This is a genomic window from Sediminibacterium roseum, from assembly GCF_009939005.1.
GTDB lineage: Bacteria > Bacteroidota > Bacteroidia > Chitinophagales > Chitinophagaceae > Sediminibacterium > Sediminibacterium roseum.
Genome location: NZ_JAACJS010000015.1, coordinates 1 through 188,224, shown reverse-complemented (window position 1 = coordinate 188,224; position 188,224 = coordinate 1). Strand labels below are relative to the sequence as shown.

Below are 188,224 nucleotides of genomic sequence, written 5' to 3'. Positions count from 1 at the left end.
CTGCATCAGCACCTGCGTTCCAGTCTTCCGAAGCAACCAGGTTGTAAGTGGTGCCGTTGGTAGAACTGTTTCCGTTTTTATTGAAGATGAGGTTGATTGCATTTTTATCCGTTGCATTGAGCCCGATTGCAAAACTGGTGGTACTGATCACATCAACACTGTTGCCGGTTAAAGTATAAGCGCCACCCTCACCAACGAAAGTAAGTTTGAGTGCATCAATGTCGTTGTTAGAACCCGAAGCGGAGAGGAAGCCACTGCCTGTTGCCGTCAGTATACCTGTTGACGCATTGTAAGAAACCGATGCAATGGCCGGTACCGCTACATTGGAAACGGTGATTGGTGTAACGGCATCCACGATCGGCACAGCCGCATCAGCACCTGCGTTCCAGTCTTCCGAAGCGATCAAGTTGTAGGCAATCGTGTTGGTAGAGCTGCTGCCATTTTTGTTTAAGATGAGGTTGATGCGATTTTTATCAGCCGGTTTAAGTCCGATGTTGAAAGTTGTTGCGTCAATCACATCAACGCTTCCACCCGTGAGGGTGTATGCGCCGCCCTCACCAACGATGGTAAGTTTGAGTGCATTGATGTCATTGTTAGAACCGGCCGCAGTAAGGAAGCCGGTTCCTGTTGCAGTCAGTACGCCCGAAGCTGCATCATACGAAACGGTTGCAATGCTTGGCACGGCAACACCGCTTACTGTAATGGCATTGATCGCATCAACGGTCACTGTAGTACTTGGATCCGCGCCTTCGTTCCAGTCTTCTGTTGCCTCGAGGTTATAGGCAACTCCATTTGTAGAAGAAGTACCATTCTTGTTGAAGATCAGGTTCACCGCCGCAAGATTGGCACCGGTTAATGTTACCTCGAAGCTTGTTGAAGAAAGGATATCAACTGCACCGGCTCCCGTCAGGTTGAGGGTAACACCCTCGCCTTTGAGGTTAAAATTGGTGACGTTGATGTCATTGCTGGAACCTGCTACAGCAAGGAACCCTGTACCTGTTACAACAAGTTTACCGGTACTTACATCATAGGTTGCGTCGGTGATGGTTGGTACCGCAACATTGCTTACTGTTATGGCGTTGCCTGCCATATCATCAATTCCTGCACCATCGGGTGCCTTCATAAAACCAGGCGCAGCGGCGAGGTTATAAGCAGTATTGTTCCCGGTTGATGTCAGTCCATTCTTGTTGAGTATTTTGTTTACAGCTTCTTTATCTGCCCCGTTTAATACGACAGTAAAACTGGACGCACTTGTTATCGCAACATTCGAAGGGGTGAGCTGCCGGGAGTCTCCGTCGTCGCCCTGAATGGTAAGCTTCGAAACATCCACATCATCGCCGCCATTGCTGGGAAAATCCGTACCGTTTACCACGAGTGTGCCGGTTGCTGCATCATACGTTGCATCGGTGATTACGGGGGCGAAAAATGAACGTACCGTTTTTGTGCTGTTCAGGTTTGATGAAACAACGGCCGCATTTTTAATAACGGCGCTTCCTTCTTCCGAAGGCGCTTTCACATTTTTACCAGTAAGATTTTTTGGAGCGGCCATTCCTGGCGTGAAAACGGAGCTTGCACATAGGGTTACAAGCAGCAGTAACGTTGCTAGACGGGAATTGGTATACATAAGCAGTTGGTCTATAAAAAAAATACTAAAAAACAAACCGTGGGGGGAGTCGTCTAATAGTCAGATCTTCTGCACAATCAAGCGTCACTGTTTTAACAAATCAGCGTTCAACGGAATTGGATTGTGGTGTAGTTATCAAATCCTAAAGGCACCGTTGGGAAACGTTACCATTCACTCACAGTTAACAAAATACGCCGTTGATAAAAACGGAACGAAAAGTATATAAAAACATTGTTACTCGTGCATTATTTTTTTTTGGCTGGGAGTTATTCACTTTTTGATAGATTTTTGTAAGGTGATTACTACAAAATATGCTGTTTTGTAGTGAGGATTTGAGTTGTTGTTGGAACTTACAATTACCCGCTTGATAAAAGCGTTTGTATTATTTTTTTGAATTCCCATTCCGTGATGGGTATGATGTTTTTTTGCCACAGATTGCACAGATTTACACGGATTTTTTCTGGTGCATAGAGCTTCCGAACAACAGAACAGGATCGCGGGGTTTACAATTGCCGATGTTCCTTCAATAACGCCGTGATCTCGTTCCGCTTATAATCTTCAAAATTTATCCTGGTTAGTCCTCATAAAAGAGTTTTGGATATACCGGATTTGCATTGTTCCATCCACCAAGCGATTTCCAGTTCGCGTTGTTTGTGCCGTTGCCTGTTGTCCAGCCTTCGGCAGCAGATGGCCATGCAGTAGCGCTGAATTTTTTTATGTCGGTGCCAGCAGGTAATGTGTTGCCCCAGTTCGCCACGGCGTAGGGTGCATTATCACCTGCGTTGTCCAGCCAGTAACACCTGAACACTGTGGTAACGTTAGGGTTACCCTTGCTCGCAAAACCGATCAGCCCACCAACATTACCGGAAGTAGAATTCAATGGCGCCGTATTAAAAGAATACTCCAATGAGTGGTTAAACGATGCTGACCCGATCACGCCTCCGATGATCACGTAAGGATTGTTGCCGCTAACGGTTATGGTTCCTTTGTTGTAACAATGAGACAATGATGCTACGGATGAAGTAGGAAAACCACCGATCACACCACCCACAATGGTGTTGCTGTTGTAAACCCGTGTTATGGCAACGGTTATATTACCCGTGTTGTAATTCTTGCCAATGGCAGCGCCTGCGTTCACATTTCCGGCCACGCCGCCTATTGCCGGCGCATTTATTCCTTCGGGAATGTTGACCGATATGAGTCCGTCGTTATAAGAGTTCATAACAGCGGCACATCTTCCGGCAATACCGCCAACTTCGTTGCCATCACTGCAGGTTATGTTTCCTGAATTGTGACAACCGGAAATACCTGCGGCTCCATATCCAACTATTCCGCCTGCGGTATTACCGGCTATAATGTTTCCTTTGTTGAAGCAGCCGGAAACGGGGAAATAACCATTCCCGTTTGGCATTCCGCCTGCAATGCCTCCAATCTTTGCGCCGCGAACAATACCTGCATTTGTGCAACTGTCAATTACGCAGCCTACATTAAATACAGCGCCTCCTGCTATTCCACCCGAGGTGCTGTTGGTGGCGGCGATCTCGCCGTAATTAGCACAGTTTTTTATGTAAACCGTTCCTCCACCGGTAACGCTGCCTCCCATTTCTCCAACGATGCCCCCTGCAAAAGCAACAGTACCGGAATTGGTTGAGAGCGAAGCATAGTTTTGACATCCTTTAATCGTAACACCACCCGTAGCCAGACCCGCAATGCCTCCAATGTTTGTTTTGCTCGAGGTTATACTTCCGGAACTTATGGTAATGTTTCTGACCTCAACAGGAAAACGGTTTCCGTTCAGGTAGCTGAACAATCCGCCCGGACTGCTATTTGAAACGGTTTGCTTTAAATTCTTAAGCTTGTGGTTGCCACCTTCGAACACACCATAGAAACCATCTGGCGAAGAATAGCCCAGTGCGGTCCATTCTTCATTCATCAGGTCGAGATCTGTTTTGAGTTCGTAACGCCCCCCAGGAGCAATTGCGTTTTTATTGATAAGCTGAAACTCTGCATAGGTTGCGATAGGAGTGAAGCCGCCAACAGGCGATCGGAAATTGAGTATCCCGTTGTTGTAATTAAGTATGATGCTGTCTCCTTCCGTTCTTCCGATCAGCAGGAGACTTTGGTTTTGAGGCGTAATGCTTTTTATGATCTTGTCTTTTGCAGCGCTTAACGGCAGTTTTGAAATACCTGCCAGGAAGCTTGCACTTGCAGAGGAGCCATCTGTATAAACAATGGTTGCGGTGCCGTTGAAAGTGCTGTTTTCGAACAGGATCACCATGGTGTTGGCATTGCTGTTGCCGCCGCCGTTGTTGCCGCCACCTCCATTGGTATTGCCGTTGTTGCTTGCTGGATTGGGCTCTCCATTTTTAGTACAGGCGATGGCCAGGAACGGTAACAATATAATGAGCGTTTTGCTTTTCACTTTTATTTGAATTTGGAAAGAGATGATTTGTGTTGATTGATTTTAAAACTGGCAAGTGCCCATACAGTTGTTTCCAAATTCTGAATCGAGAATTGCCTGGAACCTGTAATCGCTGGCATTGCAGGCAGATTGTGTACCATAATTGCCCGGCGCAACGCTTACGCCTCTGCAGTCGAATGAGCCGTCTTTCTTTTTAAACAATATGCGGATGTAAAGGGCTTTGGTACTGTTATTGGTAACCCGTACAGACAAGTCGTTGTTTCCCCCGCTTCCACAATTGTTGATCCACGTGCCTTGTGCAGTTACAGAAGCATTCATGTTGGTACAAGTGGGGGTGCTGCCGCTTCCGCCTCCCGTGCCCGCTCCGGAACCGCCGCCAGTGCCGCCGCCACCGTTGTTGGAGCCGGTTAATTGTACCTTCGAACATCCTCCTGCGGTTACATTGGTTGTGCCGCTCCATGTTTTACCTGAGCAGGAAGCAGAATAATTGTAAGTGCCCGCCGGGAGTGTAAAGTTTGCACTGCCGCTCGCTCCGCAGGTGGGTGTGGTGGCGCTATAAAAGGAAGTGATGGTTTTGCTTTGTCCATTTACCGAAACAGAGATGGTTCCGCATCCTAAATCGGAAGCGATCCAAAACATGGCATTTCCCGTACTGGAACTCCCGCTACCGCTGCCACTGCCGCTTCCACTTCCGTTTCCTGATCCGGTATTGGTAGTGGAATCAGTATCTTTTTCGCATCCCGCAAAACACAAATAGGTAAGGATGCAAAAAAGAAAAATGCTTGCTTTTTGCAGAGAATGTTTCATGGCTATTTATATTAGATTTTAAATGAAGGGCTTTCGCAGGGTCAGAGCCGATGCGGTTTATTGTAATGCAAATTGCTTTGCTGCGAAAAGAAATCAACTACCTATTAGTAGGTATTTTCCTTTTCCGAAGTGTTCCTTGTAACAAGTAAAAATGATGGTCGCCTCCGCAGAAATAGAGAAATTCAGCTCATTCCAACGTGAGTTCTGTTGTTCAGGAGATACCTGCGGAGACGTTCAGGAATCAGTTAATTTTTGAGGACGCTTTGGGGAGAATAAAGACTGACGAAAATAAGATTTTATCATTCGTTCCTGCAGCAAGTATCGGGGTTACATTTACCGTTGTTCCTGCAACAACCCCATAATCTCTTTCCACTCATAAACATTAAAGGCTGCCTCTTTCTTTTTGGCTGCAATTACCATTGCTTTTGCGAGATCTGTGCCTTCTATGCCACGGAACCTGCTGAGTGAACCAACGAAAACCGGGTTGATCAGTCGGAAGACGCCGATCAGGAATTTTTCAAGCGGCCTTTTTTCTTTCCTGTTTCCCATCAGCATCGAAGGCCGGAAAATATGTGTGTGCGCGAAGCCAACGGATGCAACATCCCGCTCGGTTTCTGCCTTGGTACGAATGTAAAAAATCTTTGAATCGGGGTTGGGGCCCACGGCACTTACCAGTACAAGGGTATCTGCGCCGTTTTCCTTTGTAATCGTGGAGGCGAGCACGGGATAGTCGTGATCCACCTCGTAATACTTCTTCTCATCCGGCGTGTTCTTTTTCGTGGTGCCGAGCGTAATAAAAACATCGTCGCCCACAAGTTGATCTTTTAAAGAGGGGAGCGACCGGAGATCCCCGATCAGTATTTTCAATTTGGGGTGATGAATACCGAGGTCTTTTCTTACTACAACAATCACCTGTGCATACGATTCATCACCCAGCAGTTCTTGCAACAACAAAGAACCGATGAGTCCGCTGGCGCCAAACAGAATCGCTTTTTTCATTGGGTGAAGGTAAACTTTTGGAGGGTGTTGCCACAGATTTCACGGATTGACACAGTTGACCGCTAAAGTTCCGATGTTTCCGTAAAAACTGTGTCAATCCGTGAAATCTGTGGCAAAATAAGAAGTATATTTTATGCACGCCCCGCAAAATCGATCACCTGTTGTACGATCCACACCAATCCCTCCTGTGTGGTCGGCTTGATAAAATACTCAAGTGCGCCCTTGTTCTTGCAGTTATCGAAATAAGTGGGCTGTACCGCGGTGCTCCATACGATCTTAGGGATATGGGTGAGCATTTCGTTTTCGCATAGCCTGTCGAGCAACTGGGGAGCCGTGAGGTGTGGCATGTTGTAATCCATTACTATGGCAGCAGGTAATTTTTCTCCGGTTATCCCGGATAGCCATTCCACCGCCTTTCTTCCGTCTGTGAACTCAACGAGCTCGGCGCCCGGCAGCAACCGGCCCAGGGCTTCCTTGAAAAGATCGCGGTCATCCGGGTCATCGTCTATCAATACAAACTTCTGGGGCATTGAATTTTATATAGGGGGTTGCAGACCTATTGGTCCTCAAAAATAGGAAAGTTGGTTTGCGTACGCTTACAGCTCCTGTTTTTTTAACTGATCGATGATGTATTCGGAGCTGCGCATCGACAAAGCAAGGATCGTCCAGGTAATGTTCTTATCCGCCTGCGATACAAACTGCGCGCCATCCGATACGAACAGGTTTTTGCAATCGTGCGCCTGGCTCCATTTGTTGAGCGCAGATTTTTTGGCATCGTTGCCCATCCTTGCCGTACCGGCTTCGTGGATGATCTTACCGGGGTTGGCCAGCCCGTAGTTGTTCTGCGGCCCATCGTTTCCCCCGCTTGTTACCACGGCGCCCAGGTTGTGCATGATTTCTTTGAAAGTTTCTTTCATGTGTTTCGCCTGGTTGATCTCGTGCTGGCTCCATTGGTATTTGAACCGCAGCACGGGAATGCCAAACTGGTCTACCACATCCGGATCTATCTCGCAGTAATTTGTCTCCAGCGGAATCGCTTCGCCGCGCCCTGCCATGCTCACCCTCGATCCATAAAAATAACGCTGGTCCTCTTTGAGCGAGGCACCATAACCGCCGGCTTCTTTCGCTTTACCGTTCACGAGGAACTTGCCGTTGAGGTTTTCAATTCCCATTCCAAAACCATACAAGGGCATACCCATTCCGCCGCCGTATTCAATATGATACCCTCTCGGGAAATCAAGCTTTTTATTATCCAGCCACCATGGCGAATAAACATGCATGCCGCCAACACCGTCTTCGTTGTAGCGTTTCCTGCCAAACAACGAAGGGATCACACCGCTCATCGAAGCGCCGGTGGAATCATGCAGGTATTTGCCTACCACATCACTGCTGTTGGCAAGTCCGTTGGGATGCCGTTGCGATTTGGAATTCAGCAGGATCCTCGATGTTTCGCAGGCGCTGGCGGCCAATATCACCACGCGGCCGGAAACCTGGTATTCCATCATATCCTTTTTATCAACGTACGAAACACCTGTTGCTAGTCCTTCTTTATTGGTCATCACTTCACGCGCCATGGCATTGGTAATGATATCGAGATTGCCCGTTTGCGCCGCGGGTTTAACCAGTACAGAAGAGGAAGAGAAATCCGCATAAACGGTACACCCGCGGTTGCATTGCGAGCAAAAGAAACACTCGCCACGTTCATCGTTTATTTTTTTGGTGAGGATCGACAAACGCGAGGGGATCACGGTAACACCGGCTCCCACCGCCGCTTTTTTGATCATCAGCTCGTGCATGCGCGGTTTGGGCGGGGGAAGAAAGAAACCGTCGGGATCATTGGGCAACCCTTCGTTTGTTCCGAAGATACCGATGAGTTTATCAACCCTGTCGTAATAAGGTTTTACGTCGTCATAACCGATGGGCCAGTCGTCACCCAATCCATCGATGCTGTGCCTTTTGAAATCTTTGGGCCCGAAGCGCAGGGAGATCCTGCCCCAGTGGTTGGTTCTTCCGCCGATCATCCTTGCGCGGAACCAATCCCATTTGGTATCGTCTTTCTGCGTATAGGGTTCGCCATCCAGTTGCCAGCCGCCGTAACAGGCATCAAAATCGCCATTCGACCTGAACCTGGAAGATGCGCCCCTCCGTGGCGATTGCCAGGGGTTTTTGAGTTGCGTTACATTAACAGCAGGGTCGTACATAGGCCCCGCCTCGATCAGACATACTTTCAACCCGGCTTTTGTAAGCGTATAAGCCGCCATTCCGCCACCGGCGCCTGAACCAACGATCACAACATCGTATGCTTTGGCATTTTTTTTAATGGATATCGTTTCTCCCATGCAGTTGTTTTAATAGGTGCGGAAAATTAAGTAATTATGTTTTAATACCAGGTTTAGTTGCCTGTGTATATTTATTGCAGACCGGTTGTTGTTTTTAACTTGTTTTTAAGTGAAGTAACAGATAGTGAAAGGTAATTTAGACCCGGAATTGTTGAACGGAACAGGGGCTATGGCCCGGGTAAGATACAAAAGGCAGGCAGTTAACACATAAAGCAAACAACGTGACCGAAAATCTTTCAGAGTCGATTTCGCTACCGCCGATCGTAGTGATCGACGACGACCAGGAGGATCTTGACCTGATCAGGTTGATAGGAAGAAAGCTGCAATCTCCCAATGAATTGCTGCTGTTCAACAACCCGGTAACTGCGCTCGACTACCTGCAGCGCGCAAGCCAGGAGCCGGCGCTGATCATTTGCGATGTGAATATGCCGCTGATCAATGGCTTCCAGTTCCGCTCCAGGTTGCTTGAAACGCTTCCTTCTTTTTTACAGGTGCCTTTTTATTTTCTCTCCACTTCAAAGAGCCCTCTTGAAACCCAGCATGCGCAGGAACTTAAAGTAAGCGGTTATTACCAGAAATCAGGCTCTTTTGAGGGTTTCCGCGACACTTTGAAAACCATCCTCATGCTGGCAGGGATCGCTATTTAACGGCCTTAAGCGCTTGCTTCCTTTTCAAAACCGATCAGTTCCATCGTTGTAATTTCCAGCGCCTTTGCAAGGCACAGCAATGTAATCAAAGTGATGTTGATCTTCCCGGCTTCTATCTTGGAGATCTTGCTGTTGTCGATATTGCAGACAGCAGAAAGCCCGCGCAGGCTCAGCCCTTTTTTTTCGCGGAGGGAACGAAGATGTCTCCCGAACTTTTGTAAGGTATGTTGATCTTTTTTGCTGATCATGAAGCAGGGGGAATTAATGCAGGCGCTTTCGTATGCAAGGTAGAGATGTATTTTTCAATCCCTGCTTATAAGTCAATTAAAAAGGGTGCAAATGCGTGTGAAAAGGCAAGGGGGCAACTGTTTGAGGGCATATTTTCCACAGAAATAAGATCCCGCGTTTTTGATCCTGCGGCACAATTATGGTGCTTATAAGGTAAACCCTATTTATGAAAGACAACAAAAAGAACCAGGAAGAGATAAAAGAGAACAAACCCACCCGCGCTTCTTTTCACCCGGGATCAACCACACAGGGTGGTTCCAATTTCGGGCAGGGCTCGGCCGGCCTTGGCAAACAAAGCATCAAACAGGGAACAGAAGCGGGCAGTGGCTCAAATTATGAAAACGAGCAGGGATGGAACAATGAGGCTTTGCGAACATCAGACAGCGATCCTGAACAACAAACCCCGAAAAGTGACTAGAACCAGGCAAGGATCGTGATTAGGGATAAGAACGATGCGGGTCTTTTATGGCCAAACCTTTGCGCCTCGGTTTCTTGTTCACGGTTGGGCAATTAAACTTCGGATTTGATTTTTTGTCAAACCTTCAAACCAATAAATCGATACGGTATGAAAAAGATAATCAAAGCGGGCCTGCTGGCCTTTGTGTTCTCAATGGTATTGGGATCGGTAGACGCACAGCGTATTTATGTTTCCGTGCGCCCGGCCCGCCCGGCCATCGTTGTGAAACGACCCGTTGCACCTGCAGTGGGACAAGTATGGGTTGATGAAGAATGGATCCCGCAGGGAAGAACCTATGTATGGCGCGGCGGATATTGGGCAGCGCCACCAAGGGCAAACGCAGTATATGTTCCAGGCCGCTGGGTTCACTCCAAACGCGGCCATGTTTGGGTGCGCGGTTATTGGAGATAATGGCCGGCAACAAACCTGAAAGAAATGAAGTTTTACCGCAAGCCCGGCAATCTGCCGGGTTTTTTGTGCGTGTACAAATAACAGCATCCTCACGGGGCAACCTTACCCCGTAAAATCCGTATCACAGGTAGGTCGTCGCCCCGAAAAAACACTGCCGTTGAACCCCGTATGAATGAGAGAAAACAGATCGTTCTTGTTAATGCCAATTTTGCGCGGGGCAATGCACTTTTTAATTATCTCAAAAAATATTCGCAGGAGTCCAGCGAGCGTTTTGTGTATTGGGACGAATTTGCTTTTTCAGTTGAGCCGCTACCGGAATCAGATGCGGTACTCGTATTCAACCAACCATCCTGCAGCATTGAAACGCATTGCGATCCGGGGAAAACGATCGCTTTTATGATGGAGCCAGGCGACCGCAATGAACATCCCTGGATGTTCAGGCAACTCGACCGGTATGCGGTTGTGTATTCGCCGATAAACCATTCGGCAAATACCATTTTATCCCACGGGTTTCTGGGATGGATGTTGGACGGGGATAGAAACTTTCTTGCAGACATGCCCGTTCCCGAAAAAACAAAAGCCGTTTCCTGCATCGCATCAAACCTCACACAGCTGAAGGGCCACAACGACCGCGTGCGTTTTGTAAACGAACTGAAGAAACAATTGCCCGCTATTGATTTTTTTGGAAAAGGGAGCAACTACCTGCCCGATAAAATGGATGGCCTGCGCGATTACTACTACAGCATCGCGATCGAAAACAGTTCGGCGCCGTATTATTTTACGGAAAAGATCAACGATTGTTTCCTTGCCTACACCGTTCCGGTTTACCATGGATGTAAGAACATCGGGAAGTTTTTTCCCGCAAAGGCATTCATCCAGATCGACATCAATGATCCCCGCAGCGCTATGCGTCAAATCCGGGAATGCCTTTTCAGAAACGATTGGCCCGAAAGGATCGAAGCATTGAAAGAAGCGCGTGAACTGGTACTTAACAAATACCAACCGCTTGCAGGCGCCGCTGCTGCGTTGCGGAACATTCAGCCATCGGGTAAGAAGAATTTCGAGATAACGCCGGTAACACCATCGTTGAAAAAAAGGATCAGTAATGCATGGTTTCAAATTAAACACGCAGGCGCTACCAGTAAATCTGTAAGCACCTAATTTTTTTCAAATACAATGCGAAGCAAGTTATTCAAAGACCTTTCTGCCAGTTCTGCCCAGGTGCTCGTGAACCAGCTGCTTGGCTTGCTCGTGTTTGTGATCACTTCATATTACCTGGATAAATCGGTATATGGCGAATTTAACTGGTCGCTGGCCGTGCTTACTTTTGTTACAACACTGCTCAGCCTTCGGCTCGAACAAGTGGTTGTAAAAAAGATAGCGGCAGGGGAAGATGCTTCAAAGCTATTGTCGGTTTTATGCGGGCACGTGTTTGTATCCGGCGTATTGTTTTACCTCTGCCTGCTTGCCGGCAGTTTTTTATTCCCCTCTTTTTTTACGCGCCATTCCTTGCTGCTCCTGCTGGCGGTAAGCCAGGTGCTTTCTTTTTTTTCGATGCCCTTTAAACAACTGGCTACTGGCAAAGAAAAATATAGGTGGCTGGCGGTAATGTCGTGTGCAGGCAACCTGGTACGTTCTGTGTTCCTTGTATCCGTGGTTCTGTTTGCATCGCTTACGGTACAACAGGTCATATGGGTTTACATAGTTTCGTCTGTGGCGGAATTGCTGCTCAGTGTATACCTCGTTCAGAAACATTTGAAAGTGCCCATGGCCGGATGGAGCAGCGGCGATTATCTTTCCCTTATCCGCGAATCCGTTCCGCAGATCGGTGTGGTGTTCCTGAACGCCTGTATCGCACGTATTGACTGGATACTGCTCGGTTTTTTTTCAACACAGGTAATCACTGCCGAATACAGTTTTGCATACAAAGTATTTGAGCTTTCACCGGTGCCATTGCTCATCATCGGCCCATTATTGCTCACGAGATTTTCAGCATGGTTTGGCAAACAGCCAACAGGTGTTTCGGAACGGCAGAAGAAGACCGCCTTCCTCATACGGATGGAAATGATCCTCGCCACTTTTTTTCCTCTGTTGTTGAATATCATCTGGTCCCCATTTGTAGACGCGCTTACGCAGAACAAATATGGAGCGGTGAACCAGCTTGTGTTTTTTTTACTTTCTGCGGCCATCCCTTTTCAATACCTCATCAACGTATTCTGGAGCATGCATTTTGCGCAGAACAGGTTAAAGATGATCTTCAGAACCACGTTCATTACGGCGTGTATCATCGTGTGCGGCGATCTTTTGATGATCCCGATGCTGGGTGGAAAAGGCGCCGCCGCCGCTTACCTGGTTGCTATGGTCGTTGAATGTATCATGTATGGCAACAGGATATCGTTTGTCGGCAACCGCGATAAATGGCTGCCGCTGGTTTTCTGTATTTCAATTGCGCTCCTCAGCGGCGGGTTTGCCCTGCTGCTGAACGTTCCGATTTTTGTGAAAGTTGCGGCGGCCGCGGCAGTTTATGTTGCGCTGCTGTTTGCTTCGAAACAATTGCAAAGAGCCGACCTGGTTTTCTTAAAACGCTGGCTGTTTCCCGTCACTGCTAAATACAAACCGGTATGAGGGCATCCGTTGTCGATAACATTTCGAAATGGTTGAGGGGAACAGACTGGAAACTGTTCCTGTTCCTTGTGCTTGTAATGAATGTAAAACTGGTTGTGAAGCTGGCCGCGGTTATTGCCATCCTGGTATTGGAAAGAAGATCGTTTTCGTTGCGCTCATTTCTTCTGCGGCCACCGGTGATCTTTTATTTGTTGATGATCGCCGTAGCGCTCATCAACCTGGCCATCCAATACCGCCATGTACACATGCCTTACCTGTTGGTGATGTCGATGGGGATACTGCTGTGGATCGTTCCTGCCTTTGCGTGTTACCAGGTATTCGGGTTGGTTCAAAAGGGCGATCAGGAAAAAATGCACCGGGCTGCCTCGCTTTTTTTTCTCGTACACATCGCACTGGTTTTTACGAGCCTGCTGCTGATCATTTTCGAGATCGGAACGGCCAATCCTTACACCTATAAAGGGTTGAACCAGAAATACTACATCAGCACCGGGGATTACATCCGCGGCATCACGTTCGATGATGCAGTTACAACTGCAATGATCGCCGGGTTTGGCGTTTTGTATTTCCTGTACCGCCGCCGTTTTTTTTATTCATTGCTTTGCATGACGGGCGTATTGATCATCTTCAGCAACCTCACCACTATCTTCCTGCTGTTGATCCTGGTATTCATCTTTATTTTTCGCTCAGACAAGGTGCAGAAAAGCATGGTATTCGTGTTCTGCTGTATGTTCATTGTTTTCATCACCACGGTATCGCCGCAAAACAACGAATATGTGGTGAGCTTTGTTTATAAGATGATCGGCAAGCCCTATTACCTGCCGCCTGTAAAGGTGATCACAAAAGAGGAGTTGAAACAAATGCCAGATAGCCTTTTAAGCTTCGAACAGTACAGGGAAAAAACGGGGTTGCTTTACATCGACAGCATCAGCAATGTCATCAAAACAATTGCGCCTGTTGTAGATACCACTGTAGCCACGCGAACAGACACAGCCGTTGTAATACAGAAAAAAATATTTAACGAGTACCGGCCCACCGAACAGGTGAAAGAAAAGGAAAACCGTTTTGCGGCTTTTCTTTCGGAACGGTATGCTGTTGGGCAAAAAGATTCGCTCAATAAAAAATACGATTGGAGCAAACCGGGTAAGTTGATTGCGGCGAAGCAGCTGGCTGGTTTTTACAGGGAACATCCATCTGAAAAATGGCTGGGTGCGGGGCTGGGAAATTTTTCCTCGCGCATTGCATTCAAATCCGCCGCGCTGGGAATTGGTGGGAGGTATCCTGCAAAGTATGCGTACCTGCATCCTTATTTCGTGGATGGCCATCTTTATGTGTATCTCTATTATCATGCCCAATGGCAGATCAATCACACGGCGGCGAACACGCCCGATTCTACGTATTTCCAGCTGGCCGGCGAATACGGGATCATCGGCGTTCTTATTTTTTTGTTTTTGTATGCCGGTTATTTTTCCTGGCGCTCGCGCGGATCAACCTTTGCGCTTCCGGTCTTGCTGCTCATGCTCGCTGCTTTTTTTGTGGAGTATTGGTTTGAAAGGATATCGATCGTTGTTCTTTTTGAATTTCTTGTATTTCTTGATCTGCGAACGGCGCACAAGGAGGGGCGGGGTCATGAATGAACCGCTGATCACTGTACTCATGCCTGCCTACAACGCAGGTAAATATATTGCGGAAGCGATCGAATCGGTGCTCAGGCAATCTTTTACCGCGTTCGAATTGCTGATCGTCGACGATGGTTCTTCAGACGATACGGTTGATGTGATTCGATCGTTTACCGATGAACGAATCATCTTGCTGAGCCAGTCGCATGGTGGTGTTTCAAAGGCATTGAACACCGGCCTGCAAAAGGCCCGGGGTAAATACGTTGCGCGTTTCGATTCGGATGATCTATGCTATGAACACCGTTTGCAAAGACAGTTCAGCTTTCTTGAAACGCATCCCGAATACGTTGTGGTAGGAAGCGATGCGGATTATATGCTTGAAAATGGCGAACATCTTTTTCATTTCAACTGCATCGCCCACTCGCACGAGGAGATTTCTGCCAAGCTTTATTTCTATTGCCCTTTTATCCATTCCGGTGTAATGTACAGGAGAGATGATGTGTTGAAGGCCGGCAGCTATTCCCTGCATGCACACAATTTCGAGGATTATTATTTATGGGTGCAACTCGCGCGCTGCGGAAAATTCTGCAACCTGCCGGAACCGTTGATCCGTGTGCGTTTCAACCCCGCGTCCGTTACGATAGACGAGCGCTGGCGCGGCGCGCGTTTCCGGAAGCTGAAACGGAATGCGATCCACCTGGGCAGCATTTCTCGCGAGGAAGGAGAAGAGATACGTTCCATCATTCTGAAACAGGATGTGAGCCGGATCAAACAGGGCGCCTATTATGCGTTGTGCGCGAAGAAATTTCTCACGGATAACTACCAGCCGCGCCGCGCACGCAGCTTTGCGGTAAATGCTTTCCGCATCAACCCGCTGCGGTTCGACAATTACGCACTGTGGTTGGTGAGTTTCCTGCCGCGCACCTTTATCCAGTGGCTCCATCATAAAACCCCGAATAAATTATGATCAGGGTTGCGATGATAACACGTTCTACTTTGTTCACAACAAGCGGCGGTGATACCGTTCAGGTCATGCAAACGGCAAAACACCTGCGCGAATTGGGTGTGCTGGTTGATGTCAAGCTCACAACGGAACAGATCGACTATGATCAATACAGCATGCTTCATTTCTTCAACATAATAAGACCTGCCGATATCCTGTATCATATTCACCGGTCCGGGAAACCGTATGTAGTGTCAACCGTTTTTGTTGACTACAGCGAATTTGAAAAACAGTACCGGAGCGGAATGCCCGGCATGCTGTTCTCTTTTTTTCCGGCGGATGGAATTGAATACCTGAAAACAATTTCACGCAGGCTATTGCTCCGCGATTCGCTGCGTAGCTGGTGGTACCTGGTAAATGGCCAGCGCCGGTCTGTTAAAAAAATAATAAACAATGCCTCGTTGCTGCTACCCAACTCCACATCGGAATACGACCGCCTCACCAAACGCTATTCTGTAAACACCAAACACGAGATCGTAACGAATGGCGTTGATGTAAGTTTTTTCAACTTTGAAAATACGCATGCGAAAAACGATCTGCTGGTGCTCTGCGTTGCGCGGATAGAAGGGATCAAAAATCAGTTGAACCTGATCAAAGCCATCAACGGAACAGAATACAGGCTGCTGCTGATCGGATCACCCGCACCTAACCAGTCTTCGTATTACAACGCTTGCAGGAAAGTTGCCGGTAACAATGTTTCGTTTATCGGGCAGGTAGGGCGGGAAGAGTTGCGGAAATATTACCAAATGGCAAAAGTTCATGTATTGCCCAGTTGGTTCGAAACCACTGGTCTAAGCTCGCTCGAGGCCGCGGTGATGGGATGCAACATTGTGATCACCGATAAAGGCGACACCAGGGAATATTTCGGCGACGCTGCTTTTTATTGTGACCCCTCTTCTCCGGCTTCTATCCACAAAGCCATCGATAATGCGGCGCATGCGCAGGTCAACACATCATTGCAACACAAAATAAGAACAATGCACACCTGGCAACAGGCAGCCGGCCAGACAAAGAACGCGTACTTAAAAGTAATTGAACAACCATGAAACTACGCATAGCCATAGCAGGCACACGGGGCATACCCAACCAGTACGGTGGGTTTGAACAGTTTGCACAATGCCTGTCAAAAGGATTGGTTGAGCGCGGTCACCTGGTAACCGTTTACAACACGCACGATCATCCTTACCAGAACAACGAATGGAACGGCGTGGAGATCATACACCGCAGGGATCTGAAATACCTGGGCACCGCGGGACAGTTTATTTACGACCTCAATTGCATCCGCCACGCACGCAAACGGAAATTTGATGTTTTGGTGATACTTGGATATACAAGCAGTTCTGTCTGGGGAAAGTGGTTCCCGAAGAAAACCGTGATCGTTACCAACATGGATGGGATGGAATGGAAAAGGTCGAAGTACAGCAAACCCGTCCAGTTTTTTTTGCGGTACGCTGAAAAACTTGCGATCAGGTTCAGCCACTACCATATCGCCGACTCGGTTGCGGTCAAACAATACCTGGAAAGCAAATATGGTGAGCCTGTACGTTTTATCTCCTATGGATCAGAGATCCCTTCGGTGGTTGACGACAGTATTTTGTTAAGGTACGGTCTCGCGAAAGACCAATATTACCTGCTCATCGCAAGAATGGAACCCGAGAACAACATAGAGGTCATATTGGATGGTGTTCACAAAAGAAATGATGGAAAGAAGACGATCGTGGTGGGCAATACTGAAAATAAGTTCGGTCGGGCAATGAAGTTGAAATTTGTGAACGATCCGCATATTGTTTTTGTGGGGGCGATCTACGACCGTGCTTCGCTCGATTCGTTGCGTGCCAATTGTCTGCTGTATTTCCATGGCCATAGTGTGGGTGGAACAAACCCTTCTTTGCTAGAGGCCATGTCCTGCGGCGCGGTGATCTGTGCGCACGATAACGAATTCAACCGGTGGGTGTTAGGAGAGGATGCATATTGGTTCAATGACGCCGCAGGGATCGCGGCGCTTGTAACAGATCAAAATAAAAATGCTTCAATGGCCATGGCAAATCTTGAAAAGATCAGGAAGAATCATTCATGGAAAAAGATCATTGATGAATACGAATCGATTTTTCTAAATGCATACTAACGGAATGAACGATCCATTTTTTATAAAAGCACGCGTTGCCGATAAGATCACTTATTATCACCTGGTGGTATTTGTGATCGCATTGCCGTTTGACCGGTTGTATAGCGAGCTTGCGCTGGGAAGTTTGTTCGTGCACACCCTTATCCATTTGCAAAGAAAGGATATGCGGGTGTTCGGATGGAAAGACCTGTTGGTTGCATCATCGGTATACCTGCTTACATTGGCAGCCACCGCGTATTCTCAATACAGGAGCGAAGCGTTTTCTGAATGGGAGAGGCAGGCAGCGTTGTTACTCTTCCCGCTGATCGTATTGCTGAACCGATTTGAATTCAGGCGGTATGTTTTGAATATTGTTCTCGCGTCCGCATTTGTTTGCGCATTGACGATCGTTTACCTGTATTTTTCGGCGTTCAGCAATATTGCGGCACACCATCTCCGGGTGTCGGCTATTTTCAGCAATGCTTTTCTCAATCATAATTTCGCTGCGCCGATCGATATGCATGCAACTTATTTCTCGATGTATATAACCCTGGGCGCTGCCGGATGTGTTTTTGCGTTTTTAGGGCCAGGTACAAAGACAAGGAAAGTTTTTTATGCGGCCATGTTTCTCGTCCTGCTAATGGGGCTCATCCAGCTCTCTTCCCGCGCTGTTCTTATTTCTTTTGCGGTGATCATGAATATTGTCGTTCCCTGTTTCTGGATCGGCGCTGTAAAACGAAAGCGTTATGTCCTGGTTTCGCTGCTGGCCACGGCTGCTTTGGCTTTTGTTCTCACAAAGACCGAAGCCCTGAAAACAAGGTTCACTGTTGAATTAAAAGAAGACCTAACCAAAAGCGATGCCACCAATAACCTGCTCGAACCGCGTGTTGCACGCTGGTCGGCTGCGAAAGATCTTATGCTGCAGTCGCCGGTGTATGGGCATGGCAGCGGAAGCGAGATCCCTTTGCTCAGGGAAGTTTATTATGAACACAAATTGTACAATTCTTTCCTGAACTACCTAAACATACACAACCAGTACCTGAGTATGGTCATCAAAACCGGCCTGATCGGGTTATCTGTTTTGTTGTTCACGCTTTGTGCCGGTTTTAAAAGAGCGGTACAGCGAAGGGATGGATTGTTCTTTTCTTTCCTCGTGATCGTTTCCATCGTATGTTTCTCAGAAAATGTGCTGGATGGGAACAAAGGGATCTTCTTTTTCGCCGCTTTTTATTCCCTGTTTTATATTGATAAGAAACGAATGGCTACTCAAAAATAAAATTGTTGCAGTAAGTGCCGGAAGATGTGTCCTGGTGGTAAGAGATGTCAAAATCTGAAATCGGATGTATCGCGTCGTTCATAATGAAGTGCCCCTTGTAACCGATCTGTTTAAGAAAATCGAATGTTGTCATCACCGCCTCTTCTCCCACAAACCGCGCCTCAGATTCAAACAATAGTTTGGGCCTGTATTTTCTTAAGGTCTGTTCTGCTCCTTTGAATACAGACAATTCATTTCCCTCAACATCTACTTTTATAAGATCGGGAACAATGCGCAGGTGACTGCAATACTCATCCAGCCGAATGGTTTTTACTTCTTCTTTCAACTGGAAATCGAAAGACATATGGCTCTCGATGATCGTTGCGCAGGGGGAAGAATGTCTTCCATTGTTAAACGGAACGCACAACAGCGCCGCCCCGGTTTTGTCTGATACTGCGGCCGGCTCGATCGTTACATTGGTCCAGTTGAACAGGTGCTGTAGTTTTGAAAGATACCTGTAAAGAATGGATTGCGGTTCAAACGCATATATCTTTCCGCTTGCGCCGAGGCGTTCGAGAAAGAAATAAAGATAGCCCGCCTTGTGTGCACCGATGTCGAACACCGTATCTCCCGGTCTTACATGTTTCCTGATGTAGGCAACGCCGCCTTTGTCTTCCTTGAACTGGTATTTTTCTGCGCGGTGCTGCAACCTTAATTTTTCAACCGGGCGAGCGATCAGGTCAGGTATTGAAAGATGGTCTACCTGGTGTTTCTGTATCGGGTATATTTCAACAACCTGCATCGGCGTCAATTGTGAATGGTTTGTCCTGCATTATTGCTGATGTGTAATGTATCCTGCACCTGTTTCCCACCGGCGATGATCTTCTGCAGTATTGTATAAATACAGATGCGTATATCCATCGCGAAGCCCATATTTGAAATGTAGTGGTTGTCCCAGAGATAACGCATACGCACACTGTCTGCCGTTGTGGCCGGCCCGTGGTATCCCTTGATCTGCGCGAGACCCGTAAGGCCGGGTCTTACCAGGTTTCTCGATTTGTAGTTCGGTACCAGCGCAGAGAACTTCCTGCAGTCGGTATGCATGTGCGGACGCGGGCCCACCAGGCTCATGTCTCCTTTCAGTATGTTGAAGAATTGCGGAAACTCATCGATGTTTGATCTCCTCAGAAAAGCGCCAAGCGCAGTTATGCGGATGTCGTTCTCAAGTGCAGGCAAAAGATCTGCTTCGGCATTGGCCACCATTGTTCGCAGCTTATAACAACGGAACGTTTTTCCGCCACGCCCAACGCGTTTCTGCACAAAGAAAACGGGCCCTCCCGATGTGGTCCTGATCAGCAGCCAAAGAACAGGAAGCAGCCAGCTCAGCACCAGCAGGATAAACGAAAGAGAAAAAACGATGTCGAACAAACGTTTTGCAAGAAAGTAATTTCTCTTGCCATCTACCTGGTCCCTCAACCGGGTGATCTTCGGAACTACGCGTAGGTTCGGCGTCAGGATGTTGACGGCCGAAATGCTTGCATTGTCTGACATTGAGTATGATCTTACGGTGTTCGGGGCTTACCCGACTGATTCGTAAAAAGAGCCATAGCGGTTGCCTCAAATATTTTTTTTTGTTACCGTGAAATATGGTCATTTTGATAAGGCGAAACGAACGCTTACTCAATCATTTTTTTGGATGCCGCAAACAGTATATTAAGGGCCATCGCTTATTTCGATGTGTTCCGTTACCCGGTAACGGCGGGTGAAATATTTCTTTTCATGGACAGGCCCATAAGCCACGCTGCGCTTTGTGCGGAACTGGATCACCTGTTGGAAACAAAAAAGATCTTCCGTCTTGGCGAATATTATTCGCTGCAGAACGAACCCGGACTTGAGCAGCGCCGCATACTCGGAAACAACCGTGCAATGGGATTGCTTCTTACGGCACATAGGATAGGCCGCACATTGTACAAGTTTCCTTTTGTGAGAGGCGTTGGCATTTCGGGATCTCTTTCAAAAAATTACGCAGATCCGGATGCAGATATCGATTACTTTATCATTACCTCGAAAAACCATCTCTGGATAGCGAGAACATTTCTGCATGCCCTCAAGAAATTGAGTTTTCTTGCCGGGAAGCAACACTGGTTCTGTATGAATTATTTTGTAGACGAAGAAGCACTGTTGATTGCCGAGAAAAATGTTTTTACAGCAACGGAAGTAGTGACCCTCAAACCCGTTTGCGGTGCAAAAGGGTTGCAGTCTTTTTACAATGCAAATCTCTGGGCGATTGACTATTTTCCCAACCATGCCCCTATAGCGTTTGCAGAGACCCGGCGCAAACCGTTCCTGGTCAAAAGCTTTTTGGAGAAGCTGATGAACAATCGTCTTGGAAACAGCATCGACAATGCCCTGATGCGCATCACTGCAAAACGATGGGCAAAAAAGGAAGAAAATCACCAGCTCAACAGTAAAGGCAACCCGCTGGCACTGATCGCCGGTAAACATTTTGCCCGTCCCAACCCGGAGCACTTCCAGAAAAAGATCATGAACAGTGTGGAAGAGAGAATTCAGCGGATAGAGAATGATGTTTTGTCAAATGAAAGCTCCGCTCACTTTTTTCGCAGCGAAATAATGTAATAATCACCGATCGATCTCCATGGCATGGCAAAACGCAGCCTGTTTTCCATCCTGCACAGGAACGAATACAGGCCCCGGCGCTTTTCTGCAAATCCTTCTATGTACGACGGTGGAACGAGGGTGCACAAACCTTCCAGCAACACAACCTCGAAATCTTTTGCCAATTGTTTTTTGATAAAGGAAGGATTGTAATACCAACACCTGAAATATTCACCCTCGATGTGCGAACGCGCACCTTTTTTACCAGCGAACCTGCGTAAGGCGGTTTTTATCTTACCCCGGAACAATAAAAGAAATTCCCATAAACAGAATTTTGGGAGAACAACAAGTGTGACCATCCCGTTTTCTTTCAACAGGGGTGAAAGCGAATGCAGAACTTTATCAAGCCGGTCGGTACAATTCAAACCTGCAAAGTTGGAAAACACGTGGTCATACAACGCTGTTGTTTTCAGATTTTCAAGTGAGGTAAAACTGCAAACCTCGTTTGTTATCTTTTCATTCAACCCCCGCGCGTTTACTTTTTTTTGAAGTTGCTCCTGCATTGCTTCTGAAATATCTGTTGCGTGGATTGTATGGCCATGCCCTGCAAAAAAAACAGCGTCTTCGCCTGTACCGGCGTTCAGCTCAAGGATATGGCTCCCGGGTTTGAGAAAATGCTGAACGTGTTTTCTTACCCGGTCCCTCTTGTATTGAATGATGGTATCGCCTGAATACATCTCATCAAACAAAGCGGCCTGCCTGTTAAAAGCGTTTGCTGCATGTATTTCGTTTGATGTATCCATCAGTTGTGTTCGAGTTGTTTCATTTTCAGTTTTGCATAAACTGCTGCCGGTGCATAATACAGGATCGATGCCGTTCTTTTGATCCCCGGAAAACTGATGTTGAACCGCAGCAATGCCCGGGCAGCGTCGAGCGCAAGGTGTGTCCTGTATGTTTGATGAACGTACCGGTGAAGCTGTTTGTAGAAACCCGGATTAAATGTGTTCCTGAACATCATCTGCAATTCATCTGAATCTGTCCAGTTGGTTTTTTGTTTCAGGTCTGCTTTCACCTTATCATAAAAAACGGTGCCTGGAAGCGGGTACGATACCGAGATCCCGATACTGTGTGGCAGCAGTTGATTGATCATATCTATTGTTTGCCGGATGTCTTTTCCCGTTTCACCCAGGTAACCAAATTGTATGAAGAAAGAAGGTTTGATCTTGTGTTTCTTCAACAACAGGGTTGCTTCTTTGATCTGCCCCGTGGTTATGCCTTTGTCCATCGCATCCAGTATCCTCTGCGAACCGCTTTCGGCTCCCATCCACACATTGTCGCAGCCGGCGCGCGACAAGTCCTTCACGTAGTTCTCCTGCAACAGCAGGTCTGCCCGCGACTGGATCTTGAATCCGAACCGCAGGTGGTTTGATTCGACCAGGTCCGCAAAACGCTCTACCCATCCGGGTTTTAGGCCGAAGATGTCGTCGCAGAACCAGATGTGATCGAAGTTGAATTGTTGTTTGAGGAACAACAGTTCCTTTACTACATTTTCGGGAGAACGGGAGTTGTAACGGTTGCCATAGATCGGTTTTGCGCACCAGTTGCATTTGAACGGGCAGCCACGGGTGGTGCCTGTGTTCATCGAAAAATAGCCGCTGCTCTTCATCCACATGTTCCGGTATGGTTCAATGTTCACCAGGTCCCAGGCAGGCATCGGCAGGGTATCAAGATCCCTGATCACGGGTCTTCGTTGTGTTTTGATAACGCTGTTTCCCGTTTTATAGGCAATGCCCTGGATCTCGTTCAGGTTGTTGTTGCGGGTTGCGAGCGACTGCGTCAATGCAAGCAATGTGTGTTCCGCTTCGCCTAGCAAAACAAAATCGGCGCCTTCATCCAGGTATGCTTCGTAATGATCGGTGGAGTCTGAACTCGATACAATAACGATGCAACCTTTTTCTTTCGCGATCCTGCACATTTTAAAAGCGGCTTCGCGCATGTTGGTAAGACACATTTTGGTGAGATAATTGAAACCATCATCGTAGATCACGAAAAAATCGGGCAGCGTTTCTTCAAGCGGCGAAATGATCTCTTCTGCTTTTTTTGAAAACATGGTATCGAAAAACGAAACATCGTATCCGTTGTCGCGCATCAATGCTGCTGCGTACAGTGTTCCAAGCGGCGCATAGGGTTGGCCCGTTTCCCATTGTTTGGGATCGAAATGCATGAAATAGGAATGTGTAAACAGTATCCGGTTCATATGTTAGACCAGTTGGGCGCGTGGCGGCAGGTTAAGGTAACAGACGCATTTTAAACAGGTTTCGGTCTTGTCCATATCCAGTTCTTTGCGGAAACGGATCGCTTCCTCGCTGTTCAGTATCTCTTCAAATGAACGGTCCCTGATGTTGCCAAAGGATTCGTGAAAGAAACAGGGCCTCACATTACCATCCGCCTCTATCACAGCAGAAACCCAGGGGGCATTGCATTTTTTATATGGGAAATCATTCCTTCCGTACAACGCGCTGTAATGGTCGTGTATCTTCTGGATCTTCAACGCAGGCTCTGCAACAAAGCGGTTGGCAAACAGGCCGGCGTATTGTTGAATGATGTGATCGATCACCTCCTGCATTTCCATGAGCTCAGGTTCTGTTGGCAGCAACTCATCCTGCCGGTTTTTGTCCCATAAAGTTGCACGGTTGAATGCATGGCTGCTGATATCAGCCGGGAGAAAACTGACCTGGTCCAATCCCATTTCCCGTGCCGTTTCAATGATTGCGGGCCATTTGCGGAAATTCATTTTATGGATCACTGTTCTTGCGGTCACCCTGTAATATGGGTTCAATGATTTGAGATATTGAACGCCCTCTTTCAGTTTTGAGAACGCCGAAGGAATGTTCCTGATGCGGTTGTGCAATATTTCATCGCCGTCCAGTGAGACAACCAGGTCGTTCGTCCATTTCAGCAATTGTGTTGCGTTCCGCTGTAATGTGATGCCGGTCGACAAAACGCTGATGCGTATGTTCTCGCTTTTTAATATTTCACAAAGACGGAAAAAATTCGGGTTGAGCAACGCTTCTCCGCCCGACATCAGCACTTGTTGCGTGCCAAAACGTTTAAGGGCATACATGAGCTTTTCTACATCTTTTGCTGTAAGCTGTTTCAGGTTTTTATTTCCTTTCCAGATATCGCACATAACACACTGGCAGTTGCACGCGCTGTGCGGCATCAGTATCACCACCGGCAAGGCGCTGATGCGATGCGTTTGCAGGGTGCGGTAACGTTTATAGGTATGTGTGATGGATTGGACGGTCATGTTAAAATCCTTGTATTTCGGGTTGCCGGTATTTCCAGATCTTGTGCAGGAACTTTATTTCGTAAGGATAATGATAGATGTTCGTTTTATACCTGATGCCAGATACCATTTTCACCAGTTTGCGTTTCAATGAGCCGAGACGGATGTCGGAAACAGTAGGGTAGTAGCCGTTTAAAACGGTTTCAAAGTTCCTGATCTTATCAATCATCTCCGGTGTTAACCATGGCGTGAGCGGGTTTTTACGCAGGTCAAATTTTTCCCATTGCGGGCTGATCCAGTCTTCCAGTTTTTTCGGGAACGAAAAGCCGTTGTCGAGCACCTGTTTGTACAATTCGGAACCTTCTGCGGGCACAGGGCTGTAGGTATAAATGATGATCTCCGTATCGGGGTTGATCGCTTTGATCTGTTTGATGAAGTTGATGTCGAAATCGATCTGGTCCATCACTTCTTTTTCAGTGGGTGCAGGTGTACCCAGTACAAATGAATACTCCGGGATGATGTCGAACTTCCGCATGCGCTCTGCAAACCGTGCGATCTGTTCGCCTGTTTGTGTACCTCCTTTGTCCATTTGTTTCAGTATCTTATCGTTGCCTGTTTCGGCACCGAAGAAGATCATCTTGCATCCCGATTCGCGCATTGCGGCGATGGACTCGTCTTTGTATTTATCGATCGTATCGATGCGGCCCTCGCCCCACCATGTCATGTTCTCCGGTTTGATCAGTTGCGAAAATTCGACGGTTCGTTTTTCCGAAACAAAAAAGTTGTTGTCGTGGAACTCGATCGCGTTGGCACCCCACTTGTTTTTGATGTATGTGACATCCTTGTACACCTGCATCGCTGGTTTCGCTTTCCAGCGCGCCTCGTAGATGGGAACAACGGCGCAGAATGAACAGGTGAACGGGCAGCCAATGCTTGAGTGATAAGCAAGCGTTCTCGAACCCAGATAGGTTTTGCCCAGGTAGGTTTCAACAGGATAAAATGAATTCAGCTTATCATAAGGGAGGGCAGGCAAAGTGGATTGCTCGATGAGGTCTTCTTTGGGATTTTTGATGATGTGGCCGCCTGTCTTGTAAGCAAGGTTTTTGATCAGTTCATAGGGTTCGTTTTTCTCCAGTGCATTTACCAGGTTGGGAAAGGCGTGGTCGCCCGGCCCGTTGATGATAAAATCCACATACCCCGAATCAAGCACCACTTTGTGATGGCTCGAGGGAAAATAACCGCCCCAGATCATTATCGTGCCCGGGAAATCCGATTTGATCTGTTTTGCATAAGGGATGGCCTCTTTCAATTGCGGGCCCGGCATAACGGTAAAGCCGATGTACCTGAACTTACCCGTTTTTAAATGTTTACAAATGGCTGCATAGGCATCGCGTTCGCGGTTGCCGTCGACGATCACCCAGTCGTAGATCCCATCAACAGAAGCGGCTATGTTGAGAATGGAATTGGGGATACGGTATTTGCCGTTGCTGCTTCTTGGGTTAAATAATAATATTTTATTCATGGCTTTGGCCCGTGTTGATGCTTCATACGGTTGCATTCATTTCATTTCCACTCAATGGTACCGGAACCCGATCGTTCATTGTGATCCGGTAAACATAGTTCCGCTCGATCAGGTTCTGTACCTCTTTCACACAGGTAAGCGCAAACCCGTGTGCTCCGGCGATCGACCTGATCGCCTCCCGGTTACTGCCTTCGCAGAGGATCATCAGTATTACGGTTGTGCTGTTGCAATAGTTGCTTAACGAGTGGAATAAGTCCTGGAAATATTCACCGTTCTTTCCGCAATACCATGCATGCTCCCTGAAGCTGCGGGGCGAATCGAAATAATATGGGGGATTGATCACGATCAGGTCGAAGACCTGGAGCGGCAGATCATCGAACAGATCTGAAATGGCCAGGTTCACCGAAACACTGTTTGCCTGCATGTTCCTCCGCAGGTAGTCAATGGCAACAGGGTTGATGTCGGAAGCCGTAACAACGGCACCGGCCTTTGCCGCGGCAATCGAGATCAGCCCGCTGCCTGCGCCGAGCTCAAGAAAACGTTTGTTGCGGAGCGAAAGCGATCCCAGGTAATGCAGCAGGATCTTGGTGCTGTGAAAAAATCCCGGGTGAAATACATCCGGGTGTATTTTCAGGTGTATGTTCTTATAGGAATACGGCCTCTCTTTCGAAAGATATTTTACCAGTAAAGGTTTGTAAATAAAAGTTGCCAGGTAACGGGTGATGCGCCTCATTTTGCTATTTTATCTTTTGCAACCAACTTTATCATCAAATAATACGTACCGGGTTTAAAAAAGGCTGCTTCTATGCCTGCACCAACCCTACACATGCGCTCCACTGCCCGTTTGCGAAACGGTCAGGTATGGGCGATCGTGTTGGCGGGAACGGCTGTGCGACTGGCTTTCGGCTATTTTACGCGGCCCTGGCTGGCTTCGCCCGACCAGCTCGCGTGGTCGCTCGATATCGACGCCATGCTGCAAAACGGGCACTGGAGTTATTTCCAGCTCATGCATGCGCCGCACGAGGGTGCCGGTTTGTTCCTGGGTGTTTTTTCGATTCTCCTGAAACCCTTGTCGTCATTTATACCATCCTTTTCTCTTGTCGCGTTGCTTTGCGATGCGGCGGGCAGGTTCATCCAGGTGCGTGTTGCACAAAAATTATTCGGCAACGAAACAGCATGGTGGTTCGCCTGGTGGTCGGTTCTGGCTGTGCCGGTGCTGTTACCCTGGGGCACGGTCAATTTTGGGTTGCATGCGATTTTGTCGTTCATCCCTTTTTTGTTTTGCGTGGTATTTGTAAAGTACAGACACACAAAATATTTTCCGGTGGTTTGCGGGGTAGCGTCTGCCGTTGCGGTTTCTCTGTCTTACAACAGCGTGGTGCTGCCCATTGCTGCAATAACGGTATTCCTTTTTGATAGGGCGGGCGATGGAAAAAAGGTACAAACCATCCTCTTGTTCTGTGGTTCTTTTTTAATTGCCTTACTCCCTCATGTTCTGGTGAGGATGAATTTCGACGGGCCGCAAAGTACTGTTTTCGCGATACGTGACGTTGCAGTGTATTCTTTGAACGATGCGCAGCCTTTGGTAAACCTGTATACGGTGTGGTTTACTTCGTTACCCGGATCGTTGCTGTTGTTGCCGGGGAAGCTTATCTCCGGCATCGTCTTCCTGTTCCTGTTGGGCGGGTTTGTGTTTTACGTCAGGGCCGCGAAGGGAAAAGAAAAGGTTCTGCCGCTGGTGATCGTTTTTGTTTTTGTGGGGTTGTATTCCGTTGGGCCTTTTTACGGGAGGGAATATGGGAACCGGCATTATGTGTATTACCGTCACCTCTGTTATATTATTCCATTGATGATCGTATTGATGATGCATGGATTTGTGGTTGCGCGTGTGAGACTGGTATTGGCGGTATGGTTGTTTGTATGCGGATCAGCAAGCGCTTATTATATGCTCGGTGCGCCGAAAGCAACACCAGCCTATAAAGCAGCCGGGTGGATCCTTGCAAAGAAATACGAAAATGCGGGGGATCTGTTGTTCGCGATCCCTTCTGTTGCGCCGCCTGGTTACCGGCAGGAACTGGTGGAAGGATTTGGGTGGGGACTTGCTGCAGGCCTGCTGCGAAAGAATGACCCGGCTTCTGTTGCAAAACTCGTTGCACTCATCTGGAGCGCGCCACAAGATCTCCGGCAAAGCCTGCGCACTGGCGTGAGGCACGCATTTGATAAAGGAGTTACGCCTGTGCTGGATCCGTCTTTTCTTGTGGAGATCGATTTGAAATTGGGGGGACGATGAAAAGATGTTCTTGCCACAGATTTCACGGATTTGCACAGATTTATTTTTGTGTAAATCCGTGAAATCTGTGGTGGCAACAATGAATGCCTGGAAACACACTCGAAACTTTTAACGAACACTGATGATACACCTCATCGACATAACCTTTCATACAAACACTGAATACGCCGATACCGATGCGCTCCTGAAAGCACAGCAGGTATCCTTGTTTTACGTAGACGCTGTGAAGAACCGCCTCCAGATCGAAGTGATCAAACACGTAAGTCCCACCACCATCATCACTGAAAAACGAAACTTCCGGTTTTTTACCGGCCGCAACAGTCGCGGGCATATCCCCAAAGAAACAATCGCGCATCTGCGGTTAGCGAAACCACAGGTGGTGATCGTGCAGGGGCTCAGTTTTCCGTTGCAGGTGATCCGCCTGAAAATGATATTCCGGAGAAAAACGAAGATCATAGCATGGCACCATGCCGAGCAACCGCCCGCGTTTCCCAAACGGATCTTGTATAAGCTGGCAGACCTGTGCATCAGCAAATACTTTTTCACTTCAAAAGACAATGCAAAGGAATGGATCAACACCGCGATCATCAGTGGCCCGGAAAAGATCATCGAGCTGCCGCCAACCCTTACCGTTTTCAGCAAACGCGGTGTTACAGCCTGTAAAAAGGAAACCGGTATGGAGAACGGTATTCATTACCTGTGGGTGGGCAGGCTGCACGCAGTGAAAGACCCCCTCACCGTAATAGAGGCGTTCGGAAAATTTGCAGGCGCCCACACCGATGCAACACTGCACATGATCTTTCAAACAGGGGAGTTGCTGGAGGAGCTGGAACGCAGCTGCAAAAACAACAACCAGATCATCCTGCACGGCGCTGTTGCGAATGCCGAACTGGAAACATGGTACAGCGCCGCGGATTTTTGCATCTCTTCAAGCCTGCGCGAGGCGGGGAGCGTAACCATATTGGAAGCGATGGCATGTGGTTGTATTCCTATTGTGTCAGCCATTCCTGCTTCGTTGAAAGTAACGGGGGACGGTGCGCACGGGCTCAATTTCCCCGCGGGAGATGTGGATGGGCTCGCAGATGCACTGATCCGTTCAACGCAGATCGACCGCGCTTTTTTTTCAGCGCAGGTACGCCGCTTCTTTACAAAAGAATTTTCCGTACCAGCTGTAGCAGATAAATTAGTGGCTGCCTGTGAGCTGCTTGCCCGCGAATAATTGCATAATGCTTTTGGCCGTATCGCTCATTTTATAGGGCAGCACGGGCTTGTGATCAATCTCCACGGACTGCAGGATCTCCAGCGCAAGGGCGGCCATTTCATCGCTGTTCTCTGCAATGTGCCAGTGCCTGATCCAGGCATCCTGCGGACTGAAAAAACTGATCACGTGTGCGCCGGCATACAGGGCCTCGAGACAAGCGCCGCTGAATCCTTCGTAAGCGGAGGTGTGCAGCATGATCCTGCTGCGTTGTAAGAGAGAAAGGATCTCTTCGTGTTTTATTTCTCCAGTGAGACTGATGTTTTGCTGCAGGCTGTTGTCAATGATGAGTTGTTCAAGCTTTTTGTGTTCCGGCCCTTTGCCGCAGATCAAGACGTTTATTCCGGGAAGATGCGATCGCAGTTGTTTTACGACCGCAATAAAAACATCAAATTGTTTCAAAGGGATCAACGATCCCACGCCGATCACGTCGATGTCTCTTTTGGCTGCCGGGTTTGGATAGAGCGATGGATCGATTCCATTGGGGATTACGTTCGCCGGCCGTATTCCATAATTTTCATAAAAAGTTCTTGCAAGAAGATCGGACATCGCAACAAGTGAAGAAGCGGCAGGCTTCAGCAGCCTCACGTAACGGTTGCCGGGCCGGGCGTCCTGGCCTAAGAGCCAGGTAAAATGCGGGATGTTTTTCCGTTTACAAAAAGTAGCTCCCACAAACGCGCACTCATCCAGCCAGAAACTGAATACACCGGCTATCTTTTCCTTTTTGTGTAAATTTTTCAGGATCCCCCATGCCTTGTACCACAAGAACCAGCGGTGAAGCTTGTTCCTGTTGCGGCCATTGAGCGGGAGGATGCGGTTGCCATGCCAGGTATATGCCGTTTCCGAAAAAGGATATTGAAAGGCCAGCACAACCACGGAAACACCCGGAAACTCCCGGTTCAGCGCCCTGAGGAAAGCCTGCTGCGCCGGCAGGCAGGTAGAATCTGCTTCATTGGCGGGAAAGCCGGGCGACAGGATCACAAGGGTTTGGTTCTCGAAGTTCATCATTGCATATAAGGCACAAACGGGGGCAGCGGCGCTGTTTGCAGCGGTAAATTAATTGGAAAAAACCGATCCCCGGCAATAATCCCCGCGTTTTTAAGCACCGGCACCGGCTTCAATGCGCAAGTGTATTTACGGTTGGAATTTCGGTGTTTTACACAGGGAAATACGGTGTTTAAAACAATAGGGTTCACAGCGTAATGAAATACCTTGCTATGGTTAAGGTCCGCAGGAGCCGGTGACAGCTGCTGCTAAACATTTGCGTTGTTTTGGTATTTATAGTAACTGGAACAGGTTTTGGCGGATTTTTTCAGTTTATCATCCAATTTCCTATCCAGAAACCATTAGAGGAGCGATTCATCGTTCCTCTTTTTTTTGGCCAAAAATGTTCCATTTGGCCTTGAATATGCGATATTTATGTAAGGTATGCCTGCCGCAATGCCCATTCGTCTAAAAGTATTAGCTTTGTGCAGGTTTTTAGGTCCATTTTATACGTAGAATTAAAATCTTTTAAAAAGACAGACCATAATGAGAATACTGATTGCAGATGATCATACATTGATTAGAGAGGGGTTAAGGAAGATACTTGTTGAGTCTTTTCCTTTTGCGGATATTCACGATGTTTCGGATTCGGCGGATCTTTTAAAGAAAGCGGTTCATGAAAAATGGGATATTATCATTTCAGACATCAGCATGCCGGGTTATTCAGGCATCGAAATATTAAAGCAGATCAAGGAGAACGCCCCTCAAACACCGGTTCTCATGCTCAGCATGCACGCGCCTGAGCAATATGCCGTGCGCTCACTCAAAGCGGGCGCTTCCGGCTACCTTACCAAAGAAAGTGCTCCGTATGAACTGGTAAAAGCCGTTCAGCAGATCCTCAGCGGCCGCAAATACATCACCAGCGAAGTGGCCGAAGTACTGGCAGGCTCTATCGAACAGAACAATACACAGGCGCCGCATGAGCAGTTGTCTGACAGGGAGTTCGAAGTTTTCAAAATGATCGTTTCAGGTAAAAGCATTTCAACCATCGGGGAGATCCTTTCATTGAACGTGAATACCATCAGCACCTACCGTTCAAGGATCATGGAAAAAATGCACCTGCAGAACAACGCGGACCTGGTAAAATACGCGATCATGAACAACATCATCTGAGGAACAGGCGGTTTTGTAGGTTAATAACTACGACGAACAGGTGATCTTACTATTTGTTTGTAATTTCACTGCCCGTTTCTTTGCGTCGCAATTCAATGATAAGTAATAATCCTTCTTATCATTCCCCTTTAACCGGGGTATCCTATCGAGATTCCAGACTTCTTTATTGCCGGCCAGTATTACAATTTGATCATATTTTCCTGGAAAAACCATTTACAGAAAATTAAGGCTTCGCAACATTTTTGTTGCGAAGTTTTTTTTGCTCCTCATACCCCGGCGAATGATGCAGGTGCACTATGAAACCGGTTGCAGTACCGGCTTTCAGCGATTTTTGTTAAAGAGATCTCGCTGTTTTGCGCAAAATCAAACCATAAATTGCCAGGTTTTTTATGACCTATAAATGAGGGTAGTTTATAAACTACACAAGCTTTGTAGCATAGGCTACAAATCATTTTTTTACCCTCCGTTAATTTCGGTCTACCTTATTTTATTCAAATGAATACGAACGGACTCAAGGTTTTGTTGATAGATGACACAGTGATGATCCTTCAACGTTTGCAATCGTTATTAGCGGAGGTGAAACAGGTTAGCCGCACAGAATCCGCTACCAGTGCCGAAGAAGCATTGGTGCTGATGGACGGTTACCAGCCCGATGTAATGGTGCTCGACATCAACATGCCCGGCATGGGTGGGATCGAGATGCTGCGCAAACTCAACGTGAAACAAATGATCAAACCGGTAGTGATCATGCTTACCAACAATACTTTCGCAGGTTACCGCGATGAATGTATGCGGCTTGGTGCTGATTATTTTCTTGACAAGTCGAGAGATTTTCTCATGATCCCCTCAATCGTAGAAAAAGTGCAGGAACGGAATGTGCTGCAATTCTGAGGACACACCGATCAGTAAACCACTTACTGATCCCTGCTAAACTTTATAAAAAAGACCGGCCCTGTTGCCGGTTTTTTATTTCACAACAACCACCCAGGTCAGATGCCCAGCACCTGTTTCAGTTTGCCATACCCCGATTTGCTTACCGGTAATTTTGTGTTGATGCTGAGCACCGCGAGATGGCTCTCCTTTTCATAGGGATCGATGCGGGTAATGAGTTGAACGTTCACGATGTAGGAGCGGTGTATGCGGATGAAATTCTGTTCATCCAGCGTTTCTTCAAAATACCCCATGGTTTTGTTTTTCAGGAACACGCCATCGCTTGTATGGATCTTCACATAATCGTCTGCCGCTTCCAGGTACTGGATGTTTGAAGTGGGTATGATCTTGATCTTGCCATTGTCTTTTACCACAACCCTTGTTTGCTGTGCAGGATTGATGCCGGTTGTGTTGAGTATCTTTTCTGTTTCCGTTTTTCTTTCCTGCTGGTTTTGCGTCCGCCATTTCTGCAAGGCCTTGTCGAACCGTTCTTTGCTGAACGGTTTGAGCAGGTAATCAACGGCATGCGATTCAAAAGCTTTGATCGCATATTCTTCAAAGGCGGTTGTAAATATAACTGCAGGCGGCTGCTCAACCAGTTCGAGCATTTCAAAACCGTTGATCTTGGGCATCTGGATGTCAAGAAAAATGAGATCGGGCTGGTGCTGCTGAATCGCTTTGATCCCTTCAAAACCATCGCCGCATTCCTGTGCTATGTCAATGTCGGGATGGGAAGCAAGGTATTCTTTTACCATGCTTCTTGCCAGTATCTCATCATCAATGATTATTGCTTTCATATTTTGTATTGTGGGATCAGGAGTGTTGTTGTAAAAACCGTTTCGCTGCGCGAGGTTTGCAGGAGATCGTTCCTTGCAAAAAGCAGGTACAGCCTTCTTTGTATAGATGCCAGCCCGAATCCCGTTCCCTGTGTGCTCACCGCGGTTTCTTCGTCGTAAGGATTGGTGATGGTTACCTCTAACTGCCCGTTTAGGTTCTTTGCCTCCAGGGTGATCATCACTTCCCCGATCGTATCATACAAACCAAACTTGATCGCGTTCTCTACAATGGGTTGCAGCAGAAGGGCCGGTATCAGCATCTTCCGTGCCTCGTCTTCTACACGAACATCGGTTTGCAGGCGCGAACCAAACCTTACTTTTTCTATATCAAGGTACAATTCGAGGTGGTGCAGTTCTTCTTCAAGGGTTACGGATTGCTGTTCATCCCTTTTCAATGTGCCGCGCAGGAAATCCGAAAGCTGGTGGATCATGTGTCTTGCTTTCTCCGGCTGGCTGCCCGCCAATGCACTGATCGAGTTCAGGCTGTTGAACAGGAAATGCGGCTGGAGTTGCTGCCTTAGTTTCAAAAGCTCCGCATCTTTCGTCATCTGTTCCGCCTCTTCTTTTCTTTTATTGGCCTCCTGTTGCTCCTGCAGCGTAAACCAAAGGAGGCTCATGATGGCCATGCACCCCGTCATCAGGAAACCGATCACAAACCGCACGTAAATGGACCTGTCCAGAAACAGGAGGTAGTTTTCGTCGCCCGCAAAGATCATCCGCAACAGGTGTTTTACGATGAACAGCCAAAGGCTGCTCAACACCACGCTCATCAGCAACACGTACCAATACCTTTCTTTCTGCGGCAGGTAAAATTTCATGTTGTTGGTGATGAGCAGGCAACACGCAGCGAGCAGGAGGTTGCAAAGGATACTGTCTGTGATGCTTTGCGCCGATGTGGCCCCGTAACTGCTGATCACCATCATCTGTATGCCCGTCCACACCAGCCACCAGCTGGTAAACGTGATGCGGAATCTCTGGCCTGAAGTTACAGAAGCGATCATGGGGTTTAGAGCGACTGGATGAATTGTTCGGTACAGCGTTCAGACAAATATCTTGCTTTTACGTGTATGGTATGCTGGTAATTATCGCCGTTGCCGTCTTCGTAGATCCTCGAATATACTTCCGCGCCATCGGTCAGTTCTTCCAGCTTGTGCAGTTCGGTAACGTTGATGAATTTCCAGTGAACGGGTTGTTCCTGGCAGTTGTGGAAGCTGTCCTGCTCACGCTGGCCAATCAGTTGCGCTTTGTTGAATGCATGCAGCTCATCTTCCGCACAAACCAACCGCAATTGTTCATCAAACTGCGCGGTATGCTCACCGGATCCGCAAACGATGCGGTAGACGATTTTTGCGAGGTACCATTCCATGGGGTTGTGAGTTGGGATTAGGAATTTGGATGACCAGCCGTTCAATAGCTTTTGATCTCGATGCCACCAAAGATCGTGGTGCCTTTCAGGATGAGTATTTTGTTGGGATCGAATCCCCCCGGTTGCACGGGGCGTTTGTCTTCGATGCCACCAAATATGGCAACGCCTTCAGACCTGATCTCCCAATGCGGCGGAACGATCAGTTTGGTGCCGCCAAATGCCTGTACGATCTCTATGGTGATGGGCCCCGCAATGTCTGCCTGCGTCAGGTTATACTCGGCCCCGCCAAAAAAACAAATGATCTCGCCGCCTTTGAAGTTTTTCGATGTCACCACTTTCTTCACGCCGCCAAATACAGAAACACTTTCTATTTCATCCGCTTCCGAGCTGTACCTGCTGTCGGCGGTGTAGGTATCGCCAGCGGTTGACGCGGGTGGCAAATTGGGGTTTACGTTTACATAACTCACGCCGTCCCATCTTCCTTTCTCGCGGCGCCATCTTTTTTTGGGGCGCATGAGGAACATAAGACCGAAGCCGATGATCAATATGGGCCAGAGGTATTCTTTCAAGTTCAAACCGGCGCCGATCCTGTCGATCATGAACACCAGGCCAATGCCCACCATGATCAGCCACGAAGAATTCTGGAACCTGCATTTAAGTCCCGTTACAATACCAATGAGTATCAGGATCGGGGGCCAGTCGAATAACCAGTCCGGGAAATACACACCCATTTTATCGAGTAGTAGAACCGCGCCTACCACCAGGAGCGCAAGACCCGTCCAAAACCTGTCGTGCCGCTCTGCCCTGAATGTTTTTTTGTTTTCGTTTTCCATTTTGCTGTATTGTGTATTTGTATGGTTTGTTTGATGAAGCAAATCTACCATCGCGCATCCCGCGGGTCAAGCGGATTTAGGCTGTTGATAGGAAAAGCTCGGTAAGCGGGGGAAAAAGGTCGGTGGGGCTTTGCCTCATCTTTTCCACCCGATCAAAACCACGCCCGCCACAACCAGTATGGTTCCGAAGATCTGAATGGGAATGATCTGCTCGCCCAGGAACCAATGCGCCTGCAGGATGGTAGACACGGGCCCGATGCTGGTGATGATGGATACGTTGTTGCTGCCGATCCTTTTCATCGCGTTGCTCATTAAAAAGGAAGGCAGTACGGTTGCCACGATGGCCAATGCAATACTGTACGCAACCAAAGGGGTTGTAAATGGAATGTTCTGAACCGGGTGCGTAACCAGGAAGTTGATGAAGATACCTGCCGTAGCGGCCAGCATTGCGTAGGCGGTGTAACGCGTTACACCCACGCGGGGAACCAGCCTGCCGGTTCCTACGAGGTAGAACGAGTAGGTGATGGCGCACAAAAAGATCATAAAGGATCCGAAGAAGAAATCAGGGTTAGAGGTATCCACTCTCAATTCGCCAAAATAGGCGATGCCGATACCGAGATAGGTGAGCACAAGCGCCGCAACCTGCACCCGCGTTAATTTTGCTTTGAAATAAAACGTGTTGATGAGCACGGCAAAAGTGGGATAGAGGAAAAGGATCAACCGCTCAAGCCCTGCAGAAATATACTGGAGGCCGATGAAGTCGAAAATACTGCTCAGGTAATAACCGAGGATGCCCATCGCACTGATCAGCAGCCAGTCTCTCCGCGTCAGAACGATCTTATCCTGCTTCCGGGATACGAGCCATGCCGCAAAAACATAGAACGGTAAGGAGAACAACATGCGCAGCGACAACAGCGTAACCGGGTCTACCCCGGTTGTAGTAAAAGCTAGTTTTACAAAAATGGCCTTGGTAGAAAAAAGGATGGCGCCCAGCAGGGAGATGATGAATCCGGCCAGGGTGATCTTTTTATCCATGTGAAAGGGTTGGGGAGGGGATGAATGGCGGCTCCCCCCATTAAAAATTGAAACAACACAATTACAAATCCCGCGAAAGAACCCGCCATTCACCACTCGCTATTCGCCACCTACGCGCTTACATTGAAGTCGCGCAGCGCATCGTTCAAACTTGTTTTCAGGTCGGTGCTGGCCTTGCGTTGGCCTATGATGAGCGCACAGCTTACACTGTATTCGCCCGCGTTGAATTTCTTGGTATAACTACCCGGTATTACCACGCTCCGCGCGGGAACGCGGCCCTTGTATTCGATGGGTTCGTTTCCGCTTACGTCTATGATCTTGGTTGATTGGGTGAGCACCACGTTGGCGCCCAGCACCGCTTCTTTCTCCACAACCACACCTTCTACAACGATGCAGCGGCTGCCGATAAAGCAGCCATCTTCTATGATCACAGGGCTTGCCTGCAAAGGCTCCAACACACCGCCTATGCCAACGCCACCGCTCAGGTGAACGTGTTTGCCGATCTGTGCGCAGCTTCCTACTGTTGCCCAGGTATCAACCATCGTTCCCTCGTCAACGTATGCGCCAATGTTTACATAGCTCGGCATCAGTACCACGTTCCTCGAAATATAGGCACCGTAACGTGCCACGGCATGGGGTACCGCGCGTACGCCCAGTTCTTTGTAATTGCTTTTCAACAGCATCTTGTCGTAAAATTCGAAAGGCGGCAGCTCCCATGTCTGCATTTGCTGGATACCGAAATACATCAAGATCGCCTGCTTAACCCACTCATTTACCACCCAGCCAGTCTCCGACGGAGCGGCAACACGCAACCGGCCTTTGTCTACCGCTTCAATCACTTCACGAACCGCGTCTGTATAGGTTGAATCCTTCAACAATTCCCTGTTTGCCCAGGCTTCCTGTATCTGTGCTTGTAATGACATTTTCTTTGTTTTGTTTTTGGCAAAAGTAAGGAAACGGGGTTTTGGTTTGCCGCTTAATTTATGGGCTCGCCAGGATACCTTTTTTTTGGCTGGCTGGTTTTTTACGGCGGCCGGGCCTGCATCTTCCGGCGTTTGCACAGGTGAATTGAAAACAATTATCTTTGGCTCACAGAACAGGAAATATCAACGATCAACAAAACCTAAACAACAAACAAACAAACAAACCGCTTGCTCCCTTTCAACAACGATATCGAAGCCTGTCTTGAAAAACTGCACAGCGGTGGCCTGATCCTTTACCCCACAGATACCGTTTGGGGCATTGGATGCGATGCAACGGACCCGGTGGCGGTAGACAAGATCTACAAACTCAAACAACGCTCCGATTCCAAAGCGATGATCGTGCTGGTGGCCGATGAGCGCGACATACTCAAATACGTTACCCAACCCGAGCTCCAGGTTTTCGATTACATCAAAGGCGTTAGCCGGCCCACAACGGTTATCTACGAAGGCGCCGTTGAACTGGCAGAAAACCTGCTGGCCGAAGATGGTTCGGTGGCCATCCGCATTTGCGAAGATGATTTTTGCCGCAACCTGATCAAACGCTTCCGCAAACCGATCGTAAGCACATCCGCCAACATCAGCGGGTATCCGTCGCCTGCCTGTTTCAAAGACATAGAACCGGCAATCATCAATGGCGTAGACTACGTGGTTAACCACCGGCAGGACGATACTGAGTACAAAAAGCCCTCATCCATTATCAAATGGGAAAAAAATGGTACACTTACCATCATACGTCCGTAGCCTGTTTTGTGCATAAACCGGTGCGTAACTTGCATTTTCTGTTAATTTTTTGAAACACAGCCGATTACGAGGTTAAAACGGACAACGGCACAATACTTGGGGTTTTACGCTTGTGATTGCCGCCAGAATTTACCAATTTAACCTTAACAATCAAGCCATGGCCAAGATCAGTGTGAACGTACCGACCGAAAAAATGAACCCTTTCATCCAGGCGGTGATCAGCCTGGGTATTGATGCAAAAGGAGTGATCAAAAAAAGGTACAAGAAATCGCTTCTTCAAAAAAAGAAGATCGCCAATTCGTTGCGAAAGATCTCAAACAGTTTTATACTGTTCGATTGGGAATATTTCAGCAATGAACTGGAATACGAATAATTGGTGATGAATAATAGTGATTGGTTTTTATAATTAAATCCGCTTCGTAAGTTTTTTGCCCCGTACTTGGATGACCTGAAATAATATCGAGGGATATTTTTATAGGATCATTTATACGGGGCATTTTTTTTGGATGCCGCTATCAATTGCCCATTACTAATTCTTAATTGCTAATTTCGCGGGCATGCAGAAGATCCTCGTTATTCAGACGGCCTTTATTGGAGATGTTGTGCTGGCAACGGGGTTACTCGAAAAACTGCACGCGAAGTTTCCCGCCGGTGCGATCGACATACTGGTGAGAAAAGGAAATGAACCGCTTTTTCACGATCATCCGTTTGTTAATGAGGTATTGGTTTGGGACAAGAAAGGTTCGAAATATAGAAACCTCTTTTCGCTGATCGGTAAGATCCGCCGAACGCGGTACGATCTTGTGATCAACGTGCAGCGCTTTGCCGCAACAGGCCTCGTTACTGCGCTCTCCAAAGCGAAACATACCATTGGTTTCGATAAAAACCCATTCAGTTTTTTATTTACCGATGCCATCCGCCATGAGATAACCGAGCACGGGAAGATATTGCATGAAACGGAGCGCAACCACGCCCTGATCGCTTCGCTCACCGATGAAAAAGCCGCGAAGCCGAGGCTCTATCCTTCAAAAGAAAATTTTGATGCAGTGGCGCAATGGAAAGGCAAACCGTATATCTGTATTGCACCGGCATCGGTTTGGTTCACAAAGCAGTTCCCTGCGGAACAATGGGCAACTTTTATACGGTCCCTTCCCCCCAGCCTGCATGTATACCTGCTGGGTGCGCCGGGTGATGCATCGCTTTGCAGTAAGATCGGTTCCGGCTCGGGCAATGCTTCCGTTACCAACCTCGCCGGCCGCCTGGGTTTTCTTGAGTCTGCCGCATTGCAGAAAGATGCCGTCATGAACTACGTGAACGATTCCGCGCCCATGCATTTTGCCTCTGCTGTGAATGCGAATGTGGCCGCCGTGTATTGTTCAACCATTCCTGCTTTTGGGTTCGGCCCTTTGTCAGACAACAGCCATATCATAGAAATTGAACAAAAGCTAAGCTGCAGGCCCTGCGGTTTGCATGGAAGAAAAGAATGCCCGCTCGGTCATTTTCATTGTGCGGGATGGATCAGGAACGAGCAGTTGTTGCAGGTGCTCGATCGGTGATCCGGTCTTAAGCACCCGCTGGCTTACGCAAACTTCGCCCCCCGATTCATTACCTTTGCCGCGATGCAGATAGTTTTTACAGATAAAGAACTCGCGATCTTCAAAAAAATAGCTGCGGCCGCAGAGAAATTGGCTGTGCCCTGTTACCTGATCGGTGGGTTTGTGCGCGACAAGATCATTGGCCGCCCCACCAAAGACGCCGATATCGTATGCATGGGCGATGGCATAGAGCTTGCCCACGCAGTGGCCGCATCGTTCAAACCCAAACCGGTGGTGGCCTATTTTAAAACCTTTGGAACGGCCCAGATAAAACTGGACGAGCTGGAAGTGGAGTTTGTAGGCGCGCGCAAGGAAAGCTACAGCTCGCACAGCCGCAAACCCGAAGTGGAGCCCGGCACGATTGAAGACGACCAGAACCGCCGCGATTTTACCATCAATGCACTTGCGGTGAGCCTTAACAAACACGACTTCGGCACGCTCGTAGATCCTTTTAACGGCATGGGTGATATTGAAAAGAAGATCATCCAGACGCCGCTTCCGCCCCTGCAGACCTTCAGCGACGATCCCCTGCGCATGATGCGTGCGATCCGCTTTGCCGCACAGCTTCATTTCACGATCGCCCCGGAAACGTTCCAGGCGATCACCGACAATGCGGACCGCATCAGGATCGTATCGCAGGAACGGATCACGGATGAGTTGAACAAGATCATGCTCAGCAAAAAACCGTCTGTAGGCTGGGACCTTCTTTTCAGGAGCAGGTTGCTGCACATCATCTTCCCGCAGATGGCGGATCTCTACGGCGCGGAATATGTAGACGGCAAGGGCCACAAGGATAATTTTTACCATACCCTGCAGGTGCTTGATAACATTTCGGAAAAAACTGGCGACCTCTGGCTCCGATGGGCGGCCGTGCTGCATGATATCGCAAAACCGGCCACAAAAAAATTTGAAGAAGGGCATGGCTGGACCTTCCACGGCCATGAAGTAGTAGGCGCGCGCATGGTACCGAAGATCTTTACAAGGCTCAAATTACCGTTGAATGAAAAAATGAAACTGGTACAGAAATTGGTGCTCCTACACCTGCGGCCGATCGGGCTTACCAAGGAAAACATCACCGACAGCGCCCTGCGCCGTTTGTTGTTTGACGCGGGGGAGGACATCGACAACCTGATGATGCTTTGCGAGGCAGACATCACCAGCAAAAACCCGAACAAGGTAAAACGCTATCTTCAGAATTTTGAGCTGGTGCGCAGGCGGTTGCAGGAGGTGGAAGAGAAGGACCAGATCCGCAACTGGCAGCCGCCCATCACCGGGGAACTGATCATGGAGAAGTTCGGGCTTACACCCGGCAGGCCCGTTGGCATCATCAAAGATGCCATCCGCGAAGCGATACTCGATGGCATCATCAGCAATGATTTTGATGCGGCGTATGCATACATGCTCGGGAAAGCGGCAGAGCTGAACCTGAAAGCGGTGAAGTAGGCCTCCAGGAAACGAGGAACCGGATGCGGGGATAAGAAAACAAGGGGCAGGGATTGCATACAAGTTGTAAATTTGTAGATTCCATATAAAGACATAGGTTGGCAGCCCGGAAAACACAGGCGCAAACCCAAACTCCAAACCACACCAGAATGGCTATATTAAAATTCCGGATCTATTTAGACGAAGACGATGCTGTGTACAGGGATATTGTGATCAGGCATACGCAGAACTTCCAGGACCTGCATTTTGCGATCCTCAAATCGTACGAATTTGATTCGAAGCACAAGGCTACTTTTTTCCGCAGCAACGACCACTGGCAGCGGGGCCGCGAGATCAGCTTTGAAAAATACGATAAACCATACGTGGTAGAACCCCTGCTCATGCACGAGGTTACCATTGGCTCCGAAATACGCGATACCAACCAGAAATTTGTTTACGAATACGATTTTGAGAAGCATTGGGTGTTCCTCGTTGAACTGATCAATGTAAGCAAGGAAGAAAGCAGCAAAACAACCTATCCTTCCGTATCAAGAACAGAAGGCATCGGCCCGCAGCAATACGGAACCAAGAGCCTGCTGGGCGATAAGTTCGCCGACATCGAAGAAAAATACGACCTCGCAGAAGCCGCCGACGGATTTGGTACCGAGGGCGAAGATGGCGATGCAGATACAGATGATGGCGCCGCTGAAACCCACAGCGAAGAAGATTTCTAATTAATTAGTAATTAGGAATTAGTAATTAATAATTCCTAACTCCTAATTCCTAATTCCAAATTGAAATGAATATTGTCTTCATCATAGCCGGCCCTACCGCCGTAGGCAAAACCGATTTCGCCATTTCTCTCGCCAGGCATTTTGGAACCGAGATCATCTCGGCAGATTCGCGCCAGTGTTACAAGGAAATGAAGATCGGCGTGGCCCGCCCTTCGGAAGAAGAACTGGCAGCGGTAAAACATCATTTCATCGCTTCGCATGCTGTTACGGAAGACCTGAACGCGGGCAGTTTTGAAAAATATGCACTGTCGGCAGCCGATGCGATCTTTCGCGAACACAAAGTTGCCGTAATGGTAGGCGGTACCGGTCTTTACATCAAAGCGTTCTGTGAAGGCATAGACCCGATGCCCGTTGTGCCGGATGAAGTGAGGGCAAAGGTTACGGGCGGCTATGCACAAAAAGGATTGATCTGGCTCCAGAAAGAACTCCAGCAAAAAGACCTCGGTTTCTGGCAGGTGGCCGAGCAGCAAAACCCGCAAAGGCTGATGCGTGCACTGGAAGTTTTGTACGCCACGGGACAATCGATACTCGCGTTCCGGACGGCAAAAAGAACGGAGCGGCCATTCAGGATCATCAAGATAGGGCTGGAGCTGCCTAAAGAAATACTGCACGGGCGCATCAACCTGCGGGTTGACCAGATGATGAAGGACGGCCTGCTCGAAGAAGTACGTTCACTTCTCCCATACCGCTCTCACAATGCCCTGCAGACTGTTGGATACCGCGAACTGTTTGAACACCTGGATGGAAAAACGGACCTGGAAACCGCCATCGCCAACATCAAGACCAATACAAGACAGTACGCAAAACGCCAGATGACCTGGTTCAGGAAAGATCCGGAAATGGAATGGATGTCGCCTGACCCCGCGAATATTGCATTGGTGGCTGAAAAACGGTAACCCTGCTCAGTTTTGCGGATTGTGACCGGGAACCTTTTTTTTGAATCTCCCGAGGATGGAAAAAAATGCCGTCAGCGCAATGACTGTAAAACACATCTCTACCAAAGAACCCGTAAATGTGCCTTCGGGATCCAGGTATTTCCTGGCTGCTGCCCTGCCAACGTTGGCCATTACCAAAATAATAAAATACAGGCCGTATTTCATAAATGATGGGGTTTGATCTAAAGATAGGCGATTCTTTTTGTTGTTGAGGATAGAATTTAGCAGAATAGTAGCTAAAAAACTACATGTGCGGGGGCGCAGGGCTCGCGGCTAAACCATATATTGCATATCTAAAATTTGGATATGAAAAAATGGATTTCGGTGACGCTGGCAGCGTCATTGTTCAGCGGTGGGTTGCTGGCCCAGGCGCCCAAGATTGTTTTTGAGAAGTACACGTTGCCCAACGGATTGACGGTGATCCTGCACCAGGATAAATCGGCCCCGGTTGTGGCCGTATCTGCCCTGTATCATGTGGGGTCGAAAAACGAAGACACGGCGCGTACCGGTTTTGCGCACTTTTTCGAACACCTGATGTTCGAAGGAAGCGATAACGTGAAACGCGGCGATTTCGATAAGTACACTTCCAACGCGGGAGGGTACAACAATGCAAATACCTCGCAGGACAGAACCTATTATTTCGAACTCTTCCCGAGCAACCAGTACGCACTGGGTCTGTGGCTCGAAAGCGAAAGAATGCTGCACGCGAAAATTGAAGATGTGGGCGTGAACACACAAAAAGAGGTGGTAAAGGAAGAAAAGCGCCAGCGCATCGATAACCAGCCTTATGGCACCATCATCGGCGAGATCTTTAAACGCGCTTACAAGGAACACCCTTACAAATGGCAGCCGATCGGCAGCCTCGAACACCTGAGCAGGGCCAAACTGAGCGACTTTGTTGACTTCTACAAAACATTCTATGTTCCGAACAACTGCGTGTTGAGTCTTGCGGGCGATATCGATATTCCCGAAGTAAAGAAAAAGATCCAGGATTATTTCGGCTCCATCCCGGCAGGAACAAAACCGATCCCGCGCCCGTCGTTTACCGAGGCCGCATTGGGTGGTGAAGTAAGGGATGTGATCGAAGACAACATCCAGTTGCCTGCGGTAATACAGGCCTACCGCTCGCCAAAACAGGGCAGCGAAGAATATTATGCGTTCAACGTGCTGCAGACGATCTTATCCGGCGGTAACTCATCGCGCCTGAACAAGGCCATCGTTGACCAGAAACAGCTTGCCGTGCAGGCAGGCGCATTCAACTACGCGCTGGAAGATGCCGGACTGTTCATCACTTTCGGTATTGCCAATATGAACGTGAAACCGGAAGACCTTGAAAAGGAAATACAGGTAGTGATAGATGGCGTAAAGGAAAACCTGGTGGGCGAAAAAGAATTTACAAAAGTAAAGAACCAGATCACCACAGACTTTGTGAACAAAAATTCCTCGATGGCAGGTATCGCAGAAACACTGGCCAATTACCAGGTGTATTTCGGCGATGCGAACCTCATCAACACAGAGATCGACCGGTACAACAAAGTAACACGCGAAGATGTGCTGAAAGTGGCAAAAAAATACCTGAACAAAGACAACCGTGTAACACTGTATTATGTAGCAAAAGGTTCAAAAAAATAATTGCACACATACAGTACGATCTAATTATTCTAAAAGCATGACCATGAAAAAAATATTTCTTTTCTTATCGATAGCGATACCTGCAGCATTGATGGCGCAGGTAGACCGTTCAACCGCGCCCAAACCGGGTCCCGCGCCGGTGATCAAAGTAGGCGAGCCGGCATCGTTTGTGTTGCCGAACGGGTTAAAAGTATTTGTGGTACAAAACAGCAAACTGCCAAGGGTATCGGCAACGCTTACCATCGACAGGGAAGCGCTGGTGGAAGGAAACAAGGCTGGAATGACAACCCTTTTCGGCGAACTTTTCCGCCGCGGAACGGTGAAGATGAACAAGGCAACGCTGGATGAGGAGATCGATTACCTCGGTGGATCCATCAGCACGTCTGCCTCCAGCGTAAACGCGTTTGCGCTGAAAAACAACTTCCCGAAAATGTTTGCACTGATGTCTGACATCGTCCTGCATCCTTCGTTCCCCGCAGACGAACTCGAGAAGATCCGTAAACAGGAATTGTCGGGCCTCGCGCAAGCCAAAGAAGATGCCAACGCGATCGCTTCAAATGTAGTGAGCCGGTTGGTATACGGGAAGGACCATCCTTACGGAGAAGTGGAAACAGAAGAAACCGTGAAGAATGTTACACTGGATGATGTAAAGAAATACTACAACACCTACTGGAAACCCAACATCGCTTACCTGATCTTTGTTGGCGACATCACCGTTGAAGAAGCAAGGAAACTGGCCACCAGCGCATTCGGCACATGGGCCAGGGGCGTTGTTCCCAAAGAGAACTACGCTGTTCCCGCACCGCCTGCAAAAACATACATCGCTATCGTAGACAGGCCAAGTTCTGTTCAGAGTGTGATCAACATAGTGGCGCCTGTTCAGATGAAACCGGGCGCGCCTGATGTGATCCCTTCTTCGGTAATGAACAGCCTGCTCGGCAACGGCTCTTCCGGAAGATTGTATAAGAACCTGCGCGAGAAACACGGGTTTACTTATGGCGCTTACTCAAACCTGCGTTCAGACAGGCTGGTGGGCAACTTTACCGCGAGCGCCTCTGTACGCAATGAAAAAACCGACAGCGCCATAGGCCAGTTCCTTGTTGAACTGAACCGCATTCGCGCAGAACAGGTGGGTGCAGATGATGTGAGCCGCGTAAAAAATGAAATGAGCGGAAGCTTTGCCCGTTCACTGGAAAGCCCCGCCACCATTGCCAATTTTGCACTGAATGTGGCGCGGTACAACCTGCCGAAAGATTATTACCAGAACTACCTGCGTAATCTTTCAAGCGTTGACAATGCAACGGTCCAGGCCATGGCATCCAAATATGTTCATCCGGGTAATGTGCACATCATTATCGTAGGAAATGCAAAAGAGATCTCAAAAGGACTTGAAAAATACGGCGAAGTAAAATACTACGACGTATACGGAAACGAGAAAGCGGCCCCTTCGGAAAAGAAAATGGCGGCTGGTGTAACGGCTGAAAGCATCTTCCAGAAAAGCATTGCCGCACAAGGCGGCGAAGCAACAAAAGGGATCAAAGATGTGTTGCTCACCGGTAACGCAAGTGTTATGGGACAAAAACTGGATTACACCACGAAATACATTGTACCGTCTGGCTATTACAAGGCCCTCGGCATGGGCGGCCAGGTGATCCAGAAAGAAGTGGTAAAAGGAGATGTCTACGCAGTTTCGCAGCAAGGCACCGAGCAGAAAGTGGAAGAAGATGATAAGGAAGAGATGAACGAATCTGCTGCATTGTTCCTCGAGAACTATTTACTCGGTAACAAATTATACAAATACACCGTAAAAGGAATTGAGAGTGTGGATGGCAAAGATGCGTACAATGTAGAGGTAAGGGCATCAAAAGACAGGACCTACAACCTGTTTTACGATGTGGCCAGCGGCCTCCGTGTAAAAGAAGTGCGCACACAGGATGCGGGCCCTGCAGGTAAAGTTGCACAATCCATCACCACCACTGCATTCAAAACAGTGAACGGTGTTCAGTTTCCTGTAAAACAAACCATGGAAGTTGGACAACTTAAGATCGAATTCGAGGTCACAGATGTGAAGGTGAATTCGGGGTTGAAGTTGGATGATCTGAAATAGGTTTTATAGAGATTCCAAAAGAATTTTTGCCACAGATTTCACGGATTAACACAGAAGCTTTCGATGTTTCAAATGAAAAACGGCTTCTGTGTTAATCCGTTAAATCTGTGGCAATTTTAATTAGAGCCTTCAACGCCCATCCCTACTCAAAAATAAAATTGTTACAATAAAAATTCCCGCTTTGCCTGTTCTGGTGCGTGTTGAGGTCGAAGGCCTCGAAAGGCAGGCGTTCGTTGTTATTGATAAAGGAAACACGGTAGCCAAGGCTTTTGAGCAAGTTGATCGTCTCCATCATTTTTGCTTCGCCGATGTAAGCCGCATCGATCTCCACGATAATGCGGGGTTTGTATTGCTGCAGCGTATTCATTCCGCCTTTGAAAATATTGATCTCGTTACCCTCCACATCTATCTTTAGAAAATCGGGTGCTATGTTGTGTTTTGCGCAGTAATGATCGAGCGAAACGGTTGATACATTCTCCGTAAAGCCGATATCATCGCGCTCGTATTTCAGGATGGTAGCGCCCGGCGCCGATTTCCTGCTTACGTTGTTGGTGGGAATGAACAAGGTGGTCTCCGTTTCGGTATCAGACAATGCAATGTGTTCAACCGTAACATTGTCCCAGTTAAGCAAACGTTTCATCCTGCTGATGTAGCTGAACAAAAGCGACTGCGGTTCAAACGCAACCAGCTTTCCACTCTTGCCGATCAGCCCGAGCATGATATAGAGATAACCACCTTTGTGCGCACCAATGTCCAGTACCGTTTGCCCGGGTTTGATGGCTGTATACAGGTACCTGATCCCTCCGATATCGTCCTTGTTCTTGTATTTGTTGGCCCTGAGCTGTAGTTTGTATTTTTCTAACCACTTCATGTTGGATCGTTTGGTGCCAAAGATAGGTGTTGCGGGGTTTGGAGATGAGGGGGGAAGATTAAAAGAGTTTTAAACGTCTCTAAAAAACAAAAGGTTAAAGCGGCAAAAGTTTCAATGTCCTTTTTCCGCTTTAACCATTATCAGTAGCAACCCTTGTAAGCTTAAAACTTAAACCCTAACGTCAATACAACATTTCCCCGGCTACCCATTTGTTCGGCAAAGGTGTTGGGCTTGTCGTTGAGGCGGTACGCGAATTCGGCGTCTTTCATAAATGTGTGTGCGTAAGTGAGGTCGATGAAGATGCCATGATCGCGGTAACCTACGCCACCCGATGCCACGAGCCTGCTGGCGTCGATGGCATCATCCTTATAAGGGCTTCCGTAATAGGCGCCACCCAGGCGGAACATGATCGTGTGTAATTTCAATTCGCCACCGATGCGGAAATTGATGTTGCCTTTGTAAGTATCCTTGATCGCTTCGTTCACCTGCGAATAATAATTCACGAGGTTGGTGTTGTTATTGTCAACGGCGGAGAAACGTGCGCCGCGATAGTTCACGTATTCGAGGTCCGCGCTGATGAAGGCCCGTTGCCTGCGCGTATCAACAATTTCACGAAAAACATAACTCGCACTGGCGATCGCCCTCCATGGCGTAGTGAGGTCGTATTTTCTTTCGCCGGCATTGCCGCTGTTCAGGTTATCGCTGCTCTCTGTTCTTGCAGGAGGCGCATAGCCCTCGGTATTGGTGGTCATTGACGAACGGATCCTGTCGGTAAAAGTCATGAGCTGTGGCGTATGAAACGCAAAACCAATGCGCCAGAACTCCTGCGGTTTGTAGATCACCCCAAGTTTCGCACCCACACCAATTCCCTTTGAAGTAAAGGTTTCCTTGTATTCAAAAAACTGGAAATCGTTGGAAGGGTTGTTGGTCGCATCCGTTTCGCTGTACACCAGGTCGCGCTGGTATTTGATGATGGGTATGGTAAGGCTCCCGCCAACATAAAGCTTGTCTTCCATATTGCCTGCCAGGCCCAGCGCCACTTCGTTGTAGCCGCCGCGTGTTGTGGCATCGTAACGCTGGATTACGCCGGTGGATATCGGCACAAGGCTCTGGAACCCGATCACGTTGCCACCCGCATCCGTTTCCGTATCGATAAGATAGGTTCTGAAAGCGAGTGAGGAACCGAAAATATAATTGCTCAATGCTGCATTGGTATCGGCCCTGTCCCTGATCAGCTCTTCGAGGTATTGTTCTGAAAACGAACTTACATTGTTCAGTCCTTTGAACTGGATCCGGTTGTTGTAATTGGCAACCTGGTTCACAGAAATGGCAAAGGCGCTGCTGGTCCATTTCGACCTTGGCCTTCCGGCTGCGCCGAATACGATACCCGACGTTCCGTAATTAAAAGCATTTTTCTTGCCCGCCGTATCGGTACCGCGGTAGTTGAGTTTGTTGTTGTTCAGCGCGAAGCCCGGGGTGAGCACAAATTCGCGTGTTTTAAAAAGACCGAGTCCTGCAGGGTTGACGTGGTTGGCGGTGATGTCTCCACCCAAAGAACCCATCACACCCCCGGTTGCCATGTTTCTTGCGCTGCCGTTCTGTGTGAACCACGCCGTTCGCAATGCTTCATCGGGTGTTTGGGCTGCAGCAGTGAAACAAATAAGCAGGAGTATGGAGGATAGATATGTTTTCATCGTTTGCGTTTTGGTGCCTGGGCTGCGGGCTTTGAGCGGCAGTCGCGAGCTTTTTGATTAATGGTTGCATTGGTTTCCCGGCCCTGGAGCGAATACCCGGGGCCTGCAGCTCAAACAGCTGCCTCATGTGCATGTATCCGGATCAATTGCCTCTTCCGCCACGGCCAGAGCTGCTGCTCGAACCGGTGCTTCCGTACCCGCCACTGCTGCCGCCTGCGCTGCTGCTGGTAGCCGGTGGTGTTGACGGGGTAGTGGTAGAGGGCTGGTAAGTTCTCACCGGCCTGTCGTAGCTCTGCGTATTGTCTGTGCCCGTAGTGAACACTTTCTTCAGCAGGCTGCCAAAACCATTGTTGTTGCCGGAAGGAATGAATGCCCCGGTTTTGGGATCCTTGTAACCGTAATTGGAGTTGTTGTAAGATTTGTTCCTGTACGCAGAAATATTGCTTCCCGATGTGGTTCCAAAGGATGGGGTGCTGTACGCAACAACGGTGTAAAACGGACTGTTCCAGCCCCAGTTGTTGTAATAAGGGTTCCACGACCTGTAACCATATCCAAGCCCCAGGTTCCAGCCATGGTTCCAGGCGTAAGGATTGGTGGCGTTGTAATAACTGTATGAATTGTAAGAATTGAAATCGTAACGGCTGTCGTTCCAGTAATCGAAATTGTCGAGCGCGCCCCAGCGGTAGCGGTTGGCCACTTTCATACGCAGGTAGCGGTCGTCGAGGTAAGTGAAGTATTCTTCTGCTTCCTGGTTACGGCTAAGGCTAACCCTTTCTTCTTTTGCCGGCCTGTCTACGCCCGGCGAATAATACACATCATCCGGCGTTTGCCCTGCCTTAAATGCTGTGGTGCAACTGCTGAGTAAAACAATGCTTAGGGCGGATAAGAGTAGGGCGTGTTTCATAACGTCAGGATTGAAAAGTTAGATAATGTGAAGTTACATACATTTGCGTGCGCTTGGTCAACTGCCATCGAAGCAGCAAATAATCTGCCGGGCTAACAGTTGTAAGGTTTGTCAACGTTAAAAAATTGTTAATAGCATTTTAAAAATTTATATGGGTAAGGAAATCACATCCAGGGAGCAGGATTATTCGCAGTGGTACAACGACCTTGTGATCAAGGGCCAGCTGGCCGATTACAGTGCCGTTCGCGGTTGTATGGTCATCAAGCCATACGGTTTTGCGCTTTGGGAGAATATGCGCGATGTGCTCGACAAAAAGTTCAAAGACACAGGGCACCAGAACGCCTACTTCCCGCTTTTTGTTCCGAAGAGCCTTTTCGAGGCGGAGGAGAAAAACGCGGAGGGTTTTGCAAAAGAATGCGCCGTTGTTACGCATTACAGGCTAAAGGCCGATGTAAACAACAAGGGCAAACTCGTAGTGGATCCCGAAGCGAAACTGGAAGAAGAACTGGTGGTACGCCCTACAAGCGAAGCGATCATCTGGAACACGTATAAAGGATGGATCCAATCGTACCGCGATCTCCCGATCCTCGTTAACCAATGGGCCAACGTGGTACGCTGGGAAATGCGCACGCGCCTCTTCCTGCGCACCGCGGAATTTTTGTGGCAGGAGGGACATACCGCCCACGCCACCAAAGAAGAGGCCATCACCGAAACAAAACTGATGCTTGATGTGTATGCCGATTTTGTTGAGAACTGGATGGCGCTGCCCGTGGTAAAAGGTGTGAAGAGCCCGAACGAACGTTTCGCGGGCGCGGAAGACACGTATTGCATTGAGGCACTGATGCAGGATGGCAAAGCACTACAGGCGGGCACCTCGCATTTTCTCGGGCAGAATTTCGCCAAGGCATTTGATGTGAAATTCAGCGATAAAGAAAACAAACTGGATTATGTATGGGCCACCAGTTGGGGCGTGAGCACACGTTTGATAGGAGCGCTCGTGATGGCACACAGCGACGACGACGGGCTCGTGCTTCCGCCAAGGATCGCGCCGGTTCAGGTAGTGATCGTTCCGATATACAAGGGCGATGAACAGAAAGCGCAGATCGATGAAAAAGTAACAGAGATCGTGAAGAACCTGAAAGCAATGGGCATTTCTGTGAAATACGATGACAACGACAATGCAAGACCGGGATGGAAATTTGCCGAATACGAACTCAAAGGCGTTCCTGTGCGTATTGCCATCGGGGCAAGGGATCTTGCCAACAATGTGGTTGAGATCGCGCGCCGCGACACAAAAGAGAAGGCAAGCGTGAACATGGATGGCATTGAAGATTACATACAGACCCTGCTGCACGATATTCAATCCGCTATGTACAACAAAGCGCTGAAGTTCCGCGAAGAGCGCATCACGCGGACAGATAACTGGGATGAGTTTGTGCAACTGCTGGACACCAAAGGCGGGTTTATCTCCGCGCACTGGGATGGTACGGCGGAAACCGAAGACAAGATCAAAGAACTCAGCAAGGCCACCATACGCTGTATTCCGCTCGATAATGTGCAGGAAGAAGGCAAATGCATCCTTACCGGAAAACCGTCTTCGCAGCGGGTATTGTTTGCGAGAGCGTATTGAGCCAAAGGTTCATTTCGCAACCAGGCCACAACATTACTTTTGCGCCCATGAAGACGTATGATTTTTTACAAGGTGAGGTTTTACTGTTCGATAAGCCACTGGAGTGGACCTCATTTGATGTGGTTAGAAAAGTGCGCAACCTCATACGCATTCCGAAAGTGGGCCATGCGGGTACGCTCGATCCGCTGGCTACGGGGTTACTGATCCTCTGCACAGGTAAATTCACCAAGAAGATCAACGAGTACATGGGTATGGAGAAGGAATATACCGGCACGTTTACCCTGGGCGCAACCACGCCAACCTACGATCTTGAGAGTGAGCCGCGCGACCTGAAAGATATTTCTCATCTCACCGAACAACAAATACACAACGCCCCGCTTTCCTTCACGGGCAATATCATGCAAACACCGCCGATCCATTCGGCCATCAAACAGGCGGGCAGGCCGGTTTACATTGCCGCAAGAAAAGGGATCGATGTAAAACTTGAACCGCGCCCTGTTTCCATTTATCATTTCTCGATTGAAAAAATAGAATTGCCCGTTGTGCATTTCAGGGTGGTGTGTTCTACCGGAACGTATATCAGGAGCCTCGCAAACGATTTTGGCGCGGCCCTTGGTGTTGGCGCTTACATGAGCAGTTTGCGCAGAACCCGCATCGGGCAGTTTAAAGTGGAAGACGCGTTGTTGCTCGAAAAATTTGAGGAAGCGCTTAAAGGTTCGGCTTCGGGTTCGGTGCTATAGGTTTGCATGAACACAACCACAAATCACTTCTCAGAACGCAACCCGGCAAAACGGTTAGAAAGGCAAGCCGATGCCCAGCTGGAATCCCACGTTATTTACCTTCAAACCATTCGGCCGTATTTCATTCCATTGCAATGCGTTGGCCCATCCGTTGTTGGTTGGGCGCGCAGGGTCCTTTAATTTGTAGGCCATATCCAGCCGGATGAGGAAGTAGGAGAAATCGATGCGCAAACCTGTTCCTACGCCTATGGCCAGGTCGGTCAAAAGATTTTTGAAACTGAACCTTGCTTTCGGATCTACCTGGTTTGATTTTACGTTCCATACATTTCCCGCATCTGCAAACAATGCGCTTGCAATTTTAATCCCTGCAATGGTTGCAATGGGAAAGCGGTATTCGATGTTTGCTTCCAGCTGCATATCACCAAAGCGGTCTCGGTATCCGTTCTGCGATGTATCGGCTTCGCTTTGCACCGAGCTTCCCAGCCCAAGCTGCCGCAGCCCCCAGGCCCGCATACTGTATGGTCCGCCGGCGGAGAACTGTTTGAAAAAGGGAAGGGTCTTGTCGCGCAGCGTATCGTTCCCATAATTATATCCATACCCTGCAAATGCGCGGAACGCAAGCTCTGTTTTGTTCATCTTGATGGAAAAACGGTATTCGCCCTCTACTTTTATGTAGCGGTAGATCTGGTCGCGCAGCCCCCCGATCAATCCAAACAAACCACCGGCCTCTTCAATGCCCAACCTTAAATAATGGCTCCTGTTCGGGTTGGCAATGCTTGTATAATTGCGGATCAGCGTATGGTTCTGGCTCAATACTTTTCCCGAGTTGAAAGAGGTGCGCAGGAACGGGTTGATCTTAAACAGTGTATCCAGTCCATGCAATGTATCAATGCCATACAATTCAAGGTTGAAGGGCTTGTACAGCCATACATTGTTCCCTTTCTTGAATTCATATCCCCAGCTTGTTACGAGCGAACGCAGGCGGTAGTAATCGCGGCGGTCTACATACGAACCGTTTACGGTAACCAATGTGCGCTTGTTGTCGAGCCTGTTCAATGCCCGCCAGTTTTTAAAGGGCTGTATCAGTTTTGGAAAAACATAGGTATGCCCGAGGCTGATGAGAAATGTTTGCAGTACCCTGTCCTGGTTGCTCGTTAACAGGTTCAGCTCAACGCCCGTACGAAAGGAGGTAATGGATTGTATCGCGCTTTTCCAAACGTTCCTGTTGTTGTAAGTTAGATTGGTAGAAACACCCCACAGGTTGCCAAGTCCGATGTCTGCCGTATTGCGGCTCCCTTCCAGGTCGGCGCTGTAGCTGTGTTTGAGGGCCGGCACAAGATAAAAGTACATGTCGAGCGTATCTTTGTCCCTGATCCTCGGCCTTATATCCACCTGTTGCCACGCGCCGATCTGCCCGAGTGTATTGATCGATTTAAAATAATCGGATTCATTATACAGATCGCCATTGCGCATGTACGTGTGCTCGCGCAGCACGCGGTAGTTGAACAGGCCTTTTTTGTAGCGCATGGTAAGGTTACGGCGCTTCAGTTCAAGAAAACTGCTGTCGTTGGGCAGGCTGTCTACAAAATCGGAAAGTTTTGTTTCCGGGTAGTAATACATACGCCCGATGTGGTACTGTGTAAGTTTAGACGAATCGAATGTAGGCCGTTTGGTTACTTCGATATCCCACGACGGGTTTTCGCGCCTGCGCCTGGCGGCATCTGCGATGATCTGTGCCTGTTTAAAAGGATCCAGTGTAAGCTCCAGCAAACGCGTGTCCATCGAATCCACCACCGTGTAAATATCCTCGCGCGTGAAACCGTAGAAACCATTTCTGCGGTAAAGGCTCACGAGCCTGTCGAGCTCGGAGTTGATCACTTCTTTGTTGTACGGTTTCCCTTTTTTGAGAAATGTATTTTTTTGTTCTTCGGAAGTGAGCCGTTGTAACGTGGTATCGCCGAGGTTGTAGGAAACAGAATCTATGGTGATGTTCTTGCCCACATCAATGATCATGTGAAGTTTTACGCGCCGCTCATCGTTCACCGAATCTATCTTAACCGAATCGCTGAACTGCGCATAATAATAACCCTGCGAGTTCAGGTAGGCGTTCATGAAATTGATGGAGCGGTTGATATTGGCCGAATCAAAGACAGGCGGGTCAATAACGCGGTGCGAAACACCGAATTGAGTGATCTTTCTTGCCTTGGCACTGTCATCCCAGTAATTCTCAAGTTCGGTTGTTAACCGAATTTTCTCATCTTTGGGAATATTGCCCGACAGGGTGATCTTGTTATCGAAGACAAAAGGAGCGGCGGGCGCATTTTTTACAGTGGTACAGGAACTGAACATTGCCGGCAGCAAAGACAACATCAATAAAGAAAGGAAGCCAGTTTTAACGGTCAATTGCATAGAAATGTTAAGCAAGAATGAGCTCAAATATATTCAATCTTTGTGCCACAAAAAGCAAAGGCAGGAAGAAGGGCTGTTTATAGTGGAAGGCACCAAGCTGGTAAACGAACTTTTACAGAGTGGTTTTACCATCCGCAAGCTGTATGCATTGCCCTTGTGGGCCGAGCAATATAGGGGCAGCGTTCCGCTCGAAACCATTACCGGTACTGAGTTGGAGAAGATCAGCAGCCTGCAGGCGCCCAACCAGGTGCTTGCCGTTGCGGAGCAAAAACAGCCATCGGGCGAACCCGTCATTGAAAAACAACTCACACTTGTTCTCGACAGCATCCAGGATCCCGGTAATTTCGGTACCATCATCCGTATTGCAGACTGGTTCGGCATCAAACAGGTGATTGCAAGCGTGGATACGGTGGAGCTGTACAATCCAAAAGTGATCCAAAGCACCATGGGCAGTTTTGCGCGTGTAAACGTTTGGTACAAGCCGTTGGCCGGGTTCCTTCCGGCGGTTACGGTTCCCGTATATGGTGCGCTTCTCAACGGAAAGAACATGCACAACGAACCGCCGGTTACCGAAGGTGTGCTTGTTATTGGCAATGAATCGAAAGGCATCAGCAATGAATTGCTCCCTTTTGTTTCGCATCCCATTACTATTCCAAGGCTGGGCGGGGCGGAATCTTTGAATGCGGCAGTAGCGGCGGGGATCATTGTATCGCACCTGAAAAAAGCCTGATCTTTTTTTCTCCCGTACCGCAAAAACAATATTACCTGAACTGGATCGCTTTCACCGGGTTGATCCTTCTCACCAATAGCGTTGGTATGATCAATGCCAGGAAACAAACCAACGCAGTACTAAGGCAAACCGCAGCTACCTGCCACCAGATGATCTTTACCGGTGCAACGGCCACATAGTACGATGTTTCGTCGAGCCTGATGAAACCGTATTTCGATTGCAGTATACAGATCCCTATTCCCAAAACAAAACCGATACCGATGCCGAGCGTGGTGATCACCGTGGCATGGTAGAGAAATATCTTTTGTATCAATCCATCATTTGCGCCGAGCGCTTTGAGAACGCCTACCATTCGTGTTCTTTCAAGGATGAGGATCAGTAAACAGGTAACCAGGTTGATGATGGCAACGATCGCCATTACGATAAAGATCACATCGCGGTTCATGTCCTGTATATTGAGCCAGTCGAAAATGTTGGGGTATACCTTGCGGATGCTCCTCGCGTTCCATTCGTAGGGCAGGGCATCTGCGAGCAGGGTGCTGGTGGTATCGATCTTTTTGTAATCGGAAAGAAAGATCTCGTAGCCGCCGGTCTGGTCCGGCGCCCAGTTGTTGATCCGGCGGATGAGTGCAAGATCACCGATCACGAACAGTTTGTCGTATTCTTCGATCCCTGTTTTGTAAATGCCAACCACTTTCAGTTTCCGGTAGGTCTTTGCGCCGTCGTCGCCCGAAATAAAATAAACAGTGATGGTATCGCCCAGGTTGATCAGCAGTTCTGTTGCGAGCGGCCTTGAAACAATGATCTCTTTGCTGTACGATGAATCCTCAAAATGCAGCCATCTCCCTTCGGCCAGGTAGGGTTTGAGGCGCATGCTGTCGTAATCTTTTTCAACGCCCTTGAGCAATACGTTTTCGATCTCCTTGTTTTTTTCGAGAACGGCAGATTTGGTGGCAAAGCTCTGCACTTTCTGAACGCCCGGTTGCGAACGGAGCAGGGCCTCTATCGTATCGTTTTTGGTAAGCGCGGTTTCTTCTGCCACCAGCGAGCGGGAGGGTTCGTATTTCTGAACACGTACATGCCCCCAGAAACTGAATACCTTTTCAGAAACGGTTTGCTGGAACCCATTCACAAACGCCAGTGTAAGGATCATCGCCATCACGCTCAATGCCGTGGCCGCCACTGATAAACGGATGATGAAGCGGGAAAAAGATCGCTGCCTGTTGAATGCGATCCGCCGGGCGATGTCAAATGCAAGGTTCAAACGGCACGGTTTTAGTCAAATCTACACTGCCCTTTCCAATGGAACAAAAGCGTTTGACATTGTTAAAAAAAGAAACTTGTGTGGTGTAACCTGTATCTTGTGCTTTTTTACAGTTATACAATTATGCGGAAGATCTTCCTTGCATCCTTAGTCGTGCTTTCTGCACAATACCTGTGTGCCCAACGCCTGCCCGATCATGTATACATGCCGGAGATCCGCACCCCCAAACTGTTCCAGGCCACCAACCAGCAGAGCCTTCCTTTGATCGCGCTCAACTCTGGCGACCAGCTCGAGCTTCATTTCGATGACATGACGGGTTACCCGCGTAATTTTTATTACACCTTCGTGCTGTGTAACGCAGATTGGAAACCTGCCGATGTGAGCCCGTTTGATTACATCAAAGGATTTTCGCAAAACAGGCTCAGCCAGTACCGCGTATCAAGCATCACCAGTTCAAAGTATGTGCATTACCAGGCCCTGCTTCCCGAAAAGAGCTGTATGCCCGCCAAAAGCGGTAATTACCTGTTGAAGGTGTACCTCGATTCAGATACATCCAAACTCGCGTTTACCAAACGGATGATGGTGGTCGACAACCGGGCAAGCATAGGCGCGGCGGTTCAGCAGCCCTACGATAACGAGATCCTGCGCACGCACCAAAAGATACAGCTCGCGGTAAATACACAGCAATTGAATATGCTGAGCCCGCAGCAAACAAAAGTGGTGATCCTGCAGAACAACCGGTGGGACAATGCCATCAGGGACATACAGCCCACTTTTATACGCGGCAACGTGATCGAGTACAATGCGGAACAGGATTGTATTTTTCCCGCAGGCAAAGAATACCGCTGGGCCGACCTGCAGAGTTTTCGTTTTCAGAGCGACAGGGTAGACAGGGTTGACAAAAGAAATGACCCGGTAGATGTTTACATCAAACCCGATATGGAAAGAAACAACCAGCGTTATATTTTTTTCAGGGACAGGAATGGATGGGATGAGATCGCAACTACGGAATCGGTTAACCCGTGGTGGCAAACGGATTATGCCTATGTGCATTTTACGTTTGCCCCGGCCAATAACCAGCCGTTTGCCGGCAAATCGGTTTACATGATGGGAGAGGCCACGGGCAACCAGGTAGGCGACACATCCAGGATGTATTACGATGCGGCGCAGGGCGTTTACACGAAAACGCTGTTCCTCAAGCAGGGCTATTACAGTTATACCTATGTAACCAAAGACGACCGCAACCGCGATGCCAAAGCGGATGCGACCCTCACCGATGGGAATTACTGGGAAACCGAAAACGAATACACCGTCCTTTTTTATTTCCGTTCTTTCAGCAGCAGGCACGATGAACTTGTTGCGGTCACAACCCTCAACTCGAGGGGCGGGAGATAGGAGCAAGGGGTGAACCGGATCAATAAAATGAACCACCAAAAAACAACAACTGCAAACTGTTTTTGCAAATCGCTTCTCAACCCTTACTTTTGCGGCGGCAGGTCTTACACGACCAGCTCCTGCTGAACCTCCCCAGGGTAGGAATACAGCAAGGATAGGCGGTTGTAGCGGTGCGATGTGAGTAGCCTGCCACTTTTTTTCCCCTTCTCACGGGGATATTCATCATCAAAATTTCTCCGCCGCGGCGGAGGCCAGCGCATGAAATTTTTTATCGACACGGGCAACCTCGCCCAGATCAAAGAAGCAAACGACTTAGGTATTTTGGATGGTGTTACCACCAACCCAACGTTGATGGCCAAAGAAGGCATCAAAGGCGAAGAGGCCATCGCACAGCATTACAAAGCGATCTGTGAGCTGGTAGATGGAGACATCAGCGCCGAAGTATTGTCAGTTGATTTTGATTCGATGGTTGCCGAAGGAAAAAAACTGGCGGCCATACACCCGAACATCGTTGTGAAAGTTCCGATGATCAAGGACGGTGTCAAGGCGATCAAATGGTTTACCGATAACGGTATCCGTACCAACTGTACGCTTATCTTTTCAGCCGGACAGGCGATCCTCGCCGCAAAAGCCGGTGCCACTTATGTTTCACCATTCATCGGCCGTATAGACGACAGCGGTTGGGATGGCATGGAACTGATCGGCCAGATCAGGCATATATTCGACGTACAGAATTTCAAAACAGAAATATTAGCGGCCTCTATCCGCAACGCGCTCCACATCATCAAAGCCGCAGAACTCGGTGCCGATGTTTGTACCTGCCCGCTGTCTTCTATTTTAGGATTGCTCAAGCACCCGCTCACAGACATCGGGCTGGCGCAGTTTGTAGAAGATGCGAAGAAGATGTAAACTTAACTTTCTATCTGATCGATATAAAAAATGTCACGTTTTTGCGGGACATTTTTTTTTGTTGTCATTTGATGTGGGTCAAATCGAAAAAGCCTCGTTAACAAATTACGAACTTCCGGTTCCCTTTCGTTTCGCAGCCACGGGCGGCGTGGTTCTTGCTTCGCGTACACTCAATGGCGCCAGGGTATGCTCTTTTACAAAATTCCTTACCCAGTCACCATTCACTTTACCATACTCCCGCAAGGCCCAGCCGATCGCTTTCTGAATAAAAAATTCCTTCGATGCGGCACAATTCAGAATGTATTTGGATAACAATGCCGTATCGGTATCCTTCTTAAACGCTTTCTGAAACATAATGCTGCTGCGCTGCAGCCATATGTTGGCAGACCGGTTCCATTTTGAAGTAACCGGGACGATCTGTTGCGGGAACATTTTGAAATAAGCCGTGAGCCATTCGCTCGCAATGCCATCAACAGTGTCCCACCAGCTTTTTTGAAGAAGGCAATGTTCGATAAGACCGATGGATGCTGCGTTCCATAATTTTTTGTGTAAGGCAAAAAGCTGGATCCCGAAATATTGCAGTTCCCGCTGCGGCAATTGGAAACAGTCTTTTACGATCGCTTCAAGTTCGGCGGGCAATGTTAGCGGATGTTGTTTAACATGCGTTTTTGCGATCTCCCTGCGTGCGGGCGCGGGTACGCCGAAAAAATCGAATTGGTTGAGCATATAGCTTTTCATCCACTCCCTTTTTTCTGCATCGGCCGCGGCCTTGAATTTTTTACTGACGGGAATAAGATAAGGATGCATAAACGATCTCGATAAATAAAAAGAAGAGGCCCGGGAAGCAAAGGATCAGTGCGTGCCCGGGCCTTGTATTTTTTTAAAAAATTATTTCGGCGCTACTTTCATGTTGTAAAACATAAACGCCCATTTGTCTGATTCCGCCCTGATCACCTGTTCCATGGAACGCCCTGCACCATGGCCTGCTTTTGTTTCGATGCTGATCAGCACCGGGTTTTCGCCCTTGTGTTTTTCCTGCAGGGTTGCGGCGAATTTGAACGAGTGTGCAGGCACCACGCGGTCGTCGTGGTCTGCAGTAGTAATAAAGGTTGCGGGGTACGATGTGCCTTCTTTCAGGTTGTGAACGGGGGAATATCTTTTGAGGTATTCAAACATTTCTTTTGAATCTTCCGAGGTTCCGTAATCGTAGGCCCAGCCCGCGCCTGCGGTGAACTTGTGGTAGCGCAACATATCCATCACACCCACAAAAGGGAAAGCTACTTTACAGATATCCGGATGTTGGGTAATGGTGGCGCCGATGAGCAGCCCGCCATTGGATTCGCCCTGTATGGCCAATTTTTCGCGAGAGGTGTATTTGTTGTCGACAAGATATTGCGCCGCCGCAGCGAAATCGTCAAACACATTCTGTTTTTTTGTTTTGATGCCCGCATTGTGCCATTCCTCGCCATACTCGCCACCGCCCCTTAAATTGGCCACTGCATAAATGCCACCGTTTTCCAGCAGCACGATGTCGCTTGTGCTGAAATAAGGAGTGATGCTTACAGAGAAACCGCCGTATGCATAAAGCAAAGTAGGATTGCTCCCGTCAAGTTTGATCCCTTTTTTGTGCGTGATGATCATCGGGATCTTTGTTCCGTCTTTCGACTTATAAAACACCTGGTTCGATTCGTAATCTTCCGAATTGAATTTCACACCCGATTTTTTATACACTTCGCTTTTGCCTGATGCTATGTCCATTTTGTAAATGGTAGAAGGGGCGATGTAAGAGGTAAAAGTGAAATAGAGTTCCTTGTCCGTATCTTTTCCACCAAAGCCATACGCGGAGCCCGGCCCGGGTAACTGTACATCCCTGATCTTTTTCCCGGCCATATCATATTGCACCACTTTGGTAATGGCATCTTTGAGGTATACGCAGAAAATATTTCCACCTGCTGTGCCCGCGCCCAGCACTTCGGGTTGCTCGGGTACGAGTGTTTTCCAGTTTGCGGGTTTGGGATCGGCCAGCGGCGCCGTTACGATCTTTCCTTTGGGTGCATCCTTGTCTGTCTGGATGTAAAAATACCGGTCGTCTGCCCCAAGCACCCCGGATGAATTGTTCATGTCGCCGATCAATGCTGTAATGGGTGCATCGGGTTTGGTAAGATCCTGTACATAGATCTCGCTTCCATAGGTGCTGTTGGCCGCATAGATCACCAGCCATTTGCCGTTCTCGGTTACATCGCCGCTGATGTACCTGCGTGGCGTTGTGCTTCCCCCGAAAACAAGTTTGTCCTGGCTCTGCGGCTGGCCCAGTGCATGGTAAAATAATTTGTGCTGGTCCGTTTTCCCGGCAAGCTGGCTTCCTTCTTTCGGTTTATCGTAACTGCTGTAGTAGAAGCCTTCGTTCTTCTTCCAGGCAACGCCGCTGAACTTCACATCGATCATCGTGTCGCCGATCTGTTTTTTGGTGATGGCATCCATCACGATCATCTTGCGCCAGTCGCTTCCGCCTTCAGAAACCTGGTAGGCGCACAAGGCACCGTCTTTTGTAAAATTGATCGCTGCAAGCGAGGTGGTTCCGTTTGAAGAAAATGTATTCGGATCAAGAAAAACCTCCGCATCCGTTTCTCCATCTTTCTGCCTGTAGAGAACGCTTTGGTTCTGCAAACCGGTTTTTTTATAGAAGTAAGTGTAGTTGCCGTATTTTGTTGGCGCAGAATACGAATCGTAGTTCCATAGTTCTTTCAAACGGGATTCGATCTTTGAACGGAAGGGGATCTGCGACAGGTAACCCTGCGTTACCTCGTTCTGTGCCTTTACCCAGGCCTTTGTATTTTCTGCGGTATCGTTCTCCAGCCAGCGGTAGGGATCGGCAACCGTGGTGCCAAAATAATCATCTTTGATACTGGTGTCTTTTTGTGTTACCGGGTACTTCACTGTAATGGGTTTAAATTCTGTTGATGGTGTTGTCTTACACGCCGCAAAAAAAACGAGCAGCGGCAACAAGGGGAGAGATCGTTTCATATGGTTGTTTTGGTTGATTGTTTTACACCGGGCATACACCCAAGCCGCACATCTTTGCAATACGCTTAACCGATGGGCAGCGCCCTGCGTTGCCTGCTGCTTTCAAAACAGGTATCGATGATCCGCATTACACGGATGCCATCTTCGGCGCTTACCTGTACGGGTTTGTTGTTGCGGATCGATTCATAGATGCCATCGTAATAATCGTAATAATTGCCCTGTAATGTTGGCACTTTTCTGCGAATCACTTCTCCATCTTTTTCTGTATGCAGAAGGCCCTGTTCCGATTCCGGTTCCGTTCCCCAATCCGTTAGATTCGGTTTGTGGTTGGCCACCAGCATTGTCTCCTGCACATCGGCGCGGCTTTTCAGGAACGATCCCTTTCTTCCGTGAACCACATAGGCAGGAAACGGCTCTCTAACCTGGTAACCTGATTTCAACCGAACCCGGAGCATCGGGTAATAAAAAAGTATTTCAAAATAGTCGTCCACTTTAGAACCGGGTCTTGTCATGCGCAGGTCCGCAAAAACGGCTTCGGGCATCCCGAATAAAACAAGGGCCTGGTCGATCAGGTGCGGGCTCAGATCGTTCAGGATACCGGCCCCCGGTGCAGGTATTTCTTTGTGCGGTTTCGGGCTCAATTCCTCTTTGTACCTGTCGAAATGGATCTCCACCTCCATGATCTCCCCGAGCCAATCCTCGTCGATTATTTTTTTTACGGTTTTAAAATCACTGTCCCAGCGGCGGTTCTGGAAAACAGACAACACACTGTTCTTTTCTTCCGCGATCTTTTTCAATTCAATCGCTTCCGCGGTAGTGGTTGTAAATGCTTTCTCAACAACCGCGTGCTTGCCGGCCTCCAGTACTTTCTTTGTATAATCGAAATGTGTGGCAGTGGGTGTGTTCACCACTACAAGTTCGATGCTGTCGTCTGCCAGGATCTCTTCAAGCGAACGGTAGATAGTGGTGCCGGGATAAAAATGGACGGACTCAGATTTGGTCCGTTCCCAGATACCTGTAAGTTCAAAACCTTTGTGCAGGTCAATAAAAGGAGCATGAAAAGCTTTCCCGGAAAGCCCGAAAGAAAGGATCGCAGTTTTGATTGGTTTCATATCGGTTTATTCTACAATTAATGTCTGGATGGAATGCGGCAAACTTGTTGTCATCGCGCCTTGTCCCGCCACCCATAATTTATAATTGATCTTCTCATTGCTCTGGTTCATCACCACAACAACCAGTTTGCCGTCTGTATTTTTAAACGCGGTGGTCAACAGTTGCCCACGGCTCGTAGCGCTGATGATGCGCTTTGCGTTGGCGCCGATGAATTTTGAAAAATGGCCGATGTAATAAAATGAATTCATGTAGGTGATCTCTCCCGTCCTGGTATCGGCATGCACGGGTGCGAAGCAGAAATTTTTTACGTGGTTGGGGCCGCCGTTTTCATCGAGCAAAATATTCCAGTCGGTCCAGCCGGTTGTGCCGTTGTTGAAATCGTTGATGAGTGAGCGCCCGTATGCTTCCCCGTATTTCCAGTCTTTGATGGAATTGAGTTTGAACGATTCTGCACAGCCTTCTGTAAAGATCAGGTTGGTATTGGGAAAAGATTCGTGCACACGCTTTACGTTGTCGAACAGTTTTCCGCCGCCTGTCCAGTCTTCGTACCAATGAAAGCCGATGCCCCAAACATATTTCGCCGCGGCAGGGTCCGATAAGATCGTGCTGGCGCGGTGGTACATCAGGTCGCGGTTGTGGTCCCAGGCAATGAGTTTCTTATCGCCCATGCCCGATCTGTGTAAGGTGGGCCCGAGGTAATTCTTGATAAAATCCCTTTCCTGCTCCGCGGTGTAATTGCAGGATTCCCATTTCTGAACGGCCATGGGTTCGTTCTGAACGCTGAGTCCCCAAACGGGTATACCGCGTTTCTGGTATTCGTTGATGAATTTGATGTAATAGTTGGCCCAGCTTTGGTAAAATTCCGGTTTCAGGTTTCCGCCGTGCAGGATATCGTTGTTGGTTTTCATCCAAGCCGGCGGGCTCCACGGGCTTACGTACAATGTGAGTTTGCCACCTGCAGCGGCAATGGATTGTTTGATGAAGGGAATGCGGAACTGCTCATCGTGCGCTACGCTGAAAGATTTCAGGTCCTTGTCGTTCTCATTCACATAGGTATACGATCCGCTCGAAAAATCGCAGCTGTGTATATTGGTACGGATCAGCGAGTAGCCGATCCCTTTTTTCCTGTCGAAGTATTGCTCCAGTATCTCTTTCTGTTTGTCTTTGGGAAGTTTGAAAAATGTTTCAGCCGATGCATCCGTCAACGCACCGCCGATGCCGAGGAAAGACTGAAAGGTTTTACCAGGGTCCACAAAAACGGTAGGCTCGGTTTCGAGCGGCTGGCCCGCTGGAGCGAGACGCAGGCTGTCTGTCATACTAATCCTGTACCCTGTATTTTCCGCAGTGGTATACACGGTAACTTTTTTACCGGGTGGTGAAAAAGGCGCGTTTTTTTTATCGTTCAAGACAAACGAAAGAGAGGCGAGTAACCCCAAAGCAAGAAAAAGTCTTTTCATGGTTATGGTTTGATAAGCAATGGCTGAAAAATAAAGGGGTTAAGATACGGATTTGCGTTTGTAGTGAGGAAGCCCGAGGGGGGAGTGGGGGTAAAAAGTTGAAGGGGGCAAATAAACAAAGGGCTAAAGAGAGCCGCCCGCATGCAGGCTTTCTTTAACCCTTCTTACCGGTTAATTTTTGTAAACAGTTTAATCCCGGGTGTCAGGTCGCCTTATCGTTTGTATGCTTCACAAGGCCGATGCCCGCGGCAAAGAACACTGCGCCGAGTGCGCCGAATACGAGGATGCTCTTCACGTTGCGTGTGCCGCCGGATCCATTCATGAAACTTGCGCCGGCATAGATAAGGCCGATGATCCCGAGAATGGCAAGGATGATTCCCAATACGCGTTTTTCCATGTTGTTTTAAATTCAGGTAAATGATAACAGGAAATTGAACAATAAAACCATGCCATTGCCGCCGCCGTCATTGCGTCACCCGGCGTTTCGGGCCGTTCCCCATTTTGGGTAATTGTTCAAAATTTGGCTTAAAAAATAGCTAAGAATGGCTGCTTTTTCCGCATTTCGATAATTCTTACAACTTATAGTCCTATCTTGTCTTTTATGAAAGCGAAAAACTTTATTCATGTGGAGCGCAGTGAGCCTCATCGTGTGAGAACAAAGGAGATATTGAAGGAAGTACCGCATATGCGTAAACTGATCGGCAAGAACCCATTAACCATCTGGGCCATTGTAGGATTGGTTGCTTTTCAACTTGTTTTAAGCGGGCTGCTGGCCAACCAATCGTGGTGGCTGGTATTTGCCGCCGCCTATCTTTTGGGCGCTTTTGCGGATCACGCTTTGTTTGTGATGATACATGAGTGCGCGCACCGCCTCATCTTTAAAAAGCCGGAAGCCAACAGGCTGGCCGGTATCCTTGCCAACATTCCCCTGATCTTTCCAAGTTCCGTTTCTTTTGAAACCTATCACATCAAACACCACTCTTTCCAGGGCGTGCATGAGCTGGATGGCGACCTGCCCAACCATTGGGAAGCAAAGCTGATCGATAATTTTTTCATCGGTAAGGTCATCTGGTTGCTGTTTTACCCATTCTTCCAGCTGTTCAGGCTGGCGAGATTGAAGGAGATCCAGCCATTCAACAAATGGGTGGGACTGAACTGGCTGGTGCAGATCGTTTCGATCGGGGCCATCGCTTATTTCCTCGGGCCCAAAGCCGTTGTATTCTTAACGGCCAGTTTCTTTTTCTCTGTAGGGTTGCACCCGCTCGGCGCGCGATGGATCCAGGAACATTATCTTACCCACGGCGAACAGGAAACCTATAGCTATTATGGTATGTTCAACAAAGTAGCGTTCAACGTAGGGTACCACAACGAGCACCACGATTTCCCGTCGGTTCCCTGGAACAGGCTCCCGCAGATCAGGAAAGAGGCGCCGCATTTTTACGATTCACTTTCTTACCATACTTCCTGGACAAAGCTGTTTTTCCGCTTCCTGTTCGATAAAGAGATCTCTCTTTTCTCCCGTATCGTACGCGCAAACCGTGGAAAAGTGAACCTTTCCGACCGCTCCACGCCGGATGTGGACCTTACGAACGGGTAAATCCTGCAAAAACCTGCAGATTAACATATTTTTTACACTTTTATTTGCACACTCGTGCAGATAGCTGTACATTTGCACCCTGAAACTGAGCGATAGTATTCAAACGTTCTAACGAACAATCAACTCTTGCAATAATTGGATTGATTTCCCCCTGTTTTCCGCTCAGACAATTATTAATATTAAAAATGGAAATATTATGAAAAGTAATGTCATGCCCTCTATTGTCCAGATCGAAGCAAACGAACTCAAACAATTGACAACAGAAGTAAAAGAAACGGTAGCAACCGGAATGGTGCAGGTGAAACCTGTAAACACAAAAACACCAAGCTTTGGTGTGATCGATATGTGGAACATCCGTCGTGGTGCAAAGATCGCAAGATCGGATCGCCGCTGGACAATATAATTACTCCTTGAAAAACCAATGTCCAGGTCCTTCCGTGTTGCGGAAGGACTTTTTTTTTAAGCGATGGCAACGCTGCAGTAAAACCCGCTGAAGCCGGCGTTATTTACTTCGGAAGTTTTTCAAACACTTCCCTGAAAAAATCAGGCGGCGCCACCAGTTTTCTTTTTTCTGTGTCCATCCATGCCCCGTCGATCGTAAGCACTGCGGCGAGCGTGTCTTCGTTCTTGTAGATCTCGTGCACCATCGTCCATCTTCCCATATCGGCCGTGGCCGTTACAAGCTTCAGGTAGATGGTTACCGTATCGCTGAAGTGGATCTCCCTTTTGAAAACACATTCTTCCCTGAATAAAATAGGGCCGATGTGCTGCTGCTGCATATGCGCCGTGGTGAGCCCATGTTCGGCAAGAAATGAAATACGTACAAACGCCCCGAAATCGTAATAAACGGAATGGCGCAGGTGAAAATTAGCGTCGATGTCGCTCCAGCGGATCTCAACTTTTTTGAAATAGGAATGCATGGTTACAGTTTGGTAATGACAAGTTGTTCAATTTTACCGGGCAATGCATCGTCTTCGTACAGGGTCATCTCTGAAAGACTCAATGCATCGCAGATATAACTTAGTTCATGGGTTTTTAATTTGCCAGTGTTGTACAACTCATCCAGGCAACGATAATGTTCTTCCGTAAATAAGTAGTAGATGTCTTCTTTGAGGTAAACAGGGATGGTTGTTTCTTTATCGCGGTAAACTTTTTCGTAGGCGGTTGTCTCGGCCGCAATTTCGTTCCTGAAATTTTCGGCAGAAAGGGTTTGGTCGAGCAGTTGTTTTACCTGGCTTAATAACATCGCAATTTTATAAAGTTTCTTCCCATGTTTCAATCTCCGTAACGATCCCGTTTTTTGTTTTGAAAACAATGAACGAATTGCCCGGCCTGATCTTCAGTTTGAATTTTCCACCGGTATCTTTTGCATACGCCTTGAATGATGCAGGAAAATTCAAGGCAAATTCTTTTATGGATGCGCCGGGTTTGATGAGTTTTAATCCATACCCCATCACAAAATTATCTTCCGTTAATTTAAACCCATTGAATACACCGGCGGGTGATACGCGGAGTGTTGATTTGCCATAATAATAATCGGAATAGAGATCGGTTCCTTTGGTTGCTTCCGTTGTAACCACTTTCTGGGGCGTGCCGAACCGCTTTTCGAGCTCGGCTTTCTTTGATCCGAAATAAAGGCCGTTGATCCGGATCTTTTTGAAATCGATACTGTCGTATGTCAGCGGGCTCTGCGCCCTGGTGGTTACGCTGATCGCAATCATTGTCAGAAAGAGGAATAATCGCATGGTATTGGTTTTGTGCAAACTGTTTATGGTAAATCTGCAAAAATCATTCCGCTAAAAGTACGGCAGAATTTGCGTCCGCTCCTGATATTTAACGATTTGCCTTTGAAATGGCTGTCCCTGTCAGCAAAGAAAAGGCTCCCTAAGAATAAGGAGCCCGTATATACACATGAAAAATAAAAACGTTTACCATAAAGGGTTACCTTGATAGAAGTCGAGCACTTTTACACGCAGCAGGTAATCGTATTTGGCAGAAATGAAATTGGAGTTGGTCCTGTCAACATTGTTCTTGGCCAGCATGTACTCTACCGATGTATTCACGCCTGCGTTGAACCGTACTTCTGCGGCTTTGAACGACAATGTAAAATCCTGCAACTGTTTTGACAGCGCCTGGTACCTTTCAAAGGCCGTGTTCATATTGATATAGGCCTGGTCAACCGCCTGGCGCAATTGTGTTTTAACCGTCTGCGCCTCGAAATCCGTCCGCTTCTCGGCGATCTTTGCCTGCGTGATGTTCGTCCTGGCGCGGAGCCCGTTCAATATCGGTATCGCAATACCGATGCTCAATGATGAATTAAAGTTGTTCGACAGTTGGTCGGTATAATTGATCTTGCGGCTCAGGTAATTGTTCTGCGGTTCTACCAGTGCATATTTTGTTCCGCTGATGTTCACATAACTTGTGGTTGATACGTCAACGGTATTGATGAACTCCTGCCGGCTTGCCACACTTGAGTAATTTGTTCCGAACCCGCCGTTGAAAAGAAGGGTGGGGTAGAGTTGGCCTTTGGCCGCAAGATGTCTTTTCTGCGCGCTTTGTCTCCTGTATTCGGCCGCTTTTACCAGTGCGAGTTGTTGTGTGGCGGTTTGGTAAATGTTTTCCGCTGTGCCGTCGTACAAAGAGGGTGTTAAGGGATCGTTGATGTTCTCGAGCTGAACGGATGCGTTGTATTGAACGTTCATCAACTGCGCGAGACTGATCTTGGCGGTTTCGAGCGTGTTTTTGATGTTGATCACGTTCAATTCATCGCCCGACAACTGGCCACGAAGATCGTACAGCAGCGATGGTGCGATCGCGCCGCTTGCATTCAGGATCTCCAGCCGGGCAACCTGTGCCTTGCTCACTTCAACCTGGTTGCGTGCGATGGTGAGTTGTTCCTGGCTGCTCAACACCTGGAGATACGCGAGGATCACGTTGATGGTGATGTTTTCTTTCTGTTGCTGCCAATCCATTTCACTCGCTTTGGAAGCCAGTTCATTTTGTTTGATGTTGTTGCTGATGGCCGAACCGTTCCAGATCGTAACACTTGTATTGATGCTGTAATTGGCAAAATTGATCTGCTGGTTGGCATAGGTATTTGTAAAGGGATCGATGCTGCGGCCCTGGTTGATGCCATGGTTCACATTGCCCGAAATAAACGGAAGTTGGTTGGCCTTCGCCTGTTTGTAAATGGCCCTGTCAGATTCTGCCTGGTACTGTGCCTGGCGAACCTGTAAATTGTTCTGGATCGCTGTTTCAACACATTGCTTTAAGGTAAGCTGTGTTGTCTGCGCTTTGGCCATCATGCCCGCGAAAAGAAACAATGCCGCGAGGCCGGTCTGTATGTTACCCTTTTTCATATTTTATTTTGTAGCGTAGTTTTTAGTTTTCGATCCTTCCATCCAGCAAATGCACAATGCGTTTGCCATAAGCTGCATTTTTTTCAGAGTGGGTTACCTGTATGATCGTTACTCCTTCTTCTTCGTTGATCTTCTTAAACAGTTCCATGATCTCTTCTCCCTGTTTCGAATTCAGGTTTCCCGTTGGCTCATCCGCCAGCAAAAGTTTTGGCTTCGCCACCAATGCCCTTGCGATGCCCACGAGCTGTTGCTGACCACCCGAAAGCTGCACGGGAAAAAGATCTTTCTTACCAACGATGTTGAACTTGTCAAGTATGTCGGCCACCACCGCCTGCCGTTCCGCGGTTTTCATGTTCTGGTAGAGCAATGGCGTTTCTATATTTTCATACACCGTCAACTCATCGATGAGGTGGTAGGCCTGGAATACGAAACCGATGTTCTGTTTGTAGAGCTCGGATCTTTGTTTTTCTTTTATTTTGAAAACATCCTGCCCCAAAAAATGATAAGCGCCCTCTGATGGCTCATCGAGCATGCCGATCACGTTGAGCAGGGTAGACTTACCCGATCCCGAAGGGCCCATCACAGAGATAAAATCGCCTTCTGCCACCGACAAGTTGATGTCTTTCAACAGGAACACCCTGTTGTTCCCCGAGTTGTGCCATTTGAAAATATGTTCCAGCTGGATCATCGTTCTTTTTTTTAAGCTGTTTACAAATAACCAAAGCCTGTGCCATCTTCTGAAACCCTTTGCCAGCAAGGGTTTTCAAATGTATGAAAAACGATGGTGTCCGCATGCGGACAATAAAGTGTCCGAAAACGGACACTCTTTAAGGGCCGCTATTCTGTCCGCAAACTCTTCACCGGGTTGGCCATTGCGGCCTTGATGGCCTGTATGCTTACGGTGAGCAGTGCGATGGCTGCTGCGATCACACCGGCCAGGAGGAAGATCCACCAGCTGATGGAGATGCGGTATGCAAAATCCGACAGCCACCGGTTCATCGCGATCCATGCCAGCGGGAAGGCGAGCACAGCCGCAATGCCTACGAGTTTCAAAAAGTCTTTCGACAAAAGCATCACGATGGTTCCCGTACCCGCCCCCAGCACTTTGCGGATGCCGATCTCTTTTACGCGTTGCGTGATGGAGAAAGAGGAGAGGCCGAGCAGTCCGAGGCACGCAATGAAAATGGCAATGCACGAGAAAATGGTGAACAGCTTGCTTTGTCTTTGTTCCGAAACATATAATTTGTTGAAATTGTCATCCATGAAATTGTATTCGAACGGAATTTCCGGCAGGTACGATTTCCAGAGTTTTTCCATCGATCTTATGGAGCCCTCTGCGTTGGTGCTGTTCAGTTTTACAGAGAGCTGGTTGTAATTGTTCTGTTCGGGTCTCAACAATACCATCACGATGGGAACGATGCGTTGGTGCAGCGATTCAAAATGGAAATCTTTTGTTACGCCGATGATCTTCCCTTTAACGCTTCCGTATTTGAAGTTTTTGCCAATCGCTTTTTCCGGCGTGCCCCAACCCAGCGTTTGTACGGTGGCTGTATTGACTACAAAGCCTGTTGTGTCTGAAGAGAATGAACGGGAGAAATTTCGTCCTGCCGCCATTTCTATTCCGTAAGAAGGAATGAAATCGTGATCGGTAGCGAGGTATTTTAACTCGGTATGCACAGGCTGCAGGGAATCGCCTGATTCGGTTGATGCATCGTACGAATCGAGCAGCCTTCCCGTAGGAATTCTTGAGGAGCGGCCCATGTTCCTTACGCCGCTTGTGTTCATCAGTTCATTCCTGAACGATTCGTATTGGCTGTTGTTGTTGAAATAATACGGAACCACGAGCACTTGTTCTTTGTTGTAACCCATTTTTGCATTCTGCATGTATGTCAATTGTTGAAACACAACGGCCGTAGTAATGATCAGTACGATAGAAATGCCAAACTGGGCCACTACCAGCGATTTTCTCAACGAAATGGTTTTTCCGCCCACCCTGAACAGGCCTTTTAATGTTTTTGCCGGTTGAAAGGCCGACATAAACAATGCCGGGTATATGCCGGAAACAAAACCAACAACCACTGGGATCAGCAAAAACACCGTGATCCATTTCCAGGTAAGCAAAGGTTGGATGGACAGATGAAGCCCTGATAATTTATTCAAAGAAGGAACGACCAATGAAGCGGCTGCGATTGCCAGCAGCATGGCCATGCCCGATACCAATACCGATTCGCTGAGAAACTGCGAGATCAGTTCCCTGCGCGTTGCGCCGGCCACTTTACGGATGCCGATCTCTTTTGCACGAAGTGTTGACCTTGCGGTGGACAGGTTCATGTAGTTGATGCACGCGATCAGCAAAATGATCAGAGCAATGGCCGAAAATATGTACACGCGTTTGATATCGCCGTTTTCCTCCGCCTCGTAATCCAGGTGCGAGCGGAGATGAATGTCGGTGAGTTTTTGAAGATGCAGGGTCGTCATCTTCGAGGTGGCTACGGCATCCGGCCCGCCGAGGCGCACCTTTGTATCGAGGAACGAAGGGAACTGCGCCTCGATATTTGCTGCAGGATAGTTTTCGGGCAGCAGGATATATGTTAAAAACGAGTTGTTGCTGAAACTGGTCTGCAACCTTTTTTCGCCATAAACCGTGCTGTCGTTAAGTGTCTTGAACGAGACCATTACCTCCGGGTGAAAATGTGCATTGGAGGGAAATGATTTGTAAACGCCCGTTACTTTCAGGTTCAACTGGTTGTTTAATTTGATCATTTTATTCACGGGGTCCTCGCTGCCGAAATATTTCCTGGCAACGGTTTCCGATAAAACCACTGAATACGGATCCGAGAGTGCCTTTGCGGGGTTGCCTTTTGTAACATCAACACTGAAAACATTGAACAGGTTCTCGTCTGCGAAAGCAACACCGTCTTCGTTGAAAATTTTATCGCCATAGCGTACCGGTGTTTTGCCCTGCATCAATACCCGTGTCATCTTTTCGATATCGGGGAACTGGTTCAGAAGCAGCGGCCCGAAAGCAGGTGCTATCGTTCCCAGCCGCAGCGTAACGGCGCCGTCTTTGTTGTTGAACGATCGTGTGATCCGGTAGATCCTGTTTGCGTTTTTGTTGTATTTGTCGAAACTTGTTTCGTGAAAAATGTAAACAGTGATCAGCAAACAACAGGTAAGCCCCATCGTTAAACCAAACAGGTTGATGAAGGAGATGAATTTGTGCTTCATCAGGTTGCGCCAGGCCATTTTGAAATAGTTCTTTATCATGGTTTTGGAGTTTGTAGCCAGGCGTTTGTTTTGCCAAACGCCTTACTGTTTATTCTGTTCTCAGGCTTTTAACCGGGTTTGCCAATGCTGCTTTGATCGCCTGGTAACTGATGGTCATGACCGCGATGAGCAACGCAGTAAAACCGGTTAAGGCAAACATCCACCAGCTGATGGTGATGCGGTACGAAAAATCCTGCAGCCATTTCTGCATGATCCACCATGCCACGGGCGATGCGATCACAATGGCCACGATCACCGGGCGGATGAAACTTCTTGAAACCAATACGGCGATACCGGTAACGGAGGCGCCCAATACCTTGCGCACACCGATCTCTTTCACGCGCTGCGCGATAACGATCAATGTTATGCCGAACAATCCCATGCAGCAAAGCACAATGGCAACAGATGCGGCTATCGAAAACATTTTAGACAGGCGCTTTTCATTTTCGTACCAACGGTCCACATTCTCGTTTACAAAGGATCCTCTGAATTCCTTACGGGGTTCTATTTCCGCGTACACAGATTTAATCAGATCCATTGTCGCGGCGGGGTTATTGGTATTTACTCTTATCAACGCATAACTCATTTCATTTCCGGCAGTGACGCGGATGGTAAGCGGTTCGGTTGACTGGTACATAGAGTAGAAATGGAAGTCGGGGATCACACCCACTACGTTCCATTTGGGTTTGCTGCTGTCTGAGAAAAAAGAAAGCCCTACAGCGGATCCGCCGGTAAGTTGCCTGGCCATGCTTTCTGTAACGATCACAGCGTTGGCTGTATCCGACATGTATTCCGAGGAAAGGTCGCGGCCCTCTTTTGGTGCGATGCCCATCGTTTTGAGGAAATCAACATCGGCGGTAACCCAGGAGGTCTGTACATCTTTTCCTTTGTAGCCAAAAGTGGAGCTCCATTTGCTCACGCTTCCGTCTGTGCCGAGCCCGAGGTTGACGGATGTTCCGGTTACACCCACAACAGAGGTTTGCGAAGCGAGGCGCATACGCATTTGCCTCACGATGTTCTTCCCATTGGCCTCATTGTTGATCGGAACGCTCACGATCGAACTTGTATTGTAACCCAGCGGCGCCTTGCGCAGGTGCTGGAACTGTTCGTAAATAACGATCGTTGTGCAGATCAGGATCGTTGCGATCATGAATTGCACGGCTACCAGCGTGTTCCTGAACAGGCCATTGCTTTTCATCGAGATCTTGCCTTTGAGTATCTCTACTGTTTTCAGTCTCGTCATTACAAACGCAGGATAGCTGCCCGCAAAAAAAGAAACCAGGATTAGTATGGCCAGCAGCAACAGCACGATCTGCGGTTGGTAAAGCAGTGAGCTGTCGATCCGCGTAATAAACAATTTGTTGAAACCTTTTACCAGGAGAAGGCTGGCAACAATGCCGATCGCCATGGCTATGAAAGCGGTAACCAGGCTCTCGCCCCAGATCTGCAGCCAGATCTGTGATTTACCTGCGCCCAGGCATTTGCGTATCCCGATCTCTTTGGATCGCGTAAAGGAAATACCGATGTTCAGATTAATGAAATTGAAACAGGCGATCACCAGTATCACCACCGCTGTAAGAATTAAAATATAAAGGAACGAGCGGCTCGTTGTATTTCCCGTTCCGATCTCTGCATTAAAATGGATATCGGAGATGGGCAGCAACCGGATGCCTTCCATGTCGCCGCGCGCATCGGGTATGTATCCTTTTTCCCTCAGATACTGTTCGTCTGTCGGTATGTATTTTTTACTGAAGGCCCGCAGCCGCTGCTCAACATTGGCCTGCGTAGTGTTGGGTGCGAGCTGTACGTAAACGGAATGGTGCTGTGTAAACCACTGGTCCTTTTGTGCCGCATAATTATTGTCGAGTTCTATCCGTACAAGTGCTGCATAACCAATCGATGAATTTTGCGGTTTTGCCTTGATCACGGCTGAGACCACGAGCGATTTCCATTCGCCTCCCATTTTTACCTCGATCGTTTTTCCAACAGGATCCTCATCGCTCGAAAATATTTTTGCAGCCGTTTCGTCGCTCAATACAATGTCAGATAAATTGCCCAAAGGGGAGCTGTGATTGCCTTTGAGAATGGGAAAGCTGAACATGCTGAAAAAATCGTTGTCAACAAAAGTGGTTGAGATATCCAGCTCTTTTTGTTTGTACCTGATCTTGTTCCCGCCGTTTTTTATCCTTGTAGATTTCTGTATACCTATGTTCTCCGATTTCAAAGCCGGCCCCATCGGGAAGCCCATCGTGTTGCTGAGCTCAACACCGTCGGTCTTGCTGGAGAAATTGTAAACCTTGAACAGCTTGTCTTTGTTTTCGTGGAATTGGTCGTAAGACAGGTCGTTGTATACAGACAGCAGCAAAAGTATGCTGCAGGTAAATGCAACCGACATACCCGCAATATTCAGAAAACTGTGCAGCCGGTTCTTTTGCATTGCCCTGAATGTTGTCTTCAGGTAATGGCCGATCCATGCGGAGGTTGGTTGTGTTGACATAGTTCGTTGTGTTTTCGTGAATCTTCAATAATGGATGATCAATGATGAACAGTTGTGTAAACTGTGAATGCGGCATTCACCATTCAACCTTTATTCCGTCCTCAAACTTTTTACCGGGTTCATCAGCGCCGCCTTTACCGATTGGAAGCTGATGGTGGCCAGCGCGATCACCATTGCGCCCGCACCTGCGATGAGGAACACCCACCAGCTGATGTTGATCCGGTAAGCATAACCCTGCAGCCATTTGTTCATCGCCCACCAGGCCAATGGATAAGCGATCAATGTGCTGATGAAAACCAGTTGCAGGAAGTCTTTTGACAACAGCCCTGTAATGCCCGTTACACTTGCGCCCAATACCTTTCGGATGCCGATCTCTTTGGTTCTACGTTCTGCTGTATATGCCGCAAGTCCGAACAGACCCAGGCATGAAATGATGATTGTAAGCAGGGCGAATACCCTCGACAAAGTGCTGATGAGCATTTCTGCCTTGAATTGCTGGTTGAACTGGTCGTCTACAAAACTGTATTCGAAAGGGTAGGCGGGGTTGTTTTTCTTCAGCACCGCTTCCAGTGTTGCCAGGGCTTTTTGCGGATCTGTTTGTGGTTTGATGCGAACGTACAGGTATTTTGCTGCGGCTGGATTGTTGAAGAATATGACAGGGTCGCTTTGTCCGTACATATCTCCATATACAAAATCATTCACCACACCGATCACTTCAAAATAGTTGGAACCATCGTATATTTTTTTGCCCAGTGCAGAACCGGCGCCCATGAGTTTGGCGAGTGATGCTGTGATCACAATATTTGAAGTATCCGCCGCTGCATCCGTGTTGAAATTGCGCCCTTCTTTAAAATGCAGGCCGAGGGTGGGGATCATTTGCGCGGTGATGTTGCGGTTGGAGATGAGGATGTCTTTGCTTTTGTCTTTCCCGTTCCAGTCGTAACCCGACCCGTTGTTCCCGATGTTCATGGTGTTGAAACTGTTCAGGCCGGCTTCTTCGATGAGTCCGCTGCCCAGGAGTTCCTGCCTGATCACGCTGTAGTTTTTGATCATATCACCGCGTGCATCGATGGAAATAAGATTGTCTTTGTTATAGCCGAGATCGCGGCCCTTCACGTGCCTGATCTGTTGGAAGATAATGATGGTGCCGATGATCAAAACAATGGAAACCGTAAACTGTGTTACCACCAGCCCTTTCCTGATCCATGCGGCGCTGCCCGATCTTTGTTTGATGCTTTTCAATACCTGTACGGGATTGAAGGAGGAGAGATAAAACGCCGGGTAACTTCCTGCCACTATCCCGCAAAACAAGGCGATGCCCAGCAAGGAAGTGATGTGTGCCGGATCAAACAGGGATAAGGTCATTTGTTTTTCTACCAGTGTATTGAATGCGGGTAATACAAGGGCGATGATGATCACACCCACGGCAACGGATAAAAACGACATGCATATCGCCTCAAAAATGAATTGCCAGATCAGTGTTTTCTTTTCGGCGCCCATTACTTTTCTTACGCCAACTTCCTTTGCACGTTTCTCACTTCTCGCGGTGGAAAGGTTCATGAAATTGATACAGGCGATCAGCAGGATGATCCAGGCAATGATGCTGAACATGTTGATGTATTCGATCCTTCCACCTACCTGCTTGCCGCTTTCAAAACGATCGCGCAGGCGCCAATCGGTCATAGGGAACAGGAAGGCCCGTGCATTGGCACCCGTTTCCCTTTTCTGGATGAAACCATACAGCTGTGCATTGATGGCTGCAATGTTGGCATTCGGCGCAACTTCCACATAGGTGTTTGTACTGTTGTTGCCCCACCGCGATAAATTGCCGCTGCGCATTTTAAAGTATACTTCAAAGGGGATGAACCACTCATACTGGAATGAGGTATTCGCCGGCACGTCTTTCACTACACCGGTAATCAGGTAATCCTGCTTGTTGTCGAATCTGATGGACTTGCCCACTACCTGCCGGCCCTCGCCAAAAAAACGCGCCGCCATTTTTCTGGTGATCACGATGCAGTTCACATCCTTGAAAACATTGGCGATGGATCCCTGCACAAACTCCATGGTGAACATGCTGAACAATGCCGAATCCGCATAACATCCTTTTTCATAGATGGCCTTGTCGCCCACGCTGAACAATGCCTGCGTACGGTTGAGCCTTGCCGTATTCACAATACCCGGGATCTCTTTTTTGATCGCTTCCGCCATGGGCCCCGGTGAAGAGGTAAATGTGCGGGTATTGCCATCGTAGGTCTGGTTGGTGCGGATGTTGTACAGGCGGTCCTTTTTCGCATATACATTGTCGTAGCCCATCTCATCTTCCACCCACAAAAAGATCAGTCCCGCGCATGCAACCCCTATGGCAAGGCCGAAGATATTCAGGAAGCTGTACGTTTTGTTTTTCCAAAGCGTACGGAACGTGGTCTTGAAAAAATTCTTCAGCATGATAACGGATTTAATTATTAATTTCTAATTACTAATTATTAATTGGAACTATTCTGTTCTCAAACTCTTCACAGGATTCGCCACCGCTGCCTTGATCGCCTGGAAACTTACCGTGATCAATGCGATGATGATCGCGATGGTTCCGGCTGCGCAAAACATCCACCAGCTGATCGGCACACGGTAGGTGAATGCCTGCAGCCATTTGTTCATCGCCCACCAGGCAACGGGTGAGGCGATCAGGATGGCAACCAGCACGAGTTTCAGGAAATCCGCAGATAACAATGCGGTAAGGTTCAGTGAACTTGCGCCCAATACCTTGCGGATACCGATCTCTTTTTTTCTCTGCTCGGCACTAAATGCAGCGAGCCCGAATAAACCAAGACACGAGATCAGCACCGCCATCAGTGTAAAAGAATTGATGATGTTTGAAACGGTAAGCTCGGCCTCGTATTGATGCTGTATTTCCTCGTCCAGGAATTTATATTCAAAAGGAACGGAAGGGAAATTTCTTTTCCACGCGGTTTCTATTTTGCCGATCAGCGATTTGTAATCCGGGCTGTTCGCGGAGAGAACCACAATGGGCAGGTTGGCATCGGCGCCATAAACCAGCATGAAGGGTTTGATGTCGTCGCGCAGTGAATTGTAGTTGAAATCTTTCATCACCCCGGCCACTTCTACGGAATACGTGCCGCCGCCATCCCCGTCGCTGTACAGTTTTGTGCCCACCGCTTTTGCCGGTGTAAGGCCCAAACGTTTGGCGAGTGTTTCGTTGATCAATACACGTCCGGAATCATTGCTCCTGAAATCGCGTCCGCTAACCAGTTTGATGCCGTTTGTCTTTACAAAATGTTCATCCGTGGTCATGTTCTGCGCATCTGCCGAAGAGGCGCGGTTGCCGCCTTCCAGGAACACGCCGTGGTCGTTGGGCACGAATTGCCCCAGGAAGTTGTTCGCCCTGCTGACGGATGTTACTTCCGACAACGCACGCACATCGTTGATAAAAGCAGGTATGTTTTTCTTAGGGGCATCCGTGTAGAAATTGAAAACGAGTTTTTGGTTCTTGTCAAATCCAAGGTCCTTGTTTTTGATAAAATGCAGTTGGCTTTGTATGATGATGATACAGATGATCAGGACGATCGACAGCGAAAACTGGAACACCACCAGCGAACGCCGTATACCTGAAGCGGATACATGGTTTGTAAAGTTGCCCTTGATCACTTTGATCGCTTTGAAAGCAGACAGGTAAAACGCTGGATAGCTTCCGGCGATCAGGCCTGTGGTAAGTACCAGCGCGAGTAATATCAACCATGTTTGATAACTGCTGAAAAGAGATAAGGTTACACCCGATTCCGTGATCCTGTTCAGGTAGGGCAATGCCAATAACAAAAGAGGGAGTGCGATGAGGACGCCAGTCAGCGACAAAAGCATAGATTCACTGAGAAATTGTTTAACCAGGTCCCACCTGTCTGCGCCAACTACTTTTCTTACACCCACTTCTTTTGCTCTTTTCGATGCTCTTGCCGTAGAGAGGTTCATAAAATTGATGCATGCGATCACCTGGATCATTACTGCGATCAGCATCAGCAGGTACAAGAAGGAGGTGCTTGTTGTTTTGCTTAATTCATGCGCATAACCGCCCGATGTGTGAATGGCAGTGATGGGTTGAAGATGGATATCTTTCTTCATCCCTGCATCTTTTAACTGCACCTGCCCGTATTTATTGACAAAAGCGGGTAGTTTTTTATCCAGGGCCGCCGCATCGCTGTTCGGGTTTAGTTTTACATAGGATGATGCAAAATTGTTTCCCGACCATGTATTATTGTCAGCAGCATAGCTTCCGATGCCGCCGCTGTTCATCGACATAAATAAGTTTGCATGTATATGCGTTTTGCCAAGCCGTTCATCGATTACGCCTGTAATTTTGAACGCGTGCCTGCCGTATGAATTGTCTATATCGATCACTTTGCCCACAGGATCCTCGTTGCCGAACAATTTATCGGCAGTGCCCTTCATCAACACAAGGGAGTAGGGATCTGTAACGGCACGCGATGGTATCCCACCGATGAAATGATAGGTAAACACATTAAAGAACGCGGAGTCTACAAACACCGCATCTTCTTCGTACAGGCTTTTGTCGTTGTACAACAACAGGTGCTTTTTGACGCTGATGGTAGGCACGATGCGTGTATATTCCGCCACTTCCGCAAATTCCTTTTTCATCGCAGGGGCAATGGGAGGGGAGGATGTTGCATTCAGGCGCCTGTCGCCAGATAGTGTAAGGTCTGTTGTGATACGGTAAATAGATTCGGCCTGCCGGTGGTGCTTATCGTAGCTGTACTGTTCCTGCACATACAGTAAGATGTAGATGCAGCACAACGTGCCCACCGACAGCCCAACGATATTAATCAGACTATAGGTCTTGTTTTTCAGCAGGGCGCGCAGCGCGGTTTTGAAATAGTTTCTGAACATGACAGAGGATTTAGATTGTTAAACGTTGTCTTATTCCGATTTAAGGCTCTGATTTATAATTAGGAATTAGGAATTAGTAATTAGCAATTAGTATTGATCAACACCTTTCGTAATCAGCGATCAATAATTACTAATTACTAATCACTAATTATTAATTTAGTCTGTTCTCAGGCTTTTCACAGGATTTGCCAGTGAAGATTTGATCGATTGGTAACTGATCGTGATCCCTGTAATGACCGCAGTGGCCAGAATGGTTACAAGGAACATCCAGATGCTGAGTTTTACAGGGTATTTGAAATCCTTTAGCCATGCACTCATGAGCCACCATGCAACAGGCGCGGCAACTACAAAGGCAACCAGGATCAACCTTGAAAATTCTTTTCCAAACATCCAGAGAATGTGTGCAATGGTTCCGCCCAATACTTTGCGGATGCCGATCTCTTTTGTTTTTTGTGCGGCTATGAAAGAGACCAGTCCGTACAGTCCGAAGCAACCGATCAATATTGCAATAAGGGCGAACGATTCAATGAGTTTCAGCATCAGTTGTTCCGTCTGGTAAAAAGAAGCGATCTGTTCATCGAGGAACTCGAACTGGTAAACCTTATCGGGGTTTGCCTGCGACCATATTTTTTCGAGCGATGCGAGAGTGTGCTTTGCATCGGCCATATTGATCTTCACTGCATAGTTGTTAAAACTCTGCGGGGTGGATGCGATCGCCACGGGATTGATATCAGAATGAAAGGATTGGTCGTGAAAATCTTTGACCACCCCAACGATCGGGGCCTTTATCCGTCCGTTGATCGTCAGCATTTTCCCGATGAGCTGGTCGTTGGTAAGGTTTAATTTCCGGGCGAGTGTTTCGTTTACGATGTATTCGGTGGCGCTGTCGGACGGAAAGATATTTCTTCCCGCAACCAGCTGAAGTCCGAAGGTTGAAACATAGTTGTTGTCTGCAGACTTCACGTTGATCTTGAATACTTCTTCTTCTGTATTATCGTCGATCCGCATGGAGGTTGTCCAGTTGCTGTTGGATGCGGGTGCCCCATAACACAGGGATGTTTTTTCAACACCCGGTATTTTGCGGAAGCGGTCGGTCATGGTGCGCATGGTGGTAAGGTTTTCCTCCACTGTTGGTATCATCACAATCGCGTCTTTCGCAAAACCCATATCGGAGTTTGTAGCGTAATGCATCTGCAGTCCAATAACGATCATCCCGATGATCAGCACCTGTGAAATGGCAAATTGGGTTACGATCAACGACCTGCGGGTATTTAACCCGCCCACCTGTGTTTGCGTGATTTTGTTTTTCAGCGCCACGATCGGCTTGAAGCCCGACAGGATCAACCCGGGATAAGAGCCGGCGAAGAATGTAACGACAACGATGAGTGCGCCTATAAAGCCCAGCAAGATCGGGTCGCTCAACGGATTGAGGTTCATCTGCGAGCGGAACCAGTTGTTCACTACGGGCAACGCGAGATAAGACAGGCCGATGGCCGCAATGGCGGCGATCAACGTGATAAAAAATGTTTCGGTGATAAATTGCCAGAAAAGCTGTCCGCGCAAACTGCCAAGCACTTTGCGGATGCCAATTTCTTTTGACCGGTTCATCGCCTGTGCGGTAGCGAGGTTGATGAAGTTGATGCACGCGGTAACAATGAGAAACAAGGCAATGCAGGTGAGCACCCACAGGTTCTTTTTCTCCATCACGCCATCGTACCTGGCATTGAAATGAATGTCTGAAAGCGGCTGCAGTTTGTAATGATGCACATTTTTGGCGCGTGGCCTGAATTTTTTTACGTAGGTCTGCAATGCATTCTCAACCTGGTACGGCGGTACATTGGGAAGTAATTTCACAAAGCATTCCATGCCGCTGTTGATGCCGCCCCACGCATCATCGCTGCCCAGCCAGCTGTTGAAGGTTTTGAGCGTTGGATAGGAGAGGTATACCTGGGTGTTGTTATCCGTATTGACCGGCAGGTCTTTCAGTATGCCGGTTACTTTAAAATCAATACTATTCTCAAGTGTGATGATCTTATTGAGAGGGTCTTCATTTCCGAAGTACTTTTTTGCCATCTGCTCCGTGATCACCACCGTGTTGGGCTCGGCCAGGGCAGTTTGTTTGTTGCCCATTGCAAAGGGGAAATTGAATATGTCGAAATACCCGCCCTCTACAAATCCAACGCTGTGCTCTTCCATGAACTTCTTGCCGCCGCCGCTGTTCTTAATGGTGATGAGCAGGTTGTTGAACCTTGCCACTCGCGCAACTTTTTCCGCATACGTGTAATCCTGCCGGAATTGTTTGCCAAGCGGGGTAGGCACACTGTTGGTGTACGAGACCGCATCGCGGTGCTGCTCGGTAACAACGCGGTAGATGCGGTCAGAATCCGCATGAAAATTGTCAAACCCGTTGTGGTATTTGACCATCGTAAAAATCAATATCCCGCAGGCCATACTCAATGCAAGCCCGGCAACGTTGATAAACGTGTACGCCTTGTTCCGCCTTAGGTTGCGGAGAGCGATGTGGAGATGGTTTTTTAACATAACCCCGATTGTATAATTAGTAATTAGGAATTAGTAGTTAGTAATTATCAATTGTAATTAAGAACTGGTGCTTGCCAATCAGTAACTATTACAATTAGTAACTATTGATTACTTTTCAAGTGATCAGCAATCAATAATTATTAATTATTAATTGCTAATTATTAATTTATTCTGTCCTTAGGCTCTTCACCGGGTTTGTCAACGCGGCTTTTATGGAACGGTAACCCACTGTTAGCGCAGCGATCGTGAACGTGCACAGGATGGCCAGTACGAAAATGCCGGCGCTGATCTTGATCTTGTGTTCAAAATCCTGCAGGTATTTTGTCATGGCCCACCATGCCACCGGTGATGCAATCACAAATGCGATGAGCAATAATTTCGTGAACTCCTTTCCAAACAACCAGAGTATGCTCTTGATGCTTGCGCCCAGTACCTTTCGCAGGCCGATCTCCTTCGTTTTTCGAACGGCCATGAATGAAACCAATCCGTACAGCCCCAATGAGCCGATCAGCACCGCGATCGCTGCGAACACCTCGATCAGTTTCAGCATCACCGTATCACGCTCGTAAAAACGGCGGATCCTGTCGTCTACAAACTGGTGCGAATAGAAATACTCAGGATAGGTTTCGTTCCATATCTTTTCAAAAGACGCTAATGTGCTCTGCGCGTTTTTCATGTTGATCTTGACGGCCAGGTTGCGGTAGTTCTGTGTGCTCGTCATGATGCAGATCGCCGAGATGGTACTGTGAAACGAGTAATTGTAAAAATCTTTCACCACACCAACGATCGGCGCGGATTGTGAACCCCCGTTTATGGCGAGGCGCTTCCCGATTACCTGGTCAGGGGAGGTGAGGCCCAGCTTTTTGATGAAAGTTTCATTGACCAGGAATTCCTTGATGGAGTCTGAAGGGAATATATTCCTTCCGGCAATCAGCTTGATGCCAAACGTTTTCAGGTAGTTGTCGTCGGCATATTTGAGGTTGATGCTCCAGTGCTCATCTGCATCCCTGTTGTCGAAGCGGGCGCTCGTGTTGTTGTTCGATCCCCAAGCCGGCGCGCCGAGGCAAAGCGCTTCGTTCTCAACACCGTTCACCCCTGCCACGCGGGTGCGTAGTGTGTTCATCTTCACTTTATCGTTGATCGGGAGCGGGAGCATTACCAAGGCGTCTTTGTTAAACCCGAGGTCCGTTGTCTGTGTAAAACGCATCTGGCTCGCGATCACGATGGTTCCGATGATCAGCATTTGCGAGATGGCGAACTGTGTAACCACGAGCACCCTCCGTAATGAGAAGCCACCAATGTGTTTCTGCGACAACTTGCTTTTCAAAGCGAGCACTGGTTGAAACCTGGCCAGTATCAATCCCGGGTAAGAGCCCGACAGGAAGGTGACCAGCACGCCCACCACCAACAGGAAGAGGAGCAATGGTACATTGCTGAACAGGTGCAGCGTGATCTGTGTCTGGAACAACCCATTCACAAACGGTAATGCGAAATAGGCGAAACCAAGTGCCAGTACAATGGCGAACAGTGTGATCAATGCTGTTTCGGAAATGAATTGCCAGAACACCTGCGAAGGCAGGCTGCCCAATACTTTCCTTATGCCAATCTCTTTTGATCGGTTCAGCGCCTGCGCGGTTGCAAGGTTGATGAAGTTTACGCATGCCGTGATGATAAGGAACAAACCGATAAAGAAGAATGCCCATAAATATTTTTTATCGGCTTCGCCATCAAAGTCTGTATTGAAATGCACATCGTTCAGCGGCTGCAGTTTGAAGAACCATACTTTCTGGTCGCGGCCGGTGTAATTCTTCATCACCAGTTGTTTGAGACCGGCATTGGCTTGTTCGGGTGTAACATTCGGTTTCAACAAAACATAACACTGGCTGCCGCTGTAAACACCGCCCCAGCTGCTGTCGTTTGCGATCCATGTGCTTTGCGCTTTCAGGTTCTGGTAGGATAAAAATATTTCCTGGCGACGGTCTGTGTTTGGCGGAAGATCCTTCAATACTCCCGTGATCAGGAAATCCGTATGGTTGTTTACACGGATGGTTTTTCCCATCGGGTCCTCATTGCCAAAATATTTTTTTGCAAGTTTTTCAGTAATGGCCGCTGAGTTCGGGTTGTTCAGGAAGGTTTTTTTATCACCCTTCAGCAACGGGAAATCAAGGATGTCGAAAAACGCGGGTTCTGTATACACAACACCTGGCTCTTCGTTGAACTTTTTCAGTTCTTTTCCTGTGGGAATGGCAACCAGTGCATCGTTGTAATCGATCACACGCGCCACTTTTTCTGCGTAAGTATATTCGCTACGGAACGCCCTTCCCAGCGGACTTGGCACTGCAGCAGAGTGGCCCACTTCATCATCGTGCCACTCGGTTACAAGACGGTAAACGCGGTCCTTGTTCTTGTGGAACGTATCGAAGCTCAACTGGTAGCTTACAAACGCGAAGATCACAATGCTGCAGGCAATGCCCAATGAGAGCCCGAAAATATTTATGAACGCATAAGATTTATTCCTTGTCAGGTTGCGCCATCCGATTTTGAGGTAGTTCCTTATCATAAACCCGGTAGTTAATTGGTAATTAGGAATTAGGAATTAATAATTGGGGTTTAATAATTCCTTTCTGTTTTATTTTATTTATTTGGTTGTTAGATTTTATGTGTTTGTTAGATGTATTTTTTCAATTAATCAATTATTCATACTCACTATAATTATTAATTACTAATTCCTAATTATTAATTATTAATCATCGGTTTATTCTGTTCTCAAACTCTTCACCGGATTCGCTGTCGCTGCTCTTATCGCATGGTAGCTAACGGTGATGAGTGCGATCAGGATGCTGAGTATCGCGGCGAAAGCGAAGATCCACCACTCGATGGTTACCCGGTATGGATAGCTTTGCAGCCAGTTGTGCATGAACCACCATGCTACAGGTGATGCAGCTACGAAGGCGATCACTACGAGACTCACAAAATCTTTGGAGAGCAGGGTGGTGATGCCCGTTACCGATGCACCCAACACTTTTCTTACACCGATCTCTTTGATGCGGCTCTCCGCCATATATGCTGCCAGTCCGAACAGGCCCAGGCAGGAGATGAAGATGGTGAGCCCCGAAAACAATGCGGCCAACGTTCCGGTGCGTTGTTCTGATTTGAATTTGGATGCGTAATCCTCGTCAACAAACTTGTACTCGAAAGGGTATTGCGGGTTGTATTTTTTGAAGATCGCTTCCGCTCTTTTCAGGTTGTCTGCCGTTGCGTTCCGGTTGTTCAGTTTCATGTGAATGATGTTGAAGTAGCCGTTCGCACCTTCGATCACCATTGGTTTCATTGGTTGGAAAGGCGACTGAAGAATGAAGTCCTTGATCACACCCACTACATGATAGGGCTTGTCTCCATCCTTTACAATTTTGCCGATGGGGTCTTTGAATCCCATCGCCTTTACGGCAGACTCGTTCAGGATCATACCGGATGAATCGGTTGGGAACTCTTTGAGGTTAAAATCGCGGCCCTGCACAAATTGCAGGCCGATGGTTTTACCGAGATCATCTTCCGCACAGAACCTGTCGAAATCTGTTTTATCATCTACCGCCTTGCCTTCCCATTCAAATCCCCAGCTATCGCTCCAGCCTTGTGTGATGGGCGAACTCGTTTTTACTACGGCGCTCGCAACGCCCGATGCAAGCAGCTCATTTTTCAACAGCGGGAAATTCTTCCGCAGGTCGCCGGTCAATGAATGAAAAACGAGGTTTTCCTTGTCGTAGCCCGTGTCCCTGTTGCGCGCATGCTGGATCTGTTCTTTAACGATGGTGGTGCAAATGATCAGTATGATGGCAAATGTGAACTGCAGTACCACCAACACTTTTCTTGGCGTTACCACCCTGTTCGATTTCAGGAATGTTCCCTTCAGCACTTTCACCGGCTTGAATGCCGATAGATAGAACGCCGGGTAACTTCCCGCGATCACCCCGGTGAATATGATAAATCCTATAAACAGCAACCAGAAGTAAATGTTACCGTAATCGATGAACAATATTTTGTCGGTCAGTTTTCCGAATGCAGGCAACGATAATTGTACGATCAGCAGCGCTACCAAACCGGCTAGGAAGGCGATGAGGATCGATTCGCCGAGGAACTGGCCTATGAGCGAGGCCTTGTTGGCGCCAACCACTTTCCGGATGCCTACTTCTTTTGCGCGTTTCTCGCTTCTTGCCGTACTGAGGTTCATAAAGTTGATGCAGGCGATCAGCAGGATAAAGGCTGCGATCACGGCAAACATTTTTACAAAGTCGATCAGCCCGCCATCTTCCTTTCCATTCTCAAAACGGGAGTACAGGCGCCATCGGCTGATGGGGTAGAGGAACATTTCATTGGTCTTTTCATCCTTGTCGTATTTCCGTTTGATGTAACGCAGTTTTGGCTCCAATGAGGCGAGCGACGCGTTTGGCTTCAGCAACACGTAATTGCGTGTTGAGTTGTTGCCCCATGATTCGTCGTCGTCGCCCTGTTTCCTTGCATACGCCCAGGGAAGAATGTAATCGAATTTGAAACGCGTGTTGTTGGGAAGGTCCTTGAGGATGCCCGTAACTGTAAAGTTATCTTTGTCGTTGATGCGGATGGTTTTTCCCATCGGTTCTTCGTTGCCAAACAGGTTTTTGGCGCATTTTTCTGTGAGAACGATGTTGAACATATCCTTCAGCACGAGATCCGGATCGCCCTTCAGCAGCGGGAACGAGAACATGTTGAGAAAGTTGGAGTCAACAAAATTTCCCTGTACCGTTAATCTTTTTTCGCCGATGGAAAACAGGTATTGCCTGGGCCAGCTCACGCGGGTGGCCTGTTCTATCTCGGGAAAATCGCGTTCAACGGTTCTTGCGAAAATTTTTGGGGTCGTGTTCCAGCAATGCAGTTCTCCGCTGAAAGTATCCTTGTTCCAGGCTTCGAAGATCCTGTCTTTCTTTTCGTGGAACTGGTCGTAATCGATCTCATGTTTGATCCACAAAAGGATCAGTATGGCGCTGGCCATACCAACCGACAATCCTATCACATTGATGAAAGAAAACCCTTTGTTTTTCAAAAGGTTCCTGAGGGCGATTTTCAGATAGTTCCTGATCATATCATTCAGTTTGAAAGCGTGTTTATTCGTTTCTGAGACTTTTCACCGGGTTGAGCAAAGCAGACCTGATCGCCTGGAAGCTGACTGTCAGCAGGGCGATGATGAATGCGGCTGTTCCGGCCAGTGCAAACACCGTCCAGCTTATGTTTATGTGATAACTGTAATCCTGCAGCCATTTGTTCATCGCCCACCAACCGATGGGGAAGGCGAGGAGGATGGCGATACAAACCAGTTTGATGAATTCTTTTGAAAGCAATGCCACCAGGCTCTCTACCGATGCGCCCAGTACTTTTCGTATGCCGATCTCCTTGGTGCGGCGCTCCGCGGTATACATCGACAGGCCAAACAAGCCCAGGCAGGCAACGATGATGGAAAGACAGGTGAATACGCCAAATACAAAACCCTGTTTCTGGTCTGCCCGGTAGAGGTTCTCAAAATTTTTATCGAGGAAAGAATATTCAAATGGAATAGAGGGAGCCAATTGTTTCCATTTCGATTCCATCTGCTGCAGGGTTCCCTGTATGTCTTTGTCGTCGATCTTTGCGATGATGAACCCGGTTCTGAGCCTGTAGGTTTTGGAACTGAGGTTGAACAAAGCGAACGGGCCGATCGCGGAGCGGATCGATTCAACATTAAAATCTTTTACCACGCCGATCACCTGGAAACGCTGGTTGTTGTTGCCGGAGTAAGTGATGAATTTGCCAAGCGGTTCTTTCCAGCCGATCTGTTTTACCGTTGCTTCGTTAACGATCACAGAAGCGGAGTCGTTGAATTCTTTGGAGAAGTTCCTTCCTTTGACCAGCTGTATGTTCAATGAAGGAATAAAGGATTCATCCACCATATACGAGCTAAGGCCGATGTCTTTTGCAAGCGGTTCTTTTACGCCATTGATCTCGGGCACGTAAAAATCGCCGAACGCATTTGCTGTAGGAACGCTCGAAGAAAAACCCGCGAACTTCACACCACCGATGCCCTGGATCTCCTGCCTGAAAACCTGCGCGGCGTTGTTTTCGAGTTTTTCGGCATTAGGGATGATCACCACGTTCTCTTTCTTCAATCCCATGTCTATCTGTTTGGTGTATTTCAGTTGTTGAAACACGACCACGGTACAGATGATCAACGCGACGGAAACCGTGAACTGGAACACCACCAATCCATTCCTGATAAACAAACTGGAAAGGCTTTTGGAGAAGAAGTTTCCCTTGAGCACTTTTACCGGGTTGAACGCGGTAAGATAGAATGCCGGGTAGCTTCCCGCAAGTAAACCGGTAACAATCGTTAACAGGATCACAAACAACCAGGTTTGTGAAGTGAAGATCGTGCTGTACACCAGTTCTTTCCCTGAAATGGAATTGAACAAGGGCAACAGCAGCGCCACGAGGAACATAGCGATGATCGCGGAAATAAAACTATAAAGCAATGCTTCCGCGAGGAATTGTTTGATGAGTTGTTTTCTTCTTGATCCCAATACTTTTCTTATCCCCACTTCTTTTGCCCTTCTTGCCGATTGGGCCGTGCTCAGGTTCATAAAATTGACGCAGGCCAGTACCATGATGAACAAAGCGATGGCGGAAAAAATGTAGATGTATTTGATATCGCTCAACGTTGTGAGGAACGGAGAACTGATGCCGGCGGAGCGGAGGTGCACGTCGGTTAACGGCATGAGGTGAAAATCCCATTTGCCGCCTTTCTTGATGAACTCGTCAAACGGCTGGCCGATGCGTTTGAATGCAGTGGCTGCCTGCGTTCTCACCATTTCTGGGAACTTGGCTTCGAGCGTTTGCATGCTCTGTTTGTCTGCCGCGGCCGTTTTGTTTAATACCACGTAGGTATTCATCTGGCACCAGATCCAGCTCCAGCTGAAGCGTTTTACCGGCGGGCAGGCGCTGGTCGGGATCAGCAGGTCAAATTGAATGGAAGCCTGTGCGGGCAGGTCGTTCAGCACCGCAGTTACCTTGAACGGTTCGCTGTATTCGTCCAGTACCAGGTTTTTGCCAATGGGGTCTGCGTTCCCGAAATATTTTTTGGCTGTTGTTTCCGTGAGTACGATGGAATGCGGTTCAACAAAACAACTCGTTGCGTTGCCCTGTTTGAATCCGTAATCGAACACTTCCAGAAAATTGGAATCAACGGCGAGAAATTTGCTTTCTGTAAAGTGTTTCGGTTCCGCAACATCATTGCTGGTACTGATCACTTCGCGGCCCATTACAAAATAACGGGTATAGGTTTCAATTTCGGGGAACGTTCTCTTCAACGCCGGGCCGATGGTGGGCGGCGTATTGGAGATATAGGCTGCCTGTCCGCCCATTACCGCATCAAGGTTTACCTGGTAAATCCGGTCCGCTTTTTTAAAGAAGCGGTCGTATCGTTTTTCATCCTGCACAAACATCGTAATCAGTACAACACAAGCAATACCAATCGATAAGCCGGCAATATTGATGATACTGTTCGCCTTGTTGCGGAAGAGGTTCCGCCAGGCGATCTTGATATAGTTCTTGATCATTTGCTTAACATTAGTAGTTGGTAATTAAAGGGCCGGCAATTTTAATAGTCATTGATGCTTCTTTGATGAATACCATCGCCGCAGGTGCTTACACCAGGATGTTTTCTGTAACCGTTTGTCCATCCAGCATTCGTATGATCCTGTGGCTGTAACGCGCATCGTGTTCCGAGTGCGTTACCATGATGATGGTGGTGCCCTGCTCGTTCAGGTTTGTCAACAGTTCCATCACTTCGTTTCCGTTTGATGAATCGAGGTTACCCGTTGGCTCATCGGCGAGGATCAGTTTCGGGTTGTTTACCACGGCGCGGGCAACGGCAACACGTTGTTGCTGTCCGCCTGATAACTGTTGCGGGTAGTGGTTGCGGCGGTGCATGATCTGTACTTTCTCAAGCACTTCTTCCACTTTCGCTTTCCTGTCTGCGGCCTTTACGCCGGTATAGATCAACGGAAGCTCCACGTTTTCAAAAACAGTAAGTTCATCGATCAGGTTAAAACTCTGGAACACGAAGCCGATGTTGTGTTTGCGCAGGTCGGCACGCTGGCGCTCGTTGAATTTCGCGATCTCGATGCCGTTGAAAATAAAACTTCCCGCATCGGGGTCGTCCAGCAAACCCAATATGTTCAGCAAAGTTGATTTGCCACAACCCGAAGGGCCCATCACGGCAACAAATTCTCCTTTTTTGATTTCGATTGAAAGTTTGTTGAGCGCAATCGTTTCCACTTCGTCTGTGCGGTAAACTTTTTCCAGGTCGGTGATCTTTATCATGTTTCAGTGTTTTTTGTGAGTGTTGAATGGTTAATGTGTTTTTTTTCTCCGGATGTTCGGCTGCGGGTCATCATTCCAACCCGCAAACCTTCATCCGTCAACTGTAATTGTATCAACCGCGTTTAAGGTTTCTTCAGAACGAGTTCCTGCATCGTTCCATAATTTTCGTAACTGGATGTAACTACTTTATCGCCCGGTTTCAATCCTTCCAGCACCTCGTAATAATCAGGGTTCTGCCTGCCGAGCCTGATCTCTGTTTTGTATGCGATGGTTCCGCTTTCATTTAACTTATAGATCCAGTTGCCACCGGTTTGTTGGTAGAAACCTCCTTTCGGAACAAGGATCGCCGTTGTTTCGTCGCTCAGTGCAAGGAGGATCTGCAGCGTTTGTCCGCGACGAATGCCTTGCGGCACCGCCCCCTCAAACTGCATATCTACCTGGAAACGGCTGCCGGTTACCTGCGTAAATACTTTTGTGATCTTGAGTTTGTAGTCTTTTCCTGCAAATGAGAACGTACCCGCCAACCCGATGAAAACGCGTGAAATATAATGTTCATCGATGTCTACGCGCACTTTAAAGCCGCTGAGCACATCTATCTGCCCGAGCCTTTCGCCCTCTCTTTTGTTCTGGCCGATCTCTGCGTCCAATGCGGTGAGTTGTCCGTCAACAGGCGCACGAACAACCAGGTCGCCCACTTTTTTGCGCATCACAGACAAAGCATTCTGCGATCCTGCATAAGATTGTTTTGCCTGCTCCAGCTGCTGCTGGTTGGAAGCGGAATCCTGTTGAAGGATCTTGTTGGTGAGTTGTTTCTTTTGTTTCAGGTAATTGTAATTGTTCTCGGATGTTTTGAACTCCTGTGAGCCGATCGCTTTTTGTTCGTACAGGTGTTTGTTGAGTTTATACAGGCGTTCGGCTTCGGTGAGCTGGCTCTCCACATCCGTCATCTGGTTGAGTTTGTTAACCGTATTCTGCTGCGCAGCATTCCTTGAGATCTGCATCTGCGTGAGGAGGTTGTAAACGGAAGTTTCCTGGTTTACCAAACTCAGCTGAAGGTTGGTATTCGACAATTTGAGGATGGGCTGGCCTTTTTTCATCATTGCGCCGTCTTCCACGTATTTCTCTTCCACGCGGCCCCCCTCGGTTGCATCGAGGTAGATGGACGTGATGGGTAATACGATACCGTTTACAGGGATCAGGTCTTTGTAAGGCCCTTTTTTAACTTCGCTGATGGTGATGCGGTCTGTATCTACATTCAGTTTGGAATTGCCCGATGTAAAATACCATGCGCCAAAGATCAAGGCAGCCACGCCAACAATGCCAACGATCGTGAGGATCCGTTTTGTACTCCATTTTTTCTTTTGAATGACTCTGTCCACTGTTTTGGTTTTTATGTTTCTTAGATGAGTTTGATGATGCCAAGGCTTGCTTTTTCACCAGAACAAGCCGAATCATTGTTTGAATGCGCGCGCATCAGGAACAATAATCCCAGCGTTCCCGCGATCAGCAGGATGGTTGCCACGCGGGCCGGATGTTGCATAATGTGTTTCATGGTCAAAAAATTTCAGGAATGTGTAAGAAACGATTGTGCCAAAACCTAACTATATTGATTTTCAATGTTTTATTTTCAGCTTTTGCCGAACACTGTACGCATACGGTACAGGAAGTGTCCGGTTTTGATACAGTGCATTTGGTACGGTTTTATCTAAAGTGCTGTCTTTCAAAAGGTTGATGTTTGTGGTGTAACGTTTGTTTGTGGTTGTTACGGGTTACTGTTTTATATTGGCGGACTTTATCCATGAACCCCCGTTTCAACAGAACTCAGAAAACTGCGAATTGTTACAAAACGGTGGTTGCAAAAAACAGTAGCGCACAACAAAACGAACAAGAACTTCAGTCCAAACTGCCTTACAACATGAGTTTAAAGAAAGCCAGCATTTTAGTGATCGACGACGATACCGATGTATTAACCGCAGTGCGTCTCCTGCTTCGCACCGAGGTTAAGGAAGTGGTGACGGAAAAGAATCCCGAACAGATCCCATTTTTACTGGGCAAGGGTGATTTTGACCTGGTACTCCTGGATATGAATTTCAATGCATCCATCAACACCGGTAACGAAGGCATTTACTGGCTCCAGCGCGTTAAGCAGCTGAAACCCGAGGTGTCGGTGATCATGATCACAGCCTACGGCGATATTGACCTCGCCGTACGCTCGCTTAAAGAAGGCGCCTCTGATTTCGTGGTGAAACCATGGCACAATGAGAAATTATTGTCTACACTTACCACCGTGCTGAAAAACCGTGAAAGCAGGAACAGCAATGCGCCCGCACGCGCCAAAAGCGGCAATGTGAGCAATGCGATGATAGGGGAGAGCGAAGTGATGGAAGATATCTTTCACAAGATCGATAAGATCGCACCAACGGATGCGAATATTTTGATCCTTGGAGAGAACGGAACGGGTAAGGACCTGATCGCGACCGCCATCCACGAGCAATCGCTCCGTGCCGATAAGCCTTTCATTAAGGTAGATGTGGGCGCGCTCACCGAGAGCCTTTTTGAAAGCGAACTGTTCGGCCACAAAAAAGGAGCGTTCACAGATGCGCGCGAAGACAGGATCGGCCGGTTTGAAGCGGCCAATGGAGGCACGTTGTTTTTGGATGAGATCGGTAATATTTCTTTGCAGCAGCAGGCCAAGCTCCTGACCGTTCTGCAAAACAGGCAGGTTACCCGTCTGGGAACCAACCAGCCCGTTCCCATAGACATCCGGTTGATCTGCGCCACGAACATCCCACTGAGCGAGCTGGCGAATGAGAACCGGTTCAGAAAGGACCTGATCTACCGCATCAACACCGTAGAGATCACCGTTCCGCCGCTGCGGAAAAGAAAAGATGATATTTTATTGCTGGCCAACCATTTTGCGCGGATCTATGCCAACAAATACCTCAAACCGAATATCCGGTTCCAGCCGTCGGCGCTGGAAAAACTGCAGCAATACCCGTTTCCAGGCAACGTACGCGAGCTGCAATACACGATCGAACGGGCGATCATCATGGCGGATACGGAAGTGATCGAGGGTTCGGATCTTTTGTTCTCACCCATCGAGTCGTCTGTTACGGCAGAATCGCAGGAAGACGAGGTGATGAAACTGAGTACGATGGAGAAGAATACGATCATGAAAGTGATCGACAAGCACAACGGCAACATCAGCAAAGCCGCGAAGGAGCTGGGTTTAACAAGAACCGCATTATACAGAAGACTTAGTAAATATGACATTTAAGAAATTTCAGTGGGACATACTCATCCGTGTTTTGTTCCTGTTCGCTACGCTCAGTGGTGCGGCCTATATCATGGTGATCGGGGAGTATTTGTGGGAAGTGATCCTTGCGCCCATCATCATTTACCAGGTGATCGATTTTTACAACCTCCACAAACAGGCACAGCGCGAGGTGGAGCAGTTTGTAGAATCGATACAGTACCGTGATTTTTCCAGGAACTTCAACGTATCGCAGGCGCCGCTCGATCTGAAGCCCTTGCGCAAAGGCTTCAACGAGATCAATTCTGCATTCAAGGTGATCTCAAAAGAAAAAGAAACACAGTACCAATATCTCCAGAAAATTCTTGAACTGGTAGATACCGGCATCATCTCTTACGAAATCGAAACAGGGGAAGTGGTATGGATGAACGAGGGCCTGAAACGGATGCTGCTGCTGCCTTATCTCAAAACCATCCACTCTCTGCAGCGGCGCGATGAGCAGTTGTATGAACATGTGGTGAATCTTAAACCAGGCACCACGCACATTGCAACGGTGCACCAGGACAAGAACACATTCAAGATCCTTTTATCGGCCACTGCTTTCCAGACCGAAGGGAGAAAGTACCACCTTGTTGCTTTCCAGAACATCAACGAGGCGCTGGATGAAACAGAATCAAAGGCCTGGCAGAAACTTTTGAGCGTGATGACGCATGAGATCATGAATTCGGTTGCGCCTATTTCATCCCTCGCCGACACCCTGAAAAACAGGCTGCACGAATCTGTTCAGCATCTCGACAACAGCAATGGCGTGGTGGATGATCTTGAAGTGGGCATCAATACGATCAAAAGAAGAAGCGAGGGATTGTTGAAGTTCGCGGAAGTATACCGTAACCTCAACAAGATCACCACACCCAACCTCAAACATGTTTTTGTGCGCGATCTTTTCGAGAACATGCACAACCTTATGCAGCCCACATTCAACCAGAAAGGCATTGAAATGGAGATCATCCTGAAAGACCCCGAGCTGGCGCTGGATGTGGATACGAACCTGGTAGAACAGGTGCTGATCAATCTTATTGTTAATGCGATAGAGGCGGTAAAGGAAAGTGCGCAGCCGCGCATTGTACTATCCGCCATTGTATCGGCAAACAACAAAGTGGCGATCAAGGTGGCCGACAATGGCTATGGCATGAATGAAGAGGTGATGAACAACATCTTCATTCCATTCTTCAGTACCAAAAAGAACGGGAGCGGTATCGGGTTGAGCTTGTGCAAACAGATCATGATGCTGCACAAAGGAAACATTACTGTAAATTCGGTGGAAACAAAGGGAACGGTGTTTACGCTTCAGTTTTAAAGATGCGGCTCTCATCCGCTTCAGTCGTTTTAAGTTGTTCTTAATCCATTAACCGATTTTATCTTCCCTTTCACCCCGAAGTTTTTTTTCATAGCTTCATCGGGTTAAATTTGAAATACCCGTTAAATCAATCAAAAACTACTGAAAGAGAATGAAAAAGATTTATGTAAGCCTTTGCCTCGTTTGTGCTGCGGTTGCTCTTACGCATTGCGTTTCAACAAGAAGTTTTTCCGGAAACAGTACAGCGGCGGTTTCTGCTCCGAAGAAAACAACTTACCAGGACAATGTAACGCAGATCCTGCAAACGCAATGTGCGCCCTGCCATTTCCCCGATAAGGGCGGCAACAAAAAACCATTGGATTCCTACGCGGGCGCAAGCGCGCAGGTGGATGAAATATTGCGCCGCATCCAGCTCCAGCCCAACGAAAGAGGCTTTATGCCACGCCAGCATCCAAAGCTTTCAGACAGCACGATCAACGTGATCAAAGCCTGGAAAGCCGAAGGGTTGCTCGAAAAACAATAAGAGATTTTACTGTATGATAGCGGGTTACGGTGTATGGGGCAAAGTATAGACAATTATGTTGCCGTACTTATGACCCCTACATCGCATCTGCTATTGCTGTTCCCGCTCGATGGCAGTAATGATTTTCTTTGATTTGCTGATCGCCGAATCGTACCGGTCGATCACTTCTTGTGTGAAGGAAAGCGTGATGGAAATGTTGTACGCCTTGTCTGTGATCAGTAAATCCGGCATGTTATTAGAGCCATCCGGATTTCGCTTCATCGTATCAAAAAGATACGCAAACAATACTTCTTTTCTTTTCGTGTAAAGATTTGTGCTGCTGATCAGGTTGGGAAGATCCTCCTGGTACAGGTCGAGAATCGTGTTCTGCAACTCTTCATTTTCAATGGTGCTGAGCTTCCCGCTCGATTTAAATCCCTGGTAACGGCCGTCGTTGGGTACGAGGCCGGTTGTGTTCAATATATATCCCTGGTGCTTTCGCAGCGAATCGGGATTTAATTTTTGTCCGGGGGGCAAACTCGTCAGGTACCTGAATGCTTTGGCCGCGCCTATGTAAGATTTTTTATCAGACTCCATTTCCCTGATGTCGTTGGTAAGATCTGTTTTCAACCCGTTCAGGAAAGCATGTACTTCTTTCTGTTCGGAGCTGTGTTCTCTCTGCCGCTCCAGAAAGGCCGCAAACGAAACGGCAAAAACAATGATCAACACTTCAATTCCGATCTCTTTTACTTTTTTCCATGGAGAGATGTCCTGGCTCTTCCATAATTTGTATACTTTCCTGCTGTGCCCGGTGATTTCGTGTTCCATTTGTTTTGGTGGGTTAGGTGTAACGAAGATAAGGAGAAGAACACAAGTGACAAGGCTGCCGGCAACAAGTGCGCACGCTTCAGAACCGGCTGTTTCATGCACTTGTATTCTTGTTCCCCGCCCCGCTGTTTACCCTACCTTTGCTTAATGAAAGTCTTTACCACCCCCAGCCGCATCATCATTACCTGTCACAAATGGCTGTCGCCCGCACTGCAATCAGAAGTAACAGAACTCGGTTTCTCCATAGTGCGTTCGTTTCAAACGGGTGTTGAGTTGAAGGGAACGGTCGCGGACTGTATACGCCTGAACCTGAACCTGCGTTGCGCCAGCCAGGTGATGTATTCGCTGAAAGCATTTACCTGCAACGATCCCGATGAGTTGTACCGCGAACTGGTTTCCGTTGAATGGGAAACGATGCTTGCGCCCGACGGATATTTCTCTGTAACGAGCAATGTGTTTCATCCTACCATACAGACCAATCTTTTTGCCAACCTGCGTGTGAAAGATGCCGTGGTTGACAGGATGCGCAACCAAACCGGCAAGCGTCCGTCTACCGGTTCCGGATTAACCGGCGCCGTGGTTTATCTTTTCTGGAAGCACGAAGAGGCTGAAATATTCCTCGACACATCGGGCGAAACCCTTGCCAAGCACGGCTACCGCAAGCTGCCGGGCAAAGCGCCGATGCTGGAGGCATTGGCCGCGGCAACGATCCTCTCTACTAAATGGGACAAACGCTCCCCCTTCATCAATCCCATGTGCGGTTCGGGAACCCTTGCCATTGAAGCGGCGCTGATCGCAACAAACAGGCGGCCCGGCCTGTTGCGCACCAATTACGCGTTCATGCACATCACCGGTTACGACAAGCAGGTGTATGAACATGAGCTGAAGCTTTTGCGGGAGCAGGTGAAAGAATTACCGGGATCGATCATCATCGCCTCAGACAGGAGCGAACTTGCCATCTCCACTGCAAAAACCAATGCGGCTGCGGCGGGTGTGGAAAACATGATCGATTTTATGGTCTGCGATTTTGAAAAAACAGTGGTACCCGAACAACCCGGTGTGATCATGTTCAACCCGGAATACGGCGAAAGGCTGGGTGATGAAATTGAACTGAATGCCACCTACGCACGCATGGGCGATTTCCTCAAAAACGAATGCCGCGGTTATACGGGCTATGTGTTTACCGGCAACCTCGATCTCGCCAAAAAAATACGCCTCAAACCAAGCCGGCGCATCGAATTCTTCAACGCAACGATCGATTGCCGGCTGCTGGAATACGAACTGTACGCCGGCACAAAACGCGGGGATAAAACGGGGCCGCAGGTATCGTGACCGTTCCCGGTTCCCACGTTGCAAAACACTCACAGGCGTTAGTTCATTTTATTAATTGAATTGCACTATTTTCATGGCAAAGAAGGTTTGCCTTATGAAAAGATATTGTCTTGCACTCGACCTCATCGACGACGATGAACTCATCAAGGTTTACGAACAGTGGCATCAGAACATATGGCCGGAAATTGCGGAAAGCATCCTTTCATCTGGAATTGAACAGATGGAGATCTACCGTGTAAGCAACCGGCTGTTCATGATCATGGACGTGGGCGACGCCTTCTCATTCGAAGCAAAAGCAAAAGCCGATGCATCCAACGAAAAAGTGCAGGAATGGGAAACGTTGATGTGGAACTTCCAGCAGCCGTTGCCTTTTGCAAAACCGGGGGAGAAATGGGTGTTGATGAATAAAATATTCTCCTTAAAATAGTTCAGGAAACATGTTCAATCTACAAGGCAAAACAGCCGTGGTAACCGGCGGCGGAAGCGGGATAGGCAAAGCGATCGCACTTACGTTTGCCGCACAGGGCGCCGTTGTTCACATCATCGATCTCAATAAAACCGCAGCCGATGAAACCGCTGCCGCCATCAACAGCAATGCCGTTGCACATGCGTGCGACATCACCAGCCAGCAGGCGGTAAAGGATGCATTTTCTGCCATCGGGCCATTTGATATTCTCGTGAACAGCGCAGGTATTGCGCATATAGGCAAAGCCGATACCACGGACGAAGCAGACTTCGAACGCGTTTTCAACGTGAACGTAAAGGGCACCTACAATTGCCTGCACGAAGCGATCGGTGTTTTCAGGAAAAAGGGTGGTGGGGTAATATTGAATGTGGCGTCGATCGCTGCCTTGGTGGGCATACCCGACCGGTTTGCCTACAGCATGAGCAAAGGAGCGGTTTACGCGATGACATTGAGTGTTGCCAAGGATTATCTCAAAGAAAACATCCGTTGCAATTCCATCTCGCCGGCGCGGGTGCACACGCCGTTTGTGGATGGTTTTATCGCAAAGAATTACCCTGGAAAGGAAAAAGAGATGTTCGATAAACTGTCGGCCTCGCAACCCATAGGCCGCATGGGCAGTGTAAACGAAGTGGCCGCGCTCGCCTTGTACCTGTGCAGTGATGAAGCGGGTTTTATTTCGGGCAACGATTATCCATTGGATGGAGGATTTGTTAAACTCAACAACTGAATACATGAGAAAACTCACTGCTTCCGCTGCGTTTGTTTTAGCGGCTTTATGCGTAACCGCACAATCGTATTTACCCACTGCCGAAAACAAAGCGGCCCGCGAAAATTTCCAGGACATGAAATTCGGGATGTTCATTCACTGGGGCGCCTCGAGCGTGCTGGGCGCAGGGGAATGGGTGATGAACAACCGCAACATACGCGTAGAAGAATACAGGAACCTGGTGCGCGTTTTCAACCCGGTCGATTTTGATGCGAAAGCATGGGTTGCCACGGCAAAGAACGCCGGGATGAAATACATCACCTTCATCACGCGCCACCACGATGGCTTCAGCAACTGGGATACCAAACAATCCGACTGGAAGATCACCAATACACCCTATGCAAAAGATGCATTCAAACAACTGGCGGATGAGTGCCACAAACAAGGCATGAAACTCTTCTGTTACTATTCCCTGCTCGATTGGTACCGCAGCGATTACCAGTACGAAACAGGTAAAACAGGCAAGGGTACAGGCAGAACGCAGAAAAGCAACTGGCCATCGTACATCAATTTTATGAAGCAGCAGCTGACGGAACTGTTGACCAATTACGGGGAGATAGACGGCATCTGGTTTGACGGGCATTGGGACCAGCTCGACAATGACCACGACAAAACATTGCAATCAAAAGTAGACTGGCATTACAACGAGATCTACGGTTTGATCCACAAACTGCAACCCAAATGCCTGATCGCAAACAACCACCATTTATCACCCATTGCCGGGGAAGACTTCCAGGCATTTGAAAAGGACCTTCCTGGTGGAAATACAACGGGTTTCGGCGGCGCAAGCATTTCGCAGTTGCCATTGGAAACCTGCGAAACGATGAACGATGCGTGGGGATACAATATGACCGACCGCAAATTCAAATCATTCCCCGCACTCATCCGCTACATGGTAAATGCCGCAGGGCGCAATGCCAATTTTTTACTCAATGTGGGCCCGCAGCCCAATGGCGTGATACAGCAGGAGTTCCGCGATACACTTGCCAAAGTGGGCGCATGGATGCAGGCCAACGGCAGCACGGTATACGGAACGCGTGGCGATATCATTCCTGCACAGGAATGGGGTGTTGTTACCGCGAAAGGGAAAAATGTGTACGCGCACATACTCAATAAAAACAAGGTACTGCAACCTTATATTTTTCTCCCGGGGTTTGATGCAAAGAGCAAAATAACCGCGGCTGCTGTTTTTTCAAACAAAAAAAACATCCGTTTCAAACAGGAAGCGGAAGGCGTGTTTGTATACCTCGACGATGTGAAATTTGACGAGGTGGATACCATCATACAACTAACCATACAATAAAAAAGAATTATGAAATTGATCCGTTTCGGCGAGGCAGGCAAAGAGAAACCAGGTGTTCACATCGATGGGAAAAATTACGATGTGTCGGGCTTTATCAAAGACTACGACGCCTCTTTTTTCGCCAACGGCGGTTTGCCGCACCTGGAGTGGGTGCTCGCAGAACACAGGAATATGCTGCGCCCCCTGCCTGCAGATGCCCGCCTCGGTTGCCCGGTAGCCAATCCTTCTAAAATACTTTGCATCGGTTTGAATTATGCCAAACATGCAAAGGAAACAAACGCACCGATACCGAAGGAGCCCATCCTTTTTATGAAATCCACCACATCCATCACGGGCCCGAATGATGTGATCATGATCCCGAAGAACTCCGTGAAAACAGACTGGGAAGTGGAACTCGCTTTTGTGATCGGCAAGAAAGCAAGTTACGTGGAAGAAGCAGATGCGATGGACCACGTTGCCGGCTATTGCCTCCACAACGATGTAAGCGAACGCGAATTTCAACTGGAGCGTGGCGGTACCTGGGACAAAGGCAAGGGCTGCGACACATTTGCCCCACTTGGCCCATGGATGGTAACCAAAGACGAGATCGCCGACCCGCATAAACTGCGCCTTTGGCTAAAGGTGAACGATACAATGATGCAGGATGGGAACACCGACGATCTCATCTTCAACATACCCCAACTTGTAGCGTACCTCAGCCAGTTTATGACCCTGTTGCCGGGCGATATTATCTCAACCGGAACACCTGCGGGAGTGGGTCTTGGCTTTAACCCGGCCGTGTACCTGAAACCGGGCGATGTGGTTGAACTGGGCATTGATGGGCTGGGCGTGTCAAAACAAAATGTGATCGCATACAGGAATGACTGAGCAGCGCAACATAAATGGCGATAACGATACATCCTTTCGAAGCGAAGGGAACCGGGCGCAGCACCGGCCAACGATGAGAATTGATGCGCACCAGCATTTCTGGCGCTACCACCCGGTAACACACGACTGGATCAATGCTGAAATGACCGCGATCCGGAAAGATTTTTTGCCGGCCGATCTAGCGCCGGTACTTGCGCGGAATAGTATTGAAGGATGTGTTGCGGTACAGGCCGATCAATCGGAACAGGAAACGGATTTCCTGCTTGCGTTGGCTAAGGAAAATACTTTTATAAAAGGCGTAGTGGGTTGGATCGATCTGCGTTCACAGGATATTGAAGAACGTTTGGCGCATTACAAACAAAACCGCCACCTCAAGGGCTTTCGCCATATCCTGCAGGGTGAGGAACCGGGTTTTATGTTGCAGCCTGATTTTTTAAAAGGAATTTCTTTGCTGAATGATCACGGCTTTAGTTATGATGTGCTGATCTTTCCCCAGCACCTGGAAGCAGCGTTGCAGTTGGTCAGGCATTTTCCGCAACAGCGTTTTGTGATCGATCATCTGGCGAAGCCCGGTATCAAAGATCATTTGATCGACGAATGGAAAAAAGGGATCGGCGCGATCGCGGAGCATCCCAATGTATATTGCAAGGTTAGTGGAATGGTTACGGAAGCAGACTGGCAGAACTGGAAGCCAGCCGATCTTTATCCATACCTCGATGTTGTTACCGAGGCTTTTGGTACCGGCAGGCTCATATACGGATCAGACTGGCCGGTTTGCCTGGTAGCCGCATCGTACGATGAAATGATCGCGCCCGTAAAAGAATATTACGCATCGTTTTCAGCATCGGAGCAGCAAAAAATATTCGGGGCCAACGCAATGGATTTTTATCATTTATAATTTTTGAAACATGGATCTGCAATTGCAAAACAAAGTGATACTCGTAACCGGCGGCGCCCGCGGCATTGGTGAAGGCATTGTTCGCGTGCTGGCCAACGAAGGCGCAATACCCGTGGTGATCGGCCGTAATGAGGCCGATAATGTGAAGCTGGTAACGGAGCTGGTTGATGCGGGCCTGCATGCCTGGCAGGTTACCGCAGAGCTTGCAGAACCATCCAATATCAAAAAACTGGTTGATGCAGTGATCGAAAAATTCGGCAGGATAGAAGGGCTCGTGAACAATGCTGGTGTAAACGATGGGGTTGGACTGGAAAACGGCAACTACGAAAAATTCATGGAGAGCCTGCATAAGAACGTGGTGCATTATTACCTGGTTGCGCACGAGTCGTTGCCCGAGCTTATAAAGTCGAGAGGCGCCATCGTAAACATTACTTCTAAAACGGCGGAAACAGGACAGGGAAACACTTCCGCCTATGCCGCAGCAAACGGCGGACGAAATGCACTCACACGCGAGTGGGCCGTTGAACTGCTCAAACACAAAGTACGTGTGAACGCCGTGGTGGTTGCCGAATGCTGGACACCACAGTATGAAATATGGATACAAACCCTGGCAGAGCCTGAAAAAAAATTACAGGAGATCAATGCTAAGATCCCTTTTGAGAACCGCATGACAACCGCCGAAGAGATCGCAAACATGGTTGCGTTTTTGTTGTCGCCAAGATCGAGCCACACCACGGGCCAGCTCATCCATGTGGATGGGGGGTATGTGCATCTCGACCGTGCACTGGCAAACGCATAGTTTAAATCACTAATAAAAAAAGATGAGAGTATTGACCTGCACAACACCCGGCGCCTTTGCCTATTCGCACGAAGACGAACCGGTTCTGCCTGCAGGGCATACAATGCTCCGGATCAAACGCGTGGGCATCTGCGGAACGGATCTTCATGCATTTGAGGGAACACAGCCGTTCTTTTCTTACCCCCGCATATTGGGACACGAGATCGCAGCAACCATCGAAGAAACCGACCGCGAAGATTTTGAGAAAGGAGAGGCGGTTACGATCATTCCTTATTTCAATTGCGGAACCTGTATTGCCTGCCGTTCTGGCAAACCGAACTGCTGTACGCAAATCCGCGTGTGCGGTGTGCATGTTGACGGCGCGATGCGGGATCTTTTTTCAGTTCCATCCGCATCCCTGGTGCATGGCAGGGGATTGGGGTTTGATGAGCTCGCCCTGGTTGAGCCGCTTGCGATCGGGGCGCACAGCATCAGGCGCGCAGGTGTAAAGGCGGATGAGTTTGTCCTGGTTGTGGGCGCAGGGCCGATCGGTTTGGGTGTGATCGAATTCGCCCGCATCGCCGGCGCAAACGTGATTGCAATGGATGTGCAGGAGAACAGGCTTTCTTTTTGCAAGAATCACCTGCAGGTTCCTCACATCATCAACGCGGCAACGGGAAATGCAACGGAAAGATTATTGGCAATAACCAACGGCGATATGCCCTCCATGGTGATCGATGCAACAGGCAACCAGAAGGCGATCAACCATTCCTTTCAATACCTCGCACATGGTGGGAGGTATGTTCTTGTTGGATTGCAGAAAGGAGAGATCAGTTTCAGTCACCCCGAGTTCCACAAACGCGAAGCCACACTGATGAGCAGCCGGAACGCAACGCGTGAAGACTTTGATCATGTGATGGACTGTATGAAGAAGGGTCTTGTACAACCAACCCACTACATCACACATCGCACCGCGTTTGAAAACGTGCAGGCAGAATTTACAAACTGGCTGAACCCCGCAAACGGCGTGATCAAAGCGATGGTATCATTTGATTAAATGACTGCTATGAAAAAATACCTGTTTGTTTTTTGTTTTGTCCTGCCCCTGCTTGCCCTTTCGCAAAAACAGGAGTGGATCCATCCGGGCGAAATATGGCCCGACCAGGATGGGAACCATATCCAGGCGCATGGCGGCGGCATTACCAAAGTGGGTAAAACGTATTACTGGTATGGGGAAGAACGCAGGCAGGGGCTTGATTCCAATAAAAGATATGTGAGTTGTTATGCATCCAGGGATCTCATCAACTGGAAATTCAAAGGCGATGTATTGCAATTGTCCGACCCCGAAAACCTCGGCAGGCGCTGGGTTTGCGAGCGGCCGAAAGTGTTTTACAACAAGAAGACAAAAAAATATGTGATGTACCTGCACCTGGACAACAGCACATACAAACTCGCCCGCGTTGCCGTATGCACCAGCGATAAACCCGATGGTAATTTCACTTACGTAAAAAGTTTCCGCCCGCTCGGCCACGAGAGCCGCGACATTGGCCAGTTCATCGACGACGATGGCACGCCTTACCTGATTTTTGAGGACCGCCCTTTTGGTTTCCGCATAGCAACCCTGACGGAAGATTACCTGGGCGTAGACAAAGAAGTATGCCTGATACCAATGCACATGGAAGGAGGGGCGGTGGTTCATTACGGGGGATTGTATTACGCCATCGGTTCCGCATTAACCGGCTGGGACCCCAATCCCAATAAATATGCAACCGCCGTTTCGCTGGCGGGGCCGTGGTCGGAGTTCAAAGACATCGCACCGCCCGAAACCAAAACCTACGGATCGCAGTCAACACTCATGCTGAAGATAGATGGCAGAAAAAAAACAACCGTCGTCTTCATGGCCGATATCTGGAAACCCCGCACCCAATGGGATTCCCGCTACCTCTGGATGCCAATAGAGATCGGCGATGGAAAATTGTGGCTGCCCCAACCCCGTCCATGGAAAGTGGATGTGAAGAGCGGGGAGGTAAAGTTTAAGTAAGCATAAAACATCGCTTACGACCAATTGGCCATTGCTACAATACCCTCACCCTTATATTCTTAAAATGTACGATGCTGTTCGGGTCGTGGCCCTGCAGGGCAAAGGTTCCGCTTGAGATCACACGCTTTGCATCGTTCGGGCCGCGTTTTACGTTTTCGGGTTCGGTATAATCTACCACGGCTTTGTCGTTGATGCTGATGGTTACATGTTTTCCTTCCACCTTAACGGTTTCGGTGTACCATTCGTAATCCTTCACATACACTTCGCGTACATCATTGATGCCATAGAGGCTTCCCGTGCGGCGCCAGTCTGTGTGTGAATTATTGACCTGCACCTCGTAACCCTTTGCGGGCCATCCGCCCTGCTGGAAAGCGGTGTGAAAGTAGATGCCTGAATTGGCGCCGGGATAGGTCATTACATCGGCCTTGAATTCAAAGTTGGTAAAGTTGTGGTCATTCACCGGGCCATCGTAAAACAAATGCGCGGTTTTGCCGTGAACGATGATCATGCCGCTGTCTACCGAAAACGTTTCGGCATTGTTGCCCACTTTCCAGTTGGAGAGCGATGTGCCGTCGAACAGGCTTATCCATTTTTCAGAAGATGAGCGCTTACCTGTGCCACATGAAAACAGGGCGGCGATAGCGATGGCTGCAAAGAGATGTTTTCTCATGTTGTATGATCAAATAAGGATATGAATCTAACCATTTATGTTCGATCCATTGTTAACCGCAAGTGATTATTTACTTATTATTGTAGCAGAAATGCTATTCAAATGGGAGAAATTCAGATCGTGGCAGTTGATTCAGGATCGGTTTACATAGAAAAGCTCAACAAACGTCTTTACCACGAGATCGAGTGCGCCCATTACTACCACGAGGTAACGCAGCTGGGCAAAGGATTACAAAGATCCCTTCATCTCTTCCGGAACATTCAAAACCCCGAGTTCCTCCCCGTACTCCTGAGAAGTTACGAAACGCTCGAAGGAACTTACCTGTATTCCGGCAAGGTTCTTTCCATCCGCCAATACTACATAGCCGGGGACGCCGGACCGGAAGGAAGACTCAAGATCCAGGCAGACAACAAACAACTTTATGATGTTCCGATTGAAGCACTGAACGCCCTGGGAATTAATTAGGAATTAGGAATTAGGAATTAGGAATTAGGAATTGTTTTGTTTTTCAAAACGAATCAACAATTTCTAATTATCAATTTACTGTTGTTGTTCATATTCAATTGTAATTACCAACTTTAATTCCTAATTCATAATTCCTAATTCCTAATTACTAATTACTAATTATTAGTTGTTTTCTTTCCTGATCGCTTTTTTCGCATCACGTGTAGGATGTTTTACACCCAGTGCGCGGAGGTCTTTGGCGTCCTGGTGAATTTCTTTTCTTTTGGCATTCACCACATCCTGTTCCTTACCTGCCTGTTTGATCTTCAGCTTTGCAAGATTTTTTATCGCCGCTTTTTTATGGGCGCGTTTTACTTTGATATCACTTTTGATCTCTTTCTCTTCGGGCCTTTTCGAGATGACCTTGGTCTGCGCCATGGCCGACATGGAAATACCGGCTCCCAAGAGGATAAATAATAACGTTTTCATACTTCGTGTTTTAGTTAATGTAATGATAGCCGTAATAAAAGCGGACCACCAACGCCGGCTTGCGGTTTTACCTGCGGGATAGCGTAAGCGGGAGCGTCAAACATCGCAAACCACATCGCTTCAGCACGCTTCTTGCAGTACACCCGTAGAAATATTTGCAAATCGCCCTTTTCTTCCCTATAATTGAACCTGAAAAGCATTTTAAAAAGGTTTAATGGGATGAGAAGAGTTGGCTTGCCTGTAATTGTGTGGAAAAGAATTCCCATTATGATGCCATACCTGAGCTGGCCATCGAACCAAAATTTAAGTCATTTTATGAAAAATGATAAACTGCTTACGTCGCTTCACAAACGTGGATCGATGTTATCTGGTGATTTGGTGCAACATTACCGTGGCAACTGCCCCTTTTCATCACGCACCCTTTACGCGGCATGCATTGCGCTATGCATAGCTGCATTCCCGGTCCTGGCCGCCGCACAGTCTACCCTGCCTGCCGCCAGTGAATTGAAAAAATTATCTTTCGAGGAACTGATGAACATCGAGGTCACCTCCGTATCAAAAGCACCCGAGAAACTCACCGAAGTTGCGTCCGCGATACAGGTGCTTACAAACGATGATATTTACAGGTCCACCGCCAACTCCCTCCCCGAAGCATTACGGCTCGCATCGAACCTGCAGGTTGCCAAAACCAATTCGCACGACTGGGCCATTTCTGCCCGTGGTTTCAATGCAACGCCTTTGCGCAACAATACGCTTTCAAATAAATTATTGGTGATGATCGATGGCCGCTCCGTGTATACGCCGCTTTTCGGCGGTGTGTTCTGGGATGTTCAGAACGTGATGCTCCAGGACATCGACAGGATAGAAGTGGTAAGCGGCCCTGGCGGGACCCTCTGGGGCGCCAACGCGGTGAATGGTGTGATCAATGTAATGACCAAAAGCGCGCGTGAAACACAGGGCATGTTTGTAACCGCATCAACCGGCACCTTCCTCGAAAACCACCTGGCTGCAAGGTTTGGTACGCGCATCGATACCAACCTTTACCTGCGCGTATACGGGCAGCACTTCAACCAGGGCAGCATGAAACTGGGCAATGGCAGCGATGCCCGCGACAACTGGAACCTGACGCAGGCCGGTTTTCGCCTCGATTATTATCCATCCTCGAAAAATTATCTTTCCATTCATGGCGACGTGTATGGCGGAACAGAAGAATCCCCTGTCAATTCAACGCAAAACGGGCAAAACCTCACGGGGCGCTGGGTGCATTCTTTTTCCAATAATTCAGAACTTGTGGTACAGGCATATTTCGATCGTACCTGGAAACTTTTGTCGGCCACCAATTTCCGCGAACTGCTCAATACCTACGACCTCGATGTACAACACCGCTTCCGGCTGAACAGGTCGAACACCATATTGTATGGCTTCGGTTACCGTTATATGGACGACAACACCAGCAATAGTTTCAACCCGTTGCGCAGGCGGCTGAACCTGATCAATACGTTTATACAGGACCAGATCAGCATCGTGCCGAAAAAACTGGAGTTTACCGTAGGCACCAAGTTTCTCTACAACGACTATTCCAAAATGGAATTTCAGCCCAGCGCAAGGCTTGCGTATACACCCACGCAGCACCACACCATCTGGGGCGCCGTGTCAAGGTCTGTACGCACCCCGAGCCGTTTTGAAACAGAACTGGTACCCTCAACAACTTTGGGTACACTGGCAGGTTTCAAGTCGGAAAAAGTGATCGCCTACGAGTTGGGGTACAGGGCCAGTATTGCTGACCGCGTATCATTGTCGCTCGCCGGCTTTTACAACTACTACACCGACCTGCGCAGCTTTAACACCAACCCGGCCGCCCCGCCAACGTATATTTTCGGGAACGATCAGCGGGCCAACACATGGGGATTTGAGTTCTCATCAAACGCCGTATTAACGGGTTGGTGGAGGATCCGCACGGGTTATACTTTCCTCGACAAGAAATTTGAATCAACAAAACCAACGGTGCTTCCTACTTCTGCCTACATAGAGGCGCTTGATCCCAAACACCAGGTCATGTTCCAGTCGATCATGAACGTCACACGGAATCTCCAGTGGGATGTAACGGCACGGCACGTAGGCGATATCGAAAGCGTGCTCACTGTTGGGGTTGGCGTTGTATCGTACACGACGTTCGATGTGCGGTTGGCCTGGGAAGGGAAAAAAGTTACCTATACTTTGCAGGGACAAAACCTTGCAGCGGCCGACCATACAGAATTTGTAACAAGACAGGTTCCAAGAAACATAAGCGCAAAAATCAGTTTCCGTTTTTGAGAGAGCTAGTGCAACATATCATTCATCGTAAGAGAACAGCAGCATTGTGTGTTGCCATTCTTTCGTGTGTATGCATGGGCGCAACGGAGTTGAGAGCGCAGGCGGTCGCTTCGAAGGAATATAAACTGAAGGCAGTGTTCCTGTTCAATTTCACACAATTCATTGAATGGCCCGCCAGCTCTTTTGCCAGCGCGGGGGCGCCGTTTGTGATCGGGATCCTGGGAGAAGATCCTTTTGGAAGTTCCATAGACGAAACCGTACAGAATGAAAGGGTAGGCGGGCATCCGATCGTGGTGCAGCGTTACCACGATATCAGGGACATGAGGCCCTGCCATATTCTTTTCATCAATTCAAAAGAGCCTGAAAAAATAAAAGAGAGCCTGCTGGTTGCCGGGAGAAATACGCTTACCATAAGCGATGCAGAAGGGTTTGTACGGATGGGGGGGATGATCCGTTTTATCACAGAGAACAACAGGATACGGCTGCTGGTTTACCCGGACCTTGCCAAAGCAGCAGAGCTAACGATCAGTTCCAAACTGCTGCGTGTTTCTGAAATCTATGATCCAAAGATGCCGAGATGAGGAAGAGAACCGAGCCGATAAAAAGAAAACTCATACGCGTCATACTCCTGACCTGTAGCGTGGTGCTGTTTCTTACCTATGCCTCTTATTTTGCGTACGAATATTTCACGTACCGTGAAGTAACCAAAAACCAATTGACTACGCTGGGAAAAGTTGTTGCTGCCAACAGTACCGCTGCATTGGCCTTCGAGAACAGGACGGATGCAAATGAAATCCTGGATGCATTAAAAGCGGAGAAAAATATAGTGGCGGCATCCCTTTACAACGACAGCGGGCACCTCTTCGCAAAATACCCAAGGGATATTGCCGTATACAAACTGCCACGCAAACCTTTGCACGATGGCCCCGAGTTCAAAGACTATCACCTGGAGTTGTTTCAGCCGGTGATCGAGAACGGGAAACGTTGGGGAACGCTGTACATAGAACTCGATATGGCGGCGATCTATGAGCGGTTGCGTTTGTACGGGATCATCGCGTTCCTGGTGATCTTTGTTTCGTTTGTTGTGGCGTACTTCCTTTCAAAGCGCCTGCAGCAAACGATCTCGGAACCAATATTGCAATTGGCGGATACGGCGCGAAGGGTGTCGGAACACCACGATTATTCAGTGCGTGCACACAAGACGAGCAACGATGAGATCGGTGTGCTCACAGATGCATTCAATCACATGCTTACGCAGATAGAAGTACAGAACTCTGAGATCCTTTCCTTCAACATGCAGCTTGAACAGCGGATCAAGGCACGTACCATTGAACTGGAAAGCACAAACGAGAAGCTGGAAGTAGTGAACGAAAAACTCGTCCGGTCAAACAACGACCTCGAACAGTTTGCTTATGTGGCCTCACACGACCTGCAGGAGCCCCTGCGAAAGATCCAGATCTTTACCGAGATGGCTGAGCGGAGCGCGGGGAACAACAAAGAGACCGTGACCTATTTTGAAAAGATACATGCTTCCGCCAAACGCATGACGGAGCTGATCAAATCGGTGCTCAACTACAGCCGCCTCTCCAAAACAGAGGAGCAATTTGAAAGAGTGGACCTCAATGCGCTTGTAGAAAATGCAAAAACAGATTTAGAACTTCTCATCACCGAGAAACAGGCGGTGATCAAAAATGAGGTGCTGCCAACGATCTATGGCATACCGCTGCAACTGAACCAGCTTTTCCTCAATCTTTTCAGCAACGCGTTAAAATTTTCTACCCGGTCGCCGGTAATCACCATTACGTCCAGGACATTGACACCCGCGGAAGTAAACCAGAACGAACACCTGCACGGACGCGAAAAATACATCGAGATCGTGTTCTCGGATAACGGGATCGGTTTTGAACAGCAGTATGCGGATCAGATCTTCACCATCTTCCAACGCCTTCACGATAAGAAAAGTTATGAGGGCACGGGTATCGGTCTTGCGCTTTGCAAAAAGATCATCGAGAACCACCACGGCTATATCTTCGCGAAAAGCGAACCCGGGAAGGGAGCCTCGTTCTATATGTATTTCCCGGTTAGCTGATGGGAGAGCGTGGATTTAGACGGTACTTTTTCTTTTTGATAAATGCATTACAAACAACAGGCGATCGTTTTTGCGATCGCCTGTTGTTTGTAATGCCAGCGGTAAAAGTATCAATTGTTTTTCTTGAGTTTCTTCTGTGCTTCTTTTGCCGCTTTTATCGAATCTGCGATCCGCTGTTTTTCTTTCTTCTTAAAATAGCCGCGGAACAGGAAGCTGTTCTGCACCGCTTCCATATTGTTGCTGAAACCTTCCGCGCCTTTCTTGATGCTTTTTACTGTTTCAGTGGTTGAGCTCAATGTACCCTCGAGGTTACGGGCGAGCTGGTCGTTGTTGATCAGCCTGCCGAGCGAACCCTGGCCGTTGTTCACTTTCGACACAATACCGGCGAGATTACTGGTAAGCACTTCCGCATTGGTGGCAATGCCATTGAGTTTTACCATCACCTGGTCCATGTCCATCGGCGTTTTACCCGTGATCAGTGTTTCGTCTTTTACCTCCGGGTTGCCAGCTGTGCCGGCGGATACCTGGATGATCTTATCACCCATCAACCCATCACTGCCGATGCTTGCGGCTGCGTCCTGGTGAATGAACTTCTTTACGCGCGATTGAACACTCAGGCTAACCTGTACGGTGGTATCGTTCACGATACTGATGTCGTTCACCGTACCCACGTTGATACCCGCAAAACGAACGATGTTACCCACCTGCAAACCGGATACGTTCCTGAAATTCGCTTTGATCGTGAACGTATCATCGAAAAGGTTTTTCTGGTTGCCGATGATAAACACAGTAGCCACCAGGATCAGGATCCCAAGGGATACAAACAACCCGGTCTTTACTTTTTGCGAGAGATTGGTTTTCATTTCAGTTTATTTAAAAAATTGTTGTACAAATTCGTCTTCACTGTTTTCCAGTTCATCATACGTGCCTTCGGCGATCAATTGCCCGTCGTTCATAATCACCACCCTGTTTCCCGCTATCCTGGCACACTGCATATCGTGTGTGATGATGATGGAGCTCGTCTTGAATTTTTTCTGAACATCCAGCATCAGGTTGCTGATCTCTTTTGATGTGATGGTATCCAGCCCGGTCGTGGGCTCATCATACAAAATGATCTCGGGGTGCACGATGATCGTTCTTGCGAGCGCCATCCGTTTGCGCATACCGCCCGACAGATCGGATGGCATTTTATCTATCGCATCGCCCAGCCCTACGGCTTCCAGCGCCTCCACCGATCTTTTTTCGATGTCTGCTTCGTCTTTTATTTTCAGTACACGGGTGAGTGCAAACGCAAGGTTCTCACGCACCGTCATCGAATCGTACAATGCACCGCTCTGGAAGAGGAAACCGATCTTGGTGCGCGTTTCTTTCAGTTCATCTTCGTTCATTTCAGAGATCTCGTTGCCGAATACTTTAAGGGTTCCTGCATCGGGGGCGATCATTCCCACCACACATTTGATCATCACAGATTTTCCCTGCCCCGATTTGCCCAGCACCACCACGCTTTCGCCTTTCTGTATATTGAGATTGATGTCCTTCAACACTTCATGGTCGCCAAAGCTTTTTTTCAATCCCTTTATTTCGATAATATTTTCCATAGTAGCTTGTAGCCGTTAATTGTAAACAAATGCGCTGGTGATCTGTACCGCGATCGCATCGAGTACGATGATCCAGATAGAGGCCGCAACCACGGCTGAATTGGCGGCAAGACCCACGCTTTCTGTTCCCTTGTTGGAATGATATCCCTTATAACAACCGATGAACCCGATTGCCAGTCCAAAGAATATGGTTTTGATAACGGCAGGAAAAAAATCTGAAAAATACAGGGTCTCGATCGCTTTCTTGTAATACAGCGAAAGGCTCATGGATCCTGCGCTGTTCATGCCAACGTAACCGCCCACCAATGCGAGCAGGTCGGCCCACATGGTGAGCAGCGGGATCATCAGAGTGCATGCGAGTATCCTGGTTACAACCAGGTATTGAACAGGGTTGGCGCCTGATATTTCCATGGCGTCTATCTGTTCGGTAACATTCATGCTACCCAGTTCGGCGCCGATGCTGGATGCGATCTTTCCGGCGCAGATCAAACCCGTTATAACGGGGCCGATCTCCCTGATCACAGAAATACAAACCATACCGGGCACATAACTCTGCGCACCAAAATCTTTAAGCGTAGGGAGCGATTGCAACGTAAATACGAAACCGATCACAAAACCGGTGATTGCAACAATGCCGAAAGATTTATAGCCCACCACATAACACTGGCGGATGAATTCACTCCATTCAAAACTGCCTTTGAAAGTGTTTCGCACAAACGACTTGAAGAAATTTGCCTGGTCGCCTGTTTTTTCAAAAAAATTGTTAATGGGTGGATATAGGTTCATGAGGGTGAAATTCATATGCAGTGTGAAAGAACTATACCCCACCGTTTTTGGTGGTTGGAGGGGAAATTGTTCTACAATTCAACCGATGCGGGTGTATTCCGGTAGCCGGTTTTTTACCGGCTACACTCCGGCTAACCTTGCGGATAGCCCAACCGGGGAGGCGTTATGGCCGGGCTTTGTTGTTTGTACCGTTAAAAACTGGCATAGCTTTTTTACCTCCTATCAAAACACCACTTATGTCAATCAACATTGCAGAAGAAGTGCAGAAACGGTTGTCGTTCCCGCCTCTTCAGAAGATCGATCCGAATACGGAGAACACAAGGCAGGAAACAAATGATATGGTTTATCCTGCTACGCAGGCTGCCGTAATGGTGGCTGTTGCGGGTTTGTATAAACTTACGCGTACAACAGAAGGAAGCGTAAAACTTTTATCGAGCGGCAAACATGCCTGGCTGAAAGAAGTGTATGCAGACCAATATCCATCCACCTTGATGCATGTGGCCAAGTACACGAGCGGATCGCTCCAGGAGATCGAATCGCTGGTAGAGCGGGCGGCAGATGCTGCGGTGCTTATCCTTCATGAACAACTTGCGGGTAATGTGAATGCAGACGGCGTAATGAACTTTATGAGCGGACAGCGCGATCATATCCTGGTGTACCTGCCTGCGGGATTGCACCTGGGCGAGATGCTGCACGATTCGACGCTCGACGACAACACAAACAAAATGGAAGGCCCTGTTTCTTCCCTGATGCATAAGATCGAAAATATTTTTTCCGAAGGGAAATAGCAGGAAGCAACAACAACTATACACTATTTAAATCCGATACAATGAAAGTACTTGGCATCTGCCTGATCATCTTAGGCGTTGTGATGTGTGTATTCACATCCGTAAATTTTACAAAAACAGAAAAGGTGGTAGATCTCGGCCCTGTTGAGATCAATAAGAAAGAGAACAAACACATTGGCTGGCCGGTGTATGCGGGTATTGGGGTTGGGTTGATCGGGGTGGCAGTTTTGGTATCGGCTAAAAACAAATCATAAAAACACAGAACCATGGAAAAGAACCTCCACAACGAAGAAGCGGTTAAAAAGTTAAAGGAAATGGTGAGTGATATCAGGACCTGTATGATGATCACCTCAGGCAAAACCGGCGCACGTGCATCGAGACCCATGGCTGCGATTGAAACAGATCACACGGGCAATATCTGGTTCTTCACCAATATTCAATCCAATAAAATAAAAGACATAGAGCTCGATCATTTTGTGCAGCTCGTGTTTGCGCACCCGGGCAAAGACAGTTACCTCGACATACGCGGCCGCGCAAACGTGATCACCGATGCGGCATCCATCAAAGACAAATGGACACCACTGGTAAAAGCCTGGTTCCCGGATGGGGTGGACGACCCAAACCTGTGCCTCTTACAGATCAAAACAGACGAGGTACATTATTGGGATACTTCCTCCAGCAAAATGATCAACATGCTCAAGGCGGCGATCTCTGTGGTTGCGGGGAAACCTTTGGTAGAAGGGGTGCATGGGGAACTGAACGTGGGAGCCTGATGGCAACCCGGCCGGGCGCTACAGGAACGGCCCAAACTACAGGTATTTCTCAATATCATTCAAGGAGATGGGCTTCTCCAGGATATTGATGTTTGCAGCGATCTGGTCCTTCAGATCCTTCGGCATCTGGAAAGCGCTGATCAGTGTGATATGCATGCTGGGATAACGCTCATGGATATGGGCCGCTTCTTTCCAACCCATGCCATCGGGTAAATTGTTATCGAGCAGGAGCACATCTGGAGCAACAGATTCCAGCTTTTTGAAACCATCGTGAAGGGAATGCGCAGTATGTACCTCGTAATTTTTTTTACTGAGGTAGGATTTGATCAGCATACACAAATCGATCTCGTCGTCAATAATTAAAACACGTTTCATAATTCTGCTGCGTCTGTGGTTTGGCAAGCGTTTTTTATACCTCAAAAATACAATGTAGACCTATTTCCTCACTAAATACGGCTGGTACCCTTATAATAACGGTACAATTATTTTAAAAGTATACCGTAATCATTATAAAAAAAATTAAAAATCTACAGTTATGACTAACACAAGTAAAATTATTCTGGGAGTAGTGGGAGCTGCTGCTGTCGGCGTAGCGATCGGGATGTTGCTGGCGCCGGAAAAAGGCTCAGATATCAGGAAAAAAATCAGCGACACTGCCGGCGACCTGGCTGGTAAAGTGTCTGACCTTATAACCACCGGTAAAGAAAAACTGCAGGAAGTGGCGAGCACTGTTACCAAACAGTCTGAAGGACTTGTTAACGACGTTAGCAAACGCGCCGACCGCGTTAAAGAAAGTGTTGGATAAGTGTAGTGTTGAAAGAAGGCGGATCGTAAGATCCGCCTTTACACTTTGTGTTTTACAAAAGCCGCAACCCATGGAAAAAACATTCGACAAACTGAACGCAGAAAAAGAAGACAACCCCAACATAGCCGAGCTGGCCGCTGATTATGCGGAGACTTATTACAAGCTCACCGTTGTTAACATCAACCAGAAGATCGCCGATATTTCTGCGGGCGCATCCTTCAGCATGGTAGCCGCAATGATCGTATGTTTTGTGTTCATGTTCATCGGCATCGCCGGTGCTTTGTGGCTCGGTAAACTGGTGAACGACCAGGCGCTGGGCTTTCTTTTGTTTGGCGGATTTTGTATTGTTGTTCTGATCTTCCTGTTCGTTACCAGGAAAAAGATCTTTTTCCCTCTTATCAAAAACATGGTCATCAAGAGCATTTATGAATAGCCACATCAATACATACAACGATTTACTCGAAGAAAAAAAACGCCTCAAACTTTTGCTCGAAGAGCGTAAGATAAAGGTGCAGACAGAGTTTGAAGAGATCAAAGTGAAACTGAAACCGGTAGGCGCTATCATTGATACGGTTCAGAAAATGACCACGAAAGACAAGAGCAACCCGCTGCTAAACATGGGCATTGATGTGGGTGTAAACCTGATCCTAAAAAAATTACTGCTCCGCAACGCAGGATTCATTATGAAACTGCTCGTGCCGATGCTGGCAAAAAACTACCTTTCACACGAAGTGGAAGAAGACAATAACATCTTTTCCAAGGTTGGAAAATTTTTCAGGAAAACTTTCAGGCATCAGCAAGCGTAGCCGTTTTAAGCCAGTAGGTGTGGATGTCCTGGATCGTTTCTACCAATGAATCAAAATTTACGGGTTTAACGATGTAAGTATTCGCGCCAAGGTCGTAACACCGTTTTACCTCCATCTGGTTTTTCGTAGTGCTGAACACAACAACAGGAATCTTTTTGAATTCGCTGTCTGATTTGATGTTCTTCAACACTTCCCGTCCATCCATTTTCGGCATATTGAGATCGAGTAAAATAAAACCGGGGTAATGGCCATTCTCCTGCGCACGCGTTTCGTTGAGGTGGTCGATCAACTCAACTCCATTCTCTACAAATTTTATTTTTATATCCTTACCCGTTTCCTCAAGTGCTTTCTGCATCAGGAAACGATCGTCGGAGTCGTCTTCGGCTATCAGGATGAAAAGAGAGTTCATGGCGGAAAGATAATACAGAAAGTTTGAAGTGATGGAACGCGGGATCGTTTTATCAACCTGCCTGGCATTGAATTTTTCAATTTATAAGACACAATCAAATTCATGAACCTGAGTTCCGGTTATCCGTTCGACCTCATCCGAAACGGGATCCCATACGATTATCCACGGCTGGCCTCCGACCGGGTTACCGATGTTGTTGTGCTCGGCGGCGGTATTTCGGGTGCGCTCATTTCATATTACCTGCAGAAAGCCGGCATCGCGTCTTTGTTGCTTGATGGAAGAACGATCGGCCTGGGCAGTACCTGCGCGAGCACTTCTTTGCTGCAGTACGAGATCGATACACCGCTTTACCGGCTCTCCTCCATGATCGGTAAAAAGAAAGCGGAACGTTGCTACCACCTGTCGGCCGCCGCGATCGATTCGCTTGAAAACATCTGCGGTGAAACGCATTTCAAAGACTTCCACAAAAGCGACAGCATTTATTTTGCCGCCACCAGGAAGGATATGAGCCTGCTGAAAAGAGAATATGAAGCAAGATCAGCGGCCGGCTTTGCCGTTAACTGGATGGATGAGGAAGAATTAAGGAAGGCGTATGGCCTCAAGGCCCCGGCAGCCATTCGCTCAACACAGGCGGCGCAGACAAATGCGTATATGCTTACACATGCACTGCACCGGTTCAACATCAAAAAAGGGATGGAGGTGTTTGACAGAACACCGGTAGTAAAGATCGATCATACCCGGAAAGGCGTTTCGCTGGTTACTTCAGAAGGGTTCAGGATCCGTTGTAAAAAACTGGTGTATGCAACGGGGTATGAGTCCGTTAAATACATCGAAGAAAAAATAGTGAAACTCTCGGCAACTTATGCCGTTGCCAGTGAGCAGTTCAACAACCCGAATTTTCCGTGGCAAAACCGTACGGTGTTCTGGAACACGTCAGACCCTTATTTCTATATGCGGCTGACGGAGGACAACAGGATACTGACCGGCGGGAGGGATGAGCGTTTTACTTCAGACAGGAAAAGGGATGAGATGATAGCGGAGAAGGCCCGGGGCCTGGCCAGAGATTTCAACCATTGTTTTCCATCTATACCGTTCAAGAAAGAGTTCAGCTGGACGGGCATATTCGGCTCAACCAAAGATGGTTTGCCCTACATCGGGAGCTATAACAAATTACCCAATGCATTGTTCGCTTTAGGGTTCGGGGGAAACGGGATCACGTTCAGTGTAATGGCCGCAGAACTGGTGAGTGCGTTGCTGGCGGGTAAAAAAAGCCGGGATGCCGGCCTTTTTGCCTTCGGGCGGTTGTGACTGATTTTGAGACCGATCTGTGTGCAATGGACCCGTTTGCATAATACGGATGGGGTTTTTTTTACCCAACAATGGAAAAAAAGCAACGGTATATTTTTTTCAATATGCATTGTTAAAATGTCAAAACCAACATGTCACAAAATCGAAAACAAATATTTATCCATCATTTTAAATCAATTCTTATGAGCAACAGGAAACTTCTATTCTTATCATGCTTTCTGCTTTTTGCATTCTTCTCGAATGCGCAGAGCACCAGCAGCACCGACGATTGGGGCTGGAGCTGGAGAGACAGCGCAGTTGTTCCCGTACAGAGTATGGAGCAATACAATCGTTTTATTGCAAATGATTTCCCTTATCCTCCAAAACCCCGTAACATGTGGGAGCTTGGTTTCGGAGCAGGTTATTCTTACATCGTAGGTGATGTGAATTCAAAAGCAGGATTTGGCGGTACGGTTACTTTGAGAAAAGCGATCGACCACACCTTCTCTATCAGGACGGGTCTTACCGGAAAATGGAACTGGGGTTCTCCTAATGCCTACGGCACGGCCATCGGGCAGGTTGATTACAAGAACAAGACCTTTTCATTGGATGTAGACCTCCTTACTTCATTGAATTCTTCAAGCATATACAGGGGCAATCCAAAAACAAATGTGTATGTGATCACAGGTTACAGCCTGAATGCAGCACTGGTTCAGTATAAAAGGCCTGCAGGTTTGGGTGCGCAGCCGGGTAACTATTCGTACTATTACGGGTACACAGATGCGGGTCAGAATCCTAACAGCCAAAACGGTATCATCGCTACATTTGGCGGAGCAAAGATCAACAACAGTCATGCGTACAGGTTGTTTCATGGCGCCAACCTCGGTATGGGTATCGCGTTCAAGATCAACAACCGTGTTAACTTCGCTATCGAGCAAAAATACACCTTCACTGTTCCAGGCTACGATTACCTCGATGCATGGTCTGGTGGAAACGGCTCAGGCAAGAACAGCGACGACTACTACAGCTTCACAACACTCAGGCTGAACTTCAACATCGGCAACGCCGCAAAAAGAACACAACCACTCTGGTGGCTCAACAAATACAACTTTATCTACAGCGAGCTCAACAGGCCTCAGCACATGAAAATTCCGCCACCAGTATTGCCTGATGCAGACGGTGATGGTGTAACAGACCAGTTTGACCTCGAACCAAACACTCCAAAAGGTGCTCCGGTTGATACACATGGCCGCGCGAAAGACACAGATGGTGATGGTGTTCCTGATTACAGAGATAAAGAAGTGTTGACTCCACTCAGCTGCTTCCCAGTTAACAACGATGGCGTAGGTACCTGCCCAGAACCAGCATGTTGCAAAGAGTTGAGGGATATGATCAAAAATCTCCCTACAGCAACAGCACCGGTAGCGCAATGTACAATCGGCGACCTGCCAAGCATCCAGTTCGGAAGCCGCGCAGTACTTACCAAAGAAGCGCAAAGAATGCTGGCTGATGTAGCATCACGCATCAAAGCAAACCCTAACTGCCGCGTTAAAGTGATCGGTTACGGCGCTGCAAGCAAAGCTGCACAACAGCTGAGCTGGGATCGTGTAAACGCAGTGATCAACTACCTGGTTGAAAAACAAGGTATCGCAGAAAGCAGGTTGCTGTTTGTTTACCAACAGGATGGTGATTCAAAATCAGTGGATCTCCAGGGTACAATGGAAGAAGGCGCAAGCTATGTTCCTGCACCGTTCCCTAACCTTAAAAGCAAGAACTAATCATTTAGATCAAAGCATATGAATTGAAAAGCCTCCTGGTTCTCCAGGAGGCTTTTTTTTTGCGACGGACTGTTCTGTACGGTATCCGATAAAAAGACCCGCCTTTTGCGATGCGCAACCATTTGCCAATGCTTTTTTACAGCGGGGAAATTTAAACGCAACTATTTCTACACGGTATCAACTGTTGAATTATTTCATCTTTTTTTGCGCAAAAAAAAGCCGCTCTTGTTTTTAGGAGCGGCTTTTAAATAAAATGATATGCTATTAATCAACTGTTCTTCTGCCGAAAATAATAGACAGGAGGAACAACACAACAAAAACGAAAAACAGCACTTTGGCAATGCCTGCGGCACTTGCAGCGATGCCACCGAAGCCAAATATGGCCGCGATGATCGCGATGATGAAGAAGGTAACTGACCAGCGTAACATAATAGATAGGTTTAATTGTTAGGAATGTTTCGATTTCTACCCATAAATAATAAAAAACCATACCCGCCGCCACCCGTTTCTACAAAGTAGTACCGGAAATACCATGGCACCTGTTTTGGAATAGAAGAGGTATAATAACAAGTGAAATGAAAAAAGTGTGGGGCATAGCGAGAGACATGATCAGGGTAGTGTGCGTTTGCATCGTTTTCCCGGGTATAGACATCGACATCGATAACATTCCGAGGTATTTTGGGAAAGAGGACGAATAGGTGGCCGGCTTACTTAGTGGGTCCGCATGTTCTGTTGCGATCCGGATTCCGGCCCTGGAACCTTCGTATACTGGTTGAACAGTTCGTGATTACACAGGAAAATACATCCTGAATGTGGCCCCAACGCCTTCCTCTCCACTCGCATTTATGTAGCCATAATGATTGGTCATGATTCTCCGGGCCAGTGAAAGCCCCATCCCTTTGCCACCATAAGCCTCCTGCGTATGCAGGCGCTGGAACAAAACAAAAATCTTCTCCTTAAATTCATTACCGAAACCGATCCCGTTGTCCGAAACCGTTACCTGGTGGTAACGTTTGGTTCGTTCTTTCTTCCAGATCATCGACGTGATGCTGTCGCCCTCGGTGATGCGGTAGGTTACATTGATCACCAGGGTTCTTTGGGGATGCCTGTATTTGAAGGCATTGTCGAGCACCTGTGTAAAAAGCATTTCAAGTTGCGGCCGGTATCCCTGCAGCACCGGCAAGGTGCCATACAGGTTCAGTTTGATCGTTTGATCCTGTTCCCTGATCCTGTCGAACGCATTTTTGAATACGGCGCCGAGGTCAACTGCCGCCGGTTCTTCCGTGGTATTGAGGAGGATCGTGAAATTGACGAGGTCGTTGATCAGCCTCTGCATTTTCCCTGTAGCCCTTTCGATGCGCTCCAGTATGTCTTTCTCTTCCGCACCCGCCCGGTCGCCGATCCTCCGGTTCAGCAAGGTACTCAGGGTTCCAATTTTCCTCAGTGGTTCCTGCAGGTCGTGTGATGCCGTGAAGGTGATCTGTTCCACTTCTTCATTGCTTCTTTTCAGATCGAGCACCGTTTTCTCCAGCATTACCTGCGCCTGTATCCGCTTGCGCAGTTCGCGGATGATGAGAAAAACGGCGACCGCACACACCAGGCAGGCAAACAGGAAGCCGTATTTCACATACGTGAAGTTGAGTGACTGATAATATGTTTTTGCGTTCCTTCTTTCCACCAGCAGGTTCCCTTCTTCCACTTCGATCATCTGGATGTACTTGTGGATCTTATCCATCAGCAATTGCCCGTGCTGGAACCGGTCGAGGCTTTTCTTACCCTGCGCCGGCAATTGAAAGTTCTGTTTGAGGATGGCGAGCCGCTGGTCTATGGCCAGCCGCAGCAGGTGCAGGTTTACGCGCTGGTTGGGATTGTCGTTCGTTAGCTCTTTTAATGCCTTCCAGGCAGAATCGATCCTTGTGATCGAGGCATCCGCCGCGTTCTTAAAATGATCGTCGCGGGTGATCACAAAACCCCGTTGGTTTGATTCGGCATCCAGCAACAGCTTCTCGCAATATTGCGCGGTAACGATCACATCGTAGGTATGCTCAACCGCTGCGGTATATTTAAGCTGCACCTTGTTCTGCTCTGAATAGGTATACCCGAGCCATCCAAGGGCCACCAGCGACAAAGCAAACAGCGGGTAAATAAATCTGTTGGTTCCCATTCTTTTACCAAGATAACAACGTTCGTGTGGAATAAATTACCCAATTTCAACCGCATATCGCGTCCGGGAAATCAGATAAAACTTTTTTCATTTATTAAGACAGTGATAATCAATTATTTATAATAGATTTTACAGAAATTGAATTTGGAACCGTAATTGCAATATTAGATACATCCATTCACAAAACTGCCCGATTATGTTACAACAGTCACAACTCCAGAAACAGTCACTGAAGATCTTGCCGCAGCAAATTCAGATGTTGGGCATTTACCATTTGAATACCATTCAACTTGAACAGCGGATCAAAGACGAGCTTGATGAGAACCCTTTACTTGAATTGAACACCGACGACGAAAGTATTGATGCGCAGACCGATAAGGATCAGCCCAAGGATTACCAGGATTACGAAGAATACCAATACGACGATATTCCCGATTACCGCCTGGAAGCGGAGAGCTTCATTCACACCAATAACCTGAACCTCCCGATAAAAGATACGATCGATTTCAGGACGAATATCAAACAACAACTCATCAACCTCAACCTGTCGGAAAAAGAACTGACGATTGCTGAGTACATTGTTGACTGCATCGAAGACAATGGTTTCCTGGAAAGAAGCTTACAGGAGATCGCAGACGATATTTCCTTTTCACAAAAGATGTTTGTGGAAGAATCCGAAATCGAAAAACTGCTGGTACAGATCCAGGAGTTTGAACCTTTTGGCGTGGGATGCAGGAACATCCGCGAATTTTTCCTGAAACAACTCAACAACCAGAAAAAATGCCCCATCGTTAAAAAAGCGATCCAGCTGGTTGACAAATATTACAACGAACTGCAGAAAAGAAATTTTGAAAAGATTTATGCAGGGCTGGGAATCGACGATGAAGAATTGTCCATCCTTTTCAAACACATCAGCAGCCTGCAACTGAAACCCGTTAACGGAGCCATTGAAGGGCAATTGGTGAAAGAAACCATCATCCCCGATTTTATTTTGACAGTAGAAGGAGAGACGCTGATGGTGGATCTTTACAAGCAAAAGTCGAACCTGCTTTACATCAACCAATCGCTTATGCAAACGGTTGAAAAGAAAGAGGGCAGAACGGCAGATGAGAAAGCGGCGATGCAGAGCTTTAAGAACAAACTCACATCGGCGATGTGGTTCATCAATGCCATCAAACAAAGGGAAGACAACATGCTGCGCATCATTCGCGCGATCGTGAAAAGGCAGAAAGAATATTTCCTGACCGGCGATGCGGCTTATATGCGCCCGATGATCCTGAAAAACATTGCGGATGAGGTGGGACTGGATATTTCAACCATCTCCCGTGTAACCTGTAACAAATACATCGATACGCCATTCGGCTATGTATTGCTGAAAAACCTCTTTACACAAAGTATCGTTAGCGAAGATGGCTTGTCTGTGAGCAACCGCGTGGTTCAGATCAAATTAAAAGCGATCATTGATGCGGAAGACAAAGACATGCCGTACAACGACCAGCAACTGGTAGCGCTTTTGGAAGAGGCCGGAATTAAAATCGCCCGCAGAACAGTGGCTAAATACAGGGAACTCCTGAACATCCCTGTAGGAGATATGAGGCGGATCTGGGCAAAAGCAATTTAAAAGGTACCTGAAAATTTGAACTTCGGTTCGTACCTCGTACTTCCTGTAATTCGTACTTTGCAATAACTTTAGAATTAGCCACCCGAATAAACCCATTATGAATAAAATTCTGATTATCGACGATGACCTGGATATGTGCCGTTTGCTTGACCGTTTTTTGACACGTAACAATTTCGACGTAAAGTTTGCCCATACAGGGAAAAAAGCGCTCGAGGAACTGGAAAAAAACACGCCTGATGTGATCCTGTGCGATTTCCGCCTGGAGGATACCGATGGCAAGGACCTGTTGATACAGATCAAAGAAAGAACGCCACAGGTGCCGGTGATCATCATAACAGGATACAGCGATATCAAGGTGGCCGTTGAGGTGATCAAGCACGGTGCCTACGACTACATCACCAAACCGCTTTTCCCTGAGGAGATCCTGGTTACCATCAAGAAAGCCATCAGCCTCTCGCAGGAGCCTGGGGCCCAGCACAATGGCATTGCCCAGCCTGTTAAGGAAAGCAAGTCTGAGGGCAAGCCATCTGCAGAAAAGAAAGTAAAACCAACCGGTAAATACATTTTCAGCGACAGCAACGAGTTCAGGCCCATTCTCAAACAGATGGACCTTGTTGCGCCCACCAATTACAGCGTGATCATTTACGGCGAGAGCGGGAGCGGAAAAGAGGCCATTGCCCAGGAGATCCATTCACGCAGCAAAAGAAAATCAGCGCCGTTCATCGCCATCGATTGCGGTGCGTTGTCGAAAGAACTGGCCGGCAGTGAATTGTTCGGCCACGAGAAAGGCTCCTTTACAGGCGCGCTCAACCAGAAGCTGGGCAACCTCGAACTTGCCAACGGCGGTACCGTTTTCCTTGATGAGATCGCCAACCTGCCCTACGATGTACAGGTTTCCCTGCTGCGCGTGGTACAGGAAAGAAAAATGAGAAGGTTGGGTGGCAGCAAAGACATCGACCTCGACATACGTATCATCGTAGCCAGTAATGAAAAGTTGTGGGATGAATCGAAACGCGGGCGTTTCCGCGAGGACCTGTACCACCGTTTCAACGAATTCAGCATCAATGTTCCGCCATTGCGCGAGCGAAGAAGCGATATCCTGATGTTTGCGCATTTCTTCCTCGACCAGACCAACAACGACCTCGATAAGAACGTAAAAGGGTTTAAACCGGAAGTGGAAAACATCTTCCGCTCTTACTACTGGCCGGGTAACCTGCGCGAGTTGAAAAACGTGGTAAAACGTTCGGCGTTGCTGGCAGACAATGAATGGATAGACGTAACCGTGCTCCCGTTTGAGCTGGTTAACCACAACAAACTAGCCTTCGACACCGTATACCGTGAGCCGGAAACCGACAGGAGGCCCGCGGCTACCGCTGAACGTTCGACAGATGATTATACAACCACTTCGTCTTATGCTTCGCCAACAGCATCATCGGCAGAAACAGAAGACAAGACCATAGAAGTAAAACACAAAGCGGTAGAAGTAAGCTCGCATGCGTTGAAAGCAGTGAGCATAGATGCGGAATACGAGATGATTGTACAGGCCCTTAAGAAAGCGAATTACAACAAAAGCAAAGCGGCTAAGCTCTTGAATGTAGACAGGAAAACGCTCTACAACAAAATGAAACAATACAACGAATTCAACGAGCATTAGACCCCTGACAAACATGCTGGAATCATTCTTATCAGACTTCGCCTTTATAAAAGAAACCCTGGATAAAGGAGGGAACCCTGATTTTTTGGGGAAGCATTTTTCTTTTTATTCCACTGAGCCGGTCCTGTTCTACAACCTGGAAACCGACCGGATCATTTACATGAACGAACGGTTTGAAGATGAGTTCCAGTATACTGTTGAGGACCTTGCAAAGAACAACTACAGCATCTTTCCCTTGCTGCATTCCGACGATCACCAGCCTTTCCGTGAAAAAATACTCGAGTGTTTAAAGAACAACGACGGCAATGTATCGGGGTGTGAGTATCGTTTGCAGTCGAAACAGGGCAAACATAATTTTTACCGTGTAAAGCTGCGCAAGTTGTATGGATCGTATTACTCTGTTCACCTGGAAAACATTAGCCAGCTGAAAGAGCACGATCGTTTGCTGGAACAGAAAATAGAGGAACTCAATAAATCAAACCAGGAGCTGGAAGAATTTGCGTACGTGGCATCACACGACATGCAGGAACCTTTGCGTAAGATCTCCACTTTTGGCCAACGCCTCAAAACACAGTTTGGGAATGTGCTGAATGAAGATGGATCCATGTATCTCTCCCGCATGATGAATGCTTCGGAGAACATGCGCAACCTGATCGACAACCTGCTCGAGTTCTCACGCGTGAGCCGCAACAAACAGGCATTTGAGAAGGTTGACCTTTCAGAACTGCTGAAGGCCACGATCGACGACCTGGATCTTAAGATCGATGAAACCGGCGCCGTTGTTGAGGTTGATGAACTACCCGCGATAGAAGCGATACCGAGCCAGATGCGCCAGTTGTTTTTCAACCTGCTGCACAATGCCATCAAGTTCAGGAAAAAAGATACTTCGCTTGTCATCAGGATTACCCAACACGTACTCTCAACACAGGAAAAATCAAATTACCAGTTGCCAAGGGCACAGGAATATTTTTTAATAAAGATCGCCGACAACGGCATCGGGTTTGAGCAGCAATATGCCGAACGTATTTTCCAGCTTTTTCAAAGGCTCGAAGGTAAATCCGAATACCCCGGCACCGGTATCGGCCTGAGCATCTGCCGTAAAATCGTTGTCAACCACAAAGGACTCATTTTTGCAGAAAGCGAACCCGGAAAAGGAACCGCTTTTTCTGTTATCTTACCAAAAGAACAATAGCCCAGCTTATGCCTACCAATCAGCAGTTACTGCGGATACTCGTTGTTGAAGACGATGAAGATGATTTTTTGCTGATCAATGATTACATAAAACACCTGCGCGCCTGGAAATGCGAGGTAAAGTGGATCTCCCGCTACGAAGAGGCCATTACCGAGCTAACCACGCACTCATACACGATCTGCTTTTCCGATTACAGGCTGGGTGCGAAAAATGGTATCGATCTGATCAAGGATATACAAGACAGGAACTGCAATACCCCCGTCATCCTTTTAACGGGTAAAGGGAACTACGAAATCGATATAGAGGCCACCAAGGCTGGTGCGTTTGATTACCTCATCAAGGCAGATCTCGACGAAGACAAACTCGAGCGCACGATCCGTTACACGCTCGAGCGGATCAGCAACCTGCAAAAGATCAAGGACAGCGAAAGAAAGTACAGGAACATCTTCGAGAAATCGAAGGATATTGTATTTATCGCCGACATAGACACCTCACTGCGCACGGTAAACTACGCAGTAACCGATATCCTCGAGGTTCCGGTGGAAGCATGCGTTGGCAGAAAGATCACTGATTTTTTCAACGCGCAGACGCAGGTAGACGTATTCATGCAAACGCTGCTCGAAGATGGTGAAGTGGAGAATTACGAAGTGGAACTGGTTACCGCAGACAAAACCGTCAAGACCTGTCTTGTAACGGCATCGATCGAGGTTGACAGTGAGAACCTGAACTATATCCAGGGCATCATCCACGACATTACCAGCCTCAAAAAAGCGGAGCTGGCGAGCCTGCAGGCAGAAAAGCTTGCGGCAACCAGCAGGTTCATCAGAACGATGGCGCACGAGGTAAGGAACCCGCTGAACAACATCAATCTTTCTGTGGAGAACCTGGTTCAGCAGATCAGCAATGAAGACGACCGGCTATACCTCGAGATCATCCAGCGAAATGCAAAACGCATCAACGACCTGATCACAGAATTGCTGCAAAGTTCAAGGCCGGCAGACATGGCACTGCAGCCGATCTCTTTGTTGGAAATGATCAACGACGTGATCAGCGCTGTGCAGGACAGGGCAACCCTCCGCAAAATAACCATCCGTTTCAACCCGCCGAAAGAAGATTGCATGATCAGGGCCGACAAGCCCAAACTGGAGATGGCGTTGCTGAACATCGTGATCAACGCCATAGAAGCTGTTGCAGATGAAACCGGCGTAATCGATATCAACATCCATCCAAAAGCAAATGCAACGGTACTGACCATCAGCGACAACGGCTGTGGAATGAATCCCGAAACAAAGGCCCGTTTGTTCGAGCCCTATTTCACTTCCAAAAGAAATGGGTTGGGATTGGGCCTTGCGTCCACGCTCACCATACTCAATGCCCACAATGCAGGCATTGAAGTGAATTCGCAGCTTGGCGCGGGTACAACATTCGAACTCACATTTAAAGGGTAAGGTTCCTCCACCTCCAGGGGAACAGGTTCATAAAAAAGAGGCGATCCATTGGATCGCCTCTTGTGATACTTATTGTTTGGGAAACTAAAGACCGATTCCCACGTAAAATGTAAATCCGCTGTTCTTCGCATTCTGCAGAAAGTTTGAAGTAGCGCCCGGTTTACCAACTTCCTGGAAGCCTTTTGTGTAACGTGCCCCTAAAGTTGCACCGCCGATGTCAAACCCAAGACCGCCAAACAGACCCCAGTCAGTAGAATGGAAGTTGTCGGTGTTCAGTTGGGTTACGCCATTAACGGTTCCGTTTGCATCAACGTCTTTTACTTTTGCTGATAACAGGAACGCAACATAAGGCCCTGCATGAATGTTGAAGTTGGGCGCGATGTTGACCACCGCCGCTACCGGTACTTCGAGATAATCCAGATTAAACCTGTATTTGCCACTTCCGAGTACGCTGTTGTAAGTGGTCTGTGATCCCTTCATTGAATAAGTGATCTCCGGTTGAACTGCAAAACCGGTTGCAACGGGAAGCTTCGCATAAAGTCCAACGTTCGCGCCTACTTTCATGTTCTGGTCGGTAACGTTGTCTACGTACAGGTTGTTTAAATTGATACCGCCCTTGATACCGAATGTAGGATTGCGTCTTGATACTTCCTGTGCTGATGACGGATTGCTCACCACGAATAAAGCCATGGTTAAAACTGCCAGTGAAATGGCTCTGATTGGATTTTTCATAAATGGATTTTAGTGAATAATAACTGTCTGATGTAAAATTCTCGTCGATAAGTGTACACGTATTTATGCAAAATGCCTGTCGTTCTGTGTTTCTGGATTGTAATAAAAATCTTCTGCCGGAACAAAGATCTCGCTAACTGCTTTTTTCAGTTTTGAGAACCATGATTTTTTAACATCGGCTTCTTTTTCGTAATAGTTCACGTTGGCCATCTTCACGCTCAGCAAAAGTTTGTCGCTGAGCACACCGTTGCTGATCTCATTGTCGATCTCCGCGCATGCAAGCTCCTCGGGATCGATCACGATCCTCGCGATTCCAAATACGTTCACGAAAAAGGGAACACCTTTCTTGTAAAAGTTCAGCGCAACGGGAAACTGGGTCTCAAATTCAGTAACCGCCTGAACGGGCCTGTTTACAAAAAACCAGATATAACCATTGTCATCGATCTTCAAAACCCTGATCACTGTTGGATTTAGGGTCAGCACACTATTGCTGTGACTGTGAAACACAGCGGTCTGTAACTCACTGATCTTTGAAGTGATAAAATCGAGTTGTGTAGGCGTATTCATAACGGTTGATTTGCTTGTATAAGTCCAAATTGCGTTCCATAAAGCCGTTTTATATCTAAATACCAGTTCTTGTGGAATTATATACACAGCGTCATTTTAACAATCGCTGAAAACCTGCTACAATGCGAAAATTCCTGTGGTATGTTTTTCGCACATAGGGAAGTATGAACAAATGGAAAAAATGGATCGGCAGAATACTTTTGGGCATTCTACTGCTTCTTCTCCTCTTGGTTCTATTGATTCACACGGCGCCTGTGAAGAATTTTTTTCGCGGAAAACTGGAGGCCTACCTGGTCAAAAAGACCCAATCTGAGATTCACATCGGCGCTATCAACTACCGTCTTCCCAAATGGGTGGAGCTCGACGGCGTATTTTTCAGGGATAAGAAGGGCGACACATTGCTCTACGGCAGCAAACTGCGTGTGGATGTGAACATGCTCAAACTGCTCAAAGGACAATACGAAGTGAGCCGCATCGAACTCGGTGGTATTACTGTAAACATTAAAAGAGCGGCAAACGATTCCATTTTCAACTACCAGTACCTTGTAGATGCATTTGCAAGCAAGGAAGCAAACCCGGCCCCCAAAAAAGAATCTACGTTTTCGATCCGGCTCGACCAACTCGATATTACAAAATCGGCGATCAGGTGGGATGACAAATATGGCGGAACCATTCTTACAACCAGGATCGGGGATCTGAAAGCAAACGTAGACAGCCTCGATATCTTCAAACAGAAATATGCGCTCAGCAAATTCACGGTTGCCGATATGTTCTTCGATCTGCAGCTGTTGACAACGGGCCGATCCAGCGAGGCCATTGCAGTAAGCGACTCCGCAAAAGAAAGCATCCTGCCATCCATCATGATCGGTAAGATGAATATTGCGCGGTCGCATTTTGCTTTTTACGGCCAGGCTTCCGGGCTGCGCACCGTTAACGACATCAACGAATTCAACCTGAACGGGCTCGCTGTTGCGGCGCCGCAGAAGATCTCGCTCGACAAGGCCGAGCTGAACAACTCATCGCTTTTACTGGATCGGAACATCATTGAAAAAGCGGTTGAAAAGATCAAACAGATAGACACCGTTACAAGCAGCCTTGCCGTGGTGGTGAAAGAACTGCGTTTGTCGAACAACAATATCGCATACAACAATCCATCCGCAAAAAAAATGGAACGGGGGTTTGATGCAAATCATGTAAACCTGCTTCGTTTCAATGCAGGGCTGACCAATATGGGTTATGGCGACAACACGATCAGGATCCATGTCGATTCACTATCCTTTAAAGAAAAAAGTGGTTTGGTACTGGATTCCCTGCATGGCGATTTCAGCATGGACGACTCTACGATACTCGCAAAAAACATGTTGTTGAAAACGCCTTTCTCGCGCATCAGCGGTGAGGCGTTGGTGTTTCCGGCAAGCATCGATGGGCAATACAGGGGCAACCAGCAGAACAGGTTGGTGATGGCCAACAATGTGATCGCCCGTAAAGACATCCAGTTGCTTGCGCCATCGATCATGGATAAATACAACCGGCAGTTACAAGGCGTTTCGTTCATTTATGTTACAGCAGATGTTACCGGCAACCCGAAAAAAGCGGTGATCAAAACGCTGGCACTGCATTCAGATAAGAACGACCTGATCCTAAACACAGCAGGAACGGTTTCCAATGCAATGTCGAAAGACGCATTGATGTACGACCTCTCGATCGCAAGGCTCACCGCAACAAAAAGTTTTCTCGAGCCGTTTGTAAATACAAAAGGAAAAAAGCTGGTGAATCTTCCTCCGGTGATGAATATTACGGGAAAACTGCGCGGAGATATGCGGCAGTTGACGAGTGACCTGCTGGTTACGAGCGCGTATGGACAGGCCTCTGTGAAAGGGCAATTGCGCAATTTTACCAATCCGGATAAGCTGGGCTATAACATGCGTCTCATCGCCAAAGATCTTGAAACAGGAAAATGGATCAACAAAGACTCCATGCTGGGAAAACTGAATGGAAATATTTATGTGAAAGGGTCCGGCATCGATTACAAGACCGCATCTGTCGAATCTAAGATCGACATCAACTCGTTCCGTTTTCAACAGCATTTGTATACGGGCATCAATTTCAACATCAACGGAACATCCGGCGCATACGATGTGAAGGGAAAGATATCCGATTCGCTGATCAGGATGAACATGGATGTGAAGACGGCCCTGAACCAGCAATACCCCTCTGCAACAGGGAAAGTAAATGTGGACAACGCAGATCTTTTTGCGCTGGGTTTTTACAAAGAGCCGTTCCGTTTCAGATCGATGATAGACCTGCAGGCGAAGGATCTTTCACCGCAAACATTGAACGCGATGGTTCGCCTCGACAGCACGATCGTTTACCAGGAAAAAAGAACCATAAGAGTTGACAGCATCATTGCCAAGGGCTCTATCGACAGCGGGCAGACATTACTCACTTTGTGGGCGCCATTTGCGGATGCAGCCGTTAAAGGCGATTACAGGTACAACGAGTTGCCGGGTATCCTGCAGAACTACATGGCGCGCTACTCGAAAACACCGGCTGTAACAGCGCCTGTGCAAGGCAACGCCAACTTTACAATGAATGCAAACCTGAAACCCGATCCGATCTATGCTATGTTGCTGCCGGGTTTGTTTTTTGATAAGAACATCCACGCAACCGCGAAACTTGATACGAAGCAGAAAGACAGCTCGCTTGTATTTTACCTGGCTGCCCCTGTGGTCGTGTATGAAAACAACCGCGTTTCAAACCTCAACATCCGTGCAACGGGTGTGAACGACTCGATCAAATATGCGATTGTATTGGATACGGCGCGCGCCTCATCTATTCAGTTGTTTTCGACTGCTGTTACCGGTGGACTGGGAAAAGGGAACCTGACGGCGAACATCGTTACAAACGATGCCAGGAAAAAGGAGAGATACGCGCTTTCCATAACCGCTATGCAGCAAAACAACGACTACAGGATCCGCCTGGGCAACCGGCTCAAACTGAATTATGCAGACTGGAACGTTGACAACAACAACATGATCACCTATGGGAAAGGAGGCGTCAACATAAGCCAGTTCAATATCCGTAAGGGAACGGAAAGCATTTCGATCAATAGCGCGAGCACCGCGCTCAATGCGCCGATCGATCTGAAAGTGGATCGTTTCTCGCTGCAGAATGTAATGGGACTGATGGACCGCGATTCCCTCGAGATCGCCGGCATGCTCAATGTGCAGGTAAGGGTAGATGGGCTTGATAAAACAGTTCCGCTCTTCAATGGCAACGTTAAAGTGGACAGCCTGGCATACCAGGGCATCCCGGTCGGCAACCTTGTTGTGAATGCCGCCAGCGACAACAACCAGGCCGTGACCTTTGACGGTAAACTCACCGGCAACAACAACAATGTTGACATAAAAGGGAATTACAACCAGGATAAAATAGATGCTACGGTTTTGCTTCAACCCATGGAGCTGAAAACGATTGAACCGTTTACACAGAAAAACCTTACACGATCTACGGGAAAAGTGTCTGGCAACGTAACCATCAGCGGCAATGTAAAAAGTCCTGAATGGAATGGAAACCTGACGTTTGATTCCGCATCTACAACGCTTGCAGAATATGGCACGGTGTTGAAGATCGACAACCAGCAGATCGTTTTCAAATACCCGGATGTCACGCTCAACAATTTTACGGTCAGGGATTCACTCAATCACCCGTTAACAGTGAACGGAAAAGTTACGCAGGGGAAATCAGGTTTTGTTACGGACCTCTCTGTGAAGACAAGGAACTTTACTGCACTCGACAACACACCTGTTGCCAACAACCAGATATACGGTAAGGCCATCGTTGATGTTGACGTAACGATCAACGGTCCGGTAACGGCGCCGGATATAACCGGCAATGTTGCGTTGAAGGAAAAATCGGCAGTAACATTTGTAAGACAACCAAAGATTGCCAGCGCCAAAGACAGGGAAGGAGTGATGGAATTTGTAGATATTGATACGGTGAAGAATTTTGTTTTCCGTCCTTCGGATACAACGACCGTTAGCCGCTCGCGGCAGGAAATGGCATCGCTCAACTACAACCTGAACATCGATATCAGTAAAGATGCGAAGTTCAGCATCGTTATCGATCCACTGACAAGGGACGAGTTGCAGGTGCAGGGGGCCGGACAGTTGAATGCGGCCGTGAACCCGAATGGTGATATTTCATTGACCGGCGCCTATAACCTTACCAAGGGAAGTTACCAGCTCAATTATAAATTCTTAAAGAGAAGATTTGAACTGCAGGAAGGAAGCACCATTGTGTTAAGCGGGGATCCGGCCAATGCAGAAGCAAACATCACAGCGGTGTACGAGATCGAGGCATCGCCATTCGATCTTTTGTCGAACGAGGTGAGTGACAATAGCAACCCGGCGATCTATCGCCAGAAAATACCTTTTGAGGTTGTATTGAAGATCAAGGGCCGTGCAATGGAGCCCGAGCTTACGTTTGATGTGCAGTTGAAAGAAGGAACAAAGGGCATCAATTCGGATATGTCTACCACCATCGACAACAAACTAACGCAAATGCGCTCCGATCCGTCTACGATGAACAAACAGGTATTTGCATTGCTCGTGATGGGACGCTTTATCGGCGAGCAGAGCAAAGACTTTTTCGGAACCAGCAGCAGCGACGGGTTGAAGGCCGACCAGGTGGTGAAACAGAGCGTGGGCCGTTTTCTTGCAGATGCAGTGAGCCAGGTAGCGGCAGACCTGATCAAGGGTGTTGAAGTGGATGTGGACCTGAAGACGGTTGACAATTACACAGACGCTACACAACGTACCGACCTGAACCTCGCATTATCAAAAAGATTCCTGAACGACCGGTTGAGTTTGACCGTCGGAAAAAATTTCACCGTAGAAGGAGAGGATCCTTTGGCGAAAGGACAGGACAATTCAAACATCTCGTTCCTGCCGGATATTACAACTACCTACAAGCTGTCTAAAGATGGCCGCTACATGGTAAAAGCGTACCAGAAGAGCGATTACGAAGCGATACTGGATGGCTATTTTATTGAAACAGGCGTGGCCTTTACCTTAAGCATGGATTACGACAAGTTCAAGGAGTTGTTCAGGAAGAGCAGGGATAGGAATGCGAAGGCAAACAGGAAGGCCGAGAAAGAGAGGGCGAAGCAGAAAGAGATAGAAGAAAGAAAAAAAGCAGAAGAAACCAATCCAAAAGACGCCGCGAAAAAAGAAAATGAAAAATAGGATAACCATATATCATTTCGTCCTTATTGCCGCCATATGCACGGCATTGTCGTGCAGCATTGGCAAACACCTGCCACCCGGAACACAACTGTACAAAGGTGCGAAGTACGAAATAGTAAAGGAGGAAGGGAACAAAACAAAAACAAAATCGATCAAAAAACAACTGAAAGCCATCACTTCTCCCGTTCCCAACAAGACTCTTTTCGGGTGGCCTTACCGGGTTGCCTTCTGGTATGCCGTTGGAGAACCGAAAAAGCAGAAAGGGTTTAAATACTGGCTGCGCAACAAGATAGGCGAACCGCCCGTACTCAGTACGCAACTGAATGTGGCTGCAAATTCTGCAAACTTCCAGGCATACCTGGAGAACAAGGGATATTTCAAAACAGGTGTGGGTGGCGATACAACCATCAAAGGCTATAAGGTAACCGCAAATTACAAAGTAGATCTTGGCATGCCCTACAACGTGAATGCATTCCAGTGGGTAATGGACAGTACATCCAGCATTGGAAAAGACATCGCAACCTTGTCACCCAAGGATAATTACATCAAGAAAGGCGAGCAGTACGATTTTGACAACATCAAAGCGGAAAGATCAAGAACGGATTTACACCTGAAATCAAAAGGATATTATTATTTCTCGCCGGATCACATCAAAGCCTGGGTAGACAGCTCCATCGGCAACCACCAGGTAAATATCTATTTCCGGCTGAAAGACGAGATCCCGGTTGCCGCCGTAAACCCGCAAACGATACGATCGATCACCCTGTTCCCCAATTACACATTGGTATCGCCGCCCCCGGATACATCGAAGGTGGGATTGAAGATGTACGACAGCATCTACATCCGTGATACAGTGAATAAGATCAAACCTTCGGCCCTGGTGCGTTCCGTAACCTACCGCCCGGGCAGTTTGTACAGCATGCGCCGGCAGAACAGGACGCTGAACCGTTTCATCAACATGGGAGTTTTCAAATTTGTGAAGAACAGGTATATCGGCGATCCCGATTCGTTGAACCCGCATTACCTGGACGTATATTATTATCTTACCCCGCTCAAGAAAAAATCGATACAGGCAGAGATCGGCACCTTCTCAAAAAGCAATTCGTTCACGGGTGCGCAGGCCAGTGTTACGTGGAGAAACCGGAACCTGTTCAAAGGGGCGGAGCAGTTGTATATCAGGACCTATGGTTCGTTTGAATCATCCAGCAATGATTCGCTGCGCGCAAACAACAATTTCAGCCTGGGTGCGGAGCTTTCTCTGATGTTCCCGCGTTTTGTAACGCCATTCAAAATCAATGAGAGCCATTATTTCCCGCCAAAGACCAAGTTCACATTGGGGTACGAATGGTTCCGCAGGCAGGGGCTGTATACCAAGAATTTCTTCCGCTTCCAGTATGATCTGACATGGAAAGAAAAAGTAAACAAAGAACACACGTTTTCACCGGTCAGCATTACCTACAATACAACATCAGCGTTCAGCCCCGAATACCAGGCGTTGGTGAACCAGGTGCCGATACTGGCGCAGAGTAATTTGCCGGAGATCATCATGGGATCTTTTTACAACTACACTTTTAACAGCGTAAATGCAAAAGCCAAAAACATTTTTTACTTCAAGGGAAACCTCGATGTTGCGGGTAACGCTGTTGGCTTGTTTAACAAGGCCGGTGCACCTTACACCAAAACATTGCTGAACGCCTACTATTCACAATACGCAAAAGTGGATGTTGACTTCCGCTACAACAGGCGGATCGATGAAAATACCTATTGGGCGAGCCGGGTGATCATCGGGCTCGGGTTCCCATACGGCAATTCATCATACCTGCCGTTCTCGAGGCAGTTTATCATCGGCGGCGCGAGCAGCATCCGTGGGTTCCAGCCAAGACAACTGGGGCCTGGGCGCGTTCGTGCAAACGAACTGCAGCAGTTGTATCTGCCGCAGGTGGGTGGCGATTACAAACTGGAGCTGAATACCGAACTGCGTTTCCCATTGATCTCGAAACTGCGTGGCGCCCTGTTTGCAGATGCGGGCAACATCTGGACAAGAGACACCGTACTGTATGGTAAAGACGCGCAGTTCACAAAGAATTTCATGAAAGACATAGCCATCAGTGCAGGCGTTGGCTTCCGTCTTGACCTGAGCATTTTATTGATCCGTCTCGATATTGCCGCGCCATTGCGCGAGCCTTATCTGCCAAGGGGAGAAGAATGGTCCATCAAGAACTTTAATTTGTTTAACCGGGATTGGCGAAGGGAGAAATTGGTATACAACATTGCGATCGGCTATCCTTTTTAATTGGTTTTATGCGGACAAAAAAAATTGTTTGGATCATCGTGGCCCTTGTGTTGGGTGCTGCTGTGTTCTGGTGGACAACCATCAAGAAAAAAGTAGTGCGTAACGCGGTAACCAACACGGTTCTGAAGAAAACGGACAGCCTCTACCGCATCACTTACGATACCTCCGAGGTGGATGAATTGAATGGCAACATCTACCTGCGCAATGTGCAGGTAAAAGTAGATTCCGCCCAGTGGGCGGTGCTGATAGAGAAAGACTCCATGCCGCCTGTTACCATTGCGGTAACGATTGATAAGATCACGATCCAGGGATTAAAAGAATTGAAATTGCTGAGCAACTCTTCGCTCGATGTATCCGATATCATTCTTGACAATCCTGTTTTCCGTCTCGACAAATGGGTAAGAAAGAAACCGTCTGACGAAAAATTAAACGATACGCTTGAGATCTACAAACGGCTGGTTGGTAATTTCGATTTTCTCCGCGCAAAGAACATACAGGTCATAAACGGCCACTTTTCTATGTTCGATCAATTGCGGAAAGAAGTTTTTTCTGCCAATGGCATCAATGTTGCGATTGAGGATTTCCTTGTTGACAGCACGCACAATTATAGGAACATCGTTTCCTACTTTATCAAACAAACCCGGGCAACGATCAATGGATTTGTTGGAACGGAACTGAAGACAGGTAAGGTCTTATACGATTCAAAACAGCATATTCTCCGTGTAGAAGACCTGGCAACGATCGATGATGCGCCAATGAAGTTTAAGGTGGTCGATATCGCCGGTTTGTCGACACAGGATTTTATTGAACGCGGCGACATCAACGCCAGGCGGATCCTTTTACAGCAACCGGAGATCATCATCAAACCCAAAACAAAGAAAAACAAGAAGCCCGCAACGATGTCATTCAATGGCTCGGTTGATTCACTTGTGGTCGAAAAAGGAAACCTTACGATCCATTCAGCAAAAGGAAAACCGGTTACCGTGCGGGATTTGTCGGTATTGGTGAAAAATGTAAAAGCAGATCACGGTGTTATCCCGTTTGAACAATATGCCAATGCATCGTCGCTTGCATTTTCTGTTGGATCGGTACGTATCCCGATGGGGCTTCATATGATGAATCTGGACAGGATCAGTTACCCGGTGAACGGGGACAGGCTCACTGTTGCCAGGATGCAGATGAACCCAACGATCACAAGACAGCAGTTGAAGGATCGGATCGGGCGGCAGACAGATATGTACACGATCACAGCCAATGCAATAGTGCTCGACCGTTTTGATTTTAAAAAATTACTGAAGCAGGACGCCATCGATATCCAGAAAGCCACGATGCAATTAAAACTGCAGGTTTTCGACGATAAAACGCTGCCGGTTGACTCCGTAAAAAAAGGACGCGGTCGTTTCCCTTACGAGGCGATCATGCTGTCGAAAAAACCGATCAACATACGGGCCATCGAAATCAGAAACTCAACCATCGCATACGAGTCGCAGGCCGCAAAGACCGATCTGAACGGTGTTATCTTTTTCACGGATGTGAATGGTACGGTGTCCAACATCACCAATGTGCCGTCGTTGCTCAAGCAGGATAATGTGATGAAGATAGAGGCGAATGCGAAAGTGATGGGCAGTGGCCGCCTTCAATCGCACTGGGCCATACCGCTGAATTCACCCAACGTAGAGTTCCGTGTTACCGGCGATGTTGCGCCGTTCCCGATGGTAGCAATGAGCAAACCATTTGAGAATTTAAGCCTTACCAAAATAAAATCCGGTACGGTAGACCGCTTCAGCTTTGAGATCAATGCCAACCGCCAGGGAAGCAAGGGCACCCTGCTGCTTAACTACCATGACCTGAAAGTAGAAATGCTCCGTAAGTACGGGGAGGACTCGCTCGAGAAAAAAGGATTCCTCAGTTTCATCGCCAACGCAGACATCCGGAACAAATACCAATCAGACAAAGGAAAGGAATTCACCTATAAACGCGACAGGTACAAATCTATGTTCAACCTGTTATGGAAATCTATTTTTGAAGGAGGAAAGAAGACGATACTGATAATACATTAAAAATTAGGAATTAGGAATTAGTAATTATAGAGTGGTAATTTTTTATAAATTATTAATTTCTAATTACTAATTCCTAATTCTTAATATTAAGTTCCTTGCTTTCTGTTTTAATAATATAGACCGCCTGCTCATCGGGCGTAATGCCGGAGCCAACTTCGCGGCTGTGGATCTTGGTGTATTCGGCGCCAAAATACAGGATGATGGAGGTGTAATAGACCCATAAAAGGATCACGACAATAGAAGCCGCGGTGCCGTAGGTAACGCCGAGTTTTGAATTGCCTATATAGAACCCGATCAGGAATTTGCCGATGATAAAAAGTATTGCAGTGAAGGAGGCGCCGACAGACGCGTCCTTCCACCTGATCTTCGCATCGGGAAGTACTTTGAACATAACGGTAAAGAGGCCGGCAATAACCGCGAATATGAATACGAGGTTCAATCCATAAAGCAGATCTACGGAAGTATTGTCGAACATTTGTTTCAGACGGCCGTAGAATACATCCATCAGCGAATTCAGCAGGAGGGAGACGAGCAAAATAAACCCTATGCTTACCACGAGTGAGAAAGAGATCAGTCGGTTGATCACGAGCTTTAATAATCCTTTTTTGGGTTTCGCTTTGATGCCCCACATAAAATTGATCGATCCCTGGATCTCTGTAAAAACGCCCGTTGCAGTGATGATCAGAACAACACCGCCAATGATGCTTCCCCAAAGGCTTTGGTCTTTAAGCTCAACGTTTGCAATGATGGTCTGTACCTGTTTTGCAGCGTCGGGGCCAATGAGGTCTTTGATCTGGCCGTATACGTTACCGCGTACCGCTTCAATGCCGAACACGCTGCCGGCAAGAGAAATGATGATCACAAGAAAAGGTGCAATGGCAAATATGGTAGAGTAGGCGAGTGAAGCGGCCAGTTTCATTCCATCATCATCGCTGAAAGAAATGGCGGAGCGCTTCAAAATACCAAAGAATCTTCCGATCTTTTTCATATTCTGATTATTCCAATTCCCATTCCATCCAGGCGCGCAAACGCCTGTAGAAAAATTTGCCCGCCAGAAAAAGGCCCGCCGTATTCAACAGGTATGGCACAGAGTTTTAACCATTATCTTAAATTAATTACTATGCGCAGTATCCTCTATTTATTCGCAGTGATCCTTATTATTGGCTGGCTGATCGGCGTATTCGCCTATAGCGTAAGCGGTATCATTCACGTGTTACTCGTATTGGCCATCATATCTCTATTGCTTGGTTTGATCAGGCGATCATGACGCTTTGTTTATTGTTGCGTGTATCATTATTAAACGATAATACAATTCCTCCATATATAGGTTTCGGTAAGCCGCACTTTGGTGCGGCTTTTTTTAATTGTAGGGAAGCAATGACGAATGCGCCATCAATCGCATCATCCGCAATAAAAAACCGCAGGCACTATAATCCCGAAAGATCATAGCGCACTGCGGCCCACGTAAATGAAATGTAATAAAGCTGATGTTGCTTCCACGGCTCTAAAGCCAACGGTTCATAGCAAACGCTGAGAGCCGTTAGTTACTTTTTCTCCCCGATCTTCTTCTGTATTCTCTCAACATCGAGCATAAAACCGGTTTTGTCAGGATCGGCCCCGGCGCCATAAGCGTCAACCAGGGTTCCTTTGGTTTTGTCTTTTGTTTCGATGGCATAAAGGATCGAGTTATCGCCGGGATCCGACTGGCCCTCAAAACGGAAAAAATTATTGATCGTTACATCTTCCGGTGTATACTGTTTACCGGTGGTCAGCGATTTCAAAAGATTATCTGATACAGTGAATTCTTCTTTATAACCGTCTGCATTCAGTTTTTTCAGAACCTCGGTCATTGTTTTCAGGTCCGGTGCGGTTGGGGCGTGCATGGTAGTAGTATTTAGGTGGTGGATATAGTTTAAATAAGACTGGTGCTTGCGCACCAGTCCGTGTATTACCGGGTGAGATAAACTCTTTGATGTGGATCGGTTTCCTTATGTTATATTCTTATGGCAAATAAAAAGTCTAATTTCAGGTGTGATCCCATCGACCAACGGTAACTATTTTGATATCGTTGCTACAAACTATGCAGTCTGCAGGTCGCGGTATTTTTTGATCATATCGTGTGATTCTTTCAAAGACGCTTTCTGGCTCATGATCACCTGTCTTGATTCCGCGTCGATCTCTGCATCGGAGCTTAATGCTTCCTTGTATGCTTTTTGTGCGGCATCTTCTCCAAACTCACATGAGCTCAATATGGTTTTCCTGTCGCTGCCGCTGAATGCTGCTTTCACATCCATCCAGGCGCGGTAGATCTTGCCGGGAACAGTTGTATCGGTTGATACTTCCCCGCCTTTTCTAAGAATGAGTTCACTCAGTTCTTTTACATATTCCTGGCTATCGTTCGCCATTTTGCGGAACATACCTTTGAGGTCTATGTCTTCATCGTTGATCTCATCTATGGCTTTTTCGTAGCCCGTAATGCGGTCGTTGTTGATCTTCACAAGGTCATTCAGTACCTCGATCAATGATTCGTTCGTTTGCATAATTTTCAGTTTGATACAAGCAATTAATTAAAATAGTATGCCAACGGGCCGCGGATGGATTGTAGAAAACGCTACCCAAATGGCCCCGGGCCTGCTCGTGCCAGGCATTAAAAGCCTTTCACCCGGCGGAAATGACAGAACCCCAGCCAGACCTGTACAACTTTGGCAGAGGCAGTAGTGTGAAGGGATGTTATACAACGGCCAGTAATTTCATCAATATCTTCTCGTCCCTGGTTAACCCCGTAACTCCATCGGGCGTTTCAATTCCATCCAGCTCTTTCAGGTAGGCTTTCATCTTGTCCTCTTCGTACAGCCGGATGATGCCCGGGTGCACATAGTATTTTTTGCAAACGGTGCGCGTATTGCCGAGCCGCGTGCTCACATAATCAAGCGCCTGGTTGATGTTCTGTTTACACTGGGTCGTATTCTCATAAAGACCGATGTTTTTAAAGGCCCGCAACAGGTTAAGGCAACCCGCCCATGTTCTGAAGTCCTTGGCGGTGAAATCGCCCCCGCTGAATTCCTTGATGTACTGGTTTACCATACCCGAATCGATGGCGTGCGTGTTGCCATCGGCATCGTAGTACTGGAACAGCTCATCGCCGGGAATATCCCTGCATTGTTTTACCACGCGCGCCAGTCTTTTGTTTTTCAGCGATACCTCGTGATAGATGCCTTTTTTCCCTTTGAACGAAAAAGAAAGTGCGGCACCCTTAATGTCTACATGTTCATCGTGAAGCGTAGTCAACCCATGCGAGCCATTTTGTTTTTCGTATTCGGCATTGCCTATCCTTATGTAGGTGCGTTCCATGAGACTGATCACCGCAGCAATCACTTTTTTATCATTGAGTTCTTTCTGCTGCAGGTCGTTCTCCAGTTGCAAACGCAGTGCAGGCAATTGCTTGCCGAATTCGAGGAGCTTGTGAAATTTTGTCTCGTTCCGCAGCATGCCCCACAGTGGATGATAACGGTATTGCTTGCGGTTGCGCGCATCGAACCCGGTGGCCTGGATGTGGCCGTTGGCTTTGGTGCAGATCCATACCTTTTCCCAGGCCGGTGGAATGGCAAGCTTGCGTATGCGCTCAATTTCGTGTTTGTCTTTTACCGGGTTTGTACCCAGAACATAGGCAAAACCCTTGCCTTTGCGCAGGCGTTCAATACCTGGCTCTGTATCGTTAACATACACCAAACGAGCGGCAGCAGCGGTTTTGGCGTAGTCTTTTACAAGGTTGATGTGTTTTTTGTGACTCAGTTTTACCGTTTCCATGCAGCTTATTTTTGGGAAGCTTCTTTTTTCAGTTTGTTATACTTGTCGCGGTTGTTGTCTTCGGCCTCATCAATGGAGTGCGACCGGAAAATGTCTTTCTCTTTTTTCGACAACCGGGCAAGCGTTATGTAGAAACTCTTCAAGGTATTAAGCTCTTCGTCTGAAAGATCTTCAATGTTAACAAGGCGGTTGCTGGATCTTTCGTTCGTGGCGATCAGTTCATTCAGCTTGAGCTGGATGGCGGTGGTGTCTTTGTTCTGCGAATGCTGGATGATGAAAACCATTACAAAGGTGATGATCGTGGTACCGGTGTTGATCACCAGTTGCCAGGTATCGGAATAATGGAAGACGGGCCCCGTGACCAGCCATGCAAAGATCACGATCAATGCAAGCAGTACAGCAGTGGGGCTACCGGTTGCCCTCGTAACTCTGGTTGAAACTTTCTCGAACCAGCGGTTAAACCAGTTTTTCTTCTTGGATGTTGTTTTCATAACTCGTTCAGGGTTCTTTTGAACTCTATTAAAAAAGGCGGACCAGTGGATCGGATCGGTGCGTGCAGGAGAGAATTGCTGTGCTATGCCCCAAAACAAAAGCCCCGCAGGAGACAAATGCAACAGGAGGGTTGTTGTTGCGTATCGTTCCCACGGAGCTTTTACTATTATTGAAACGGTATCCTATGCAGGATCGATCCAATTATTTCTTCGCATCCTTGATCGCCTTGATCACATCAAGGTGTTTCTGGATCACAGGTAATTTTCCTGCGGCCCAGGCTTTCAGGTCAGGATCGTTTCCTTTTTCTGATTCGTCTTTCAGGGCCTTAACAGCGTCTTCATGCTCGTTCACCATCAGGTCAACATAAGCCTTGTCAAAGTCTGCACCTTTTTTAGCTGTGAGGTCGTTGAGCTTTTTCTGTTTGTCATCGCTCAATGCTGCTGGCAGGCTTATGTTTTTCTTTGCGGCCACATCCTTTAATTCTGCCGCGGCGCCGGTATGATCGTCTACCATCATCTTCGCAAAGTCTTTCACATTGGAAGCAATGGCGCTGGTAAGGGCCAGTTTAGACGATTCAATTTCAAGCATACCGCCATCCGCCAATGCAACGGCAAATTTGGTGTCGCCTTCAATGTTGGTTGAATCGAACTTCTGGTTGTTTTCTTCTTTTGCCACTTCTTTACTGTCTTTTTCGCCGCTGTCTCCGCAGGCAACAAATGTGAGCGCAGAGCAAACAAGCAGGCCGGCTAATACTTTTTTCATGATTAATTTGTTTGGTTTTTAATAAGGGTGTTGGGAATAAATGAATACACCGGAATACCCGGTGTTCATTGGCTCTTTTATTAAAATTTTATACCTGCCTATTTTGTAGAAGATAATACTCCAGCCGGGAAATAAACATTTCTTTAGGATTTTCACTAAACTTTTGGGCGAGAAGGGCATCATAGTTGTTTGTTCCCGGTCGAAACAAAGAGGATGCGCATGAAACTATACAAACAGGTAGACAATAAAGTAGAGCTATGCATACTTCCCAGGATGGAAGCCGAGGTGAACAAGTTATTTGCGCACGAGGTAAAGACCGGCTCACGCAAGGAACTGCCCGATGGCAGGATCCACCTGGTTTTTGAGGTAGCGCCTGAAAAGGCCAACCTCCTGCTGAACCTCGGTTTCCAGGCAGTGAACATCAACCGCGAACAGTAAAGAGCGGGCCATGGCAGGTTCAAGGCCGGGGAAGATCAAAAGCCAAGGTTTAAAAGACGGCGGAAAACAAGAGGTTTGTTTTCCTTATCTTTAGCTGATTATTAAAAATGAAGACGAACCTTATTTTCGTTGTAGACGACGACATGGATGACCTGATGCTTTTCCAGGATGCCATGAATGAAATAGATTCCCAGATAAAGATCGAGACTGCCGGCAACGGCGTTGATGCCATCAAAAAATTGACCCAGGGCCTGATCTCGCAGCCCGACTATATTTTCATAGACCTGAACATGCCTTTGATGAATGGGATACAGTGCCTGCAGGAGATCAAGAAAATGCCTGCCTATTCAAGCATCCCCGTCATCATCTATTCAACTTCTTCTTACGAACGGGACATATTACAAACGATCAATAGTGGGGCCTTTCATTACATCGTTAAACCGTTCAGCTTCCAGGAGCTTTGCGAGAAACTGAAAAAGGTGCTCGCCATGCCTAAATAATAAAAAGCATGCTTCTGTGTAATTAATTCTACAAAAATCCGGAAGCGATTAATATATTTTATAAAAAAATCATATCACACACTCCAAAGGGCTTTCAAAAGCCCTTTTTTCATTGGTTTTAAGGTCATATATATAGATACAAACTGGTATAGTTTTTTCTTAAAAAGGGAAGGTGAACGCTTGCCCCAACCCTACAATATGCAGAAAATTCTAATCATAGATGACGACAAAGACCTCTGTTTCTTACTGAATCAGTTCCTCTGTCGAAAAGGGTACGAGGTAACAGTTAAATATTCCGGCGAAGAAGCGCTTGAATACCTGCAGCATGCAAGGCCCGACCTGATCATTTGTGATCTGCGTTTGGAAGACATCGATGGCATCACTTTGCTTGGCAAGGTGAAACAAAAATACACAGACCTGCCCGTGATCATCATCACCGGGCATTCCGACATCAAAACATCGGCCCTTGCCCTGAAGCAGGGTGCATTCGATTACGTGGTAAAGCCGCTGGTAACGGAGCAGATATTGCTCACCATTCATGAGGCGCTGAGCAATAAGAAAGAAGGACAGGCCTCTGCCAACATACAGATGGCCGACAAGCAGGCCGGCGAATATTTTTTCTGGGGCGATACCGAGTCGTTCAGGATGCTCAACAAACAGGTACAACTGGTTGGGCCAACGGACCACAGCGTGATCATTTACGGGGAAGATGGAACCGGCAAGAAATCCATCGCCAACGAAATACACAAGAAAAGCAAACGCAGCCAGCAACCATTTGTAGTGGTGAAAGCGGGCGCGCTGCTCAAAGACAATGCGCTGGAAGAAGTGTTTGGATCGGAAACCACCGCGGCGAACGGGGAGAAAGAAACGCATAAGGGCGTGCTGGAGCAGGCAAACGGCGGCACCTTATTCATCGTAGAGGCGCAGTTGTTGCCGCTGGAGGTGCAGGAAAAACTGCTGCAGGTGATCCGGAGAAAAAGAATGCGCAGGGTAGGAGGCACAAAAGACATAAACGTGGATGTGCGTGTGATCATCTCCAGCAACAATATATTATGGAGCGCAACCCGCAATGGGAAATTCAGGGAGGACCTATACCACAAGCTGAACGATTTCAACATCGTGATCGCGCCCCTGCGGCAGCGCAGGGAAGACATACCGGTACTGGCCGATCATTTCCTGAAACTCTACAACGAGATCTTTAGTAAATCGATCAAAGGATTTACAACCGAAGCATATTCTGTTTTGAAGAATTACGATTGGCACGACAACATACGTGAGTTGAAAAATGTGATCAAGAAAGTGGTACTCCTGAACAAAGACGCCCACATTGGCGTGGAGAGCCTGCCCGCTGAGCTAGTGAACCAAAGCGTTCCGGTAAATGCAAACCCGGAAGAACAATTGTAAAAAAATGTTGCCGCTGCAGCAGTAAACTACTGCTGAACGATCAGGTACAAATGACCGGAATTAATAAGTACATCAGGAAAAGAAAAATTTATGAAAGCATTTCAGGGGAAAAATGATACAAAAGACATTTTTGAAATGCTTCCACAGGCGCTCGCGGCGATAAAGAAAAACATCATCAGTCCTTTTCTCAGCGAAAGTTTGCTGGAGCGTTACTCCAATGAGCTCCCCCCGCTGCGCGCAGAATTGTTCAGCGCGGAGCAGATCGAAGAGTATGCCAGGAAACTGGCAAAGAGCCACACCCTTATCACAGAACATCCTTCGGAACAGTTACTGAAAAGGCTCGCCAGCAATGAAGATGCATTGGTTGATGTGCACAGCCTTCTCACCCAAAGCGTGAAAGACAACCAACGGATCACACCCGCCGGGGAATGGTTGCTCGATAATTTTTACCTCATCGAAGAACAGATCTATACAGGTAAAAAACATTTACCCAAAGGATACAGTAAGGGACTGCCGCAACTTAAAAAAGGAAGTTCAACCGGGCTGCCACGCGTGTACGATATCGCGGTAGAGATCATCTCGCACAGCGACGGACGTGTTGACCTCGCGAGCCTCACCGGTTTTATTACGGCGTACCAGTCTGTAACACCACTCAAACTTGGCGAACTGTGGGCCGTGCCCATTATGCTGCGTTTGGCATTGATTGAGAACCTTCGTCGTTTGGCTACACAGATTGCCATCGACATGACGTATAAAAAACTGGCGGAATACTGGGCCGATGAAATGATCCGCACCGCGGAGGAAGATCCTAAAAACCTGGTGGTGGTCATTGCCGATATGGCCCGCTCCAAACCACCGATGGTGGGGCCATTTGTTGCAGAGCTCACCAGGAAACTGCAGGGCAAAGGCTCTGCATTGTCGCTCCCTTTAACATGGATAGAACAACATGTTTCCGAAACAGGAATATCGAGCAACGAACTGGTGGGTCTCGAAAACCAGAAACAGGCATCCGACCAGGTGTCTATCAGCAACAGCATCAGCAGCCTGCGTTTCCTGGGGGCGAACGACTGGAGGGATTTTGTGGAAGCAACAAGTGTTGTGGAACACATACTCGTACAGGACCCTGCCGGTGTGTATTCGGCAATGGATTTTTTCACGCGCGACCGCTATCGCCACGCAGTGGAAAAGATTGCAAAGGGAAGTTGCTACGCAGAAGAAGACATCGCCGCACGCGCCGTGCAACTGGCGAAGGAAGGGGTTGAAAGGAACGATGTGGATGAAAGAACAAAACATGTGGGCTACTATCTTGTAGACAAAGGCGCCTACATCCTCGAGAAGTATGCGGGAATGAAGCATTCGTTCCGCGATAGTTTAAAAAGAATTTTCAACAGGATCCCATTGATCACCTATGTGGGTTCGATACTCGCACTGACCGCACTGCTCAGCTGGCCCCTGCTAAACAACGCGCATTCGGAAAGCATCGATACATGGCAATACATCCTTGCTTCCCTGCTGATCGTTGTGGGAACGAGCCAGCTTGCGCTTCATTTTACCAACTGGATCGCAACGCTGATCGTAAAGCCGTCGCTGCTGCCACGTTTGAATTTTTCAAAAGGCATTCCCGAAACAGAAGCAACAATGGTTGTGATACCAACGATGCTGGGCAATATGGCAGACATCGATCACCTGCTTGAATCGCTCGAAGTACGCTTCCTTGCCAACCGCGATGCGCATTTGTATTTTGCATTACTCACAGATTTCAAGGACGCAAAAGAAGAGACCCTTCCTACAGATGCGCTGCTGATGCAGGAGGCAGAGGACCGCATCATTGAACTGAATAAAAAATACGGGAGTGAGAACAACGGGTTCTTTTACCTTTTCCATCGCCCGAGAAAATACAACCCCAACGACAAGATATGGATGGGTTATGAAAGAAAACGCGGCAAGCTTGCAGAACTGAATGGTTTGCTGCGCGGGCATGGGCGCGATAATTTTTCATTGATCGTTGGGGACGAAACGGTTTTCCCAACCATCAAATACATCATTACGCTCGATACCGATACAAAACTTCCACGCGATACTGCTTGGAAAATGATCGGAACACTGGCGCACCCTTTGAACCGCGCCATTTACCCGGAAAAGAAACAACGCATCGTGCATGGATATACCATCCTCCAGCCGCGTGTATCCAACAGCTTGCCCGCACCGGGCAGCTCGCTGTATGCACGCATTCATGGAAACGAGCCCGGCACCGATCCGTATACACGCGTAATCTCAGATGTGTACCAGGATCTTTTCCAGGAAGGATCGTTCATAGGCAAGGGTATTTATGAGATCGATGCATTTGAGCGTGTGCTCAGCAACCGCTTTCCCGATAACAGGATTTTGAGCCACGACCTGCTCGAAGGTTGTTATTCACGTTCGGGCCTGGTCAGCGATGTGCAGTTGTATGAAGAATACCCTTCTTCGTATGCTGCAGATATGCAGCGCCGGCACCGCTGGATCCGTGGCGACTGGCAGATCGCGAACTGGTTCCTTCCTTTTGTTCCAAAACGGGAAAAAGGCCTGGTTGCCAACCCGCTTTCGGCCCTGTCGAAATGGAAGATCTTCGACAACCTCCGCAGGAGCCTTGTGCCCTTGGCGCTGACCCTGTTATTGCTTTACGGGTGGCTGTTCTCGAATGCGGCATGGTTCTGGACGCTGGCCGTACTCTTCATCATTGGTTTGCCCGCTGCTGTGATCCTTTGCTGGAACCTGATCTGGAAGCCGAAAGATGTGATCTTTATGCAACACCTGATCTACACGGTTAAAGCGGCAAAAGATCATTTCACCCAACATGCCATCGATTTTATTTTTCTTCCTTACGAAGCGTTCACCAATCTCGATGCTATTCTCCGCACCGCGTGGCGCATGTGGTTCTCTCATAAAAAATTACTGGAGTGGAACCCTTCAGGCTCCGCGCCAAAGACAAACGGCATTGCGGGTTCTGTAAAGAAAATGTGGTTTGTGCCCCTGCTGGCAATGGTGCTGTTCTTTTACTTTACCACGTATGCACCACTCGTCCTCTTTTCAGCCCTTCCAGTTTTGATATTGTGGTTCATTTCCCCATTCATTTCATGGTGGATCAGCATGACGAGCGCCGTAAAGAATGCGAAACTGTCTGATGAGCACGAGATCTTTCTTCACAAACTCTCACGCAAAACATGGGCATTCTTTGAGCGTTTTATGGGGGAGGAAGACAACTGGCTGCCGCCGGATAACTACCAGGAAGAACCCGTTGAAAGGATCGCGCACCGCACATCGCCTACCAATATGGGACTGGTTCTGCTGTCCAATTTATCGGCCTATGATTTCCGGTACATTACCGCATCGCAGTTCCTGGAGCGTACCACCAATACCATATCTACCATGCAAAGGATGGAGCGATACCGCGGGCATTTTTACAACTGGTACGATACCGTAACGCTGCAACCCCCGCATCCAAGATATATTTCAACGGTAGACAGCGGCAACCTGGCCGGGCACCTGCTCACGCTTAAACAGGGGTTGATCGCATTGCCGCATGAGAAGATCATTCATTCGGATGTGTTTGATGGCATACTCGATACCGCCCGTGTGCTGGCTGAAAAAGCGCCTGGTAACCTGCATGCAGAGCGCTTGCGCGATGAGATCGTTCATCTTTGTGCCAACAAACCGAAAGGGTTGATCGCCATCAAATTTTTGCTCGACAAGTTATTGAGCGCATGCAACCACATGTCGTTCGAAATAAAACCCGATAACGAGGACCCGGCGTATGAATGGTTACAAAAAATTACCAGTCATATCCAGACAACGATCAACGATCTTGTTTCGTTCCTTCCCTGGCTGCTCATTGCCGTGCCTGCCAAGTTCTCCGATGCATTCTCGCTGATCTCTGTGGCGCCTACTTTTTATGAGCTTGCCAAGATCGAAGAGTTTTTATTGCCGCGCATCAGCAGTTTCTACAAGGAAGAAAACACGAAAGAAGAAGAGCAGTGGCTGGACCAGTTCAGGATACACCTGATACAGGGCAGCCAGCGCGCGAAAGAATTTATTCTTATCACCCAGCGGCTCACACAGCAGTGTATAGAGCTGTCTACCATGGATTATGATTTCCTGTACGACAGGTCGCAGCACCTCCTGTCTATAGGCTATAACCTCGAGGAGCAGAAAAAAGACAACAGTTATTACGATCTCCTCGCTTCTGAAGCGCGGCTCACCACCTTCGTTGGTATTGCGCAGGGAAAACTGCCGCAGGAGAGCTGGTTCGCATTGGGCAGGCAGCTCACCAACGCAGGCACAACGCCGTTGCTGCTTTCCTGGAGCGGCTCGATGTTCGAGTACCTGATGCCGATGCTCGTGATGCCGAGCTATGAGAACACGTTGCTCGACGAAACCACAAAAGGCATTGTAGAAAAACAAATAGAATACGGAAGAAAACGCGGTGTGCCATGGGGCATCTCTGAATCGGGATACAACCTTGTGGATGCAAACCTGAATTACCAGTACCATGCATTCGGCGTTCCCGGAACGGGCTTCAAACGAGGGCTGGGCGAGGACCTGGTGATCGCACCGTATGCAACAGAAATGTCGCTGATGGTAAACCCCACCGAGGCCTGCCGCAATCTCAAGGTTCTGCAAAAAGAAGGCTTTGAGGGCGACTATGGTTTTTACGAAGCAGTAGACTATACACAAAGCCGTTTGCCGCGCCGCCAGAGCAATGTGGTCGTCCGTTCATACATGGTGCACCACAAAGGAATGGGTTTCCTCGCGATGGCCTATTGCCTGCTGGATCAGCCGATGCAGAAACGGTTTGAGGCCGAAGTACAGTTCAAGGCAACTTTGCTGATACTGCAGGAACGGGTACCGCGCATCACCAGCTTCTACTCACCAATGGTGCATATTGCAGATGCGGGCATCAGCGCGGGATCCGATACCTCGATGCGGGTAATTACCACGCCGCATACTCCGGTGCCGGAAGTACAGCTTTTATCGAACGGAAGGTTTCATTCTATGGTTACCAATGCAGGCGGCGGTTACAGCCGATGGAAAGACATCGCCGTTACGCGCTGGCGCGAAGATGCAACCTGCGACAACTGGGGCACATTCTGTTTCATCCGGGACCTGGATACGAACCTGAGCTGGTCAACGGCCTATCAGCCTACTTTAAAACAAGGCGATAATTACGAGGCCGTGTTCTCGCAGGGTCGCGCAGAGTTCCGCCGCCGCGATCATTCCATTGAAACGCACACCGAAGTTGTTGTTTCACCCGAAGACGATGTTGAGCTGCGCCGCGTACACATCACCAACCGCTCACGCAAACGCATGACGATAGAGGTGACCAGCTATGCGGAAGTAGTGCTGGCGCCCGAAGCGGCCGATTCCTCGCACCCGGCCTTCAGCAATCTTTTTGTTCAGACGGAGATCGTGCCGCAAAGACAGGCCATCGTTTGCACCAGGCGCCCGCGTTCCGCAGGCGCGCAGATGCCGTGGATGTTTCACCTGATGAAAGTGCACGATGCGGAAGTGATCAATGTTGCCTATGAAACCGACAGGTCAAAATTCATTGGCCGCGGCAATTCAATCCATCACCCGATAAGCATCGATAAAAAAGAACCGCTCAGCGGAACGGCAGGGTTTGTGCTCGACCCGGTTGTTGCCATACAATACAGAATTGTGATCGAGCCGCAGCAGACAACCACGATCGACATGCTGATCGGCGTAGGTGAAACAAAAGAGATCTGCGATGGTATGGTGGAAAAATACCAGGACCGCCACATGGCCAACCGCGCACTGGAGCTGGCATGGACGCACAGCCAGGTGATCCTCCGCCAGATCGACGCGAGGGAAGAAGAGGCGCAGTTGTATGGGCGCCTGGCAAGCTCGATCATCTTTATGAACCCGGCGATGCGCATCGATCCCGCCATCATCCTGAAAAACCACCGGGGCCAGTCCGGCCTGTGGGGCTATGCCATTTCAGGTGATGTGCCGATCGTATTGCTGCAGATCGAAGACTCATCAAATATTGAACTTGCACAGCAGATGATACAGGCGCATGCCTACTGGCGCCTGAAAGGATTGATCGTTGACCTGGTGATCTGGAACGAGGACCATGGCGGATACCGGCAAACCCTGCAAAACCAGTTGCTGGGATTGATCGCCTCAGGCATCTCTGCAAATGTGAAAGAACAACCGGGTGGAATTTTTATAAGGTCCGCGGACCAGGTGTCGAACGAGGATCGCATCCTTTTCCAAACCGTTGCACGCATCGTTATTTCCGGAAGCAACGGTACGCTGGAAGAGCAGGTGAACAGGAGAAGCAAGCTGAAAGGACTGATCCCTTATTTCAGTCCAACCAAATTCCACGCAACCGTTGCCACAACAGTTGAGCCGCCTAAGGATCTTTTGTTCTTCAACGGTACCGGTGGTTTTTCAAAAGACGGCAAAGAATACATCATCACCACCACACCAAACAAACGAACACCCGCGCCATGGATCAATGTGCTGGCCAATCCGCATTTCGGAACCATCATTTCAGAAAGCGGGCAATCGTATACCTGGGTTGAGAACGCGCACGAGTTCCGGTTAACGCCATGGCAGAACGATCCTGTGAGCGACAAGGCTGGCGAAACATACTACCTGCGCGACGAAGAGAGCGGCCGTTTCTGGTCGCCGATGCCTTTGCCGCAAAGGGGTAAAGCGCCTTACATCACAAGACATGGTTTTGGATACAGTGTGTTCGAGTACAGCGAAGACGGCATCTATTCAACGGTAACCGTATTTGTTGATACCAACGACAGCATCAAGTTCATTGCGCTCAAACTGAACAACCAATCGGGCCGCCCGAGAAGGTTATCGGCCACGGGTTATATGGAGTGGGTGTTGGGAGACCTGAAATCGAAATACCAGATGCACGTGATCACGGAAGTTGACGCGGGCACCGGCGCCATACTTGCAAAGAACGATTACAACACGGCGCTCGAAAACCGCGTGGCGTTTTTTGATGTGAGTGAGACCAACCGTTTTTACACAGCAGACAGAACGGAATTCATTGGCCGCAACGGCACGCTTGCCAACCCGGAAGGCATGAACAAAGCAAGGCTCTCTGGTAAAACAGGCGCGGGGCTCGATCCTTGCGCGGTGCTCCAGGTTGTGTTCGACCTGCAGGAAGATGGAGAGAAAGAGATCGTGTTCCGTTTGGGAACAGGCAGGGACGCAAACGATGCAAAAGCGCTGATCAAAAAATACAAGGACGGCAATGCAGTAACCAATGTATTGGCAAGGGTAAAAGAATACTGGAACAAAACATTGAACGTAGTACAGATAGAAACACCTGACCCGGCACTCAATGTGCTGGCAAACGGGTGGCTGATCTACCAGACCAATGCCTGCAGAATATGGGGCAGAAGCGGGTTTTACCAATCGGGTGGTGCATTCGGGTACCGCGACCAGTTACAGGATATGCTGGCGCTGCTGCACTCACATCCAGACCTTGTGCGCGAGCATATTTTGTTGTGCGCCTCAAGGCAATTCAAAGAAGGTGATGTGCAACACTGGTGGCACCCGCCAGCAGGCCGTGGCGTTCGAACCACCTGCTCGGATGATTTTCTCTGGCTGGCCTTCGTAACGGCACGCTACGTGACTGCCACCGGGGACACGGGCATACTCGATGCTTCTGCAAATTACCTCGAGGGAAGGTTGCTGAATGTGGATGAGGAATCGTATTACGACCTTCCCATTCGTTCAGACCAGTCTTCAACCCTTTACGAACACTGCATACGCGCAATAGAAAACGGCATGCGCTATGGCGTACACGGATTGCCGTTAATGGGATCGGGCGACTGGAACGATGGAATGGACAAAGTAGGGGAGCATGGCAAGGGAGAAAGCGTATGGCTCGCCTTTTTCCTGTACGATATACTCAAACGCTTCAGCGTGCTGGCAAAAATAAAAGGCGACGATGCGTTTGTAGAAAAATGCAGCAACACCGCCCATGCACTTAAGAAGAGCATTGAAGAACATGCATGGGATGGCAACTGGTACCGCAGGGCCTACTTCGATGATGGAACTCCATTGGGATCCGTGCAGAACGATGAGTGCCGCATCGATTCATTGCCACAGAGCTGGTCGGTATTATCGGGTGCGGGCGACGAGGAACGTTCTGCAACCGCGATGGCATCGGCAGAAAAATACCTGGTAAAAAAAGACATGGGCATCATCCAGCTTTTTGATCCACCGTTTGACAAATCAGGAATGAACCCGGGATACATCAAAGGGTACGTACCCGGTGTTCGCGAAAACGGGGGACAATATACGCATGCTGCCATATGGCTCACGATGGCCTTTGCAAAAATGGGTAACCGTGAGCGTGCATGGGAACTGATCCGGATGATCAACCCGATCAACCACTCGCTCGATGATGCGAACATGCATACCTATAAGGTTGAACCTTACGTGGTGGCAGCAGACGTGTATGGCGTTGCCCAGCACAAAGGACGCGGTGGCTGGACCTGGTATACGGGTTCCGCAGGATGGATGTACCAACTTGTGATCGAGCATTTCATAGGGCTGAACAAAGAGGGAGACCAATTGTATTTTGCCCCATCGGTACCCGAGAACTGGGGACCGTTCAAGGTGAAGTATAAGTACATGGATACGCAGTACGAAATCACAGTGCACCCCGGAAAAAAAGAAAGCCGGATCGTGCTTGATGGCGTTACACAAGACACCGCCAGGATCACGCTGGTGAACGATGGGCAAACGCATACGGTAGAAATGATACAGGATTAGCGGGCATAGGATTTGTATTGGTATTGTTAATTACTAATCCATAAAACCTCCAAACTATGAAAACAGTAGTACCAGTTGCCAGCGCACTTTTGTTGTTTCTCATCGTAATGTTGCTCCCGGGTTGTTCCGCTATTGCAGGTATTTTCAAAGCGGGCGTTTGGGCAGGGATCGCTTTGGTAGGAGTGGTGTTGCTGCTCGTGATATTTTTATTCAGCAGGAAGAAATAAATGATTTCGCGGGAACAATCATTGTTCCCGCGATCAAACATAAACAAACGGGTAAGAAACGAAGTTTTCCAAATGACTTTCCTAAATGTTGCTACCGTTGATACGGTACTGCATCCAGGCCAGGCACCAGGCAAACTCCTTTCTTACCCGTTTATTTATTGGTAATCTTGTTAACGCTTTTTGTTGGGCAGGAAGATAGTGAAGCTTGCCCCATCCCCCGGCTTGCTTTCTGCTTTGATGTAGCCCTCGTGGTTGTCCACTATTTTCTTGCAGATGGCCAGGCCGATACCGGTGCCGTCGTATTCAGAGCCAGACAGGCGCTGGAAAATACCAAAGATCTTTTCCTTGTACTGTTCGTCAAAGCCAATACCGTTGTCGGATAATCTTATGCAGACAAACGCTTTCGGATCAATGCCGAATTGTTGTGCATCTTCCTCGCCGATCTCTTCGTGGCTGATATGGATCACCGGCGCACCTGAATTGTTGAACTTGATCGAGTTGGAGATCAGGTTCTGGAAAAGCTGGTGGATCTGCCCGGGAATCGCCTGTATCACAGGCAGGTCGTGCATCTCTATCTTTACATTCTTTTCCTTGATCGATACATCCAGGTCGTCTATAATGTTGGTGATGATCTCCTCTACATTTACCGGCTCGTAAGGTATATCGCTGTTGGATAATTTTGACAGGGTCAATATGTCCTGGATCAAAACCTGCATCCTGTTGGCCGAGCGTATGATCTTCTCGAGGTAGTTGCTGTCTTTGCTGTCGATCTTGTCTTTGATGTTCTCATGCAACAAATTTCCAAAGGTCTGAATCTTACGCAGCGGTTCTTTCAGATCGTGAGAGGCAACGGACGCAAATTGCAGGAGGTCAAAATTCGATTGCTCCAGTTGCGAGTTGATCTGGTTCAACTCATTGGAGGCTCTCTGCAGTTTGCTGTACGATTCTTTTGCCTGCGAAATATTGGTAAACGTGGTTACCACGCCTTCAAACATCTTTACCGCACTTACCTCCAGCCACACATTGCTTTGTTCGTTGAAGCATTCAAAATTGAAGATCCGGTTGCTTTCCTTCGCCTGTAATAAACTGTTGAAATGCGGGGCCAGCATTTTGGGGAAATCAGCGATCCATTTTTTTCCAACAATGGCTTCCTGCGAGTAGCCAAGAAACTCCTTACAGGTGTTGTTTCCGGAAATAAATTCGAAATCGATGACATCGCCTTTTTTATTGGTAACCGGCCGCAGCGCTGTAATGGCGCTGGTGGATGCGTTGAAGATCGCTTCGATCAAACTGTTCAGGCGTTTTGATTCGGTTACATTGCTGAAACTGATCACAACACCATCCGCAACTTTATCCTGTTTGATATACGGCGCGATACGCATCAGGTAGATCGCCCCGTTTTCTGTTTTGATCTCTTTTTCGATAGGTGCATCGGTTTTTAACACCTTCCTGATATCGTTGATGAAATCGGTGTTCTGGAAATTGATTGAAATATCCGTGATCGACCGGCCAATGTCGGACTCGATCAGGTTTACCTGCCGTGTAGCAACAGGTGAGAACTTTTTGATGATCATGTTCCTGTCGATCAGGATCTGCCCAACTTCCGTATTGCGGAAGTAATTGTTCATGTCATCATTGAGTTCGATCAGCTCTTTGATCTTTAACTGGTGCTCCGCATTTACCGTATGCAATTCCTCGTTCAGCGATTGCAGCTCTTCATTGGTGCTCTGCAGCTCTTCGTTGGATGAAATGATCTCTTCGTTGCTCGACTGCAATTCTTCATTTGCCGATTCCACTTCCTCGATCACGGCCTGCAGGTTTTCTTTTGTATTGCGCAGTTCTTCTTCCAGCTCCTGGTAACTGGCCACAAGCGATTCATCAATGCCGTCTTTGTTCACGAAGGACTGGCGTTGTTCCGCCGGTTCTTCATTCAGTATGATAAATATGAACGGCTGCGTGTACGTTTGCTGGGATAGATAAGGTTTGATGATCGCGTTTATAAACCTTACCCGGTGTTTCTCCGTAACGCGCACTTTTTTAAGCACCACTTTCTCATCGTTGGTGATGGCCTTGCGGATGGCGGTGTTCAGCATGATGGACAGATCGGAGGGAACCAACCGAAGCAAATTGAAATTGAAGTTGCCTTCCGGGAAATTGATAAAATTCTTAAAGTTGCCGATCGCCTGTTTAACTTCAAACTCTTTGTCTATGTAGATGCCCGCATAGTTTTGCTCTTCAAATAATGTTTCTTTGAAAATGTCCGCTATATTGTGCAGCGCATTTTTCGATTTCGCTTTAATTGAGATGCCTGGGTGCGGCACAACTCTTTCTGCCGGGTTCAGGAAAGTATCATGATCGCCGGGTTTTGGTTTGGCCGTACATTGGTAGATCTTCCATTTCTTATCGATCTCTTTGACCGAATCCTTCAGCATGCCAACATTCTCACTCGGGCCAAGGAAAAGGTAACCTGTCTCGTTCACCGCGAAATGAAATTTCTTGAGCACGTTTTTCTGCAGTGTCGGGTTCATATAGATCAACATGTTCCGGCACACAAGCAGGTCTATCTTGCTGAAGGGGGGATCCCTCAAAATATTATGTTTGGCAAACACCACCATCTTACGCAGCGATGATGTTACCCTGTATGAATCCCCTTCTTTGTTGAAGAAACGTTTGCAACGGTCCTCGCTCATGTCTTTCATGGATGCAGCGGAATACACCCCTTTTGCCGCAAAATCTATCGACTCCTGGTGAATATCGGTTGCAAATATTTTTACCTCCCTGTCGTAATGCTGCGCCATCTGCATGTGCTCCTGGAAAAGTATGGCGAGCGAATAAGCCTCCTCGCCTGAGCTACAGCCCACCGACCATACCTTGATCGGGTCCGTACGCTTGTTGTCTACCAGCATCGGGATCACTTTCTGTTTGATCAAGGCATACGCCTCTTCATCCCTGAAGAACTTTGTAACATTGATCAGGAACTCTTTCGAAAGGGCGGTTACTTCCGCCGGTTCTTTTTTCAGGTAATTGTAATACTCCGAAAGCGTTGTAAAACCACGTTCCGCCATTCTTTTGGTGAGGCGGCGGTTGATGGTGGGGCGTTTGTAATGGCTGAAATCGTGCGAGGTCACATCGTAGATCAGGTCCATGATGTCTGCAAGTATGGCTTCTTCCTGGCGGTTGAGGGTATTGAATGTTTTGGCCAGGGGAGACTCTTTCAGGAAATCGATCAGCTCGTCTGCAATGATCTCGGGCGGAAGGATCAGGTCTGCGTGCCCCGTAGCGATTGCGCTGTTGGGCATCCCGTCGAATTCGGCGGTGAGTGGGTCCTGTACAACAACGGTACCTCCATGATCCTTTATGTGCGCGATGCCTTTAGTGCCATCGGTGCCGGTGCCCGATAAGATCACGCCGATCGCTTTCTCCGCTTTGTCTTTGGCGAGCGATTCAAAAAAGATATCGATGGCGTTGTTAGGGATGTTTGCCTTTATTTTTTCTTCGAGTTTGATGCGTCCATGCTGGATCGTCATTGTTTTCTTCGAAGGAAGAAGGTAAACGCAGTTGGGAGAAACCAGCGCGTTGTTTTCGGCTTCTGCCACCGTCATTGAAGTGTGTTTCGACAGCAGCTCGCCCATCAGGCTTTTGTAATCGGGCGATAGATGCTGGATGATGATGTATGCAAAATTGGTATTCTCCGGGATGTTGTCAAATAATTCGTTGATGGCTTCGAGCCCCCCGGCGGAGGCGCCTATTCCGACAACGTAGAGATTGTCTGTGGTACCAGTAACCTGATCTTTTTTTGCTGCGGCCATAATCTCTAATAAAACGGCTTAATGGGTGAAAATATTTTACTGTTGTTTGATTATTGAGTACTTTTAAACTCCAATGAAAGAGTTACGCATTTTACTGATAGAAGACGATACCGATGATATCGAACTGATACAGGATGCGTTGCAGGACAACGATGTTCACAACACAATGCAGGTTCTTAAAGATGGTGGAAGCGTGTCCAGTTATCTCGAAAAAAATAGTATTGTGCCGGATATCATCGTAATGGATTTTAACCTGCCAAAAGTTCACGGAAGAGACATTTTGAAGAACATCAAACGCACCGATCAATACAAACATGTTCCCGTTGTTATCTTAACAACCTCTTCTTCTCAAACTGATATAGACTATTCTTACAAAGAAGGTGCCAGCCGGTACCTCATCAAACCCACCACTACAGAAGGCTTCAGGGATGTTGTAAAAGTGATCCAGGAATTGGCTGGTTGATTAAACAAAATGCCGGGTTGGCCTTCCTTTAATAATCCGCTGTGGAAAAAATACCACAAAATCTATATACCTGCAAGTTCATTCAATAGTTTACCGATCTGTTTCCCGTCCGTGATATGGTCCACTTTGAGCCGCGAGATGGCTTCATTGGGCATATAGGCCACTTCTGCACTAGATGGATCCTGCACGATACAGGTGCCTCCTTTTTCCTTGATGCTCTTCATCCCTTCCGCACCATCTGCGTTGGCACCGGATAACAGGACCGCGACCAGTTGTTCACCATAAGCATCGGCTGCCGATTCGAAACCTGCATCGATACTGGGCCGGCTGTAATTTATTTTTTCCGAATCATCCAGTGAGAACGACCCGTCTTTTTCAATTAGTAAATGATAATCGCCCGGTGCAATGTATATGTGCTGCGCAGCAATGCTGTCTTTGTCGTCTACTTCTTTTACCGGCCATTTTGTTTTATCCGCCAAAATTCCCGCCAGCGATGAGTCGCTTGATGATTTGCGGTGCAGGATGATCACGAACGCATAGGGTGCCGTTTCATCAACAGTGGCAACGATGTTCAGCACCACTTCCAGTGCCCCGGCCGAGCCGCCGATGATCACCACTTGGAACGGAGGTGTCAATTCGTTTTCTGCCATATCTTTTCGTTGTTTACGGGCTTGTACAGCGCACTGACCGCAGAAAATTTAAGGCTCTCCTTCGATCCCAATGCAAGAAACCCGCGCTTCTCCAGGCTGTCGGTAAACAGGGTCAGTACGCGGTCCTGCAGGTTCTTTTCAAAATAGATCAACACGTTCCTGCAACAGATCAGTTGAAACTCGTTGAACGAGCTGTCGGATGTAAGGTTGTGTGTGGATATGATCATCTTCGTGGCGAGCGACTGGTCAAATTTCGCCAGATTGTATTTCGCCATGTAATATTGAGAGAAATCGCGCGTGCCGCCGGATTTTATATAGTTCTCCGCATACTGTTTCATATTCGCCAGCGGAAAGATTCCTTTGCGTAGTTTTTCAAGCACGCCGGGGTTCACGTCCGTTGCATAGATCAGTGATTTGTGCAACAGGTTTGCTTCGTGCAATAAGATGGCCATGGAATACACTTCTTCACCGGTTGAGCAGCCCGCGTGCCAGATGCGTATAAAAGGGTAGGTGGCCAGCATCGGCAGTACATCCGTGCGCAAGGCCTTGTAGAAAGAAGGGTCGCGGAACATCTCCGTCACATTTACCGTTACTTCCTCTACAAAACGGTGAAGGTAATGCGAATCGTTCTGGAGCTTGTAACGGAACTCTGCATAGGAAGGAAAACGATCTATCGACAACAAACGGTTGATCCTTCTTTTCAATGATGCGCGGGAATAATCTGTAAAATCATAGCCATACCTGTCCAGCACATCTGCAAGCAGCTGTTCCATTTCATCATCCTGTATCTGCAATGATTTTTCGTACATAATTATTGTATGAAAGTGCTCATCAGGTTCAATAGTTCATCAATGTTAACCGGTTTTGAAATGTACCCATCCGCACCTGCGGCCAGGCAGCGTTCCCTGTCGCCCTTCATCGCCTGCGCGGTTACGGCAATGATGGGCGTCGAGCGGTTTTGTTCTCGCGCGCGTATCAGCGGGATCGCCTGGTAGCCGTCTATATCGGGCATCATCATATCAAGCAGGATGATATCAACATCCGGGGTTGCAGTTAAAATATGAAACGCTTCTTCCATCCCCAATGCTTTCAGGCACTCAAAACCTTTGGCTTTCAGCACGGCCGACAGTGCAAATACGTTCCTGTTGTCGTCGTCTATGATCAGTATTTTTTTTGCTGGCATGTTTTGCGTTTTATACGTCTGCATCATACAGCCATACCCTTAATAACGACAATAGCTGGTCGATGTCAACCGGTTTGGTAATATAATCCGAGGCGCCTGCGTTGATGCATTTCTCCCTGTCGCCCAGCATTGCCTTAGCGGTTACGGCAATGATCGGGAGGTTGCGGTATTTGCCTTGTTTCCTGATCTCCTGGATGCTTGTATACCCGTCCATTTCTGGCATCATCATGTCCATCAGCACCACATCCACTTTTTTGGATTCTTCCAGTTTTGCCAGCGCTTCTTTTCCATCCATAGCTGAGATCACGTTCATGCTGAGGTTTTCCAATGCCCTTGTTAACGAGTAGATGTTGCGTACGTCGTCGTCTGCGATCAGCACTGTTTTCCCTTTCAACACATCCTGCAGCATACCCAGTTTTTTATATTGGCTGTCTGCGGGTTTGATGTTCTCTTCCACCAGGTGAAGGAAGATCGATACTTCATCTATGATGCGCTGGTAAGAGTAGGCGGTTTTTACAACGATCGAGTCTGCATACTGGCGGATGCGCTGTTCTTCCACCCTTGATAAACTTTTACCGGTGAAGATGATGATCGGCAAATGTTCCAGCCCCGGTGTCTTCTTCACCTTTTCCAATGTTTCATAAGCATTCTGCGCAGGAAGTTCCATATCGAGGATCACGCAGTTCACGTCCTGGCTTTTCAATGCCTGGATGCCCGCGTCTACCGTATTCTTTATCTCCGAGTTCACATGGTATGTTTCGAGGAAGTAGGCGAGGGCCTTTGCATGCTTCGGGTTTTCCTCAACGATCAATACTTTCTGCGGGCCCTGGTTGAGCACATATTCCAGCTTCTGGAAAATATCGTTCATCTTCTCAAAAGCAACGGGTTTGCTTATGAAATCGATCGCACCTTTCGAAAGGCTCTTCATTTTCATTTCGTGCGATGACATCATGTGAACAGGAATATGCCTGGTCTCCGTGTCGTTCTTCAACTCGTCCATCGCCTCCAGTCCATCTTTCACCGGAAGCTGTATATCCATCAAAATGCCGGCAGGTTTGTACAGTTTCGCAAGCGACAAGGCCTCGTCGCCACGAACGGTTACAACGGCTTTGTAACCTTGTTTGTGTGTGAACTCGACCAGCGATTTTGCAAAGTTCACATCGTCTTCCACGATCAGGATCACTTTGTCGTTCCGGTTTATTTTGTTGCGGTCGTCCGGAACATCCGGCGGGATCACCTCGCTGAGGTATTTGTTTTCAACAGGATGGTTTGCCGCCTGTGTTTCTTCCAGCACCTTTGTTGCGATCTGCACCGGTGTTTCAACGGGTTGTTGTGCCGTGTGTTTCAATGGAATGGTAAGTGTGAACGTGCTTCCTTTGCCCACTTCGCTTTTCAAAGTGATCTCGCCGCCCAGCAACTTCGCGAGCTCGCGGCTGATGGAAAGCCCAAGTCCGGTTCCGCCGTACTTTCTTCTTGTGGAGCCATCTTCCTGCTGAAAGGCTTCAAAGATGAGCTGTTGTTTGTCTTCCGAAATTCCGATACCCGTATCCGTAACGGCAAACGAAATGTTGCTGCCCTTCACCGATACGTGTACGCCCACCGAACCACTGGCTGTAAACTTCAGTGCGTTTGCGATCAGGTTTTTCAATACCTGCTCCAGGCGCATGTTGTCTGTTTCAACCGTGCCCGGCACATCGCGGTCTATATCAACCAGGAAGCCGATGTGTTTCTCCTGCGCAAGCGGCTGGAAGATGGAGCTGAGGTTCTTGATCACATCGTGTACAAAAACATCTTCAAACACAAGATCCATTTTTCCCGCTTCGATCTTCGAAAGGTCAAGGATCTCGTTGATCAGCGCCAGCAGGCCCTGCCCGGAACTCTGAATCACTTTTGCGTATTCGATCTGTTCTTCTGTAAGGTTGCTCTCGTTGTTGTCAGACATCAGCCGCGATAACAACAGTATTGAGTTTAACGGCGTCCGCAGTTCATGCGACATATTCGCCAGGAACTCCGATTTGTATTTGGTACTTGCGGCCAGTTGCTCTGCCTTGTTTTGGATCAGGATATTGCGTTCGTTGATCTGCTGGTTCTTTTCTTCGAGCTGTCTTGCTTTTTCTTCCAGTTCGTTGTTGGCGTGAATGAGTTCTTCCTGCTGCACTTTCATCTCTTCATCGGAAGCCTGTAAACGTTGCGCCTGCATCTCGAGCTCTGCGTTTACGTTTTCGAGCTCGTTGTGCTGCGCCTGTAGTTCTTCTGATTGTGATTGTGTTTCTTCGAGCAGTTCCTGCAGCTTTTTCCTGTTTTCTGCAGTAGAAAGCGCGGTGCCGATGGCAGGAGAAACCATTTCAAGGAAAGCGATATCGTTCTGTGTGTAATTCTCCATTGAAGCAAGCTCGATCACACCCGTAACCCTTCCCTCGTAATAGATAGGCGTAGCCATTACGCTTTTTGGTTTTGCCTGCCCCGTTGCATAACTGATCAGGATGCTCGATTCAGGAATGTCTGTTAGCACGATCGTTTTGCCTGTTTGTGCCGCCTGTCCCGCAATCCCCTCACCAATAGCAATTTCCCTGCGTTTGTTCTCGTCGGCAAAAGCAAAACTGTTTACAAGCGAAAGGCGGTCGTCTTCTGCCACATACACAACGCCAACAAGACTGCGTGTATAACCGGCGATGAATACGATGATCTTTGATGAAAGCGACCTGACGTCAACATCACCGATCATTTCTGTGTTCAGGTTTGCGATACCGGTTTGCAGCCATTCTTTGTCAGACAGCAATCCAAAAGAATAAGAAAGTGATTCCGCCATTTTGTTCAGCGAAACGGAAAGGTTGCCGAGGCCATCTGCACCTTCGTCTGTTGCACGTACCTCGTAGTCGCCGGCTGAAATTTTTTCGGCGATCCCCTGGATGATGTGTATCCTGCGGGCAATGTCTTCGTCTTTGTCCTGCAGTTCTTTCTGCAGGATCTGCCTGCGTTTGAAATCGTTGTTGATGCGTACAAAAAACACCAGTGTGATCACGATCGAGAGAATGGCAGCGACCAGTATCAGTAAAGGCGTATTTGCGGAAGACGTTTTTAATTTTCCGGTGCGCTCCTGCAGAATTTTCTCTTCATGATCGGCTATCGCCTTCACGATCCTCCTTGCTTCATCCATGTGCTGTTTGCCTTTCTCGAGCCCCGAAGCATCTATCGTATTCTGGGTCTTTTTCAGTTCGATCAGGTTCTGCAGCAATTGGAGCCGGTTTGCGATCACGGCTTCCAGGTCTGCATAATTCTTTTGCTGTACAGGGTCGGCGTTTGTCAGTTCTTTTGCAGCCTGCAATTGCGACATGGCTTTCTGGTACGCGCCGTGGTAAGGTTCAAGAAACGTTTCGCGGCCGGTGAGCAGGAAACCACGCTGGCCCGTTTCTGCATCTTTCAAGGTAGATAAAGTTCCTTCGATCGTTTGGATGATCTTATCGGTACGTTGTACTTCCTCTACGCTGGTCAGCAGGTTTTTGATGCTGATGTAGGAGGCAATTGAACTAACGATCAGCAGGAACAGCGACAAGCCGAAACCGACCAGTAGATTTCTTTGAAACGTAGATTTCATCGTTATGCGTTTGTTGTTTGGTATTCTGAAGGATCGGTTTGATGCAAAGGCAGCAATACGGAGAACGCGCTTCCTTTACCGGGTTCGCTTTTGGCCGTGATGAATCCTTTGTGTGTTTCCGTTATTTTTTTGGCGATTGCGAGCCCGATGCCCGTGCCCTCAAATGCGTCGGAAGAATGCAGGCGCTGGAAGATCGAAAAGATCTTGTCGCTGTATTCGTCCTGGAACCCAATGCCGTTGTCTTTTACCGTGATGATGCAATATTTCGCGCGCGACACATCAACCGGTTGGGCGTTCCAGTCTTTTTCTTCTATGAGCTCGGCATTTACGGCGATCATAGGGTTCACGCCATCGCGGGAGAACTTGATCGCGTTGGCCACAAGGTTTTGCAACAGTTGCCGCGCCTGGATAGGGATCATTTCGACCACCGGTAAATTGTTTTTCGAGATCACGGCGTTCTTTTCTTCGATCAGGATCTCAAAATCGTTGATGATCTCGTGCAGCACCTTGTTCAGGTCAACCGGTTCAAACTTTTTGGGGATGTCGATGGCGGAATAGGCAAGCACATCGTTTACAAGCGCCGACATGCGGTCTGCCGAGTGTATCACTTTCTGCACATACAGTTCGCTTTTTTCGCCCGGCGTAATTATTTTATCTTTAATGAGGTTCCCAAAGATCTGAATCTTACGCAACGGCTCTTTCAGATCGTGCGAAGCGATGTAAGCAAACTGCTGCAGCTCCAGGTTCTTCTTGGCGAGTTCGGCGTTGGCGCTCACCAGGTTTTCCGTACGCTCCGCGATCTTCTGTTCGAGCGATTGGTTCATGGCATTGAGCTGTTGCTCCGCGTCTTTACGGAACTCGATCTCCTGGCGAAGCTCCAGCTGGATATCGTGGAGTTTTTTGTTCTGGTCGTGGAGACGGCTGAATGTTTTTACTTTCAGCAGGAGGATGTCTGGATCAAACGGCTTGGTAACATAATCGATGCCGCCCGATTTGTAACCTTTCTGTATAAACCGTTTGTCGATGCTCACCGCGGTAAGGAAAATGATGGGAATGTCTTTCGATTTGCTGTACCCGCTGATGGCCTCTGCCACTTCAAACCCATCCATTCCGGGCATCTGCACATCGAGGATCACGAGTTCGTAGTCGGATCTGAGAATTTTCCGGAGGGCCTCTTCACCGGAAGCGGCGGTATCAACCTCGAATTTGTGAAGCTCAAGGATGCTTTTGAGGGAGAGTATGTTTTCCTTACGGTCGTCGACGATCAGTATCATTCAGCCAGGCCTTTTTGCAGGGTAAAAAATCGCGGTCGGAAGATAAACCATTTACAAAGAAATAGCATTGCTTCCCTGCGATAAATAGATTGAATTGGATAGGATATCGGCAAACAGCTAGCATTAAAAAAATCATGCCAGCCTGTGGCCTCTTATATGGCACACCTTTTATGACCGTTGTAGGTATGGCACTTACACTCTATAAAAAGAAACGGAGTTTTACGAAAACACCAGAGCCCACCGGTGGAAAAGCCGATGGCAAGGCATTGCGTTTTGTGATACAGAAACACGATGCCTCGCACCTGCATTACGATTTCAGGCTGGAGATGGATGGTGTATTGAAAAGCTGGGCGGTGCCCAAGGGCCCTTCAACCGACCCGGCAGTGAAACGACTGGCGATGATGGTGGAGGACCATCCCTACGATTACAGGACCTTCGAGGGAATCATCCCGCAAGGGCAATATGGTGGCGGTACCGTTATCGTTTGGGACGAGGGAACCTATGAACCCCTTGAACCGGCTGAGAGCAAAAACGCCCAGGAAAAAGTACTGCTCAAGCAACTAAAGGCGGGCTCGCTCAAGTTCAGGCTGCACGGTGAGAAACTAAAGGGCGAATATGCTTTGGTACACACGCATGGGAGGGGAGAAAATGCGTGGTTGCTCATCAAACACAGGGATGAATATGCAAAAACGAGCGACGTAACCAGGAAAGAAAAGTCCGTTGTTTCGGGCAGAACCCTGAAACAGGTGGAAAAAGCCGCAGACAATGTTTGGAAATCGAACAGGGAGGAAAAAAATACGAAGAAGGCGGTTGATAAAACACCTGCGTTGAAAAAATCCGCTAAGAAAACCGCACCCAAAAAGGCGCCGGCAAAAAAGACAGCCGCAAAGAAAACCACCAGCGTGCGTTCGGCCGCCGCTAAAAAAAAAATTGAACCCGTAGCGGGAAAGAAAGCCGCCTTCCCGAAAGATGTTTCGCCCATGCTGGCAACTTTGGTAGACAAGCCATTTGACGATCCGGGTTGGCAATACGAGATCAAGTGGGACGGATACAGAACCGTTGCCTATTGCAGGAACGGCAAAGTAGAACTGCGCTCACGCAACAACAAATCGTTCAACGAAAAATTCTATCCTGTTTACGATGCGCTGAAAAATGTGGGGATGGATGTTGTGCTTGATGGAGAGATCATCGTTGCAGGCAAATCGGGGATCTCTGATTTTGGCAACCTCCAGAACTGGCGCAGTGAGGCCGACGGGGAACTTAAATTTTATGTATTCGACATTCTGTGGCTCGATGGCAAGTCATTGCTTGATGTTCCGTTAAGTGAGCGGAGAAACATCCTCAGAAGCACCCTTCCGCAAAACGAAACCATATTGCTCAGCGAAAATTTTGACGTGGCGGGAACGAAATTCTTCGCCACCGCTGCCAAAATGGGATTGGAGGGCATCATGGCGAAAAAATCAGATAGCCTGTATACCCCCGGACTCCGAACCAAAGAATGGCTCAAGATAAAAGTGAACCAGCGGCAGGAAGTGGTGATCGGAGGATTTACGAGGAACGACGACAGTTCTAAACTTTTCAGCGCCTTGCTCGTGGGTGTTTACAAAGGAAAAGAACTCAATTATATCGGGAAGATCGGAACCGGGTTCTCGGATGCGTTGCAGAAAGAGATGATGAAGCAGTTCAAACCACTCATCACCAAAACCATCCCGTTTGCCGCGGAGCCTGACATCAATAAGCCATCGAGGTTTCAGCCCAACCCGCCGCACGCAACGGCCACATGGCTCAGGCCGCAACTGGTTTGCGAAGTATCGTTCACAGAAATCACAAGCGACGGGGTAATGCGCCATCCTTCTTTTGAAGGAATGCGCATCGACAAAGCCGCAAAAGACGTAGTTATGGAAAAAGCAACCGCAACAAAAAAGGCCGTTAAAAAAACAAGCGTGCTGCACAGGCAAAAGATCCTGACGGCACAGGAGGGCACGGAGCGAAAAACGTTTCTCAACCCTACGGATGAGACCCAGGTGCGCAAGATCGGTGGTAAAGAGATCAGCTTTACCAATCTCAGCAAGGTCTACTGGCCCAAAGGCAAGATCACCAAACGTGACATGCTGAATTATTATTACCAGGCAGCGCCGTTTATGTTGCCGTATATGAAAGACAGGCCGATGTCGCTCAACCGCCATCCCAACGGCATCAACGGTGAAAGTTTTTACCAGAAAGATGTAACGGGAAAAGTGCCGGACTGGATCAAGACCTTTCCTTACCACACAGACGAAGGGGGCGACCGGAACTTTATGGTTTGCAAAACAGAAGCGGATATTTTATACATGGCATCGCTTGGATGTATAGAAATGAACCCCTGGAGCAGTACCATCAGGAAGCCCGATAACCCGGATTGGTGCATCATAGACCTGGATCCTTCTGAAAGAAACAAATTTGAAAAAGTTGTGGAAGCCGCCAATATGGTAAAGCAGGTACTGGATAGTGCGGAAGTTGATTGTTACTGTAAAACATCCGGCTCAACAGGACTGCACATCTATATCCCGCTTGGCGCAAAATATACATACGAGCAATCCAAGGAATTTGCGCGGTTGATCGTAACGATCGTTACGCACGAGCTGCCCGGTTTTACCAGTATTGAACGGATCGTTAAGAAAAGGAATGGCAAGATGTACCTCGATTTCCTGCAGAACCGCCCGCAGGCCACACTGGCAACCGCATACTCGCTCCGGCCCAAACCGGATGCAACCGTGTCGATGCCCTTGCATTGGGAAGAGGTGAAGAAAGGGTTGAAGATGCAGGATTTTACCATACACAATGCCATCGCAAGGATCAAGGAAGAGGGCGATATTTTTAAACCCGTGCTCGGCAAGGGGATCAACATGAAAAAGGCGATCGAAAATTTACAAAACCTGAGTGCAGAAGAATAAACAGTGTATATGGCCAAAGCAAAAAAACAAACGAAACCCCGTCAATCGCAACAACGGCCGGGATCAGAAACAAGGATGCATCCCAAACCGGTATCGGAACCCGTGTACCCGGGGAGCGGACGGTTGCGGGATAAAAAGTTATTGATCACCGGGGGCGACAGCGGCATCGGTAAAGCCGTGGCCATTCTTTTTGCCAAAGAAGGCGCAGATGTTGCCATCGTTTACCTGAACGAGAACGCGGATGCGCGCCAGGCAAAAAAAGAGGTGGAACAGTACGGCAGGCAATGCCTGTTGATCAAGGGCGACCTGGCCAAAGAAGCGTTCTGTAAAAAAGCGGTGAAAGAAACCGTGAAACAGTTTGGGCGCATCGACATCCTGGTAAACAATGCGGCACTGCATTACGAAACAAAAAAGATCGAAGACATTACCACGGCCAAACTGCAGAAAGTGTTCGCGGTAAATGTATTCGCGATGATCCACATCATACAACATGCTTTGCCTTTTATGAAAAGAGGCAGCTGCATCATCAATACTTCTTCTGTAACGGCATACCGCGGCAGCAAGCATTTACTGGATTATGCGGCAACAAAAGGTGCGATCGTTTCATTCACACGCAGCCTGTCGGCCAACCTCGTAAAAAAAGGAATACGCGTAAACGGGGTTGCGCCCGGGCCGATCTGGACGCCGTTGATCCCCGCCAGTTTCAAGGCAAACCGCGTGTCGCACCACGGCGCCGAAACGCCGATGGAGCGGGCGGGCGAACCGGCAGAAGTGGCGCCCGCTTTCCTGTTCCTGGCAACGGAGGATTCATCATACATAACGGGTCAATTCATTCATCCCAACGGGGGAGAAATTATTAACGGTTAAATTATTTTTTTATGAGGTCATTATGGACAGGTTCCATCGGTTTCGGATTGGTCAACATCCCGATCAAGCTGTATGCGGCAACGCAGGAAAGCAGCCTGGACTTTGATATGCTTGACAAAAAGGATAATGCAAACATCCGTTTCCAGCGGGTCAACGAAAAAACCGGTAAGGAAGTGAAATGGGAGAACATTGTAAAAGGGTACATGCTCAACGATAAATACGTAGTGCTTACCGATGAGGATTTTGAGAAAGCGAGCCCGGAGAAGACCAAGATGATAGAGATCACGCAGTTCTGCCTGCAGGAAGAGATCGATACGATCTATTACGAGAATGCTTATTACCTCGAACCCGACAAAAGCGGTTCAAGGGCGTATGCCCTGCTTCGCGATGCGTTGGAAAAAACGGGCAAAGTGGCGTTGGGTACCTATGTGCTGCGCAACAAGGAAACCATCGCGATGATCAAGCCAACGGGTAATGCCCTGATGCTGTACAAGCTCAGGTTCAAACACGAAGTGCGTGCACACAGCGAGCTCAAGATCCCTTCTACCAAAAGCAAACCGGCTGAAGTAAAAGTAGCGGCAACGCTGATAGAGCAGCTTACAAAGAAATTTGACATCAGTGCATTTAAAGATGTTTACAACGACAAACTATTGCAGTTCATCAAGGCCAAAGCGAAAGCGAAAGGAAAAACAGTGGCGAAGCCAACCATGAAAGTGGTTCATACTGCATCCAGCGACCTGATGGAACAATTGAAACAGAGCCTGGGCGGGCACAAGAAAACAACCCGCAAAGCTTCTTAGCTTGTTGCTTACTGAAAGGCATATCATAAAAAAGATCCATTGAAAACAATGGATCTTTTTGTTATCGGGTAGAAAAAAACTACGATCTTTTTTTCGCCGCTTTTTTCGCACCGGTTTTCCTGCTGCTTGCTTTTTTTGCGCCTGATTTTTTCGCTGCTTTCTTTGCGCCTTTTTTAGGAGCTGCTTTTTTCGCGGCCGATGTTCTGCTGGATTTCTTGGCTGCAGTTTTCCTGCTGCTGGTTTTTTTAGCCCCGGATTTCTTTGCAGCTTTTTTCGCTCCAGCTTTCTTCGGCACTTTCGCACCTTCTTCGCGGGCCTCAGACAAACCGATGGCAATGGCTTGTTTGCGGCTTGTTACTTTTTTACCACTGCGTCCACTTTTCAAGGTGCCCGCTTTTTTCTCGTGCATCGCGCGCTCAACTTTGTCGCCCGCTTTCTTTGAATACTTTGGCATAAAATGGGTTTTGTTTGAATGAAAAACAAAAAAAGAATGCCAGAGAAGAAAGGGCCGTTCTTTTATTGTCCAACGACCGGCGTGATTCATCAGTTATCCCCGCGCCCGATAACCACTGCCTCAAGATCCGTTGACGCTGGGCCCGTCAACACTTCGCCATCAATGCTGAACCGTGCCCCATGGCAAGGGCAATCCCATGAATTCTCTGCCGAGTTCCATGCGATCGTGCATTTCATGTGCGTACAGCTCGAATGGATGGCGTGCAGGTTCCCATGTTCGTCTTTATGGAGGGCAATCGTGGCGTCTTCGTATTTCACAACTTTGGCGTCGCCGGGAGCCAGCTCCACGAGTGCGTTGAGTTTATCCGCGGGCCAGATCTTCCCGATCATCTCACCCGCAACCGTTGCGTTGTGTTTGATAAAGTTCACAAATCCCGCCACCGGTTTCACGCGGTTGGGATCGAACAGTTTGGTGTAAGGTGTTTCTTCTCCCAGCAACATTTTGCTGAGCGTGATGGCGGCAACGCTGCTGTAGATCATCCCATTGCCCCCGAAACCCGTTGCCACGAGCACATTTGCAGCGTGGCCCGGCAGGTGGCCGATGTAGGGCAATCCATCCGCGGGTTCAAAGTATTGAGAGGACCACGCATAGATCACTTCTTCCACATCAAAATGGGTTCTCACATGCGCCTCGAGCTGCAGGAATATCTTTTCGGTATTTTCTTCCGCCGCCGTCCGGTGATCGCAGCCGCCTGCAATAAGGTATTTAACGCCATCTATTTCCTGCGTACGGTAATAATGATAGGGATCTTTGCAATCGTAGGCCAAACCATACGGGTAGTCTTTTTCGTCTTTCAACCTTACTCCAAGCGCATAGGTACGGTAAGGTATGCAACGGAGATGCAGCAGGTTGATGCCGATGGGAATATGTGTTGCAAAAACAACTGCTTTCGCCTGGCAGGTTGTATCGCCGGTGATGCTGATCACATCATCACCCTCAATGCCTTTCACTCTTGTATTTTCAACGATCACACCGCCGGCCTCTTCAAAAGCTTTTGCCAGGCCGTATACGTATTGTAAAGGATGGAACTGCGCCTGGTTGTTAAACACAATGGCTTTGTTGTGCGTGATCGGAACAGGTATCCTGTCGGTGTAAGCAACTTCTACACCCACCTGTTGGCACGATTCAAGCATGTCGTCCAGTTCTTTGGCTTCGTCTTCGTTTTGCGCGAACGTGTAGCCGGGAACATGTTTAAAGCTGCAGTTGATCCGCAGGTCATCTATGTTTTGTTTTATCAAAGCGATTGCCTCCTTTGCTGCATGGGCCACCAGCTTTGCGTTGTCTTCCCCGAAATTTTTGATCATCACATGGTAAGGCGTATCGAGCATTGTATTCAGGTGAGCCGTTGTTCCCCCGGTGGTGCCGAAGCCGATGTTTTTTGCCTCGAGAACGAGGCATCGTTTGCCTGCTTTCTGGAGCAGCCACGCCGTGCTCAACCCGGTAATGCCCCCGCCCACAATGGCAACATCGTAAACCATTCCGGCTTCCGGTTTATTCGTTGGCCCGTAAGGCTCCATACTGTATTGCCAGATGCTGGTACAGGCGCCGTCTCTTGCGATCATTTTTTTACTGTTTGTTCAAGTGATTCTACAAAAACCCGTGCCAGTGCGGGCGATCATGCTTTGTCAGCGTTCCCTTCGCACAGGTATTTTTTTTGAAGTTGTAAAATCATGGAATGGTGGATAAGCATTTTTGGTGAAGGAAAAGAATTGACCGCTTTGCAGATGTCGGCCCGCGCCGTGGTGGTCTTTGTGATGGCGCTCGTGATGTTGCGTGTAACGGGGCAGCGGACGTTTGGCAATAAATCTGCCGTTGACAACGTCGTAATGATCATCCTCGGCGCGATCCTGAGCCGCGGCATAACCGGCAGTTCCCCTTTTATTCCCGTGATCTGTGCAAGTTTTGCCATTGTATTGTTCCATCGTTTCCTGAGCTGGACGGCCCTGTTCAACAAAACGATGGCCCGCTGGATCAAGGGCAGCAGGGTGAGCCTTTACAGCAACGGAAAGCAACACAAAGCCAACATGCGAAAAACATTAGTGAGCCACGACGATGTGATGGAGGCAGTTCATTTACAGACCAACACCGATTCGGTAGAAAATATTGCACAGATATACATGGAAGCATGCGGTGAGATGAGTGTAATAAAGAAAGATGAAATGGCATGAGATTTTTTGCCATTGTATATTATTAATAATCTAAAATCGTCAATCATGCCTACGAAGAGTCCCGCCAAAAAAACGGCGACAAAAAAGAAGAGTCAACCCGAATCTGAAAATACAGCGGATCCGGCATTAAGAGAATTTTTTGTGGATGAGATCAAAGACATCTACTGGGCAGAAAAGAAACTGGTAACCGCCTTGCCAAAGATGGCAAAAGCTGCCGGCACACAGGAATTGAAAGACGCGATCACCGATCACCTCGAAGCAACAAAGGTGCATGTGAGCCGCCTCGAACAGGTTTTTGAACTGCTCGGCGAAAAAGCACAAGCCAAAAAATGCGACGCGATGGCCGGTATTCTCGAAGAAGGGAACGGTATTGTTGAAGAAACCGAAGCTGGTACCGCCACAAGAGATGTGGGTATCATCCTTGCTTCTCAAAAAGTGGAACACTACGAGATCGCAACCTATGGCGGGTTGGCCACATTGGCCGCTACGCTTGGGTTAACAGACGTAAAAGAAATCCTGGGGCAAACACTTTCTGAAGAAAAAGATGCGGATCAACTGCTTACCGATATCGCAGAGAACAGCGTAAACTACGAAGCTGCAGCGGAAGTAGAAGCCTAGATGTACTTAAGAGTTTGTGGTTGGGGGTTTTGGGACCGCTAAGGGTTTCAAAATTTCCCAATCAACAAATTCACGATCGGGCGCAGAACTGACACAAATAGCGATCCGCTATACCTTTTTCTGAAAACTCATCAGTTCCGCAGGAGGGAGTTCGAGCCCGGCCGAGAGGTCAAGCACGGTTAAAACGGTTACATTGATGCGGCCCTGCTCAATTTTAGAGATCTTGCTGTTGTCGATGTTGCACGCATACGAAAGTTCGCGAAGGCTCAGCCCTTTGTCTTCACGCAGCCTGCGTATATGGGCCCCGAATTTCTGGAGTAGTACGGTGTCTTTCTTACTGATCATTGAATCGCTCTTCTCGCTCTGAAAATCATTCTGAACGATGAAAGTCAAACAAAGAATTTAAAAAGCCGAGGTCTAAAAAGCCCTCAACCGGCAAAAAACCTGGTTTGTGAACAGATCGAGTAAAAAAGATCAAAAAAAGGTCAACAAATCCGGCATACTGGCACGCAATTGGTACTTCCTTAAACATACACATGTATAGGGGTGGAAATTCTTCCTGAGAAATATACCCATAGCATCTGATCCGGGTAATGCCGGCGAAGAGAAAGATACATGTACGAGGCTCCGGTTATATGCCGGAGCTTTTTTTGCGGCATAGAATTTTATGTGTCTCAATCGGAGGCAATCATTAAAGAGGGCCCTTTTATGACATACACCAACCAACCCGGCGACAAAGACCCCGCATTCAGCAACGATAAGCTGACCGACCTAGTGATCCACAAAGACGATGATGCTTTGTATTCAGAGGAGGAGGAGGAAAGCGGAGAAGGAGAGAAACCCATGGAAGAATGGACGGGGGATGGTGTGAACGACGGCAACTGCTGGATCCCGATTCACTTCACTTATAATGGCAAGGATTATACTGCCGATGTACAGCAGAAGCTAAATATTTACAAAGAATACCATGTAAGCGGTATTACGCCCGCGGTAGACCGTTTGCCTGATCCTTTTGTGATCGCAGAGCATTTTACCAGGGAAAAATTTGACTTCCCCGTTAACGAAGAATATTATCCCAAATCTTTTGGCGACGCGGTTTTAAAAGCCATCGAGGATGGGGCCAACCTGGAAGGGAACGAAGGCGAAAACCAGCGCCCGGAACTGCCGGGCGAAAGTGCCTGATCCGCGGCTGGCAACAGGCCATTCCCGCCCATGCAGGTAACAATAAAAACACAGTACAGTCTTCAAATAAAGTCATTACTTTATCCCTTAAAAAAGGGATATGAACTCACGCAGGGATTTTTTAAAGAAGGCAGCGGTCTTTTCCGGTGGTACCGCCATGATGAATATGTTTCCGCCGGTGATCCAGAAAGCGCTTGCGATCAACCCTGCATTGGGCAGTACTTTCCTCGATGCCGAACACATCGTTTTCCTGATGCAGGAGAACCGTTCTTTCGACCACCAGCTCGGCACGCTCCAGGGTGTGCGTGGCTTCAACGATCCCCGCGCGATACAGCTTCCCGATAAGAACAAGGTTTGGCTGCAGACCAACAAAGAAGGCGAAACCTATGGCCCTGCGCACCTCAATGTAAAAGACACCAGGATCGCATGGATGGGTTCGCTGCCGCACAACTGGACCGACCAGACCGACGCGATGAACCTCGGCAAGTACGACAAATGGCTCGACACAAAGAAGGCACGCAACAAGGCATACGCCGCAATGCCGCTGACCATGGGTTATTGCGACCGGTTCGATTTTCCTTTTTATTATTCCCTGGCAGATGCATTTACGGTTTGTGACCAGAATTTCTGCTCAAGCATCACCGGCACACATTCCAACAGGCATTACTGGATGACGGGAACAAACCGCGAGAAGAACGACCCTTCAGGCATTGCGCATGTATGGAACGTAAGCAATTACGAGTACCCGGAACTCGATTGGAAAACCTATCCCGAACGCCTGCAGGAAAACGGCATCACCTGGAAGATCTACCAGAACGAATTGACGATGGGCTACGGGTTGAAAGGAGAGGAGAGCGCCTGGCTGAGCAATTTTGGCTGCAACGTGATGGAATATTTCAAGCAGTACAATGTTCGATTGCACGAAGGCGGAATCGAGAACCTGGAAACCAAAAGAAAGAACCTCACAGAAGAAATTGCAACGCTGGAAAAGGACCCCGCGAAAAATGCAACCCGGTTGGCCGCGGCGAAGAAACTGTTGGGATTGATCGCCACGGCGCAGCAAAGGTTTACAAAAGAATCATTCTCAAAATTGTCGAATGCCTACCAGGAAATACACAACCGCGCGTTTGTAACCAACAGCAACGATCCGTTGTTTCACGAGCTGGCGCCATTTGAATACGAGAACAACGGCGAGAAAAGAAAAATGAACATGCCCAAAGGGGATATTTTTCACCAGTTCAGGCAGGATGTGAAGAACGGTACCCTTCCAACCGTTTCATGGTTAACACCACCCGCTAATTTTTCCGATCACCCGGGCGAACCATGGTTCGGTCCGTGGTATGTAAGCGAGGCGATGGAAATTTTATTGGAAAACCCGGAGGTATGGAAGAAAACCATTTTCATTTTAACCTATGATGAAAACGACGGGTATTTTGATCATGTGCCGCCCTACATCGTTCCCAATCCATACAAAGAAAATACCGGTAAGGTTTCAAAGAACATAGATCCGAAAATGGATTTTGTGTTGAAGGACCAGCAGCACAATTCATCTGCGAGCGCGGCCAATATACGCGAGGCATCGCTGGGACTGGGTTACAGGGTTCCGATGGTGATTGCATCTCCATGGACAAGGGGTGGTTTTGTATGTTCGGAATTGTTTGATCATACCTCGTCGTTACAGTTTCTTGAAACCTTTATCGAAAAGAAATTTGGCAAAAAGATCAAGGAGGAGAACATTACAGAATGGCGCAGGATGATCTGCGGCGACCTGAGTTCGGCTTTCCGGTCTTACAACGGCGAACCCATAAAGAAGCCGGAGTTTATTGCGCAGAAACCTTTTGTGGAAACCATACACCAGGCCCAGTTTAAAAAAGCGCCGGCAGATTTTAAACTGCTTGGTAAAGCGGATATAGATCTGATCAACACCGATCACGCCAAATCACCTTATTTCCCAAAGCAGGAAAAAGGCATTCGTGATGCGTGTGCATTGCCTTATGAGTTGTATGTGAATTGTGAGGCCGACAGGAACGCAGTGGGCATCCGGTTTGCTGCCGGCAAAAAAATATTTGGCAACAAAGCCGCAGGCTCTCCATTCAAAGTGTATGCGATGAACCCATACCGCAAGGAAGTATTGCGTGTATGGGATTACAGCGTATCCCCAGGTGATGTGCTGAAAGATGAATGGAAAATTGCTGATTTTGACAACAACGCCTACCATCTCCGCGTGTATGCCCCCAATGGTTTTTACCGCGAGTTCATGGGCAATCCAAACAATCCCCTTGTAAAAATTACTTGCGAATACGAAACGGGAAGGATCAACACAAAAAAACTTACCGGCAACCTGGTGTTATCGATCACCAACAACGAGAACAAGGCCCTCAAATGCACCGTTCGCGATAACAGTTACAAAACCGGCAGCAAAACAAAAGAGATCGCCCCCGGCGCTAAAACACAACTCGTGTTTGATCTTTCAAAAAGCTATCACTGGTACGATTGCAGTGTTGTGTTTGAAGGATATAGTGCTTTTGAAGAAAGGTTTGCAGGAAAAGTAGAAACAGGCGAGCCCGGTAAAACAGACCCGTTGATGGGAGATGTGGTGAGTTAGTGAATCCCGATTGGAAGTAAGGGACCAGGAGTTAGACAGCGAAGCAGTAATCTTTGTTGGACAAGAAAACTGTAAACGTTTATATACGTTTGGTAAACGCTTATAAATATTTCAATCGTTCGCAAAACGAATACGGTTTGCCCGGCATTGCAACCTGAACGATGCCATTAATGTTTCGCATATTCCGATAAGTACCCGAATGCATCCGTCAACGCCCCATCCTTTAATATGGTGGCGCGGTCGATGGTTGGGGAGCCTCCTTTGCGGATATCGTCCAGTACGTATTTGATCAGTTGTTCTCCAAAATAACGGCTCGCATCGCGCGGCAATTCGTTGGGAAGATTGCCAACGGCCATAACGTCGATGCTGGTGCTTACATACGGCGCCGTTTTTTCGCCGCTGACCCGGTCAACACCATATACAGGATCTTCGATCGTGGCATCACCAAGGTTACACGGAACGCTTCCGTTCTTGTCGTCTGTGATATCGGCAATGGTCTGTATGCGGAAACCCTCGCTGCGCAAGGCTTCCATGCTGAACAGCCGGGGAATGGATTCCTCCCAGTAAATGCCATTCATTAAAATATCGGTGTGGTTGCAGAACTTTTCGAAAATGCAATCGTAGTTGCCCGCATTCGCGTGGAAATCTTCGCGGTTGTAGGTGCCCGTTTGTTTGTGGCGATAGAGATCGCTGCCTTTGAGGTGAACGTAAACGGGGTATTCGAAGTTGCGCTGCAGGTATTCTTCCGGTTCCACTTCCTGTATATCCATCAGGTTCATGATCTCCAGTATACCATGCGCCACGCGGCCGCTCCCGGTTACGGCTATTTTGAGTTTGGGTAGTTTGAGGCCGAAATACGTATGAATGAGTTCAAGATAATCTTTAACCGCTGTTACACGGCCCAGGTGATAGGCTCCCGTGCGGGTGCCGTGCGCCATGATGCCGTTGTGCGCACCCACAATACCCGCGAAAAAACCGAACCCGATGATCCGTTGCCCGTCTTCGTGCTCGAGGCATTCATAATCCACCAGCGTGATCTTTTGATCCGTCATTGCATGCAGCAGCCCTTGGTTGTGCGGCTGTTTCTTTCGCGTATGGGAAAAGAAAAGGTATTTTTTAGCAGGGATGAGTTGCGCAACCGGCACTTCTTTGATGCCCAGTAATAGATCACAGGCAGAAAGATCTTCCGTTACTTCAATTCCGGCATGTGTATATTCTTCGTCTGTAAAACAGCGGTTGGGCGATGACTGCACAAGGATCCTGATATCGGGAAAATGTTTCACCAACCATTTGCATTGCGACGGAACAAGTGCTACCCGGTTGTCTGCGGGCACTTTTCCTTCCCTGATAAGGCCTATTGTGAGCATTGCTGGATTTTTGTGCAAGATAGGTTCAAATCCATAGCGGTGATCATGCAGCCAGCAATTAAAGGAATATTCAATTTGATTTACCTGATTAACTAAGATGCTTCATTCCGTTCGTGTTTGGAAAATCGTTCTTGCCGGCAACTGGTTACGGTGCGGTCCGTGTGCGATGAATGCTCGGGGCAAAAGAAAAAAGCCGTGGTTATCAAACACGGCTTTTTTGTTCACTCACCAGGAAGATGTGCTAATTGGCATCGTCCTCGGTCTCATCGTCAGCGTCGGCTGGAATGTCTTCACCCAGGATTTCTTCGTCATCAGGATCAACTTCTGCGTCAAGAGAATCTGTGTCGACGGAATCGCCGGTAACGTCTTCATCGTCGTCTTCCAGATCGTCGTCGTCTGCTAACTCATCGTCCGTTAATTCATCGTCTTCTTCAGTCAGCGAATTTTCGGGAACGTTGTTTACAACTTCGTTGTCTCCGCCGCCGATTGTTTCGCGCGGATCCAGGAGACGGAATAAAAATTCATGTTTCATGTTGTGGGATTTTAGGTTTATGTGACGAAAAGCATACCACGAATGCCCAATGAGTAGAACCATGCACAGAGGTAATGGTAACTTAATAATCGATCGTAGATTTTGTGGAACGTGACTTGATTTCGTATATACTTGTACCGGGTATTGGGATTGACATAGGTATTGCGGAAATAAATCCCGATTATATTTTCGGCCGACAATGCGCTCTATAACATCGTTTTGGATTAATCACGCCAAGTCGTATTGCATAAAACGTATCTGTTGCAGACGATGTTATTTTAACCAATTATAAGGTGTGGTTTACTGGCGAGGAGATGTGAGGCACGCCGACCGCGGAGTCCCCTCCGGGAGACGTCCGCGGAGAACAGTGTGATTTTTTTGGCCATCGGGTACCTTGGGGAGAAGGGGAAATACAACAATCCTGAATGTTCGCCGCGGACGTCTCTCGAAGAGGACTCCGCGCAGCACGGGTTAACTATTCATCACGACCCTTCAATGCCTGCGAACGAGATAAATCAATATCCTGCAATTCCAAATAGGTGATCACTGGGTAAACACCTTGTAAACCCGTGTAATAATACCTAGCCGAACTGTGCACATAGTCTTCGGGTAGAATTGCTAAACCGTCTTTGCAGGGGTTCATATGAATGTAGTTCGCTTTTTGTTCCATAAACCGCAAGCTGTAACATTCTTTTTTATCGAATGAGGGTTCGAACACCTCATGCTTTTTGTTTTTCATCCTGTCTGTTGCGTTAACCCATTCGGCCAATTGCCGGAGTATATCATGATTACCATTACTTTCGAGTAGCCGCACCAACTCATACGCCATAAAACGTTTACCGTTGCCCACGATCGCATTGATCGACTTACTGGTTGTAGAAAACGCAACTAATGCATGCACATGGCTCGGCATAATCACATAGCCAGATACATGATGACCTTGCTGTTTCAGATAATCAAACCATTTATAAACTGCAGCATATCCATCTGTAATTTTGAACAACGGCAACCAGCGTGCGCAGGTCAGCGTGATGAAGAACACGCCATTGGGTTCTGCAATATTTTTTCTTACACTCATTGGAGCAATTTAGCACGGTAGCAGGTTCTATTTTTTGCGGCATAAACCTGATTGTGCTTGTTGTTTCACCTGAAATTAGAAATGTGTTTTATTGGCGGGGAGGGGTGTGCGGCACGCCGACCGCGGAGTCCCCTCTGGGAGACGTCCGCGGAGAACTCCGTAATTTTTTGAATGGACACCCTGTGGAGAACGAATACAATGCGATTTACAGCATCGTAATGTGATGTTGTAATCATTCATATATAAAAAGCAATTGACACTGAAAAAGATAGAACAGAAGAAGGATGATTGGTAAGAGATCGCAGTAATTGAATGCAACCGTAGTATCTTTAAAGGAGTGAGATGATTACACCTGGTGATATGTACTTATGATTACAATTTGAATAATGACCATTAACTCATCAAAAGTTCGCCAGAAAAAACAGTGGTCAGTTTAATCGGATTTTGCAATGACTGATGCATCGGTAAATAAATTGGCTGGGTTGTTTCTTGAACAGGGCCAGACGGGAGTAGTACCTGGTTAAAATCTGCTAGTTTACTTTCTCTCATTTTCTTCTGGTTTACGTTGCGGCTTTCGTTTTCTGGGGCATCGCCGGTTGTGTCACTTACTTGTATTTTTAAGCACAATATCGGCTTGCCGCTATTGCTTAATGATCGAATTTTGCAAGGCGTTCTGAAATGAGTTATATTTAAGGACATTCTGTTGTGGAGAATAAAAAATTATAAGAGTTTCTCGCGAGAAAAGTGAAGAGAAAGGAGACGTTTTTTATTTTTATACATGATCTTGAAAACAAGGATACGTATTCGCAAGCTGATTCTTGCTGGGTTACTGATAACGTTTTTCTTTATCTTGGGCTATTGCCTACCGCAATCTCATAAACTGCTTGTTCCTGTCAAGTCCGTTTTGTTTCGAATCGATCCTCAAAGCTTTTGGTATTATCCTTGGGGGGAGTCCCTGGTCCACAAGGGGGTGGATGTGTTTGTTGAAAAAGGTACAAACGTTATTTCGCCTGTTTATGGTATTGTGCTTAAAACTGGGACAGGATCTATTAGCGGTAATTATATCTATGTATTAGGGCCAAAATGGCGCATATATTATTTCGCCCATTTGGACACGGTTTATGTACGCCCGTTTTTAACAACCCGTACTGGAACTGTAATCGGTAAGGTTGGAAATACGGGGAACGCGGCCGGCAAACCACCCCATCTGCACTTTTCGATTTTTACTGTCTTTCCGTATGTGAACCGGTGGGATAGCAGAGCAATTGATGGTTGGAAAAAGATATTTTATTTAGACCCGCTTGAATATTTAGATATTGGAAAAGATAAGCTAGGACGTTGAAGACAATTACTGGTAAATGATCGCTTCAAGATCAGGATCGCTACTTTTGAAAGCCATCAGATCTTTAATTTGGGCTACGCGATCCATAAAATTTTTGCTTTGGTTTAATGGGTTCAAAGTTTGAGGACTCGGAAGACATGCAGCTAATCTTGCCGACTCCTCTTCCGTTAGATAGGCAGATTTTTTTTTAAAAAAGTGGTTTGATGCAGCTTCTATTCCATAAACTCCCTTTCCGAATTCAATTACATTCAGATATATATCAAGTGTCCTTCGTTTACCCCAAACAGCATTAATCATAAGCGCAAAATACCCCTCTAGAACTTTTCGAAAATAAGACCTGCCTTTCCATAAGAACACATTCTTAGCCGTTTGTTGCGTTATAGTACTCGCGCCAAATACCACCGAATCTCTATGTTTACTGTTGAACTCCCTCGCCTTTTTAATTGCTTTCCAGTCAATTCCATTATGTGCGCCGAACCTTAGATCTTCAGATGCGATAACGGCGAGTTTGATGTTTGCGGATATGCTATCGTAGGGGACATAATCGCGTTTTATTGTTGAGGTTCCGTGTAAATGAGATTCCGCAATGTAATAGGCCTGGGTAAGTGTGATTGGGGGATAGAGCCATTTGCAGAATACAACGTAAACTAGATTACTGAAGAACATAAATAGGAAAACCTTATACAAGATTCTTATCCATCTTCGCAAACGGGTCTTTTTCACAAATCTCATAGTTTATTTAATTTTTTTCTAACGCTTTTTGTTTAATATAATTTACGGCATTCGATGGGATTTTTACAGGTGTGTTCAGTATTAAAGAGTCGTAATATTTTTGTCCTGCGGAATCCTTGCGCTCCTTGAAAATTGTCATTAAATCGTAAAGCGGAATAAATCGGTTAGGGATTATGTTGTGAGCAAGCTTAAGATGGTATATCGAACGGGTATAGTCTTTTCGTTGTCCATAAATTTTTCCAAGTAGCAAATTTGCTTGATATTGATTGAGGTTCTTGTCTGAAGCGATAAACTTTAACGCAACTGCACTATCAAGCGCGAATAGATTGTCAAGATGTGATTTTGCAAAGTTCCGGTTGGCGTGTAAGATCGGCTCAGCATTTCTGAAATATTGTTCGGCAGTTTTAGGATCGGACATTGCCCAAAGTGTTGCTGTTTCCCAATCGTCGGAAGCTCGGTTATAGCTAATCCAGTTCCATAAAATCAAGGATGCTACACAAAAAACAGCAAAGCGCCATATGCACCGATACGTACGCGATTTATCCTGGTATAGAAAAAATAAGATCAAAAAAAGGAAAATAAGTTGATTCAACTGTACACTAAATGGAGCATATACAACTGAAAAAATTAAGAAAACAATGAGTTCATATAAAAGCACTTTTTTCCAGTTTAATGAGTTATACTTATATCGTATCAACGGTATCAAAAAAGCGCACAATAATCCGCATAACCCAGCAAATCCGTACTCGATAAAATAACGTAGGAATTCGTTATACGGGAATTCAGGGCAATCAGCCAGCACATGGAATTTGGACCAGGAAGCTTGACGTTCAAAGAAGGCAGCCTGCCATTGACTGTAACTAAACGCGAAAGTGTTCCGGCCAGTCCCTGTTCTCCAGTAGTCACTTAGGTTTGTTAGACAGACCTTCCATATCATTAACCTCCCGAAAGTGGAATTCCATTTAACGATTAAGATCAGAATTATAAAACCTATTGAAGAAATTAAAAACGTAGGATTGAGCAATTTAAATCTATAGTTCATCGCTGTAATAACTGCTATTGAAAAAAAACCGGCTCTGCTGTCAATCAATATCATCAGACTTGAAAGAAAAAAAAAGCATGCGAACCTCAGAACGAGGTGCGCATGCAAATTTTTTCTAAAATACCAGATAACTGGCCCGTATAGCAATGAAATATATAGTCCTGTATTGATGGAGTTTATTTTAGAAAATCTAAGATCTTTTTTTCTATAAGTTTACTATGCAAAAATAGCCGGGGAAATGATTCATTTAACAGTTGCTGTTTTTGTACTTCTCGTTTTTCAGTAAAAATAGCGCCGCCAGAAAAAAGCAAGTTTGGTCCTTTGGTTTCCTTAAATTTTAATTCAACAGTCTTTTGATCCTGATCGGTAATTGTTTCGTATGGGTCTGAAACAGTGATCATGTATTCATGTTTGTTTGCTTCTTTGTTATACGGCAGATACCTTGGTGCATATGGAGTTTTTGCAACTTCTATGCTTTTAATTTTATATGAACTTGGGAGAGATATCTGCAAAATACCGGTTTGACCTATGATAAAATTTTTATTGTTATACCTTTTTTCGCCATCTGGGTGAATTATTACTAATCCTCCGCCCTCCTTTACCCTCAACTCAATATAAATCGAATCCCAGTTTGAGGTTCCATAACTCTTATAGTTGAAGGTATCAGTGGAGTAACTGCGAAAACCATTTTTTGAGAATACCAAGGTTAGCATATCCTCCATTACCTGGAACGTACCCTCAGATATAGAAGAAAATTGTTCACCTTTTACCGGGGTTAGATCTCTGGAGGAGGACTTTAAAAAAAGAAACCTTCCTGTCTTAAATATCATGTATCCGTTACCATTACCGGGCAGGCTGACAGAATATATTTTGCTATTTTGAATAGGAACTTGTCCCATGACCGAGGTTGAAAAAATCAGCAAAAAAGATAGGAGGCTTGGCTTCATATTGTAATATAATAAAGTTTAAACTTGTTCTTTATCTACGGGCATTTTTTACCCACAGGTTCAATAGGCGTGCCCCACTGGTCAAGACCTGTGCCGGTTTTTTCTGCATCAATACGTCCCTGAATCCTTTTTCGTTCAGACTCGTCCATGTCCTGAAATGCCCATGTTTGCTGAAGGCCGGACCATAAGAGATCTTGTATGTATTGGGATGATACTGTTATTCCCTCTTTTGATGCAAATTCGTTAAGTATCCCGGAAAAAGGACCTATGTACTGCATTTGTATCACATTATGTGTGTCACCATTTAGATTGTACCAGAAGCCAAATGTATTCATTGCATCTACATCATCCTTGATTACATAACCAAAATTTTCAGCAACATAGCGTTGGGAAGCAGTGTCACCCAATGTTACAGCCTTGTTGTATAAGGCCAGTATCTGTGCGTGAGCCATCTCATGTAGTAACGATGCAGCTTTTGACAGGGTTGTAATAGTTCCATCGAAATTGGAATTGATTGTAATTTCGTAGTCACCTTGGGAAGTGGTGTTCATGTTTGTCGTCCCTCCGCGTGAGTTTCCTAAATTCGCTGTTTTGATAACTGTGCTGAAATCCGGATCGGAATAGGTATTGCATCGCAACGCCATAGCAACTGTATTATTTAAGGTGGCAAACGTTTTGAGAATTGCATCTATACAAGGGTCATTGGAACTGTCCTTTACTTTTTCCTTCAACCAATCCTGATCATCTTCCCACTGCTGGTGGGCAGCTTCGTTGAAAAAATCTTCGTCCTGAAAAAGGTCATCTAGGTTATTGATATTGCAATCTGTGTACTCACATGGGTTGTTGCCTGGACCTGAAAGTAATGAAAAGTCAAAAATTACCCCTGTCAAAGTATAGAAACTAAAAAAAGTGTTGTTCCCGCCCTGATAAACAGGATTGCTAACGACTGTCACAGGCGGTAGCCAGTCGTCGGTACGAACTTGCTTCAATTTTGAGGATGAAGCGGATTTTCTAAAGTTTGTTTTAGCATAGTCTTCCGTTACGCGTTTAAACTGCAATGAACCGACAGCGATAGCGTTTTCAAATTTCAGTCCGCGTACAAATCCCTTTTTTAAATCCCAGGCTGTAATCAAACCCGTAAAATCCTTTGCGCTGATTTTTCCCTTTTTGGTAGCAACATATTTGATGCTGGGTTCAAACTCTACGATCCGCGCGGCAAACCCTGTGCTTCGTCTGAATGGATAAAGATAAAGCAGTCTTTTTGAGCTGTATCCGCTGTGTTTTGTTATTTCTCTCATAGGTACAACGATCACACGGTTGTTACTCGAAAGTACTTTTTCTTTTGCTTTTCCCCATTCGACCGTCGCGTTTTGGAACACTTCATTGAAACTTGATCTGTTTTGGGATTCAAACCATTGTTGAGCGTTTGTAAGCCTCGACTTGAGCATAAAGCTATCTGTGTGACGGCACGAGAAAACTGCAACGATACAGAGTACGAAAGAAAAGAAAAAATACGCGAATGTTTTCTTCATTAGACAAAGTTTTGAATTGTTAATAATTGAATACGTCAATAGCGCACCGAGCATGGTGGTCTATTAGCAGCACCCAGGATGTTTTGCAAAACGTTGTTATAGATCAGCGCTTCTTTTTACAGCAGAATAGAGTGCTGTAACGGGGGGGGATTTTGTGCAATATAATAAATAATCGATATTAAAAAATACACTTATTGATAGTTTTAGCGTAATTCATTTATTTTATTTTTTGCAATTTTTTTTCAATTTGATGATTTGCGTGCAAAATCCGATTGCAGTGATCCATTAATTCCGATTCAAAGTGATGACTCGTCCTGAAAAAACCTTACACTGTTAGTAGATAATCCTGGTATTTTCTTTACACTAAATTACGTTTCTATTTATTCAGTTGCTCTTTTGTATTTCTTCCACCGCTTAGGGATCGTTCCCTCGGCTGTATGTGCTACTTCTGGTGTTAAATAATTCAAGCTGGCATGTGGCCTTCGACTGTTGTAGGCTTCTATTATACT

The 188,224-nt window shown here is 47.8% G+C and carries 160 protein-coding genes and 1 other RNA gene; 78 read left to right on the top strand and 83 right to left on the bottom strand.

The genetic code is table 11. The features are described 5' to 3' along the window. The 6 genes from GWC95_RS11965 to GWC95_RS11940 all read right to left on the bottom strand — a co-directional run. Positions 1-1,549: hypothetical protein (locus GWC95_RS11965; RefSeq protein WP_202630283.1), on the bottom strand; the 1,549-nt coding region annotated here is incomplete at its 3' end. A 649-nt stretch (positions 1,550-2,198) separates the two neighbouring features. Beyond that, entirely contained in the window at positions 2,199-4,046 is a 1,848-nt protein-coding gene (locus GWC95_RS11960) for a hypothetical protein (RefSeq protein WP_161818964.1), read from the bottom strand. A 42-nt stretch (positions 4,047-4,088) separates the two neighbouring features. Next, a complete protein-coding gene (locus GWC95_RS11955; protein WP_161818963.1) occupies positions 4,089-4,853 on the bottom strand; it encodes a hypothetical protein in 765 nt (254 codons plus the stop codon). 333 nt (positions 4,854-5,186) lie between these two features. After that, a complete protein-coding gene (locus GWC95_RS11950) occupies positions 5,187-5,852 on the bottom strand; it encodes an NAD(P)H-binding protein (RefSeq protein ID WP_161818962.1) in 666 nt (221 codons plus the stop codon). 131 nt (positions 5,853-5,983) lie between these two features. Continuing rightward, the gene (locus GWC95_RS11945) at positions 5,984-6,382 is read right to left on the bottom strand and encodes a response regulator (RefSeq protein ID WP_161818961.1); all 399 of its coding nucleotides are present in this window, start codon (positions 6,380-6,382) and stop codon (positions 5,984-5,986) included. Positions 6,383-6,448: 66 nt separating this feature from the next. Continuing rightward, positions 6,449-8,191: a GMC oxidoreductase gene (locus GWC95_RS11940; RefSeq protein WP_161818960.1), complete on the bottom strand. Its 1,743-nt coding sequence runs from the start codon at positions 8,189-8,191 to the stop codon at positions 6,449-6,451. 221 nt (positions 8,192-8,412) lie between these two features. Between GWC95_RS11940 and GWC95_RS11935 the strand changes: the two genes are divergently transcribed. Next, on the top strand, positions 8,413-8,838 hold the full coding sequence (locus tag GWC95_RS11935) for a response regulator (RefSeq protein WP_161818959.1): 426 nt from the start codon (positions 8,413-8,415) through the stop codon (positions 8,836-8,838). Positions 8,839-8,843: 5 nt separating this feature from the next. Here the strand turns inward: GWC95_RS11935 and GWC95_RS11930 are convergent, their stop codons facing one another. Then, a complete protein-coding gene (locus GWC95_RS11930) occupies positions 8,844-9,086 on the bottom strand; it encodes a helix-turn-helix domain-containing protein (protein WP_161818958.1) in 243 nt (80 codons plus the stop codon). A gap of 206 nt (positions 9,087-9,292) precedes the next feature. Here GWC95_RS11930 and GWC95_RS11925 point away from each other — a divergent pair, with 206 nt between their 5' ends. From GWC95_RS11925 to GWC95_RS11885, 9 genes are all read left to right on the top strand, one after another. Next, positions 9,293-9,544, top strand: coding sequence for a hypothetical protein (locus GWC95_RS11925; protein ID WP_161818957.1), 252 nt, complete (start codon positions 9,293-9,295; stop codon positions 9,542-9,544). A 147-nt stretch (positions 9,545-9,691) separates the two neighbouring features. After that, positions 9,692-9,994, top strand: a complete 303-nt coding sequence (locus GWC95_RS11920; protein ID WP_161818956.1) for a YXWGXW repeat-containing protein — start codon at positions 9,692-9,694, stop codon at positions 9,992-9,994. 168 nt (positions 9,995-10,162) lie between these two features. Beyond that, on the top strand, positions 10,163-11,155 hold the full coding sequence (locus GWC95_RS11915; RefSeq protein WP_161818955.1) for a glycosyltransferase family 10 domain-containing protein: 993 nt from the start codon (positions 10,163-10,165) through the stop codon (positions 11,153-11,155). Between the two features lie 15 nt (positions 11,156-11,170). Then, on the top strand, positions 11,171-12,619 hold the full coding sequence (locus GWC95_RS11910; RefSeq protein WP_161818954.1) for an oligosaccharide flippase family protein: 1,449 nt from the start codon (positions 11,171-11,173) through the stop codon (positions 12,617-12,619). Then, on the top strand, positions 12,616-14,253 hold the full coding sequence (locus GWC95_RS11905) for a hypothetical protein (RefSeq protein WP_161818953.1): 1,638 nt from the start codon (positions 12,616-12,618) through the stop codon (positions 14,251-14,253). The genes GWC95_RS11910 and GWC95_RS11905 overlap by 4 nt, the downstream gene beginning before the upstream one ends. Then, a complete protein-coding gene (locus tag GWC95_RS11900; RefSeq protein WP_161818952.1) occupies positions 14,246-15,202 on the top strand; it encodes a glycosyltransferase family 2 protein in 957 nt (318 codons plus the stop codon). Before GWC95_RS11905 ends, GWC95_RS11900 begins: the two co-directional genes overlap by 8 nt. Then, on the top strand, positions 15,199-16,284 hold the full coding sequence (locus GWC95_RS11895; protein ID WP_161818951.1) for a glycosyltransferase family 4 protein: 1,086 nt from the start codon (positions 15,199-15,201) through the stop codon (positions 16,282-16,284). The genes GWC95_RS11900 and GWC95_RS11895 overlap by 4 nt, the downstream gene beginning before the upstream one ends. Further along, entirely contained in the window at positions 16,281-17,363 is a 1,083-nt protein-coding gene (locus GWC95_RS11890) for a DUF1972 domain-containing protein (protein ID WP_161818950.1), read from the top strand. Before GWC95_RS11895 ends, GWC95_RS11890 begins: the two co-directional genes overlap by 4 nt. 4 nt (positions 17,364-17,367) lie before the next feature. Next, positions 17,368-18,618, top strand: coding sequence for an O-antigen ligase family protein (locus tag GWC95_RS11885; protein ID WP_161818949.1), 1,251 nt, complete (start codon positions 17,368-17,370; stop codon positions 18,616-18,618). Here the strand turns inward: GWC95_RS11885 and GWC95_RS11880 are convergent. Beyond that, complete coding sequence (locus GWC95_RS11880) at positions 18,605-19,399, bottom strand: FkbM family methyltransferase (protein ID WP_237722145.1); 795 nt, start codon at positions 19,397-19,399, stop codon at positions 18,605-18,607. The two genes, GWC95_RS11885 and GWC95_RS11880, sit on opposite strands and share 14 nt — an antisense overlap. A gap of 5 nt (positions 19,400-19,404) precedes the next feature. After that, on the bottom strand, positions 19,405-20,148 hold the full coding sequence (locus tag GWC95_RS11875) for a sugar transferase (protein ID WP_161818947.1): 744 nt from the start codon (positions 20,146-20,148) through the stop codon (positions 19,405-19,407). A 141-nt stretch (positions 20,149-20,289) separates the two neighbouring features. Here GWC95_RS11875 and GWC95_RS11870 point away from each other — a divergent pair, with 141 nt between their 5' ends. After that, on the top strand, positions 20,290-21,234 hold the full coding sequence (locus GWC95_RS11870) for a hypothetical protein (RefSeq protein WP_161818946.1): 945 nt from the start codon (positions 20,290-20,292) through the stop codon (positions 21,232-21,234). Here GWC95_RS11870 and GWC95_RS11865 read toward each other — a convergent pair. Genes GWC95_RS11865 through GWC95_RS11845 form a run of 5 tightly spaced genes read right to left on the bottom strand, consistent with a single transcriptional unit; the run spans position 21,207 to position 26,757 of the window. Then, positions 21,207-22,016, bottom strand: coding sequence for a class I SAM-dependent methyltransferase (locus tag GWC95_RS11865; RefSeq protein ID WP_161818945.1), 810 nt, complete (start codon positions 22,014-22,016; stop codon positions 21,207-21,209). The genes GWC95_RS11870 and GWC95_RS11865 overlap by 28 nt on opposite strands. Beyond that, positions 22,016-23,470 (bottom strand): B12-binding domain-containing radical SAM protein, encoded by a 1,455-nt coding sequence (locus GWC95_RS11860; RefSeq protein ID WP_161818944.1) that lies wholly within the window; start codon positions 23,468-23,470, stop codon positions 22,016-22,018. Before GWC95_RS11860 ends, GWC95_RS11865 begins: the two co-directional genes overlap by 1 nt. 3 nt (positions 23,471-23,473) lie before the next feature. Then, the gene (locus tag GWC95_RS11855; RefSeq protein WP_161818943.1) at positions 23,474-24,523 is read right to left on the bottom strand and encodes a radical SAM/SPASM domain-containing protein; all 1,050 of its coding nucleotides are present in this window, start codon (positions 24,521-24,523) and stop codon (positions 23,474-23,476) included. A 1-nt stretch (position 24,524) separates the two neighbouring features. Further along, positions 24,525-26,024 carry a B12-binding domain-containing radical SAM protein gene (locus GWC95_RS11850; protein WP_161818942.1) on the bottom strand — a complete coding sequence of 500 codons (1,500 nt, stop codon included), beginning with the start codon at positions 26,022-26,024 and terminating at the stop codon, positions 24,525-24,527. Positions 26,025-26,046: 22 nt separating this feature from the next. Next, on the bottom strand, positions 26,047-26,757 hold the full coding sequence (locus GWC95_RS11845; protein ID WP_161818941.1) for a methyltransferase: 711 nt from the start codon (positions 26,755-26,757) through the stop codon (positions 26,047-26,049). 72 nt (positions 26,758-26,829) lie between these two features. Between GWC95_RS11845 and GWC95_RS11840 the strand changes: the two genes are divergently transcribed. Then, positions 26,830-28,314, top strand: a complete 1,485-nt coding sequence (locus tag GWC95_RS11840) for a hypothetical protein (RefSeq protein WP_161818940.1) — start codon at positions 26,830-26,832, stop codon at positions 28,312-28,314. 121 nt (positions 28,315-28,435) lie between these two features. Next, complete coding sequence (locus tag GWC95_RS11835) at positions 28,436-29,533, top strand: glycosyltransferase family 4 protein (protein ID WP_161818939.1); 1,098 nt, start codon at positions 28,436-28,438, stop codon at positions 29,531-29,533. Here the strand turns inward: GWC95_RS11835 and GWC95_RS11830 are convergent. Continuing rightward, positions 29,498-30,577, bottom strand: a complete 1,080-nt coding sequence (locus tag GWC95_RS11830) for a glycosyltransferase family 4 protein (protein ID WP_161818938.1) — start codon at positions 30,575-30,577, stop codon at positions 29,498-29,500. The two genes, GWC95_RS11835 and GWC95_RS11830, sit on opposite strands and share 36 nt — an antisense overlap. A gap of 525 nt (positions 30,578-31,102) precedes the next feature. On the opposite strand from GWC95_RS11830, the gene GWC95_RS11825 reads away from it, so the two are divergent. Next, entirely contained in the window at positions 31,103-31,729 is a 627-nt protein-coding gene (locus GWC95_RS11825; RefSeq protein ID WP_161818937.1) for a response regulator, read from the top strand. Positions 31,730-32,224: 495 nt separating this feature from the next. Then, positions 32,225-32,620 (top strand): response regulator transcription factor, encoded by a 396-nt coding sequence (locus GWC95_RS11820; protein WP_161818936.1) that lies wholly within the window; start codon positions 32,225-32,227, stop codon positions 32,618-32,620. Positions 32,621-32,718: 98 nt separating this feature from the next. On the opposite strand, the gene GWC95_RS11815 is transcribed toward GWC95_RS11820, so the two are convergent. The 6 genes from GWC95_RS11815 to GWC95_RS11790 form a co-directional block, all read right to left on the bottom strand. After that, positions 32,719-33,456, bottom strand: a complete 738-nt coding sequence (locus tag GWC95_RS11815) for a LytR/AlgR family response regulator transcription factor (protein WP_161818935.1) — start codon at positions 33,454-33,456, stop codon at positions 32,719-32,721. Continuing rightward, positions 33,453-34,496, bottom strand: a complete 1,044-nt coding sequence (locus GWC95_RS11810; RefSeq protein ID WP_161818934.1) for a sensor histidine kinase — start codon at positions 34,494-34,496, stop codon at positions 33,453-33,455. Before GWC95_RS11810 ends, GWC95_RS11815 begins: the two co-directional genes overlap by 4 nt. 5 nt (positions 34,497-34,501) lie before the next feature. Beyond that, positions 34,502-34,861: a DUF4288 domain-containing protein gene (locus GWC95_RS11805; protein WP_161818933.1), complete on the bottom strand. Its 360-nt coding sequence runs from the start codon at positions 34,859-34,861 to the stop codon at positions 34,502-34,504. A gap of 41 nt (positions 34,862-34,902) precedes the next feature. Next, entirely contained in the window at positions 34,903-35,694 is a 792-nt protein-coding gene (locus GWC95_RS11800) for a LiaF transmembrane domain-containing protein (RefSeq protein ID WP_161818932.1), read from the bottom strand. A 135-nt stretch (positions 35,695-35,829) separates the two neighbouring features. Further along, positions 35,830-36,729 carry a DMT family transporter gene (locus GWC95_RS11795; RefSeq protein ID WP_161818931.1) on the bottom strand — a complete coding sequence of 300 codons (900 nt, stop codon included), beginning with the start codon at positions 36,727-36,729 and terminating at the stop codon, positions 35,830-35,832. Positions 36,730-36,839: 110 nt separating this feature from the next. Continuing rightward, positions 36,840-37,652, bottom strand: a complete 813-nt coding sequence (locus tag GWC95_RS11790; protein WP_161818930.1) for a 2,3,4,5-tetrahydropyridine-2,6-dicarboxylate N-succinyltransferase — start codon at positions 37,650-37,652, stop codon at positions 36,840-36,842. Between the two features lie 228 nt (positions 37,653-37,880). On the opposite strand from GWC95_RS11790, the gene GWC95_RS11785 reads away from it, so the two are divergent. The 6 genes from GWC95_RS11785 (at position 37,881) to miaA (ending at position 43,160) form a co-directional block, all read left to right on the top strand. Continuing rightward, the gene (locus tag GWC95_RS11785) at positions 37,881-38,453 is read left to right on the top strand and encodes an L-threonylcarbamoyladenylate synthase (RefSeq protein WP_161818929.1); all 573 of its coding nucleotides are present in this window, start codon (positions 37,881-37,883) and stop codon (positions 38,451-38,453) included. Between the two features lie 157 nt (positions 38,454-38,610). Beyond that, the gene (locus tag GWC95_RS11780; protein WP_161818928.1) at positions 38,611-38,826 is read left to right on the top strand and encodes a hypothetical protein; all 216 of its coding nucleotides are present in this window, start codon (positions 38,611-38,613) and stop codon (positions 38,824-38,826) included. A gap of 184 nt (positions 38,827-39,010) precedes the next feature. Further along, positions 39,011-40,009, top strand: a complete 999-nt coding sequence (locus GWC95_RS11775) for a glycosyltransferase family 9 protein (protein ID WP_161818927.1) — start codon at positions 39,011-39,013, stop codon at positions 40,007-40,009. A gap of 63 nt (positions 40,010-40,072) precedes the next feature. Beyond that, entirely contained in the window at positions 40,073-41,491 is a 1,419-nt protein-coding gene (locus GWC95_RS11770; protein ID WP_161818926.1) for a CCA tRNA nucleotidyltransferase, read from the top strand. Positions 41,492-41,640: 149 nt separating this feature from the next. Next, positions 41,641-42,204 (top strand): IS1096 element passenger TnpR family protein, encoded by a 564-nt coding sequence (locus GWC95_RS11765; RefSeq protein WP_161818925.1) that lies wholly within the window; start codon positions 41,641-41,643, stop codon positions 42,202-42,204. Between the two features lie 65 nt (positions 42,205-42,269). After that, complete coding sequence (miaA, locus tag GWC95_RS11760) at positions 42,270-43,160, top strand: tRNA (adenosine(37)-N6)-dimethylallyltransferase MiaA (RefSeq protein WP_161818924.1); 891 nt, start codon at positions 42,270-42,272, stop codon at positions 43,158-43,160. Positions 43,161-43,166: 6 nt separating this feature from the next. Here miaA and GWC95_RS11755 read toward each other — a convergent pair whose 3' ends face one another. Next, complete coding sequence (locus tag GWC95_RS11755; RefSeq protein ID WP_161818923.1) at positions 43,167-43,364, bottom strand: hypothetical protein; 198 nt, start codon at positions 43,362-43,364, stop codon at positions 43,167-43,169. Positions 43,365-43,505: 141 nt separating this feature from the next. Here GWC95_RS11755 and GWC95_RS11750 point away from each other — a divergent pair, with 141 nt between their 5' ends. Next, a complete protein-coding gene (locus GWC95_RS11750) occupies positions 43,506-44,831 on the top strand; it encodes a M16 family metallopeptidase (RefSeq protein WP_161818922.1) in 1,326 nt (441 codons plus the stop codon). A 43-nt stretch (positions 44,832-44,874) separates the two neighbouring features. Next, positions 44,875-46,938, top strand: a complete 2,064-nt coding sequence (locus tag GWC95_RS11745) for a M16 family metallopeptidase (protein ID WP_161818921.1) — start codon at positions 44,875-44,877, stop codon at positions 46,936-46,938. A gap of 142 nt (positions 46,939-47,080) precedes the next feature. On the opposite strand, the gene GWC95_RS11740 is transcribed toward GWC95_RS11745, so the two are convergent. The 3 genes from GWC95_RS11740 to GWC95_RS11730 form a co-directional block, all read right to left on the bottom strand. Beyond that, positions 47,081-47,809: an FkbM family methyltransferase gene (locus GWC95_RS11740; protein WP_161818920.1), complete on the bottom strand. Its 729-nt coding sequence runs from the start codon at positions 47,807-47,809 to the stop codon at positions 47,081-47,083. 161 nt (positions 47,810-47,970) lie between these two features. Next, the gene (locus tag GWC95_RS11735) at positions 47,971-49,503 is read right to left on the bottom strand and encodes an OmpP1/FadL family transporter (RefSeq protein WP_161818919.1); all 1,533 of its coding nucleotides are present in this window, start codon (positions 49,501-49,503) and stop codon (positions 47,971-47,973) included. 142 nt (positions 49,504-49,645) lie between these two features. Further along, on the bottom strand, positions 49,646-50,407 hold the full coding sequence (locus tag GWC95_RS11730; protein WP_161818918.1) for a hypothetical protein: 762 nt from the start codon (positions 50,405-50,407) through the stop codon (positions 49,646-49,648). A 151-nt stretch (positions 50,408-50,558) separates the two neighbouring features. Between GWC95_RS11730 and proS the strand changes: the two genes are divergently transcribed. After that, positions 50,559-52,037 carry a proline--tRNA ligase gene (gene proS, locus GWC95_RS11725; protein WP_161818917.1) on the top strand — a complete coding sequence of 493 codons (1,479 nt, stop codon included), beginning with the start codon at positions 50,559-50,561 and terminating at the stop codon, positions 52,035-52,037. A 47-nt stretch (positions 52,038-52,084) separates the two neighbouring features. Next, positions 52,085-52,777, top strand: coding sequence for a tRNA pseudouridine(55) synthase TruB (gene truB, locus GWC95_RS11720; RefSeq protein ID WP_161818916.1), 693 nt, complete (start codon positions 52,085-52,087; stop codon positions 52,775-52,777). Positions 52,778-52,831: 54 nt separating this feature from the next. Here truB and GWC95_RS11715 read toward each other — a convergent pair whose 3' ends face one another. Continuing rightward, on the bottom strand, positions 52,832-55,186 hold the full coding sequence (locus GWC95_RS11715; RefSeq protein ID WP_161818915.1) for a BamA/TamA family outer membrane protein: 2,355 nt from the start codon (positions 55,184-55,186) through the stop codon (positions 52,832-52,834). A 4-nt stretch (positions 55,187-55,190) separates the two neighbouring features. Between GWC95_RS11715 and GWC95_RS11710 the strand changes: the two genes are divergently transcribed. After that, positions 55,191-55,916 carry a TrmH family RNA methyltransferase gene (locus GWC95_RS11710; RefSeq protein ID WP_161818914.1) on the top strand — a complete coding sequence of 242 codons (726 nt, stop codon included), beginning with the start codon at positions 55,191-55,193 and terminating at the stop codon, positions 55,914-55,916. A 31-nt stretch (positions 55,917-55,947) separates the two neighbouring features. On the opposite strand, the gene GWC95_RS11705 is transcribed toward GWC95_RS11710, so the two are convergent. Then, positions 55,948-57,180, bottom strand: a complete 1,233-nt coding sequence (locus GWC95_RS11705; RefSeq protein ID WP_161818913.1) for an ABC transporter permease — start codon at positions 57,178-57,180, stop codon at positions 55,948-55,950. A gap of 123 nt (positions 57,181-57,303) precedes the next feature. Between GWC95_RS11705 and GWC95_RS11700 the strand changes: the two genes are divergently transcribed. The 3 genes from GWC95_RS11700 (at position 57,304) to fsa (ending at position 59,484) form a co-directional block, all read left to right on the top strand. Continuing rightward, positions 57,304-58,575, top strand: coding sequence for a type IX secretion system plug protein (locus GWC95_RS11700; protein ID WP_161818912.1), 1,272 nt, complete (start codon positions 57,304-57,306; stop codon positions 58,573-58,575). Between the two features lie 95 nt (positions 58,576-58,670). Next, an RNA gene (ffs, locus tag GWC95_RS11695) (signal recognition particle sRNA small type) lies at positions 58,671-58,770 on the top strand. A 63-nt stretch (positions 58,771-58,833) separates the two neighbouring features. Beyond that, positions 58,834-59,484 (top strand): fructose-6-phosphate aldolase, encoded by a 651-nt coding sequence (gene fsa / locus GWC95_RS11690; RefSeq protein ID WP_161818911.1) that lies wholly within the window; start codon positions 58,834-58,836, stop codon positions 59,482-59,484. 105 nt (positions 59,485-59,589) lie between these two features. Here the strand turns inward: fsa and GWC95_RS11685 are convergent, their stop codons facing one another. The 5 genes from GWC95_RS11685 to GWC95_RS11665 form a co-directional block, all read right to left on the bottom strand. Continuing rightward, positions 59,590-60,291, bottom strand: coding sequence for a DNA alkylation repair protein (locus tag GWC95_RS11685; protein WP_161818910.1), 702 nt, complete (start codon positions 60,289-60,291; stop codon positions 59,590-59,592). 81 nt (positions 60,292-60,372) lie between these two features. Further along, positions 60,373-62,508, bottom strand: a complete 2,136-nt coding sequence (locus GWC95_RS11680) for a prolyl oligopeptidase family serine peptidase (protein ID WP_161818909.1) — start codon at positions 62,506-62,508, stop codon at positions 60,373-60,375. Positions 62,509-62,573: 65 nt separating this feature from the next. After that, complete coding sequence (locus GWC95_RS11675; RefSeq protein ID WP_161818908.1) at positions 62,574-63,620, bottom strand: Gfo/Idh/MocA family oxidoreductase; 1,047 nt, start codon at positions 63,618-63,620, stop codon at positions 62,574-62,576. Between the two features lie 6 nt (positions 63,621-63,626). Continuing rightward, positions 63,627-65,078 (bottom strand): glycoside hydrolase family 30 protein, encoded by a 1,452-nt coding sequence (locus GWC95_RS11670; RefSeq protein ID WP_161818907.1) that lies wholly within the window; start codon positions 65,076-65,078, stop codon positions 63,627-63,629. Between the two features lie 202 nt (positions 65,079-65,280). After that, positions 65,281-65,475: a hypothetical protein gene (locus tag GWC95_RS11665; RefSeq protein ID WP_161818906.1), complete on the bottom strand. Its 195-nt coding sequence runs from the start codon at positions 65,473-65,475 to the stop codon at positions 65,281-65,283. 204 nt (positions 65,476-65,679) lie between these two features. Here GWC95_RS11665 and GWC95_RS11660 point away from each other — a divergent pair, with 204 nt between their 5' ends. Both GWC95_RS11660 and GWC95_RS11655 read left to right on the top strand, forming a co-directional pair. Then, positions 65,680-66,675, top strand: coding sequence for a fatty acid desaturase (locus tag GWC95_RS11660; protein ID WP_161818905.1), 996 nt, complete (start codon positions 65,680-65,682; stop codon positions 66,673-66,675). A 196-nt stretch (positions 66,676-66,871) separates the two neighbouring features. Next, positions 66,872-67,078, top strand: coding sequence for a hypothetical protein (locus GWC95_RS11655; protein WP_161818904.1), 207 nt, complete (start codon positions 66,872-66,874; stop codon positions 67,076-67,078). Positions 67,079-67,181: 103 nt separating this feature from the next. On the opposite strand, the gene GWC95_RS11650 is transcribed toward GWC95_RS11655, so the two are convergent. The 16 genes from GWC95_RS11650 to GWC95_RS11575 all read right to left on the bottom strand — a co-directional run bounded on the left by GWC95_RS11650 (position 67,182) and on the right by GWC95_RS11575 (position 93,193). Beyond that, entirely contained in the window at positions 67,182-67,595 is a 414-nt protein-coding gene (locus GWC95_RS11650; RefSeq protein ID WP_161818903.1) for an acyl-CoA thioesterase, read from the bottom strand. A gap of 2 nt (positions 67,596-67,597) precedes the next feature. Then, entirely contained in the window at positions 67,598-67,921 is a 324-nt protein-coding gene (locus GWC95_RS11645; RefSeq protein ID WP_161818902.1) for a hypothetical protein, read from the bottom strand. Between the two features lie 7 nt (positions 67,922-67,928). Next, a complete protein-coding gene (locus GWC95_RS11640) occupies positions 67,929-68,420 on the bottom strand; it encodes a hypothetical protein (RefSeq protein WP_161818901.1) in 492 nt (163 codons plus the stop codon). 183 nt (positions 68,421-68,603) lie between these two features. After that, positions 68,604-70,034: a TolC family protein gene (locus GWC95_RS11635; protein WP_161818900.1), complete on the bottom strand. Its 1,431-nt coding sequence runs from the start codon at positions 70,032-70,034 to the stop codon at positions 68,604-68,606. A 22-nt stretch (positions 70,035-70,056) separates the two neighbouring features. Further along, on the bottom strand, positions 70,057-70,722 hold the full coding sequence (locus tag GWC95_RS11630) for an ABC transporter ATP-binding protein (protein ID WP_161818899.1): 666 nt from the start codon (positions 70,720-70,722) through the stop codon (positions 70,057-70,059). A gap of 149 nt (positions 70,723-70,871) precedes the next feature. Beyond that, a complete protein-coding gene (locus GWC95_RS11625; RefSeq protein WP_161818898.1) occupies positions 70,872-73,301 on the bottom strand; it encodes an ABC transporter permease in 2,430 nt (809 codons plus the stop codon). Between the two features lie 49 nt (positions 73,302-73,350). Further along, a complete protein-coding gene (locus GWC95_RS11620; RefSeq protein ID WP_161818897.1) occupies positions 73,351-75,798 on the bottom strand; it encodes an ABC transporter permease in 2,448 nt (815 codons plus the stop codon). A gap of 90 nt (positions 75,799-75,888) precedes the next feature. Continuing rightward, a complete protein-coding gene (locus GWC95_RS11615; RefSeq protein WP_161818896.1) occupies positions 75,889-78,246 on the bottom strand; it encodes an ABC transporter permease in 2,358 nt (785 codons plus the stop codon). A gap of 48 nt (positions 78,247-78,294) precedes the next feature. Then, a complete protein-coding gene (locus GWC95_RS11610) occupies positions 78,295-80,715 on the bottom strand; it encodes an ABC transporter permease (protein ID WP_161818895.1) in 2,421 nt (806 codons plus the stop codon). Between the two features lie 156 nt (positions 80,716-80,871). After that, the gene (locus GWC95_RS11605) at positions 80,872-83,256 is read right to left on the bottom strand and encodes an ABC transporter permease (RefSeq protein ID WP_161818894.1); all 2,385 of its coding nucleotides are present in this window, start codon (positions 83,254-83,256) and stop codon (positions 80,872-80,874) included. A gap of 166 nt (positions 83,257-83,422) precedes the next feature. After that, positions 83,423-85,816, bottom strand: a complete 2,394-nt coding sequence (locus GWC95_RS11600) for an ABC transporter permease (protein ID WP_161818893.1) — start codon at positions 85,814-85,816, stop codon at positions 83,423-83,425. Positions 85,817-86,011: 195 nt separating this feature from the next. After that, the gene (locus GWC95_RS11595) at positions 86,012-88,372 is read right to left on the bottom strand and encodes an ABC transporter permease (RefSeq protein ID WP_161818892.1); all 2,361 of its coding nucleotides are present in this window, start codon (positions 88,370-88,372) and stop codon (positions 86,012-86,014) included. 22 nt (positions 88,373-88,394) lie between these two features. Then, positions 88,395-90,875: an ABC transporter permease gene (locus tag GWC95_RS11590; protein WP_161818891.1), complete on the bottom strand. Its 2,481-nt coding sequence runs from the start codon at positions 90,873-90,875 to the stop codon at positions 88,395-88,397. An 88-nt stretch (positions 90,876-90,963) separates the two neighbouring features. Next, positions 90,964-91,641, bottom strand: coding sequence for an ABC transporter ATP-binding protein (locus GWC95_RS11585; RefSeq protein ID WP_161818890.1), 678 nt, complete (start codon positions 91,639-91,641; stop codon positions 90,964-90,966). Positions 91,642-91,763: 122 nt separating this feature from the next. After that, positions 91,764-93,020: an efflux RND transporter periplasmic adaptor subunit gene (locus GWC95_RS19990; RefSeq protein WP_161818889.1), complete on the bottom strand. Its 1,257-nt coding sequence runs from the start codon at positions 93,018-93,020 to the stop codon at positions 91,764-91,766. A 20-nt stretch (positions 93,021-93,040) separates the two neighbouring features. Beyond that, complete coding sequence (locus tag GWC95_RS11575) at positions 93,041-93,193, bottom strand: hypothetical protein (protein WP_161818888.1); 153 nt, start codon at positions 93,191-93,193, stop codon at positions 93,041-93,043. 363 nt (positions 93,194-93,556) lie between these two features. On the opposite strand from GWC95_RS11575, the gene GWC95_RS11570 reads away from it, so the two are divergent. The 3 genes from GWC95_RS11570 to GWC95_RS11560 all read left to right on the top strand — a co-directional run bounded on the left by GWC95_RS11570 (position 93,557) and on the right by GWC95_RS11560 (position 96,774). Continuing rightward, a complete protein-coding gene (locus GWC95_RS11570; RefSeq protein ID WP_161818887.1) occupies positions 93,557-94,918 on the top strand; it encodes a sigma-54-dependent transcriptional regulator in 1,362 nt (453 codons plus the stop codon). Then, entirely contained in the window at positions 94,908-96,251 is a 1,344-nt protein-coding gene (locus GWC95_RS11565; RefSeq protein WP_161818886.1) for a sensor histidine kinase, read from the top strand. Before GWC95_RS11570 ends, GWC95_RS11565 begins: the two co-directional genes overlap by 11 nt. Positions 96,252-96,402: 151 nt before the next feature. Further along, positions 96,403-96,774, top strand: a complete 372-nt coding sequence (locus GWC95_RS11560) for a c-type cytochrome (protein ID WP_161818885.1) — start codon at positions 96,403-96,405, stop codon at positions 96,772-96,774. Positions 96,775-96,864: 90 nt separating this feature from the next. Here the strand turns inward: GWC95_RS11560 and GWC95_RS11555 are convergent, their stop codons facing one another. Further along, positions 96,865-97,581, bottom strand: a complete 717-nt coding sequence (locus GWC95_RS11555) for a DUF6090 family protein (protein ID WP_161818884.1) — start codon at positions 97,579-97,581, stop codon at positions 96,865-96,867. Between the two features lie 147 nt (positions 97,582-97,728). Here GWC95_RS11555 and GWC95_RS11550 point away from each other — a divergent pair, with 147 nt between their 5' ends. The 9 genes from GWC95_RS11550 to GWC95_RS11510 all read left to right on the top strand — a co-directional run bounded on the left by GWC95_RS11550 (position 97,729) and on the right by GWC95_RS11510 (position 106,032). After that, complete coding sequence (locus GWC95_RS11550) at positions 97,729-98,913, top strand: THUMP domain-containing class I SAM-dependent RNA methyltransferase (RefSeq protein ID WP_161818883.1); 1,185 nt, start codon at positions 97,729-97,731, stop codon at positions 98,911-98,913. Between the two features lie 94 nt (positions 98,914-99,007). Then, positions 99,008-99,340, top strand: a complete 333-nt coding sequence (locus GWC95_RS11545) for an L-rhamnose mutarotase (RefSeq protein WP_161818882.1) — start codon at positions 99,008-99,010, stop codon at positions 99,338-99,340. 10 nt (positions 99,341-99,350) lie between these two features. Continuing rightward, positions 99,351-100,106 (top strand): SDR family NAD(P)-dependent oxidoreductase, encoded by a 756-nt coding sequence (locus GWC95_RS11540; protein ID WP_161818881.1) that lies wholly within the window; start codon positions 99,351-99,353, stop codon positions 100,104-100,106. A 4-nt stretch (positions 100,107-100,110) separates the two neighbouring features. After that, the gene (locus GWC95_RS11535; protein WP_161818880.1) at positions 100,111-101,448 is read left to right on the top strand and encodes an alpha-L-fucosidase; all 1,338 of its coding nucleotides are present in this window, start codon (positions 100,111-100,113) and stop codon (positions 101,446-101,448) included. 9 nt (positions 101,449-101,457) lie between these two features. Then, positions 101,458-102,315: a fumarylacetoacetate hydrolase family protein gene (locus GWC95_RS11530; protein WP_161818879.1), complete on the top strand. Its 858-nt coding sequence runs from the start codon at positions 101,458-101,460 to the stop codon at positions 102,313-102,315. After that, entirely contained in the window at positions 102,308-103,213 is a 906-nt protein-coding gene (locus GWC95_RS11525; RefSeq protein ID WP_237722144.1) for an amidohydrolase family protein, read from the top strand. Before GWC95_RS11530 ends, GWC95_RS11525 begins: the two co-directional genes overlap by 8 nt. A gap of 10 nt (positions 103,214-103,223) precedes the next feature. Then, positions 103,224-104,012, top strand: a complete 789-nt coding sequence (locus tag GWC95_RS11520) for an L-fucose dehydrogenase (protein WP_161818878.1) — start codon at positions 103,224-103,226, stop codon at positions 104,010-104,012. 22 nt (positions 104,013-104,034) lie between these two features. Then, entirely contained in the window at positions 104,035-105,048 is a 1,014-nt protein-coding gene (locus GWC95_RS11515; protein WP_161818877.1) for a zinc-binding alcohol dehydrogenase family protein, read from the top strand. A gap of 9 nt (positions 105,049-105,057) precedes the next feature. Then, entirely contained in the window at positions 105,058-106,032 is a 975-nt protein-coding gene (locus GWC95_RS11510; protein ID WP_161818876.1) for a family 43 glycosylhydrolase, read from the top strand. 34 nt (positions 106,033-106,066) lie between these two features. Here GWC95_RS11510 and GWC95_RS11505 read toward each other — a convergent pair whose 3' ends face one another. Then, positions 106,067-106,702: a 3-keto-disaccharide hydrolase gene (locus tag GWC95_RS11505; RefSeq protein WP_161818875.1), complete on the bottom strand. Its 636-nt coding sequence runs from the start codon at positions 106,700-106,702 to the stop codon at positions 106,067-106,069. Between the two features lie 102 nt (positions 106,703-106,804). On the opposite strand from GWC95_RS11505, the gene GWC95_RS11500 reads away from it, so the two are divergent. Beyond that, positions 106,805-107,167 carry a hypothetical protein gene (locus GWC95_RS11500; RefSeq protein ID WP_161818874.1) on the top strand — a complete coding sequence of 121 codons (363 nt, stop codon included), beginning with the start codon at positions 106,805-106,807 and terminating at the stop codon, positions 107,165-107,167. A 162-nt stretch (positions 107,168-107,329) separates the two neighbouring features. Here GWC95_RS11500 and GWC95_RS11495 read toward each other — a convergent pair whose 3' ends face one another. Continuing rightward, positions 107,330-107,635, bottom strand: a complete 306-nt coding sequence (locus GWC95_RS11495) for a hypothetical protein (RefSeq protein ID WP_161818873.1) — start codon at positions 107,633-107,635, stop codon at positions 107,330-107,332. 315 nt (positions 107,636-107,950) lie between these two features. On the opposite strand from GWC95_RS11495, the gene GWC95_RS11490 reads away from it, so the two are divergent. Genes GWC95_RS11490 through GWC95_RS11480 form a run of 3 tightly spaced genes read left to right on the top strand, consistent with a single transcriptional unit; the run spans position 107,951 to position 112,037 of the window. Then, complete coding sequence (locus tag GWC95_RS11490; RefSeq protein ID WP_161818872.1) at positions 107,951-109,948, top strand: TonB-dependent receptor plug domain-containing protein; 1,998 nt, start codon at positions 107,951-107,953, stop codon at positions 109,946-109,948. Then, positions 109,945-110,529 carry a YfiR family protein gene (locus GWC95_RS11485; protein ID WP_161818871.1) on the top strand — a complete coding sequence of 195 codons (585 nt, stop codon included), beginning with the start codon at positions 109,945-109,947 and terminating at the stop codon, positions 110,527-110,529. Before GWC95_RS11490 ends, GWC95_RS11485 begins: the two co-directional genes overlap by 4 nt. Continuing rightward, positions 110,526-112,037, top strand: coding sequence for an ATP-binding protein (locus tag GWC95_RS11480; RefSeq protein ID WP_161818870.1), 1,512 nt, complete (start codon positions 110,526-110,528; stop codon positions 112,035-112,037). Before GWC95_RS11485 ends, GWC95_RS11480 begins: the two co-directional genes overlap by 4 nt. Positions 112,038-112,147: 110 nt before the next feature. On the opposite strand, the gene GWC95_RS11475 is transcribed toward GWC95_RS11480, so the two are convergent. The 3 genes from GWC95_RS11475 to GWC95_RS11465 are packed head-to-tail and all read right to left on the bottom strand — an operon-like array spanning position 112,148 to position 114,421. Further along, complete coding sequence (locus tag GWC95_RS11475) at positions 112,148-112,900, bottom strand: MlaD family protein (protein WP_161818869.1); 753 nt, start codon at positions 112,898-112,900, stop codon at positions 112,148-112,150. A 6-nt stretch (positions 112,901-112,906) separates the two neighbouring features. After that, positions 112,907-113,635, bottom strand: coding sequence for an ABC transporter ATP-binding protein (locus tag GWC95_RS11470; RefSeq protein WP_161818868.1), 729 nt, complete (start codon positions 113,633-113,635; stop codon positions 112,907-112,909). A gap of 15 nt (positions 113,636-113,650) precedes the next feature. Further along, on the bottom strand, positions 113,651-114,421 hold the full coding sequence (locus GWC95_RS11465; RefSeq protein ID WP_161818867.1) for an MlaE family ABC transporter permease: 771 nt from the start codon (positions 114,419-114,421) through the stop codon (positions 113,651-113,653). Positions 114,422-114,657: 236 nt separating this feature from the next. Between GWC95_RS11465 and GWC95_RS11460 the strand changes: the two genes are divergently transcribed. The 3 genes from GWC95_RS11460 to GWC95_RS11450 are packed head-to-tail and all read left to right on the top strand — an operon-like array spanning position 114,658 to position 115,982. After that, complete coding sequence (locus GWC95_RS11460; RefSeq protein ID WP_161818866.1) at positions 114,658-115,209, top strand: hypothetical protein; 552 nt, start codon at positions 114,658-114,660, stop codon at positions 115,207-115,209. Between the two features lie 41 nt (positions 115,210-115,250). Next, positions 115,251-115,463, top strand: a complete 213-nt coding sequence (locus GWC95_RS11455) for a YidH family protein (protein ID WP_161818865.1) — start codon at positions 115,251-115,253, stop codon at positions 115,461-115,463. Positions 115,464-115,475: 12 nt separating this feature from the next. Further along, on the top strand, positions 115,476-115,982 hold the full coding sequence (locus GWC95_RS11450) for a pyridoxamine 5'-phosphate oxidase family protein (RefSeq protein ID WP_161818864.1): 507 nt from the start codon (positions 115,476-115,478) through the stop codon (positions 115,980-115,982). Positions 115,983-116,018: 36 nt separating this feature from the next. On the opposite strand, the gene GWC95_RS11445 is transcribed toward GWC95_RS11450, so the two are convergent. Then, positions 116,019-116,357, bottom strand: a complete 339-nt coding sequence (locus GWC95_RS11445; RefSeq protein ID WP_161818863.1) for a response regulator — start codon at positions 116,355-116,357, stop codon at positions 116,019-116,021. A gap of 160 nt (positions 116,358-116,517) precedes the next feature. On the opposite strand from GWC95_RS11445, the gene GWC95_RS11440 reads away from it, so the two are divergent. The 3 genes from GWC95_RS11440 to GWC95_RS11430 all read left to right on the top strand — a co-directional run bounded on the left by GWC95_RS11440 (position 116,518) and on the right by GWC95_RS11430 (position 117,593). After that, positions 116,518-116,787 carry a YtxH domain-containing protein gene (locus tag GWC95_RS11440; protein ID WP_161818862.1) on the top strand — a complete coding sequence of 90 codons (270 nt, stop codon included), beginning with the start codon at positions 116,518-116,520 and terminating at the stop codon, positions 116,785-116,787. A gap of 70 nt (positions 116,788-116,857) precedes the next feature. After that, positions 116,858-117,220, top strand: a complete 363-nt coding sequence (locus GWC95_RS11435) for a hypothetical protein (protein WP_161818861.1) — start codon at positions 116,858-116,860, stop codon at positions 117,218-117,220. Then, positions 117,213-117,593 carry a hypothetical protein gene (locus tag GWC95_RS11430; RefSeq protein WP_161818860.1) on the top strand — a complete coding sequence of 127 codons (381 nt, stop codon included), beginning with the start codon at positions 117,213-117,215 and terminating at the stop codon, positions 117,591-117,593. Before GWC95_RS11435 ends, GWC95_RS11430 begins: the two co-directional genes overlap by 8 nt. Here the strand turns inward: GWC95_RS11430 and GWC95_RS11425 are convergent. After that, positions 117,574-118,002 carry a response regulator gene (locus GWC95_RS11425; RefSeq protein ID WP_161818859.1) on the bottom strand — a complete coding sequence of 143 codons (429 nt, stop codon included), beginning with the start codon at positions 118,000-118,002 and terminating at the stop codon, positions 117,574-117,576. The genes GWC95_RS11430 and GWC95_RS11425 overlap by 20 nt on opposite strands. A gap of 102 nt (positions 118,003-118,104) precedes the next feature. Between GWC95_RS11425 and GWC95_RS11420 the strand changes: the two genes are divergently transcribed. After that, entirely contained in the window at positions 118,105-119,310 is a 1,206-nt protein-coding gene (locus GWC95_RS11420; RefSeq protein WP_161818858.1) for an NAD(P)/FAD-dependent oxidoreductase, read from the top strand. 182 nt (positions 119,311-119,492) lie between these two features. Beyond that, positions 119,493-121,067: an OmpA family protein gene (locus tag GWC95_RS11415; RefSeq protein ID WP_161818857.1), complete on the top strand. Its 1,575-nt coding sequence runs from the start codon at positions 119,493-119,495 to the stop codon at positions 121,065-121,067. Positions 121,068-121,331: 264 nt separating this feature from the next. Here the strand turns inward: GWC95_RS11415 and GWC95_RS11410 are convergent, their stop codons facing one another. Continuing rightward, a complete protein-coding gene (locus tag GWC95_RS11410; RefSeq protein ID WP_161818856.1) occupies positions 121,332-121,496 on the bottom strand; it encodes a DUF1328 family protein in 165 nt (54 codons plus the stop codon). 146 nt (positions 121,497-121,642) lie between these two features. Here GWC95_RS11410 and GWC95_RS19900 point away from each other — a divergent pair, with 146 nt between their 5' ends. After that, entirely contained in the window at positions 121,643-121,765 is a 123-nt protein-coding gene (locus GWC95_RS19900) for a hypothetical protein (protein WP_262886303.1), read from the top strand. An 89-nt stretch (positions 121,766-121,854) separates the two neighbouring features. On the opposite strand, the gene GWC95_RS11405 is transcribed toward GWC95_RS19900, so the two are convergent. Then, positions 121,855-123,231: a sensor histidine kinase gene (locus tag GWC95_RS11405; protein WP_161818855.1), complete on the bottom strand. Its 1,377-nt coding sequence runs from the start codon at positions 123,229-123,231 to the stop codon at positions 121,855-121,857. Positions 123,232-123,427: 196 nt separating this feature from the next. Between GWC95_RS11405 and rpoN the strand changes: the two genes are divergently transcribed. From rpoN to GWC95_RS11385, 4 genes are all read left to right on the top strand, one after another. Next, a complete protein-coding gene (gene rpoN, locus GWC95_RS11400) occupies positions 123,428-124,852 on the top strand; it encodes an RNA polymerase factor sigma-54 (protein WP_161818854.1) in 1,425 nt (474 codons plus the stop codon). Between the two features lie 97 nt (positions 124,853-124,949). Continuing rightward, positions 124,950-126,506 (top strand): sigma-54-dependent transcriptional regulator, encoded by a 1,557-nt coding sequence (locus GWC95_RS11395; protein ID WP_161818853.1) that lies wholly within the window; start codon positions 124,950-124,952, stop codon positions 126,504-126,506. 13 nt (positions 126,507-126,519) lie between these two features. After that, entirely contained in the window at positions 126,520-127,698 is a 1,179-nt protein-coding gene (locus GWC95_RS11390) for a PAS domain-containing sensor histidine kinase (RefSeq protein ID WP_161818852.1), read from the top strand. An 8-nt stretch (positions 127,699-127,706) separates the two neighbouring features. Then, entirely contained in the window at positions 127,707-129,146 is a 1,440-nt protein-coding gene (locus GWC95_RS11385; protein WP_161818851.1) for a hybrid sensor histidine kinase/response regulator, read from the top strand. A gap of 84 nt (positions 129,147-129,230) precedes the next feature. Here GWC95_RS11385 and GWC95_RS11380 read toward each other — a convergent pair whose 3' ends face one another. Next, a complete protein-coding gene (locus tag GWC95_RS11380; protein ID WP_161818850.1) occupies positions 129,231-129,878 on the bottom strand; it encodes a porin family protein in 648 nt (215 codons plus the stop codon). Between the two features lie 63 nt (positions 129,879-129,941). Further along, positions 129,942-130,445 carry a hypothetical protein gene (locus GWC95_RS11375; RefSeq protein WP_161818849.1) on the bottom strand — a complete coding sequence of 168 codons (504 nt, stop codon included), beginning with the start codon at positions 130,443-130,445 and terminating at the stop codon, positions 129,942-129,944. 254 nt (positions 130,446-130,699) lie between these two features. Here GWC95_RS11375 and GWC95_RS19985 point away from each other — a divergent pair, with 254 nt between their 5' ends. From GWC95_RS19985 to GWC95_RS11360, 3 genes are read left to right on the top strand one after another with little or no spacing between them, the layout of a single operon-like run. Then, a complete protein-coding gene (locus GWC95_RS19985; RefSeq protein WP_161818848.1) occupies positions 130,700-135,691 on the top strand; it encodes a translocation/assembly module TamB domain-containing protein in 4,992 nt (1,663 codons plus the stop codon). Beyond that, positions 135,681-137,984 carry a translocation and assembly module lipoprotein TamL gene (tamL, locus tag GWC95_RS11365; RefSeq protein ID WP_161818847.1) on the top strand — a complete coding sequence of 768 codons (2,304 nt, stop codon included), beginning with the start codon at positions 135,681-135,683 and terminating at the stop codon, positions 137,982-137,984. Before GWC95_RS19985 ends, tamL begins: the two co-directional genes overlap by 11 nt. An 8-nt stretch (positions 137,985-137,992) precedes the next feature. After that, on the top strand, positions 137,993-140,044 hold the full coding sequence (locus GWC95_RS11360; RefSeq protein ID WP_161818846.1) for a DUF748 domain-containing protein: 2,052 nt from the start codon (positions 137,993-137,995) through the stop codon (positions 140,042-140,044). A 73-nt stretch (positions 140,045-140,117) separates the two neighbouring features. Here the strand turns inward: GWC95_RS11360 and GWC95_RS11355 are convergent, their stop codons facing one another. After that, the gene (locus tag GWC95_RS11355; protein ID WP_161818845.1) at positions 140,118-141,032 is read right to left on the bottom strand and encodes a YihY/virulence factor BrkB family protein; all 915 of its coding nucleotides are present in this window, start codon (positions 141,030-141,032) and stop codon (positions 140,118-140,120) included. Between the two features lie 132 nt (positions 141,033-141,164). Between GWC95_RS11355 and GWC95_RS11350 the strand changes: the two genes are divergently transcribed. After that, positions 141,165-141,311 carry a lmo0937 family membrane protein gene (locus tag GWC95_RS11350; RefSeq protein WP_161818844.1) on the top strand — a complete coding sequence of 49 codons (147 nt, stop codon included), beginning with the start codon at positions 141,165-141,167 and terminating at the stop codon, positions 141,309-141,311. A 277-nt stretch (positions 141,312-141,588) separates the two neighbouring features. Here the strand turns inward: GWC95_RS11350 and GWC95_RS11345 are convergent, their stop codons facing one another. The 5 genes from GWC95_RS11345 to GWC95_RS11325 all read right to left on the bottom strand — a co-directional run bounded on the left by GWC95_RS11345 (position 141,589) and on the right by GWC95_RS11325 (position 145,105). Beyond that, on the bottom strand, positions 141,589-141,927 hold the full coding sequence (locus GWC95_RS11345) for a hypothetical protein (protein WP_161818843.1): 339 nt from the start codon (positions 141,925-141,927) through the stop codon (positions 141,589-141,591). Between the two features lie 195 nt (positions 141,928-142,122). Next, on the bottom strand, positions 142,123-142,584 hold the full coding sequence (locus GWC95_RS11340; protein WP_161818842.1) for a ferritin-like domain-containing protein: 462 nt from the start codon (positions 142,582-142,584) through the stop codon (positions 142,123-142,125). 190 nt (positions 142,585-142,774) lie between these two features. Then, a complete protein-coding gene (locus GWC95_RS11335) occupies positions 142,775-143,851 on the bottom strand; it encodes a DNA topoisomerase IB (protein ID WP_161818841.1) in 1,077 nt (358 codons plus the stop codon). Positions 143,852-143,856: 5 nt separating this feature from the next. Next, a complete protein-coding gene (locus GWC95_RS11330) occupies positions 143,857-144,342 on the bottom strand; it encodes a low affinity iron permease family protein (RefSeq protein ID WP_161818840.1) in 486 nt (161 codons plus the stop codon). Positions 144,343-144,544: 202 nt separating this feature from the next. After that, on the bottom strand, positions 144,545-145,105 hold the full coding sequence (locus tag GWC95_RS11325) for a DUF4142 domain-containing protein (protein WP_161818839.1): 561 nt from the start codon (positions 145,103-145,105) through the stop codon (positions 144,545-144,547). 219 nt (positions 145,106-145,324) lie between these two features. On the opposite strand from GWC95_RS11325, the gene GWC95_RS11320 reads away from it, so the two are divergent. From GWC95_RS11320 to GWC95_RS11300, 5 genes are all read left to right on the top strand, one after another. Beyond that, complete coding sequence (locus GWC95_RS11320; protein WP_161818838.1) at positions 145,325-145,543, top strand: hypothetical protein; 219 nt, start codon at positions 145,325-145,327, stop codon at positions 145,541-145,543. Positions 145,544-145,650: 107 nt separating this feature from the next. Next, the gene (locus tag GWC95_RS11315; RefSeq protein WP_161818837.1) at positions 145,651-146,043 is read left to right on the top strand and encodes a response regulator; all 393 of its coding nucleotides are present in this window, start codon (positions 145,651-145,653) and stop codon (positions 146,041-146,043) included. Positions 146,044-146,241: 198 nt separating this feature from the next. Beyond that, positions 146,242-147,447, top strand: coding sequence for a sigma-54-dependent transcriptional regulator (locus GWC95_RS11310; protein WP_161818836.1), 1,206 nt, complete (start codon positions 146,242-146,244; stop codon positions 147,445-147,447). 90 nt (positions 147,448-147,537) lie between these two features. Continuing rightward, positions 147,538-156,255, top strand: a complete 8,718-nt coding sequence (locus GWC95_RS11305; RefSeq protein ID WP_237722143.1) for a GH36-type glycosyl hydrolase domain-containing protein — start codon at positions 147,538-147,540, stop codon at positions 156,253-156,255. A 56-nt stretch (positions 156,256-156,311) separates the two neighbouring features. After that, complete coding sequence (locus tag GWC95_RS11300; RefSeq protein ID WP_161818835.1) at positions 156,312-156,482, top strand: phosphatidate cytidylyltransferase; 171 nt, start codon at positions 156,312-156,314, stop codon at positions 156,480-156,482. Between the two features lie 170 nt (positions 156,483-156,652). On the opposite strand, the gene GWC95_RS11295 is transcribed toward GWC95_RS11300, so the two are convergent. Then, positions 156,653-160,291: a chemotaxis protein CheB gene (locus tag GWC95_RS11295; protein WP_161818834.1), complete on the bottom strand. Its 3,639-nt coding sequence runs from the start codon at positions 160,289-160,291 to the stop codon at positions 156,653-156,655. Positions 160,292-160,364: 73 nt separating this feature from the next. Here GWC95_RS11295 and GWC95_RS11290 point away from each other — a divergent pair, with 73 nt between their 5' ends. Next, positions 160,365-160,754, top strand: a complete 390-nt coding sequence (locus GWC95_RS11290; protein WP_161818833.1) for a response regulator — start codon at positions 160,365-160,367, stop codon at positions 160,752-160,754. Positions 160,755-160,816: 62 nt separating this feature from the next. On the opposite strand, the gene GWC95_RS11285 is transcribed toward GWC95_RS11290, so the two are convergent. The 5 genes from GWC95_RS11285 to GWC95_RS11265 are packed head-to-tail and all read right to left on the bottom strand — an operon-like array spanning position 160,817 to position 167,456. Beyond that, a complete protein-coding gene (locus tag GWC95_RS11285; RefSeq protein WP_161818832.1) occupies positions 160,817-161,404 on the bottom strand; it encodes a chemotaxis protein CheB in 588 nt (195 codons plus the stop codon). Then, positions 161,386-162,213 carry a CheR family methyltransferase gene (locus tag GWC95_RS11280; RefSeq protein WP_161818831.1) on the bottom strand — a complete coding sequence of 276 codons (828 nt, stop codon included), beginning with the start codon at positions 162,211-162,213 and terminating at the stop codon, positions 161,386-161,388. Before GWC95_RS11280 ends, GWC95_RS11285 begins: the two co-directional genes overlap by 19 nt. A 2-nt stretch (positions 162,214-162,215) precedes the next feature. Then, a complete protein-coding gene (locus GWC95_RS11275; RefSeq protein WP_161818830.1) occupies positions 162,216-162,587 on the bottom strand; it encodes a response regulator in 372 nt (123 codons plus the stop codon). 10 nt (positions 162,588-162,597) lie between these two features. Beyond that, on the bottom strand, positions 162,598-166,182 hold the full coding sequence (locus GWC95_RS11270) for a response regulator (RefSeq protein WP_161818829.1): 3,585 nt from the start codon (positions 166,180-166,182) through the stop codon (positions 162,598-162,600). A gap of 2 nt (positions 166,183-166,184) precedes the next feature. Next, positions 166,185-167,456: a sensor histidine kinase gene (locus tag GWC95_RS11265; protein WP_161818828.1), complete on the bottom strand. Its 1,272-nt coding sequence runs from the start codon at positions 167,454-167,456 to the stop codon at positions 166,185-166,187. Between the two features lie 134 nt (positions 167,457-167,590). Between GWC95_RS11265 and ligD the strand changes: the two genes are divergently transcribed. Genes ligD through ku form a run of 3 tightly spaced genes read left to right on the top strand, consistent with a single transcriptional unit; the run spans position 167,591 to position 172,056 of the window. After that, on the top strand, positions 167,591-170,389 hold the full coding sequence (gene ligD / locus GWC95_RS11260) for a DNA ligase D (RefSeq protein WP_237722142.1): 2,799 nt from the start codon (positions 167,591-167,593) through the stop codon (positions 170,387-170,389). A gap of 9 nt (positions 170,390-170,398) precedes the next feature. Beyond that, entirely contained in the window at positions 170,399-171,256 is an 858-nt protein-coding gene (locus GWC95_RS11255; protein ID WP_161818827.1) for an SDR family oxidoreductase, read from the top strand. Between the two features lie 11 nt (positions 171,257-171,267). Further along, positions 171,268-172,056, top strand: a complete 789-nt coding sequence (ku, locus tag GWC95_RS11250; RefSeq protein ID WP_161818826.1) for a non-homologous end joining protein Ku — start codon at positions 171,268-171,270, stop codon at positions 172,054-172,056. Between the two features lie 79 nt (positions 172,057-172,135). Here the strand turns inward: ku and GWC95_RS11245 are convergent, their stop codons facing one another. Together GWC95_RS11245 and GWC95_RS11240 are read right to left on the bottom strand one after the other, a co-directional pair. Next, positions 172,136-172,510, bottom strand: coding sequence for a DUF6496 domain-containing protein (locus tag GWC95_RS11245; RefSeq protein WP_161818825.1), 375 nt, complete (start codon positions 172,508-172,510; stop codon positions 172,136-172,138). Positions 172,511-172,599: 89 nt separating this feature from the next. Continuing rightward, complete coding sequence (locus GWC95_RS11240) at positions 172,600-174,132, bottom strand: FAD-dependent oxidoreductase (RefSeq protein ID WP_161818824.1); 1,533 nt, start codon at positions 174,130-174,132, stop codon at positions 172,600-172,602. Between the two features lie 108 nt (positions 174,133-174,240). Between GWC95_RS11240 and GWC95_RS11235 the strand changes: the two genes are divergently transcribed. Both GWC95_RS11235 and GWC95_RS11230 read left to right on the top strand, forming a co-directional pair. Then, positions 174,241-174,738, top strand: coding sequence for a DUF421 domain-containing protein (locus tag GWC95_RS11235; protein WP_161818823.1), 498 nt, complete (start codon positions 174,241-174,243; stop codon positions 174,736-174,738). Between the two features lie 45 nt (positions 174,739-174,783). Then, positions 174,784-175,356 (top strand): YciE/YciF ferroxidase family protein, encoded by a 573-nt coding sequence (locus GWC95_RS11230; RefSeq protein WP_161818822.1) that lies wholly within the window; start codon positions 174,784-174,786, stop codon positions 175,354-175,356. A 108-nt stretch (positions 175,357-175,464) separates the two neighbouring features. Here GWC95_RS11230 and GWC95_RS11225 read toward each other — a convergent pair whose 3' ends face one another. Further along, positions 175,465-175,749, bottom strand: a complete 285-nt coding sequence (locus GWC95_RS11225) for a helix-turn-helix domain-containing protein (protein ID WP_237722141.1) — start codon at positions 175,747-175,749, stop codon at positions 175,465-175,467. A gap of 315 nt (positions 175,750-176,064) precedes the next feature. On the opposite strand from GWC95_RS11225, the gene GWC95_RS11220 reads away from it, so the two are divergent. Both GWC95_RS11220 and GWC95_RS11215 read left to right on the top strand, forming a co-directional pair. Beyond that, positions 176,065-176,538: a hypothetical protein gene (locus GWC95_RS11220; protein ID WP_161818821.1), complete on the top strand. Its 474-nt coding sequence runs from the start codon at positions 176,065-176,067 to the stop codon at positions 176,536-176,538. Positions 176,539-176,638: 100 nt separating this feature from the next. Further along, positions 176,639-179,143 carry a phosphocholine-specific phospholipase C gene (locus tag GWC95_RS11215; RefSeq protein ID WP_161818820.1) on the top strand — a complete coding sequence of 835 codons (2,505 nt, stop codon included), beginning with the start codon at positions 176,639-176,641 and terminating at the stop codon, positions 179,141-179,143. Positions 179,144-179,310: 167 nt separating this feature from the next. Here GWC95_RS11215 and GWC95_RS11210 read toward each other — a convergent pair whose 3' ends face one another. The 4 genes from GWC95_RS11210 to GWC95_RS11195 all read right to left on the bottom strand — a co-directional run bounded on the left by GWC95_RS11210 (position 179,311) and on the right by GWC95_RS11195 (position 182,669). Further along, complete coding sequence (locus GWC95_RS11210) at positions 179,311-180,510, bottom strand: NAD(P)-dependent oxidoreductase (protein ID WP_161818819.1); 1,200 nt, start codon at positions 180,508-180,510, stop codon at positions 179,311-179,313. A 241-nt stretch (positions 180,511-180,751) separates the two neighbouring features. Then, on the bottom strand, positions 180,752-181,042 hold the full coding sequence (locus tag GWC95_RS11205; protein WP_161818818.1) for a hypothetical protein: 291 nt from the start codon (positions 181,040-181,042) through the stop codon (positions 180,752-180,754). A gap of 475 nt (positions 181,043-181,517) precedes the next feature. Then, complete coding sequence (locus GWC95_RS11200; protein ID WP_161818817.1) at positions 181,518-182,120, bottom strand: hypothetical protein; 603 nt, start codon at positions 182,118-182,120, stop codon at positions 181,518-181,520. Between the two features lie 393 nt (positions 182,121-182,513). Next, the gene (locus GWC95_RS11195) at positions 182,514-182,669 is read right to left on the bottom strand and encodes a hypothetical protein (protein WP_161818816.1); all 156 of its coding nucleotides are present in this window, start codon (positions 182,667-182,669) and stop codon (positions 182,514-182,516) included. Positions 182,670-182,904: 235 nt separating this feature from the next. Between GWC95_RS11195 and GWC95_RS11190 the strand changes: the two genes are divergently transcribed. After that, positions 182,905-183,462 (top strand): M23 family metallopeptidase, encoded by a 558-nt coding sequence (locus tag GWC95_RS11190; protein WP_202630281.1) that lies wholly within the window; start codon positions 182,905-182,907, stop codon positions 183,460-183,462. Positions 183,463-183,468: 6 nt separating this feature from the next. On the opposite strand, the gene mtgA is transcribed toward GWC95_RS11190, so the two are convergent. The 4 genes from mtgA to GWC95_RS11170 all read right to left on the bottom strand — a co-directional run bounded on the left by mtgA (position 183,469) and on the right by GWC95_RS11170 (position 187,715). Next, positions 183,469-184,185: a monofunctional biosynthetic peptidoglycan transglycosylase gene (gene mtgA / locus GWC95_RS11185; protein WP_161818814.1), complete on the bottom strand. Its 717-nt coding sequence runs from the start codon at positions 184,183-184,185 to the stop codon at positions 183,469-183,471. 16 nt (positions 184,186-184,201) lie between these two features. Then, complete coding sequence (locus tag GWC95_RS11180; RefSeq protein ID WP_161818813.1) at positions 184,202-184,852, bottom strand: hypothetical protein; 651 nt, start codon at positions 184,850-184,852, stop codon at positions 184,202-184,204. A gap of 560 nt (positions 184,853-185,412) precedes the next feature. Continuing rightward, positions 185,413-186,183 (bottom strand): hypothetical protein, encoded by a 771-nt coding sequence (locus GWC95_RS11175; protein ID WP_161818812.1) that lies wholly within the window; start codon positions 186,181-186,183, stop codon positions 185,413-185,415. Between the two features lie 35 nt (positions 186,184-186,218). Then, positions 186,219-187,715, bottom strand: a complete 1,497-nt coding sequence (locus tag GWC95_RS11170; protein ID WP_161818811.1) for a hypothetical protein — start codon at positions 187,713-187,715, stop codon at positions 186,219-186,221. Between the last annotated feature and the right edge of the window lie 509 nt (positions 187,716-188,224).

What these genes read in the sequence shown, in the direction of transcription:
- GWC95_RS11355 (WP_161818845.1), bottom strand. Translation starts at nt 141,032, where the DNA reads ATGAAAAAGATCGGAAGATTCTTTGGTATTTTGAAGCGCTCCGCCATT.
- GWC95_RS11425 (WP_161818859.1), bottom strand. Translation starts at nt 118,002, where the DNA reads ATGAACTCTCTTTTCATCCTGATAGCCGAAGACGACTCCGACGATCGT.
- GWC95_RS11170 (WP_161818811.1), bottom strand. Translation starts at nt 187,715, where the DNA reads ATGAAGAAAACATTCGCGTATTTTTTCTTTTCTTTCGTACTCTGTATC.
- GWC95_RS11755 (WP_161818923.1), bottom strand. Translation starts at nt 43,364, where the DNA reads ATGAAATACGGCCTGTATTTTATTATTTTGGTAATGGCCAACGTTGGC.
- GWC95_RS11560 (WP_161818885.1), top strand. Translation starts at nt 96,403, where the DNA reads ATGAAAAAGATTTATGTAAGCCTTTGCCTCGTTTGTGCTGCGGTTGCT.
- GWC95_RS11420 (WP_161818858.1), top strand. Translation starts at nt 118,105, where the DNA reads ATGAACCTGAGTTCCGGTTATCCGTTCGACCTCATCCGAAACGGGATC.
- rpoN (WP_161818854.1), top strand. Translation starts at nt 123,428, where the DNA reads ATGTTACAACAGTCACAACTCCAGAAACAGTCACTGAAGATCTTGCCG.
- GWC95_RS11215 (WP_161818820.1), top strand. Translation starts at nt 176,639, where the DNA reads ATGAACTCACGCAGGGATTTTTTAAAGAAGGCAGCGGTCTTTTCCGGT.
- GWC95_RS11885 (WP_161818949.1), top strand. Translation starts at nt 17,368, where the DNA reads ATGAACGATCCATTTTTTATAAAAGCACGCGTTGCCGATAAGATCACT.
- tamL (WP_161818847.1), top strand. Translation starts at nt 135,681, where the DNA reads ATGAAAAATAGGATAACCATATATCATTTCGTCCTTATTGCCGCCATA.
- GWC95_RS11835 (WP_161818939.1), top strand. Translation starts at nt 28,436, where the DNA reads ATGATACACCTCATCGACATAACCTTTCATACAAACACTGAATACGCC.
- GWC95_RS11520 (WP_161818878.1), top strand. Translation starts at nt 103,224, where the DNA reads ATGGATCTGCAATTGCAAAACAAAGTGATACTCGTAACCGGCGGCGCC.
- GWC95_RS11625 (WP_161818898.1), bottom strand. Translation starts at nt 73,301, where the DNA reads ATGATAAAGAACTATTTCAAAATGGCCTGGCGCAACCTGATGAAGCAC.
- GWC95_RS11335 (WP_161818841.1), bottom strand. Translation starts at nt 143,851, where the DNA reads ATGGAAACGGTAAAACTGAGTCACAAAAAACACATCAACCTTGTAAAA.
- GWC95_RS11275 (WP_161818830.1), bottom strand. Translation starts at nt 162,587, where the DNA reads ATGCCAGCAAAAAAAATACTGATCATAGACGACGACAACAGGAACGTA.
- GWC95_RS11405 (WP_161818855.1), bottom strand. Translation starts at nt 123,231, where the DNA reads ATGGGAACCAACAGATTTATTTACCCGCTGTTTGCTTTGTCGCTGGTG.
- GWC95_RS11305 (WP_237722143.1), top strand. Translation starts at nt 147,538, where the DNA reads ATGAAAGCATTTCAGGGGAAAAATGATACAAAAGACATTTTTGAAATG.
- GWC95_RS11770 (WP_161818926.1), top strand. Translation starts at nt 40,073, where the DNA reads ATGCAGATAGTTTTTACAGATAAAGAACTCGCGATCTTCAAAAAAATA.
- GWC95_RS11290 (WP_161818833.1), top strand. Translation starts at nt 160,365, where the DNA reads ATGAAAGAGTTACGCATTTTACTGATAGAAGACGATACCGATGATATC.
- GWC95_RS11820 (WP_161818936.1), top strand. Translation starts at nt 32,225, where the DNA reads ATGAATACGAACGGACTCAAGGTTTTGTTGATAGATGACACAGTGATG.
- GWC95_RS11840 (WP_161818940.1), top strand. Translation starts at nt 26,830, where the DNA reads ATGCCTGCACCAACCCTACACATGCGCTCCACTGCCCGTTTGCGAAAC.
- GWC95_RS11855 (WP_161818943.1), bottom strand. Translation starts at nt 24,523, where the DNA reads ATGACCGTCCAATCCATCACACATACCTATAAACGTTACCGCACCCTG.
- GWC95_RS11380 (WP_161818850.1), bottom strand. Translation starts at nt 129,878, where the DNA reads ATGAAAAATCCAATCAGAGCCATTTCACTGGCAGTTTTAACCATGGCT.
- GWC95_RS11950 (WP_161818962.1), bottom strand. Translation starts at nt 5,852, where the DNA reads ATGAAAAAAGCGATTCTGTTTGGCGCCAGCGGACTCATCGGTTCTTTG.
- truB (WP_161818916.1), top strand. Translation starts at nt 52,085, where the DNA reads ATGAAGACGTATGATTTTTTACAAGGTGAGGTTTTACTGTTCGATAAG.
- GWC95_RS11490 (WP_161818872.1), top strand. Translation starts at nt 107,951, where the DNA reads ATGAAAAATGATAAACTGCTTACGTCGCTTCACAAACGTGGATCGATG.
- GWC95_RS11900 (WP_161818952.1), top strand. Translation starts at nt 14,246, where the DNA reads ATGAATGAACCGCTGATCACTGTACTCATGCCTGCCTACAACGCAGGT.
- GWC95_RS11435 (WP_161818861.1), top strand. Translation starts at nt 116,858, where the DNA reads ATGGAAAAAACATTCGACAAACTGAACGCAGAAAAAGAAGACAACCCC.
- GWC95_RS11295 (WP_161818834.1), bottom strand. Translation starts at nt 160,291, where the DNA reads ATGGCCGCAGCAAAAAAAGATCAGGTTACTGGTACCACAGACAATCTC.
- GWC95_RS11565 (WP_161818886.1), top strand. Translation starts at nt 94,908, where the DNA reads ATGACATTTAAGAAATTTCAGTGGGACATACTCATCCGTGTTTTGTTC.
- GWC95_RS11525 (WP_237722144.1), top strand. Translation starts at nt 102,308, where the DNA reads ATGACTGAGCAGCGCAACATAAATGGCGATAACGATACATCCTTTCGA.
- GWC95_RS11845 (WP_161818941.1), bottom strand. Translation starts at nt 26,757, where the DNA reads ATGAGGCGCATCACCCGTTACCTGGCAACTTTTATTTACAAACCTTTA.
- GWC95_RS11200 (WP_161818817.1), bottom strand. Translation starts at nt 182,120, where the DNA reads ATGAGTGTAAGAAAAAATATTGCAGAACCCAATGGCGTGTTCTTCATC.
- GWC95_RS11715 (WP_161818915.1), bottom strand. Translation starts at nt 55,186, where the DNA reads ATGCAATTGACCGTTAAAACTGGCTTCCTTTCTTTATTGATGTTGTCT.
- GWC95_RS11285 (WP_161818832.1), bottom strand. Translation starts at nt 161,404, where the DNA reads ATGGCAGAAAACGAATTGACACCTCCGTTCCAAGTGGTGATCATCGGC.
- GWC95_RS11545 (WP_161818882.1), top strand. Translation starts at nt 99,008, where the DNA reads ATGAAAAGATATTGTCTTGCACTCGACCTCATCGACGACGATGAACTC.
- GWC95_RS11665 (WP_161818906.1), bottom strand. Translation starts at nt 65,475, where the DNA reads ATGGAAAAACGCGTATTGGGAATCATCCTTGCCATTCTCGGGATCATC.
- GWC95_RS11300 (WP_161818835.1), top strand. Translation starts at nt 156,312, where the DNA reads ATGAAAACAGTAGTACCAGTTGCCAGCGCACTTTTGTTGTTTCTCATC.
- GWC95_RS11440 (WP_161818862.1), top strand. Translation starts at nt 116,518, where the DNA reads ATGACTAACACAAGTAAAATTATTCTGGGAGTAGTGGGAGCTGCTGCT.
- GWC95_RS11735 (WP_161818919.1), bottom strand. Translation starts at nt 49,503, where the DNA reads ATGAAAACATATCTATCCTCCATACTCCTGCTTATTTGTTTCACTGCT.
- GWC95_RS11685 (WP_161818910.1), bottom strand. Translation starts at nt 60,291, where the DNA reads ATGCATCCTTATCTTATTCCCGTCAGTAAAAAATTCAAGGCCGCGGCC.
- GWC95_RS11780 (WP_161818928.1), top strand. Translation starts at nt 38,611, where the DNA reads ATGGCCAAGATCAGTGTGAACGTACCGACCGAAAAAATGAACCCTTTC.
- GWC95_RS11385 (WP_161818851.1), top strand. Translation starts at nt 127,707, where the DNA reads ATGCCTACCAATCAGCAGTTACTGCGGATACTCGTTGTTGAAGACGAT.
- GWC95_RS11740 (WP_161818920.1), bottom strand. Translation starts at nt 47,809, where the DNA reads ATGAAGTGGTTAGAAAAATACAAACTACAGCTCAGGGCCAACAAATAC.
- GWC95_RS11540 (WP_161818881.1), top strand. Translation starts at nt 99,351, where the DNA reads ATGTTCAATCTACAAGGCAAAACAGCCGTGGTAACCGGCGGCGGAAGC.
- GWC95_RS11930 (WP_161818958.1), bottom strand. Translation starts at nt 9,086, where the DNA reads ATGATCAGCAAAAAAGATCAACATACCTTACAAAAGTTCGGGAGACAT.
- GWC95_RS11945 (WP_161818961.1), bottom strand. Translation starts at nt 6,382, where the DNA reads ATGCCCCAGAAGTTTGTATTGATAGACGATGACCCGGATGACCGCGAT.
- GWC95_RS11610 (WP_161818895.1), bottom strand. Translation starts at nt 80,715, where the DNA reads ATGTTCAGAAACTATTTCAAAACCGCGCTGCGCGCCCTGCTGAAAAAC.
- GWC95_RS11830 (WP_161818938.1), bottom strand. Translation starts at nt 30,577, where the DNA reads ATGAACTTCGAGAACCAAACCCTTGTGATCCTGTCGCCCGGCTTTCCC.
- GWC95_RS11530 (WP_161818879.1), top strand. Translation starts at nt 101,458, where the DNA reads ATGAAATTGATCCGTTTCGGCGAGGCAGGCAAAGAGAAACCAGGTGTT.
- GWC95_RS11880 (WP_237722145.1), bottom strand. Translation starts at nt 19,399, where the DNA reads ATGCAGGTTGTTGAAATATACCCGATACAGAAACACCAGGTAGACCAT.
- GWC95_RS11205 (WP_161818818.1), bottom strand. Translation starts at nt 181,042, where the DNA reads ATGAAACATGAATTTTTATTCCGTCTCCTGGATCCGCGCGAAACAATC.
- GWC95_RS11640 (WP_161818901.1), bottom strand. Translation starts at nt 68,420, where the DNA reads ATGCGATTATTCCTCTTTCTGACAATGATTGCGATCAGCGTAACCACC.
- GWC95_RS11590 (WP_161818891.1), bottom strand. Translation starts at nt 90,875, where the DNA reads ATGATCAAGAACTATATCAAGATCGCCTGGCGGAACCTCTTCCGCAAC.
- ku (WP_161818826.1), top strand. Translation starts at nt 171,268, where the DNA reads ATGAGGTCATTATGGACAGGTTCCATCGGTTTCGGATTGGTCAACATC.
- GWC95_RS11630 (WP_161818899.1), bottom strand. Translation starts at nt 70,722, where the DNA reads ATGATCCAGCTGGAACATATTTTCAAATGGCACAACTCGGGGAACAAC.
- GWC95_RS11905 (WP_161818953.1), top strand. Translation starts at nt 12,616, where the DNA reads ATGAGGGCATCCGTTGTCGATAACATTTCGAAATGGTTGAGGGGAACA.
- GWC95_RS11675 (WP_161818908.1), bottom strand. Translation starts at nt 63,620, where the DNA reads ATGAAACCAATCAAAACTGCGATCCTTTCTTTCGGGCTTTCCGGGAAA.
- GWC95_RS11465 (WP_161818867.1), bottom strand. Translation starts at nt 114,421, where the DNA reads ATGAACCTATATCCACCCATTAACAATTTTTTTGAAAAAACAGGCGAC.
- GWC95_RS11620 (WP_161818897.1), bottom strand. Translation starts at nt 75,798, where the DNA reads ATGTCAACACAACCAACCTCCGCATGGATCGGCCATTACCTGAAGACA.
- GWC95_RS11230 (WP_161818822.1), top strand. Translation starts at nt 174,784, where the DNA reads ATGCCTACGAAGAGTCCCGCCAAAAAAACGGCGACAAAAAAGAAGAGT.
- GWC95_RS11455 (WP_161818865.1), top strand. Translation starts at nt 115,251, where the DNA reads ATGAAAGTACTTGGCATCTGCCTGATCATCTTAGGCGTTGTGATGTGT.
- GWC95_RS11515 (WP_161818877.1), top strand. Translation starts at nt 104,035, where the DNA reads ATGAGAGTATTGACCTGCACAACACCCGGCGCCTTTGCCTATTCGCAC.
- GWC95_RS11390 (WP_161818852.1), top strand. Translation starts at nt 126,520, where the DNA reads ATGCTGGAATCATTCTTATCAGACTTCGCCTTTATAAAAGAAACCCTG.
- GWC95_RS11280 (WP_161818831.1), bottom strand. Translation starts at nt 162,213, where the DNA reads ATGTACGAAAAATCATTGCAGATACAGGATGATGAAATGGAACAGCTG.
- GWC95_RS11325 (WP_161818839.1), bottom strand. Translation starts at nt 145,105, where the DNA reads ATGAAAAAAGTATTAGCCGGCCTGCTTGTTTGCTCTGCGCTCACATTT.
- GWC95_RS11255 (WP_161818827.1), top strand. Translation starts at nt 170,399, where the DNA reads ATGGCCAAAGCAAAAAAACAAACGAAACCCCGTCAATCGCAACAACGG.
- GWC95_RS11700 (WP_161818912.1), top strand. Translation starts at nt 57,304, where the DNA reads ATGCGGAAGATCTTCCTTGCATCCTTAGTCGTGCTTTCTGCACAATAC.
- GWC95_RS11650 (WP_161818903.1), bottom strand. Translation starts at nt 67,595, where the DNA reads ATGCATTCCTATTTCAAAAAAGTTGAGATCCGCTGGAGCGACATCGAC.
- GWC95_RS11635 (WP_161818900.1), bottom strand. Translation starts at nt 70,034, where the DNA reads ATGAAAAAGGGTAACATACAGACCGGCCTCGCGGCATTGTTTCTTTTC.
- GWC95_RS11480 (WP_161818870.1), top strand. Translation starts at nt 110,526, where the DNA reads ATGAGGAAGAGAACCGAGCCGATAAAAAGAAAACTCATACGCGTCATA.
- GWC95_RS11330 (WP_161818840.1), bottom strand. Translation starts at nt 144,342, where the DNA reads ATGAAAACAACATCCAAGAAGAAAAACTGGTTTAACCGCTGGTTCGAG.
- proS (WP_161818917.1), top strand. Translation starts at nt 50,559, where the DNA reads ATGGGTAAGGAAATCACATCCAGGGAGCAGGATTATTCGCAGTGGTAC.
- GWC95_RS11475 (WP_161818869.1), bottom strand. Translation starts at nt 112,900, where the DNA reads ATGAAAACCAATCTCTCGCAAAAAGTAAAGACCGGGTTGTTTGTATCC.
- GWC95_RS11195 (WP_161818816.1), bottom strand. Translation starts at nt 182,669, where the DNA reads ATGAGAGAAAGTAAACTAGCAGATTTTAACCAGGTACTACTCCCGTCT.
- GWC95_RS11615 (WP_161818896.1), bottom strand. Translation starts at nt 78,246, where the DNA reads ATGCTGAAGAATTTTTTCAAGACCACGTTCCGTACGCTTTGGAAAAAC.
- GWC95_RS11340 (WP_161818842.1), bottom strand. Translation starts at nt 142,584, where the DNA reads ATGCAAACGAACGAATCATTGATCGAGGTACTGAATGACCTTGTGAAG.
- GWC95_RS11220 (WP_161818821.1), top strand. Translation starts at nt 176,065, where the DNA reads ATGACATACACCAACCAACCCGGCGACAAAGACCCCGCATTCAGCAAC.
- GWC95_RS11570 (WP_161818887.1), top strand. Translation starts at nt 93,557, where the DNA reads ATGAGTTTAAAGAAAGCCAGCATTTTAGTGATCGACGACGATACCGAT.
- GWC95_RS11605 (WP_161818894.1), bottom strand. Translation starts at nt 83,256, where the DNA reads ATGTTAAAAAACCATCTCCACATCGCTCTCCGCAACCTAAGGCGGAAC.
- GWC95_RS11925 (WP_161818957.1), top strand. Translation starts at nt 9,293, where the DNA reads ATGAAAGACAACAAAAAGAACCAGGAAGAGATAAAAGAGAACAAACCC.
- GWC95_RS11510 (WP_161818876.1), top strand. Translation starts at nt 105,058, where the DNA reads ATGAAAAAATACCTGTTTGTTTTTTGTTTTGTCCTGCCCCTGCTTGCC.
- GWC95_RS11470 (WP_161818868.1), bottom strand. Translation starts at nt 113,635, where the DNA reads ATGGAAAATATTATCGAAATAAAGGGATTGAAAAAAAGCTTTGGCGAC.
- GWC95_RS11595 (WP_161818892.1), bottom strand. Translation starts at nt 88,372, where the DNA reads ATGATCAGGAACTATCTGAAAATCGCCCTCAGGAACCTTTTGAAAAAC.
- GWC95_RS11430 (WP_161818860.1), top strand. Translation starts at nt 117,213, where the DNA reads ATGAATAGCCACATCAATACATACAACGATTTACTCGAAGAAAAAAAA.
- GWC95_RS11500 (WP_161818874.1), top strand. Translation starts at nt 106,805, where the DNA reads ATGGGAGAAATTCAGATCGTGGCAGTTGATTCAGGATCGGTTTACATA.
- GWC95_RS11745 (WP_161818921.1), top strand. Translation starts at nt 44,875, where the DNA reads ATGAAAAAAATATTTCTTTTCTTATCGATAGCGATACCTGCAGCATTG.
- GWC95_RS11805 (WP_161818933.1), bottom strand. Translation starts at nt 34,861, where the DNA reads ATGGAATGGTACCTCGCAAAAATCGTCTACCGCATCGTTTGCGGATCC.
- GWC95_RS11410 (WP_161818856.1), bottom strand. Translation starts at nt 121,496, where the DNA reads ATGTTACGCTGGTCAGTTACCTTCTTCATCATCGCGATCATCGCGGCC.
- GWC95_RS11315 (WP_161818837.1), top strand. Translation starts at nt 145,651, where the DNA reads ATGAAGACGAACCTTATTTTCGTTGTAGACGACGACATGGATGACCTG.
- GWC95_RS11535 (WP_161818880.1), top strand. Translation starts at nt 100,111, where the DNA reads ATGAGAAAACTCACTGCTTCCGCTGCGTTTGTTTTAGCGGCTTTATGC.
- GWC95_RS11320 (WP_161818838.1), top strand. Translation starts at nt 145,325, where the DNA reads ATGAAACTATACAAACAGGTAGACAATAAAGTAGAGCTATGCATACTT.
- GWC95_RS11445 (WP_161818863.1), bottom strand. Translation starts at nt 116,357, where the DNA reads ATGAAACGTGTTTTAATTATTGACGACGAGATCGATTTGTGTATGCTG.
- GWC95_RS11850 (WP_161818942.1), bottom strand. Translation starts at nt 26,024, where the DNA reads ATGAATAAAATATTATTATTTAACCCAAGAAGCAGCAACGGCAAATAC.
- miaA (WP_161818924.1), top strand. Translation starts at nt 42,270, where the DNA reads ATGAATATTGTCTTCATCATAGCCGGCCCTACCGCCGTAGGCAAAACC.
- GWC95_RS11940 (WP_161818960.1), bottom strand. Translation starts at nt 8,191, where the DNA reads ATGGGAGAAACGATATCCATTAAAAAAAATGCCAAAGCATACGATGTT.
- GWC95_RS11350 (WP_161818844.1), top strand. Translation starts at nt 141,165, where the DNA reads ATGCGCAGTATCCTCTATTTATTCGCAGTGATCCTTATTATTGGCTGG.
- GWC95_RS11765 (WP_161818925.1), top strand. Translation starts at nt 41,641, where the DNA reads ATGGCTATATTAAAATTCCGGATCTATTTAGACGAAGACGATGCTGTG.
- GWC95_RS11915 (WP_161818955.1), top strand. Translation starts at nt 10,163, where the DNA reads ATGAATGAGAGAAAACAGATCGTTCTTGTTAATGCCAATTTTGCGCGG.
- GWC95_RS11265 (WP_161818828.1), bottom strand. Translation starts at nt 167,456, where the DNA reads ATGATACTGATCGTCGACGACCGTAAGGAAAACATACTCTCCCTCAAA.
- GWC95_RS11955 (WP_161818963.1), bottom strand. Translation starts at nt 4,853, where the DNA reads ATGAAACATTCTCTGCAAAAAGCAAGCATTTTTCTTTTTTGCATCCTT.
- GWC95_RS11505 (WP_161818875.1), bottom strand. Translation starts at nt 106,702, where the DNA reads ATGAGAAAACATCTCTTTGCAGCCATCGCTATCGCCGCCCTGTTTTCA.
- GWC95_RS11310 (WP_161818836.1), top strand. Translation starts at nt 146,242, where the DNA reads ATGCAGAAAATTCTAATCATAGATGACGACAAAGACCTCTGTTTCTTA.
- GWC95_RS11240 (WP_161818824.1), bottom strand. Translation starts at nt 174,132, where the DNA reads ATGATCGCAAGAGACGGCGCCTGTACCAGCATCTGGCAATACAGTATG.
- GWC95_RS11210 (WP_161818819.1), bottom strand. Translation starts at nt 180,510, where the DNA reads ATGCTCACAATAGGCCTTATCAGGGAAGGAAAAGTGCCCGCAGACAAC.
- GWC95_RS11660 (WP_161818905.1), top strand. Translation starts at nt 65,680, where the DNA reads ATGAAAGCGAAAAACTTTATTCATGTGGAGCGCAGTGAGCCTCATCGT.
- GWC95_RS11360 (WP_161818846.1), top strand. Translation starts at nt 137,993, where the DNA reads ATGCGGACAAAAAAAATTGTTTGGATCATCGTGGCCCTTGTGTTGGGT.
- GWC95_RS11655 (WP_161818904.1), top strand. Translation starts at nt 66,872, where the DNA reads ATGAAAAGTAATGTCATGCCCTCTATTGTCCAGATCGAAGCAAACGAA.
- GWC95_RS11825 (WP_161818937.1), top strand. Translation starts at nt 31,103, where the DNA reads ATGAGAATACTGATTGCAGATGATCATACATTGATTAGAGAGGGGTTA.
- GWC95_RS11450 (WP_161818864.1), top strand. Translation starts at nt 115,476, where the DNA reads ATGGAAAAGAACCTCCACAACGAAGAAGCGGTTAAAAAGTTAAAGGAA.
- GWC95_RS11800 (WP_161818932.1), bottom strand. Translation starts at nt 35,694, where the DNA reads ATGGAAAACGAAAACAAAAAAACATTCAGGGCAGAGCGGCACGACAGG.
- GWC95_RS11795 (WP_161818931.1), bottom strand. Translation starts at nt 36,729, where the DNA reads ATGGATAAAAAGATCACCCTGGCCGGATTCATCATCTCCCTGCTGGGC.
- GWC95_RS11415 (WP_161818857.1), top strand. Translation starts at nt 119,493, where the DNA reads ATGAGCAACAGGAAACTTCTATTCTTATCATGCTTTCTGCTTTTTGCA.
- GWC95_RS11670 (WP_161818907.1), bottom strand. Translation starts at nt 65,078, where the DNA reads ATGAAAAGACTTTTTCTTGCTTTGGGGTTACTCGCCTCTCTTTCGTTT.
- GWC95_RS11810 (WP_161818934.1), bottom strand. Translation starts at nt 34,496, where the DNA reads ATGATCGCTTCTGTAACTTCAGGCCAGAGATTCCGCATCACGTTTACC.
- GWC95_RS11245 (WP_161818825.1), bottom strand. Translation starts at nt 172,510, where the DNA reads ATGCCAAAGTATTCAAAGAAAGCGGGCGACAAAGTTGAGCGCGCGATG.
- GWC95_RS11175 (WP_161818812.1), bottom strand. Translation starts at nt 186,183, where the DNA reads ATGAAGCCAAGCCTCCTATCTTTTTTGCTGATTTTTTCAACCTCGGTC.
- GWC95_RS11345 (WP_161818843.1), bottom strand. Translation starts at nt 141,927, where the DNA reads ATGCACGCCCCAACCGCACCGGACCTGAAAACAATGACCGAGGTTCTG.
- GWC95_RS11550 (WP_161818883.1), top strand. Translation starts at nt 97,729, where the DNA reads ATGAAAGTCTTTACCACCCCCAGCCGCATCATCATTACCTGTCACAAA.
- GWC95_RS11375 (WP_161818849.1), bottom strand. Translation starts at nt 130,445, where the DNA reads ATGAATACGCCTACACAACTCGATTTTATCACTTCAAAGATCAGTGAG.
- GWC95_RS11495 (WP_161818873.1), bottom strand. Translation starts at nt 107,635, where the DNA reads ATGAAAACGTTATTATTTATCCTCTTGGGAGCCGGTATTTCCATGTCG.
- GWC95_RS11575 (WP_161818888.1), bottom strand. Translation starts at nt 93,193, where the DNA reads ATGAAACACATTATGCAACATCCGGCCCGCGTGGCAACCATCCTGCTG.
- GWC95_RS11875 (WP_161818947.1), bottom strand. Translation starts at nt 20,148, where the DNA reads ATGTCAGACAATGCAAGCATTTCGGCCGTCAACATCCTGACGCCGAAC.
- GWC95_RS11910 (WP_161818954.1), top strand. Translation starts at nt 11,171, where the DNA reads ATGCGAAGCAAGTTATTCAAAGACCTTTCTGCCAGTTCTGCCCAGGTG.
- GWC95_RS11710 (WP_161818914.1), top strand. Translation starts at nt 55,191, where the DNA reads ATGTTAAGCAAGAATGAGCTCAAATATATTCAATCTTTGTGCCACAAA.
- GWC95_RS11895 (WP_161818951.1), top strand. Translation starts at nt 15,199, where the DNA reads ATGATCAGGGTTGCGATGATAACACGTTCTACTTTGTTCACAACAAGC.
- GWC95_RS11790 (WP_161818930.1), bottom strand. Translation starts at nt 37,652, where the DNA reads ATGTCATTACAAGCACAGATACAGGAAGCCTGGGCAAACAGGGAATTG.
- GWC95_RS11555 (WP_161818884.1), bottom strand. Translation starts at nt 97,581, where the DNA reads ATGGAACACGAAATCACCGGGCACAGCAGGAAAGTATACAAATTATGG.
- GWC95_RS11680 (WP_161818909.1), bottom strand. Translation starts at nt 62,508, where the DNA reads ATGAAACGATCTCTCCCCTTGTTGCCGCTGCTCGTTTTTTTTGCGGCG.
- GWC95_RS11585 (WP_161818890.1), bottom strand. Translation starts at nt 91,641, where the DNA reads ATGATAAAGATCACCGACCTGGAAAAAGTTTACCGCACAGACGAAGTG.
- GWC95_RS11865 (WP_161818945.1), bottom strand. Translation starts at nt 22,016, where the DNA reads ATGGATACATCAAACGAAATACATGCAGCAAACGCTTTTAACAGGCAG.
- GWC95_RS11920 (WP_161818956.1), top strand. Translation starts at nt 9,692, where the DNA reads ATGAAAAAGATAATCAAAGCGGGCCTGCTGGCCTTTGTGTTCTCAATG.
- GWC95_RS11750 (WP_161818922.1), top strand. Translation starts at nt 43,506, where the DNA reads ATGAAAAAATGGATTTCGGTGACGCTGGCAGCGTCATTGTTCAGCGGT.
- GWC95_RS11460 (WP_161818866.1), top strand. Translation starts at nt 114,658, where the DNA reads ATGTCAATCAACATTGCAGAAGAAGTGCAGAAACGGTTGTCGTTCCCG.
- GWC95_RS11600 (WP_161818893.1), bottom strand. Translation starts at nt 85,816, where the DNA reads ATGATAAGGAACTACCTCAAAATCGGATGGCGCAACCTGACAAGGAAT.
- GWC95_RS11815 (WP_161818935.1), bottom strand. Translation starts at nt 33,456, where the DNA reads ATGAAAGCAATAATCATTGATGATGAGATACTGGCAAGAAGCATGGTA.
- GWC95_RS19900 (WP_262886303.1), top strand. Translation starts at nt 121,643, where the DNA reads ATGAAAAAAGTGTGGGGCATAGCGAGAGACATGATCAGGGTAGTGTGC.
- fsa (WP_161818911.1), top strand. Translation starts at nt 58,834, where the DNA reads ATGAAATTTTTTATCGACACGGGCAACCTCGCCCAGATCAAAGAAGCA.
- GWC95_RS11235 (WP_161818823.1), top strand. Translation starts at nt 174,241, where the DNA reads ATGGAATGGTGGATAAGCATTTTTGGTGAAGGAAAAGAATTGACCGCT.
- GWC95_RS11645 (WP_161818902.1), bottom strand. Translation starts at nt 67,921, where the DNA reads ATGTTATTAAGCCAGGTAAAACAACTGCTCGACCAAACCCTTTCTGCC.
- GWC95_RS11395 (WP_161818853.1), top strand. Translation starts at nt 124,950, where the DNA reads ATGAATAAAATTCTGATTATCGACGATGACCTGGATATGTGCCGTTTG.
- GWC95_RS11775 (WP_161818927.1), top strand. Translation starts at nt 39,011, where the DNA reads ATGCAGAAGATCCTCGTTATTCAGACGGCCTTTATTGGAGATGTTGTG.
- GWC95_RS11890 (WP_161818950.1), top strand. Translation starts at nt 16,281, where the DNA reads ATGAAACTACGCATAGCCATAGCAGGCACACGGGGCATACCCAACCAG.
- GWC95_RS11860 (WP_161818944.1), bottom strand. Translation starts at nt 23,470, where the DNA reads ATGAACCGGATACTGTTTACACATTCCTATTTCATGCATTTCGATCCC.
- ligD (WP_237722142.1), top strand. Translation starts at nt 167,591, where the DNA reads ATGCCAGCCTGTGGCCTCTTATATGGCACACCTTTTATGACCGTTGTA.
- GWC95_RS11270 (WP_161818829.1), bottom strand. Translation starts at nt 166,182, where the DNA reads ATGAAATCTACGTTTCAAAGAAATCTACTGGTCGGTTTCGGCTTGTCG.
- GWC95_RS11730 (WP_161818918.1), bottom strand. Translation starts at nt 50,407, where the DNA reads ATGAAACACGCCCTACTCTTATCCGCCCTAAGCATTGTTTTACTCAGC.